Raw genomic sequence first — 209,444 nt, forward strand, 5'->3', positions numbered from 1 at the left:
CTATAACTACAATATTCCTGCGGGTGGAAAGCTGGTCAAACTCCTCTTTCTTTCGTCCTGTTTTGTTTCCGTCATCATCGAGAATATCATCAGGAAGGAATTTCTGAATGGTAGTAAAGACGATACCACCGGAAGCAACTTTGAGCAGTGATTTCAGATGCTCGCGATCTGAGGCTTGCACCGGTTCCTGCCTGAGTAATTGCTTTGAAGCGGCAAAAGTGTCAAAGAGCTGATCGTCCAAATCATTGCGGTCTGTTATCACTACAATGGTTGGATTGTCCAATTCCTGAACCAACTTACCTGAAAAGAAGACCATCGAAAGCGATTTCCCCGAACCTTGCGTGTGCCATACTACTCCACCTTTCTGATCACCTTCGGGCTGAGAAGCGGCTTTAGCGCTGGTAAGAGCCTTGTTTACCGCAAAGTATTGATGGTAGGCGGCAAGCTTCTTAATCGTTTCAATTTGAATGATCCCTGTTTTGGGATCTTCCTTTCGATCTTTTTCAAAAACAATAAAGTTCCTGACAAGGTCTAAGAGCGTGCTCCGGGTGAGCATCCCTTTTATGGTGGTTTCAAGCTGTGGCTTGAATTTGGAAGCATCTTTGGTTCCGTCCACAGACTTCCAGGACATAAACCGACTAAGGCCAGAGGATAAGGTGCCCGTGCGGCACTCGTGCCCATCTGAAATTATGCAGAAGGCATTGTAGTTAAATAGAGAAGGAATGGTGGCTTTGTAGGTTTCAATCTGGTTGAATGCCTTCTTTATGGTGGCATTTTCATCGGCTGCACTCTTTAATTCCATGACCACCAGGGGCAGGCCATTTACAAACAGGATGATGTCAGGCCGCTTGGTGTTGTTGTTTTCAATTATGGTGAATTGATTGACTGCAGAGAAAGTATTGTTTTCAGGGTTGTGGAAGTCTATCAACCAGCAATAGTCATTCTTTTCCTCCCCATTTTCGCGGTACGTAACCGGAACGCCATCGGTAAGGAGGCGGTGAAAATCTTCGTTGTTTTTGAGGAGGTCTGGAGACTGAATGCGCTCCACCTGCTTTACCGAATCAACAATAGCATCATGGGGGAGGTGGGGGTTAATCCTGATCAGTGCTTCTTCTAATTTGGAAGAAAGCACTACATCACTGTAATCCTTGCGCAGCGGTGTTTCACCGTCTGCAGCAATGGATGGCCCATGATAGTATTCGTAGCCCTGATCCTCGAGTTCTTCCAGGGCGTAAAGCTCTATGTCTGATTCGGTAATTTTTCCCATCTCTGTTTTAAATCTTCTGTCAGCGTGAAGATTTCAGGATGGAACCTTATCTTTGAGCTATCTTACCAACCAGGTGTTGGCAAAGAATAAAAACCGTTCAGCAAACCTGAGCGGTTTTGGCGTTTTTAGAAGTCCATGACTGAAACCTTCAGTTCATTTAATCAAATTCCACTTTCTCAAAGAATTGTCTTCCCTGAGAGTGGCGTACTAATCCTTTATGTTGCAACCTGCCAACAATAATGGCAGGGTGTGTATTAAATTTCTCCGCAAACTCATGGATCATCTCTTCATCCAGTGGAGCAGCGTCAATGATGGTTTGCTCTTCCTCTTCGGTCAAAAGCCACTTGGCCGCAAAGTCATCAGCTTCCTGTTCCTTCTCCATATCCTTATCTGAATATTCCACATCTTCAAGAAAAATGTCCTTTTTGCGGTGGAGGACAATGTGCCCGGCTTCGTGAAAGAAAGTAAACCAAAATATATCATTTCTCTTGTGACGGCCTGTAAGCTGAATTAAAGGGTTGTCATTAATCCAGCGGGTTGAGCCATTGAGAGGGGCTTTAGGCAAACATGGCGTTTGCACCACTTTTACTCCAGCCTCAGCGCACAAGGATTGAAGCTGATCAAAGAAGTCATCCGGGTGTTTGGCCATCAGTGTCTTGATCTTTTCCAACTGCGCTTTAAATACCTTTTCATTGTATTCCGCTACTTCTAATTGACCCGCTTGAAGTTGGCCCATACGTAGCCATGCTGAAATTGCATAAGGCTGGCTGGTGCTGGCCAGGGATATACGGAAAGCAATTTTCAATTGTTGCTTAAAATAGTATTGCTCCCATGCTCCATGATTGGCAAAACCAAAGAACTCTAAGAGTTCTGCAGCTTTGTCTTTCCAGGTGGTTCGCTTAGTAATCCAGCCACAACGAGCCATTGCAGCCACGGGGAATGATTTCGCCCATTCCACTGCCGCTTCAATGGCTTCTTCATGCTTCACCCGTGCTTTGTACTCATCATAGCTTTTTTGATGGTCCATCCAGAAGTGTGCGGGAATCTTGGTTACATTTTCAAACTGGATAGCCATATCAGGCGTAATGGAGCTTTCGCCTTTCAATACAGCGATAATGGTTTTCTCAGGCTTACCAACGCGAATGGCAAATTCCTTCGGGCCCATGCCCATTTCTTCCAGTTTCTCTTCAAGGGTTTCTCCGGGATGGGGTCTGGATTGCGGGAAGTATTGATTTTGCTGTGCCATGTTTACTTCTCTTTGTGATAGTTGATAATCTCTATTACTTCAACTCCAACAATTTCGAGCCACACATACTGACCGTCTTCATTGGTAGGGATGGGGTCTTCATGTGGTTCAAAGATCAACCGGTAAGGTTGGTCGAGATCACATGCCCATTGCCCTTTCCGATCATTTCTCAGTTCGTGATAATTGCCCGGCAAGTCACGAACGTCCTCCAATGTAGTTGCATCATCTAACTGGGCTAATCTTCTCCTGAGCACTTTAGCTCGTACTTGCCCCAGCTCTTTCTGCATCTTACGGTCATTGTTGGCGAGCATCTCTAATTTCTTGTTGGCAAAAGTAATGTTCACTGCAAAAGTAAGGATTTTTTAATTAACAGAAAGTGTAAGTTGTAGAAAACAAGTTAACCAGAGCGCTTTAACCATCAGGAAAATTCAGTTCATAATCTGACATGTCATCGGATATGCGGATCCATACAGCTCCATTGGGTGACCTGATAAATTTTTTGTCAGTACTTATCCAGCCAAACGTCTCATAGCGATCTTCAAGAAGTATGGCAACCTTCATTTCCATTTCCTGTAACTCATATAGCGAAAGGCATTCCCTTTGCCCTAAATATGTGTTGCAGACAGCATGGCCCCAGCCTACGTTTACGGGTATGTGAGTAAGTGAGTGATGGAGAAGCGGTTTCAAGTGAAAGAGATTTACAACTGTAGAACGAGTGGAGTCTATTAGCTGCATCGAAGCATTAGAAAGTGCATCTGCTTCCTCAAATGAAATTGTATCGTGAAGCTCTGAATATCTAAGAATTTTTTGACATAAAGGGCAGCAGGTTAAGCCTCTTCGCATTGTGCCGTTTTTCTCAAATATGGAAGTATCTATAAGATTTTCATCTGATAAAATTGCAATAAGATGTTCTGCTTGACTAGTAGTATAAGGACTGTTGTATGTATTTATGATGAAATAGGCTAGAAGACACTTACATAAGTAATTGGTCTCCTTGTCAGCATACTCTGCAGCAAAAATTCCCTGTGGAGGTCCTTCGTCCTTCTTTTTATCACTTCCCGATGTAGATAGTCTCAGAAGATAGTGACCTACATCTTGGACATGCTTACCTCGCTTTTGAACTTTACTTCCATCATGTTCTAAATGCCTAATAGACCATGATGAAAGTGGAGGAAATGATTTAAAACTTTCCCATGTCCTGTAAAGGACATAGGCATTATCGCCAACTACAACCTTACTTTCTGGGTCCGTAAATTGAGCCTTAGGTGTATGTTTGGACTCAAAGTACTGTTCGGGGTATAGGCGAATAACATACCCGTCTTTGTAAAGCGACAAGCTTTCATGTGAAAGTTGTTCGTACGGGATTACAACCTGGTTGTTACGATTGACATGATTCTGATAACCTCCTTTCTTTCCACCACGAGGAGTAGCAAAACCAGCCTTAGAAATTTTATTTTTGTCAACCTTTTTAAAAAATCCCCAAACATTGGGATGATTTTTATGGCTTCCTTTATGCCCTTTTAATAGTCGACAGCTTTCTTCTTCACAAATTTCTTTGGTTAGCAAAATGATTAGACTTTTAGGGGTTCGATAGGTTGGTTTACGTTGATAGCACCAGAAAGGAGTAACAATGTGATCTTATCAAGTAACTGCTCCAGTTTCCGGTTCTGATCTCTTAGTTCGTTTAATTCTTCAGGAGATGAGTGAAACATCTCCAATGGAACTGCTAGCTTAACCTGGAATTGAAGAGCTTTTAGAATGTTGATAATGTGATCTTGTGTAGATAGGCTTGGAACGGCAACCTGAAACTCAAATAGATCACCTTTATACAGCTCATCATAGGTAGACCCATTTGCAATTGCATGAAGATATTTTGTGTTTGCCTTGAGCCAATAAGCCAAATACAAGGGACGAATCTTGCTATTTACTTGAAAGTTAAGGAAGCCTTGATTAGTTGCCATTGGTGTCGTGTTAACGGCTACCAAGCCAACTGGAGCCCTCTTTGTTAACAAAACTGAGCCAGCAGGCATGAGTTTAGCTGCGGATTTTGATAAGCCTAACTCACTAATCTTTCTCTCGGTTGTTGATACGTATAACTGAGCATTGTCAGACAACTCCTTTGGCGTTAACCATGGAATATCACCTTCCCAGTAATCCTTATTCCGTGTGCTAGGGGTTCCACCACTATCCACTGAGGCGATAATTCCTTTCGTGGATGGCGATAAATCATATACTGGCCAGTTTTGCTTGTTTGGTAAATATGGTTCAGCCATTATAAAGTTCTTTAAAGAGATTTACTGAATTTTCTGTGATTTTCACGATCTGCTCGGAGCGACTGTTAATCTCACCGATTTCCTGACTTATCCAATCCCATGAAATGTCCTCAACTTCCATTTTATTGAATCCTACGTAACGACCTGGGACTAAGGCGTTATTGTGGCTTTTAATTTCATTAAGTGTGGCTATACGGCAGAATCCAGATTCATTTTTGGGAGACTTCGATTTTGTTCTGAATGAATGGTAGGCATCTGTTATTCGTGAAATGTCCTGTTCAGTGAGAATGCGTTGAGTTCTATCTACTAGAGTGCCTAATGATCGTGCATCTATGAATAGTACTTCGCCAGCTCTATTGCGATATTTTGAATCGCTTTTGTTTTTAGCGATAATCCAGATTGAAACAGATATTTGAGTATTGTAGAAAAGTTGAGTGGGTAATTTAACAATACAGTCGACTAAATCATTTTCGATCATATTTGCACGAATCTTGCCTTCTCCTGATGCATTCGAAGAAAGTGCTCCATTGCTTAACAAAAAGGCAGCATATCCAGAAGGTGCTAAATGATAAATAAAATGCTGAATCCAGGCGTAGTTAGCGTTAGATGATGAGGGAACACCGTATAACCATCTGCCATCTGTCCTTAACAAATCTCCACTCCAGTCACTATCATTGAACGGAGGATTAGCAAGAATGTAGTCTGCTTTGAGATCTTTGTGCGCGTCATTCAAAAATGATCCTTCGGTATTCCATTTGACATTTGAACTATCGATTCCTCGGATGGCAAGATTCATCTTACATAGACGCCATGTCGTCTGATTGCTCTCTTGCCCATATATCGAAATACGATCTTTGGGGTCAATTTTTAAGTTATTTTTTCCAGATGCGGAGTAGTGATCCGCATGAGAGGCTACGAACTTTTCACTCTGAACAAACATTCCACCAGAACCACAACAAGGATCAAATACCCTTCCTTCATAAGGTTCAATTAGTTCGACTAAGAGTTGCACAATGCTCTGTGGAGTGTAAAATTGCCCACCTTTTTTACCCTCAGCTATAGCAAATTGGCCTAAGAAATATTCATACACCTGACCCAATAAATCTTTTCCAGAGCTTTGAGTAGTATTTTTATCGGCCATAAATTCAATTGTGCCGATTATATCAATTAGTTGACCAAGGCTCTGTTTATCAAGGTTTTCGCGAGCATATACTTTGGGAAGAACACCTTTGAGTGAGTTATTGTCCTTCTCAATAGCCTCCATAGCTTCATCAACTTCTTTACCTATTGAAGGCTGTTTGGCTTTTGACATTAAGTATGGCCAACGGGCTTGGGGAGGCACATAAAAAACTTTTTCAGCTAAATACTCATTTTTATCTTCTGGGTCGGCTCCCTCGTACTCGCCAGCTCCTTCTTGAAGCTTCTCATGGAGTTCTTTAAAGGCATCTGAAATGTATTTTAAGAAGATAAGCCCCAGCACCACGTGCTTATACTCCGCAGCATCCATATTCTTACGGAGTTTATCAGCAGTTCTCCAAAGTTTATTCTCTATGGAGTCAAAATGATCCTTACTTTCTGTTTCAATCATTAGATGTTTCTTTTAATCGTTGTTCCACATAGCGCATGGCCTCCATAGCCAGCGGTTCATGGGAAATGTCATCTGCAATTTTATCTGCCAGCCAAAGGAGCAGTAATTCCTTTTCAGGTACTTTCAAAATAGAGGAAAGGCGGTTCACCTGATCGCGGTTGGCCTTGCGCTCACCTCTTTCCAGTTTGCTTACGAGGGCTGTGTCCACTTCCATAGCCGCTGCTACTTGCCTAAGCAATAAGCCTCTTGATTCACGGAGTTCTCGCAGCCTGGCACCCAAATAGTTCATTACCGTAAGATTGACTTGTCAGATTCTGTCAAATCTAAGTAAAACATTAGAAATAATCGACTAAAGAAGAACAAACGTTATCAACAGGAAATGAACCTGAGCGCAGCGAAGCACTCCGGTTCATTGACAGCAGGAAGTTCGGTTAAACATCATTGTACTTTTTGGTAATGGCCCGTCTTCGGGCACTCCACATAATCAGGCTGCAGTTTCTTTAGAAAGTAATCTACTGACCTTGCACTGAGGTTTAATTGCTTGCCTAACTCCACAGCCTCAGCCCGTTTGAAAGTGGGAGGGAGCATTTCAAAAAGCTTCCGTTTGTTATCACCTCCACGGAAAGGCTCTGCGTCTTCCTGCTTGGGCAAGTTGTGAAACATCAATAGACTGTGCTTCAGGTAGATGTTTGAAAGCTGCAACGCAGCTTGAAAATCATCGTCCAGGCATTCCTGCTTTACGGTCAGCTCCCCGTTTTCAAATTTTCGTAGAGCGGTAAAGATCATGGCGATGCGGTAGCAAATGAGGCCAAGCCTTTTTACTACGCTGGTTGCTTCATCACTGATGAAGCGGTCCACTTCTTTCAGCCAAAGACCGAAGGTCTTGTTGAGCTGATCCCATTGCTCGCGAGTTAGCTGCACTTCGGTGTCAGAGCCTTGCAGGAATTGGTGCATATCATGCACCCGTTTAGCAAGCCTTTCAAACAGTTCTGTCAGGTTTACCTGGCTACCAAATGGCGAAACATCACGCCAAATCTGCTGCGTTTTGAAGGCATAGAAGATAAAGCGGCTAAAAAGGCCATCTTCAGCAGAATTGATAAGGTTAGGCACTTGGCTGGGCGTACCGGATAGCGCAACTGAAAGTTGTGGGGCTTTTACTTCCACATATTCATTATTGGTTTTGCGGCTACATGAGATTTTCTCATGGTGGAAAGCTTTGCGCAGCATATCAGAATAAGAACCCCATTCCTGTTTAAAGATATTGCCCATGGTGTCAGCCTCCGTTTCGCAAATGATGCCAGACCCGCCATTTTCTTCCAGGTGCCAAAGAATTTTGGCGTTGCTGGTATTGGCGGGAATGTAGAGCACTTCATATTGAGGCTTCTCCGGTGGTTCGGTAGCGGGTTCGCCTTTTTTTCGGCTTTTCTGCTCCATTTTGTGATCTTCCAGTTCCAGCTCATAATCTTTCATGCGCTGTTCGCTGGCCGTTCTCATGTGCTCATGAATGCGGTCGCCCAGGTTCTTTGCGGACAGCAAAGAGCCTTTGCCGCTTGCGGCTGGGGCGATAATGAAAGAGAAAAGGTTCGGATGAACTGTTCTCTGAGCATAGATGCCTGTTACATTCGGTAAGCATCCACTGAGGATGCAGAGGGCACCGGTCAGAAAGACATCCCGCTCGCGGGAGTCGGAAAAGCCAGAGGCACCTTCCTGAAGGATTTCAGGCAAAGCCTGATAGACTTCATCGGGAATGGTAGGGGACTGCAGTAGGTAATCTTCTTCCTCTTGTTGCCGGGCATGGTTTACACCATTTGAAGCGTTTGCAAACTTTGCAAACTCGTGGGAATGGTGGTTGTAGGCACTTTTTACAGCCGCTTCAATTTCCTTAAAGCTTAGGTCATAGCGGTTTCCGATCAGTTCCCGTGCTTCCATTTCTTCAATACCGGCACGGTTGCAGTTGGAGGCCAACAGGTAAACGAAGTTGTTCCTGTTGCCTTCTGCATAGCTCATCTTTTGCTCGGTGAACTGGATGCAATTCTCAAAGGAAGTACTGACCTCTTCGGGTTGTTCATGATGGTTTACCGGAGTGGGCTGAGGGGGAATCGTAGGTTCTTCAACCTCAGCTCCCGGAAGTTCAACATGAAACTTTTTGTGCTTCAGATTGCGGTAGCATTCAGGATCAGAAGAAAAGAAGCAAAGGCGCGGGATGTCTTTCCCGGAACGATCCAGCTTTAGCTGGAGAGCATTTTCATAATAGGTGGCTACCTGCTCAAAGGCTTCTGCATGGTGTTCCTGTTCGCTGTCCACTTCAATGAGAATTTTCAAGCCCTGTCCACTTGGGCTGCGAAAGCAGCAGAAAGTGTAAGGCTCGGAAGAAGCTTTGTCAAAAGCTTCTGAGAGTTGCTGGTCTGAAAGCTTATCGAGGTCGAGAATGATGAACTGGCTATAGCGAAGCAGCTTGTCTGCTGCGCGGCCTCCTTCAAAGGTTCCCGATGGAGTGAATGCAGGCAGCTTCTTTTTGAGAAGATCTGCGTTTTCCCGGTCGCCACTGTAAAGGAGCTTGCGGATTTCGTGAATCTGCTCTTCATAGACACCTCCCTTGATGTCTTTAGTGATTAGTACAAGTGATTTATCCTCCACCTTTTGGGTGAAGTGCTTGAATATTGTTGATGTTGCCATGTCTCAAGATTTTGAAGTTGCGTTAATACCTGACCTGGAAGGTTGTCGGTGTTCTTCCAGCATTTTCACGATGTCGCTCATGCGGTAATAGATCTTGTTGCCGATCTGTGAGTAAGCAATTACACCTTCATTCCGCCAGGACTGAGCGGTGCGCTTACTGATGTACATGAGTTGCAGAAATTCCTGATTGTCGAGAAAGACATCATCAAGGTTGGTCTGCTTGGTGTGAAGGGCCGCCTCAATGTTTTTGAGGCGGTCCATGATTGCTTTGAAAGCTCTGTCGCTTAATTCGATCTTCTCCATGGCTAGCCCCTCCGTCCTTTGGTTACCAAATAGTCAGCGGCTCGCTTCTCGATGTCATCCGCTGAGGTCTGGCGGTTGCGCTGCAACCATTCATCCAGTTCCTTGCGATTGAAATAGAGGCGTTTACCTTGCGGACAGAAATGCGGGATAGCCTTGGTGCTCGTAAGCTTATAAAGGTGGCTCTGACTGAGCCCCAGGTATTGGCTTGCTTCGTTGAATGAGAGAACTTCTTTTTGAAGGATTCCCTGCTCTACAATCAATTGCTCGATCTTGTCGAGCCTTTCGATGATACTATCTTGAGTGTTCATTTTACTCTTGATTTTAAAAGTTTACAAAAGGGTTTCTTTTGTGCCTTTCACTCGCCCGAAACAAGGCACTGGTTTCAGGCGAATGATCAAGAGCAAATTGAGCGCATAGTGAGCCCGTAAACAGTGAGATATTTACATCTCACTGAGTTAGCTCCCTGAACTCACTGTTTTTTATTGCAGTTCTTTCAGAATGTCGTCTATGATGGGTTGATTTTTGGGGTTGGCAATCTTGTTGGAGTAGAGATTTTGCTTGTTGATCCGCGTGTTTTTCTTGGAGTAAAAGATTGCTGCCTTATCGATGGTGGAAGGTTTCAGATTGGTAAAGTAAGGCTCCAGGCGGTCAATGATGTATCTGAATTGGGTGGTTTCGCAGTCCAGGTGAATTTCCGGTGCTGTAGAGGTCAGTGATTTTGCAGTTAGTACATGCAAAAGATCTTCCGGAGTGGACTGGTCATCCTTCAGCAGTTCAACCTTCAGGTTGAGAAGCTTAATAACATTCTCAAGCTTCTTGGGGTCTCCGGTGAAACCAAAGCTAAAATCCTGGTTAGCTGTCAGGATAGGTTTTGGCTTTTTGGGTTTGTCCTCATGGTTTAGCACTTCCTGCAGTTGTTCACGAAGCTGGTCCAACTTTACAGTTGAATTTATGTAGTCAGACTCAGGGACTGGCTCACTGAGGTATTCGGCAAAGATTTCTGAATCTGTGGCCGGTATTGGATCAACGTATTGCGGGTAGAGTTTGTCGGTTTCAAGGAGTAAGCGAATGAGCGACCATTTCAAAACGTCCAGCACGTATGCGGAAAGTTGATCGTTCTGTAAGTCAGATTTTATTTCTGCTAAGTCCCGGAGCTTGTCAATCACTCCGGCACGGAGTGAGTTGATCAAATAATGGCGGTCGGTATCATCCAGGTCGCGAGTAATGGCATTAAACAGATTGGCGGTGGTCCGGGTGGCTTCGTTCTTTATTAAGTAGTGATAAAAGCGCGAGGTGATGTCGAATGGCTCCGGGAGTTCAATTTCAATGAGCGGTTCCGTGATGTTAAATTCCAGTCTGCCGGGAGGCTGCTGGAGATAGACCGTCAGCATTTCATCATTCAAAAGGTCGGGGTTCTCACTGAAAATCTTTTTGAGCACAGCGAAAAACTCATCCATTGAGTTTTGAGGCTGGAAGAAAGGTTTGGTCATGACCTGTCGGTAATATTTCTCTGTGCGCTGGTTCTTCCAGGGGCGCAGGTCGCCCCGCAGAATGCTGTTGAATATTTTGAGCTTCATCTATAGGTCTAATTTGATTCGGTTGGCGGCTTCCTGCTTTTTCTCGTCAATAATCTTAGCATAAATCTGAGTGGTTTTCAACTCACGGTGGCCAAGTAGTTTTGAAACGGTGTAAATATCAGTACCCAATGAAAGCTGCAAAGTAGCGTAGGTGTGGCGGGCGCAATGGAAAGTGATGGTTTTAGAGATTCCTGCTTTCATCATCCATTGTTGCAGTTTAAGGTTGTGCCAGGCACTGTATTGTAAGCCTCTGAACACGCGCTCTGTTGGGTCTCGCTTTTCACCAAGGATATTTCGGGCTTGCTCCGAAATAGGCAGGGTTTCGGCTCCCTTGGTTTTCTTCTGCCGGAAACGGATATACCAGCCGTTCTTTTCCGAGTGTTGCACCTCAGACCAAACCAGCTTATTAATATCAGACCAGCGGAGGCCGGTAAGCGCACTGAAAATAAAAGCGTCTTTAATGATGGGAATTTCACATTCGGTATTTGCGGCCGCTTGCAATTCCTCCAGGGTGAGAAACTCCCGCTGAGGCTCGGCTTGCTTAAAGCCTGAGACCTGATCCGCAGGATTCCGGGCAATGATTCCATCTTTGAAGGCTTGCTTCAAAGCGGCTCTTACCTTATTGAAATAGGAGTAACAGGAATTTTGAGAAAGCTTTCTCTTGGCCGGTGTTTCAGCTTCATGCTTCAGGTAGTCCTTAAAATCCTCCAGCCACTGCTTGTCGATCTCTGAGAAAGTAACATCATGCTTTGCAAACTTCTTAAGGTGCTTCAACGAGCTGTCCCAATTGTCATAATTGCCTTTGCTGTCCTTGCGTTTCTCCATTAGGTGCTCCATGTACTTAACAAAACTTCCCTTGAGTTTGGAGCTGTCCTGCATTCCATAAACACCATTCTGAACCTCTAAATGGCGCTTCGCGCGGATTGTCTCCGCCAGGGTAAGGGTATCTTTATTCTCCTTCTTCTGCTCCTTGGTGAGCTTTCCTTTCTCCGGCTCAGGGTACAGGTACAGTTGCAAGTATTCATAAGAGCGTTTGCCTTGGTGGTAGTAGTCAAGGTAAAGGCTGATTTTGTCTCCTTTCTTCCGTTGTCTTAATGTTACTTTCATAGCTGCTTATTTAAATAATTGGTTGATGGCTTCTCTTGAAATGATGGTGCGCCTGCCGATTTTAGCGGCCTTCAACTGGCCGTTGTCGATCATTCGGTAGATGGTCCATCGGCTGGCACCTAATAGCACACAAACATCTTTTACGCTCAGGAAATCCTTGTTGGAAACGATACCGGTAACGGGTGCTTTGTGTTGCTCCTGTTCAATGGCACCTTGCAGCTTCTCTTCGCGCTTGCGCTTCTTGTAGTTCATCTTAGCGCAGCGGTCAGAGCAGAACTTTGTAACTGTTGTTTTGGCAACAAAGGTCTCACCGCAGTGGTGGCAAGTTTTCTCTATTCGGATATTACTGCTCATGTTGCTTGATGTCGCTGGCTGTTGCCTGGAGTAGCTGCTTGTTGCTCTATGTAGCAAGATTTCGCTACCCCCTTAAAATCTGTTGCCCGGAAACAAAGGCAACAATGATGGGCAACAACTGTACATCAAATATAAGCAAAAAAGAGGGGTTGGGCAACAAAAATAAGAAGTGAATTATCGTTGAAACCCAGTAATAACAAGGGTATGACAAACAAAAGAAAAGTAATTACTTTCCGATACAAAAATTACTGAAGATATTCCCCAACAAGTCATCAGTTGTGATTTGACCGGTGATTTCTCCCAGGTAGTGGAGCGACTGGCGGATATCCGTCGCGATAAAGTCGCCTGTGATGCCGGTTTCCAATCCTTTCAATGCGTTCATCAATGAAGCATCGGCTTTGGTGAGTGCTTCGTAGTGTCGGCTGTTGGTGACCATGACATCGCTGCTGCTCACTTCTTGTGTCTCGATCAGATCCACGAGTTTATTGGACAGCTTTTCCACATTCTGATTGTCTTTGGCTGAGATCAGGATCATGTCGTCAAAGTCTTTGTATTGGGCTCTGACCGTTTCCTCGTCTTGCTGATCGATTTTGTTTCCAACCAACAACAGTTTTGCTCCGTTGCGCGATAACGGTTCTTCCAGTTCCTTGATGACATCGCGCAGAGTAGAAGGAGTGAAGGTGTTCACATCAAACATATAGACCACTATAGCTGCTGTCTCAATTTGTTCGAGTGTCTTTTTCACACCAATCGCTTCCACTTCATCTTGCGTTTCACGGATTCCGGCTGTGTCGATGAAGCGGAAAATAACTCCGTTCAAAACAGCTTCATCTTCAATGGTGTCGCGGGTTGTTCCTTCAACTGATGATACAATGGCCCGCTCTTCTTTCAGGATTTGATTGAGTAGAGTACTCTTACCAGCATTCGGTTTACCGGCAATGACAACTGGAACTCCGTTTTTGAGGACATTGCCAACTTTAAACGACTCGATCAATCCCTGAGCCAGCTTGTGGACTTTTAAAATGAGGTCTTTCAATTCTGACCGATCAGCAAATTCAACGTCTTCCTCGCTGAAGTCGAGTTCGAGTTCAATCAAGCTGGCGAAATTGATCAGTTCTTCGCGGAGTTTGCCAATTTCGCTTGAAAAACCGCCTCTCATCTGTTGCATGGCGAGTTTGTGGGATGCTTCACTCTCGCTGGAAATGAGATCGGCAACGGCTTCGGCCTGACTCAAATCCATTTTCTTGTTCATGAAGGCTCTCAGCGTGAATTCACCTGCATTGGCTGATCGTGCTCCGTGATCGAGCAACAAATTGATGATTTTTTGACGGATGTAGGGCGATCCGTGACACGATAATTCGATTACATCTTCACCGGTGTAGGAGTTGGGACCTTTGAAAACCGAAACCAGGACTTCATCCACGAGTACATCATCTTCGCGAATAGTGCCAAAATGAATGGTGTGCGAATCGACTTTATTCAGATCCTTGCCCTTGAAAATGGTATTGCAAATTTCAATAGCTTTAGGGCCTGAAATGCGAATAACAGAAATGGCAGCAGGGCCTGATCCGCTCGCGAGAGCACAAATTGTATCTTCAGTGTTGCTGTGCATGATGTAATCGATTCAAATGGAAAATTCAATGTGCAAAATTGCTAAAAACTTGCGGTTCAAGCGACTTTCAGCTATGAGTTTATGGGTTGCTGTGTTGGCTCTGACCGTGAGTTGTGCAAAGAAAATTGAAAAAATTGATAATTATGAAGTGCTGGAATTGCCTGTTGATGGTCAGATCCGGGACTTGTTACTCGAGGGCGATTCCCTCTGGATCGTGGGCGGAAATCACGGCTCACCGTTCTTTCTCAATTACCACATTTCACGGGGCGAATTTCGAATCATTGATGTTGGTGATTTTCCTGATATTTATTCGATTTCCCGAAACGGAGATGGATTTTACCTGGGGCTAGAAACATCTGATTTATTGATCGTTGACGGAAACCTAAATGTTATCCCACATTACACGGAGGAGAAATACTGGATCAACCAGCAACACAAACAACCGCTGAGAGATGCAGTTGTGGCTGATAGTCTGCATATTTTCGTTGGAGGCGGAGATTTGCGGTTTGGTGTGATTCGAAAAGGGCTGGAGGACGTGCAGTTCGTACAATCAGAATACATGAACGATTTACGCGGAATCGCCCAGAATGACAAATGGATGTATGTCGTGGGAAACGGAATCATTTTGAGATCGGGAGATAATGGTGAGACATGGGAGCGGAGGGAGACGACTCCGGCTTTTTACACATCCATGATCTTTGATGAAACTGGCCGTTTTGGCTACATGTGTACCTTTAACGGAGATATTTATTCGAGCGATGATTACGGTCAATCCTGGGATCGATCAGCAAAGGCTCGAAAATTTTTCAGGGACGGGTTTTTCCTTGAGAGAATGGCTTACACTGATTTAGCTGTTGGTCACAACGGCTCAGTTGCTCTTTGGAGTGGTGACGAGTGGCAGTTTGAAATGCTCGATGTAGAAGATGATTTTTACGATGCCGCTAAGTTTGGAAACAGGACTTATTTTGGTGGTTCAGGCAGATTGATAGTTACAACGAACTAGTCTTTCTTCCCAAAATTTACGCCCACACACAACTCAAGGAAATCGGCCTGTACAACCATGCTTTTCACTTCCAGTCCCGCATAGAGATTCCAGTTTGGCGCATCGTATGGATTTTTGAAGTAATAGTGGACTCCGTATCGCCCGGAGACACGTTTTTTCAACCGATCCATAAATTCGTTTTCTGTCAGGAAATCAAGCCAGTAAGCCAATCCCGGATTGTGAAAATTATAACCCGCCTGCAAGTAAACGGCCCAGTGTCCGTAAGCAACTTCGTATCCGGAAAAAGCCATTCCCAGCGTGCTGTTTTCAAAGTTTGCCTCGGGTGTGTCAGGATCGTCAACAATTTCATAGAGCGCTCTGTGACCACGGTTGTAGTGTCCTTCCAAACCAATTCGCAACCGCCCGATATCAGAAACTTTCCGCTGAGCGTAGAGCTGAGTTGTATAAACCGCGTAGAGCGGTCCGTTCGTTGGTGAAATGGTTTCGCCCAGTTCGTAAAAACCATGCCCCAGGCGAAAACCGTATTGCCATTTATCAAAAAGATTGTCGAGTTTACGGTCAGATCCCTCAACAGCCGTCTTTTTACTAAACCGATAACGTACGCCTAACTGCCAACTCGGTATGTTAGCACCAACATTTGGGAGAGCCGTGTGACCATTCGATGAATGATGGAAAGCAGCTCCGACAAACGCATTTAGCTCATCAGAAAAGGAGTAGTGGAGCCTCAGGTAAGCTGAAACCCAAAACGCAACACGCGATCCCATGACGATATTTTCTTCGTTTTCGAGATAGTTGTACGGATTGGTAAATACAGCTCCGCCCATACTCAATCCCGGCTCCCAGGTTAAAACATGATTGATCTTTTGCGGAAAAAGCATGGTGTACTGCCCGGTAAATGCATGACCGAGAACTTCTTTATTACCCAAATCAAAAAATCCGAATGTGAATCCGTGTAGTGAGTTACCAAATTTACTCCTGTACGATGTGGAGTCATTTGTTTTGCTCAGCCAGCTCAAATTAATGGCATTCACAACATTTGACTCAGGCGATCCCGGATAGATGTCGATCAACGATCCACCGTTGAATGATTGCTGGAAATAATGAGTTCGCTCAAGGTTCTGACCGAAAGAAAAAAAGCTTAAAATAAAACTTGCGGTAACAGTTAGTAATAGTTTGATATCTATTTTGTTACGTATTAGCATTTATGTTTTTGATAAGCACGTTTTCATTAGATCGCTCCATGCCTGACTGGAGTGTTTCATAATGATTTTCGATCTCTTCAAAAGCTTTTTCGTCTTTGACAGGAAAGCCGGATGCACCCAGTTCTTCAATCGCAGTGCTGAGATCGGTGAGTTTGAGGTTGTGAATATCGCGTTTGGGAAGATAAGCACGTGTTTTATCATCTTTTGTAGGCGTTTCAGCTATGAAGTTTGCCCGATTGAGTTTTGTGAGAATTTGCCTGATCATCCTCACCGGGATACCCAGCTCATTGGCGAGTTCTTCTTCAGTGACTGGTTTTTCGCCATTCATAAAACGATGTATGACTTTGTGCATTACTAAAATAGTGAGCTTTTTCGTAAACTCGATGCTCACTTCACCCATTTCACTTTCGTACTCGTATTGATCGACATTTTCATTGGCGAAGGCCAGTTCAGCTCCTACCATGACAATAAGCCAACTCGTTTGTAGCCAAATGAGAAAGAGGGGCAAGGCTGCAAAACTACCGTAGATGGCGTTGTAACGCGAAACTCCAACTTGTAATGTGATATATGCCCACTCGAACAGCTGGAAACATGTACCCGCAATTACGGCCGCAATTAGGGCTGACTTAATGCTGACTCTAGTATTCGGCATTACGGTGTAAAGGAGAACGAATGCTAACCAAATGAGTATGTAGGGTGATAGTTTAAATAGAAAATGAACGAGCGGACCAAAAAAACCGATGATTTCAAATTGTTCGGCAAGAGTTTCAAACTGTGACTTGATGTAAACTGTGGCACTGCTCGATAGCAAAATGAGGACAGGCGACAGAATCATTATCGTGAGGTAATCAGTAAACTTACGAGACCATGACCGTCCGCTGGAAACTTCCCACACATCGTTGAAAGCATCTTCAATACTGATGAGCAATCGCATGACACTCCAAATCAACACAACAACACCAATACCGGCTATGAGTCCGCCCTGTGTGTTTTCGAGCATGCTTTCAGCAAAATCGACTACTTTTAGCCATACTTCGCGGTTATTGGAAGCATTTTCAAGAACCATATCATGGAGTCTGTCCTGAAACCCAAACCCTTTTGCAATGCCAAATATCATGGCAATTACGGGTACTATTGATAGGAGAGTGTAGAAAGTAAGTGCTGATGCTTTCTCCTGGATTCGATTTTCAAAAAAACCGCGACCTGCAATGACAAGTATGCGACCCTGTTTGAAAAAGAATGCCTGCCAGGCACTCATTTTACTCAAATCTTTTTCCCACAACTTGTGGAGAAAAAAGTGTTTCAACTTATCGATCATACCTGCGAAGATACAATTGATTTAGATTTATCATGATCAGTATGGAGAACAGAAATTATTAACCCTAATTGAGGTAGAATTTTTGTTTGAGAGCTTCTTCCTGTTTAAATAAAGCATTGACAATATTGAGGTGGTTGAGTAAAATGTTTTGTTGAAGTTTTGCCTGAGGAGTTGATATAAGCTTGTATTTCTCCATCATTGTGAGTTCACACTTGTTTGCGAGCTCGTAAATACTCATATTTTTACTAAACGAATAGCTGGGATCGTGCTTGAGTTGCTTCACAGAATACTCAAAATAAGCGTTGAGAAGATCATCATTGATTTTGCTGCGCTCTCGCTTTACGGGCTCAATTTCAGCATTATCGTACAACGAGTCGTTATTATCAATGTTTTGAACGTGACGGAATACATCTTCACCGATGATTTCGACATCAAATCTTCCATCGTGATAAGACTTGGTTATTTTGTTCACCCTTACTAATGAGCCATATTCCCTGTTCATCTTGAGAGGCAAAAGAATTCCAAACGGCTTTTCTTCATCAATTGATTCTTTGATCAAAGCCTTGTAACGAGCCTCAAAAACATGAAGGGTTGTTGACTCACCGGGCAAAACAACCAGAGGCAAATAAAACAGACCGATATCATTGATCTTCTTCGTCATATATTCTCTAAACGTCTATATGTCCTATTTGTTGATGGCTTAGCTTGTCTTTTGTCAATCGCGAAGTAAAACCAAATGCTACCAATAGCATAGCAGAGTACATCGAAATAATCTGCTATATATTGGTCACTTTCATTTGGTAACCACCATTCAAAAACCAAACTGACAGCTAAAAATGTAATAATGATATTGAAAATACCCAAAGCGTGATTTTCATCTTTAAATACAATGTATTTCATAGGGATGAGCGCGAGATGTAAAATAATTGGCAACGCCAGTAAATCATTGAGGTAGCTGTTGATCAAAGAGCTGTTCAAGCCATCAAACCACCCTAACTGATTCATTGCGAAAACAGAGTAGGGAACAAGCATTAAGCCGTGTTGCCTCAAAATCATCCCACTGCCCATGTCGTAATCCAAATTAAGAAACTCACAATTGCATAAAAAACGAGCTGACCAGCCTGGACAATCTTTTTGAAAAACTTCACAACAGCATTGTCTGAATCGTGAATTTTGATGAGTTGTGGTTTGAGAGGATCAGGTACTTTAGATCTTTTGAGCGATTCGCTCTTATCTTTTTCGCGCAAAATCTTTCCACAAATCTCACAGGTTTCTTTACTGGCATCAACCCATGAGCCACAATGTTCACATTTAATTTGATGGTCGCTCATTCAATTAATTTGCAGCAAAATTAAAGGTCGTTTTAGTTACCTAATAATCATTTGCACATTTTGTTTGAATGGATTGGTCAGATCCGGCATTATTGTTGAAAACATCTTGATTTTTCAGTTATTGTGACAATTTATTGGTTACAATAAATAGGCTACCTTCGTAACATTCATTCAGCCCCCATTGAAAGATGAAAATGCTTCGCATAGCTTTAATCACAATAATTGGCCTGTTTCAATTTCTGAATGGTCTCAGTCAGGTCACTTCAAATGAGCTCAATGATAAATTAGAGAATTATCGTCTCAGCAAGCTCGAAGGCGATACTGCGAATCAAATTGAAGCCCTTCACGAAATAGCAGTACATCTCAAGCGAGTGGGAGAGTTGGATAGCTCAATTATTTACCTCAAAAAAGAGCTCGAACTGTCAAAGCTCAAAGGCGATACCTACAACTACATTCGTAGTCTCAATGCTTTGGGTATAGTTGAAAAACAACACGGAAACTTTTCAAACTCTGAAGAATACTACAACAGAGCACTGCTTTCACTTGGCAATGATGGCGATAGCCTTTTACTAGCAAAAATCCACAACAATCTTGGCTTGGTACAAAAGCTAGAAGGAAAAGTAGATGATGCTCTTTCGAATTTCATTCACTCTATCAGAATTAGAACCGAGCTCAAGGACTCGGCCTCGCTAGTAGTTGCTCATAACAATCTGGCTTTACTCTACATGGAAATTGAAGACTTCAATGATGCTATCGATCAGCTTCAATTGGCCAAAAGAGCCTGTCGTAATTATGGATCTGACTATAAAATGAGCATCATTGATCATAATCTCGGACTCAGCTATTTGGGGCTCAACTCAATAGATGATGCAATTTCTTATCTCACAAAAGCGAAAAAAGCCAGATCAACCTTCGATGATCCAGTAGGAAAGGCATCAATAGATATGAGTTTTGGGAAATTATGGCTTCAAGAAAAGGAATACAGCAAAGCATTAGATGTTTTAACAAAAGCTCAGCATGTTTTTATATCAAAGAATTCTGAGAAACTTTTGGATGAACTCTACTACCTGAAGGCGATGACGCTCAAAAAGGTAGGTCAATCAGATTCTGCTTCTCACTATTTTGAAATGAGTATCGAACAGGCCGAAAAGCATTTAGGTTCCAGGTTTTTAGTTAAAAGCTATAGGGAAATGGCTCTGTTGAAAAAGAAACAGGGCGATTTACAATCTTCCAATTATTATTTGAGCAAGCTCATTCAGGTTCAGGACTCGCTCAACGAATTGGAGATTCGCAAAAAAGCTTCAGAACTAGAGCATCAGTACAATAGTCAAATCAAAGAAAAGGAAATTCAATCGCTGGAAAAGGTGAACCGACTCAATGAGCGACTCAAAAAGCGCAACTTTTGGTTTTTCCTTATAACCGCAATTCTGCTCATCGTGGCTGTCGTTTTTGCTGTTTCGCTGTATTATGAAATGCGCTCGAAAAAAAGAGTTGCTGATGAACTCACTAAAACCAACAGGTCTTTAGCCAGATCTAACTCTGCTCTGAAAAGGGCAAATGCCAAAGCCGAGGAAGCACTTCAAATTAAAAGAGATTTTGTGGCAGCTGTAAGCCATGAAATTAGAACACCAATGACATCTGTTATCGGTATGACAGAGCTATTAGCTGATACACCGCTCAGCAACGATCAAAAAAAGTATCTCAAAGTAGTGAAAAACAGCAGCTCCAGCCTGCTAGTGTTACTCAATGATATTCTCGACTTCTCTAAAATTGAGGCTAAACAAATCAAACTGCACTACGAGGAAGTACAACTGAAACCTCTGTTAAGTGAGATAGAGTTGTTGCTCAAAAAAGAAAAGAAGGAGAATGTTGAGTTTGAGTTAATTGTCGATAACGATGTACCACAGTTCATTTATATCGATCAAAACAGAATGAGGCAGGTTTTGGTGAATCTATTGCACAACGCGTTTAAGTTCACACATGAAGGAAAAGTTCAACTGACAGTAAAGCCAGGAAAAAAAGAAAAGACGCTCAATGGCTATCTGTACGATATTGTATTTCAGGTAAAAGATACCGGAATTGGAATTTCAAAACATAAACTCAAATGGATTTTTGAGTCTTTTCATCAGGCAGATTCTTCTATCTCTAAAAATTACGGAGGCGTTGGTTTAGGGTTGTCAATCACGAAAGGACTTGTAAAGCTCATGGGAAGCGATCTCAAAGTTGAGAGTAGAGAAGGTGAAGGAACCACTTTTAGTTTTAAAATCACTTCAAAAGGAAAAAACAAACATCTTGAAAGTGAAAACTTCACTAGCATTGAAGATGATTCAAATCCGGGAATATCATATCCATTGAATATACTCATAGTTGACGATAATAAGATCAACCGTGAAATGCTCGATATTCAGCTCCGCAAAATGGGCTATAAACCACTTATAGCCAAAGATGGAGAAGAAGCAATCAATATTGCTGTCAATCGACAGCCCGATCTCATTTTCATGGACATCATGATGCCCGGAATCGATGGAATAGAAGCAACCCGAAAAATAAGGGAAAAGCTCAAAGATGAAAGCCCCATTATAATAGCTCTTTCTGCCGATACTTTTAGTGCGCAATCACAAAGCTCTATGATTCACACTTTTGACGATTACATGAGCAAACCGTTTTTTGCACAGGGTCTGCTTGAAGCAATCAAAAAATGGTACGGTAAAACGAAAACTTAAGCCTTATTTTTCTTGGAGCCGGCATACATCTCATAAAGATGGAGTTTGCACTCAATTGACCCGTTGAACATCGGTACTTTTTTGAATGGTCGTAATCCAAAGTGTTTGAGCCCTTTCATCGATCCAGAAAATACTGCGGCTTTAAATCCTTTGAATTCCTGTTTTAACAAGTCGCCAATTGCTTTGTGCAACTCAACAGCGTCATCTTCATCAATTCGCTTTCCGTAAGGTGGATTTGCCACAAAAAGACCTGGTTCACCTTTTGGCCTGCAATCTTCAAAGTGATTGCGTGTAACCCTCAGTAAATCCGGTTCAAGTCCCAACTTAATCCAGTGTTCACGAGTTGTGTCAACTGCTTCCTGGTCACGGTCAGAGCCGTAAAAGCGAGCTTCTATTTCCTTTTCTTTATCTCTAAGATCTTCCAACACAGAGTACCACAACTCACGGTCAAAGTTCTTCCAGTTTTTTAAACAGAAATCTTTGCGATTGACATTGGGAGCAGTGTTTGAAGCGATAAGTGCCGCTTCAGTCAGGAACGTTCCCGTTCCGCAAAACGGATCGTAAATATCGACAGATCCGTCATAACCGGCTAACTTCAGAATTCCGGCTGCTAATGCTTCGTTGAGCGGAGCACGCAAGCTTCTTGTTCGGTAGTTTCGTTGATTGAGTGGTTCACCGCTGCTGTCTAGCGCAATATCGACCTTATCCTGGCGAATCAATAAGTGAACGCGAACATCGGGTCTCACTTTATCGATGCTCGGTCTTTTACCAAACTCATTTCTGAACCGATCGGCAATAGCATCTTTCACCTTGAGAGCAGGGAACTGGCTGTTGCGCATCAAATCTGAAAAGATCACACCATCGATGATGAACGTTTTATCAACATCGAAATAGCGGTGCCACGGAATTTTGTAAGCTCCATCGTACAAATCGTTTTGGTTCTGAATAGTAAATGAACTAATCGTAACCAAAACTCTCAAAGCCGTATTACAAGCCAAATTACAGCGGTAAACCGTTTCGAGGTCTCCTTCACAGGCCACAGCACGGTTGAGAACTTCGATATTCTCACCGCCACAGGCTTTTACTTCCTCAGCCAGAACTGATTCCAGTCCCTGGTGAGTTTTTACAACAATTGATAGTTTCTTTTCCAAATCTCAGATTATATACGGTTCAATTGCTGCTTGAGCATCTTAATTTGATCGGCAATCATGTTCTTGTCGTCATCTTTCTTAGCCTGATTCAACCAGTTTAGCGCTTCACGTTTTCTTCTTCTGCTCGCTGCAATACCGGCCAGGTTTAGTTTTACCATCGCGCGATCGTGTTTCATGCGAAGGCCTAGTGACAACGCTCTTTTGAGAATTGAATCTGCTTTCCCCATTTTACCGGTTTGGCTCATGATCATGCCCTGCAAGTAGTAATAATAAGCCTGCTGACTTTTGATCATCACTTCAGGCTTTTTGATTTTGCCCAACCACTTTTCAGCTTTAGCGTAATTCTGTTTCCTGAGGGCGAGAAAAGCTAAAAGGATAAACTCGTTGAGCCAAACGGTTGCTAGTACAAGAGCACTCAAAAGAACGAAGAAGATTCCGTTTCCTATTTCACCCTCGATGAACTGATATACTGAAAATCCTAAGATGACCGCTGTAATCGCGATGCGTAATATGTAAGATGCAAACATGTTGTGTTATCTATAAATTGGGCTGCAAATTTAGAATTCTCAGCTGTATTTACGGGTAAAAAGCTCCATTCATCACAAAATGATTGAGCAATTCAATAAAATAAGCTTTATTTGAGTCAAAATTTTCAGAAATATGAACAAAAAACTTATGCTGTTGGCAGGAGCCGGTGTTTTGACATTTGCTTCCTGTAACAATGCATCAAATCAGCAAAAAGAAGAAAAAGCTGTAGAAAAGGAATACGAAGCTTTTGCTACATCGGCACTGGATACTTCAGTGCATGCCTGTGAAGACTTTTTTCAATATACAGCAGGCGGATTTATCGAAAACAATCCTATTCCTGATTCAGAAAGCAGGTGGGGACGTTTCAACATCTTGATTGAGGACAATAATAAACGCCTCAAGGAAATCCTCATGACGTTTACGGATAAAACTGATTTGAAAAAAGGATCTGACCAACAGCTCGTGGGTGATTTGTTTCATACCGGAATTGATACTGCTGCAATCGATAAGCGCGGAATCAAAGATATTGAGCCGCTTTTGAAGGCAGTTGATAACATTCAGAACCAAAAGGAATATTTCACAAAAGCAGGAGAGATGAAGCTCCTGGGTTTTGGTAATCCATTTTCGGCTTATGTGAGTCCGGATAAGAAGAATGTGAACATGAACGTGCTCTACGCTTCGCAGAGCGGACTTTCACTTCCTGATAGAGATTACTACATCAAAGATGACTCGGCTTCAAAATCGATCAGAACCAAATTCAAAAGCTACGTAGCCGATATGTTGGCTATGACTGGCTCTGACCGTGAAAAAGCAAAACAAATGGCGAACCGAATTTACGCGGTTGAGGAATCGATTGCCAAAAATCAAATGAGTCGTGTGGATCAGCGAAATCCGAAATTGACTTACAATAAAATGGCTGTTTCTGAATTTATGGAAATGACGCCAAACATAGGGTGGAAGCAGTATTTTAATACGCTTGGAATCGAGACTGATACGATTATCGTGAACAACCCTGGTTACATGAAATCGCTCGACAGCATGTACACAGCAACTGATCTTGCCGACTGGAAATTGCTGATGCACTGGAAGGTTGTGAACGGATCTGCTAATTATCTGACATCAGAACTCGAGCAGCGTAGTTTTGATTTTTATGGTACCACGATCAATGGTAAAAAAGAAATGAAGCCTCGCTGGAGAAGAGTTATGAACCGTATGGGCGGACTAGATGAGCAACTGGGGCATCTTTTTGTTGAAAAGCATTTCTCTGCAGATTCAAAAGCGCAGGTTGAAGGGATGGTTGAAGACTTGCGAGCTGCATTTAGAGAGCGCATTAATGGTTTAAGTTGGATGACTCCTGAAACAAAGGAAAAGGCGCTTGAAAAACTGGATGCGTTTACTTATAAAATCGGTTACCCTGATAATTGGAAAGATTATAGTGATCTCGATATCTCGAGAGAGTCATTCGCGCAAAATATGTTGACGCTGAATGAATACAAAACACGCGAGAACCTCGACAAACTCAATAAGCCGGTGGATAAGAGCGAATGGTACATGGGAGCTCATGTTGTCAACGCATATTACAATCCGTACAACAATGAAATCGTTTTCCCGGCCGGAATTTTACAGCCGCCTTTCTTCAATCCTGATGCAGATGCAGCCATCAACTACGGTGGAATAGGAGGAGTGATCGGGCATGAATTCACACACGGTTTTGATGATAAAGGAAGCCTCTACGGTGCTGATGGAAATCTCAATGACTGGTGGACTGAGACTGATCGTCAACGCTTTGATTCGCTCGTGAATAAAGTGGTTGAGCAGTACAGCTCTTACGAGCCACTCGAAGGCTTGAACATCAACGGAAAGCTTACAGTAGGAGAGAACATCGCAGATTTTGGCGGAATTACACTCGCTTATCACGCTTACAAAAAGTCGATTGAAGGTCAGCCCGAACCAAAACCAATTGACGGATTCTCTGATGATCAGCGCGTATTTCTCGGTTGGGCGCAGGTTTGGCAAATGAACTCAACCAAAGAGTACATCCGCAATCGTGTAATGACTGATCCACACTCACCGGCACGTTTCCGTGTGAACGGACCACTGAGTAACATGGTTGAGTTTGAAAAGGCATTTGCCTGCAACTCACACGAATCATTTGTTAGATCAGATAGCGCAAAGATTGTTATTTGGTAAAACCTCACTTACAGCGTGGAATTAATTGAAGGTCGGCTCATGATAGCCGGCCTTTTTTATTGGTCAGAGCCTGAAGCTCACTAACCAGTGAACTTGCTAGATCAACGAAGTTAATTCATACACCTCATTGTGAATTAAATCTATTAAATTTCATATTTTTATGAAATGCATTAGGTAAGACCGTATTGATTATAAAAGTCACGTGATACAATCGCGCGGCAGCGGAGAGCTACTCCTATATTTTATATTTTGAGAATTCATGATCAATATGATGAAAATGGACTAATTAATGATGAAGCAGCTTTTTTTATATATTACAATTCTAATTTTTTATTTATCTCCGCTAGATAGTTTTACTCAAAATGAAGATAAACAGATGGTATCCATATATGAATATAATTCAACATGGTTAGATTCTATTTATAATCATCTTGTAGATTCTTTGAATCAAAAATTTTCTTGCAATAAGCCATATTTACTTCGTATTAGTTTCTTTGAATCAGGAAATGACATAGAAATTATTTTATCTTCCTCAAACCATAAAGTTTTATCAGATTATCGTTACTTAGTCAAAGATTTCAATCTTTTTAAATTGAATGGAACATATGTTTCTTTTAATAAGGGTTTTATTGAAAAATTAGAATTATTTGGAGAATTAGAGTTTAATAAAAAAATGGCATTAGATAGTTTATTAAGATTAAATAATAGTAGTTCTAATTGTATCGAGGTCTTTAAGGAAGGAGAATCCTTTTACTTATATTATTCAATTCTCTATTTAAGTTCAAATAGTAACATCACTTACGTAAATTATGAAGACTTTATAGAATACGGTGATTACTTTCACGAAAAAGAAAAGAGGTAATGTGAATAATGTCTTAAAACATGTTGGAATTCCTGTATTACCTTGCTTTTACACAAACCGAGCTTTAACAATCAACAAAGATAATTCATCCATCTTTTTGAATTGAACATACTAAAATTCATACTTTTACAAACAGACATGACTTGAACTCAATAACTGTCTTTTATTAAATTGATTATAAGCTACGCGATACAATCATAGGGCAGCTGGGGATTTAAACATTTAAAGGATTTGATAAACACGTGAAAATGTAAATTCAGAAGGTGCTGAAGTAGACTGACAAGATGTTAATAATACTAGTAAACAATAATATATGAAAATATTGATTGTAGTAGCTGATGTTATACTATTGTTTATAGGAGTAAGCTGTTATAATGATTCATGTTTTTCAACATTTGACAAGATGCTTGTTGAAAATAGCTTTCTTAAAATTGATAAGTCTTGTGATACTTTAAGTTTAATAAATCACCTTTTAACAGAATATAGTACTGATTCCTCATCTACAGAGTGTTTAGAACAATATTTATATGATGCTGAAAGTCGAGATGAAATCTCTATTAGGGATGAAGCATTAAATTATTCGAGATTGCCTATTCGACAAAAAAGGTTTTTCATATTATTTAATATTCATCAAGTACTTTTTTTAAATAATCAAGAGAAGTTTGAGTTTATTTATATAGCTAAAAATGATTTTAAGATAACAGGCGGAATAGGAAGAATTAATATAGAAAAAAAATATTTAAACGAAATAGTTGCTTCATATAAGGAATGGGTATCAAAATTGAATCATAAAGGATTGAAACGTGCTCGCCAGATTAATTTGACTCCACTGAAAGGTGAAGAATATAATTGGAAGCTAGTTCCTAAAGAAGAATATAACTTTCCTTTTGACTAGTAATGCATCAAATATGTTGGAAACATACACGTATCGGTAATGTACCAAACATTTTGGTAGCCATGTTTACTCTTGAATTTTTGATTGCTACTTCCACGCTAATACTTAAATAAACTATCCGGTTGAATGGAGTCCTTTTGAATAATACTCATTTAATTTCATATTTTTATAGAAATCAATGAATTAATTAGGGAAGTTGAATGTGGTATCAGGAAAAAAATCTATTTTAAGGATGAAGAATAGTTTTTATATTTTGATAATACTGCTATTTACCTTTTCGTGCAAGAGTTCTAACAAAAGCTTAGATGAAGAAAATAGGTATGGAGTTAATATCATGGATACCTCACTTTATGGAGAATGGATTAATATTTCTAAAAAAGTTAAGGGGTATTGTGGAGGTTTAAATAGATATGAAGTATTAGAAATAAGTAGAAGTGGTAGAATACAAGTTACTGACTCATTAGGCAATATGTATACAGAAGATATTTGGTCAATAAAGGATACATTAGACCAGTATAATTCTTTTGTCAAAGGGCTTCACTTAAGTGGAGGACATGTTTATTTGTATAGGATTAATAATGATTCGCTGTTTCTTATTGATGAATTAATGCTAGCTTATAAAGACTTTATTAATGTGAAAGAATATGAAACTTGTATCTTTTATCACAAGAGTGAATAAATTAGTATTATCGAAAACGTGTTGGTGAAAATAAGTATTGTATCATGCATGTTGATAGCCTTGCTACTTCCACGTAAATACTGAAATAATTTTCCTTTGAAATTGAGTTCTTTAAATTTTAAAAATGGATGTTATCGCTAGGGTAATTTAATTCTCCTCAAATAAAAAACTCCCCTGAAAACTTTCAGAGGAGTTAGGTTCTGACCGTAAAAAAATCAATTAGTTATCGTTTAACCAATCGAATGGTCTGACTTTCATTGTTATCTGATGAAATCGTGCAGAAGTAAAATCCGGCACTGCCTTCTAATTGAAGTGTGATAAAACGGCTATTGTTCAGCGTCTGTTGTTGTATTACCTGTCCGCTAATATTCGTGATTGTTATAGAAATATTTTGCAGTTCTTTTTCAAATTCCAGTGTAACTTCTCCCTGAGTTGGGTTTGGATAAACCGAATACATTGAAGAGTTAGAGTTTGTATTGAAGATTCCTGTTCCAATAACGGCTTCGCAACTTGAAGTATCTATACACCCATCAGTACTTTCAACAATCACAGCGTATTCACTACTTGAGGTTGCAGTAAATGACTGAGAAGTCTCATCAGAGAGCAGGGAATTATCGCTGCAATCGATCCATTGATAGCTCGCTACAGTTTGATTTGCATTTGCTTCAAGAGTAGAGTTTGTTGTACTTAAAGTGACATCAACCGCATTGATGGTTAAATCTAATGTTATAATTGAATCACACCCAGCAGCATTGACCAGAGTGTCAGTAGCCGTATTGTTAGAAGTAGTATAAGTATTTCCATCTATCCAGGTGTAACTGTCACAAGCTGTTTGCACATCGGTGAAAGATGTTGAGTTTAAAATAGTTAAATCTAAAGTAACGATAGAATCGCATCCTGCAGCATTAACTATGGTATCAGTGGCCGAATTGTTGGAAGTAGTGTAAGTATTTCCATCTATCCAGGTGTAACTATTACAAGCTGTTTGAACATCGGTGAAAGATGTTGAATTTAAAATTGTCAAATCTAATGTTATTACAGAGTCACAACCACTTGCATTTGTATAGGTATACGTTGCCGTATTATTATTGCTCGAATAGGTGTTTCCATCAATCCAGGTATAACTTTCACATGCAGAAACCACATCAGTAGTCGCATCACTGTTGTTTACTGTTAGATTAATTGTAATAATACTGTCGCAACCAATCGAATTCGGAATAGTATCCAGGTGTGTACCCGAGTTATTAATTACAGCACCGGAAGGTGCCATATAACTGTCACAAGTTGTAGGCGTGATAGATGAAGAAGTGTTGTTGCATTGTAACTTACCGCTGAGTAGAACATTATCGATTAACCAGGAATCAGATGATGAGCTCGAACGAGGTGTTATTCTGGCAGCAATTTGTGAAACACTACCGGGGAAACCAATTTGAACAAAACTAATTCCCTGAGTCATTTGCAGTCCACTACTTGTTGGTTGAAAAACGACTTCAGTGGCAGGGAGATAATCTACAACGGCACTCCCAGAAGCTGAATAAGGCCAGTAAGAGTTGTTTGAAGTAGCACCTCTAACTCGTATTCTAGAAGTGAACGTTGTGCCACCGTCTGTGCTGTATTCAACAAGTACGTAATCCAAATTATCTGGTCCACCACCTGAACCATTGAGGTTCATTGCAGACAGCTGAAAACTGATAAAAACTGAATCGTAGCCACCTGGAATTGAAGTATTGTTAAAGGTTACCGTGTTTCCACTGGAAACAGAGGAAACATGCCAGGCTGTAGAGCCGGAAATACCTAATGGAGTGCCGGGAATGCTGGTTGCTGAGGAAGCAAACCCACTTTGTGTTCCTGCAAGAGAGCCTGTATAATTCCAGGTAGGTAATCCGCCATCAAAATCCTGAATAGCGATTGTGTCAATATTACTCTGTGAAAAAGCTGAGAAGTAGAGTAAAACGGTCATTGAAAATAGTAATAGTTTTTTCATTTGTTTGATTTTATTTGACAGTAAAGATACTCTATTTTACAAATAAGTTTCACTTTTAAAAAAGCTGAAGTACTGATAGCCAGAATAGTATTATTCACGAATTGCTATAGAATTGAACATGTATTTTTTTGGTCAGAGCCAGAAGCCTGATCAAATCGTTAAACTACCATAATCGAACAGCTTTTTGTATCTTTCGTGAAGAACAGAACAACCAAAACACGAGATAAATTATGCCCAATAGAAGTTTTGATACACTCCGCGATGCGGTAGATACATTGACGAAAGAAGGTTACAAAGACGATTTCAAAGCTGAGGATGAATCGATCAGAGCCATTTATTCCAAGAAAAGCTACAGTCCTGGTGATTTAAAAATAATAGAGGTGTGCAGGTTTGAAGGCGAATCAAATCCGTCAGACTCAACAGAGGTCTTTGCAATTGAAGCCAATGACGGAACTAAAGGAACACTGGTGATGTCTTACAGTGCAGCTCATTCTCAGGATGTTGAATTGATTACGCAGTTGAAGAAGGCGCAGTAGGAGATACTAGTAATTATGAGAATAATTAATTCAATATTGCTATTCTTTTTTGCGTCTACCTTTTGCCACTCTCAAATTAACTATGATGATATTGACCATGATACACTTCATGTAAGTTACGGAGATACTAATTACATGAAAAAAATAGCACCAGTAGGCGAAAAGTATAGATTAAAGTCAAAGGTGCCTTATAAAGTATGGTGTGATAATAATTGATTTTACAAATTCTGACAGAGTTATTATTTCACATATTCAAGATTCATTATTGAATGGTCCCCATTTCGATTATGATTCTACATATTATAAGTATGGCTCATATTTGAATGGAGAGCAATATGGAATTTTTGTAGAAAAGCTATTAATCGAGGATGAGTGGTATTACAATATAAACCATTTTGAAGGCTATGATCAAAAATACATTCAAGTTGAATGGTGATTATTTTCAAATAACCTGCACAATCTCAATCAAATCATTTTGATCTTCAATAGTCAGTTTCTTGCGGATACGGAGCATTGTCTTTCTTACTGAATTAGGAGAAATACCTAGCATACTGGCCATTTCAGAAACTGATAGATCTAGTTTTAAAAGAACAAACACTCTTGTTTCTGCAAACGTGAGCTCAGGATACTTGCTTTTTAAACGTTTTAAATATCCTTTATGTACTTTATCAAATAGGTGTTTGAACTCATCCCAGTCTTCATTTGTCAGAAGCGTGTATTCGATTAACTGCTCTTTTATTTCCTCTTTTTTAGAGTCTAGCTCTGTTCCCTGTTCGTGTTTTAAAGTTTCAAGATCGTTATTGAATTTTTCGATCAGTGCATTTTTCTCCTTGATATTCAGTATGTATTTACCCAATCTGTGTTGGGCGTTGCTTAGTTCTTCTTCAGTGTATTTTTGGCTCAGCAAAAGAACTTCCTTCTCTTTGTTCCTCTTGAGTTTGTATTGCCGGTAGAGTATGAGTAGAAGTAAAATCGTACTTACCGCAACCATAATCAAAGTGTTTCTGACAAAGATGTCTTTCTTGTATTCAGTGTCTAAAACTTTGAGTTCAGCGAGGTGTTTTTCTGTATTGATTTTTTGTTCAGCTCGTTTAGCTACAGTGATATCATTTGCACGTAGCGCACTGTCCCTGTATATGACAAAGGAGTCTTGATAAGATAAGGCTTTTTTAAAGTTTTTTTCCTTGCGAAATAAATTCGATTTTGCTCTAAAATAGTCGCTTATAACCATATAGCTGTCATCGAAAATTGGAAGACTATCAACTTTTCGAAGATAATAGTGAGCCCTGGTGTAGTTTTTCTTATTTATCTCTATTTGAGCTAGAATGTTGCCAGAGTTAGCAGCACTGTTGTACTGTTCTGTTTCCTGTGAATAAATAAAATCAACTTGTATTAGAGAATCAGCTTTAACCAGGTTTGAGTCTTTGTAGTACTCCATTCCTAAGTTACCTGATAAAATACCAATCCAGGCAGTATCAGCATTTTCCTTTGCGACATTTAAAGCGTGAGTCAGATACTCAATTGTGCAGTCTTTCTTTTGATCTCTACAAACAAGAGCGAGATTGTTGTAGATATTAATTTCATTGCGAAATGAAGTAAATGGGTAGTCAAGTGCTTTAGTCAAATAATGTTCAGATTTACCGTAATCCTGAAATCTATAATAGGCATAAGAAATCGATTCCAGGAACTCATTTATTTCACGGTAGTTTTCATAACCCAGCTTTTGAAGTTCTTTATCAGCTCTCAGAAGGTATTCAAATGCCTTAGGATAATTTCCTGTGTGCAGGTAGCGCTCTCCGAACCAAATCAGGATATCACATTTCTGTTCCAAATAATTTTTTGAATTGAAATAATCAAGTACGCGTTCAAGCTTGATTAAGGCTATATCACACTCTTTATTCTTACAATAAAACTCCGTTTCTTTCCTGGTGATTATTGACCATAAATCAGGATCCTCTCTATATTTTTTTAAGGAATTAAAAATACTTTTCCCCTCATTGTAAGGAAGGTCAATAATGATACTGTCGTAAAGCTGAGCAAATGCCTGAGGTTTAGCACTCGCTTCTTTTGAAGATAAATAATTTAATACATCGTCATGGTCAGATCCAGCATAAGTATTCCGGTTTGCAATTGTTAACAGTGATATTATTAGTAGAGTTTTCCAAAATAAAAATGATTTCAAATTCACAGTTCTGGGGCTTAATTTGCTGAATTATCAGCTTTAGATGTTCTTCGATAGTACCGTAAAAATAGAAAAACCATTTCACTGAATCAATTAATTGATTTTTTAATCTAAAAGTGTGACACTCCCTGACTCATTTATACTTGATGATGTAAAGCCGTTACTAAATGTCAGTTTCCAGAAATATGTACCGCTATCACATTTACCGGATTTATTTGTTCCGTCCCATTTCTCACCAGCTTCATTTGATTCCCAAACTAATCTTCCCCAACGGTTGAAAACCTGTAGCTTAAACCCTGTAAGTGAACAGCTACCTGATTGATCGACAAAATAAAACTCGTCATTCATTCCATCTCCGTTAGGGGTGAAGACGTTAGGAACTTTCCACTCACAATTACAAGTGTCATTTATGTTGACATATACATTCAATGTATCAGAGTAACAATCGCCAACATTCGCGTAATATCTGTACTCTGTAGTAGTATCAACTGATGAAATGTATTGTTCTCCATTGAGCATTGATGGGAGCCAGGTGATCGTTGCATCAGAAAGATTAGAACTCGTACTTATGACGAATTCTTCACCCGGACATGTTGTTACGCCTGAAGCTCTGTTTATATCAGGAATTTCCTGAATTGAAATACTGGTTGAATCCGGTTCTGACCAACAATTGTTTTTTTCTACAGTAACACTTACTGTAGTATCATAAGTTGGTTTTAATGTTATCTTATTTGTGTCAATCAACAAGCCTGTCCAGTGATAAGTTGGATTTGCTACATCTGAAGTAGCTGTAACGGAAACGGAGTCGCCATAGCAGATTTTGCTTACTGGCTCAAGCTCAACATTTGGAATTGGATTGACCGTAATTGCGACACTGTCTGTATCAGAACAACCTAGAGCATTTGAGGCTAAAATAGAGTATGTAGTCGTTGAAGATGGAGAAACATCCAGGTTCTGATCAGTTGAGCCTCCTGGTTCCCAATGAAAGTTTATATTATTTGAGTTTGATGTGAATCCAATTGATGCAGTGTCACCATTACAAATAGTATCATCTCCAAATGCTTCAATAACTAATTGAGGAAGTACTGTTATTTGCGATTGTTTAACTGAGGAGTTACAATTTGCAGGTGAAGTGGCTATTGCAGAAACAGTCGTGTTGGAGGTGGGACTGAGATCTAAAGTATCACCTGTAATAGCTCCGGGGTACCATGTTATTGTTGAGCCTGGTATATCTGCTGTCCCGGTAATTTGAATGTCTTGCCCTTCACAGATTGAGTCCGGGCCGTTTAGCGTGAGGTTGGGAGAGGGGGGATAACTTACATTTATTGTGTCTGTGTAGTAACAAACATCAGAAAAAGTAATGTCATCTAATGCAAAATCATTTCCTGTAGGAGCTGTGTTTTGGTTAACGATTGCTATAGTTGCTGATGTACTGGTACCTGAATTCCAGGTAACAGCAAACTCTTCCCAGTTGCAGGTATTTGAGCTTAAATTAAAATCGTTACCAATTTGATTTCCGTTAATAGAAAAAGATAGTTGAGCCGGATTACTCGCAATAACTGACATCCCCCATGTACTGAAAGAATAATTTGTATTTGGTTGAACTGTAACCGTTTGTTCCCATATTTTTAAACCAGCAGTATCAGACCCGTTGACAATTAACATAGAACCTGATGAGTTTCCCTGGGTGTGATCAAAGCAACTTGGAAAGTTATTGTGAACTAAAGAGGTGTTGCTCGATACAGCGTATTCTCCTTCATTACTCAACAGACCATAACTACCGCCAGTTCCGTAATTATAGTCACTGGTAAAACTGTTATTTCCGGCTGAAAAATCACCATTGACAACCAGGTTTGATAGAGTCTGCGTAGCTACGCAATAATATGTTCCTGCTTGCGATATGCTGATGCTGGAACTGGTAGCGTTAGTATTCCATTCATAAGTATCTAATCCTGAGGGAGCATTTAACGTCAGCGTTGCTCCACAATCCAATGTAGTATCATTTCCAAGATCAAAGTTTACATTACATTGAGCATCAACTTTTAAATTGATTATACAGCAAATAGTAGATAGAATAATGTATTGTAAAACACTTAACTGAATACTTGAGAATTTATTAATCATGACACAACATTTAAAGGGTTATTTGAGCAGGATTAAAATAACAGCAGGCTATAAAAGCCTACTGTTATTGGTGTTCACGCAATTTACTTAGGGTGTAATTATTATTTTGCGTTGGTCAGATCCGTTTTCAGTAAACAGACTGAGGAAATAAACTCCAGAGTTGAATTCACTAACATTAATAGTCATTTGTCCACTGCCAACAACCGGCTTATTGTAAACTTCCTGACCATTTACGCTGGTAATTGTAATTCTCTGAATATTGTTGTTAGAAGGAAAACGTAAATTGAGGTTTTCTTTAACAGGGTTAGGGTATACAGAAACCTGAGATTCTCCTTTACCAAAAATTCCTGCAGGTCTTTCAATAAATATTGACTTTGTGATCGTATCAGTTGATCCACAGCCATATTTATCACCAAGAATTACAGTAACATCATAAGACCCTGTATCCTGGTAAGTATGATTGATTGAAGAACCACCATTCAAAGTGCTGTCTCCATCACCATAGTACCAGTCGTATGTTCCAACTTCTGTTGGATTAACCACAAAGAAAGAGTAGTCATAACCTGCGCCTGAAGTGAATATATTATCACCTGATGGAGCCGTTGCGTGGCTGATTTCAATTGAGGTCATTGATGTACAACCAGCTGTATCTGTTACTGAAACAAAATAAGTTCCTTCATCACTAACTGTAATAGACTGTGAAGTACTGTTAGAAGGACTCCACAAATATGTAGCATCCGGATTTCCGGCATTGAGTGTAAGCGACTCTCCCGGGCAAATTGTTGTATCATTTCCGAGATCTACTATCGGGAATAAGTTTCTTATCCCAAAAGTTCCCAGGTTTGAAGCACAAGAGTGATTATCAGGATTTGCTATCCAGATATTGTATTCACCTACATTCAGATCACTGAAGTGAGTTGATTCCTGCCAGTTGGCCGGAGGGTTAGTCGATGAAGCATCAGTAATTCCGTAAACCAGTTTGCTCGAAATCATGGACAGATCACTGATAGCATGACGCTCAGCATCACCACCGGTAGCAGCATTGAAAGAGTGTGTCCAGTCAGATTTGTCAGCATCTATGTAAGAGGCTGGAAGCTGAATATTATCGAAAACTACAGTTCCATCAACTTCAAGAGTCACCTGTCCCTGAGCATTGACTTCAATTTTTGTCGGTATTTCAGCCTTTCCTTTCCAAAGAGATGTGTTGGAAGAGTAGGCTAAAACCTCATTAGTGTTCGGACCAAAAGCATTTGTTGAACTCCAACCGTAAGCTAAGTAAATACCTTTAACATTGCCATTTGTAGATGAATTATCAGCAGCATCAAAGCTTATTCTTAATTTACTACCGGTGCCATTAGGGCTACTAGATTGTGCTACGTCATCACCAAAAGAATAAGCCATACCATCGGCACCACCTGTACCGTAATTATCTATGGGTTGATCAACTGTCATATCAAAAGCAAGAACAAAACCTTTACTAACTTCAGTTCCCGCTGGATTTTCAATAAATGCACCACCACTAATACCGGTTACTGATGGAGTTAAAGCTAATTTGTTATTTTCAATTGTTGCATCTCCATACATAGTGGTTAGACCGCTATTATCATTGGCAAAATCTATCGTGAAAACTGTATCAACCCCGGCCTGACCATAAATATCAAATAAGTCAAATGCACCAAGTGGATTGTAACAATCAATATCAGTAGTGTCGATCATAGCACCTGCGCCAACAGTGACATTTGCTGATGAAAGGTTTACCATTGTATCATTAGGACATGCTGTACTTCTCAGTTGTACTTTGAAATTATAGCGGCCATTTACTGAAGGAGTAAAACTGTAATTCGATATAGGACTCCATGATTGAAGGACAGTACCTGCTGTGTCATACCACTGATATTCCCATGATCCTGAACCAGAAAGCCCTGAAGGAGCATCAGTAACATCAATAGTAATTGGGTTGTTTGCGCTACAAATTTGTGCCGGAGTAACTCCAGTGCTGACTCTCAAATCAGTAATAGGAGACACTTTAGAAGTTACAACACTTACACAACCAGTAGTTGAGTCAGTAGCTGTTATTGAATACGTGGTACTTGAAGTTGGTGTAGCTGTTACAGACGGTCCGCTTGTACCACTTAAACCGTTTGATGGAGACCAGTCAAAACTTGCAGCTCCAGAAGATACACTGGCATTGAGAGGAACGGAACTCCCTGAACATAAAGCATAAGATGAAGGAGATACTGAAGCATCTGGTAAAGGAACAGCGTTAATAAAGAAATCTGCTGTATCTGTTAATCCACTGTTATCACATGTCATGATACATCTAAACTCTGTATCTACAGTTATGTCATCTGTTTCAATTGTTTCTGTAGTATCGAATTGTGTCCAACCAGAACCATCATTCATTTCCCACATCAGGCTTAAATTGAAATTAGAGCTAAGACTACTATTTTGAAGTCCTAAAGTTGTTTTATTGCCTACACAAACAGAATCAGAACCAGTAATTGTTCCGGCTGTAGGAGTTCCTGTACAAGCAGTTAAAATGGTCATTTGAATGTTTGGAAAGTCATGAGTAGCATCAGCAGTTGGAGGTGAAGCAGGGTCTGTATTTGGATCACTCCAGCCAGCTCCAAAATAAATAGATCTATTATTTCCTCCACCTGTAAACTCCCACTTTGGAGGGTTTGTCCATGATGAAGTGTAAGCTCCATTATTTTGATCAATAGCAATTACAATATTGTCAGTTCCATTCCATTGAAAAGGAGTGTCAAATTCAATTTCCTGCCAGGTATTATTTCCAGGCTGACTTAATGTTCCACTGAACGTTTGAGTAAGGTTGTTGATGGTAACCCAGTCATTTGTAGATGTAAAGTTGGTTTTTGTTGTATGACCCACATATATAGTCCAATCATTACATGTTGAAATATCACCAGAGATAAACTTGAAGGCTATCTTTGTTAATTGACCAGCTTGTCCACCACCTGAAGTTATGTCTGAAGCATGGTAAATATGTTGAGAATATGAGGTGTAATTTCCATTTCCGGTAATAGGAACATTCGATGTTGTCATTGTTCCGGTTCCGATCGTTATCGGGTTCTGAGCATTTACAGCTAAAGAGCCTATCTGAAAAATGCCCATCAGGAATAAGAGCTTACTTAAGCCCAATATCCTTTTTGTGTTTGGGTGTCTTGGTTTTCTTTTCATAATTTGATTTTTAAATTGTTGCTACAGACAAATAAACGCAAGATGCCCTCTGAAAGACAGTCCAGAAGCGAGACAAAAACGAGACAATTGGGAAAATGAGGGATTTAGAGGTTAACAGAAGGGTAAACTCATGTTAATCTGTATTAGCGATTATCTTACCAATACACATTTACCTCTTTTATGGATGACTTTTTCACCTTTTAAGCGATAAGCAACATCATAAACGTAACTATCATTTAAAGCAGGCTTACCATCAGGACCAATTCCATTCCAGCCTATTTGAGGGTTATTGGTTTCCCACATCAGGTTGCCCCATCGATTGTATATGGCAAGTGAATAGTCTTTTGCATCAATAATACTTCCGCTGGGCTTGAAAACATCATTCAGGCCGTCACCGTTGGGAGTGAAGGCAGTCGGGAACCAAATCGTATTCTTGTATTTTATAAAGATTTCTTTTGAAATTGAATCGGTACAGCCCTCATCTGTTTTAGCAATAAGCTTTATATCAAAGGAACCCGAATCATTGAAAAGTCTTAAAAACTTATATTCTTCCGAATACAAAGTATCATCTAGATACCATTTGAACTGGTTGCCGTAACTGGTTTCATTGATAAAGCTGATTTGTTTATCCAGCGTGGTTGGAGTGAGGGGGCTAAATGAAAAATCAGCAAGAGGCTTTTTCAGAACTTCTACCATACACGGATAGCGTTTTGTAGTCACACAACCATTTTCGGTTCTGACCATTGCTTTTATATCATGACATCCTGTGGCATCAAAAGAATGCGAAAGTGAACCCTCGTGAAATTCTTTATATCCTTTGCCAAAATCAATAGCATAGTTGAGATTAGAAATAATCGAGTCGAACGAGAAATCAAAGATTCCGGGTTGACAGTCTCTTTTCTTGTCGACAACCAGATCAAAATCTCTTCGATTTTCAACCATAATTGTAATAGTAGCAGTATTTGACGGTGTTAAACATTGATCTTCAACTGTTACCGTGTAATCTGTTGTGATCAAAGGGGCTACTGCGTGTACTTTTCCCTGACCGAGGTTATTATCCCATCGGTAAGAAAACTTTTCATCTCCGCCTCTTGCCTGGGCACTTAAAACGGCAGATTCACCACTGCAAACCGTATCATTTTCAGATACTTCTACTTGAAGTTGTGGATAGCCGCCAACCTGAACAAAAACAGAATCGGTAACGGAAGGTGTTCCACAGCCATCGGTAACCGTTATCTGGACATAATCTGAAGCCAGGAGAGGGGCTTCACCTTGAGAACCATTTCCCCAGTTGTTTTCCCAGTTGTATTGATATTGACCGTCTCCACCTGAAGCATAAGCTTTAAAACGAGCTGTGTCTCCTGGACATATTGTATCTCCATAATGAATATTCAGATCAATTGGATCGCGGACAATAATGTTGACTGTATCGCTAGTCACTGAGCAGCCGCTACCGTCAGTCACAATGACTTCATATTCCTGAGAGGTGTTTGGGTTCTGAGTAATAACAGGACCAGCTCCGCCCGGATTCCATTGATAGTTATAGTTTCCATCACCTCCGGTTGCCTGAGCCGATAGCTGTACAGAATTGGAAAGACAAATAGTATCAGCAGATGTTGTGATACCTACGCTCAAGTTTGAAATAAACTCTATTTGATGCTGTTGAAGTTGTGAAGTACAATTAGCCGGAGATGTTGCTGTTGCCGATAATGTTGTATCACCAGTTGGGTAGAGAATTAATGTATCACCGGTCAAGTTTCCGGTTTGCCAGTTAATAGTTGATCCCGGCACACTTGAAGTAGCGGTTATCAAAACACTATCTCCTTCACAAACTGTATCCGGTCCAAAGATGTTAAGTGTTGGAGTGGGAGCTATTGATACATTGATAGTATCAGAGTAGAGGCAGTAGTTGGAAAATGAAATATCGTCAATGGCAAAATCATTTCCACTCGGATTCGTGTTTTGGTTGACTATCGCAATAGTCGCAGTTGTGCTGGCACCTGAAGTCCACTGAGTGGAAAATTGTTGCCAGTTACATGTAGTGGTGCTCAATGAAAAATTTGTTCCTATTTGGGTTCCGTTGATTGAAAACGATAGAATAGCCGGATTTGAAGCTGTAACAGACATTGCCCAGGTGCTGAAATCATATGTGGTGTTGGGCTGCACTGTAATCGTCTGTTCCCATATCTTTTGTCCGGCTGTGTCAGAACCATTTACTACCATCATCGATCCTGAAGCATTACCTGAGGTATGGTCGTAACAACTGGGAAAGTTATTGTGAACGAGGTTACTGTTCTGCGTTATGGCGTATTCACCTTCATTTGACAACAATCCAAACGGACCTCCTGTTCCATAAATATAATCACTGTTAAATCCGGTATTACCTGCAGAAAAATCACCATTGACTACCTGATTAGAGACTTGTTGTGAAGCTGTACAAGTGTATGAACCTGCATTAGAAACAGTAATAGAAGAAGTTGTTGCATTAGTATTCCATGTATAGCTATCTAAACCTACAGGAGCACTTATGGTAAAACTGGAACCACAATCTAACACAGTATCATTACCGAGATCAAACTGAACATTGCATTGCCCTAAAACTGGTTGAATCCCCGTCAGTACGATCATTGCCATTAGAGACAAAGCGCTGGCAGAAAAAACACTCACTATTTTACTTTTAACTGTCAAATTTTTCATTTTACATCAAAACAATATCCTGTTTTGACTTATTTACTAAAGTATCTAACTACAATGAGTTATAGTGGGTTATTGAAGAGACAAAAAAGAGACAATTGGCTGCTGTATGGTCAAAAACACAAAAACTTTTAACATTTTTGTTAATGAAAACAAAAGCAATAGTTGGATTATATAGTCACAGGCTTTTAAAATAATGTTTTAAATATATGAAGATAGTCAAAATTTTATCACTTCTACTGGTTTCGGTTAATATCTACGCAGCACCGGGCGATACACTTCGCGTAAATTCACACAATGAAACTCACTGGAGCTGGAATGGTCAGTATCAGGATACCGTTCAGTTTCCATCATCAGGGGATTTTCAAAAGATAAGGATGCATTATGTGATGGGATGTCCATCAGGAGGCTGCAGCGAGTGGGACTACAAAACGAACATTGAAATTTGGCAACCAGACGGAAATAACATGGACAAGTACGAAATTGCCCGTATTATCACTCCTTATGCCGGAAATAGAGACAGTAGCTGGAAGCATGAATACATCATTGATGTAACTGATTATGCTCCACTTTTAAACGGTCAGCAAATTGTAAATGCTTATTATGGTGGCTTTCAGGATGGCTTCACCGTAACAATTTGGTTTGAGTTTATTGAAGGAACTCCACCAAGAGAGGTCTTGAGTGTAGATAAAGTGTACAGGTCAGGAGCTGGAGGATTCAAGTACGGTATCTCTTCAGATCCAATCGAAAACCATCTCAACAAAAAGACGATGAACCTCGACAACAACACTGAGAGCGCTAAATTCAGACTCGTTGCTACTGGTCATGGTTTTGGGAATGATGGCGGAAACCCTGAAAACTGCGCAGAGTTTTGTGCTAAAGAATTCACTTTAGAAGTAAACAATCAGCCTCAGTTTACGAACCTCGTTTGGAAAGACGACTGCGGATCAGAACCTTATTACGGTCAAACAGGAACGTGGGTCTACAATAGGGCTGGTTGGTGTCCGGGTAGTCAGGCACAAATATTTGATCATGAACTCAAACCATTCCTCAGCGGCAACACAGTTGCTCTCGATGTGGATTGGGAAAATTACACTTACACGAGTGGATCGAGTTTTGACCCTCATTACTGGATTGAAGCGCAATTATTTCAATATGGACCATCAGCTTATGAAGTAGATGCTGATCTCGATATGATTCTAACGCCTTCAACTTATGACAGAGCGAGCCGCTACAACCCTTCATGCGGTAATGCGATGATTCGAGTGAAAAATCAGGGAAGTACAGATATTAACTCGATGAAAATCGAGTACAATTATTCTCCGGGTGGTATGATGGAGTTCGACTGGTCTGGAACTTTAAACCCTTATGAATCAGTTGATATCGAGCTGCCAATCAAGGATGAATACATTTACAGTAAAGGCAATCAAAATATTTTCACTGCTGAGATTACACAGGTTAATGGTCAAACTGATGAAAACAGTACGAATAACAGCAACCATTCATATTTTGAGGATGTAAATGTGATGCCATCAACATTTGTAACAAAGTTGAAAACAAATAATAACGGACAGGATACCAGGATGTCGCTCGTCAGAATCAGTACAGGCGATACAATCCTTGACTACAACAACTTATCGAGCAATACTGAGTATTTTGACACATTGAACTTAGATGGTGGATGCTATAAATTACACGTTTCTGATGCTGCTGGTGACGGACTCCAATGGTGGGCTAATCAGAACCAGGGATCAGGTTATCTACAACTGACAAATCTCGGTCTTCCCGATCAGGATTCGGTTTTCATTGAACCACTACCAACAGATTTCGGTAATTTCTACACGTACTTCTTTTCTGTAGATTATCCGGTAGGTGGAGTAGGAAGCATTCCAAATAACGTAGATGACGTTGTTGTTTATCCCAATCCAACAAATGACATTTTCAATGTTGAAGTGTCAACTGTTAAAAATGGCGAATATGTAATAGAAATATTCTCAACAACAGGTGCTAAAGTATTAGAGGACAGATTTTCAGTGACTTCAATAGCAAAGAAAAATTATTCGTTAGAAGGCTTTGATTCGGGAATATATCTCATGAAAATTAAAGGCCCGCAATCCAATCACACGAAGAGAATTATTAAGAATTAATAGTTTTTTCAGAGTTCTCATACTCGATTAGTTAAACAGAAAGGGCTTTTTGGCCCTTTTTGTTTTTTATAGAAATCCTTTCAATATTTCAACTCTCGAATTATTCTCTACATTTGCCCCGATTTGGTTTTTCGGTCTGCACAGATCGAAAATTAAAAGGGAATTGGGTGAGAGTCCCAAACTGTTCCCGCAGCTGTAAGCTTCATCGAGCTTTTATCTGTAGCCACTTTCTCCAGCAGGAGATGGGAAGGCGGTAAAAGTGAAGCGAGTCAGAAGACCTGCCATGTCAACATAGAAATCTGCTTTCGGGATAAAAGCGAGGTTTTCATGACGAGCAAGTTGATGGCGCGCAATCAGTTTGTGTGATGAATCCTTTCTGTATCCCTAAGAGCTAATTAATAACTATTAAAATGCTTTTAGGATGAAAAAAATTACATCTTTAATCAGTTCAATTCTTTTACTATCGAGCATATCTTTTGCTCAGGACTACTGTAACAGAGCCGTATTCACCACAGGTGGAACTTTTCAGGCTCCCGGAAATCACGTTAAACTCTATTCTGTTGGTCAGAACCTGCAAGACACAACAGCTATCGATTCGTTTTTAGGCGATTTCGCCAATGATCTCGTCATCGATGGAGTGTTGGCTTATTTGCATGTTGGCAAAGCATCTGGTAAGGATCTGATCGTGAAATACAACATCGCCCAAAAGGCAGTTGTCGATACTGTTTCATACGGAGGTGTTCAAAAATTCGCTCATACCGATGAATACTTGTTCATGACGCTCGGATTCGGAGCATCTTCGAGCAAACGATTAGTTGCCTTAGATAAGTCTGACTTCTCAGAGGTTTACGCTGATACCACTTTATCCAGCCCTTCGGGAATGGCTCTGATCGATGAAACGCTTTATGTAGCTTCAGAAGGCTTAAACACAGGGCTTTTTTCTGCGTACGATGTAAGCGGACAAATTCAAAAACTCCACACATTTGATCCGGCAGATACATTGACAATTGGAATGGGAAATGTGGCTCGTTACGGAGATAAGGTTTTTGCATTCAACTCACGATACGACAACAATTTTAATCTCTTGTACACCGGAACCGTAGTCCTCAATACTGCCGACAGCTCAATTACAGCTGATACAACAGTTACCGGAAACGGAATTGCCGGAGTAGTGAAAGACTCGTTGTTTTATTTCAACAGCTCTGGGATTCAGGCGTTTTACAACAATTCCCTGAGTCATACTTCAATCGCAGGAGGTTCTGGATTAACGGCAGCAGCTTACGACACGGTTTCAAACAGCAGTTACAGTTATTCCACAGATTATTTCTCGTATGGAGCTTTAACGGCTCGAAATCAAAACTGGGTTTCAGAGCAAACTGTTCAAACAGATATCTCCGGAGCAGCTCTTAAAGTCCTCTATAACAAAGCTCCGTGGAATGTCCAGGTTACTGAAATAAGCAATGGCTATGAAGTATCATTTGATTCAGAGCCTGGAGACTCTGCTCAAATTACATCTGCTAGTTTTGTCGATGGAATACACTCAGCTTCAATTAATGGAAACGAAGTTACAGTAACTAAAAACTCAACTGAAACAGATACTTTAATGATAGAAGTTTGCGATGCTTTTGGTTGCTGTACAACAATTTATGAGGAAGTCTCAGGATCTGTTGGATTTAATGAAAAAGGGTTAAATCATGAAATAGCTGTTTATCCCAATCCGGCTGAAAACAGTTTGAGAGTTGAAAATTTAACTCCGGGCTCAGCATACGAGATCTACGATGTTCGCGGATTGCTCGTACAAGAAGGTCGGTATGAAGGCCGTATCTTTGTAGAATCGCTCCAATCTGGCTTTTACGTTCTCAAAACGAATGAAACAACAATCAAATGGTTGAAAAAATAATCACTATAGGTTTTGTTTTGGCTCTGACTGTTATTCACGGTCAGAGCCAGAACGGACCATACGAACCGGCTGAAGGTGATGGGTCGATAGGCGTGCACCGCGATTCAATCATTGTTGAACAATGGCTCAGCGATGTTGATGTGGTTCGCGGCTACCTGAATATTTCCGATAAAAGTGCTGGATATGCCAGTGCCGGATCTGACCAAAACGCAACCGGAAAAGCGGATGCATTTACCGTGAGTTTGGGCGATAGCGGTTATGCAACTTACACGTTGCCACAACCTCTTTCAAACAGGGAAGGCTATGATTTTGCTGTTTTTGAAAACGGATTCTACTCGCCAATGGATGGCGGCTATTATCTCGAATTTGCCTTTGTTGAAGTGAGCAGTGATGGGAATTACTTCGCTCGTTTTCCCGCTCATTCCTTAACCCAGGCCGATTCACAAAAGTGGACTTACGGTGTGTTGGACCCAACGCAAATCAATAACCTGGCAGGTAAAAATACCACTCACAATGGAACTCCGTTTGATTTGAGTGATCTAGAAGGAGATTCTGCACTGGATATTGAAAATATAACTCACCTCAGGGTTTTGGATGTCGTTGGAAGCATCGATCAGGCTTACGGTTCAACTGATACAGCCGGAAACATTATCAATGATCCGTATCCAACCGAGTTTGCTGCCGGAGGTTTTGATCTTGATGCTGTAGCCATATTAAATGAATCACTTGTTGGGAGGGAAACTGTTAGGGCAAACCCCAAATCGGTAATTTATCCCAATCCCGCTGCTGACTTTGTTTCAGTGAAAGGATTAACTGGTAATTTCAAAGTTTTCAATACACACGGACAAACTGTTTTAATGGGCAATTACAGCGGAGGAAAAATCAATTTGAATGAACTAGCTTCTGGTGTTTACTTTATTGAGTTTAACCAACGAAAAGAGCAACCATTCAGGTTTGTGAAAGAATGAGGTTGTTCACTGGTAAATATCTGATTATCCTATTTCTGATTGCTGTAGTTAACGAAATTAGATCCCAGGATTCTTCAGTATATCAATTAAACGAATACCAATTTGTCGATTCGGTAACAGTTTTTGATGGCGGATATATTCACAACCTCCCGCAAACAAGCCTCGATAAAGAACAGAACGGCAGCTTGAGTGATCTGCTCAAAACTAGCGGACCAGCATTTATCAAAGACTACGGTCCGTCTGGGATTTCGAGTTTGAGCATTCGCGGATCAAGCGCTTCTCAAACGCGCGTTTACTTTGATGATGTGGAACTCAACAATCCGTCCCTCGGTCAGTTCGATTTAAAAAATATCCCCGTTTGGTTCCTTGATAACGCCATGATAGAGCAGGGTGTAGCATCTCAAAATTCACCATTTGGCGGAATTGGCGGTAATATCCAACTCAATAGCAAAAGCCTTCCCAGCGAAAAATTCGGTATATCTATCATGGGAAATGCCGGTTCATTTGATCGCTACACGGGCGCTGCAGATGTCAGTTTTCGAAGAGAAAAATACTACCAGTCAACTCGCTACATTTACAGAGAACAGCAAAACGATTTTGAGTTTTTGAATATCGGTCAGAGCCCAACCCAAAAGCGAGATCTCTACCACGCAGCTTTCTATCAGCAAGGATTCATGCACGAGAGCGGATTTATGTCAAAAAACTTTCACGGAGCAGTAAAGGTAATCCACACAAACACAAACCGCGAAATACCACCGATCATGCCTTCTTACGGCTCTGAAGTGAAACAGAGACAAAAAGACGATTTGACAATCGTGCAAATGCCTTTGGCTTATCAACTCAAAAAATGGAAGTTAGAGTTGAAACCTGCTTATACGCAACAATCGATTATTTATCAGGACCCTCTTGCTAATATAGATTCTAAAGCAGTCAGTAAAAGTGCTCAAAATGTAGCAAGGGCAGAGGGAGAAATCTCAAAGAATATTACGTTAAACATTCAGTATGCTCAGCAACTTAATTGGGTTGAGAACAACCAGTTAGAAACCGATAAACAACAAAGAAAGTTCTCGTTTTTGCACGAATTGAAGTACCATCCTAAAGACTGGAATTTCACTCTGCGCTACAAACCTGTTGTCATGGATGACCTTTTTGATTTGGGTGTTTTTACAGGCGGAATATCACGAAAACTAAACCGAATAAAAATCTTTGGTGTTGCAGCTCGCAACGTGCGTTTTCCCACGCTCAATGACCTTTACTGGGTGGGAGCAGGAAATCCAAATCTTCAAATGGAAGAGGCTTATAATTATGAACTCGGTTTTGATTGGAGTATTATTCAAAACAAAAGTCTATCGGTAAATATCATCAATACAGTTTTCTACAATGATGTGGATAATTGGATTCAGTGGATTCCGCAAGAGAATGGTAAATGGTCACCGGAAAATTACAGAAATGTTGAGCAGCACGGATTGGAGTCTAAACTCGAGGTGAAAACTAAATTAACGGAGAACCTTCAATATTCAATCATCACAGATTACGCTTATACAGTTGCTGAAAATAAGCGAGGTGAACTCTCAGGTAATCAGTTGATTTACGTACCAAAACATCAGTTTAAAATCGTGCAGGATTTAGCCTATAAAAAATGGCAACTGGCAGCTTTTACTCAATTTACAGGCGAACGTTTTACACAAGCTGATAACGAAGTTTATTTACCATCGTACTGGTTAACAGATATACAATTATCAAAACAGTTTGACTTTGACAAACATGCAATTTCTGCCTCATTTTCAGTCAATAATGTTTTTGATGAAAACTACATGAATGTAATTTGGCGCCCGATGCCGGGTCGCTGGTTTGAATTTACTTTGCGCTATGATTTTAAACAGAAATAACTGGTTCTTAATAGCTTTCATTCTGTTGCTTGTTTCTTGCGACAAGGATGAAGACTTTGGTCCGCAGGGTAATGACAATGATCAGAACCAAAACCGGGCTGAGAACCGCGCGGTTTTTGTGCTGAATGAAGGAAACTTCCAGGCAGCTAATGCTTCAATTGATGAATACGATCTGGAGAAAGAAGTCATCGATAATCAAATCTTTCAGGATGTAAATGAGGAGAATTTGGGAGATGTAGGTCAAAGCCTTTTCATCACTCACGATACGCTAGGTATCATCATGAACAACAGTTCTAAGATTGTTCTGATGAACATCAACTCGCGTGAGAAACTCAGCGAGATCAAAATCGACCAGAGTTATCCGCGTTATGCCGAGCATTTGTCCGGCTCTGAGTGGCTTGTAAGCGATATTTATCGCGATAAGCTCTATATCGTCAATATTAGAACCGGAGATTATAGTTCGGTAGCTTGCAGCGGTTGGACTGAAACACTCATTAAATCAGCAGATGAACAATTTATCTTCATTCACAACAAAACCAGCAACAACGTGGATCGCTTTGAAATTGAGACCAAAACGATTTCACAGTCAATAAATTCAACAAATAATGTATCATCAATCGTAAAAGCCGATGATCGTATTTGCGCAATCACAAAAATCGGAATTCAGGAGATCTATCCCCAACAACAAAATATCACCTCATTTCCCGATACACTTTCAACACTAAGATCCAGTTACAGCGAGTCTACCAACCAAATTATTCTTTTGTCAAACAATGTGTACAGCTACGGTTTAATAAATGATCGATTTGATACACTGATCTCATCGAGCAGGAATTTTTATGGTCTTCAAGCTGATTCTATAAATGGAGACATCTATCTCACTGATGCAAAAGATTACAGCCAAAGTGGTGAACTCCTCCGTTATTCCAAAACCGGAGAATTACTCGACATTGTGACAACCGGTGTCATTCCGCAACACATTGAAATTGCCGAGCTAAATGACTAAACCCCAAGCGGCCATATTTTGGAGTGGAGGTAAAGACGCAGCTTTTGCGCTGCAGCTCGCATTAGAGGAATTTGATGTCGTGGAACTGATCACGACCGTTGATTCCAATGATAGCGTTACAATGCATGAAGTGCCATTTGAGGTGATCGAGGAACAAAGCAAATCACTTCAAATTCCGCTCAGTAAACTCGAGGTTACTGATTATGCAAATGCAATGCGCAACCTGGCAAAAGAACTGATCGATAGAGGAGTGGAACACATCATTTTTGGTGATATCAACCTTGAAGACGTGCGCCAGTTTCGGGATGATATTTTTAGCGAATACTCGTTAACAACACATTATCCGCTTTGGAAAAAAGACACAAAAGAGCTGTTTATTTCAATGGTCAGATCCGGTTGGCGTTTCACACCAATCTGCTTGGAAACCAGCAAAGTTGACGAGGATCTGCTCGGTTCGGTTCTGACCGAAAAGACTTTAACCGAATTATCACAAGATGTAGATCCTTGCGGAGAAAATGGAGAATTTCACACATTCGTCATCGATGGCCCGCTTTTTGAAAGTACTGTGGAAATCACAACTGGAAAAAAGTATCGCAAAACGTTTGAATACAAGACTGATAACGGGAAACAGATGAAAACCGAATTCTCGTATCTCAATATTTCAAAGAGATAGTCGTTACGGGACTATATCGTGCCGAATTTCATTTAAATTTGCGCGCTCATGCACCAGTTTTATTTGAAACACACTATGCTGACTAAAGTCGTAAAAAATCTATCCTTTAACCTCTTGATCATCCTCTTATCAATTCCTGCTTTGAGCTTTGCTCAGGAGAAATATCCCAAACTGGAAATCAACGGAAAAGTAGTAGATGGAGGAAATCGCCTCGATCAGGCTTATGTTCGAGTAGAAAAAGATGGTGAAATTGACAGGGAAATAAGAACCGATAGTCGTGGCCGGTTCGATTTAGAACTTGAGTTGTTTCATGAATTCATGCTCTATTTTGGAAAAGAGGGCTACATAACGAAAAAGATTTACGTTGATACTCGCACAATCCCTGAAGATGCTATTAGCAGTACATACCTGCGTTACGGAGGTTGGGAAGTCGAGATTTTTGAAAACGACCTCGATGTTAACACGCTCATTCTCGATAAACCAATTGGTAAGGTAAAATACGATCCCAATTACGGTCAATTTGCCAATGATAAAGGTTACACGAAATCGATTCAGCGCGAGCTCGATCAACTGGTTAAAGATCTCGAAGCAGCTCGTGAAGCTGAGTTGATGCGCCAGGAACAACTCGAAGAAGATTACAAAATTGCGATTGAAGACGGAGACCGTTTCATGGAAGAAGGTGATTACGAAAACGCAATGTTCCAGTATGAAGGTGCTCTCCAAATTAAGCCTGACGAGCGATATCCGCAAAAACAAATTGAAAAGGCAAAAGAAAAGCTGAGCGAACTCAAAGATGAACAACAGCGATATAGTTCCTTCCTTACTCAGGGAGATGATGCTTTTTACGAAGAAAAATGGGAAGAGGCCATTGGTTTTTACGAGCAGGCGCTATCAATGAAGCCTGAAGAGGAATATCCTCAAAACCAGATCGAAAAGGCCCGTAAAAAAATTGAAGAGTCGAAGAAGCGTGAGGAGCTGAAAGAAGAGTACGATAAAGTTATTGCTCAGGCAGATAAAGCCTTCAACAATGAGCAACTTAAAGATGCTAAAAGCTTGTATAAAAAGGCTCTGGATATTTTGGATGATGAGCAATATCCTAATGATCAAATCGCGAAAATCGATGAGCAATTAGAAGCAGAAAGACAGAAAGATGAAAAGTATGCCAATGCAATGGAGGAAGGCGACAGACAAATGAGTCAGCGCAATTACCGCCAGGCTATATCTTTTTATCAATCAGCTCTCGATACAAAACCTGATGAGTCTGAACCGAAACAAAAAATCCAGGAAGCTCAGGACATATTAGCAAACATTGCTGAAAAGGAGCAAGCCGAACAGGAACGTTTAGCGAAACTCGAAGAAGAATACAACAACCTTATCGCGCAGGCTGATGAGGCGTTCAACAATGAGGAATGGAGCAGCGCCAAAGATCTTTATCAACAGGCTCTGACCAAAAAGAAAGGCGAACAGTACCCTACATCTCAATTGAAGATTATCAACGAAAAACTAGGTGCTATTGCTGAGAAAGACGAAGAGTATAACACTGCGATGAAACGCGCTGAAACAGCCTTCAAGAAGCAGGAATACACAGATGCTCAATCTCTTTACCAGGAAGCATTATCTATCAAGCCAGGTGCTGAAGAGCCAAAAGAGATGATCGCAAAGATTGACGAGCTTTTAGCTGAAATTGCTGCGCGTAAAGAACGCGAGAAAGAAGCTGCTGAACGAGCTGAGAGGATGAAGCAGGCTAAATACGATAGTCTTGTAAATCTTGCAGATGCTGCATTTGACAACGAAGAGTACAAAGATGCTCGTCCGCTATACCAACAAGCAACTCAAGTTAAACCTGATGAACAACATCCATCTATCAGACTCAGGGAAATCAGCGAGCTCATCGATGAAAGAGAGGCTTTGGAAGCAGAATACAAACGCTACGTTACGCAGGGCGATCAATTATTTGGATCGGGAAAATTAGAAGCTGCACGTGGCAAGTACGAAGCTGCCCTCGAGTTGATCGATCAGCAATATCCTAAAGATCAGATCGCGAAAATCGATGAGAGATTTGCTGAGAAGAAAGAGGAAAGACTCGCAGCAGAGAGAAGGGAAAAAGCGCGCAATCAAAAATACGACTCATTGATTGCTATTGCCGACAATCAGTTTACTGACAGCCTCTACAACGATGCCATTTCGAATTACGAAAAGGCTCTGAACGTAAAAGCGAATGAAGAATATCCTGTCAGCCAGATTGAAGCTGCAAAGGGAATTCAGGAAGAGCTGCTCGCTAAGAAGAGAGCTAAGGAAGAGCTGGAACGCAAGAAAGAGGAGTACATCGCGCTCATCGATCAGGGTGATGCTCAAATAGAAGAGGAAGCATACAAGACAGCTATCGAAAGATATGAAAGTGCCATCGCGCTATTCCCCGATCGTGAAAAGGCGAAGGAGAAGAAGCGCAAAGCAGAAGAATTGCTCGCTGAAAAACAGGCTGAGGAAGAAGCTGCCCGACAGGCTAAACTCGAAAAAGAGCGTAAAGAGAAAGAATACTCTGATGCTGTAGCCGCTGGTGACAAAGCTTTTGAGAGTGAAAACTACGAAGAAGCTATTGCTAGTTATGAAAATGCACAGGAAGTTTTCCCTGACCGCAGTTATCCTCAGAACCGAATAGAGGAAAGCAAGGATAAAATTGCTGAATTGGAACGTTTAGCTGAGCAAAAGAGACAGGAAGAGGAGCGCCAGCGTAGATTGAATGCTGAGTATGACTCGTTGATCGCTGTTGCTGATAACTTGTTCAAAGAAGAGCAATTCAGCGAAGCCAGATCGAGATATGAAAACGCACAAAACATCAAACCAAATGAGTCTTATCCAAAATCTCAAATCAATACGATTGTTCAGATCATGGAGGAAAGACGCAAAGAAGCGACTCGCTTTGCTGAAGGCGCAACTGAGTTCAACTACCAGTTAGCTGAAGATTATCCGGAAGGCAGAACAGAGGAGGAGTTTGAAGAAGGAAACAAGAAAGTGACCCGTATCGTGATTGTGAAAGGTGATGTTGGCCACGAATACCTCAAGGAAGAATACAGCTGGGGACAAACGTTCTACCTCAAGGACAAAAAACGCTACAGCAAAACCAACTGGTTGGAAGAGACGAAGGAGTAGGTTTTGTTAACTGAACTCAATATTTACAGGCTTAATTACTGATGTAAACCATCCCATTTGTGGCCCAGTAAATCCAATAACCTTAAAGTTGCCTTTCAACCTTTTTGAAGAAGGCCTATCGTCATAAAAGAAATCATCACCTTCACTTAATAATATGTTATAGCTATATCCACCTTCAAGTTTTTTATTTTTATCATAGTAGCATGAAAAGGTAAAATTACTTTCATCATCAAACACTTGACCTTCTGTCAGGTTATTGATGTAAATATCAATAAAAACTATTTTTCCATCATTCTTGAAGAGAAAATCATAAAACGAGATACAATCGCCATCATTTGTATCAACTTCAATCTGACCTTTAAACTCAGGAACTCTTTTTTTGTTATACTCTTTTAATTGGTATATCAATGCAATAAGTCCAATGATTATAGCTGTAATGGCAATTATAAGTTCCATATTATTGAGGTTAAAGAGAAACAATAATTATATATAAAATTTTAAAGCATTCCTCTATAAATAATAATATAGCTTATCACTTAATTAAAACTGTAGTAAGGCAAGTAGGGTTTTATAGCCTACGAAGCATCGCTATCTTGATCAGAAAAATCATAATTGACAATAAAAAAAGGCCGTTTCGCAATGAAACGGCCTTTCTCTTTTCGAATCGTTAACTCTGCTTAGTTTACTTCAAACATCGATTTATCCATTTCGATATTCGCTTCGATAACTTTCGTTTTAGCTTCTGCAGATGCTGGACCCAAAGGAATAGTAACTTTTACCGGGAATTTCACGCCTTTAACCTCTTTGTATTCGAGGTATTCTGTCGATTGCGCTACTGATTCACCGTCAGGACCTTCCTGGTAACCTGTCTCTTTTACTTTTAAACCAGTTTCACTGTCGAAAAAGTAGAAACGCTCTTTGCCGCTCGGCATAATAACTTTCACCTGATAAGCCATTTTACCATCGATATCTTGTGGCTTCAATAGCTCGAGTTCCACTTCTTTGTTTTTGATGTAAGCAATTTCAGGAACGAGGTTGTTGTTGATTTTAGCGTCTTGCAAATCGTCTTCACTAACCGGCTGTTTTTGTCCCTGCAGCTTGCGGCTCATGTTCTCACCGTCAAATGTTTCATCCATGAGGTTCATGCCCATCATTGAAACAGTTGTCTTGCTCTTGTTAGGAGCAGCGTAGTAATTGGCGATCTCAATTGTTCTGCCATTCATCGTAGCAGTTTGAACCCACTTGAGGTTATCGATTTGCTTGATGTTTTCTTTACCACCAATCGATTTGATGTAATCGTTCAGAACCTTCTTAGCAGTCAGACCCTCAGGGTTTTCGTAAAGTGTTGGTGCTTCAACTTCATTACCGTCAGTATCGTAGTATTTGATTTCGCCAAATTTTTCGAGTTTGCTCGCTACATCAGCAGCTTTTCCAACAACTAAAATAGTCGGTTGATCTTTGTTGATGTACGTTTTTGCTACACGCTGAATGTCATCAGGAGTAGCTGCGTTCAAACGCTTGAGGTAAGTCGAGTAGTAATCATCAGAGAGATTGTAGCGAGCGGTGTTGATTGCAAAGCGAGCTACAGTTTGCGGACGCTCCAATGAACGCGCAAATGAACCACTGATGTACTTCTTCGCATTTCCTAACTCTTCACTGTTTACCGGATTTTCAATGATGCGGTCAAATTCAGTCATGAATTCAGTGATAGCGCTATCAGTAACTTCATTTCGGACGTTAGCTGAAGCATTGAAATAACCGATCAACTCATCCTGGCTGAAGTTTGAATAAGCTCCGTAAGTGTATGCTTTGTCTTCTCGAAGGTTCTTGAAAAGTCGGCCGGTTGAACCACCACCCAAAATCTTGTTCATGAGTTTCAGCGGAAGCACATCTTCATTTCCGGGCTCCAATTCAATCACATTTCCGATGTTCAGTTGAGACTGAACAGCAGATTCTCTGTTCACGATAGCAACGAGAGGTTTTTCCGGTGGAGTAGGTGTTTCGTACTCGTGAGAAGGAACTTCGCCTTTTGACCAATCTTTCAGGTGCTTCTTAACGAGTCTTTTCGCTTTCCATTTCCCGATATCTCCAACGATAGCCAGGTAAGAAACATTTGGCTTGAAATAAGTATTGTAATAGTTTTTACAATCGTCAAGCGTGATGTTCTCAAGTGACTCTTCAGTTTCAACTTCACCGTAAGGATGATCTTTACCGTAGAGTAGCGCTTTTCTCACTCTGCGAGAAATAGCTCCCGGATCATTCTTGTTGGCTTTGAGTCCGGAGATGCTCTGTTTTTTCAGCTTATTGAAAGCATCTTCAGGAAACGATGGGTTTTTGATTACATCAGCCATCAACTCCATGAGTTTGTCGCTGTGATCTGACAGACCAGAAACAAAAACTGAATTAGAAGACGTATTCAATCTTCCACCGATGAATTCGATTTCAGAATAAAGACTGTCTTTGTCGCGATTTGTTGTTCCTTCACCTATCAATTCACCGGCAATAGAGACATAACCTGCTTTATCACCTTCCAGGATAGGGTCGTTTTCAACGATTAAGTTGAATGAAACGCGCGGAACTTTATCGTTTTGAATAATGAATACTTTGAGTCCGTTCTTGAGCTCAAAAGTTTTGTAATCGGCAATTTCTACGTCAGGTGCCGGACCCGGCTCAGGCATTTTTGATCTGTCTACCTGGGCAAACAAAGTACTACTCAACATGAGTAGAGATGCCAGTATATTTAATTTTTTCATCACTTAACTTCTTTTTGGATTATTGGTTTTGTTGATCGGCTGGTAGGTAATACAGCTTAATTTCATTTTCCTTCGTCAGGTATTCCTTTGCCACACGCTGGATATCCTCACGGGTAACGTCCATGTACTTGTCGATCTCGTTATTGATAAGGTTCACATCATCGTAAAGTACATCGTAACGAGCGAGAGAATTTGCAACGCCTGATGTTGTACTGTTGCTTGAAACAAAGTCTGCTTTCTCTTGATTTCTAATCTTTTGGTATTCTTTTTCAGAAACCAGGTTTTTCTTCACCTTTTCAATTTCTGCGTAAATACCATCTTCAAGATCGGTCAGATCCACACCCGTGTTCGGTAGCGAGATAAAGATGAATAAGCCGGCATCTTCCAGTCCGTAAGGGAAACTACCAACCTGAAGCGCAAGTTGTTTCTCATCAACCAGTGTGCGTTGCAAACGAGCACTTTCACCACCAGCAAGTACTGAGTTTAGCATGCTCAACGCGTAAAAGTCTGGATGAGTAGCTTTTGGAATTCTGTATCCGGTGAATACAGCAGGAAGTTGAATCTCATCGTAAACGGTATCCACGATTGGACCTTTAACTTTAACTGGTTCAACTTTAGGGAACGGAATTTCTTTTTCGCCTTTTGGAATGTCCTTGAAATAATCTGCTATAAGCTCTTTAGCTTCATCAGATTCAAAGTCGCCAGAGATTACCATTGTAGCATTGTTTGGAACATAGAATGTTTTGTAGAAATCTCTAAACTCGTCAATTGAAGCTGCGTTCAGGTGATCCATCGACCCGATTGGCGTCCATTTATAAGGGTGTTGCGTAAATGCTCGGCTGAACATCTGCTCGATGAAATCGCCATAAGGTTGATTGTCATAACGTTGTCTTCTCTCTTCTTTGACAACTTCTCTCTGTGTTTCAACACCTTCCTGATCAACTTTGGCGTGAAGCATTCTTTCAGATTCCAGCCACAACCCTAACTTGAGTTGGTTTGACGGAAGTGTTTGATAGTAGTAAGTGCGGTCCTGGGTAGTATTTGCATTGAGCGTACCACCTGAGTTTTGTACAATATTCATGTACTCACCGCGCTCAATATTTTCAGATCCTTCAAACATCAGGTGCTCAAAGAAGTGAGCGAATCCTGTTCTCGTTGGGTTCTCGTTTTTCGAGCCAACGTGGTACATGACTGATACGGTTACAATTGGGGTGGAGTGATCTTCGTGCAGAATCACTTCCAGGCCGTTGTCCAGTTCGTACTTTTCAAAGTCAATTTTCCTTGACTGTGCTCCGGCCATGAGCGATAATCCCACGGCAATGGATGTTAGTTTGTGATGTAACTTCATTTTACTCAAATTTTATGAACCTCGAAATTACAAATACTCGCTGAATTCAATAAGAGTATTTCGATCAATGAAGTTAAAAGGGGATGAGTGGTCGATTAATTTGATGGACTGGTTTCTTCAATACAAATAATCTCTACTGTACTGCCCACCATGCAAATTGAACCGGTGAGTACTTTCCTGAATTTCACCCTTACTTTGGTTTTGTCTTTTGGATCTGACATGAACTTTTTCAGGTTAACCGGCTCGTATTTGTTGCCTTCAGCGTCAACCAGTAAAAACTTGCAGCCGTCAAGACCTGTGAAATCTTTTAACGTATATTCTTCACCATTGCAGGAAGGTTCTTTTTGAGTTGTTTCCTCTGTAGTGTTACAACCGACTGTCCCTATAAGGAAGAAAAGACTGATATTTAGAATAATAAACTTCAATTTGCTCTTCTATTAACCGTTTCTTTAGTCTCAATACCGCTAGTCAAAAATAGGTTTTATGCGATAATATGGTGGATTAGTTTCGCAAAAACTTATTCTTATGAATGTAGAATTACTGTCGAATCTCTATACTGGTTTTTACCTAATTCTATCAGGCTTGCTCATCACAATGATTATCTACAGGGTTGTGAATTGCGCTACTGGATCTGACCGAAAAAAATGGTCCTCTCTACCTAAGTACTTAAAAGTACTCAAGGTTTTGCTGGGCATTTCAGCCATTTGTATTTTGATCGGATTGCCATTTGAAGCATGGATTGCTTCGGGTGTTAAGATGATCACACCATTTTATGCACGAGCATTGCTTTACGGGAGTTTAGGTGTTTTGATGATTTTGGAACTCGTGAAAATCACTTCGGTTTCTGAAAAAACAGTTTCAAAAAATCTCAGGCAAATATTCATGAGTGTTTACATCTTCATATTGATTTGGCAGGGATTCAATTTCATGAAATCGGCTATTTCGACTTATTCTTATCCTGATGTTGCTGATTGCGAACTAATACATTGGCCGGTAAAAGATACCTGGTTTGTGGGACACGGTGGTGGAACGGAACACCTCAATTATCATTTTGTCGCGGATCAACAGCGCTATGCAATTGACATTCTTAAAATTGGAGAGAACGAGAGTTATTACGAAAACCAGGGCGGTGAAATCACCGATTTCTATACATTCAATGAACCTGTTTATGCTCCGGTAAACGGAAAAGTTGTGAAAGTCGTAGATTCCCTTCCCAATGCGGATATCACTTTTGCTCCCAATAATCGTGAAAATCCGGCCGGAAATTACATCGTCATTCAGTACGACACGAACAGATGGCTTTTTCTCGCTCACCTCAATAAAGGAAAAGTGCGAGTAGAAAAGGGAGATAGAGTTATTTCTGGCGACCTGATCGGTTTTGCGGGTAATTCCGGCAATACATCATGGCCGCATTTACATCTCCACATTCAGAACCAGCCCAAACTCAATGCCAGCGGTGCTAAAGGGATTCCGTTTCGCTTTAAAATGGCCGAGGTGAAAAGATGGGGTAATTTTGAAAGACAATCTGATTTTTATCCGCTACGAAATGATTTGATTAAGCCGCTCCGGTAAATTCTTTTAACTATTTTTACAGGCATGACGAGTGGGAAAATAGGTCAGCGAATCATTAGAACGATTTTTATCATATTGATAGTCTTCGGAATCCTTGCACTGTGGGACAAAATAATGCATTGGGGAATGTTTGATATTTGGTATTAGTGAGCCAAAACTTTTCCAAACTTTCGGGTAAACTTAAAAGCACCAGTATAAGTATTTTGAATCTCAGTAATATCCATTGTTAGTTCTGGAGAAACGTACCAGTCATTAGCTATATGGAAATGGTATTCTATTCCAAATCTTGCAACAGCAAAATTTTCAGAACTCTCAAATTCAATTCCCGCTCCTGTAAAGATTTCAAGATGAGGAGTAGGCTCATAAGATCCTGCTAATACCACAAGCAATACGTTTTCTCTAAAGTACAATTCCTCATCACTTTTGAGCATATAACTTTCCATTTCCAAATCAGTGATGATCATTGCTGCAAACCTTGAATCAAATTGATATTGATAGCTGATACCAATGGTATTGATAAAATTCAACTGTTTTCCTTCATGGGATTCTGTAATGGCATCGGGAAGTAATGTAAGGCCATTTAAATAATGAATGGCATGCTTCCTTTGAGTTATGTCATTATGTGTTCCAAAATCCTGGTGAGCTTCGCTATCATGGTTCTGACCATTACCAGCTATGCTGATGGATATAAAAAGTACGATAAAAGAAAGCCTGACTATCATTTTACTCAATTTGAGTGCAATGTTAGCCAGGCTCAGTTTAGTTATCAGTTACTTTTGTTACAAACGGTTAATCAACACCATTAAAAATCCTGTCCCATCTAACTTTACCTTCTGAGAATGAAAGTTCAGGATCAGCTGAGAACCAGATGAATGCTGCTTTACCAACCACGTGGTCTTCAGGTACAAAACCCCAGTACCTCGAATCGGCAGAGTTGTGGCGATTATCACCCATCAGCCAGTAGTAATCCATTTTGAAAGTGTATGAATCTGCCTGCTCGCCATTGATGAAAATGTCACCTTCTTTAACCGAGAGGTCGTTTTCTTCATAAACTGTAATGATGCGTTCGTAAAGGGGTAAATTGTCTTCGGTCAGAACCACTGACGTTCCTTTAGCAGGAATCGTGACAGGCCCAAAGTTGTCAACCGTCCAGTTGAAGTCTGGATGGTTTGGAAATATTTTGTGCTCAGGAAAATAGCGACCTTCCTTGTTGAGTTTTTCAACGAATTTTGGTCCGTATTTTGATTTCAATATCATTTTGGTGAGGTAAGGCATTTCATCCTTTTTCTCCTCAACACGCTGAATCTTTTCAACATTTCCCCAGGACTTCATTCTTTCATAAGCGGCATTTGTAAGCGGAAACATGAAAAAGCGATTTGTAGCACTCAAAGAAATCATATCCTGATAGTTGATATTGTAATCTTTCTTTAGTTTCCTGCGATTATGCGGAGTGAGAGGGAAGGAGCCTTTCATTTGCACAAAGTAATTGTACTGCATGTCCTCAGGTACTTCAGCTTTTTTGTCGTCAATGTAAAGCGTTCCTGATTTTATTTCGAGTTTATCACCCGGCACAGCTACACAACGCTTGATGTAATTTTCACGCTTATCAACGGGTCTGATCACAAAATCGCGTTCGTTTTTCAAAATTTTGCGAGCTCTTCTCAGGTAATAATCTCTCGATTTCGTTTCTCTATTCGATGCAAAATCACTGTACTCAAGAGCTAAAGCACGCTCGCGAATCATCGCATTGTAAGATTTTTGAGATTGATTAATGATGTCAACAGTATCGCCTTCAGGATAATTGAAAACCATGACATCATTCCGCTCGACCTTATTGATAGCGGGTAATCTCATGTAATCGAGCTTCAACCATTCGAGGTAAGAAGGAACTCGACTTCCGGTAAGTGGCAAGCTGTGGTGAACGAGTGGAAAGGAGAGTGGAGTTTCCGGTAACCGCGGACCATAACTCACTTTATCCACAAAGAGGTAATCTCCAATGAGCATCGTTTTTTCCATCGAAGAAGTAGGAATTGTAAAAGCTTCTAGCGTGTAAGTTCTGATGATCATTGCCGCGATAACCGCGAACAGAATTGCATCTCGCCATTCTTTTGATGAAGATTTTGGATGGGCTTCTCTGTCTATTGGTCCTTCGTAGCGAACATCAGAACTGAAAGCTAAATAGGGAAGGTAGATGAACGGAACAATTGCTGAGAGAAAAACATCTTTAGCAGTTCTGTGACCCAAAACTGTTGATGTGTTCACACACATAATCAATAGTAAAAGAACATTTGGACCGGGAAATATCAAGATGATTAGCCACCACCAGGGCTTTTCTATTACTCTCAACCAAACGTAAAAGTTGTATCCCGGAATAAGTGCTTTCCAGCCTGCGTAGCCGGCTTTTTCAAAAACCTTGTACAGGCTCACGAATATAATGATCAGGAATAATATCCAGAGAATTGCGGTTATCATAGTTCTATTTTGTTGTCGAAATTATTAGAAAACAGCTTAACTGGCGTGTTTAATTTTGTTAATCAAATTTTAGCAGGTCTTTCATAGTCAAAATTCCGCTGTGTTCTGCAGCGTATTCTGCAGCGAGCACAGCGCCAAGTGCAAATCCTGATCTGCTTTTAGCTTCGTGTTTCAGTGATATTTTATCGATTTCGCTATCGTATTCAATAATGTGTGTTCCGGGAACTTCATCTATTCTAAAAGCCTCTACCGGAAGTTCACTATCAGCAAATCCTGTGTCTTTTTCTTTCAACTTCCAGTTCTCATAGCGATCATTGTTTTTCAGGATTCCTTCAGCCAGGCTGATTGCAGTTCCGCTTGGGGCATCCTTTTTATGGATGTGATGGGTCTCCTCAATACTGGCTGAATACTGGCTCTGACCATTCATCAACTTTGCCAAAATTTCATTCATCTTAAAAGTGAGATTTACGCCAACGCTGAAGTTTGTCGCATAAAAAAGCGTTCCGTTGTGCTTGTTGCAGGCAGATTCAATTTCACTGAAATCATCGTACCAGCCGGTAGTTCCCACAACAATCGGACACGAATGATCAAATGCTTTTAGGATATTTTCTTTAGCTGCTTCAGGAATACTGAATTCTATAGCCACATCGGCCTCAGACAAAGCCTTTTCAATTTCATCAACATTTTCAGATGTGATTTTAGCTGATATCGAATGACCGCGTTCAAGCGCTTTCTCCTCAATTATCTTACCCATTCTTCCGTATCCGAGAATTGCTATTTTCATACCATCATTTAATTGTCAGTGTCACTTTAAAGCCTGTTGCTGTTCGGTTGAAACCGGCCGGCTGCATATTGGGTTGCAAATTCAATGAAAGATCATCACTCACATCAAAATCATAGAGATGCGCATCAACATTAGCATCCACGATTTGAAAAATATAAATAATACCAATTGAAATATAAGAAAGCTCCATCCATTGCCTGTAAGTATCTCGGGTGTCCCTAATTGCAGCAGGCGTAACGTTTGGAAAAGGAGAGGTGCCGTTGGGATCTGAGGCTTCGCGATAAGCATCGCGGTATAAATTGTACTGATTAGTGTAACGATTTGCCAGGTATGCTGCCACGCCAAAACCACCATAAATAATGGGAACCTTCCAGTACTTTTCATTGTAAACCTGTCCGGCACCCGGCAATATTGCCGACATTATCGTAGCTTTTTTGGGTGATTTAGTGGGAACATAAGCATTGGTATCACGGTCAGATCCTTTTGAAACGCTTGCCGAGTCCTGCGCAGCAGAAAAAAGCGGGAGCAGCAAAATAGTGAGGACAGTGATTGCTTTCAATAATTTCATACAGTAGCTATGGGTTAAGAATATCCAGAATACGGGAAAGGTCTTCATCATCTTTGAAATCGATGGATAATTTCCCTTTACCATTCTGATCTTTTTTCACTAATACTTTATGATCTAAGATGCGTTCCAGATCAACAACATGCTTTTGCTGTTCAAATGACAGTTCAGCTTTTTTGAGCGAACCTTTTTGCTTTTTAGCCGTGTTTTTAGCTCCTTTAGCCAGTTGCTCAACCTGTCGAACGCTGATTCCGTCCTTGAGTATTTTCTCCAGGATTTGGTTCTGAAGATCTTTATCATTCACACTCAGAAGAGCACGAGCGTGGCCCATCGATATTTGTTTATTCTTGATCGCGAGCTGTACTTCAGCAGGAAGCTTGAGCAATCTCAGGTAATTTGTGACAGTTGCTCTTCCTTTACTCACGCGGTTCGCAACTTCTTCCTGAGTGATGTTACACTCATCAATGAGTCGCTTGTAGCTGACTGAAACCTCAATAGCATTCAAGTCTTCACGCTGAATATTTTCAACGAGCGCCATCTCGAGCATTGTTTGATCATCAGCTACACGAACGTAAGCCGGAACTGTTTCGAGTCCGGCAATTTGAGAGGCTCTGAACCTGCGTTCACCTGATATCAGTTGAAACTGGTCTTTCTTCACCATGCGAACTGTCACAGGCTGAATGATTCCGTGCGTTTCAATTGAGCCTGCCAGTTCTTTAAGAGCGTCTTCTTCAAACTCAGAACGCGGCTGAAACGGATTCGCCTCAATTTGATCGATCGGAATTTCAGCTACTGTCCCCACAACCGACTCTGGGTTAGAGGAGAGCTCTTTTGCTTCAACTCTGTCGCTGTCGTCATTTTCAAGCAGAGCACTGAGGCCTCTGCCAAGTGCTTTTTTCTTACTCGCCATCTTTCAAGTCAATAATTTTGTCTTCATCACTAATGCGTGTCATATCGTTCTTTTGCAAAATCTCACGCGCTAGATTCAAATAGTTGACAGCTCCTTTGCTGCTGGCATCGTGCATGATGATGCTCTCTCCGTGACTCGGAGCTTCTCCTAACTTGGTGTTGCGGTGAATGATTGTTTCAAAAACCATATCCTGGAAGTGCATTTTTACTTCTTCCACAACTTGATTGGCTAACCTCAAACGCTGATCGTACATGGTGAGCAGCATTCCTTCAATTTCCAGATCAGAGTTGAGTCTCGACTGAACTATTTTAATCGTATTGAGAAGCTTACCAAGTCCTTCCAGCGCAAAGTATTCACACTGAACAGGAATAATAACTGAATCAGCTGCTGTCAAAGCATTAACAGTGATCAAGCCCAAACTGGGTGAACAATCAATAACGATGAAGTCGTAGTCATCTTTGATTTTATTCAGAGCCAAGCGCATCATCTTTTCGCGGTTTGGCAAATTGATCATTTCAATTTCAGCACCTACGAGATCGATGTGTGCAGGAAGGATATCCAGATTAGGGTTTTCAGTATTGAGAAGGATATCACTCGGTTCAACTTCATTTATGATTGTTTCATAAATGCTTGTTTTGATGTTTTTAGGTTCAAAACCAACACCTGATGTAGCGTTTGCCTGGGGATCGGCATCAACTAAAAGCGTTTTGTATTCGAGTACACCTAAGCTCGAAGCCAGGTTTATTGCTGATGTCGTTTTACCAACACCTCCTTTTTGATTGGCTATAGCAATGATTTTTCCCATGCGTTTTCTTCCTTTATTTACAGTTTGAGCGCGCTCAATTGAGCAGTCTGCAAAGATACACCTCAAATTTGAGCGGATAAAATGAACGCGCGCCTCATTCGCAAAATTGTCTTAATCTGCTTTCTTTGCAAAGAAATATAAAAGTACCTTTTTCTAATGAGAGAAAAGGTCTCGTGTGAAATCCTATTTTTAAACAAAAATATGTTCATTGAAGATGATCACAATCATTTGCGGCACCAATCGCCCTCAAAATAATACAAGTATCATTGTTAAGGCTTATGCCGATATGTTGAAAAGTAAAGGAAATGCCATTCAAATATTATCGATGGAAGATCTACCAACCGATTTTATTTTCAAAAATGAAGTGTTGGGTGGTGCAAGTGATAAAATGAAGAATATTGCTGAGCAGTACATTGAAAAACCTGAAAAACTCGTTATTATCTCTCCGGAATACAACGGTGGCTTTCCCGGTGTGCTAAAATCCTTCATAGACTCTGTAGTTCCTCAGCTTTTCGAAAATAAAAAGATAGCACTCGTTGGTGTTGCATCGGGTAGGGCAGGTAACCTGCGCGGAATGGATCAACTCACAAATATCTTTCATTATTTAAAAGCGCATGTATTACCGCTCAAAGTACCGGTTAGCAGTATCAACAAATTGATCGAAGAACGCGAACTTACTGATGAGTCAACTAAAGAAGTTTTGACCAAGCAAATCGATCAGTTTTTAACCTTTTAAAGACGATGGCGTAAACTCCTCAAAAGTGTTATCACTGTAAAATACAACTACTTTCTCAATAGTCCGAACCGATTCCTGTTCGGGCTTTTTTGTTTGGTTATCAGTGTTTTGAGACTTTTCTGCATGCTCATGTGTAGTTTCGCTTTGACGTGTTACATCTGTATCTTTTTGCGACTCCCCGCTCGTTACATCAGTATCACCTGCAGGTGTTACAATTGTATTCTCTTCTTCTTTTACACGCTTTTCTGATTCTGAAAGATCACCTTTTCCTGATATAAGCCAGTCGTAACTCACATCGGGGAATGCCTGTACGATTTTCATGACGAAGTCGAGGCTCGGTTTGTTTCTACCGCTTAATACATGGGAGATTCCAGACCTTTGGACATCTAATATCTCTGCGAGTTGTGTAGCTGTGAGTTTCTTGAAGTGGAGGAGTATTCTTATCCTATCGTTGATTGTTGTCGTCATGTTACAAATATAACAATCGTAAGTAAACAAGCAGGAACATTTATGTTACAGATGTATCGTATTTAGTTTAGTGGAAAACGTCTTTTTGCCAAAAACAGCTTCCTCTACAGTTATAAATCACTTTAGGTAAAATAAATTAATGCTCTGGAATATAGTTTGTTAAAGATATAAATTGACACGTGTTACAACTGTATCACCCTAAAGATTTATTCGTAAATGGAGTTTTTTAATGGATTGAGAACAAAGAATGGTATGGGATTTGGATATTGTATATTTGTTCGCATAACCTAATACATAATGAATAGGAAATATCTCTTTTTGGCTCTGACCGTGATAAGTCTTTTGACCTGGCAGTGTACGGGGTCAAAATCATTGTCGCGCAAGGCTGATAAGTTACAGGAAGCCGGCTTAAATGAAGAAGCGGCAGACTTCTATTACAAATCCCTGCAACGAAATCCACGAAATGTAGATGCAAAAATAGGACTCAAACAAACAGGAAAAGAAATACTTGAGTCTCTACTCAATGAGTTCTACAAATCCTATTCTGCTGAGGATCACCGCATGGCTGTCTATAAATACCGCGAAGCAAAAGACTTTCAGGACATGTGCTCGCCATTTGTAGATCTTCAAATTCCTCCGTACTACAACGATTACTACGAAGAGTCTGAAACGACTTACAAAAATGATCTTTACGAAAAAGCGAACGAACTTATTTACGAGGAAAAGTACCAGGAGGCAGACAAAAAGTTGAAGGAAATCATCGACCTCGATCCAACTTACAAAGATGCTAAGGAACTCGCGTCAATGACTACAGCCGAGCCGATGTACCAAAAGGGAGTAAAACTCTTTGAAGCCGGTAAATACCGCGAATCATATGCGATGATGAAACGCGTGATCGATCAAAAAGGATCTTACAAGGATGCAATCGATTACCGTGACAATGCGCTTGAAGAAGCAACGATCACAATTGCTGTGAGTCCGTTTGATGTTTCGAATAGTAGTCAGAGCCAAATTGCAGAAAAGATCAACGGTAGCATCACGCAATCGCTTGTAAACTCTGAAAATCCGTTTATTAAAGTTGTTGATCGAAGCAATACAGAAAAGCTCCTCGAAGAACAGCGCCTGAATATGGAGCTGGGTACTGAATCCCGTGTTCAGGCCGGTGAAATGCTGGGTGCTAACATGATTATCACAGGTAAAATGATGGATTATCAAGTGAGCAGTGTTCCGGTTCAAACATCAAGGCAGCCGGCATTTGAGCAAATTAAAGTACAAAAAGTCAACCCGCGGACTAAAGAGAAATACGTTGCAACTGAATACCGTAAGACTTATTACAACGAATATTCCGGTAGTCGAAAAGTCACGGCTGCTCTCCAGTACCAGGTTATCAATGCCGAGACCGGTGTGGTTGTTTCCGGAGGTGTGATCAACGAAACCGAAATGGACAATGTCAATTACGCTACTCGAAAAGGTGGCTTTAAAAACCTTTATCCGGGCGAGTTTAGCAGCTCGCTTGGCGGATTGATGAAAGAGGGCAAGGTGATCACATCTTACCAGGCAAAAAGCCAGCTACAAAGTAAGTTTACGTCTTCAAAACGCGAGTTGAGATCAGAAAATCAAATACGTGCAGATCTTGCACAAAAAATCGCTCAAAATATTGTGAGCAAAGTTCACGAATACAATCCTGAATTATGAGATATAACTCAGTACTGCTTTTATTCTTACTATCATTATTGAGCTTTGGCGGATGCTCATCAACAGAAAAAGCCGCAAAAAAGGAGGAACCACAAAATCCACCACCAAACTGGGTGACGAACAGACCAACGAGTAGTGCTCACTACATCGGGATTGGGATCAGTGATAAAAAAGCGCATCCGCTCGATTATGCGAGAGATGCTAAACGAAATGCATTGAACGAATTAGCTTCTGAAATCGAGGTGAATATCACTTCAAAATCGATGTTGTACTCGACAGAAAATAGCAGAGGAGAATTCAAAGATGAGTACAAATCTTTCATAAAAGTTTCAACTGATCGCACGATTGAGGACTACGAACAGGTTGATTCATACGAAACTGAGGATAAATATTACGTTTATTACAGGCTCTCTAAAGCAAAATACCAGTCTAACCGAAAAGCGGCTATCGAAAAGGCGATTGATGCTTCAAAAGGTTTTTACAGTACCGCTTTACAGGAACGAAAAGAAAACAACTATTCGGCTTCGCTGGAAAATGCGCTAAGGGCTGTAAACTCGATTGAGCCGTTCATAGGTGAGGATTTGATCACGACTTACGATGGGGAACAGGTCTATTGGGGAAATCACCTCAAAACTTTCATGAGTAATACACTCAGAGAGATCAAAATAAAGGCGAACATCGAAACTACGAGCGCTAGGTGGAGCATTCCACTCAGCGAAGATGACGTATCGTTTACGGTTCTGACCGAAAACGGTGAAAAACTCCAAAACATTCCTATTGAAATCGAGTACTCTGAAGGTTTTATTCGCCCAAAGCTCACGCCAACAAACAGCAACGGAGTGGCAAAAGCAAATTTGGTACGAATCGTTGATCAGGAGCCAAATCAATGGCTCAGCGCAAAACTCGCAATTGGTCAGATCCATCAAAATGCAATCGGTCAAAAGCCTGATGTTGTGTTTGAGCAGCTTATCAAGTCATTGAATATCCCATCAGTAAGGAAAAAGATAGAAGTTAGTAGTCCGCAGGTTTACCTGGATGTCAATATCCAAAACGACCAACAACGAGAGTTTGATGAAATGATTAAAAAAGCAATTCGTAACAGGTTGTCATATCGCGAGATGCAGGAAGCTTCATCCAAACAAAATGCAGATTACATCATCCGCGTAACGGCTGATTACCGCATGCTCGAGAAAAAGATGGACATGTACAGAGCGCAAATATCTGGCAACTTTGAAGTTGAAAGAATCGGTGATAACTCAATCGTTTTTTCTGAAAACATATCGGGGCTTTTAGGCGTACAATTGTCAGAAAAGAACGCAGTTTTCAACGGTTTCGAAAAGCTGAGTTCTGAAATTGAAGAAAAAGTATTTCCAAAATTTTATCGTCAAATCTCTAAAGATTAGCAACAAATGAAAGCAATTAAATTATTTGCTATTGTTTTAATTTTAAGTCCTTTAAATGTATTTAGCGAAACTAACGCTTTAACACTTTCACAAGACTTATTTTTAGCTTATTTCAACGGTGATGAGTACGCAGATTTTAAATCTCAAATAGAATCATACGATTACGAGAAACTCAAAAAAGAACTGGACACTCCTCAAAAGAAAAAAGCTTTTTGGATCAATATTTACAATTCTTACACGCAAATAGGATTGAACAAATACGAATCGCTTTATCTGGAGAAAAAGAACAAGTTTTTCCGTAAAGACTTCATTACAGTTGCCGGTAAAGAGTTTGATCTCGATGATATTGAGCACGGTATTCTACGTGACTCAAGAGCCAAGTGGGCGATGGGTTACATCAAAAATCCGTTTGCCAGAAAGACGATTAAAGAATTGCGTGTCGATTCGGTTGATAAGCGCATTCATTTCGCTCTCAATTGTGGAGCGGCCTCTTGTCCGCCTGTGACTTACTTTGAAGCTGATAAACTCGATAGTGAACTCGATGAAGCGATGAACGATTTCCTCACAAAAACGAGTGAGTATGATAAGAAAGAAGATGTTCTCAAGGTAAACCGAATTTTCAAATGGTACCGCGGAGACTTTGGATCAAAAGATGGAATCATCAAACTACACAAAAAGCTCGATCTCATTCCGTCAAATGCCTCACCTAAAGTCGAGTTCAAAGAATACAACTGGAATTTGCAAAAACAAGCTAACCGATGAGTAAAAAAACCGCTGTAATTGGTGCATCTCCTAATGATGCGCGATATTCTTTTCGAGCAACTCAAATGCTTACAGACTACGATTTCGAAGTAGTTCCGCTCGGAATCAGAAAGGGCACAATTGGTGAGCACCATATCATTGTCGACTGGCCAAAAGAAATAGATGATCTCGATACTGTTACGCTTTACATCGGCCCGCAACGACAGCCACAATACTACGATTACATCATTGACCTCAAACCAAAAAGAGTGATTTTCAACCCCGGGACAGAGAATTCTGAGTTTGAATCGAAATTGAAAGATGCCGGAATCGAAACTGTAAAAGCCTGTACGCTCGTAATGCTTTCTACAAATCAGTATTGATCAGATCCTGTCCAAAGCTTCCTGAATAACAGAAGCAGCCCTGTCAAGTTGTTTGTAGCTAATTGTTAGAGGTGGAGAGAGCCTGAAAGCATAGCTGGTCGATAAAAACCAGAAAGTGAGCAATCCATTTTCAAGGCAATGGTCAAACACACTCTTAACTTCGTCAAAATCTGCTAGATCGACAGCAAACATCAAACCTTTACGTCTGATTTCCTTCACCTTATCGTTCTTCAGTTTGTTTTCCAGGTATGCTCCTTTTTTCTCGACTTCTTCGAGATCGATCTCATCTCTGAAAACTTCCAAATTCGCCAATCCGGCAGCACAGCAAACCGGATGACCTCCAAAAGTTGTAATGTGTCCAAGGATCGGATTATCAGATAGTTCCTTCATTAATTCGCGATTGGCGATCATTCCGCCCATCGGCATTCCACCGGCCATCGCTTTCCCGATTGTCAAAACATCGGGAACAACACCAAAATGCTCAAAACCAAACATTTTACCGGTTCTACCAAAACCCGTTTGAATTTCATCAAAGATCAACAACGCGCCAACTTCAGAGCAACGATTGCGAAGTTTCACAAGAAAATCGACATCCGGAATTCGAACTCCGGCATCGCCCTGAATCACTTCAATGATTACCCCAGCAGTCTTTTCCGTTATTTCGGTCAGATCCGAAATAGCATTGTGTCGCAAAAAACGCACATCGGGAAGTAGCGGGCGAAAAGGTAGCTTCTTTGTCTCATTTCCCGATACACTCAGCGAGCCGTGTGTACTGCCGTGATAACTACCACGAAAACTGATGAGCTCTGACCGACCAGTAGCGCGTTTAGCTAATTTGAGTGCTGCCTCATTGGCTTCAGTGCCTGAGTTGACAAAGTAGACATTATCTAAAGTAGGAGGAAGGAGATCGAGTAATGACTCGGCAAACTTGCTCTGCGGTGACTGGATGTATTCGCCATAAACCATCACATGCATGTAGTCGCTTGCCTGCCTGGAAATAGCTTCTGTAATCTTAGGATGAGAGTGTCCTATGTTGTTGACAGCAACACCGGCAATTAGGTCGAGATATTCCTTTCCATCAGTGGTGTAAACAACACAACCTTCAGCACGCTCAATTTCCAGTCCGATTGGATACGGAGTCGTTTGCGCTACATGCTTGTCAAAAGATTGCCGATCATTCATAAACCGACATTATATAATGTGAAATCAATCACTGATTATGCTTCAGCCAATTCAGGAGCACGCTTAGATGCGTAAGCTTTAGCACCAAACAATACAGCAGAGAAGAAAAGAGTTCCTGCAAATGTGTTTAGCAAGAATGGCAATCCAGCAGTATAACTCGTCAAGAGTCCTGCCATGTCATTTGTGTACATAGGGCTTCCCAACCACGCTCCAAAGTTGGTGAGTGCAAAAAATACAAGTGAACCGATAACCGTAGAGCCAAGAACACCTGATATTTTGTTGTTTTTAGCAAGTGTGCTTCCCAAAAGAACCATCACGGCAAAACCACCATAGATGAAAGCCGCGCCTTCAGTGAAAAACACAAAAGAGTCGTAAAAACTCGAATAAAGGATGTTATTGACCAATAAATCACTCACGAAAAGAGCAGCCATGGGAATTAGTAGAGCCAGCCATTTGTCTTTGTTCAACACTGCACCACCAAAAATAGCCATAGCACCAATTGCTGTGAAGTTGGGAGGGTGCGGTATAAAACGCGTTAATGAAATGAGGACAATTGAAATAATAGCAAACTTGAGTTTCGTGTTATTTGTTTTCATATTGGTCTTCTTATTTGCCGACAAATTTAGAAATATTTTATCCTTTTCTTGTAGGCTGTCAAAAAGGAATTCAGTACTTTTGATTTGAAGCCTTTGACAGAGATGTGTTCAAGGGCTTTTCTACTTTATTTAGCCTACGGTAATCAAATCATTACACCTTACACTTGAAAATATTTATTGTTTCAATAAAAATTGATAATTTTCATAATTATAAAAATTACTTAGGTAAAGACTGAAAGTGAAAATGACGCAGGATTTTAATTTGAAAAGCGCGCTTAAGCAGTACTTTGGTTTTGATTCATTCAAAGGAGATCAGGAGGAAATTATAAATAGTGTCCTCAACAACAACGATACATTTGTGATTATGCCAACTGGAGGAGGGAAGTCTCTTACTTACCAGTTACCCGCTCTCATTACAGAGGGTACGGCTATTGTCATTTCTCCGTTGATCGCCCTGATGAAAAACCAGGTTGATTCGATTAGAGGATTTGTTGACGATGACAGCGTAGCACATTTCATGAACTCTTCTCTCAATAAGGGAGAGCTCAACCGTGTCAAACAAGATTTACGTGACGAAAAAACGAAAATTCTCTACGTGGCTCCTGAATCACTCACGAAGCAGGAAAACATCGAATTCTTCAAATCGATTAAAATATCATTTGTAGCAGTTGATGAAGCGCACTGTATCTCTGAGTGGGGGCACGATTTTAGACCTGAATACAGGCGGATCAAGGAAATGATCTCTGGAATTGACGACCGCATTCCGGTTATGGCTCTGACCGCAACTGCCACTCCAAAAGTGCAGCTCGACATCCAGAAAAACCTGGGAATGTCTGATGCGAATGTTTTCAAAGCTTCGTTTAACCGACCAAACCTCTTTTATGAGGTACGTCCTAAAATTCAGGCTGAAAAGCAGATCATCAAGTTCATCAAGGAGAACGAAGGGAAATCGGGAATTATCTATTGCCTGAGTCGTAAAAAGGTTGAACAAATTGCAGAATTACTACAGGTGAATGGCGTTAAAGCACTCGCTTATCATGCCGGAATGGAAGCTGCAAAACGCGCCAAATACCAGGATATGTTCCTCATGGAGGAAGTGGATGTTATTGTGGCAACGATCGCTTTTGGAATGGGAATCGACAAGCCTGATGTGCGTTTTGTGATGCACTACGATATGCCTAAATCGCTCGAAGGTTATTATCAGGAAACCGGTCGTGCCGGTAGAGATGGTGGTGAAGGAGTTTGTTTGGCATTCTACGATTACAAAGACATTGAAAAGCTCGAAAAATTCACGACTAATAAACCCGTTGCCGAGCAGGAAATAGCTCGCGCTCTCCTCAATGAAGTGGTGGCTTATGCTGAAACAGCTATGTCGAGAAGGAAATTCCTGCTTCACTACTTTGGTGAAGAATGGGACGAGGAAAACGGAGAAGGGAAGAACATGGACGACAACATGGTCAACCCGAAAGAAAAAGTTGAAGCAAAAGACGAGATCAAGCTTTTCCTCGAAACAGTTATAAACGTCAAAGAGCAATTTAAGCCCAAGCACGTTGTGGATGTTTTGATTGGAAAACAATCTGCTGAAGTTAAAAGCAACAAACACCACACGGCCAGTTTCTTTGGGTCTGGAAAAGATCACGATCGAAAGTATTGGATGGCTGCTGTGAGGCAATCGCTCGTAGCTGGTTTAATTGGTAAAAACATCGAGCAATACGGAACGATTTTCGTGACGGATGAAGGAAAAGAATTCATCAAGAATCCCAAGTCGTTCATGCTTATCAAGGATCACGATTACGATCAAATGGCTGAAGATGCAAATGCCATTACGATGAACAAGGCCGGACAGGGTGGCGATCCCGAGTTGATGAAACTCCTCAAAGATCTTCGCAAGAAAATCGGGAAGCAAAAGAACTTACCGCCTTTCGTTATTTTCCAGGATCCTAGTCTCGAAGACATGGCAACTCAATATCCTATCACGATGGATGAACTGCAAAACATTGTGGGAGTAGGAAAAGGTAAAGCCATGAAGTTTGGTCGTCAGTTTCTGGATCTGATCAAAACTTACGTTGAAGAAAACGATATCGACCGTCCGCAGGATATGGTTGTGAAAGGCCTTGCCAATAAGGGAAGTAACAAAATTGCAATCATCCAGGGTATCGATAGAAAAGTTCCTCTGGCTGATTTGGCTAAAGCTCGCGGTATTACTGATTCTGAGTTTGTGTCAGAACTAGAAAATATCGTGTACTCAGGAACTAAAGTCAACATCGATTATTACATAAATGATGTGTTGGATGAAGAGCATCAGGAGGATATTTTTGAATACTTTAGAGAAGCTGAATCTGACAGTATTGATGAAGCGCTCGAAGAATTTGAAGATGAGTACTCTGAGGAAGAAATAAGATTAATGCGCATCAAATTTATGTCTGAATTAGGAAATTAATTCCATTGAAAAAGTTTTCCTTCTTTTATGCCTTTTTGCAAGTGCTTTGCGAAATTGACTTCTGGTTTTACTTCAAGAACAGGGTCATTTTGCACGGTGATAAACTGGTGAAGAAATATCCGGTTATCTACTGCGCCAATCACCAAAATGCATTTGTTGACGCACTTTTGATGGCATTGGCTTCAAACAGGCAACCGGCCAGTTTGGTCAGAGCCGATGTCTTCAAAAACAAGCTCTCGGGAGCGTTCTTGCGGAAAGTGAAGATGCGCCCGGTTTACCGCATGCGCGATGGCTTTGGTTCGCTCGGAAGGAATGAACACACTTTCAATGAATGCTACAACTATCTTTCAAAAGGCGGAACGCTTATCGTATTTCCTGAAGGAAACCACGGAGAGCTAAAACGTTTGCGTCCGCTCAAGAAAGGAACAGCTCGTATTGCGCTGGATACATTAGATAAGCTCGAGCGTTTTGATAAACTGTACATCCAACCGATAGGGCTAGATTACAGCAATCATCCCAAGTTCAGATCCAATATGTTAATGAATATCGGAGATCCTATTGAGATTTCTAAAGATCGTTATTCGCTAAAAGAGGAGGATCGCACAAAAGAAATCCAGCAGGTGACGAAAGAGATTAAAGAGTCGCTTCAACCGCTGATGTACCATCAAAAAGCCAAAGACCACAACAGCACGATCTACGATTTCATTCACCTCGTGTATCCAACTCGCGTAAATCGCAAAGGTCTATTTCTCCAAAACTTCTTTGATGGAAAGGAATTTGCCAATCAGTTTAACGATGACTTATTGAGTGATGATCAGCTTTCCAGGATGCAAAACCTCCTGAAAGTAGGGAAGGAGTTGCGTTACCCAGGATTCTTTTACAAGAAAGGATCTGAATTTTGGCGACCTCTCATTATTTCGATTTTCACATTGCCTTTTTACATGGTGGGATCGTTGATTTTTGCGTTGCCATTTCACATCATTAAAAAATTGCAATTCGCGATTAAAGATCCGCAGTTCAGAACGAGTGTGAAATTTTTGACCGGTTTAATTCTATATCCGCTTTGGTTACTTGTTTTAGCTAGCACAGCAACAGCTTTTTTCAGCGGTAAAGATGTTTTGATCGGAACCGGAATCACAATTATTTGCGGGATAGGAGCTTTGAATTTCCGGGATAATATCCGGTTGGTTATGCGATTTGGAAAGTGGGCTCTGACCGATAAAAGTCAACGCCACACTTTCGAAAACGAACTCGAAACATTTGTCCGCTCACTCAAAAATGAAGCATAAAAAAAGGGAGCCGTTGAGCTCCCTTGTCTGTTTATCGTAGAGAATGATTAATCTTCTTTTTCATTCTTAGTTTCGCCCTCTTTTTCAGAACTCGAATCATCAGCCTTTTTCTTCGGTTTGGCTTCACCTTTTTTCACATTGATCTTGATCTCTTTCTCTTTCTTATCAAAATCAACTTTTACTGTGTCGCCTTCGTGAATTTTATTGCCGATGATCTCCTCTGCAATAGGATCTTCGAGATATTTCTGGATCGCTCTGTTCAGTGGGCGAGCACCGTACTGGTGATCATATCCTTTTTCAGCGATGTACTTTTTCGCCTCTTTAGTGAGCTCGATCGAATATCCGAGATCTTCAATTCGCTTGTAGAGGTGTTCCAGTTCAATATCGATGATCTTGAACAAGTCTTCCTGTTTGAGGCTATTGAAGAGAATCACATCGTCAATCCTGTTGAGGAACTCTGGAGCAAAAGCCTTTTTGAGCGCTTTCTGCAAAATACTCTTTGCTTCCTGTTCTTCATTTTGAAGCTTGGCCGATGGCGCAAAACCAACACCTTGTCCAAAGTCTTTAAGGTGACGCGTACCGATGTTACTCGTCATAATGATGATCGTATTCTTAAAGTCAACCTTGCGACCTAGGCTGTCAGTTACAGTTCCGTCATCCAGGATTTGAAGGAGCAAGTTGTACACATCGGGGTGTGCTTTCTCGATCTCATCAAGCAGAATAACAGAGTAGGGGTGTCTGCGAACTTTTTCTGTAAGCTGACCACCTTCTTCGTAACCAACATAGCCCGGAGGCGCTCCGATCAATCTCGACACAGCGAATTTTTCCATGTATTCACTCATATCGATACGGATCATGTTGTCTTCTTTGTCGAAAAGGTAACGGGTCAGAACCTTGGCCAACTGCGTTTTACCAACACCCGTAGGACCTAAGAAAATAAACGAACCGATCGGTTTGTTGGGATCTTTCAATCCGGCACGGTTACGCTGAATTGCTTTAACCACTTTCTCAACCGCTTCGTCCTGTCCGATTACGCTACCTCTCAACTTCTCACGCATATTCGTGAGTCGCTCAGCTTCTTTTTGCGCAATACGCTGTACAGGAACGCCAGTCATCATCGCGACAACTTCAGCAACGTTTTCCTCGTCAACCGTTTCGCGATGCTCTTTGGTGCGCTCTTCCCATTTTTTCTTTTCCTCTTCGAGTTGTTCGCTCAGTTTGCGTTCTGAATCGCGCAATCTTGCCGCTTCTTCGTATTTCTGCTTGCGAACAACCTGATTTTTATCTTCTTTGACCTTCTCGATTTGCTTTTCGATTTCGAGAATTTCATCCGGAACTTCAATGTTTGTAATATGAACACGTGAACCAGCCTCATCAAGAGCATCGATCGCCTTATCGGGAAGGTGTTTATCCGTCATGTAGCGATCAGTCAACTTCACACATGCCTGAATCGCTTCAGGAGTGTAGTTCACATTGTGGTGCTCTTCGTAACGAGCTTTAATATTGTTGAGAATCGTCACCGTTTCATCAGGTGTCGTTGGCTCAACCATCACTTTTTGGAAACGTCTTTCGAGTGCTCCGTCTTTCTCGATATACTGTCGGTATTCATCGAGCGTGGTAGCACCAATGCATTGTATTTCACCACGTGCTAGAGCTGGCTTGAACATGTTCGATGCATCCAGCGATCCCGAAGCGCCACCGGCTCCGATTATCGTGTGGATTTCATCGATAAAGAGAATCACATCAGGTGATTTCTCCAATTCGTTCATCACCGCTTTCATACGCTCTTCGAACTGACCACGGTATTTTGTTCCGGCAACCAGCGAAGCGAGATCGAGTGTAACAACACGCTTATTATAAAGAACACGTGAAACTTTGCGTTGCACGATGCGGAGTGCCAAACCTTCAGCAATTGCCGATTTACCAACACCCGGCTCACCGATCAGAATCGGATTGTTCTTTTTGCGTCTGCTCAAAATTTGCGAAACGCGTTCAATTTCCTTTTCACGACCTACAATTGGGTCGAGTTTTTCGTCTTCAGCCATTTTGGTCAGATCACGGCCGAAGTTGTCGAGTACCGGTGTTTTTGATTTTGTGTCGCTCTTGCGTTGTGAACCACCGCGACCGCCACCGCCTGAGAATGAACCTGAAGAAGTGTCATCATCTTCAGTACTTCCCGGAATCTCAGCTCTTGGATCTTCATTCATGTCAGATCCCGAATGCATATTGTCCAATTCGTTCTTTACCATTTCGTAATCTACATTAAAGTTAAATAGCGCCCTGCTCGCAACATTGTTGTCGTCTTTGAGAATACTCAACAACAAATGCTCCGTGCCAATCACATTACTCTTGAAGAGCTTGGCTTCGAGATACGTGATTTTGAGCGTTTTTTCTGCTTGTTTAACCAGCGGAATATTGCCGAGGTTAGAGGTTACCTTCGATGTATTTTCAACCTTTATAGACTGCTCGATGAGTTTACGCAACTCCATGAGGTCTACATTGAGGTTTTTCAAAATTTCAATAGCAACTCCCTGACCTTCGCGAATAATCCCGAGGAGGAAGTGCTCAGTGCCTATGTAATCATGGCCTAACCTGAGAGCTTCTTCGCGACTAAAGGATATTACATCCTTAACTCTTGGGGAAAAATTTGCTTCCATATATTTTAGTCTCCTTCGTGTTCTTTTGTTGTTAAACGGTTTTTGAACCCATTTCGTTCATTCCGCACTGTGAAAATAACAACTCTTTCTACAATCTCAAAAGTACTGAGCTAACAACGCGGCTGACCTGAAAAGCAGGTTCTTTTTACCAACATAAATTTGTTGAAAATTACAAGAGTTTTCAACATGGTTAGCGGTACATTAATAAGTACTTTCGAAATTCAATTAAAACTGTGTAGCAAATACTATACGAAACGCAATTTCTCTTTGAATTTAAGACAATATGGCAGAAGGAGATAATGAAAGAATACTGCGCGTAAACATTGACGAGGAAATGAAGTCGGCATATATCGACTATTCCATGTCAGTAATTGTAGCGCGCGCATTACCCGATGTTCGAGACGGTTTAAAGCCCGTTCACCGAAGAGTTTTATACGGAATGCAGGATTTGGGATTGACATCCAACAAGTCCTTTAAAAAATCGGCACGTATCGTGGGAGAGGTGCTCGGTAAGTATCACCCGCACGGTGATTCATCCGTTTACGATACTATGGTGCGTATGGCACAGCACTGGTCACTTCGCTATCCGATGGTCAATGGCCAGGGGAACTTCGGTTCTGTGGATGGTGATAGTCCGGCCGCTATGCGTTACACCGAGGCTAAACTCCGCAAGATAGCGGAGGAAATGCTGTCCGATATCGACAAAGAAACAGTCGATTTCTCGCTCAACTTCGATGATACCATCGAAGAACCAACCGTACTACCGGCTAAAATTCCGAACCTCCTTGTAAACGGTGCAAGTGGTATCGCAGTTGGTATGGCGACAAATATGCCGCCTCACAATCTCACTGAAATTGTGAACGCGACAGTAGCTTATATCGATGATCGCGATATTTCAATCGAAGGTTTGATGGAACACGTGAAAGCACCTGATTTCCCAACAGGCGGAATCATTTACGGTGTTGACGGTGTTCGCCAGGCGTTTGAAACCGGTCGCGGTAAGGTCGTGATTAGAGCCAAAGCCGATATCGAAGAAACAGACTCGGGCAGACCGAGAATTATAGTGACAGAAATTCCATACCAGGTCAATAAGGCTGAAATGATCAGCAAGACGGCCGATATGGTCAACGATAAAAAGATCGAGGGTATCTCTGATATCCGCGATGAGAGTGACAGAAGCGGTATGCGCGTTGTCTACGAACTCAAGCGCGATGCCATCCCGAATGTGGTTCTGAACAATTTGTATAAGCACACCGCTTTACAAACTTCATTCTCAGTGAATAACGTTGCGCTCGTTAAAGGTCGTCCGCAAACGTTGAACCTCAAAGATCTCATTCATCATTATGTAGATCACCGCCACGAGGTGGTTGTTCGCAGGACAGAATACGAACTGCGCAAAGCAAAAGAGAGAGCTCACGTATTAGAAGGGTATCTCATCGCGCTGGACAACCTCGATGAAGTGATCGCACTCATCAGGGGATCGCGTACTGCTGATATCGCGAAAGAAGGCTTGATGAAAAACTTCGAGCTTACTGAAATTCAGGCGAAAGCTATTCTGGAGATGCGTCTACAGCGACTCACCGGAATGGAGCGCGAAAAGATCCAGAGCGAGTACGATGAGTTGATGAAAAAGATCGAGTACTACGAAAGCATTTTGGCTGACGAAGGCTTGAGAATGGACATTATTAAAGAAGAGCTCCTCGAAATGAAAGAGAAATACGGTGATGAACGCAAAACTGACATCATTTTTGCCAGTGCCGATTTCCGCATCGAGGATATGATCCCTAATGAAGAAGTTGTTGTGACGATTTCGCACATGGGTTACATGAAGCGTACATCGCTCTCAGAATATCGCACACAAAGGCGAGGAGGTCGCGGATCGCGGGGTAGCACAACCCGGGATGAGGACTTCCTGGAAGATCTGTTCTACGCCAATACACACAACTATCTCCTCATCTTTACGGAGAAAGGTAAGTGTTTCTGGATGCGAGTATTCGAAATTCCGGAAGGAACGAAAGCATCAAAAGGTAGGGCTGTTCAGAACCTGATCAACATCGAACCCGATGACAGAGTTCTAGCCTATATAAATGTTCCGGATCTGACCGACCAGGAATTTATCGAGAACAACTTCATTATGATGTGTACCAAAAAAGGTACTGTTAAGAAGACAAATCTCGAAGCTTATTCTCGTCCGCGTTCAAACGGAATCATCGCGATCAATATTAAGGATGGCGATGAGCTCATGGAAGCTAAACTCACAAACGGTGAAAGTGAAGTGTTGATGGCTCTGAAAAGTGGTCGCGCAATTCGCTTCAACGAAAACACAGTCAGATCCATGGGCCGCGGAGCCAGTGGTGTAAGAGGAGTGAGGCTAGCTAACGACAAAGACGAAGTCGTGGGCATGGTTTGCGTTCAGGATGCTGAAACAACTATCCTGGTTGTATCAGAAAAAGGTTACGGAAAACGTACAGCACTGGAAGATTACCGTGTGACAAACCGCGGTGGTAAAGGTGTTAAGACAATGAATATTTCCGATAAAACCGGAGAACTCACAACGATCAAGGCTGTTACTGATGATAACGACCTGATGATTATTAACAAAAACGGAATCGCAATCAGACTCGAAGTTGCCGGAATAAGGGTGATGGGTCGTGCCACTCAGGGTGTTAGACTGATCAACCTCAAGAAAGGTGACGAAATCGCGGCAGTTGCAAAAGTGCCTCACAGCGATGAAGAAGAGGAAGAAAATGGTTCTGAAGAAGAGAATGGCACAGAAAATGCTACTGATAGCGAAGAATAATTGATAATTTCGCATCAAAAGGAATAAAAATTTATGAAACGTATATTTTTCACATTGACGATGATAGCGACTGTAGCAACGGGTTTTGCGCAGTCGAACAAAGTAATTAGCGCCAATAACTATTTGAAAAATGGCGATTTGGCCAAGGCTAAAGAGAACATCGATGCTGCATCTGTTCACGAAAAAACGATGAACGAGCGCAAAACATGGTTCTACCGCGGTAAGGTTTATTTGGCCTTAGCTGCAACAGAAGACGAGAAATTTAAAAAGCTTGATTCAAATGCTATTTACAAGGCTGCTGAGGCTTTTGAAAAAGCACTTGAGTTAGAAGGTAGGAGAATTGGAGACAAAGAAATTCAACAGCAATACCAAATCACTGGTCGCCAAATGTTTGCTGTAGGAATTGAAAACTACAAATCGCAGAATTACCCCAAGGCGAGTAAAGCATTTGAAAATTCTGCTGAGATTTCGAAAAAATTCGGAATAACAGATACATCAGCAATATTCAATGCCGGAATGACTGCAGAATTAGCTAATGATACTGCTAAAGCAATAGAGCAATACCGCGAGAGTGCAAAACTCGGTTACAAAGACGGTGCGCTTTTCGTGAATGTAGCTAAACTGGAAAAAGGACAGGGTAACATTGACGCTGCGCTAAACACGTTGAAGGAAGGTAGAAAACTGTATCCTGAAAACGGTCCGATTTTAACTGAGCTCATCAACATTTACCTGACTACAGGAAAAACTGATGATGCATTAGCGATGTTGAATGAGGCTATTAAAAAGGATTCTTCAAATGCACAGTTGTTCTTTGCACGCGGTACGCTCTACGACAAAAAAGGCATGAGTGACAAAGCGACTGCAGATTACGAGAGCGCAATTGCTGTAGATCCTGATAACTACGAATCGTATTACAACCTTGGAGCTGTTTACGTAAACCGCAGTGCTGAGATCCAGGAAAAAATGAATAACCTGGACATCAGTAAAAAGGAAGAATACAATAAGTTGAAAGCTGAGCGCGACACATTGTATGAAAAGGCAATTAAGCCGCTAGAAAAAGCTCACGAGCTGAATCCGGAAGACCGCGTTACAATGCAAACGCTCATGGGACTTTACGGAAAAACAAATCAAATGGAGAAATACAAAGAGATGAAAGCCAAGTTCAAAGAAGAGAACTCTGCTGAATAATCATCTATTTGATTTCATAAACTATTCAATAGAGAGGAAGGAGATCGATTGGTCTCCTTTCTTATTTCTAGCTTTATTTTACATAATATAAATTATAAGTAAATAATTCTAGCATCTGTTTAGGTTCTTATAATTGAATTTAGCAGAATAAATAAAATTGTAAGTTTGTTTTATAACTACGATTATAAAAATTGCGTTTAATAAATAATGCTCACTCATACAGTAAATAACGGATTTGAATCTCCTTTAAAAAGTGTCAGTAAACTACTTGGAAGCTCCATTCAAAAGTTTCTAACACGAAGGCTCAAAGGATTGCAAAAAGATTTGAATGAAATTGAATTATCAATCACTGAGCAATTGGAAATAGTAAATCGTTATCAGGAGTACGATACAAATGATCTTTCTGAGTTTGAAAAATTGACCAATACTTACGATGAAGTTTTTCAATTATTCAAATTACTAATCTCATTAATTGATGAAGCTAAATCAGATTTAACCGATAAAGATGATATTTATAGAGATCTAGTTCTTTTAGGAAATCAATTACACGATCTCAATAAAATCACAGAAAAGCTTCTAGGTAAGCTTTCTTCTATTCACGATAAGATTTTAGTGAAACAGTCAGAACTGTCATCTTCTGATATTTTAAACGATATGTGGAAAGATGAAGGTGATCTTTGGGATAACTTTTATGAGGAAAGCAAAAAATCTTGATTTCAATGTTCAATCAAGGTGATATAATATGGATTGATTATCAGTATATTGGCGAGAAAGACTCAAAACCAAGGCCTTGTATAATCATTTCAAATCAAACAATAAACGATTTAGACAATGACTATTTAATTTGCCCTATCACAACTACAAATAGATTGAATAAGTTTTCTGTCCCAATTGAAAATAAATTTCTTTCCCGATCTCTTCCAAAGTCGTGTGAAATTAGATGCAACAAAATTTTCACTTATCGTGAAGATAAGATCAAAGAAAAACATTGTGAAATCATTGATGAGGATTTCTTGAGAAATATATTGGATAAAGTCAAAAGTTGCTTTTAGTGTTATAAACTAAATCTAACACTCAAATAAGCCCACTCTAGCCAATTTTACGAATCAATAAGATTTTAATTCCCATCTAAAGAATATAAGTAAAGTAAATCACGAATTCATATTTTCCGGAGCTCAACCGCTTGTTTTTGGGAAAGCCTTCGCCTTTGACAAAGGGAATAAACTCTACTCCTCCCATTCTTTCGCTACCACTCGCTTCTCGATCGTAAATGTATAGCTGATGTTTTTCACCGGGAGAACTGAAAACATGTTTAATGTTATCAAACCTGTAATAATTTGATTGATGATCAGCATCTTCATATTCCTCTTTTGATGCCCATTCAATTTTTTCACCTTTAAAAAGCGCAGGGAAAATATCGGGTCCGTTGCCGTTCATATCCCAGCTATCGCCATTTGGTTTGAATGGTGGAAATTTCACGATTTCAATTCTGGAAACACCCACATATTGTGGCGTTTTTTCAGTGCTGCATAAAGGCCCTTCATATTCTGGCGGACAGTTACAGGAACCGTTGTAGCATGCCCCACCATTTTCACAAGGCGTGTCGGGATCACAGGCCATTTCATTTTGGCAATTGACTCCGTAATAACCTGTAGGGCAATCACATTCACCTTCAATGCAAGATCCGCCATTTAAGCAATATCTGCTATCACAGGGATCGGGATCAGACTGGTGACACGAAATACTGATGAATAATAGTGAAGTTATAAGACTAAAGAAAAATAAAGTCTTTTTCATTATGCAGAGTTAGGTGTTGTACCAACAAAACTGCATTAATTATTTGATTAGTGCAAGTGCTGTTTTATCAACGCTTTGCGTCTACTTTAACTGATGGGAATTCAATAATTCACGCGCTTTCCAGCGATCGTATCGCCTGTTTTTTATCCCACAAACCAGAGACGAGAACAAAATTCAATCTTTTCACCTTGATCTTTATTCGCTTTCACTTTAATTCTCATCGGTGCTCATGAGCTCGCTTTAAAAAGCTCGGTTACGTTTTTGGATCAAACCAAAAAACAAGAATAAACGAATGAAAAGAGGATAGTTTTATTTTATCCTTTGTTCCCGTTGTTTTAAGCGAGATTTCGAATAAACTCTCAACTTGACACAAAAAGACAATCTATTTCATTCATTGATTGTAATTGATAATCTTTTTTCTTGATAAAAAAGATAGAAAAAATCAAGTCTCATCAGAGGCGATTTTTCTCCAATTCGTTGCAAAAACCGCAGTCGGATTGTGTGCTCCGCGCTTTGTCTTTTTCGTAGTTTGAAACCCCGCAGCAAGTGCGTGGATCTATGACTTTCTAAGCCTCTGCCCCTTCGGCCATAGGCAAGAAACTCAAAGACGCGACTACGCACATCCGCTGCATATCGCTGACTGATGAGACGCGAACTACGAATTGATATTCAGGTTAATTGTTCAGTTAAGGATCGCTTGTTTTGCATCCCTTAAACCAGAGACGAGAACAAAATTCAATCTTTTCAACTTGATCTTTCTGTTTTTGGATCAAGCCAAAAAACAAGAATAAACGAATGATAGTGGGAATCTTTTTTAACCCACTAATGACCTGCAAGTTTATTAGCCTGGCTTTAATAAAAGCATGGTTTTGTAAAGACGACACGACAGGAGCCAATCAATAATACTTCCCTACTCTGGTTACAAATTGACCACCCTCAATGAGCATGACATTCTCAGCCGTGTCGTAGAGTTGGATGTTAGAGAAATCACCGGCCGCTTTGTACCTTGAAAAGCCATCGTAGTTTTCAATTAGATCGGTAATAGTAAGAGAGCCGGATTGTGTATCAGGAATAGTGTCTTCGCGAAGTGTGCTCCACACCTTGTAGTTTTCATCGATGTACGTCACCATGAAGCCACTTGTACCATTGTTGATATTCCCCACATCGTATTGCTTGAGGTCAATGAGTCCGTCTCTTCTAGTATTTAAAGTATCCACAATACAACCGTAAAGCTGGAAATCGATAACGCGCGGTGAAGCAGAGTCGTTGTGCGGACCAAAATTAAAGCCCTGCATCCTGGAGTCGTACGTGAAACCATTAGTATCGGTAAAGCACAGACCACCGTAAAAACTGCTTACCCCGTTCCCTATTTCACTACCTATCAGATCGCGGTAGATCAGTGAATCGGGACCGATTTTAGCTGTGAGTTTTAAATCGTGGTTCAGAGCCGGCAACGTAGTATCCGGTTCCTGTTCAGGATATTCTGATAATTCCACGCGATCGTCACAGCTCGAAAACAAACCGATTGATACAATAGTACCTAATGTTAGTATGAAAGTAAGGGTTTTCATAGTCCTCCAATATACATTTTATAACGTCCTTTAGTGATGGTCATTGAATTTCCACCTCTGTACAAACGACAAGAAAATTCACCAAACATGATATAGTTCCCAAACCGTTCGTCACCTTCAGGACTATCGATAATTGCAGACAACATAAAATCAGAATAAGAACCGCTGTTAGGTCCGCTCGAAGTCGTCCACAAGTTTCCTTCATTATCGTAGTAGCGAATTCTAATTCCGCCAGTTTTGTTGTTGTCTGTCACGTAGTCGTAATTTCCGGGATCAAACATCATCTCCTTGATCTCCTCCTCTGTTGAACCTTGCGGAATACAATTGATGAAATCGATATAAAAAGCCCTGTTTCGAGTTGAGGGATCGTGGAAAACACCGGTTTCAACCTGGATAAAACTCGCGAGCGAATCCTGTAAATTAAATGTATCGCAATATCCGTTTCGGTATGCTCTGGACTCGCTAATTACCGTATAACCGTGCTCGTAGAATTTAGTCGTGTCATCTAAGTTGAAGCGCAGGAACAAATCTTTTGGTATAAAGATGTTGTTGGTATCACCCGAAAGCGAGTTGCGCTTTGGTGGCACATCATCATCAGAATTACAACCTACTAAACCGAAACAGAGCGAAACGGCAAAAAATAATGTGAAGTATAAATTTCGCATAGCGTATTAAAATCCGTTGAGTGGCAATCTGAACTCTCCTCTTTCAACCGGAATAGATTGCGTACCATTATAAAGACGTAAATCCATTACTCCGGTTACGTAAATATCACCCAGAGAAGTTGTATCGGGAGCCATATCGAGAATTTGGAACCTGAAATTTGAAGAAGCTCCTGTTCCGGGACGACTGCTCCAGGTAGTTCCCTGTTCATCGACCCACTCTACCTTCACTCCTTCTCTAAAGTTTGTGAGATCATGGCTTCCAAAAGGATAAGCGCCCAAATAAATGGAGCTGCGATTTGTGATAGAATCTGCAGAATCTGGAATGCAGGACAAAAACTTGAGTGTTAATGAATTATTCATCGCTGAACCAAGAGTTGTATTGAATCCCATGAAATTGTTTGAGGTGTCACACAATCCGTACTTTATTGAATCAAACAATACACCGTAATTATTGATGGCGTATTGAATGGTGTACATCTGCGAATCGATTTTACCTTGGAAATAAAAGTTGCTGACGATGGGTACAGAATCTCCTTTTTTCCAGTTTTCATCGAGGGGTTGATCTTTTGGAATACTTTGATTCAAAGTATCTTGTTCACAGGCTACCCACAAGAAGGGAATTGCTAGAGCAATGAATAACCAGGCTTTTCTCATGATTAAGTTTTTTGTCAAGTCCCAAATATAGCAATTTATCGCGTTCCCGAATGAATTGCGGTTCTGACCAAAATAATTGACTTCATTTTTTCCGTTAATATTCAACGGTTTTTCACTTAATTTGTCCTGCTATGAAAGAAAAAACACAAAACAACCAGCTCCTCTACCCTGTATTTTTAGTCGCCTTTTTGATCATCTATTTATACGTTTTTGATTCTAAACTCGATCTCAATGGCGATAATGCTTCTTATTTTATTTTGGGTAAAGCGTTAGCTGACGGACTCGGTTACGTATCTCCCGTTCATCCTGATATGCCGCCTCACAGCCACTTCCCAATTGGATACCCTTTGCTCATTGCAGGGTTGATGAAAATGGGAATCAAGAGTTTTGTGGGAATCAAAATATTCAACGGTATTTTATTGTTTGCTACCGGCATCATGTCGTTTCAGTTGTACAGGAAGCTGGTTTCAAGCAACAACCTGGCTTTCATAGGTTCGCTCGCTATATTTTTCAATCCTGTGCTCATGCGCCAGGCCACGATTATTATGAGTGAAATTCCGTTTTTGTTTTTCACAACCTTAGGGCTTTTCAGCTACGTGAAATTTATCCACAGCGAAACTGAACCGTGGTACAAGCGCTGGAGTTTTTACGTGATGCTCTTTAGTTTGATCTACGGCTTTTATCTGAAAACACTGGGTTTTGTCACGATCGGAGCCGTGGGTGTTTCGATGCTCGTGCGCAAGAACTGGCCACAGACTATAACTGCCGGGTTGGTTTTCCTTGGCGGTGTAGGGCCCAGTTTTTTCAAATCCACTGGCGGAAGCAATTATGTGGGACAATTACTCGCTGTGAATCCGTACGACAAATCGCTGGGTACAGTGGGCTTTTCAGATCTCGTTGACCGGGCCGTTGAAAACATCACGAAATACGGCACCAACATCATTCCCTCTACTGTTGTGCCGTTTGTACAGGAATCGATCAAGGAAAACACATTTTTGGGCGGAGTTGTCGGTTTGATAATCCTGGCTCTGATCGTGATAGCAATACGAGCAATCAAAGAAAAGTGGCTCATGACAGCCTTTTTCCTCTTTACTGCATTCGTGCTCGTTTTTTGGCCACAAGTTTGGTCTAGCAGTCGCTTTATGATTCACCTGGTTCCGCTGTTCATGTTCATGACCTTTTTTGGGTTGTTTATAGCAGTGAACAAACTATCTCAAAAGTATATCAAGAAAGAATGGGGAATTGCGGCAGTCGTGATTGTTGTGTTACTTGGATTGCCCGGAATGCAGTTTCAAAATTTACGAGCCGAGAGCGATTATCCGCCCCAGTTCAAGCAGTATTTCCGCGTTGCAGAATGGTGTAAACAAAACACTCCACAGGACGCGCTCATCATTGCTCGCAAACCCAATATGTTCTATCTCTTTGCCGATCGGCACGTGCTTAAATACAAGTTCACACGTGACGATATAGCGTTATTGGATGACTTTGTCGAAAACGGTGCCGATTATGTGGTTTTGGAATCGCTCGGTTACGGGTCAACGTACCAGTATCTACTTCCGGCTATCAAAAAGCACAGCTACGCATTCCCACGGGTTTTAAACTATCAGAACCCTCCTACTATGCTCTTTCAGTTCAATGCTCAGGCGTACATACAAAACAGGAATAGTGGCAGTACTCAAAATCAATAATCAGTCAACAAAAAACCCTGACGCACTTTCGTGGTCAGGGTTCTGACTGTAATTCAATATTACTTTTCTCTTACATGTGTTTGATGATGTGATCGCCAAACTCAGAACACTTCACAAGTGTTGCATCATCCATTTGACGTTCAAAATCGTAAGTCACGGTCTTGGCAGCAATCGCACCTTCAAGTCCGCGTACGATAGCATCAGCAGCTTCTTTCCAGCCGATGTGCTCAAACATCATCGCGCCTGAAAGAATCTCAGATCCCGGATTCACTTTATCCATTCCGGCATATTTAGGTGCTGTACCATGCGTAGCTTCAAAAAGCGCCAGGCCGCTGTCATAATTGATGTTTGCCCCCGGTGCAATTCCGATACCGCCTACCATTGCAGCCAGTGCATCAGATACATAATCACCGTTGAGATTCATCGTTGCCACAACATCGTATTCTGTAGGGCGCAACAAAATCTGCTGAAGGAATGCATCAGCAATCACATCTTTCACGATGATCTTGTGGCCGTCCTTCTCAATCGTTTGCCATGGTCCTCCATCGAGATCTTTAGCTCCGTATTGATCTTTGGCAACCTCGTATCCCCAGTCGCGGAAAGCACCTTCAGTAAATTTCATGATGTTTCCCTTGTGAACGAGTGTTACACTTTCGCGCTTGTGTTCAAAAGCATAGTCTATAGCACCGCGCACGAGTCGCTCCGTTCCTTCTTCACTGACCGGCTTTATTCCTAGTCCGCTCGTTTCAGGAAAACGAATTTGCTCGTAACGATCAGGGAAATTCTCTTTCAATAGAGACTGGAACTTCTTATTCTCTTCAGATTTTGCCTCGAATTCAATACCGGCATAAATATCTTCAGTATTCTCTCTAAAAATAACCATATCAACTTCGTTGGGCGCTTTAACAGGTGAAGGAACACCATTGTACCAACGAACGGGACGCAAACACGTGTAAAGATCTAATTCCTGGCGCAGCGAAACATTCAATGAACGAATTCCGCCACCTACCGGAGTAGTAAGCGGGCCTTTAATCGCAACTAAATACTCGCGAATTGCAGCAAAAGTCGCTTCAGGTAGCCACTCTCCTGTTTTGTTGTAAGATTTCTCACCTGCGAAAATCTCTTTCCACTCTACTTTTCTCTCGCCATTGTAAGCTTTTTCTACTGCAGCGTCAAACACTTTTTTAGCTGCTGCCCAAATATCAGGGCCTATTCCATCTCCTTCAATGAAAGGGATTACAGGGTTATTAGGTACGTTTAACTTTCCGTTGTTTTGCGTTATTTTTTCTGACATTTATACTTTGAATTTTTAGATAAATACAAAAGTAACCAAATAAAATATCTACACCTGACAAAAGCGATTTAATGATAAATTCATAACAAGATGGCATTCTCTTTGCTAACAGAACGTTTTCTTTGTAGTCGAATTAAATAGAATTGAGATGAATATTTACCTAAATAAACTACTGGTAATCTTACTTTTATCAGTTTCAACATTAAGCTTTAGTCAAAGTGCTTTAAAAAACGGACCCATGGTTGGTTATTCGGCAATGCGCGAAACAGCTGTTTGGGTTCAAACTGATGGCGAAGCTACTGTAAGCCTGATCTATTACACAATTCCAACGGGCAATAATGCTGTGAAAAAGTTTCGGTCAGAGCCGGTTCAAACTTCCGTTGAATCAGCGTACACAGCAACTCTCGTAGCAGACAGCCTGGAACCGGGCCGCACATATACTTACCAGGTTGAAGTGAACGGAGAAATTCTCGAATTTGACTACCCAACAACTTTCAGGTCTCAGGAACTCTGGCAACACCGCACCGAGCCGCCTAACTGGACAATGGCGATGGGGAGCTGTGCGTATATTAACGAGAAAAAATACGATCGCCCCGGAAAACCATACGGAGGTGATTACCAAATTTTCGAATCCATCTTTGAGCAATCACCAGATATGATGCTTTGGCTGGGCGATAACGCATACCTGCGAGAAGTCGATTGGGACAGCAAGAGCGGAATCCAACATCGTTTTACGCACAGCAGAGATGTGGACGAGATGCGTCCCCTACTCGGATCGGCAAACAACTACGCCATTTGGGACGATCACGATTACGGTCCCAACGATGCCGATAGAAGTTATGTCCACAAAGAAATGGCGCTCGATTTGTTCAGAGACTTTTGGGCAAATCCATCTTACGGTTTTTACGATGAAGAGTGTGCTGCCACAATGTTCACGTACAATGATGCAGCGTTCTTCATGCTCGACAACCGCTGGTTCAGATCACCAAATAACCGCAAAACCGGTGATCGCGTTTACCTCGGTGAAAAACAAATTCAGTGGCTTATCGATGCGCTGGTGACGAGTAAAGCAACTTTCAAATTTGTGGCTATTGGCGGACAGGTATTAAATACAGTAGCCAAATACGAAAACTACGCTACTTATCCTGAAGAACGCAAGATGCTGATCGATGCTATTTTTGATGAGGGTATCAGAAACGTGGTTTTCCTCACGGGTGACCGCCACAAAACGGAGCTGAGCAAGCTGGAACGTGGCGATAATCAAATCTACGACTTAACAGTATCTCCTCTCACATCAACAGCTTACAACTCAGTTGACGAGAAAAACGAAAACCGTGTGGAAGGTACACATTACGGCAAACGCAACTTCGGGATCATGAAGTTGAGCGGTCCGTACAAAGAACGCAAAGCAACGATCGAAATCCGCGATACTGAAGGCGAGCTCATTTGGACACGCGACATTGAAAGGTGGTAAAAACTGCGAGGTTACGGTCAGAGCCGGATTCCGGTTCTGACCTAAATGCGCTGTGATTCCTCATTTTTCAGTACTTTTGCCACCTATTTTCAAGCGCATTATGAGTAAGATTTCAGAAGAAATAAACAAGCGAAAAACATTTGCTATCATCTCACACCCCGATGCGGGGAAAACCACGCTCACAGAGAAACTCCTCCTTTTTGGTGGAGCTATCCAGATTGCGGGAGCAGTGAAAAACAACAAGATCAAGAAGACTGCCGCATCTGACTTCATGGAGATTGAAAAACAACGTGGTATTTCCGTGGCTACATCGGTGATGACATTTGAGTACCGCGACAAACTGATCAATATTCTCGATACTCCCGGTCACAAGGACTTTGCTGAAGATACTTACCGCACATTATCGGCCGTGGATTCGGTTATTTTGGTGATCGATGCAGCAAACGGTGTGGAGGCACAAACAGAAAAACTGATGGAAGTGTGCCGCATGCGCGATACTCCGGTACTCATTTTCGTCAACAAGCTCGACCGCGAAGGAAAAGATCCTTTTGAGTTGATGGATGAGCTGGAAGAAAAACTCGACATAAAAGTTAGACCACTCACCTGGCCAATCGGCATGGGACCGCGTTTCAAAGGAGTTTACAACCTCGAAGAAAAAGGGATCAATCTCTTTGACGCGAATAAACAACGCATTGAGAAAGACGTGATTAGCATCAAAGACTTAAACAGCTCTGTGCTCGATGAGCGTCTAGGTGAAAGTGCTGCTGATCAATTGCGTGAAGATGTGGACTTGGTTGAAGGTGTTTACGATCCTTTTCAAATCAAGGAATACGAAAATGCTCAAACCGCACCGGTTTTCTTCGGTTCGGCTCTGAATAACTTTGGTGTACAGGAATTGTTAGACAAATTCGTGAACATTGCACCGCGACCGCTCGGCCGAGAATCAGACAAAGGACTCGTTGAACCGGAACACGACAAATTCAGCGGTTTTATCTTCAAAATTCACGCGAATATTGATCCCAACCACCGTGACAGAATTGCCTTTTTGCGTGTTTGCTCGGGCAAGTTTGAACGCAACAAATTTTTCCATCACGTTCGCCAGGGAAAAAAGATCAAGTTTTCAAACCCCTACTCTTTTATGGCTCGCAGCAAGGAAGTTGTGGATGAAGCATATCCCGGTGATGTAATCGGATTGTACGATACGGGAAATTTCAAGATTGGTGACACGCTAACCACACAGGGCGAAGAATTCAATTACAAAGGTGTTCCGAGCTTCTCTCCTGAAATTTTCAAGGAGGTTGTAAACAAGGACCCGATGAAGTCGAAACAACTGGACAAAGGTGTTCAACAGCTCACCGAGGAAGGCGTGGCACAGCTCTTTACGCAACAACCCGGGAACAAGAAAATCATCGGGACAGTTGGCGAGTTGCAGTTTGAGGTGATCCAATACCGACTCAAGAACGAGTACGGAGCATCGGCTGAGTTCCATCACAAGAATTACCACAAAGCCGTATGGCTCACGACCGAAAACGAAGAACAACTCGATCACTTTACGCGTGTAAAGGCTCGCTACGTAGCTAAAGACAAAGACGATAACTGGGTGTTCTTAGCTGAGAGTCAGTTCCTCCTGAATCAGGCTATACAGGATTATCCTGACATCGACTTCCATACAACGAGCGAATTTAAAATAGACCAGCAAGTTACAGCGTAATGACAAAGTTTGGAATTGCGATCATCAAGCTCCTCAGTAAGTTGCCGCTATCGGTACTTTACGGTTTATCCGGATTAGTTTACCTTATTGTGTACCACATTGTTGGCTACAGGAAAGAGCTCGTGCGGGAACAATTGAAGCTATCTTTTCCCGAAAAATCTGAACAGGAACGCAAGCGGATAGAAAAATCGTTCTTCCACTACTTTGCGGATCTGATCGTTGAAATCGTGAAAGGTATTAGCATCAAGCCTGAGGAAATCAAAAAACGGTTTGTGTTTGAAAATCTCGAATTACTTGAGAAATACTATGAGAACGGTCAGAGCGCGATAGCCGTAATGGGACACTTCGGCAACTGGGAGTACGCCTGCCTCACGTTTAGTTTGCAAGGCAAGCATCAACTCAATGGTGTTTACAAACCGCTCCACAACAAACCATTTGATCAGCTTTTCATCGATTTGCGTAGTCGGTTTGGCAGTAAACTCACCGCCATGAAAGAGATCTACGATGTGCTCGAAGAAGAGCAGGAAAAGGACGAAATCACTCTCACAGGACTCATCGCTGATCAAACTCCCCGACCTCACAAAGGATACTGGATGGAGTTTTTAAATCGAGACACTCCGGTGTTTTTAGGATGCGAACGCATTTCCAAAAAATTCAATCTGCCAATTGTCTTTGTAGACATCAGAAGAAAAAAACGCGGTCAATACACCTGTAGATTCGTGGAGCTCGTCACCGATCCACACAAGTACAGCGATGGCGAAATCACAGAGATCCACACCAAGGCGCTGGAAAAAGCAATTCGCGAATCTCCCGAAACCTGGATTTGGACGCACAAACGCTGGAAACACAAGCGCCCTGAAGATTTACCTGAAGAGATGTATTCTAAGCGCTACACTGGTGGGGTTTAGTTTGGTCGAAATCAAGGTTAAGGTCGAGAGCGTTCTAATGTTGGTTTTGGGAATATTGAACTCTTAAGTTGTTAAGGGTCCCGTCCCTTGCGGGGCGAGGATCTAAGTTTATCTAGTCTTTGACTTGCGTCAAATATAATGTCTAAGACCCCGTTCCTTGCGTCACGAGGGTCTAAGTTCATCTAGTCTTTGACTGTGGTCAAAGAGCAAGATTCACTAAGATTTGGAAGTTTGATTTTTAGCTAAGTACAGGGAGTCAAGGCCGAGAAAGTTCCAGGTACTTTAATATTTATTAAATAGCATTCAGGACCTAACAGGTTTTGGTAAACCTGTTAGGTCCTGAATGCTTTATTAAGCGTGTTCTTTAAAGAAATCCTCAATTGATTTATTCCAGTTTTCTAATGCAGCTGAACGCCCTTTATTAGCAGAATCATTTAATGAGTTGAATTCATTAGCTGCTTTGTTGTATTTGTTTATTGCTTCATTGTATTTATCGATATCTTCCTGTGTTCTGTCACGTTTCTTTTTAGACTCAAGAGACTGCTTGATTCGCTCCATATTGTCTTTAGCAATGTAGAAATCAACCATTTTACGAAATTCATTTTCAGACTCTTTCTTGTAAAACTCCAAAGCTTTCACTGCTGCATTTTTAAGTCTGCCGTCACCATCGTAATCATCTAGTTCATTTACTTCAGCTATTCCCTGATCTGCCATGCCTGCAAGTGAAGAGTTGTTCTGCTCAATCGCATTGACATCTTGCTTATTTACAGCATCCAAAACATAAGCCTCCTGTTTGAATACTTTGAAGAAAATGAGGTAAACATCGTTGTAATATTCAACGGCTTTACTCGCTTTTTCAATTTTTTGAGATCTCCTATCCCCTTCAGATTCTACAAGATTAATATTGTGTTTTTCAGCAAATTTTTCCTGTGCTTTTTTAGTAATTTTAAAAGCATCATTGAGCTTTTGATCAGCCTTTTCTTTAGCTAAAAGATAAGCTTCCATCAAATCATAGGATTGCTCAGCAATATCTTCCATATCCAGAATCTTATCGTAGTCCTCTCTGAATACCGTGTAAGTGAGATCTAAATACTCAATAGTGGCTTTTTTGTACTCAGCATCTCCCATAAAGGAGTCCATATCACTTACTTCTTCCTTTACAGCTTTGATTTCCTCAATCAATTTTTCACGTTTTCTTTCAACTTTTCGTGCATTTTTACCTCTTGTCACAGCCTTTAGATACCTCCATGTTTCTCCCTGCATCTCCTCCAATGTTTCATTCATTGTAGAAAGATACTCCAACGCCTGCTCAGTATGCTGTGCAGTAGCTTTTTGAGAATTAAGAAAAAGAATACTCGTAACCAGTCCCAGTGTTAAAAAAAGATTTTTCATAGTGTCAGTTATTATTAATTAAATCATTGATTATAAAGTATGTTTCTTTGATATAAGGATCGCTTTTAATCCGGTCGATAGTGTTCTTGTTGATTACCCCATCATTATCTTTAGAAGATAGTCCACTGAGGTAATCAGGATTTTTTACCAGTAGTCTGTTATTATGAGCTGTTGAGGCCTTATCATATTCACTTGAGGGGTTCTGTTTTATGTAGTTTGAATAACTGCTCAAAGAGACAGGTACATAATCACGGTTATACCATTCTTGAAAAGCATTATTCAACTCTTTGAGCGACTTGAAGTTTTCGTCTTTTGTTACACGTTGACGGCTTTGTTCTTTCAACTCTTCAATTGGTAGTTTTTGTCTTGGTCGATAATAGGTCTTTTTATCAATTGATGTATTGGCAAGTGCAGTTGGACTGTACCGCTCCCCATAACTCAAACTGTCAAATGGTGACGGTAAATAGATATCGGGTAAAACACCTTCAAGCTGATGGCTTTCCCCATCAACGCGGTAAAATTTACCGTTCGTTAACTTTACATACCCCAGATCAGACTTACTCTCAGCATCAATATTTTCAAAATCAGACTTATAGGCATCAAGGGGAACGATAATTTGGCTAGTAGACTTTCCGTACGTAGGTGAACCTACCACAAGCCCCCTATTATAATCTTGCATAGCAGCAGCTAATAGCTCTGAGGCTGATGCGCTCGCTTTGTTTGTCATGATAACTAAGGGACCTCTGTAAATAGATCCTCTATTTGGATCTTTAAGAGTAGAAGGTTCAAATCCATTTGCATCTAAAATGCTCAACGCACCAAAGTTGACGAATATTCCAGCCAGATTTATCGCCTCCCTCATGTCGCCTCCTCCATTATTTCTCACATCAACGATAAGGCCTTCAATTCCCTGTCTCTTTAATTTTATCAACTCTCTTGCCAAATCATCAGCACAGCCTCCTCTTGTAGTTGAATAGCTATCAACATAAAAAGACGGAATATTAATGTACCCGACCGAATTCAAACTATCTATTATAAAGCTCTTAATCGAATTATCGATATTACTGATCTCAGCTTTATTTAACTCAACTAAAACAATCTCGCCTGTTTTCTTACGAAACTCAAACCCTGTAACCTGATCTGCTGTCAAAAAAGTCAATATCTGTACAACTTCATTATAAGTATTACAGTTTACAGTCGTTTTTTTACCATCAGGTTCTGTTATGGATAGCAAAACATCTCCTTCGTTCAATATATTGCTTTTCCATGCAGGACTGCCGGGAATCAAAGCATAAATCTCAATTTCACCCTTTTCATTTTCTGAAAGTTGAAACCCATATGATTCAGATTTTTGCGAGAGGCTCTTCCTCATTTCATTTTCCTGGTAAGGAGTAAAATAAGTTGAGTGAGGATCAAACCCTTCTGCTAATGCTTTTAGAAACTTCACGCCCACATATTCATCTACTCCTTTACTACTTTTGGTAACTGATTGGATCTGACAGATATCGCGCTGGATGATTTGTTTCTGAACAGCAGACAATACGCTATCCACATCCGCTCCATCTTCTATTAATTTATGAGCTGAGTTTAAAACTTCATACTTTATCCAATTTTTCAAGTGTTTTTCACGGTCAGAGCCATTAACTCTCTGATAAAAAACAAACTTGTCTTCCTCCCGGTAATTAAATTTACCAGTCAAATGATCTGAATAAAATATTTCAGCTGATACGAGTCTCTTAGATAATACATCAGAAAGCTCATCGATAAATTCACAATTATTATTATCAATGCTCGACTTTAAATCGTAGCGATACTTTTCTAAGGATTGAACATCTCCCTCAGTAAGAAAGATGTGGTTAGGGTCTAGTAAATCGAGGGTCTGATCAAATACAAAGGAAGAGAATGATCTGTCTATTTCACGAGCATTGTAATGATGACGCTGAATTGTCTTGATCATTTCCTGTGCTCTAAAACAGATTGATCCCGCATCAGAATAGCTGTTTTTTGGAGCCAGTTGTGACAGGCAAGAAAGAGCAGCGATCAACAGATAATTTGCCGCAGCTAACTTCGAGAGATAAAAGGTTTTGTATTTGGGCAGGTTTGAAATCAAAACTTGCAGGCTAATATATTAAAAACTTACAAGTTGTTTAGATCAATGAGTACGATTTATGAGATTTAATTGTGGTACAGTTTGTGTTATCTTTACGCAAAACTCAAGATCATGAAACGTACTACTCTATTCATTTTATCAGCACTTTTGGTATTTGCCTGGTCGTGTAAGTCACCATACGGTTCAAAATTAAAAGATCCTTTTTCAGGAAACCGCTACGAGAGCAACAGCCGATTTTTCAGAGCTGTTGGAAAGGCTCAAAGTAGGGACGAGCAAATAGCAATGAAAAAGGCAGATGTTCAGGCGAGAGCTTCACTGGCCGGACAGGTAGAAACGCAGATTAAAGAAATCGCTGATGACTACTTCGTTCAAACAGATTACGAAGACAAAAATGAAATCACCGGAAAATTTCAGAGTTTAACGCGCGCTGTTGTCAACACGAAGATTGGCGAAATCAGAAAAATCGGTGAGGAGAAATACTTCAACGAGCAGGAGTACACGGTGTTTATCGCTTACGAGATCAAGAAAAAGGACCTCTACGAGTATTTGAAAGAACACGCTCAAAACAATGGTCAAAAACAAAACTTATCTGCTCAGGAAAAGAAAATGATCAACGATATGCTCCAACAGCAAATCGATCAGCTAGAGGATTAAACTCTTCGTTAAAACAAAAACATAATCCCCACTCCGCCCGTGAAAAGGCGGAGTTTGTTTTCGATATCGTAACGGGTAGTTGCTTGTCTGCCGGTTGCGACTTCAGTCGTCCTTTGAGGAACTTCCTCGTGTTCTGCATTTCCACTCACATAAGCTGTGTTTAAAACCAACATAACTGATTTTGACATTTCGTAATGCAAGTCAAATCCGGCTGTCCAGTATTCACTACTCGCCTGCGACTCGCTGCTTTGCACGATATACTCTGCCTGCTGATTCTCAAGTCTTACTCGTTGACCGGGATACGTGTTTTGAAAAACTCCCACTCCAACACTGGACACAAAAAACAGATCGGGACTGAGCCTGTTGCGCACAGCAATTCCGGCTTCGCCCATGATGTCGCGAATCGGATCTGACTGTGAACTCAACAATTCAAAGCCCGGATTGACCGATAAAACCGCTTTTCCAAAATCGCTTTCGTTGAAAGGGTTCTGATTGTATCGTACTCCGGCAAATAATCCCAATCCGTTTTTCCAGTAGGTCTCGAACTGACCGGTAATATAATAGCCCGTTTGAGCAAATCCCGGATCAGAATCTGACACGCTCGACCTACCGTAATCCTCTACGGGAACTGAAACTCCGGCTCTGACCGAAAGATAAAAGGGCTGCTCAAAGGCAACATCGGTATTGATGTCATCCTCGGGAACGTATTGCCCAAAAGCAACTGCCGGAAACAAAAGGATTAGTAAGTATTTAAACATGCAGTAATTTTGCTCTAAATTGATAAAATAAGTCACACCAGGCAAGCATGAACAAGCTTAAAAGAGAATTTTACACGCGAAATGATGTGGTAGAAATAAGCCGGGATTTATTGGGAAAAGTGCTGGTGACAAAGGTCAACGGTATTATCACAAAGGCTAAAATCGTAGAAACAGAAGCTTATTGTGGCCGCAATGACAGGGCTGCTCACTCTTTTCAAAAACGCACACCGCGAACTGAGGTGATGTACGATACGGGCGGGAAAGTCTACACGTATTTGTGCTACGGAATTCACACACTCTTCAATATCGTGACCAATGAAAAAGATTTAGCTGATGCTGTGCTGGTCAGAGCCGTTGAGCCTATTGAAGGCATCGATGCTGTTTTGAAACGCAGAAACCAATCTACTCTCAAAAGAATGGTGAGTGACGGACCGGGAAAAGTTTCTAAGGCGATGGATATATCGCTCGATCATTACGGTTTGGATCTCGTTGACAATGATATTTTTATTGAAGACCACGGAGTTGACATCAACGAGAAAGAAATAATTGAATCTCACCGCGTAGGTGTTGACTATGCCGGTGAAGATGCGCTTAGAAACTGGCGTTTTCGTGTGAAGGGAAATCCTTTCATCGGGAAGGATTATGTCGCGAAGATTTAGGAATTTAAGGGGGTAAGTCCCGTTCCTTTCGTCACGAGCTTTGTGCTGACCTGAGCGTCAGTAGATCTAATTTCGTCTAAGTCTTGAGGTCAAGGCCGAGGAGCGTTCTAACAATGTTTCGGATGTCCGATTACGTTGTTCAAATTGTAGGATTGCGATGCATCGCAATCTTAGGTCAAGGTCAAGCTGAAAGTACTGACCGAAAGTGTCAGTAGTCAAGGTCAAGGCCGAAGTTGAGAGCATTCTAATGTTGATTTTGGTATTATTGAATTCTTAAGTGGTTAAAGGAGCTAAGTGTCGTGTAGACCTGTCAGCTCTTGGGAAAAAGGCCAAGTGCCGTAGGCACGAACTAAATCTTACTCTGGGCTTCAGCCCAGAGTAAAATGGATGAGGACTTCCAACGAGTGCTGTAAGCACGGACCACAGAACAGTAATAAAACATCAAACAAGTAAAACGTGAACCGTACCTACGGCACTCAAAGGCTTGTTTGTACACCATGTCTCCGGGTTATCACCCGGAGATAGATGTATGTCGTGCCTAACGGCACTATTTTTCAGTTACATCTTAGCTTCAAGAACTCCGTGAAACACTGAGAACAACTCTGTGATACACTGTGGAATTTGAGAATTGAGATTATTACAATCGCATGGTAGCGGTGTTAATCGACTTCGCCTCTGCTTTAACTAGTAACCAATGTTTCAAAATGATCAACAACTAAAACTGTTTTATCAATCCTTTTTCCCTTTCACTTTGTCAAACAGGCGTTTGAAAAAGCCTTTTTTCTCCTCTTCTTTTTCCTCCTTCTCCTCTACACTACTCTCAGTCTCAATTTCCATTTTCGATTTCTGGCGATCAAAAATATCGAGGATTTTTTCCAGTCCCTTTTCATCCCTGTAAAACGGACAATCCATCATCGTTCTCAAGCTATCGGTCAGAGCCGGAAAAGTATCGTCACTATAGCGGTCTTTATTACCTTTTTGCTGAACACGGTGAATCATTCCGCCCACTAACGGAAGCGCAGCAGCAGATCCCGATCCAACACTATTCGTAAAGTGGATAACCGGGTATCGAGTACCTACCCACGCTCCAACGACAATATTGGAATTGAATCCTACAAACCAGGCATCAGAATAGTTTTGAGCAGTTCCTGTTTTTCCGGCCCAGTCTCCCTGTGCGCCAAATCGCGTTTTGAGCGAAGTTGCAGTTCCGCTGTCCACAACTGTTTTGAGCATATGCTTCATGAGATCGGCATTCCGTGAGGTCAGAACCTTTTTCATCGGTGATTTTCCTGAATTGTAGAGTTCCTTACCATCGGCTGTTTCAATCGACTCGATGACAATAGGTTCTGGAATTTCACCACGCGTTGTAAAAGCACTGTAACCGCGAACCATTTCTTTCAAACTAACCGGAACAGTCCCTAAAGCAACTGATGGATTTTGAGGTAGGTCAGATGAAAACCCCATTTCTTCTACCAGCGATTCAACCGGCTCGTGCCCGATCGCGAAATACGTATTGACAGCCGGAATATTCACTGATTTTGCCAGTGCGCCTTTCATCGAGTAATAGCCACCAACAGATTTGTCGTAATTCTGAGGCGTCCAATTATCGTAATTCTCATACGTTTTTTCTTCATTCTCTATCCACTCGCAAGGATTGTGTCCTTCATTGAGGGCTGCAGCGTACAAAAACGGCTTAAATGTTGAAGCAGCCTGGTGCTTACTCGTCACCAAATCATAGGGCAAATATCGGTTGTGATTTCCACCAACGTAAACGAGTGTGCGCCCGGTTTTGGGCTCAATAGCATACATTCCTGCCTGCAACATTTTGAGATAGTGCTCAACAGAATCGATAGCCGAAAAGGATTTCACTTCAACCTTGGGCCAATCAAAGACCTTCATCTTCCGTTCAATTTGCAGTGAATCCATAATTGCACTGGGATCTAAGCCCTGTTCGAGAAACATCTTATAACGCTTCGTCTCTTGTATTTCTTTTTGAACTAGTCTTTTGACAGCACTTTCTTTGATCAACTGATTCCACTGTTTGTCAAAAATAGCCTGAAGCTCTGTCATGTGAGCATCTCTGGCTTCAATCGCACTCTGCTGCAAAGTATTATTCAGCGTGGTTTTCACGATGAGTCCGTCCTTTTCCAGGCTGTATTTACTACCATCAGGTTTTACCAACTCTTTCAGGATTTTTTGAGCTTTGGATCTGACCACATTTAGAAAATAACCGGTAGGGTTTTCAGTATTCAGATTTGTATAGCGCGTCTTCAATCTCGATTCCTGGAGGTTCTCTTTCTCACTCTTTTCAATGTATCCGTGCTTTTCCATCAAGGCGAGCACTACATTGCGCCTTTCTTTAGCGTTTTGAGGATTGAGATGCGGATTGTAGTACGTGTTGGCTTTCAACATTCCCACCAGTACAGCAGATTCACTAATGTTCAGATCCGAAACCGGCTTGCTGAAATACCGCAAAGCGGCAGACTCCACTCCGTAAGTGTTCTCACCAAATGGGACTGTATTGAAGTAGAGTTCAATGATTTCTTCTTTCGAGTAAATCTCTTCCAGCCTGTTAGCGAGAATAATCTCTTTACTCTTGTTGACCGGTAAAGTGAGCGGACCATAATTATTCCGACCAAAAAGATTCTTAGCCAGTTGTTGTGTTATCGTACTTCCACCACCTGAGCTCCTGTCTCCCATGATGATCGACTTGACGAGAACGCGGAGTAAAGCAATGCCATCTACTCCTTTATGCTCATAAAATCGGGCATCTTCAGTAGCGATCAATGCGTTTACCAAACCATCGGGTAATTGATCAAACTTGACGTTCGTTCGGTTCTGAGCGAAATATTTACCGATCAAAACGCCATCAGTGGAATAAACGCGAGTAGCCTGCTCGTTTTTGATATCTTTCAAATCATCATTCGTGGGAATTGGCCCAAAAGCGCCAATGTAAACCAGTCCGAGAAATAAAAAGAGCAAGAAAACTGCTGAGAATAATAGGGTGAAAAAAGCTTTAATGAGGTGCTTCATAAGTTTTAGTAACGCTCGTAATCATCGTACTTAGTGACTTCTTTGTAAAGTCGGTATTTCATCTTTACGTACTGGATGAATTCATATTGTGTGGATTTTTGCATGAACTCCTCGCTCACGTTACAAAAATTGATGAACTCGTAAAACTCATCCTCTTTGAGTTGAATGATATCGTGGTCAACGTATTGCTGAAAAAGCTCTTTGAGAAGCTTTCGTTTTTTGTCTTCGTTGATGAGTCTGTAAGCTTCTCGTTTCTTTCGTTCTCTCCTACTAAGCGATGCATATAGAGCCGTAATGGGACTTTCAAGAGCGTTGATTCCAGTTACTTTATACTCTTTTTCATCGTAACCCAGTTTTTCAATATCCTTGTAGATTTCCGCTAAGTCACGCTTAGCAAATACCTCTACCTCTTTGAGTTGCACGCTCAGCTTATTGAGGTGAACAGTGACATCGTAAACATCGCGATAAGTAGAATCTGCAAAACTCAATTTGAATGTTTTGTATCCTGATGCCCCTATTAAAAGCGTATCGTTTTTTCTGATCTTGATTTGAAAAGAACCATTTGGTTCAGCAAAGTTTCCAACTCTAGTTCTTTTGTTGACAACAAATAATGTAGCGAATGCGGTCTCTCCTCCTTCTCCAATTACCTGCCCTTTCACCTTGATCTCCGGTGACTTTTGAGCCAGTGTGGATCCGACCAAAAAGAGCATTGATATGAGTGAGAGAAACTTCATTTAAGGGCTTTGAGAGGATTTGGGTGAATAAACGTGTAATCGAGTTTTTCTTTGAGTTTATCAGAAGAAACGACTCTGAATTTATCGGGCTCATCTCTATTGGAGAATTGAGGAGGAACGAGTCCGGCTGATGTTGCAGCCATCTTATAAAACTCTTTGCGAGACGGATGATGATCACTGCAAGCGTTGAAAACATCACCCCAAATGTCTCGATCAATAATGCGCCATAGGATTTGAATGCAATCATCGAGGTGAATCATGTTTACAGGATTGTCACCGCCTTTTAGATCGCGGAAACCTGCCATGAAACGTCCGGGGATTCTGGCCGGACCAAACAACCCGCAAAAGCGGATTACAGTAGTTTCAAAGTTATCGTTCTTCGTAAACAGTTCTTCCAGCTCGAGCATCACTCTGCCTGAGTGGACACTTTTCATGTATGCTGCATCTTTTTCGTGAACGACATCATTATTTACCGGATAAACGGCTGTTGAACTCACAAATAAGATTTGTTTGACAGGAGATTGTTCTATTACTTCAATCAGTTTTCTGTACCGCTTTTTACTTTGCGGTGTCATAGCGATAATGAGAATATCAGCCTGCAGAAATTCAAGAAAAGCTCCTTCATCGAGGCTTTCAGTATTGATTAAAAAAGGCTTTACTCCTTTTTGACGCAAAAGTTTTTGCTTGACGGTAGTTGTCGTTGATCCGTTGATATCATATCCTTCGGCTATGAGTTTTTCAGCAAGCGGTAATCCTAACCAACCACATCCAAGTATCGCAATTCGCTTTTTCATTCCTGACAAAAATAGTTTTTTCAATTATCCTATTTTCTCAACTTTTGTTAATGTGAACAAAGATGAGACTGGAAACAGAGATTTAAATGCTACTCTTCTTCATTTTCCTCTTCCGCGGCTTTATTTTTTTCCTTCCGCAATCTCGCTTTCTGCCTTACATAATCATCACAATCCAGCTTTTTCTTTTCCTCTTCACTCATAAACCTACGTCTGATTTGGCAAACCAGATGTTCCCAGGTAGCAAAATCTTCCTGATAGGAGATACCAACACCCTGCGTATAAGGCGCCTGATTCTCATAAGCGGGATTGTAAGTGTTTGATCTGTTGAACACTTTACTCCTCACACTTCCGTCTTCACTGATTTTATATTCGAGCAAAAAGTCTCCAATAATTTGTGAACCATCCCGATTTGTGCTCGGATTATCACCCTGTACACCCACGTTCGTTTCCAGCACAACTCGATCATTCAGCAACTGAGTAGATAGTGCGACTTCCACTTCTTCACTTGATATTTGATCTCCCGGCCTGTAATTCACACCAATATCAAACTCATCACTGATTTGTGACAGCCAGTTACTCAACTGATTACTCAACAGTTCAAATGAGTTTTTCCCAAGAGCATTGTTTGTTCCGCCTCCGGGACCGCCTGAACCGTAAGCGACAAACTTGTTGAGAATGAGCAGTGAAAATACCTGTTTGTTTTTGTCACCTGTCTCCATATTAGACAATATGCTTTCTATATCAGCATATTTTTCGGGCAAGTCAAAATCAAATGTCAAATCAGGATTGGTGTAGTCTCCAGTCATGTTCAACAACAAATCGACCGGAACTCTACGCTTGAGCTCATTCGTATCAGCAGTGACAGGTAAATTCAGATCGTACAGATTGGTTCTGAGCGAATAAACAGCTGTAATGTTTGCCTGTCCTTTCATCGGGTCGCCATTCCAGGATATGAAGCTACCCGGTTTAATTGTAAAGCGTTTATTGATCAGATCCTTGAGCGTAAAGAGGTAACTACCTTTGTTGATCTCATAGGTTCCGAATATTTCGAAGTTTCCGTATTCATCGATATCAATCGAAATATTCCCCTCACCGCGCGCCTCGATCAAATCGCCTACAGATTTATCAAAAATTAGCTGAACCATGGCATTCTCACTTACATCGAGGTCTATATCCAGTATAAATCCCTGCTTGATATTGGCTTCCTTGACCGGATTCACTTCAACGCGCTGACTATCACGATCGATGAATGTCACGTAATCGCTCTCGTTCACACTTTCGCTCCCAGTAAGTGGAAGGAAAATAGCGGTATTATCACCTGTTCCGGCATTTACAGTGAGCTGAATATTTCCTCTTGAGCGCGTTTCCAGAGTAACACTGCTTCCCTTGTTCAGGTTGGCTGTTCCGTAGAATAACTCGTTATCTTCCTCTTTCGTGTTGAGAACCTTAAAGCCTTCAGGAGTGGTAATCCAAATGTCGTAATTGAAATTACTGAAATTGTTGTGAATGATGGAAATATTGGACTGAGCCACTCTCCCTTCTTCATCCTTGATTTTGAGTAAGTCGGCTCCAAAAATGCCGTCATCGATGAAAAACTCTCCTTTTTCAATCGAGTATGTGGTATTGAGGTAATCAACCTGAGATGAGAAATCCTTGAGCGTCAAACCACCACTCATTTTTGGGGCACTCGTTTTTCCCGAAATATTCACATTTCCAGACAATGACCCAGAAAGATCAGTGATGAAATCGTCCAGGAACGGTTCGGTGAAGCTTACCGGTAATGACTTCAAGCTCAAGTTGAGATCAATAGCACTGTCGCTTTTTTGCGGATAAATAAACCCGGTCAGATCCATAAGGTGCGTACCTTTCTTCTCGAATCCGGCATCTATCTCAATATCGTTATTTCCAGATCTGTAGCGCGAAACGAGAGAAGCATCTCCAAGGCCAACGTCATTGATAAACAACTCATCAATGGTCATATCACCGTAGATCATAGGTGTTTCGTAAAGATCATTTGCGCTTACTTCTCCATTCAGCTCCCCTCCCAACTCAATAGAATACGGAGCGAGTAAAAGATTAAATAATCTTAGGTCGATTCTATCGCCTTCCAACACAATTGAGTCCTTTGGATTTGGAGAAATTCTACCATTTAAGCTCAACCCCTGACTCTCGTGATAGAACTTGAAGTCCTTAATGACAACAGTATCGTGATCGATTCTGACAAAACTGTTCTCAGGTACTTTCCAAAGTGTATCAGCCAAAGTAAAATAAGAGTTTTCAAAAACGACCTTCAATTCTTTAGGTCCCACAACATTACCCTGTAAATTGAGATCACCTTTATAGTTCTTATCCTCTTGCTCATTATTCCAGTCAACCGATACAATTGCCGAATCTTTTTGAGCGTTTGCACTAATCTTGAAGTTTTTAGCCCAGGCACTATCAGAAAAAGCAATTTTACGTGATGAAAGGTCGAAGTTTACTTCATTAGAGGTTTGTCGGTAAGTTGCAGATACAGGCTGAATGCCGAGTCCGGATATTTCCAGAAATCCGGTTTTGAGATCGAAGTTCAACAGCTTGTTATTCAAATCGAAATTCGATCCAAAGTAAAACGAGTCCATAACGGTAATCTGTGGAACAAGGATTTTAGAGAATTTAGAAAACTCGCTCAACTCAACCGTAAGCTCGAATTGCTCGTCCTCTTCTGGTCGTTCCACCGGTTCTGAATAAGCCGATGGCATTACTTCGTAGAACATATAATTCAGTGCATCGGGGAGTTCAGCAAAGTTGAACTGTCCGTTGACTTTGGCGTCTAAGTTTTCTGATGATAAACGAAGTGTTTTTCCGCTCGCATTTGTACGTGCCGAGAACTCGATTTGCTTGAGTGTGGCCATTTTCTCTTTTTCGGCAACTGTAACAGAATCAACCACAACTTTACCGAGTACATCATCGATCGAGTTTCCTTTGAAGTTGGCATTAACGGCTCCACTCACGAAGAATGACGAGTCTTTTTCCATCCAGTTCAACCTAACGGGATAAGCCTTGATGATGCGGGCTTCAGCTCTGATTTCTGTAGTATCGCGCATTGAAATAAGCCCTCTGAACTCCATTGCCAGGTTTGTGTCGTTGACTGAGAAATTACCGCGAAACATTTTATTAGTGAATCTACCTCCCAGCAGAATATCATTGTAGTTATACCCCATGAACTCCACTTCCTGAATATTTCCATCTAGCTCAGCATCGAGTTTTTCGGGATCGAATTCTTTTCCTTTGACATCGGCAACGAGCGAGATTTTCCCTACAGTTTGCTTTGCATCCACCAACCTGCCCAGGTCAAACTTTTTTGAGATCAATTCACCGCTGTAAGTAAAAACCTCATTTTCATTCTGCGCGAGCTTGATATCAGTTTCCAGTATACCTAAGCGCGTTTTGAGCTTTCCGTTCGCTACAAAATCACTCACAAAACCAGTGAAATTCCCGGTAAACTGCATATTCCCCATTCTGCCAATTTCAGCCGGTACCTGAAGTTTTTGGTCAGATCCGTAGGGAGGAATTGAAATCGTTTGCAAATCTGATCGATTGGTGGAAAGCTGCTTGAGATCCACCATCATGAAAGTGTTTTCAAAATCCGGTAAGCCGTTCATGTTGATATCACCCAGCAAGTGACTCGATTTACCAAAGCGGATATCCATATCATCAGCCTTGAGGTTGCTCACTTTACCTCTCACTTTTCCCGATAAGCGAATTGTATCTCGCCAGCCTGTCAATGTTGGAGCAAAATAGGCGATATCAGCAAAGTTCAGTGTTGACGGTGCAAAATCTCCCGTCATTTTAACGGAATTGATAAAGTCGCTGTAAGCCGCAAGATCATTGTACGAAAAGAGTAAGTCGAAATTGAGATCAGAATTAGGCGTTTTGATTGCCAGGTCCTCTACTTCGGTTTTTTTAGGAGAAAAATGAGCATTCCCGGCAAATCGCTCAACCTCAAATCCCGACCAATCGGCTAGTTGGAGGTTTTGTATATCTCCTAAAATCGTATCTCCGTCAAGACTGAAATCGATTACTGATAAGTTGAGTTTTGAGAGATTTAAGTGACTCCAGTCTATTCCTGAATCTGATCGTAGTACATTGAAATCTCTGTATTTGAACTGGGAGTTTGTGACGTGGATTTCACCTGCAGTAAAGGTGAAAGGCTTGCCGGATGTTGTATCCGGTTCTGACTGTGGTAACTTATTCAACAAATGATTGAGGTTGGTAGTCGTATCTCCTTCTTGCTGTGTTAAATAGAATCGCAAACTATCTGCCTGAAAATACCGAATATTGAGTGCATTTTGAGTCTTTTTGAAACTCAAATCCCAAACGCCCACATCGAGAGATCCCGCATAAAGTAAAGTATCGTTTTGGTCGTCATTTACCTGTACACCTTCGAGTATAACGTGATCGAAAAAGCTGATATCCACGGCTCTGACCGATAGATCAATACCATAATTGGATTTGGCGTAAGAAGCGATCTTTTGCGTGACGAAAGTTTGACCGGGAGGCGTGATCAGCAAAACATAGAGCACCACAAGAAAAAGCACCAGCAAGCCGATTAAGCCTGTGAGCCATTTCAACGCTCTTTTCATATTTTTGCCGACTTTCAAGTTGTTTCTCACCATAATTGGGGGACGCGCAAAAGTACCATAAATGGGTGAACAAGTAGTAATTTTGGGAATTGAATCGTCATGTGACGATACCTCTGCAGCAGTGATTGTTGACGGTGTGGAAATGAGCAACGTTGTCGCGGGGCAAAAAGTGCACGAAGCTTACGGTGGCGTTGTCCCGGAATTGGCTTCCCGTGCTCACCAAAAACACATCATTCCGGTTGTGGACCAGGCATTGAACCAAGCCGGAGTTGAACTGAGTCAGCTATCGGCTATCGGTTACACGCGCGGACCAGGATTGATGGGCTCTTTGCTCGTTGGCGGGTCTTTCACAAACGGTTTATCACTCGCCCTCAAAAAGCCTGTAATCGAGGTGAATCACATGCGTGCGCACATTCTCGCTCATTTCATTCAGAACCTTGAGAAGTCGAGACAAACACCGGAATTCCCGTTTTTGTGCCTGACTGTTTCTGGCGGACACACGCAAATCGTTTTGGTGAAGGATTATTTTGAGATGGAAGTCTTGGGAGAAACAAAGGATGACGCTGCCGGAGAGGCTTTTGACAAAGTAGCCAAACTGATGGGACTTCCCTACCCCGGTGGTCCGGTTATAGACCAATTGGCCAAAGAAGGCGATCCTGATAAGTTTCGTTTTCCCGTTGCTGACATGCCCGATTTTGAATTCAGCTTTAGCGGGTTGAAAACGAATGTGCTCTACAAATTGCAAAAAGGTTCACAATCAGATCCTGACTTCGTAGCCAAAAACAAGGCACACATCGCGGCCGGAGTGCAAAAAGCAATCATCAAAGCACTTCTGCAAAAACTGGAAAGAGCCGCTAAAAAACACGGGATTAAAGATATTGCCCTGGCGGGTGGCGTATCAGCCAATTCTGAACTGCGCGAATCACTAACAGAACTGGGCAAAAAAAATAACTGGAACACGTTTATTCCGCCCTTTGCCTATTGTACCGACAACGCTGCAATGATAGGCATCACGGCCTATTACAGTTTTTTAGAAAAGAATTATGACGGTCAGTACCGACCTCCAAAGGCGAGGATGAAGATGTGAGGCTGAGTCCCGCAGCAAGTGCGTGGATCTAAGTTCATCTAGTCTTTGACTGTGGTCAAAGTACAAGATTTACTAAGAGTTGGGAGTTTGGTGGTTTGTGGGTTTGGAAGTTTGTGAGTAAGTGTAGGTTCTTTACGAAATACCCGGATACCGAGCGAAGTCTTGGTATGAGGGAGTTTTAACCTTAGGACACTTCATGAACCTTAATGACTTAATGTTTTGAAAACCATAAACCATTAAGAAATTAAGCGTCATTAAGGTTTTCAAGAGTTTTATTCTCCAAAAAACGCAGTCGCTAACTCCACTACTCGATTAGAATGTTCAGGCAAAGTTTCTTTGTCCCACGGGTGTTTTCCACCGTAAACGTGTGAAGCTCCTTCAATAATTTCGAGCTCAGCTTGCGGATTAGCATTTTGAATGTCCTTTGCTTCATCTACTCCAACTGTTTCATCGCTTCCTGCATGAATGATCAGTTGTGGAACATTCAGCTTAGATGCATTTTTCAGGATATTGAGCTTCTCGTTCTTTTTGCGGTATTCATCGATCAGATCGCGGTGAAGCGGCATGATTTGATTCGTGCGCGAATTGGGGATTTCCGTTAAACCTTTCTCTTCAAAGTCGCTGAACTGTTTTTCGGAGAAGCGTTTTTCAAGGTCACTGATGCTCGACATTGTCGCCACTTTCTTTACGCGGTTATCCTGAGCAGCTGTAATGATGGCAATGGCTCCGCCTCTGCTGTGAGCCAACAGGTAGATTTTGTTTCTGTCGATATTTTCAGGAAGCTGATCACTGTCCTCGATGTAACTCAACACCGTTTGTAAGTCTGAAAGCTCCTTTTCAAACGTGTTGTGACCAAAAGCATCCAAACCGACAAAGTCTGTCGGATTTTCAACACTGGTACCGTTATGTGAAAAGTTGAATTTCAAATAAGCAAAGCCTTTATCGGCAAAAGCATCAGCGAGCAGATTGAAATGTCCCCAGTCTTTAAAGCCTTTAAAGCCATGAAGGAAAATGATTACAGGTTGATTTTCTTTATTCGGATCGAACCGCAAATCCACAGCAAACGGCCGACCTTCAGCTCCTGGAAGTGAAAATTCTTTTTTTGTCATGATAGGTTAAAATTCAACTTGATATAGTGAGTTAATAAATGCATTTTTTACTCAAATTCAAAAATAACTCTCTTTCTCTTAAATCTCAATTCTACACAGCTTCAAATATTATTATCATCATATTGCTCAGTGAGTATAATGACATCATAGATTATTGTTCTTTGTTCTTTTGTCCTTTGTCTTGATACAAAGGACCTAAAATCAAGTCTCATCAGAGGCGATTTTTCTCCGTCTTCACTACGAAAACCGTAGTCGGATTGTGTGCTCCGCGCTTTGTTCCTCGCTGAACTAGCTAAGTTGAGGATAAAGATTAGTGTTTATTGTGATAGTCTTTCTTTTGTGGAAGATCATAAAGGGTTCCGCTTCGGAACGCGACTACGCACATCCGCTACATATCGCTGACTGATGAGACGCGATCCTACGAATTGAGTTTCTTGATTAATTGTTTGATGTAGAATCGCTTGTTTATTTATTCTCTATAAACCTGAGCCGAGAACGTAATCCAGACTACTCCCGATGTGATTTTGCGAGCGTTTTCGGCCTCGGGAACTGACGCGTAGAATTTCAGCAGAGTGAGCGTACATTTTTGCTTTGCCTGAGCTCAGCCTTCGGATTTTTCGTCAAGAAAAATTCGCTAAAGGCGTTTGCGAGTTCAGTAAAAATAGCGATCGACTGCTAGAAATTCGAGCGAAGTTGCCGTCAGCCTTGATCTTTTCTGTGCTTTTGCATCAAGGTAAAAGCACGAGAATATACGAGTGAAACGAGGATAAGAAATGCTGCTTTCATTTCACTTTGTCTTGACACAAAAGGACTACAAATAATAAATAGCCCCCCTACGCCATTTCAAGCTCAACGCTGCACTCTTCAGCTTTTTCGCCTTCAATCGTGTCGTAGTGCATGTCTTTCATCTCAAACTTTTCTTTTTCGTCATCATACACGAGGCACCTGTCGATTGGGTTCATGTACAGGTGAAGGGTCATGGAGCGACCGTTGTGTATGTTGTGCAGGCTATGATAACCCATGTCATCGTGCATGTAAGAAATATCGCCCACTTTCATGTCAACTGTGCGATCATCGTATAGATTTCCAGAGTCGTCTTCCTTGATGCGAATTTCCTTGAGGTGACCGTCAACCATCAATACCCAGCACTCTTCGCCTCCGTGTCCGTGGATTGGTGTGTCCTGTCCTTCATCCCAGCAAAGGAGAAGCAATTCGTAATCATCGGTGCGGTCGATGCAATTACGCGTGTATTTTTCAGCACACCAACTGGCGTATTTTTCGTAGTCTGATAGTGGTATATCAATACGTTCTGCTAATTCTACAAAATCATTTCCCTTACAACTCGGCAATATTTCAACTAACTCTTCTATCGATGTTATTTTGTTAGACATACAGTGTTTTCCTTATTTTCGGTTCTGACCAAAGGTACAAAAACCTAATTATTCGTTAAAACGGGCACTTTGCCCCTCGGGTTATCTCATTTCCTCACAATACTTATCTTCGAGCTTCAAAATTGAATTCAAACTACGTTATTTTAATATGCTGAAAGAAGATTTAGAGCTCTTTAATGAGATCACGAACAAACTGTTAGAGAAAGAGAAAGAAGAACCTGTAGCTGAACCCATCGATCCCTCAAAACTATTTGAAACGCTCGATTTAGAGCTCGAAGATCAACCTACTGATCAGGATAAATTCCAAAATGCGCTCAAGGAGATTGTCCTCAATACTCCGCGCACTGCAACCAATCAATTTTTCAATCAGCTTTTTGGCGGCCGCAAAGGCAAAGCAGTACTGGGCGATTTGTTGGCCGTAATGCTCAACAACTCCATGTACACGTACAAAGTAGCCGGACCTATGGTTGGCGTGGAAAAAGAGATCATGCACAAAGTGCGCGACCTCGTTGGTTACCCCAAAACTGCTGACGGCACCATTGCTCCGGGTGGCTCCATGACCAACTTCATGGGAATGCTCATGGCCCGCGATAAATTCAACGAATCCATCAAAAATGACGGGGTTTCGCAAAAAATGACACTTTACACCTCTCAGGAATCGCACTATTCCATTCCCAAGAATGCTGCTTTTATGGGTATCGGTCGGAACCAGGTGCGCTATGTCCCAACAGACGATCGCGGCCGGATGGACACAGCTAAACTAAAGGATCTGATCGAAGCGGATAAAGCCGATGGTTGTCACCCGTTTATGGTGATTGCCACAGCGGGAACGACTGTACTGGGAGCTTTTGATCCGATTGATGAGATCAACGAAATTTGCGAGGAACACAACATGTGGTCGCACGTTGACGGTGCGTATTGCGGATCTGTCATTTTCAGTGAGAATTACCGCCACCTGGTGAAAGGCGCACAAAATGCTGACTCGTTCACGCTCAACGCCCACAAGATGTTGGCTGTGCCTCTCTCCTGCTCGATTATCGTGGTGAAGGACAAAAAGTATCTCTACGACAGTTTCTCAAACGATGCCGATTACCTCTACCAAACAGATGGTGACGATTACAACCTGGGGAAGATCTCACTGCAATGCGGTCGCAGGAATGACGCGCTCAAATTTTGGACGCTGTGGAAAGCCGTTGGCACGAGCGGATTGGGAGAATTGGTAGATCACCAGTTTGAGCTTGCGCAAGTTGCGCGCGATTACGTTCGCGATAACAGTGATTACAAGCTCTATAGTTTTGATGAGTCCATCAGTGTTTGCTTCAATTACAAGGATATTCCGGCCGATGTACTCTGCAGCAAGCTGTACAAAAATGCCGAGCTGATGGTGGGTTACGGACAATACGAAGACGAACAGTTTGTCCGCCTGGTGACCATCAACTCCAGCATCTCGAAACAGGATGTTTTGGACTTCTTTGATAGTTTAGAAGCATTTGCAAACGAACATCTAAAATCGGAGGACGAAGTAAAAGCAGACTAATTTTTAAACCCTAAACTCTTTTTATGATTACGAAGCTCGTTGTACTGGGAATTTACGTTGGCATCCTATTCTTAATCGGTTTTGTGGCCTCAAAACGCATCAAAGGTCTGGACGACTTTTACGTGGGCGGCAAAAAAATCGGTTACTGGGCAGTCGCATTCTCGGCACGTGCAACGGGCGAATCGGGTTGGTTGCTCCTGGGTGTTACCGGGATGGGCGCCATAGCCGGATTCAGCGCTTACTGGGTCGTCATTGGTGAATTGCTGGGTGTGGCCATTTCGTGGTTTTTCATGGCCAAGCCTTTCAAGCGGCTGACGGATAAATACAACTCCATCACCATTCCCGATTATTTCGAGAGTCACTTCAAGACCAAAACCCACATGCTGCGGGTGATCAGCTCCTCGGCACTGGCGATTTTCGTGATCATTTACGTGAGTGCCCAAATCGATATTACCGGAAAAGCCTTTGAGGATTTTTTGGGCTTTGACTATTTCACCGGAGCCATCATCGGGTTCCTCATCGTTCTCACTTACATTTTTGTAGGCGGTTTTGTAGCCGTTGTTTGGTCAGATCTCTTCCAGGGCATCATGATGTTCCTCGGTCTCATGGCCCTGCCGATTGTCGCGTACTTCACGATCGATCACTCCGAAAACATCATCGGTGGACTCAACAACATAGATCCGGCTCTGACCAGTATGTGGGGCACATCAGATGATATGTGGATGAACATTTCCACGATGATCGGTTTTGCCATGATCGGACTGGGATTTTTGGGTTCTCCTCAGGTTTACGTGCGGTTTATCTCGGTCAGGAATATCAAGGAGATCAACCAGGGACGCTGGGTTGCCGTGGTTTTTACGCTCCTCACTGATGCTGCGGCTGTGACGATTGGTATTTTGGGACGCTACCTCTTTACGGAGGCCGGTCAGGATCCCGAGGCGATTCTGGGAAATTCCGGTGAAGATGTGCTCACGATGATGGTGAGCGATGCGTTTCCGCTCGTGATTACGGCCATTTACGTGGCGATTATCCTCTCTGCGATTATGTCAACGATTGACTCGCTGCTGGTTGTGGCATCGAGCGCGATTACCCGCGATTTTTACCAACAGATTTTCCGCCCCGATCTCGATCAAAAGGATTTGGGTACGATGTCGAGACTAGTAACGCTCGGAATGGCTTTACTGGCACTGGGAGTCGCAATTTCCGTAGCGCTGATATCCCCTACCCGAACCGTCTTTTGGTTCAGCATTTTTGGTTGGTCGGGCATTGCCGCGACTTTTTGTCCCGTTATGATTCTGTCGCTGTTTTGGAAAGCTTACACCGAGCGCGGAGCCATAGCCTCCATGATTACGGGTTTTGCATCAGTTCCGTTTTTCAAGTTTTACGTTCAGAACCTGGACGGCATCGGGAAGTATTTTGAAGCGATTGACGTGATGGCGCCATCCTTTGTAACGGCTTTCATAGCCGGCTTCATCGTCACCAAGCTCTTCCCCAGCAAACCGATTGAAACGGAGATCATCCCGGATCATCCTAAGGAGGGTGTTGGGTAGGTTTTTTGTGAATTACTTTAGAGTTTAAGACGTGGGGTTGAACTTGGTTTAATATGAAATAAAAATTTATAAAAAAAAACTACTACCAAAGTATCTAACGATTTTTCAAACGTGTTACACGTTTATGCTTTATTTCAATTAATTTAGAACTCTTTTGAAATACTTGCGAATTTTCAGAAGTAGGCTAAAAAAAATAATCACTTATAGCTGTCGCTTAGCTGGATTATTTTTTATAATTCATTTTCTATTTTTTCAAACATTATGAGAGTATTGTCAACATATTTTCTAGCCGTTCCTGATGATGATTGTTTGAATAAATTGATTTTCTCTTTTATATCTTTTACTTCTGGAATATCTTTACCCTCAGGTCTCACTATTTTAAACCAATTTATATTTGTGTGAGTTATACTTCCACATTTTAAAGTGGTTTTATCCTCGAATAACATCTTTTCAAGTATCTTTAACTCCTTTTCGTCTGCAATCTTTGATAAATAGCTATCTATACTATTATGTGCTACAATACCCATGTAGTTAACATCTTCTTCCATTAAATATGCATCAATAATAGGTTGTCCAAAATAAATTTGTTCAGATTTATTTAAACTAACCTCACCATGTGCAATTGCACCCTTAAGTGGTATCTGATTGTTAAATGCTGTTGTGAAAATCCATCGAGTTGACAAAAGAAAATATCTTAAATTATCGAAACTGTCATTTTTAGAAAAAATGACAATTGAGTCAGAAAAGCTAACAACGTATACTTCTGCATCCTTGTACTTATCAGAAATAGTATCATGCTCGGGCGCTTTTTCAACAAGTTTTTTTCCCTTTGAAATATGGTTCAAAGTTTCATAAATATTCTCATGTGATTTTCTCATAACCATATCTTTAAATCCCAAGATATCCAAAAACGCTACGAATCTTTTATCACTTGTTTTCCAATTAGTCTTTTCATTAGTCTTTTTTGCCATCTTCAATCTTTCTAATTATGCACAACGTTTCGCAGCTAAGAAACTTGGAACTTTCGAAGTGATTAACCTCCCTTTCTTTATAAATTTAGCCACGAAGAACGAACCTGGCTGTTTACCACTACCTGCCCCATGTTTTCTTAGGTGCTGTTGGCACACGTTTTTTATTTTCAGTTTACTTCAAAAAACTCTTTGGGTGTATTCATTTGACTTCCGAGATAAATCTTTTTCTTCTTTATTGCTCCTAAAAGGGTCAACTCGAAATCAACTTGTCGACTGTCAAAAGTCGCAGGTGTCCAAAAGTTGAAATTTTTTATCTCATCAATAAACTGCTGGTCCATTGTTTCGTTACCAGTTGACTTAAATACCCAAGCATCTGTAATCTCACCTTCACAAGTCAGGACGAACTTGAATACTATTTTTCTATTGTCCGTTTTGATTTTCCCAATTTTGTCTCTGAAGTAGTCTTGTATAGTCTTACTGTTTGTATACTTAGGTGCGACTCCTTTTTCTTTAAAAAACGGAGAGTTTTTGAAAATACTATCTGGTCTACAGGCGTCATAGTCGCCTTGTGTAAATATTTCTTGTCCTGTAACAGACAATGATAATAGCATTGCTAAAAGTGTAAGGATTCTCATATTCTTAATGTGTGCCAACTACCTAGTAAGTTTACAAAAAGTAATATTACTCCTCATAAATGGTTTTAAGTTGACTTTTTGTTGTTGTAATTTCTTCCTTCATAATTACTAAATTATCACGTAACTACCAACATCTCCCTTTAATATGTTTTATTAACTGATGAATATAAGCTCTTTTGGAGCAGGGATTAGGGAATTGCAATGTAAAGACTGGCCTCCCTCCTGGCAATTGTGAGCTGGATGTAGAGAGTTTAAAGTTTAAAAAGTTTAGTGTTTAAGGTTTAGAAATGAAAGGTGTTTACGGGGAATGTGTTGAGAGTGTGGGTTGGCTTTTGGTTGGGTTAAACAAAGTGCCAATCCTGCTCTACCGCGTGATTTTAACGTGTGTTTATTAATTGGAGTGTTATTTCATAGCCCTTTGTTCCCGCTGTTTTAAGCGGGATTTCGAGTAAACTCTCAACTTGACACAAAGGACGTAAAAGTCAAGTCTCATCAGAGGCGATTTTTCTCCACTGAAGTTCCGAAAACCGCAGTCGGATTGTGTGCTCCGCGCTTTGTTTCTTGCTCAACTAGCTATGTTGTTATGGTAATTAGTAACTATTTGGTATTAGCTGTCTGATTACAAAAATCCGGATTGGGTTCCGCTTCGAAACGCGACTATTTATATCTTTCGCCTTACTACAAAACTTTTCCCGTCCTGAGGATTAACAAGTTTTACAAGCAGATAAATATCTCCTTTACGTGGTTTTAATATGTCTCTACTTACTGCGTTGCAGTTGCTGTTTTTTTCTTTTTCAACTATTTGAGTGTCGTATGTAAATCTAAAAAAGGCTGTCCTTTCCTCCTTGATGGTGTAAATGATATCATCATCGCCTAATCTTTGGACATTATTATCAAATTTTATATTTCCCAGGTTTATCCTCTTTTCCTTTATTGTACCTTCATCAGACATGGCAAATTCATTTTTAGTGCAAGTCATCAATTGAAGATAAATATCCTCTACTGAAAGCTTAAGTTCTGACAAATTAGATATTCGAAACCTAACACTTCCGTAGTTATTTTCAGTAACTTCTATTTCTGGGTACTTCCAGTTCTTTTTTTTTGCTCAAACATGTAAGCGGTTCTTATTTTCCCCATTTCCAAAATGGCTTCATGGTACTTTGATTTAACTTCTTCGGAAATCTTTTTATTATTAACCATGCTTTCATAAAAGCAAAGGGTCTGTCTGTAAGTCAAATCTTGCTCCCAAAAATCCTGAGATACTTTAGACTTTTGCTTGACATTTTTATTTATCGTTTTAGCTAATTCAGAAGATAGATCAACATCAGCTTCTAGTTCATCCATTCCTTGAATTGCTTCTGCATCAGCTTTAGCCGCTGCTTGCAGTTCAGCAACTAGTTTTAAAGCTGTTTCACTATCATACCCCTTCTCTTCAACTTGCCAGTCTAATCGTGGTACATTTTTACAATTGTCAGAAACAGCAGAGTCATTACATTTTTCTGCTGTTAGCAGAATGAGCACAAATACTCCCAGCAATACCATTTTAGTTTTCATAGTTTAAATTTTAAGTGATATAAATATTTGAGTTTTAAATCTTAATAGTGTAAACACCTATAGGTCAAAGCTATAACCATGTTTAGTTTGATGAAAAAGTTTAAAAACATCGTTTCAATTAGAGAGCAGATTAAGGTCACTATTCCAGTAAAATTTTACACTCTGCAAAAATAATGATCCTCGCTCCTCTTCTACCTGACTACTCTCAGTACATAAAGGAACTGAAACCTGTTTTAAGTTTAATATAGCACTGCAGAACTATTCTCTCACAATCATTTAAATCATGAGTAAAGATAAAGTATTTAGGTGAATTAATTTAACAAAAGACTCATTTGATGTGTTTTACACGTATTTTGATCATCAAAAACTACGAATGACTTCCATGCCTTTTAAGCATTTTTGGCTATTCTAATATTCAACAGTCAAACTATAAAGGATTAAATTCACTGAACTCGAAAGCTCGGTTCGTGTGGTAGTAGAGGGATATTATGTTACTTTATAGCCCTTTGTTCACGCTGTTTTAAGTGGGATTTCGAGTAAACTCTCAACTTGACACAAAAAGACAATCCTTTTCATTGATTGTAATTGATAATCTTTTTTCTTGATAAAAAAGATAAAAAAGTCAAGTCTCATCAGAGGCGATTTTTCTCCACTCAAGTTCCGAAAACCACAGTCGGATTGTGTGCTCCGCGCTTTGTTTCTTTCGTAGTTAGAAACCCCGCAGCAAGTGAATAAAAATAGTGCACGATCCCGTTCCTTTCGTCACGAGGATATAAGAGTTTCTAAAATCTGACAAATGAATCAGATTAAGAACCTCTAATACTTCGCACATCCGCTGCATATCGCTAACTGATGAGACGTGAACTACGAATTTAGATTTAGATTTATTGTTCAGTTAAGGATCGCTTGATTTTTTCTACGCCTCCCCTCCTCCTTCTACTCAACCTTGACTCTTAGCAAATCTTAGTCCTTGACGCAAAACAAGACTTAGATGAACTTAGATCTACTGACGCTATCGGTCAGCACTAAAAGCTCGGCCCGCAAGGGTCGGGACTCATCCGTGATCTGACCGGAAAACCTAAAACCAGAAAATTACATGATTAATAAGACACATCGGTAATCATCTACTCGTCAGTAATTTAAATAAGGGCTCGTTTATGTAATAATTTCCCGTACCAATTTTACTCTTTTTTAAAAGTCCATCATCAGCTAATTTATTTAAATAGTTTGCTGCTGTAATCCTTGAAACATTCAAGTCATTGACTACAAACTCAATTTTTGTGTAAGGGTGTTTGAACAGGTTATTTAATAAATCCTGACTGTAAAATTTATAATTATCCCTTAGTCTGTGCTTAAACTCCTGCATTAACTTTTTAATCTCATTAATTAAGTCGATAGTTTCTCTCGAGGTTTTTTCAATCCCTAAAATCATAAAAAGCAACCATTCCTCCCAATTATCATCGTCTCTTATTTGTTGTAAAAGCCTGTAATAGTCTGCTTTATGTTTGATAATATAATTACTCAAATATAGAATAGGTAATGTCTGGAGTTCTTCCAGAATTAAATAAAGGATATTTATAATTCTACCCGTTCTTCCATTTCCATCATAAAAAGGGTGTATGCTTTCAAATTGATAATGGATTATTGCCAGTTTAATTAAGGGATCATAATCTGATACTGCCGGGTTGTTAATAAAACTCTCGAGGTTTGACATTAAGCGATTAATTTCGTTTATGTCTTGAGGTGGAGTATAAATTGTTTCTCCTGTGGCTGCATTTTTTAAAGCTGTACCCGGGAGTTTTCTGAATCCAGCATCATTTTTCTCTAACTCACTTTGAATATCAATAATGATAGAGTTCGTTATTGCCCCTTTGGTTTTTACCAACTCGAATCCTTTTTTAAGTGCTGCAATATAGTTCTGAACTTCTTTTGCCTGCAATGAATGAAAAGCATCTACATTTAATTCTGACTTGTATAAATCGTCATGTGTAGTAATAATATTCTCTATTGCAGAACTGTCTTTAGCTTCTTGAAGTCCTAACGTATTGATTAAAATTACCTGATTAGGGATAGTTGATGCTATGCCCTTTAGCTCGGCTAATGCAGCGTGAGCTTTTGGTAAGCTCTTCAGTACTGCTTTAGTTTCAAGGTCTGTGTTAAATGGGAGTTCTTTTAGAGAAAAATCGTTGTTCACAGACATAATGTAAAGCTTTTTACAGTTTGTTTACAAACGTACTCCTTTTTGTAAAGGAAATCGATTTTTCTTTACATAGAATGGCTAATGAGTTTATATTCTTCACTTAATCATACCCTTCTACCGTTCGATATTCCTTGTGTTTAATAAAAGTTTATAATCAAAAAGTGCTATTCACTGCTCCGTTAATTAATTAGCCATGTAGTGCCTTTCCTAATGATTTTCACTTGAGGATCTCAAGTTCTCATTCTCATCTTTGGTTAACTGTTTACTTAAGGATCGCCTGATTATCTGCGTCTTCTCCTTCTACTCAACCATTAACAACTTAAGAATCCAATAAACCAAAAGCTAGATTAGAACACCCTTGACTACTGACGCTGCGGTCAGCACTTTCAGCTCAAGCTCCTAAATCCCTTCTACTTCGACTCCGCCAAAGCTACGCTCAGCATGCGGGTATAGCGGATAATAACAAAACTCCCAACCACCAAACCATTAACACAAAAGCAAGATTATAAAACACTCGACTACTGACGCTTTCGGCCAGTACTTTCAACTTGGCCTTCAAACTCCCTATACTTCGACTTCGCAGTAACTACGCTCAGTAGCCGGGTATTTAGCTAAAATAACAAACTTCCAAACCACCAAACCAATAACAACTTAAATAACCAATAATCCCTAAGCATGATTTAAACGTTCTCGACCTCAACCTTGACCTCAGCCTTCACCTCACCCGCGATCTGACCGAAACTGAAATCAAAAATTACTTGCAAAACAGCATTTAGTCTTATATTCGCCAAGCTCGATCGTTTCACTTTAAAAAGCAGGCCCTATGATTGTTTGCCATTATTACAGCGAAAATGAGTTGTTGCTCACACGCGACTTCAGTAAATTGGAAGAGCTTCAGGTTGGTGAAATTCTATGGGTCGATCTGGTGAAGCCGACTTACGAGGAGCGCGAATACGTGCAGAGAAAGTTTGAAATTGAACTGCTCACTGCCCAGGAAGCTGAAGAGATCGAGAGTTCATCGAAATTTTCTGAAACAGAAGACGAGATCAACGCCAACTCGAACTTCATCATCAAAACGAATGACGGATACAAAAACGAGGCGGTTTCGTTTATCATCAAGGATCACTTCCTCATCACGCAGCGTAAGGTAGAGCTCAAAACGTTTGACGACATTCACAAAAAGCTGCCACGCTACCGCAGGACGAACGCCCCAAACTACAAGATATTTCTCATTTTATTTGAAACACGAATCGATTTCGATGCCGATTTCCTCGAGCACATTTCCCGCGAAATATCTGACATTGGGAAGGATTTGGCGCTCAACCGCAACCTCGATGACGACATGCTCATCAAGATCAGCAACTTCCAGGAAACAACGATGCTCATAAGGGAAAACATCGTGGACAAGCAGCGCATCATCAGCTCGATACTCAAAAGTCAAATGTTCCCTGATAACGAGTACGACCGCATCCGCATCATGATCAAAGACGTTGGCTCCCTACTCGATCACACGTCATTCAACTTCGAGCGACTCGAATACCTGCAAAACACCTTTCTCGGTCTGGTCGATTTAGAGCAAAACGAGATCATCAAAATCTTCACCGTTGTTACCGTAATCGCCATGCCGCCAACACTCATCGCGAGTTTGTACGGGATGAACTTTCAATTCATGCCCGAGCTGGATGAAATTTGGGGATATCCGTTTGCCATCGCCCTGATGATTCTCTCATCGGGACTCACACTCTTCTACTTCAAGCGCAAAGGCTGGTTATAGTTTTTTTGAATAACGGTCAGATCCGAACGAACCGCTAACCGAGTGCCACATCAAGCGTCATCATGACCGCAAAGCCGAGCATGGCTCCCACTGTGGCCGTGTCTTCATTTCGGTGGTATTGCGACTCCGGAATTAATTCCTCCACAACCACAAAGATCATAGCGCCTGCAGCAAACGCCAGCGCGTACGGAAGTATGGGTCTGATCATGACAACAGCCAAAGCACCAATTACTCCGGCAATAGGTTCTACTACTCCAGATAGTTGTCCGTACCAAAAGCTTTTTCTGCGCGAAAAACCTTCCCTGCGCAACGGAACCGATACGCTCAAACCTTCGGGGAAATTCTGAATACCAATACCCAACGCCAGGATTACAGCACCTGATAAGCTAGCTCCGGGAATATCATAAGCCAAAGCACCAAAAGCTACTCCAATAGCTAATCCCTCAGGAATATTGTGGAGTGTGATAGCCAAAACGAGCAGTACACTTCTGTTCCAACTCGTTTTTACGCCTTCAGCATCTTTGCGGGGATAACCTAAATGGAGGTGCGGTAAAATTTTATCGATTCCCCAAAGAAAAGCGCCACCTGCTAAAAAGCCAACCGTTGCCGGAACCCAGGATGTTTGTCCCATCCCCTCAGCCATTTCAATTGCCGGGTTGAGCAACGACCAAAAACTGGCCGCAATCATGACACCGGCAGCAAAACCGAGCATGGCATCAAGCACTTTTCTGTTGACAGATTTGAAGAAGAACACAAAAGCAGCTCCAAGTGCTGTTACACCCCATGTAAAGAGCGTTCCAACCAGAGCTTGAGTCGTGGGCTCAAGTCCCTTAAACCAATCGACAATTGCACCTTCTACTTCCATTTAATTTTATTTTTAGGTGAGTCAAAATTATAATTTTTACAGAAGTAAACAATAACCGATTATTGTAATTGAATTAACTTAATTTCGTGTAAAATTCGAAAAATGTCTTACTGCCAACATATTGACGATCTCCCAGAACCCAGAAGATCACTACACAAGAACTACCACGACTACCATTACGGTTTTCCTCTTCACGATGACAATGAACTATTTGGCAGACTCATCATGGAGATCAATCAGGCTGGTTTGAGCTGGGAAACAATCCTCAAAAAAGAAGATAATTTCAGGAAGGCTTACGATGAGTTTGATATTGAAAAAGTAGCAAATTACGGGGAAAAGGACAGACAGCGGTTACTGTCAGATCCCGGAATCATCAGGAACAAGCTAAAAGTCAATGCGGCAATTATCAATGCCCAAAGAATTCTTGAATTGAAAAAAGAATTTGGCTCATTTGAAAAATGGCTGGAGCATCATCACCCACTTTCAAAACAGGATTGGGTAAAACTATTCAAAAAGAATTTCAAATTTACCGGTGGTGAAATCGTGGGAGAGTTTTTGATGAGCATAGGATTTTTACCGGGAGCTCATGATGAAGATTGTGAGGTTCATACTGAAATACTCAATCACAACCCGATGTGGAATAAGCACTAATTTCTGCGAACAAGCTTTTAGCTCAGTCGTTAAGACGGATAAAACAATACAACAATGAAAAAAGTACTAATCATAGGAGCAAACGGAAAAGTTGGAAAACACATCACGAAAAAGATGAAAGAAGCTGATGACTTCACTCCCACTGCTCTAATAAGAAAAGAAGAACAAAAAAGCCATTTTGATGATCTTGGTGTCGATTCAAAAGTTGTGAGCCTGGAAGACAGCGTTGACAAGCTTAAAGAAGCTATTACTGGACATGACGCGATTGTTTTCACTGCCGGATCTGGCGGTAATACCGGATCTGACAAAACACTAACTGTCGATTTGGATGGGGCCGTTAAAACGATGGAAGCTGCAAAATACGCAGGTGTTGATCGCTACGTCATGGTAAGTGCCATGATGGCTGACAATCGTGAAGTATGGGAGAAACTCGATGGAATGAAGCCGTACTACGTAGCTAAGCACTATGCTGATCAATTCTTGAAATCTAGCGGACTCAATTACACAATCCTCCGCCCGGGTCTATTACTCGATGAAGAGGGAACCGGCAAAATCGATATCGAAAACCCCGCTTCTAAAAAAGGAGTTCCGCGAGAAGATGTTGCAGCTACTGTTTTGGCTTCGCTGAGAAGTGACAACAGCAACAACAAAATATTCGAGTTCAACACAGGTGATACTGAAATAGAACGCGTTGTTTCATAAAATAAAAAAGCCGCTTCAATGATGAAGCGGCTTTCTTTTTATCTGATTGAATTTTCTTACATTTTGATCAGTTTGTCAGTGAAGATTTTACCATCTACATCTTTAATTTCAACGAGATAAGAACCATTATCAAGGTTTGATAAATCGATTGACTGAGTTCTCAAGTCTTTTTGAATCACAACTTTTCCGGTCAGATCCATGATTGTGATTTGCTCAAGGCTTTCTCCTTTAACATTCAGCTGATCTTTTACCGGATTGGGGTAAATTTCAATATTCTCTTTCGCAATTTTGTTTTGCCCAGCCGGAATACCAAAGTCGTACATCCAAACATTGTCGGTATTCACACCAGTTTGACGGTTCTGACCAGCAACAAAGTATAGCTTGTGATGAATCACCATAGCTCCCGGAGCCCATTTACTAATTCCGGGATGTGGAGTGAGTTCCTCCCACGAATCATTGTCATCATCGTATTTCCAAAACTCACCTTCTTCCATGTAGCTATGATCGCTTCCGTCACCGCTAATTACATATCCATCTCCTCTGTAATCAAACTGTGCTCCTGCTACTCTCGGTTCACCCGGGAATGCACTCATCGTTTCCCAGGAATCGGTTTCCATATTGAACTTGTACCAGTCACCATAAATTAAATTTCCTCCGTGTCCCATTCCTGCGTAAGCATGGCTTCCGGCAGAAAACTGGAATGGGTGGTGACGGGGTTGACCCGGTAAATTATCGTGTTGTGTCCATTGCTCTGTCTCGATGTTGTATTCCCACCAGTCATTGAGGTTTCCGGGTGCGCCATCTCCAAGTCCAACAAACAGCCTACCGTCATTGATAACGAATGATGGGTGCCTGCGGCCAGTACACGGGCAAGATGGCAACTCTGTCCAGGTATCAGTTTCAGGATCATATTCCCAAAGATCATCGTAATACTGAGTCAAAGAAGCTCCAAATCCTAAATAGCCTTTTCCATTGTAAGTAACACCAATTGAAAAACTTCTGGGTCCACCGGGAAAATTGTCAAGTGTTTCCCAGGTATCAGTCGATGGGTCATAACGATAAAAATCACGCGTTGGATTATCAAATGTATTACTTCCTGTAATAACATATCCTTCATCATCAAAACCCCAGGTAACAGGATGGTGACGCCCCTCTGGTAAAGGAGCTACTTCTGTCCACTCTTCAATTTGAGCATGAGAATAATTCGCTACCAGCGAAATAGCTAGTGTCAATAAGAAACTGTAAGAATATTTCATATAAGTGTAATTATTTGTGAATCAACTCAAACCTACATAAAATTTATTCATCTAACCTAATTTAGTGATTCAATTATCAACATAGTTATACGACCGAGAAATAAAAATTCATAAAATAATCAGTAGATTTGATTCAGCCATTAATACTAAACCTAATGCAAATGAGACACTTTTTGTTCACTTTCATTCTTACAATTTGCTGTTTTGCTGGTTTTGGTCAGAACCAAAAAGTCACTGCTTCTCCCAACCCATTTATCAACTCAACTCAAATCACAATCCACGATCTGGAGAATGATACCGTGGATGTTGATATCTACAATTTGTTTGGTCAGATCGTTGATTCGTATTTCAATAATATAGTTTTGAGCGGAACAGTGACCATTACCTTTAATGCTCACTCACTTGATGATGGATTATTTATTGTTAGAACATCCATTAATAGCGATGAAGAAATAATAAAAATCGTAAAAGACTCCACAGCAACTTCAGTAACTCCGCTATCGAACAATAGATTGATTACCCTGTACCCCAACCCGGCTACTGATCATGTCAAGGTTCAATCAAATGAAAAAGTTGAAAACATCAATATTTATAATACTCAGGGAGCGCTTGTCAAAAGTGATAAAACAACTAAACAGAATAATTCAATTGATATTCGAAATTTGCCTAATGGCATGTACATAGCAAAAATAAAAACTGTTCAATCAGTAGTTACTAAAAAACTGATTATCAAATGAAGGCACAATTGACATTATACTTAAGCATCGTTTTATCTATTTTTTCAACCAACTCATTTGCTCAACTATTCAATGTTGACACTACATATACGGTTTTAGAAAAAACAGTAGATCAATCTCCGGCTCACTGGTATATCAACATTACATCCAATGTAAGCGTAGATACAACTCTGCGGTGGAAAACATCCTTTTCAAAAATTCCAAACGAATGGGTAATCGGTTTTGATGATCAAACAAACACTTACAGTAATTTGAACGATGGAGACAGCGCAGACTTCATTTTACAGGCTAATCCGCCAGTTATTCAAAAGCTCGTTATCAGCAACACGATGAATGGAAAAACGGGGAATTCATCAGTGTTTTTTGATCTTTACGACCCAAATGTTCCATCTGAAGTGACTACTATTGAATACGAGTTCAAAATAAGAGAAAGTGAATTGAACTCTGTTTCAAGAATTGACGAAACTTCACCACTATTCGGATTGAAAAACCAAGCACTCTGGTTTCACTCAAAGCTAATTGGATCTGACTACAGAATAGTAGACCTCAACGGGAGAACTGTTTACCGAAATACCATATCAGCAACATCTCACTTATTACCAGATCTCAACAGCGGGATCTACATCATGAATATTCCCGGTAAGGAATTACAATCAAAGAAAATATACATCCCATAAAAAAAGCCCGCTCTCAGTAAGAACGGGCTTTCAATCTATATTGACCGAGGATTACTTTTTCTTGTCTTCGTCAACTTCTTCAAAGTCAACATCAGTTACCTCATCATCGTCAGATCCTTGCTCACCACCTTCTTGTTGCTGACCTGCATCAGCTCCTCCGGCTTGTTGTTGAGCATTGTACATTTCCTGACTAGCTTCCTGGAATACGCTGTTGAGCTTTTCCATCGAGCTGTCAACCGCATCGAGATCTTTAGCTTCGTGAGCTTTCTTCAACTCTTCGAGAGCTTCTTCGATAGGTTTCTTTTTATCTTCAGGCAGTTTGTCACCGTATTCTTTCAACTGCTTTTCAGTTTGGAATATCAGTGTATCAGCCTGGTTCATTTTATCGATTTCCTCTTTGCGTTTTTGATCTTCATCAGCATTCGCTTCAGCTTCCTTCTTCATTTTTTCGATTTCGTCTTCACTCAATCCTGAAGAAGCCTCAATTCTGATAGATTGCTCTTTGTTTGTAGCCTTATCTTTTGCTGATACATTCAAAATACCATTAGCATCGATATCGAATGTCACCTCAATTTGAGGAGTTCCGCGTGGAGCCGGTGGAATACCATCTAAGTGGAACTTACCGATTGAGCGGTTGTCCTTCGCCATTGAGCGTTCACCCTGTAGAACATGAATCTCAACAGATGGCTGATTATCAGCAGCAGTCGAGAATGTCTCACTTTTCTTCGTTGGGATTGTCGTATTCGCTTCAATCAATTTAGTGAATACACCGCCCATCGTTTCTATACCGAGCGACAATGGTGTTACATCGAGAAGAAGTACATCTTTTACTTCACCGGTCAGAACTCCACCTTGAATAGCGGCACCAATTGCCACAACCTCATCAGGGTTTACACCTTTAGAAGCATCTTTGTTGAAGAAGCCTTTCACTGCATCCTGAACAGCAGGAATACGAGTAGAACCACCAACAAGAATTACTTCGTCAATATCTGATTTATCGAGATCAGCACCTTTTAGAGCTGATTCACAAGGTTTCATTGTTTTCTTCACGAGGTCGTCAACCAACTGCTCAAATTTAGATCGGCTCAACGATACAACAAGGTGTTTTGGTGTACCATCAACCGGCATGATGTAAGGCAAGTTGATTTCAGTATTTGAAGAAGAAGAAAGTTCAATCTTTGCTTTCTCAGCAGCTTCTTTAAGACGTTGCATCGCCATTGGATCTTTTGAAAGATCTGCTCCGCCATTGTCCTTCTTAAACTCTTCTACTAACCAGTCGATAATCTTTTGGTCAAAGTCATCACCACCCAGGTGAGTGTCACCATCAGTAGAAAGTACTTCAAATACACCGTCACCAAGTTCCAGAATAGAAACGTCATGCGTACCACCACCGAGGTCGAATACTACAACCTTCACATCCTGACTCTTTTTATCGAGTCCGTAAGCGAGTGATGCAGCAGTTGGTTCGTTAATAATACGCTTAACTTCCAGTCCTGCAATTTGACCAGCTTCTTTAGTCGCCTGGCGTTGGCTGTCGTTAAAGTAAGCCGGTACCGTAATTACAGCTTCTTTGATATCCTGACCAGTATAATCTTCAGCAGTTTTCTTCATCTTTTGAAGAATCATTGCTGAGATTTCCTGTGGAGTATACATTTTATCATCAATCTTAACGCGTGGTGTGTTTCCGTCACCTTTTACCACTTCGTAAGGTACTCTGGAAACTTCGTCTTTCACCTCGTCCCAGGTAGCACCCATAAAGCGCTTGATTGAATAAATAGTTTTGTGTGGGTTAGTGATTGCCTGACGTTTTGCAGGATCACCAACTTTTCTTTCTCCGCCATCTACAAATCCTACTACTGACGGAGTTGTTCTTTTTCCTTCACTGTTAGGTATAACAACTGGTTCGTTCCCTTCCATCACGGCAACGCAAGAGTTTGTTGTACCCAGGTCAATTCCTATTATTTTACTCATTATGATTAATTTTTTTCACGTTTTCACACACTAATGCCAATCTTTATGCCACTACAGAACAACGGCAAATATGTCAGCAAAAAAAAAATACCACCGGTTTAGGGTGACATTTTTTATGACAGATTAACAGATTACTCCCGACAAATTATGGGTAGCAATCGTTATTGGGTTCTTGAGTATTGCAAAATCCTTTTTGAGCTGTTAACCCTAGAACAGTAGCATTTACCAATTCTTCCTGTGTTCGTGTACTCAACGGTAGTCTAATTTCAATATCATTTCTGGAACCCACAACTCCAATTCCACCACCTTTGAGATTTGTGAATGGCGGCTTATCTTCCAATAAACTTTCTGAAGGTTGAGAAACCTGTGTGTACAATTCGAGGTCTTCAGATGCAAAATCGACATTGATAAATGCAGAATCTAAAATTCTTCTTTCTACACCCGGAGAATCATCCAGGTCAGGAACTCGATCAGCTATGATTTGATAAAAGCGATCACTCACAAAGCGAACAGTTCTTGAAGCTGGAGCTTGTCCGCCACGAGGATCATAAGTACTTTCAAACGTTTCCTTTCCCAGATCAACGACAATATCAATAGGATCTGAAAGTTGACCACCAATCACTTCTCTGTATCGGAAAGTGAGAGACGTTTCAAATGAACGACAAAATCCTGGTTGAGTAACGACAACGCTGTAAGCTGAAAACTCATTTTGAGTAGTACTGCTTCGCGAACCAAAATCAATGACACATCCTGTTAAGTTTTGTGGACGACATGTTCCCGGTTTTACAGTACTGAAAGTGGTTCTGACCAAAGGTGAAAAACCGGTTACCTCTTCCCCATCTGGTAGAGTGATTCGTACACCGTAAACATTGTCTTCATTCAATTGGAAAGAAGCCTGATATACTTTTTGGTTTGGATAGTAAAATGTGCCGGAATCTTTATCATTTACTTCAACTGGTGTACACTCGATGTAGCGGGCATTTTGCATGTCCACTTCTTCATTAAAATCTGAAGTGTAGGTTGTTTCAACAATTTCAACTTTGATATCATCATATTCGGCAATGCTGCGGTCTTTTGCCAGTTCATCAAATGAGCGATCGCCCTGTAAAAGGCGGTTCACCTTTACGTAATGCGTATTCTCATTTTGGTTAAAAATCGCATAAACAACAGGCACCTCCTTTTCGGGAGCTGTTATATCGATTTCATCATCGCAACCTGTAAAGGCTAATGTCAAAAATAAAAGTCCCGGGAGTAAGTTTTTCAAATTCATCATTATTCTCATAATTGAGGCTCGAAGGTAAAAACAGTTTTCGATGTGAAGTCAAAACTGCATTGTACTTATTCTTTTAAATTTGCCAAATATAATAGCAGGTGGGCTTATGTGTCAAGTAAAACAATGATTGATCACCCATCTGATAAAGAACCTTTTGTATGAGTAAAGCGCTTAAGCCTGTCAGTAAAAATAAAAAGAAGATTACTACGCACGTTCTTCAGGAGATGAAGAGCAAGGGCGAAAAAATATCAATGCTAACCTCCTATGATTACAGCATGGCAAAGATTGTGGACAAAACGGGGATGGATGTAATTCTCGTTGGTGACTCGGCCTCAAACGTAATGGCCGGACACGAAACCACGCTTCCCATTACGCTGGATCAAATGATTTACCATGCTACTTCAGTCGTAAGAGCTGTTGAAAACGCTCTCGTTGTTGTGGACCTGCCATTTGGAACATACCAGGGTAACTCGAAAACAGCATTGGATTCCAGTATTCGCATTATGAAAGAAAGCGGTGCTCATGCCGTAAAGCTAGAAGGCGGAAAGGAAATCAAGGAATCGATCGATCGAATTTTATCTGCCGGAATTCCGGTAATGGGTCACCTCGGACTCACTCCACAGTCGATTTACAAGTTTGGAACGTACACGGTCAGAGCCAAACAAGATGAAGAGGCAAACCGCTTGATCGAGGATGCTAAAATGCTCGAAGAAACTGGTTGCTTTGGAATTGTTTTGGAGAAAATACCAGCTAAATTAGCAAAACAGGTAGCAGAATCTGTAGAGATCCCGGTTATTGGTATTGGAGCCGGAAACGGTGTTGATGGGCAAGTATTAGTTGCTCACGATATGCTGGGATTAAATGTCGACTTCTCCCCTCGTTTCCTTCGCAGATACAACAACTTGTCTCAACAGATTGAAGATTCTGTAAAGCAGTACATCAACGATGTAAAAACCAGGGATTTCCCTAACGAGAACGAATCGTATTGATGAATAACCCTTTTGAAGATCGCATACTCTATCAGGATAATCACATTATCGTGATCAACAAGCGAGCTGGTGAAATCATTCAGGGTGATAAAACCGGTGATAAACCGCTTAGTGAAAGAGTTAAAGAGTACTTGAAATACAAGTTCAACAAGCCCGGGAATGTGTATTTAGGTATTGTGCACCGTATCGACAGGCCAACTTCCGGTGCAATCATGTTTGCCAAAACGAGTAAAGCTGCATCACGATTGAGCAAAATGTTTCAGGCTAAGGAGATCGATAAAACGTATTGGGCCATTACAGCTGAAAAACCGAAAAATAAAGAGGGAACACTTACGCACTATCTTCAAAAGAACAACAAAAAGAATAAGTCGTTTGCGGTTGACAACGAGCGAGATGGCTACAAAAAGGCTGTTCTTCACTACAAGGTTTTGGCTGGCTCTGACCGATACCACCTTTGGGAAGTAGATCTCGAAACAGGTCGTCACCATCAAATAAGAGTACAACTGGCGCAAGTTGGTTGCCCCATTAAAGGCGACCTCAAATACGGATTTGCTCGCTCAAATAAAGACGCATCGATTTCACTTCACGCACGCTCAATTGAGTTTACACATCCTGTGCAAAAAGAAACTGTTAAGGTTACCGCTCCAGTTCCTAATGACAAGCTTTGGGAATTTTTTGAACGCAATGTCGGTTAAATTACAAAACAGCTATTCAAGATTTGCGTTCTTTGTTCCGTGAAGCAAACATTAATTTTTATACAATTATTTACTGTTCTACTGGTATTTGGTCAGAGCCGAACTCAGCTCAGTAGGTTTAATGTCAACGAGCAAAGTGGAAAGGTGACGATTAACTGGACTATGGCAAAGGGTAGCACTTGTTTTGGTATTGAGGTTCAGCACACAACTGATACTACGAATTTGAATCCGAGAGTCATTCATGAAATTGGCGGTGTTTGTGGTGACCAAAACTTTGAGGTTTCATACAATCACACTCATTACGAACCTGCTCCCAATCAAACAAACTACTACAGACTTGTTTTAGGAACTACTCCAACTGAGTATGAAAGTGTTTATTATCAAGATTTTCAGAAGCGTAAAACGTATGTTTCTCCCAATCCTTCTAGGGGTCGAGTCTCAATTGAGTTTGACAACGAAAAATCAAAGCAGGTAACAGTTAGTTTGATCAATTTGAAAGGTCAAACAGTCTTTGAAGAAATGATAAATAAAAACAGCATTACTATAGATACAACACCTTTTTCTCCAGGGATTTATTTACTCAAGATCAATGGGGATGATTTTACTTACAACGAAAGGTTGGTTATTAGCAAAGGCTAATTGAGTAAATTATAATCATCGTTAGAACGCTCCTTTATCTCGTTTCGAACAAAAATGAAGAACATACCTCGTTTTGAGCTCTGCGAAAAACATATTTCACTATTGAATAAATGGAATGACCATATTTCTACATTAATTGCAAACTCATCAAACTTCATACTCACAAGCCTCCAAACCTTTAACAACTTGAGTACACAAAAATACTTAAGCATCATTAAATAGCTCCTCAACCTTGACCTTCGAAACACTCATCAATCCAGCGGATTCTTCCTCAACTTCTTAATTTGCCCCTTTTTCTTATTGTCATCCACACGTTTCTTCTGTGATGCCTTTGTCGGTTTGGTTTTGATTCTTCGCTTTGATTTTTTCAGAGCTTCCTGAATAGTATCCCACAGTTTTTTCTCTGCTATTTCCCTGTTTTTAATTTGGCTTCTTGTTTCCTCACAGGTTATGTGCAGTTCACCATCAGCGTTGATCTTATTTTTCAATTTTTCGAACAATCTTTTCTTTTGCTGTGAAGTAACTCCACTACTCTCTTCAATATTCCAAAACAGCTCTACTTTAGTCTCAGTTTTGTTGACATGTTGTCCGCCTTTTCCTGAACTGCGACTCGTTTGAGTCCTCAATTCGGTAAGAATAATATTTTTGAAACCATCAGTCATATATCATAATGTTTTTTAATACAGTATTGCACTCAATTACTTGAAAGATTGTAATTTTCAATTATAAAAATAAGAACGCACCTATCTTATTTTATTCTTACTGCTTATAAGTTACAAAATCCACGTAAGTTAATCCTGATGTGTTTTATATGGAAAAGCCTATTGATGAAATGCATTTGCTAGACCTTCAATTATCAACATTGAAGAACTGCATTGAGAAAAGTCCATCAAACGGAATCTCAAAGTTGCTCAATATAGCTACAGATTCGGTTGCAGTTGTTGTTTCCCTTTTCGCAAAAGATGCCGAGTTAATTTTTAGTCAAACAAATACCGAGATTGAGTTAGCTGAACAAATCGGTTTTTATTCTAATTATGGTGGTTCTGAAATATCGCAGAAACTGAATACTACTGACTCAAAGCAGCTTTTCGGATCTGACCAAAAAGAACGGTTTATTCTGTCACTTGATCTTAACTTCAACAGTGAATTAATCGGCTCAGTTTATTTGATCACTGATAGAGAAATTGACAAAAAACACATTGCAAATGAAGAATTTCAATACCTCATTCATGAAACAGCTAATGTGTTAAGGAGAGAGTACGAGTTGTGTGTATCCAGGACGAATACTAACAGGATGCTGGACATAATCAACTCTACAAACGTTGGAACCTGGGAATGGCATGTTCAAAGTGGTGAGGTATTTATCAACGATAGATGGGCTAATATAATAGGCTACACTAAAAAAGAATTAGACCCTATATCTATTGAAACCTGGTACAATTATGTTCATCCTGAGGATCGCCCTTACAGTGATGAGGCTATACACAACTGTCTTGATGGTAAAACAGATTTCTACAACATCGATTGTAGAATGATTCACAAAAAAGGACATGTAGTTTGGATCAATGACCGCGGAAAAGTAACTGAGCGGGACAGCAATGGAAAGCCACTTGTAATGACAGGTGTTCATGTTGAAATTACGGAACGGATAAAATCCAGAGAAAAACTACAAATCAGCGAAGAGAGATTTAAGTCGCTTGTTCAGGATGGATCTGAATTGATAGCAGTTGTGAACAGCGAAGGTTTTTATTCTTTTGTAAGCCCGAGCTATAAACACTATTTGGGCTATGATGAAAAGGAGTTGATCGATGAAAAGGCTTCACAATTCCTCCATCCTGAAGAAAAAGAAGAAATAAAAGAAAAATTCAGAGAGCTCAGTTCCAAGAAAAATGTAAAAACACCACCGTTTAGGTACAAACATAAATACGGTGAGTACAGGTGGCTACAGTGTTCAGCAACAAATCTACTCGACAAACCAGAGGTAGCCGGTGTAGTGCTCAACAGTACTGATGTAACGGAGCTCATGAAAACTCAAAACAAGCTCAAGAAAAGTGAAGAGCGCTACAGAGGGTTTTATGAATCACAAACGAATTATGTTGTTAGAACAGATTTAAAAGGTGATTATACCTATGTCAACAAAAAGTTCATTTCGGAGTTTGGGTGGATCTACCCCGATAATAAGATTATTGGTAAGCCCGGACTATCCTCTATTTGTGAATACCATCATGAACTTGCACTAGAAACTGTTCAAAAATGTATTAAAAACCCGGGCACACCCATAAAAGTAGAACTCGATAAACCGGGCCCAAATAGTGATATAATTACTACACTATGGGATTTTATCTGCCTAACTAATGAAAGTGGTTCTCCAACTGAAATTCAGTGTATGGGTATTGACATTACCGAAAGAACGCAGTTTGAGTTAGCTCTTAGAGAAAGCAATGAAAGATTTGAAAAACTTGCTAAAGCCAGTTCTGAAAGTATTTGGGATCTCAACTTAATCAGCGATGAACTCTATTTGAGTGATGGATTTGAAAGAAATTTGGGAGTTGATGTAAATGCTGTTGGTCAAAACCATCATCACATCAATGAATATTTACACATAGAGGATAGAAAAAGAGTTTTAAGTTCATTCTCAAATGCACTTAGCAATCCCAAAATAGAAAACTGGACTGAGGAATACCGCTTTAACAGATCAAATGGAAGTATTGCCATTGTGAGAGATAAAGCGATCATCATCAGAAATGATAAAGGTGTAGCTGAGAGAGCGATTGGTGTCATGAAAGACATTACCACAGAATACGTTTACGATAAATTCGATGAAATAGAAAAGAATACCATCGAGCTAAGCATGAAGCCTGATGTTCCTTTTGACGATGTTCTCCACTACTTCACAATTGAAATCGAGAAAATCATTCCAAGAATGATGGTATCGATAATGGCTATCAGGAACAACAAGTTAGAAAACTTATCATCTCCATCACTTCCAAAAGCTTATATCGATAGTATCTCTGGAGTTGAGATTGGACCAAACACTGGCTCATGCGGAACAGCAGCTTATGAAGAAAAAAAGGTAATTGTTCCCAATATTTTCAATGATAAGCGCTGGGAAAAATACTCAAATCTCGGGGAGATCTATGGATTTAAAGCTTGTTGGTCAAGCCCCATTTTTGACAGTAATGGCAAAGTAGTAGCAACCTTCGCTAATTACTACAAAGAAGTAACAATACCGTCTAAAATAGAACAACACATCATTGAAAGATCTGAAAGGTTGATTTCTCTGCTCTACAATAAATTCGAATATGTTGAGCAAATAAAGAAAAACAACGAGCGCTATGAATACGTGAGCAAAGCTACTAAGGATGCCATTTATGACTGGGATCTGACCAATGATCACTTCGTTTGGGGAGAAGGCTTTCAACAACTATTCCAGCATCAAAGCGCACCAAAATCGCTTGCAGAATGGCAAAAACTCGTTCATCAGGACGATGAAGAAAAAACGGTAGCTGACCTCAAAAAATTTCTCTATAAAAGACACGGTAAAAGATGGACAAGTGAGTATCGTTTTCAAAAAGCTGATCAAACATACAGTTGGGTTGAAGAAGTTGGCTATTTGATTAGGGACCAACACAGCAAGCCCACAAGGATGATAGGAACGCTGAGAGATATAACTGAAGAAAAACAGAGAAAAACAAAAAGAGAAGTACAGCACGAATTATCTCAGTTCTTCAAAAACAACGATCATTTATTTGATACACTGGACGATACACTCATCTATTTATCAAAAATTACAACTTTTGAATTTGCTGAAGTATGGTTGACAAGTTCAGATGATAAGCACATAAACCTCGTCACAAAATATGCATCCAACCAATCTGCTAAGAAATTCCATCAAAAAACGATTAAAACAAACAAGTTCCCTGTTGATACTGGAATGCCCGGAAATGCCTGGTCAAAGGGTGAAACTATAATTTGGAATCTCAATGAGAACGACCTTTTCATAAGAAAGAAGGAAGCTCTTGAATGTGGTATAAATTATATAGCAGGTATCCCTATTTATCACGATAATGAGGTAATTGGTGTATTGGTTTTTGGCAGCCATTCATTGATTAATGGTCAGAGCCAAAATTTCAAAGCAATAGAGGACTCTAAACATTTCCTCGGTGCTGAAATAAAACGCAAGCAACAAGAAAACGAAATGCAACTTCTCTTTGAAAGTGCACCAGAAATACTGGGTGTAGCGAGTCCTGATGGTCATTTCGTCAATGTTAATCCAGCTTTCTGCAATTTACTCGGATATTCCAAAAAAGAACTCACCAGTAATCCCTTTGCTGAGTTCATTCATCCAAATGATCTTAAAGCAACCGAAAATGAATTTGAAGAAACGAAAGACGGTTCTCGCGTTGCCAAAAACTTCATCAACCGATACAGAACTAAATCTGGCGAGTACAAATGGATTTCATGGAATTCTTCTATTCCATTTGGTGAAGATCAACTCTTCTTTTCATTTGGTAGGGACATTACAGAAGTCAAAGAGCTCCAAACACTACTCGATAATGCCTCTAAAATGGCCAAAGTTGGTGGTTGGGAAATAGACTTAACGAACGACCAAATGAAGTGGTCAAACATGACCAAAGAGATTCATGGTTTACCAGCTGATACAAATATATCGCTAGACGAAGCACTTAAATTCTATCGTGACGATGTTCAGCAAAAAGTAACTGAAATCGTTATTGATGCCCTCACAAAGGGAAAACCATTTGATTACGAATTACCAATTATTACAGCAAATGGAAATGAGAGATGGGTAAGAGCTGTAGGAAATGCTGAAATGCTAAATGGCGAGCCTGTTAGAATTTACGGTAGTTTTCAGGATATTCATGAACGCAAGCAGGCAGAAATCGAACTTCTCCGTTTTAAAGAAGTCATTAAAAACTCACACGATGGAATTGGTATAATTGACAATAATGGAGCTCCAATCTATGTCAATCCCTGGTTCAGCAAAATGTTAGGCCATACTGCTGAGAGCATGCAAAAAGTGGGCGGCCCACGAGCAGTTTACAAAAATAGCAACCTTGCGGATGAAATCTTCACTAAATTACTAAATGGTAAGTACTGGAAAGGTGATATCGAATTAATCAACTACAAAGGAGAAACGGTCAGTTTTCATCTCAGTGGCGGACCTATTTTCAACATTGAAGGTGAGCAAATTGCCGCTTATGGAATACATACTGATATAACTAAACGCAAAAAAGCTGAAAAGAAAATCAAAGAATCAAATGAGCGCTTTGAACTCGTTACAAAAACGACAAATGATGCCATTTGGGACTGGGATGCTAAAAATAACCACCATTATTGGGGAATAGGTTTTAAAACCATCTTTGGTTATCGACTGTCAGATCCTGCTCTTTCACACTGGCGAAATAACATCCACCCCGATGAAGCTGAACCAGTAATATCAGGGTTTAATAAAGCACTTCAAAATCCCGATGTCGATAGATGGAGTGCTGAATACAGGTTCAAAAGAAAAAACGGTAAGTACGCCAATGTAATCGACAGAGGTACAATCCTGCGATCAAAGGATGGAAAAGCAAAACGAGTTGTTGGTGCTATGACCGATATTACTCAGCGAAAACAATACGAGGAATCACTCAAAAGATTGAATGAGGAACTTACTGATGTAGCCTGGACTCAGTCTCATGTAGTTCGTGCCCCACTTGCAAAAATTATGGGGCTGGTTGATCTCATCAAAAAAATGTCTTACAAAGAACTCAAAGAAGACCAAATTCTCGAGCACATAATGGAATCTGCTTCAGAGTTTGACAAAATCATTAAAGAAATCATCGAGAAATCTCAAAAAACACTAAACCAGGATAATGACACAACAAATTCAAGTAACACTAAAGCCTAAGAATAGAGGCTTTCACCTCGTGACAGATGAAATATTAGATCGATTACCCGATCTACCAAAAATAGGATTGCTTCATGTATTCATCAAACACACATCAGCCGGTTTGACAATTAACGAAAATGCTGATCCAACAGTACGCGATGATTTTGAAATGATGATCAATAAGATAGTCCCTGAAAATGACCCCGATTACAAACATACTCTCGAAGGGCCGGATGATATGCCCGCTCATATCAAATCTTCTATGATGGGTTCTAGCGTTAGCGTACCCATCACCAATCATCAGCTGAATACCGGCACATGGCAGGGAATTTACCTGTGCGAATTCAGAAACTCAGGTGGAGCCAGAAAATTAGTTGTAACGATTACAGGAGATTAAACCTCGCTTTTGATCTGCTCGACAGCTTTTGGCATAATCTCGTTGAATTCTTTCATTAGGCCAGGTAATTTATCCAACTCCTCTCCTGTTTTACCAATGTGCTCCATATCCTTAATTTTCTCAATGAAAGATGGGATTTGGACAGTTTGGATTGTCGACTTGAGCTTGTGCGCCTCTTTACCTAACTTTTCGTATTCTTCGTCTTCGTAAAATTTGTTGATCTTTTCGATTGACTCGGGAACAGATTCTATAAAGAGTTCAATTAACTGTTTAGTAAACTCTTCATTTCCACCCGACATTTCCTGTACAAATTCTAAACTGTATAATTTTTCACTCATTGCTATGAATTATTATTCCGAAATTACAATTATTTGTGATACTAACAGCAACACCTTTACTCACTTTTCAATGTTAGTAATTTAGTATATGAGTACTTTCAGGTTCCATCAGTCACCTTTACTTTGTAACTAAATTTAGGAATTGCTGTATAAAAGCGAATAAGTTTGAAAAACCGATTTAAAAAAGATCTCGATTCTTCTAAATCCAATGCAGATGAAAAAAAAGCTGCAAAGGATTCAAAAGCTAAAAAAGAGAAGAAACAAAAGCCTGATAACAAAAAGAGTTTCCTGAAAGATCAGCGAACCAGAAACCTTGTTGGACTGGCATTTTTGTTCATCTCAGCTATTTTGATGCTCGCCCTCACCTCTCATCTTTTCACAGGGAATGCTGATCAAAGTATTTTGAATACTCCACTTTCTGAGTTTGAAGACGAACGTGAAATTCGCAACTGGCTGGGATCATTTGGAGCTCATATTTCGCAAAAACTGGTGTCAGATTGGTTTGGTATAGCCTCATTTTCGTTTGTGATTCTAGCATTCCTCATCGGGTTTCGCATACTATTTGGATTTTTCTTACTGCCATTTAAGCAAGTACTCAAATACACAATCTTTACACTGCTTTGGCTCCCTGCTTTCCTCGGCTATTTCTTTACATCGTCAGATCTCCTGCTGCTTGGCGGAGGTGTTGGACAAACGATCAACACCTGGCTCAGCATCGCGATGGGTGACGTGGGTGCGCTGTTATTCATCATTTTTACTGCAATCGGATTTGTCGCTGTCAACTTCAAAGTTTCCTTCGCTAAAATCACCCAGTTCTTCGGATCTGAAAAAGAACTGAACGAGAGCGAAAACAGTAGCTTCTACAAAAAGGAAGAGTTTGAAAAACGCGAACAGTATTTGAAAGAGACTGCTGACGAAGAAAGCGATGATGAAGTTGAAGAATCACAGTCAGAACCACAACCAGCAGCCATTGAAGAGGACGAAAATCAAGAAATAGCCCTCTCACAATCAGAAGACGAAGAGAAAGACGATGAGTCTGATGAAAATGCTGAAGAGGAAAACAATGAACCATCTGAGGAACTCGAAGTTGACTTGAAGCAAGACGAAGAGAAAGCTGAATCCGGTTCTGACCAAAAAGAGGAAAAAGACGGTGAATCTGATGAAGAAGATGTAGAAATTGAAATCGAACAATCAGATGAGGATGAAGAGCTTAGCGATCGTGATGTAAACAAAAAAGTGAAGGACTTTGGCGAGTACGACCCAACGCTGGATTTGTCAAAATTTAAGCTCCCAACCATTGAGTTATTAGACGATCACGGTGGCGGAGAAATCAAGATCAACCGCGAAGAACTCGAAGAGAATAAGAACAAAATTGTCGATACGCTCAAGAACTATAAAATTGGAATCGACAAAATCAAAGCTACGGTTGGGCCAACTGTTACGCTTTATGAAATCGTTCCTGAGGCCGGTGTGAGAATCTCGAAGATCAAAAACCTGGAAGATGATATTGCGCTCAGTCTTTCTGCTCTAGGGATTAGGATTATCGCCCCAATTCCCGGTCGCGGTACAATAGGTATTGAAGTACCAAACCAGGATCCCGACATCGTTTCAATGCGCTCGCTCATCAAATCTGACAAGTTCCAGAATTCAAAATACGCTCTCCCAATAGCGCTCGGTAAAACAGTGAGCAACGAAACGTTCATTGCCGATTTGGCGAAAATGCCTCACTTATTAATGGCCGGTGCAACCGGACAGGGTAAATCAGTCGGACTCAACGCCATTCTGGTTTCACTACTCTATCGCCTGCATCCATCACAAATCAAGTTTGTGCTCGTGGATCCGAAAAAAGTGGAACTCACACTTTTCAATAAAATTGAGCGCCACTATCTCGCCAAATTGCCTGATACTGAAGAAGCGATTATCACAGACAACTCACAGGTGATCAACACGCTCAACTCATTGTGTATCGAAATGGACAAGCGTTACGAATTGCTCAAAGACGCTATGGTCCGGAATGTGAAAGAATACAACAACAAATTCATCAACCGCAAGCTGAATCCGGAAAACGGTCACAAGTACATGCCTTACATTGTGCTTGTTGTGGATGAGTTTGCCGATTTGATCATGACAGCCGGTAAAGAAGTGGAAACACCTATCGCGCGTTTGGCTCAGCTAGCTCGTGCTGTTGGTATTCACCTGATCATCGCCACACAGCGACCATCTGTGAATGTGATTACCGGATTGATCAAAGCTAACTTCCCTGCCCGTATCGCTTTCCGCGTGACATCAAAAGTTGATTCGAGAACAATTCTAGACAGTGGCGGAGCTGATCAATTGATCGGCCGTGGTGATATGCTCCTCAGCCAGGGAAGCGATTTATTGCGCTTGCAGTGCGGCTTTGTGGACACACCTGAGGTTGAAGAAATTTGTGATTACATCGGCAATCAGCAAGGTTTCCCCGATGCTATGCACCTACCCGAATACAGCGATGACAGCGCTGGAGGTGGCGGAGCCGGTGGCGGTGGCGACATCAGCGACCGTGATGCGCTTTTTGAAGATAGCGCTCGAATTATTGTGCAAACTCAGCAAGGTTCAGCATCTTTGCTACAGCGTAAATTAAAAATCGGGTACAACAGAGCCGGCCGAATCATAGACCAGCTCGAAGAAGCAGGGATCATTGGTCCGTTCGAAGGAAGCAAAGCCCGCCAGGTTTTAATCCCAGATGAATACGCTTTGGAACAATTGTTGAATAGTGAAAGCGAAAACGATTAATATATCAAGCATGAAAAATTTACTTGCCTCATTACTAGCAACTTTTTTAGTGGTCGGAACCGCAACCAGCCAGGAAGATTACAATCCGCAAGACCCAAAAGCAAAAGAGATTTTAGAAAATCTATCTGCTAAAAATAAAAAGTACACTTCAATAAAAGCCAATTTCGAGTACCGCATGCAAAACGAAGCGGCTGATATCGATGAAACACAAAAAGGTATCGTTTGGCTCAAAGGAGACAAATACCGTGTAGAGCTCGATGGCGTTGAACGTGTATCAGATGGTAAGACAAACTACACCTACCTCACTGAGGAAGACGAACTGCAAATTACTTCAGCAGAAAACGAAGATGAAGGCGGTATGATGAAGCCTTCAGAGATTATGAACATCCACGAACAGGGCTTTAAGTACAAATACATCGGTACTAAAACGATCGATGGAAAAACGCTCGAGTACATTGAACTCTATCCTGAAAAAGCAGATAAGCCTTTTCACACGATAGAGTTGTACATCGACAAAGCCAAAACACAGATTTACATGATCAAAGTGAAATCTAAGAACGGTAATACTTTCACATACAAGCTCGACAACTACCAAACGAACATGACCATCCCCGATTCAAAGTTTGACTTTGACAAAAGCAAAGCCGGTGATGTTATTGACTTGAGGTAAAGTTAGAAAGAACAACTTTCAGAACCCCGTTTCAATTGTTGGAACGGGGTTTTTATTTAATAAGTCTTTATGTGAATCGTACCTACGGCACTCAAGGTTCTTTTCTCACGCTGACTCCGGGCTCACACCCGGAGGTAGAAGTTTGTCGTGCCTACGGCACTTTTTTCATCTGGAAAACCTGACAGGTTTTTGAGACCTGTCAGGTTTAAGGCACAAACAATATAAAGGGCCATTAGGCACGGAACACAATAAACTCGGAGTTTTAGCCAACGGCACTATTTTTCAATACAAAAGCTATATTCTGGCTAACCTAACAGGTTTTGGTGGTAAAAACAACCATAAGTGCCGTTAGGCACTAAACCCATTTAACTCTGGGTTTTAGCCCAGAGTAATTGAGTCTGAAAGAAAGCATCGAGTGCTGTAGGCACGATCCACATTTTTTAACCAAAATTTTATTTATCGGTCAGAGCCCTACATCGTTTGATAGAGCGGGGTTTTTCTTTAATTTAGGCGGCCTAAACACAAAACTCTATGAACTGGATTAAATACACTGTCCTGGCGACTACGGCTACAATTGCCTTTTCGTGTGGCGCTCCGACAGAGAAAAAAGAAACAAAAGACAAAAAAGCTGAAACAGTGAAACAAGACACATCAGACTTTGAGTATTTAGCTGAACAGTTTGCTGATTTGCGCATTATCCGCTATCAAATTCCGGGTTGGGACAAGCTTTCAGCTCAGCAAAAAGAATACGCTTACTATTTAACTCAGGCAGGTTACGCTGGTCGAGACATCATTTGGGATCAAAACTATCGTCACAACCTCGAAATTCGCGATGTGCTGGAAGGTATCGTCAAGAATTACAACGGTGACAAAGAAAGTGAAGACTGGAAAAACTTCATGACGTACACCAAACGCGTGTGGTTCTCGAATGGAATTCACCACCACTACTCCATGAAGAAATTCGTCCCAAAATTCTCGAGAGAGTATTTTGAGCAATTGATGAAGATCACGGGAGCAGAATTACCTGAAGAGGCGTTGAAAGCAATGTTTGATCCGTCAAAAGACGCGAAGAAAGTTAACCTCGATCCTGAAAAGGACCTCGTGGCTGCTTCAGCGGTAAACTTCTACGATCCGGATCTGACCGAAAAAGAAGTTGAAAACTACTACAAGCAAAAAATCGATAAATCTGCCAAGAAACCAGTTTCGTACGGACTCAACTCGAAGCTCGTAAAAACGGAAGACGGCAAGATTGAAGAGCGCGTTTGGAAGATTGACGGAATGTACGGCTCTGCGATTAAAGAAATCGTTCACTGGCTCGAAAAAGCTGTGAAAGTAGCAGAAAACCAAAAGCAAGCTGATGCGCTCAAACTCCTCATCGAGTATTACAAAACCGGTGATCTCAAGAAATGGGATGAGTACAACATCGCGTGGGTAAATGCTACTGAGGGCGATATCGATTACATCAATTCGTTTATCGAGGTTTACAACGACCCGATGGGCTATCGCGGCTCTTACGAAACAATTGTGCAGGTGAAAGACTTCGAAGCATCTGAACGCATGAAAACGCTTTCTGACAATGTTCAATGGTTTGAGGACAACTCGCCAATCATGGACGAGCACAAAAAGGAAAACGTGACAGGTGTTACGTATAAAGTGGTGAATGTTGCCGGTGAATCCGGAGATGCATCGCCTTCTACTCCAATTGGCGTGAATCTGCCAAACTCAAACTGGATCAGAGCCACTCACGGTTCTAAATCTGTGAGCCTGGGTAATATCGTTGAAGCTTACGACAAATCGAGCAAAGGTGGCTACCTGAAAGAATTCGCTTATTCGCAGGAAGAAATCGACCGCGGATTGAAATACGGGAACCTTTCTGATAAGCTGCACACTGCTCTTCACGAAGTTGTAGGTCACGCGAGTGGTAAACTGAACGAAGGCGTGGGTACACCAAAAGAAACGTTGAAAAACTACGCTTCTACTCTCGAGGAAGCACGTGCAGATCTCGTTGCTTTGTACTACCTCTACGACAAAAAGATGGTTGACCTGGGATTGATGGACAACCTCGAAGTTGGAAAAGCACAGTACGATGCCTATATCAGAAACGGTTTAATGGTTCAATTGCGCAGATTAGAGCCGGGTGACAACATCGAGGAAGCGCACATGCGTAACCGCCAGCTCGTTGCTCTTTGGGCTTACGAAAAGGGTAAAAAAGACAACGTGATCGAAAAGAAAACGAAAGACGGAAACACGTACTTCGTTGTGAACGATTACAAGAAACTTCAGGAACTCTTTGGCCAGTTAATGAGAGAAATTCAACGCATCAAATCTGAAGGTGATTACGAAGCCGGAAGAGCACTCGTAGAGAACTACGGTGTTAAAGTTGATAAGGAAATTCACGAAGAAGTTCTATCACGTAGTGAGGAACTAGGAATAGCTCCTTACGGTGGTTTCATCAATCCGCGCTTGATGCCGGTTGAAGAAAACGGAAAAATCGTTGATGTTGAAGCGAAATACGGTGAGTCATTCACTGAGCAAATGCTCCGCTATAGCAGCGATTACGACAATCTATAAGAACTGTAATACAGTCAAAGAAAAACCCTGACAAGCAGAAAAGCTTCGTCAGGGTTTTTTGTTGAGCAGATTTTAGATTGAGTTGAGTTTTGCCTTTTAAACGTTGAGGAAAAACCTGCTCCAAACCTGAGCTGGTAAATATCCGAACTCAGATTTTAACGTTGAGTGACACAAATGTGCACAGTCAGATCCGGATCCCCAACCAAAATGTGATGAGCGTAAAATACGTGTGATGAGAGACGTTAACAAAAGTTAACCCGCTGAAAATAAAAGGCTACCACTCGGTTTTGAGGATAGCGTAAACTACATCATCAACCCATTCGCCTTTAAACCAAAGGCTTTTCTTGAAATGTGCTTCTCTCCTCATTCCCAATCGTTCAAGTAATTGAATAGAAGCCTCATTCCGCGGATCTACCGATCCCGTTATTCTGTGCTTGGTCAGATCGCGAAACAGGTAATCAAAAACACCGCTCAGCGATTCTGTTGCAAATCCCTTTCCTAAAAACTGTTTATCCAGTGTCACTCCCACCTCGCACTGGTCTTCATCGATGAAATGGATTCCTACATCCCCGATCACTTCATTAGAATCATTTAGCACAATCACCAACTGAAACCAGGTTTCCGGCAAATTGAATTCTTTAGGATTCTTGGCGATAAAAGACTCTACTTCATCAAGGCTTTCCGGTACCCAACCTTGATATTGGTTGTGATTAGAATCGCTTCGGTAGCTAAAGACACTTTTCGAGTCAGCACGCTCAATGGGTCTGAGTGTAAGTCTTTTGGTTTTAATCATTGAGATAATTGTTGGTCCACTTCCCGACTCACAATTTCATTTATCATAGGCTGAATAAACCACACACCAATTGGGAAAAACCAAATCAAAAAGAACTCCCCTATGTAATCTGAAGAAGTGACTTTACGCTGCAGTTCTGCTGACTTTATCGACTTTGCAATAAAGTAGATGACGTAAAAGGTGCAGAATACAGCAAAAAGATGAATGAGGAAAAACACACCTATTCCGAGAAATAACAAAGGCAAAAATGTATCGGGAGATTGAGGGCCCGGAAAAGTTGGTGTTGTTCCGAATAATGACGTTGATATTGATATAGTCAATGTTAATAAGATAATGTAGATCAAAGGAAAAAAGAAGAAAAACCTGAACCTGGTGAACTTCATTCTTGCTTCTTCAGGTAACTTACTATTGATTCCTTTCGCTACCGACCAATACCAACAATAAATTGGAACAGTATACAAGAGAATGATTATAGGAAGTACACCTGTAAAGATGTTCATCCCTTCTAATGGGCTTTCAGTTGTTTGAAACTTGAAAAACATTGAGCCCATAAATATTAATTGGAAAACGAAAGGGACAACAAAAATCAACAGAAAGATTTGCCAGTGTTTTGCCTTCAAAAATTTATCAATCATAGCGTTTGGGTTTGATGTACGCTAAATTACTCTTTTCAAAAGAGCCACCAAAAAAGCTACTCCTTCTCAAAGCACCAGTTGATAAGTGGTAACGAGCGTTTTTGATTCGTATTCCACAAGCCTAATTGAATACCGCGGAGTTTAGTTGCATTGTTCACAAGCCCAACCTGAACGCCATTCATTTTACCCGTATGATTCACCATCCCGATCGAAACACCGTTCAGATATTCATACCTGTTGTAAACAAGATTAAAGGAAAAGCCATTGAGTTTTAATCCGGCACTCATCCATCCCGATAGCGAAACACCATTGATCTGACTCGTAAGTGTCCCCATTGGAGAAACAATCAATCCATTGTGCAATGCTCCTACTTGAATCGTATCCATTTTATTCCCGGTCAGAGCCTTAGCTTGAATCGGCTTAATCATAAAAACCGAGTTGAAACCCTGTCCGGGGATTTGGATGTTTAATCCGTGCGATTTCTTGGTGTACGACATAAAACAAACAACCTCAGAACCGACCGGACCAATAGCAATTCCGTAAATGTTCATCGCCCGTGATGGAATCACCCGAATGCCGTAATAATTTTTGATCGTATCCTGCTGTTCACCTGAAGTTGATTGGCCTACGCCAGCTACAGTGATGAGTAGGAATAGTAGAAGTGTGAGGGGGTTGGGCATAAATCAACTTTTATCAATTGTTTCAATTAAATTTCCTTCTTTATAAACTTTGATTTTGGTTAGTTTTCCATTTTCGTCAAAATACTCCCAGCGACCATTTTCTATTCCTTCATCATATTTTTTTATGTTTAGTAAATTACCATTTTGATCAAAATACTTCCAGTACCCATTCTTTTCCCCATTTTCACAATCACCAATAATTGCTAACCTTCCAGTTTTATGGTAAACAATCTGACCTCCCTGAAGCTTATCATTTTTAAAATTATTAATCTCTTCAACCTGCCCGTTCTTATAATAAAAGATCCATCCCATTTGCTTCAAGTTATTCTTATCTAAATAGCCTATAATTTTAGGTATTCCAGTCTTGTAGTACTCAATATGCAAACCATTAACACTCATACCCTCAGCTAAATTCAATTCCTTGGGAACATTGTTTTCGTGAAAAATCAACGTGTATCCATTGTGAACTCCATCTTCAAAAAAACCTGAAGAATGAACAGATCCATCATCTCTAAAATCAACTGAGAAACCATCTCTGTTACCTTTATTGTTTATAGCTTGCTGACTTTTAATAAAACCAGATTCATAATATTTTAAAGTTACATTCTCGTTTTGTTTTGTACATATATTGTTATTGCATGATAGGCAAACAAACATTGATAAAAGAGAAAATACGCTTATAGAATATTTCATTTTGACTGTAATTTACTTTTTCATTTATGTTTCAGTGACTTTAGAAGCCCCTCTCAAAAACAAATACTTCTTCCTTCCCACTGTCAAAAAGTAACCCATAACACCTAAAATGATAATTGAAACTCCCAGCAGCACATACATGACCGCTTGAGGAATTAGATCATTGAGCAACAGAGAAGTGACTGTTGCAATAAATGAAATTGCCAGGAATGACAGGAACACGTAGCGCAAAGCTTTATTCCGGCTCATGAAGCTGGAAAGTTCGACATCAGTATCTCCTGAAATTTTGAGAGTATTGCTCCTTGCCCAGTCTATCTTAGAATAAAACACTACTTCACCTTCAGGGATCTCGATCTCGATTGTTTCTCCATCATCGATTGAAGCAACCTTTTCGTCATTTACATAAAGGTCTATAGCTCTCAGCTTATTGATCCATTCTCTTTTGCGGTAAATACGGAGTTTAGGCATTGAGTAGTTTTTTCACTTGAATAAAAGCAGTTTGATCATGTAAATATATACAAATTGGAGTTCAATTTTGCTAATCAGAATATCAGACTAAATCATTCCCAGCATCCACCCGATTGTATCGCGTGGATTATAAGCTCTTTTACAGTACTCCAAATTACTATTAGAACGCTCTCGACCTCGGCCTTGATCTTAATGCCCTCCTACTTCGACTCCGCTAAAGCTACGCTCAGCATTCGGGCCTGGAGGCTAAATCAAACCTCCCAAACACCAAACCCTTTACCATCAAGCAATCCCAATACATTATTAGAACTTCCCTCAACCTTAACCTTAACCTCGGCCTCAAACCTTAACGACACTTCACTTCTTCATGGTTCCTTCAACTTTTCTAAAGTGTTGAACTTTAGAAAAGTTCTTTATCATGATTTAAGATTACAGATAACCAATAAAGTGCCGTTAGGCACGATTCACATCTATCTCCGGGTGATAACCCGGAACATAAGTTTTCAACCAGGACTTTGAGTGCCGTAGGTACGGTTCACTTTAAAAAGCATGACTTTTCTATTATTCTGTGGTCCGTGCTTACAGCACTCGTTGTTATCACTACTTCCTTTTGCTCTGGGCTAAAACCCAGAGTTAGGATTAAGTCGTGCCTACAGCACTTAACATCATGACCAAGACCTGACAGGTTTTGGAAGCCTGTATAAATAGCGATCGATTGCTAGAAATTCGAGCGAAGTTGCCGTCAGCATTGATCTTTCCGTCCTTTTGCATCAAGGCAAAAGGATAAAAGTAATCGAATGAAACAAGGAGTGAAACAAAAAAACTCACCTGCTAATGCGTGATTGAGTCGCCTGGTTTATATACTTTTTACAACTCCAAATTACTATTAGAACGCTCTCGACCTCGGCCTCAAAACTCAACGGCACTTCACTTTTAATAGTTAAGATTTTTTGGACATAAAAAAAGCCTGACAAAATTTTGCCAGGCTAACTGTAAGCGGTCCGGACGAGACTCGAACTCGCGACCTCCTGCGTGACAGGCAGGCATTCTAACCAACTGAACTACCGGACCTTTTTCGGTGGCACAAATGTAAGATAATTTATCTTTATGCAAACAACTTTTCAAAAAGTTTTTTCTGCTGTATTCCGCGCTGTGTGCGGCTTAAATCATCATTTCAAAGTGCCTTTCCCTCGTTGGGAGCGACAAAAGTAATTCAATTTTCATTTTCTCCAAGAGGATTGAAAAAATTTTAGATCATTTTTTTGCGCCTCGCCAGGTAGGCCATCAATATCTTGCTGAATCCCTGATTGATATCAGCCTCAACAAAATCGACTTTATTTTGGTGACAGCGCAACTTAAGCTCTTCCTTGTAACTCTTGAGCTGTTTGCGGTATTCGTCCTTGATCTCTGAAGGGTTCAACTTCACTACTTCCCCACTCTCCATATCCACGAATTTATACGGGCGGTTGTCGTATTCGAAATCGATTTCGTGATTTTGGTCTACGGTGTGGAAAAGAATGACTTCGTGTTTATTGAAGCGCAGGTGCTGTAGCGCTGAAAACAGCTTATCGAGGCCGGCTTCGCTGCTCTCAAACATATCGGAAAAAATCACGACAACTGAGCGTTTATGGATTCGTTCAGCTAATTCGTGTAGTGCGCTGGCGGCTGCGGTGGATCGGCTCTGACCGTCATAATCGAGTTTTTCTTCGAGCAGATGGTACAGGTAATTGAGGTGTCGCTGCGATAATTTTGCCGGAGTGATCTCGCGGACTTCCTCATCAAATAAGCCCAGTCCAACAGCATCGCGCTGTGTGCGCAAAAGATGGATAAGAGCTGCAGCCGCTTTCACGGAGAAACTGAATTTCGTTTCCTCCCCGTCTTTTGGAAAATACATGCTCGATGACTGGTCGATGAGGATGTGGCAACGCAAATTTGTTTCTTCCTCGTAGCGCTTTGTGTAGAGCTTTTCGGTTTTACCAAAGAGCTTCCAGTCGATGTGTCGAGTGCTTTCACCGTTGTTGTAAGCCCTGTGCTCAGCAAACTCTACTGAAAAACCGTGGTACGGACTGCGGTGAAGGCCTGTAATAAACCCCTCAACAACCTGTCGTGCCAGGAACTCGAGCTTTCCAAATTGCCTAACGGCTCTGTCGTTGAACTGACTCATGTTTCAAATGTAGTAACAAAAAAACCGCTAAAGCCAAGCCTCAGCGGTTTTTCTAATCTCAAATATCAAAATTTACAGTTGCGCATCGAGCTTAGAAGCCAACGCTTCTTTAGATGCTGCGCCTACCTGCTTATCTACTACTTCACCGTTTTTGATAACGAGCAATGTTGGAATTGAACGAATTCCGAATTTACCGGCAACACCGGGATTTTCGTCAACGTTTACTTTTCCAATTACTGCTTTACCTTCGTATTCTCCGGCCATTTCTTCAACGATTGGCCCCACCATACGGCAAGGTCCGCACCATTCTGCCCAAAAGTCAACTAATACCGGTTTATCTGATTTTAATACAGTTTCTTCAAAATTTCCGTCTGTGATTTCTAATGCCATAATTGTATGTGTTTCAAAAATTCAAATTCAAAATTAATGTTACAAATCTATTACCAATGTCTATTTTATGACAAATTGGCTTCTTTATTGTTTTTATCAATCTATCAGTTCAACTTATAATGCACGTGATCCCAGCGTTCCAGCTCTTCGATGAGCTCGTTTGAGATGTTCACCCTCAACGTGCGCGACATCAAATTTAACTTGATTTTTTCGTCCCTGTCATACACGTTAACAATCACTTTACAATTTCCTTTATTTTCGGTCAGAACCCGATCCAAATCATCGACAGTTTGCTCGGTTATCGACCCCAACTCCATGTTGATGTTGAGCGTTTGAGCAAGCTTTTCCCTGAGTTCTGACAGTAATTCCATTTGCGCAATGCGAAAGCTGAAATTGTCAGTGTCTTCATTCTTCCTTCTCCACTTCTCTACTTTTCCTTTGATGAATAGGAAGTAATCCTTTTCCAGCATCGGTTTGAATTTGAGGTAATCGTCTCCAAAGAGCACAAACTCAAAACTCTCGCTGTAATCCTCAACCATGAACTTGCCAAAAGGTTTACCGCGACCGGTTGTGAGGTGTTTCACATCTGTCACAATTCCGGCAACGCGCATTTCCTTGTTGACGTATTCTTCAATTTTGTTCAGAGCCGAGAGCTCATAAGTACAAAAGTGCTTGATCTCGAGGTTGTAGTCATCGAGCGGATGGCCGGAGATATAAACCCCAACTATTTCTTTTTCGCGCCTCAACTTGGCGAGCGTGTTCCACTCCTCAGCTTCTGGTACCTGTGGTTCAGGAATATCAACTTCGCTGGCTTCTCCAAATAACGAAACCTGAGAGGAATTTTTGCTCTCCTGGAAGTTGTTTCCGAACCGGATAACGTTTTCCAAAAAGTAGCGTCCGTTGTCCTCGGCAAAGTACTGCGCGCGATGCACTCCGGGGAACGAGTCAAACGCTCCACCGAGAGCCAGACTCTCAAACGCTTTCTTATTGCACGCTTTGAGGTTCACACGCTTGGCAAAATCAAATATAGACTGATACGCACCTTCCTCTTCGCGTTCCTCCACGATGGCTCTGACCGCACCGTCACCAACTCCTTTGAGAGCTCCGAGACCAAAGCGGACTTCTCCTCTTTCATTAACCGTAAACTTGAGCTTAGATTCGTTGACATCAGGCCCCAGGACTTTCACGCCCATTCGCCTGCACTCTTCCATGAAGAATGTCACCTGTGAAATGTCATTCATGTTGTTGCTCAACACAGATGCCATGTACTCGGCAGGATAATGCGCTTTGAGGTAAGCCGTTTGGTAAGCTACCCAGGCGTAACATGTCGAGTGCGATTTGTTGAAAGCATAAGAAGCAAATGCCTCCCAGTCTTTCCAAATCTTTTCGAGTGTTTCTTTGTCGTGGCCGCGTTCTTCGCCCTGGTTGAGGAATTGAGGCTTCAGTTTGGCGAGAAGGTCAAACTTCTTCTTACCCATCGCTTTACGCAGCGTATCGGCCTCACCTTTCGTGAATCCCGCAAGCTTTTGCGAAAGCAACATCACCTGCTCCTGGTAAACAGTAATACCGTAGGTTTCTTCAAGGTACTCCTGCATATCAGGCAGATCGTACTTGATCTCTTCCTGTCCGTGCTTACGTTTGATGAAAGACGGAATGTATTCCAGCGGTCCCGGACGATACAGGGCGTTCATCGCAATGAGATCGGCAAAGGTTGTGGGTTTGAGATCGCGCATGTATTTCTGCATTCCGCGCGATTCGTACTGGAAAATCCCCACTGTTTCTCCGCGTTGGAAAAGCTCATATGTCTTTTCATCATCGAGCGGAAATTGCTCGGGATTCAAATCAATATCGTGACGCTCTTTTACGATCGATACCGCATCCTTGATCAGGGTGAGTGTTTTCAGACCCAAAAAGTCCATTTTCAACAAGCCGGCATCTTCCACCACCGAGTTGTCGAATTGTGTACACCACATGTCAGAATCCTTAGCTTTTGCTACCGGAACGTAATCGGTAATATCTCCCGGAGTGATGATAACTCCACAAGCGTGAATACCTGTGTTTCGCAAAGAACCTTCTAAAATTCTGGCCTGATTGATCGTCTTTCCTTCGAGCGTTTCTTCCTCTCCTGATATTTCTTTAATACGCTCGGCCTTAGCTATTTCATCACCATTGTTCTTAAGCTTTTCTTTAAGGTCTTTTTCCTCCATTCCAAAGAGCTTGTGAAGCTTGAGGTCTGGCATCGTTTTCGCGAGCTGATCCGTATCGGGAAGTGGTAATTCGAGCACTCTACCGGTATCGCGAATGGCGCTTTTTGCGGCCATCGTTCCGTACGTGATAATCTGCGCAACCTGGTTAGCTCCGTACTTATCGATCACGTAATCGATTACCTTTTGGCGACCTTCATCATCAAAGTCGATATCGATATCGGGCATGGATACACGATCGGGATTGAGGAAACGCTCAAACAGCAAATCGTAGGCGATTGGATCGACATTCGTAATACCGATACAGTAAGCTACGGCAGAACCGGCAGCTGAACCACGCCCGGGTCCGACCGAAACGCCCATTTCTCTTGCTGCAGTTGTAAAATCCTGAACGATGAGGAAGTATCCGGGATAGCCGGTACGTTCAATCGTTTCGAGCTCAAAATCAAGTCGCTCACGAATTTCATCCGTTATTTCATCATAACGTTTTTTCGCTCCTTCATAAGTAATGTGACGCAGGTAATTATTCTCACCTCGATTTCCGCCATCTTCCTCATCTTTAGGATCTTTAAATTCCTCAGGAATCTCGTATTTGGGAAGCAGTACATCGCGAGCCAGCGAGAAAGCTGTGCATTTATCCACAATCTTTTGCGTGTTGGATATTGCATCGGGAAGGTCCTTGAAAAGTTCCTTCATCTCATCCTGTGGCTTGATGTAATATTCCTGATTTGGCAGGCCATAGCGATAGCCACGTCCACGACCGATTGGTGTTGACTGGCGCTCTCCGTCTTTCACACAGAGTAAAATATCGTGAGCATTCGCATCAGATTTATCGAGGTAATAAGTCGAATTTGTCGCCACGACTTCCACATCGTGTTTTTTGGCAAAATCGAGCAATACTTTATTGACTCTGTCCTCATCTTCCTGTCCGTGACGCATCAGTTCGATGTAAAGATCTTCACCAAACTGCTCTTTCCACCAAAGCAAAGACTCTTCGGCCTGTTTCTCTCCCACATTCAGAACCAGATTAGGCACTTCACCACTCAGGTTACCAGTGAGGCAAATGACATCTTCTTTGTATTTCTCAACGACTTCTCTGTCGATTCGTGGAACGTAGTAAAAACCTTCAGTATGCGCGATTGACGACATTTTAGCCAGGTTGTGATAACCTTTCTTGTTCTTGGCGATCAACACAGCCTGATTTCCGTTGTCCTTTTTTGATTTATCGTTGTGATCTTTACAAACATTGAACACACAACCTACAATCGGTTTCACTTCAACCGCATCGATCTCCTGCCCTTCCTCTTTTTTTGCCTTTAATGAGTTATTGTAATTAATGGCCGTTTGAGTAAATAGATATGCGCCCATCAGGTTTCCCATATCTGTCATCGCGATAGCCGGCATTCCGTCTTTCGATGCTTTTTCAATCATTGCATCGAGTTTAGTGGTAGCCTGTAAAACAGAGAACTGGGTGTGATTGTGAAGATGCGAGAACGCAACCTCTTCCAGTTCTTTGAGGTTGTCTTCGATCTCCTCTTTGGTCAGATCCGGTTCTGACTGTGTTTCTACGTCCTCAAACTCTTCGTGATCTGGCGTGTACGGTTCAATATTCAGCCCGATTAACTCAAACGGTTTCGGGTTCTTTTCTTTGAATTCCGTCAAATAGCCCGGATCAGCATGTAGCTCGTGCTCTGTGAAATTCTCGATTCTCACGAGCTCGAGGAAACAGCGGGCTGTTGCTTCCACATCGGCACTGGCATTGTGCGCTTCGTTGAAAGCTTCGCCAAAGAGGTGTTCGTGGAGCTCTGTAAGTGTGGGGAGTTTGAATTTACCACCTCGTCCGCCCGGGATCTGACAGAGATTAGCTGTTTTCTCAGTACAGGTATCGAGACTCTCCATGTTCATCATAGGAGTTTCAACATCAATGCGGTGGAACTCGGCCCCCATGACATTGATGTCAAAGCCGATGTTTTGCCCTACAACGAAGTCAGCTTTTTCAAGCGCTTCATTGAATTCTTTGAGCACCCATTCCAATTCCACACCCTGGCGCATTGCACGCTCAGTGGAAATACCGTGAATCTTTTCAGAATTATATGGAATCGTGAAGCCGTCTGGCTTAATGATATAGTTTTTGACCTCTATGAGTTCACCCCATTTATCGTGAATTTGCCACGCTAACTGTACACACCTGGGCCAGTTTTCACTGTCAGTTACAGGAGCGTTATAATCACGGGGTAAACCAGTGGTTTCGGTATCAAATACAATGTACATACTGTCGGTAAAATTTCACCACTAATGTAAATCAGCCAAAGATGAAATGCCATATCGACCAAAAAAACTTGTCAACAGCAAATAGATTAAGTGCAGTAGTAAAGAATCTTTAGATTTGTGGTGCTTTAAAATAAAAACACATGAGATACACAAACATTGCATTACTTTTCATTGTAGGATTGCTAATAGCAAGTTGCGGTTCAAAAGAAACCAAAACAGAGATGAAACAAGCTGATATACCTAAAGACTGGTCAGATCCTCACTCCTATGCGAAACCTTTGGAAGCTGCTGTAAAACACCTTAACTGGATTGCTCAGGTAAGCTTCAAAACGAAAAAGATCAAAGCATCTGCAACATGGGATATTGAAAATAACAATGCCGACTCAATTGTTTTTGATACGAGAAACCTCGATATCCATAAGGTTTTGGTTGACGGAGCTGAAGAAGCAGATTACTACCTGGGAGAAAACAATCCTGTTTTGGGTCAGCCGCTCGTGATCAAACTTCCTGAAGGTGCAGAATGGGTTGCCATCAACTACAGCACGACAAAAGATGCTGAAGCACTTCAGTGGTTGAACGCACAACAAACCCACGATAAAAACAATCCATTCCTCTTTACGCAATCTCAGGCTATTTTGGCTCGTACATGGATTCCTTGCCAGGACAGTCCCGGAATTCGCTTCACTTACGAAGCCGAGGTGAAATCTCGTCCTGAGCTTCTCACGCTCATGAGTGCTGAGAATCCGGTTAAAAAGAATGCTGATGGCATTTACAAATTCAAAATGACTGAACCGATTCCATCATACCTCATGGCGATGGCAATTGGTGATATTGAATTCCAAAAAATCGGAGAACAAACTGGTGTTTATGCTGAGCCTGGAATGATTGAAGCATCAGCAAATGAGTTTGCCAATATGGATAGTATGCTCGTTGCTGCTGAAAAGCTCTACGGCAAATACCGCTGGGGACGTTACGATGTAATCGTTCTTCCTCCGTCATTCCCTTTTGGCGGCATGGAAAACCCTCGATTGACATTCTCTACTCCAACAATTATTGCCGGAGACCGCTCACTCACATCGCTTATCGCCCATGAACTTGCTCACAGCTGGAGTGGAAATCTCGTAACCAATGCAAACTGGAACGACTTCTGGTTGAACGAAGGCTTCACTGTTTACTTTGAGCGCAGAATCATGGAAGAGCTTTACGGCAAAGATTACGTAAACATGTTGCGTGAACTTGGCATGCAGGATCTCAAGAAAGAAGTTTCTGAACTACCGGCTCGCGATACATGGTTAAAATTAGATCTCGATGGTCGGAACCCTGATGATGGTATGACCAGCGTAGCATATGAGAAAGGAGCTTTCTTCCTGGAGAAAATAGAAGAGTTATACGGTCGCAAGGAGTTTGACAAATTCCTAAATACCTATTTTGACAAGTTTGCATTTGAAACAATGACGACTGAGAAGTTTGTCAGTTACCTCGACTCAAGTTTATTGAGTTCTGACACAGCCTTAAAAGCAAAACTCAGACTCAACGACTGGATCTACGGTCCCGGTATTCCTGATAATGCTCCGGAAGTTACCAGTGAACGTTTTCAACGTGTAGAATCGGCTCTTAAAGCCTGGAGTGATGGTGCTTTTGAAGCAAAAGAACTCAAGACTGCAGGTTGGACATCTCACGAGTGGTTGCACTTTTTGAGAAATTTACCTGATACGCTTTCTAACGAACAGATGACTGAATTAGATAAGTCATTTGGCTTTACGAAATCAGGAAACAGCGAAATTCTCGCTGCATGGTTTGAACACACGATCAAGCACAATTACAAGCCTGCTGATGATGCGCTTGAAAGCTTCCTCGTATCAGTGGGACGCAGAAAGTTCCTCGTTCCGCTATACTCGGCTCTGACCGAAGCAGATCCTTCTAAAAACAGGGCTACTGCAATTTATAAAAAGGCTCGTCCTAACTACCACAGCGTTTCTACAAACACGATTGATGAAATGTTAAACTATGAAAATGACGAAGAATAATTGAACAATCTTTGGGGTTGATGTTTTACAGCTAAAGAATATGCCTTTACTTTGGGATGTTTTTTTAGCTAGCTTATGACAAGAGAAACTGATACAAGAAAAAGAAACGAAATAGACTTTAGTAATAGCAAGGTTGCCTTCGCTCATAAAAGTGATGGTGATCTTGCTTTTTCTGTTTTTATATTCCGCCTGATGCAGTACAGCTGGGTTGTGAAACTCGCAACTAAACTGACAAATATTGCATTGAAGCTCAAACTCCCAATTTCAGGGATAGTCAAGCAAACTGTTTTCAGGCAATTTTGTGGTGGAGAATCGATCGAAGATTGTGAGAATAAAGCAATCGTTGATCTCGCCAAGGGAAACATCGGTGCCATCCTTGACTACTCTGTTGAAGGACTCAAAGATGAAGAGACTTTTGATCACACTGCTGAGGAGTTAATTCGCGTTATTGACAAAGCCAAGTCTTCACCTCACATTCCGGTTAGTTGCATGAAGATTACGGGAATCGCTCGTTTTGATTTACTCGAAAGAGTATCAGAAGGCGGTGAGCTTTCAAAAGAAGATAAAGAGGCTTTTGCACGTGTGGTTAGAAGAGTTGATAAGATATGCAAACGTGCAAACGAAAATAAAATCCCTATTTACATCGATGCAGAGGAAAGCTGGATTCAGCCAGCTATCGATCAACTCATAGCATCGATGATGCGCAAATACAACAAGGAGCAGGCGATTGTTTACACAACCTTCCAGATGTACAAACACTCTATGTTGCCTGTTATTGAAAGAATGATTGAAGAAGCTAAGCAAGAAGGCTTTGTTCTCGGGATTAAGTTTGTGCGGGGTGCATACATGGAAAAAGAACACAAACGCGCCAAAAAAATGGGATACCCCACTCCTATTCAGCCAGACAAAGAAAGTACTGATAGAGACTTTGACCGCGGTATCAAAATTGCTATTCGGAACCTCGATTACTTAGAGTTCAGTTGCGGTACACACAATGAATTGAGCTGCTACAAGCTTGTTGACTTGATGGATGACATGGATATTCCGCACGATCACCCATCAATCTATTTTGCTCAGCTCTACGGCATGAGTGATAACATCAGTTTTAACCTATCTAACGAAGGTTACAATGTTACCAAGTATTTGCCTTATGGTCCGGTTAAATCTACTATTCCTTATCTAACTCGCAGAGCTGAAGAGAATTCTGCCATTTCAGGACAAATGGGTAAAGAATTGCGCTTCTTATTAGCTGAGCGCAAGAGACGTAAAGAAGAGCAAAAGGCTAAAAACTAACTTTTTATTGACCGGAGAAGGTTTTATTTCATAAATTCGAAGCTACAAACGAACCTTTGAAATAAATCAGCTCTGTGAAAAAGTTATCCCTCTTATTGGCGATATTAGCTTTTATGCTACCCGGCCTCTCAAAAGCCACTCACCTCATTGGTGGAAACATGAGCTACGAAGACCTTGGCCCCTCCAGTACATTTCCCGGAAACAGAAATTATAGAATTCGTTTTCAGGCCTATATGGATTGTAATTCTGTAAACTGGCCAAATACTTTTCCTGAACCCAACATTGATATAGGTATTTACGAAGGCTCTATTAATGATTTCGATGTAGATTTTGTATCTACCGCTACAATGGATACTGTTAGTGTTGGTGTAGTAGACCCTAACTTACCTCCAGGTTGTAGTTTTTCAACCAGCAATTGTGTTGCACTTGTAGAGTATTCAACCATTGTATCATTAGCTCCTTCAAATGAAGGATACCATATTCTTTACGATCGCTGTTGCAGACCGGGAGGGATAGTCAATCTGGACAACTCTGGTGCACAAGCTCTGACTTACAAAGTATTCATTCCTTCAGATGGAAGTGGTAATCTTCTCCCAAATAGTTCGGCTGCATTTAATGACACTCTTGTCTCTTTTATCTGCGAGGGCGACACTACATTTATTCCCAATTCCGCAATTGATCCGGATGGTGATTCATTAGTTTATTCACTGGAACAACCATATGACGGAAATACAACAAATACGGCCCCCGGCCCTGCTTACAGCAGCCCAAATTTTGATCCGTATCCTAACCCTCCAAATCTAGTCACCTGGGGCCCCGGTTTTTCAACGAATCAAATATTTGGCAATACTGGTTTTCAATCTATTAATTCATCAACGGGAACAACTCAGTTTGGAGCGAATAACCCGGGGAATTATGCTGCAGCGGTTGAGATTAAAGAGTTTAGAAATGGTCAGTTGATTAGTGTAACACGTAGAGATATTCAGTTATTAGTTGTTCAATGTCCGCCAAACCCAAATCCTGCGCAGGACACTTCAAATCTAGACACAACAGCACTATCACCTGTTGAATACCAGGTTACTGCCGGAGATTCCTTCTGTATTGATTTGGATTATTTTGACCAGGAAGGTGATTCACTCTTCATGACAGCAACCGGCAATATTTTTGATCCAAACCTCGTGAGTCCGTCAGCTAATATTCTTGCACCATTGAATGGTGACAGCGCAATTACAACTCAATTGTGCTGGCAAACAACGTGTGCTCAGGGTAGAAATGCTCCTTATACTTTTAATGTTGCTGTTCGTGATAATGGCTGCCCGCCTAAAACTTTCACTCAGAATTACGCTATCGATGTTCAGCCATTTGAAATAAATCAGGAAATTCAAGGGCCTGATTTACTCTGTAGTGGTCAGAGCCAGGAAACGTATTCATTGCCCAGTATTCAGGGTGCTTCATACTCCTGGACAGTTAATGGTGGAAATATCGTATCTGGATCAGGTACTAATCAACTAGAAATTAACTGGACAGGCAACAATGGCTCAGTTCAAGCTACTGTCACAAGTAATAATGGCTGCGTTGTGAACAAATCTCTATCAGTTATTATTACTCAGGTATTTGCTAATGCCGGACAGGATACCAGTATTTGCTTTGGTGATACAACCTCTATTGGTGGTGGTTCTTTAGGCGTAGGCGAAACAGTAAGCTGGACACCTACTACAGGACTTTCAGATCCTAGTATACTATTTCCAAATGCATCACCGATTGGTACAACAGATTATGTTCTGCAAATAACTGATTCAAATTCCTGCTCTACAACTGATACGGTAACTGTCATCGTCAATCGACCAGATACACTCGACCTCAGTACGAATTACTTCTTATGCCCGGGAGATACACTGGAGTTAGATCCTGATGTACCGAGCTTTCAATGGACATCAAACTACTTTATATCAAATCAAACTTCAGTACCAACAAGGTTTTTCCCTCCCAACGACACTACTTATTATGTGGATTATATCGATACAAATGGGTGTGCTGCAACTGATTCAATCAATGTTGTTACACAACCTGAAGTTCCGACTAATGCCGGACCAGATAGAGCAATTTGTGTTGGTGATTCAATTCTTCTTGGAGCAAATCCCACTTCACCTCCTTTTACTGATTATGCGTGGAATCCTAATACAAGTATGAATGACAGCACATTGTCAAATCCATTGGTTTTCCCTACTAACTCTCAGGTTTACATTGTAAATACAACAAACGACACCTGTACCGGATCAGACACGGTAAATATTGTCGTTAACCCAAACCCTACTCTATCTACATCACCTGATACTTTTGCATGTGAAGGCGATACCACTCAAATTTTCGCTTTTGGTACGGGTGATTTTGTTTGGGATAATGGTGATCTTCTCAGCGACTCAACTTCAGCTTCACCATTTGTTTTGAATCCGACTGACACTTCTTTCGTGGTCACGCTCACTGATGCTAATGGATGTCAAGCTACAGACAGCGTGGGTGTTAGAGTTCAGGAATTACCTACGATCAATCCCGGATCTGACCGATATATTTGCAGAACAAGGGGCGCTATGCTTGGCGGTAATCCAACCGGACCTTTGGGATCTACCTATCAATGGTCTTCGGGTTCTGAAATTGAAAATGACACTTCAGCAAATCCGGTTGTGTTTCCTGACCAAACAACAGATTACTCGGTAATTGTCACTGATAGCCTTGGTTGTGCTGATTCAGCATCTGTGACTTTATCAGTAATGTCACTCTTTGGCGGTTTTGATACAATTGTTTGTAGAGGAGCTGAAGTTCCTATGACATTCAGTGTATCTGACGGAATTGAACCCTTGAACTACTCGATAAGCCCCTCACAAGACATAGAGTTCAATGAGGGAGACAGTATTGTTGCGCGAATTACTAATCCTCGCAATTACGAAATTAGAGTTACTGATAGCCTGGGATGTACTGATACAGCATCGGTTGAGGTACAAACATATCAGGAACCGGAGGCTGAATTTAACTACACCATAATTCCGGGTTGTGAACAACCTAAAATAGAGGTTGAAAACTTCAGTGCCAATACTGAAAATTCAACGTGGTTATTGAATGGGGAACCCTACACTACTGAGGAATTAAAGAGTCTCGATTTTGCTTACGGTTTGGAATTGGATTTAGTACTGATTGCTGAATCTCCAAACGGCTGTATTGACACAACCGCTGTAAATATCAGTCCAAAATATTTAGAAACATTATTGAACCTCAAAACACCAAATGTCATTACTCCCAACAGTGACGGAGTTAACGATTACTTTGAAGTAAAAAGTAATGGAAATGTTGTGAATTGTTTGAGTTTAAGAATTTACAACCGCTGGGGAGCTTTGATATTTGAGAATGAAGGCGGCTTTGCGAGCTGGAACGGTAAAAACTTCTCAGGTGAAGATGTAGCTGTTGGAACGTATTATTACATCCTCGAAATTCAGAATATCACCAAGAAAGGTTCTGTTACACTCTACCGATAAAAGACTTATTCAAAAGGATTGCTGAATTTTTCGTCCTCTACAAATGATGAATCATTTAATGTGTTGAGGAATGCGATTAAAGCCTCTTTCTCTTCATCTGTCAAGTTTAAAGAGCCATTTTCCCTATTACTTTTAAGCATAACAGGATCGATATTTGGGCTTTGTTGATTTACACTATCGCTGTAAAAATTAATTACCTGCTCAAGTGTTTGGAAACGACCATCATGCATATATGGTGCTGTAAAACCGATATTTCGTAAAGTCACAACTTTGAATTTTGCAACATCTCTTGGATTCCCGTTAACTCCTCCAAGTCCTGAATCCCTAACCGTACTTTGCAAACCGTTATTTCGAAACGAATTATCAGTAAAAGTAACGCCATTGTGACAATGGAAGCAATCTGCTCTTTCACTATTAAACAAATCCAATCCCAAACGTTCCTGATCTGTTAAAGTGGCTTCACCACGAAGGTATTTATCATACTTTGAATCAGCTGAGATCAATGTTTTTTCAAACTGGGCAATTGCTTTTACAACATGGGTTGAATCAAAATCCTGTACTCCAAATGCTCGCTCAAATAGCAATGGATACTCTTCATGGGCCTTGAGTTTTTGTATAGCTTGTGGCCACGGTAAGTTCATCTCAATAGGGTTTGACACCGGATCTAATGCCTGATGCTCGAGAGAAAAAGATCTACCATCCCAAAAAAACTCTCTTCGCCATGCAAGGTTGATTAGAGCCATAGCATTTCTTTTGCCAATTGCTCCAGGTGCCGCTCCGGGACTCACTCTCCTGGGATCAGAAAAACCTTTGGATTGATTGTGACAACTTGCACAACTCTGTCTATTTCCATCGCTTAATATAGGATCGTGAAAGAGCTTTTTACCTAAAGAAATTCCCTCAAGCGTGAGTGGGTTATCAGGGTTGCGGTAATAATCACCAAAACCCTGCGGAATCCTCAATTCGTGAGGTGTGGGATCTGGAATTTCATCCTTTACAGTTTTACCTTCAGGAAATTCAACGTCACGTTGACACCCAACGGATGCAAAAAATATTATCAGAATCCAACTCCACTTCATCATCTCACAATCACTTTTTCTGTTTTTACAGGATTTCCGTCACTATGAATTTTGAAAATATAAAGTCCGGATGGTAAACCCGTTAAGTCGATCATTTGTTTATCGAGTCTTTCGGTCAGAACCACTTTACCCACTACATCCAATACATCGAGGGTTAAACCGCGAGCACCTCCGGTTCTGACTGTCACCAAACCTTTGGTTGGATTTGGATAAATGCTGATATCGTTTTCTGTAAGTTCATCTGATCCGCTCAAAAACATATCAAATGACTTCGTCACTGAACATCCGGTAGAGTCGGTCACAGTAACCTGATAATTTCCCTGACTTAAGTTTTGAATCGCATCAGTTGTGTCACCGGTTGACCATTCATATTCAATATTTCCATTGCCTCCGCTTACCTGTAGTTGGATTGAGCCATCGCCAGCATTTGGAGCAGAAATCAGATTAACCTGTGAAGTGAGAACGATAGAATCAAACTGTGAAATCTCAATATTCACAACTTTCCCGTTACCATAGCGATCTACTCCGGTAACTGAATAATTTCCGGCACACATGCCTGATCGTACATTATTATCAGTTACAAGTCCATCATTCCAATAATATTCTATGGGAGCTACTGCGTAATGCAGATCGACAATTACTTCAGCACCGCAAGGTTCACAATTTGCCTGAGAAGATTCAAATGAAATATCAGTACAATCAAAGCGAAGCATTTCTTCTATAGCTCTTGTCAGGTTTAATTTTCCTTCTGTAGCTGAAGTCCCCTGAAGCAAAGAGAGTGTATCGGCTCCTTTCAAAATTGATTCGCGAACATACAATGCAATACTGTCTGGATTTTGCTTGTACAGATTGATCAGATCAGGACACATAGCACTGTACAACAATCCAATAGCTCCGGCAACTTGCGGTGCTGCCATAGACGTTCCTGTTGAATTAGAATATGAGTTTGAAGGAACAGTACTGTAAATGTCTGTACCCGGAGCTGCTATGTCAATGTGTGTTGTTCCGTATCCAGCACCCGCATTTTTTACTGCATCTTCAGTCAAATTAGTAACGGAAAGCAAATATGGACTTGAACAGGTTGTGGGCATATCTCCAAACTGATCGATATCAATATTACCATTAATCGTAGCCCCGGTACTCAAAACGCCCTCAGCACCAAGAGAATCGTAAAAATTACACCACAGCGGATATTGAGAAGCATCAGCAAAGTTGATTCCAAAACTAGAGTTTGCAGCAACTACAAAAGCTCCTTTTTGACCATCTGTTTCGTTGTAAAGTGCTCTCATCTCCAGGATATAACCATAAGCAGCAAGAACAACAGCTTCTGAACCGCTGGAACCTGCAATAGGCAACACTTCCATTCCCCATCCTACTCCGGTTACACCTTGATTGTTATCGCCTTTTGCTGCGGCAATTCCGGTAACATGAGTCCCGTGTTGTTGTGTCGGAATTACATTTGTATCGTTATATGCATTCCAACCATTCACATCATCGACATAACCGTTTTGGTCATCGTCAATATTGTTATTCGGAATTTCATTCGTGTTTTCAAAAAAAGATAAGTCCTGGTGATTCAAATCAAACCCATTATCAACAACAGCTATCACAATCTTTTCACCAGTGGAGGTAGTATCGCCTGTTGAATAATCCCAGGCAGTTGGAGCTGCCATATTTCCCAATCTGGTTTCATTCAATGCCCATTGAGCTGGATAATCCAGGTCGTTCGGAGTCTTATCGCGCAATTCCACATTTGTGTGGTTTGGCTGTACAGCAATTGTTCTTTGGTCAGAGCCAAATACACCGAGTAGTTTGTCGATATTAGCTAAATTGGTGTCGAAGTGAATGAGGTGCATATTCATTCGGCCAGATAGCTCTTTGCTTTTGTAAACCAACTGATTTCCAAACGCATTATTCATGTCGTGCGTAAACTCATCGATATTCACATCATTGTGAAATTGCACGATGAGTTGGTCAGTTGCGAATTGTGCTCTGACCATTACAGTCGTAAAAAGCACAAAAATTAATATCCCTACAATTCTTTTCATTGTATCTTATAAAACGTTGAAAAGCTAAATTTGTTAGTTTCGAAGATATTAAAGATTCATTTAACGCCCAGTACTAAATGTCACTAATTGTCTTAAAAGCATCAGCAGGATCGGGGAAAACGTTCCAATTAGCCAAGCGATTTTTGTATCTGGTTTTAACCGCTGAAAACGAAGATACTTTTAAATCAATTCTCGCTATAACCTTTACTAACAAAGCGGCTCAGGAGATGAAAGACCGCATTGTTTTCACGCTTCAGGAATTTGCAACCTCAAATGAATTAAAAGGCCGAGAAGCTGTTTTACTGGAACAACTAATTGAGGAAACAAACTTGAGTGAAAGCGAATTAAGATCGCGTTCAAAAAACGTCCTCTTTTCACTCCTCCACCATTACGGAGATTTTTCTGTGAGCACAATCGATAGTTTCACTCACAGACTCGTAAAGTCGTTCAGCTTTGATCTCAAAATTCCATCAAACTTCAAAGTTGAGTTGGATGTCAATTCATTACTTACAATGGCTGTCAATGAGCTACTTTTTGAGATTGGAAATAATGATAGGTTGCCCACTAAAATCCTTGAAGATTTTGTGGAAAAACAGGTTGATAACGAGAAATCATGGAACATTAACAACTTACTCGTTGAATTTGCCGAACCGCTTTTAAGAGACGACAATAACAGAGAAATTGCTGCATTAGAAGAAGTTGAGCTCGATGTATTCAAAAAACTAGCTGATAAACATCAAAAAGATTGCGAATCATTAGAAAAACAAATCAGTGAAATTGCTGATGAAGGTCTCTCTTATATTCACGATAACAATTTAGCGGAATATGTGAGCCGTGGTTCACTGATAATACGACTGACATCTTTCAAGGACTCAGACTTCGAAAAAATATCGAATGATGAACCGGATTTTTACAACAATCCTGATAAATGGTTTAAAAAAGATCTTGAAAAAAACTTCCCCGACTCCGATTCTATCAAAATAAAAGCTCACAGCTACATCGAATCCATAATTGAGCTTTACGAGAAGTACGTTTACAACAAAATCATCGCCAACGAAGTTTTCAGAACCGGAACTCTGAGCCTTGTAGGTGAGCATCTCGAGTTACTCAAAAAACAATTGAACACACTTCATATTTCAGACTTCAACAAAAGCATTGGAGATGTTGTACAGTCAGAGCCGGCACCATTTATCTACGAGCGTTTAGGAGAGCACTACCGTCATTACATGCTCGATGAATTCCAGGATACTTCAATCATTCAATGGCATAATTTAATTCCTCTGCTAGGTAATGCACTCAGCCAGGGTGGATCTTCACTAATTGTGGGAGATGCCAAACAAGCAATATACAGATTTAGAGGTGGTGAAGCCAGGCAATTTGTCGCTCTTCCAGAATTGTACAACCCTTATGCTGATCAGGTTATTGCAGGTTGGCAGGCACCTTTCTTAAATGTTGAAGATTCAAGTCCGCTCGATCACAACTTTAGATCGTGGCAAAACATAGTAAACTTCAACAATAAGTTCTTCAGCCGCGCAAAAGAAAAACTGTCTGATGATCAAAAAAAGATGTACGATGATGTTGAGCAAACTCCCTTTCACGATGAAGAAAAGGGGTTTGTTTCATTTACTCTTCACAAATATCACAAAGGGAATAAGATGGAGCTCAATAAAAATGAGTTCATAAGATGGGCAAAAGAAGAAAACGAAACTGCTGTAGTCGAATTAATTCAGGATCTGACCAAAAACGGGTTTTACAAGCCTTTTGAAATAATGATTCTAGTGAGGAATGGCAAGGAATCGAGCAAAATAGCTTCAATACTCAAAAAGCACAATATTGATGTGCATTCTGAAAAAAGTACGATTCTAGGTAATACTCCAGAGTTCAGATTAGCAATAAGCTTTTTTAACCTGCTCCTCTCTCCTACTGAAAAATATTACAAAGTTGAATTCCTTACCGCTGTAGATAATCTCAACTTACTAGATGATCCATTACCAAACTTCTTATCCAGGGATTTCCTATCTGTAGAATTGAATGATTTTTTTGCAAAATCGTTGGGAACACGAATCGTTGTAAATAGTCAAAAATCAATTGCCGAAAACTTTGAAGAACTGATTTCCAGTTTGACCGAAAATGAGAAAAATGCAGCCTTCTTATCCATTTCAGAGTTCATCCAGTCCTTTACCGATAAAAACGGCAACAACCTCACGAATTTCATCAATAAATTGGAAGTCAAAAAAGAACAAATTAACGTAGAAACTCAGCCTCATGAGAATGCAGTTCAAATAATGACCATGCACAAATCAAAAGGATTACAATCTGCAGTGGTTATTTGTCCTTATTTGGATGGAGATCTTAAAAAGATTGGAACAGAATGGGTACAAACAAAAGAATCTGAGCTGCCATTCATGCAAATCGATTTAAAAGGAAAACCCATAAAATTCACATCTTTCAGGGATTATCAAACACTAAAGGAAGAAGAGGAAATTGCCGATACTCTGAATCTACTCTACGTGGCATTTACCAGAGCTGAGGAACAACTTTACGGCTTTTCTGCAGAAACTACTGATGCTAAAACTGGCGGATTGATCCTCGACTACATTTCTGATTTTGCTAACACAGATAACAATGTCACGTTCACATATGGAAGTCCAGTCACAAACAGAATAGCTAAGACTAAGGAACAAATCAACACAATGGCTGATTCAGACTTTCATTTCTATGATCACAAAAAGGATTTGAAAGTGTCGAGGCCTAAAGTTCAGTATTCAAAGTCTGCTGAGAAAACAGCTTCACAACTTGGAGCTATCACCCACGAAATACTGGAAAAAACCAATGGTCAGATCCAGCTGAATGAATTACTCAATCAGGCTTGTGAAGTTCACAGATTGAGTGATTCAGAAAAAAGACAAATTGAAAGTTGGATCGAAAACGTTCTTCAATCTGATTATTCAGAAGCCATACTTTCAGCCAACTCACTTTCTGAACGCTCATTGTACGTTCCGTCAAGCAAATCAACATACAGGCCAGATAAAGTGGCTCTGACCGGTGAAAATACAGCCCAGGTATTCGATTTTAAAACCGGTGGAAGAACATTTGAGCATCAGGAACAACTCAATAATTACGCATCAGTGATGACTGAGATGGGACTGAAAATCGAAAAAACGGTATTGTGCTACTTAGATGAAAATGAATTCGTAGAACTGTAGTCAAAAAAAAGGCTCGCCTTAAGCGAGCCTTTGTATCAATTTTCAATTTGGAAAGATTATCCTCCAAAGTCGTCAAATGAAACGTTTTCTTCAGGGATTCCCCAGTCGTCACACATTTTGAGAACGGCCTGGTTCATCAATGGAGGTCCGCAGAAATAAACTTCTACTTCTTCCGGTTCATCATGGTTCTCGAAGTAATGTTCAATAACAGCTTCGTGAACAAAACCCAGGAATCCATCTCCTTCGTCATCTAGACTTTTCTTTTCTTTCCAGTTATCTTCTTCAAGTGGTTCTGAAAGAACTACATGGAAGCTAAAGTTTGGAAATTCCTTTTCTATTTGTCTGAAATCTTCAAGGTAGAAAAGCTCACGTTTTGAGCGTCCACCGTAGAAGAACGTCACTTTACGGTCTGTCTTTAAAGTGTGGAACAAGTGGAATAAGTGAGAACGCATAGGCGCCATTCCTGCACCACCACCAATGTAAAGCATTTCAGCATCAGTATCTTTGATAAAGAACTCACCGTAAGGTCCACTAATTGTTACTTTATCTCCCGGCTTACGCGTAAATACATAAGAAGAGCAAATTCCAGGATTAACATCCATCCAAGAATTCTTAGAACGATCCCATGGTGGAGTTGCAATACGGATATTCAGCTTAATAATATTTCCTTCTGCAGGGTGGTTTGCCATTGAGTATGCTCTGAAAATTTCTTCGTCATTTTTCATTTTCAGATCCCAAAGACCAAATCCGTCCCATTCCTTTTGGAATTTTTGAGGATCATCGTGCATCTCAGGGTGAGCGGTGATGTCCATATCCTTGAAATCAACTTCAATTTTAGGAACATCAATTTGAATATAACCACCGGCTTCAAAGTCGAGATTTTCACCTTCAGGTAGTTTTACAACAAACTCCTTAATAAATGAAGCCACATTGTAATTGGAAACCACTTCGCATTCCCATTTCTTGATACCGAAGATCTCTTCAGGAATTTCGATCTTCATGTTATCTTTAACCTTTACCTGACAGCCAAGTCTCCAGTCGTCCTGAACTTCTTTTCTGGTGAAATATGGTTTCTCAGTTGGTAGAATTTCACCTCCACCATCGTGAACCTGACACTTGCACATTGCACAAGTACCACCACCACCGCAGGCTGATGGTAAAAAGATTTGATTGTTACCAAGTGTTGACAACAAAGTGCCGCCAGCTTCAGTTTCTATAGTTTTTTCTCCGTTAATCTCAATTTTCACTGCACCAGATGGGCTCAGTTTTGCTTTAGCGAAAAGCAATACCGCGACCAATAACAAAATAAGCGCGAGGAAAATTACAATTGTAAGTAATACTGTTGTCGTCATGCCTTACTATCTATCTGTTAACAATTAAAGTTCAATTCCCATGAAACTCATGAAAGCAATTCCCATAAGTCCAGTGATGATAAATGTAATTCCGAGTCCGCGCAAAGGTGCAGGTACATCAGAATAACGAATTTTTTCGCGAATAGCAGCAATTGCAACAATTGCGAGGAACCAACCAACACCAGAACCCAATCCGAATGAAGTTGCCTCTGCTATTGAAGCGTATTGTCTTTCCTGCATAAAGAGAGAACCACCCAATATTGAACAGTTTACTGCGATGAGCGGAAGGAATATACCGAGTGCTCCATAAAGTGCCGGAGCAAACTTTTCAACGATCATCTCTACAAGCTGAACCATTGAAGCAATTACTGCAATGAACATGATGAAGCTCAAGAAACTCAAATCTACACTTGCAAAGTCATCACTTATCCAGGTTAGAGCTCCTTCTTTCAACACGTAATTTTCAAGAAGGTAATTGATAGGAACAGTAATACCGAGAACGAATATTACAGCAGCTCCCAGTCCGACTCCCGTGTTGACAGTTTTCGATACTGCCAGGTAAGAACACATACCCAAAAAGTATGCGAAAATCATATTATCAACGAAAATCGACTTGACAAATATGTTTACTAAATCTTGCATAACTCTCTATTAAAATAGTTTCTTAATCTTCGATCAATTTCGTGTTTTTAGAACGCTGTATCCAAATGATGATACCAACAGTTACAAGAGCCATTGGCGGTAAAATCATCATGTTGTTGTTCATGTAACCAAATTCATAAAAACCTTGCGGAATGATTTGCAACTGTCCTACTCCGGGGAAGCTAATAGCTCCTGAACCAAAGAATTCACGAACAACAGCCACAGCGATCAAAATCCAACCGTAACCGGCAGCGTTACCAACCGCATCGAGGATTGAAGGCCATGGTTTATTACCGAGAGCAAAAGCCTCTAAACGACCCATGATGATACAGTTTGTAATAATCAGACCCACAAATACCGAAAGTGCTTTACTGATATCGTAAACAAATGCTTTCAGGATTTGATCAACTAAAATTACAAGTGATGCAATTACTACGAGCTGAACAATAATTCTAATTCGGTTCGGAATAATGTTGCGCATCAATGAAATGATGAGGTTACCTCCTATCATTACAAAAACAACTGATAACGCCATGATGATAGCCTGTTGAACCTGTACGGTAATCGCAAGTGCTGAACAAATTCCCAAAACCTGAACAGTAATGGGGTTATCATCATCCAGTGGATCAGTTAATAACTTGCGGTTTTTCTTAGAGAATAATGGTTCTTTCTCTTCAACATTATCTTTTTCTGCTACTTCTTCTGCCATAGCTCCTAAGCTTTTTTCGTTTTGAAATAAGGAACGTAAGTTCCAATAGTCCTGTCGATCATCTCATCAACACCTTTAGAAGTGATAGTTCCACCGGTGATTCCGTCAACAGCATGCTTGTTTCCTTCAGCACCTGACTTGAGAACACCAACAGAAACAAATTTACCTTCCTGATTGAAAATCGTTTTACCCTCAAATTGTTCCTGGAAAGAAGACTGAGAAATTTCAGCTCCAAGTCCTGGAGTTTCACCTTTGTGGTCAAACGATGTTCCGTAAATTGTCTCCATATCACCTTCCAGTGCTATATAACCCCAAATCGGACCCCAAAGTCCGGTTCCGACCATTGGAATTACGTAATATGTCTCTCCGTCTTTTTCGCAAACGTACAATGGATAATGACGTTTCGATTGTGGCAGAGATTTATATTCTTTTCTCACATCAATTTTAAATGCTTCAGGTGCATCTTCCATGATTTCGCCTTCTGCATTGAAAACCTTTTGTTCCACAACGTGCTTGTCGAACAGACCTTTGGCCTTTGACCGGTCACCATCTGCTTTCATAGCACCAATTGTGGAAAGAATATTTTTCATTTTTTCCTGTTGAACATTGGCCTTTTGACGATCTTTAAGTCCCATTGCAGCAACTGCCAAAACAGTTCCAACAACTACAACCATTGCGATTGCAAAGCCAAATGTAAATACGTTACTGTCTTTATTTATTGCCATAACTCTAATTTATGCAGCTACAACCTGAGCTCTTTTTTGACGCTTTTTGATATTTGATTGAACTACGTAGTGATCGATCATTGGAGCCATCACATTCATGAATAAAATCGCGAGCATTACACCCTCAGGATAAGCAGGGTTGAAAACGCGAATCATGATAGCGAATAATCCACCCAAAAATCCGTAAATCCATTTACCCATACTTGTTTGTGCGGCTGATACGGGATCAGTCGCCATAAATACCATCCCGAACATAAATCCACCGATTAAAACATGGTGTAGAGGGTTCAATTCCATGAAGTCATTAACAGCAAAAGCGTTGAAAATACCGCCCATCACCAATCCTCCAACGAGGAAAGAGAACATGATTTTCCAACTACCAATTCCTGTAATCAACAAGATGGCTGCACCTATCAAAATAGCAAGTGCAGATGTTTCTCCAACTGAACCTGGAATCCAACCCATGAATGCGTTGAACAAACTGTAAGTTCCGTCAGCTCCAAATTTTGAAACAACTTCGGCATTTTGACCCATCGGCTGGCCAACTGTTGTGGCCAAATCACCTAGAGCTGTAGCTCCTGTAAATCCGTCTGCAACAGACTGTCCTGCTTCTGTACTTGTACTCACCCATACCTTGTCTCCAGACATTTTAGTTGGATATGCAAAGAAGAGGAATGCTCTCGCGGTCAGAGCCGGATTCAAAATATTCATTCCTGTACCGCCAAATACTTCCTTACCGATTACCACAGCAAAAATCGTAGCAACAGCTACCATCCACAATGGTACTTCAACCGGCATACATAGTGGTATCAGCATACCTGAAACGAGGAAGCCTTCCTGTATCGGGTGTCCTTTTGATGCTGCGAAGAGGAATTCAACTCCAAGTCCAACAGCATAAGAGACAATAACAAGCGGTAATACTTTGATCGCCCCAAAAAGAATTTTATCCCAAAAAGGAGCGCTGTCCATTCCAAGAGCAATGTAATGTTGGTGACCTGTGTTCCATATTCCAAAAAGCAAGGCCGGAATAAGCGCGATAACAACAGTAAACATTGTACGCTTAAGGTCTACTCCATCACGAATGTGAACACCTTTTTTGGTAGTTTGAGCAGGCGTAAATAGAAAGGTATAAGTACCATCCCAAATAGTATGAGCCAATGGCAACTTGCCATCTTTCTTAGGCTCCATTTTACGCATGAAATTTTCTAAAGCCTTCATATCCTATACGTTTATCCTAATTCTTCTTTTGCGACATCAAGCCCTTTTCTCACGATGTCCTGCAAATCTTGTTTTGATGTGCAAACATATTCGCAAAGAGCAAAATCTTCCGGTATAACTTCATAAATACCCAACAACTCCATCTGTTCTACATCTTCAACAATGATTGACTTAATAAGTTGTTGCGGCAAAATATCCATTGGCATCACCTTGTCGTACTGACCGGTAACCACAAATGCACGTTCTTCACCGTTGGTATTTGTATTTAAATCGTATCGCTTTCCTCCCTGCAACCAGCTGAAGAAAGTGCGCGACATACTGAACTTGTCAAAGTTTGGAGCGATCCAACCTAAAAATTGTGGAGAGTCTCCTTCAGGTAGAACACAAATAGAGTTGTGATAATGACCAATGTAGCCATCTTCCTCAATTGCATCACCAACGAGTGGGTTACCTGAAATGAAACGAAGATTTTCAGGAGATTCTGTAAGGTTGTCTTTAACCATATCTTTAATAGAAGCTCCCATCAACGTTTTGTAATAGCGTGGTTTTTCAACTCTGGAACCACCTAACGATACAACAATGCTCGCATCGTAAATTCCTTCGTTGAAATAACGACCGATTACCGCTACGCGTTGAGCATCTATAGTCCAAACGACATCACCTTTATTGATCGGATCAACTTTATTGATTTGAACGCCTACTAAACCTGAAGGATGGTCTCCTTCAAATTCATTGATTTGAACACCTTTAGCATTTCTAAATACTTCAGATGTTGTTTTGATTCGGTGGACGTTCAAATGAACTTTACCTTCTGTCAGTTTAGAAAGTACATCCAAACCTCTTTGAAAGTCTTTCTCTCTTCCGTGTAAGCAAAAATCCAAATCAGCACCCAGCGGAGCTGTGTCAAATGCAGATATATGAATCGACTTTGGTGTCTCTTCAGCATCAGCAATAACATCATAAGGACGTTGCTTGAGGAAAGGCCACAAACCGGCATTACTCATTGTTTCGATGACTTCTTCTCTAGAGCCATCTTTAGGATCTCCCTTTTCGTACTTCAATTCTTTGTCTGCAAGAATTTTAACTTCGAGCATTTTGCGTTTTGCACCGCGTTTAACTTCAACAATTTCTCCAGAAACTGGTGAAGCAAACTTGGCATGCTCGTTGTACTTGTCGTAAAGAATTGGAGTTCCGGCTTTAACTTCATCGCCTTCGCGATGAATTAACTTGGGAAATATGCCGTGGAAGTCGGTTGGCTTAATCGCATAAGTTTCAGGAGTTGCAGATTCGTAAACTTTGTCTGCTACACCTTCTAACTTAATGTCAAGCCCTTTGGTAACTTTATAAACCTTGGACATACTGTTTAAATTGATAAATTCGCCAAAATTGAAGGGCAAAAATAGCAATTTACTTTTCCCTTCAAACAGACCTAAATTTTACTTTACAGTACGATATCTATTTAGATTGTTTCTAAATAACAAAATTAATAATCAACTCAAGACAAAAAAATGAAAAAGCATCTTTTATTGATTTTACTAACCATCTCAACTGCTTTTAGTTCTGTTCTCAATGCACAAAATGAATTCTACGATGAATCGTATATCAGGTTTGATAATTACGTGTACAAAGACAGCATCAAAACTGTTCAACTGTTTAGAGAAGGCTGGAAAGATGGCTTTCCGCTAATCAACCTAAACTCTGCTGAACAACTGGTTCTGAATTTTGAAGATTTATCTGGTCTTGTAGAAAACTACGCCTACTCCTTTGTACACTGTAATGCAGACTGGGAGCCATCTGAATTAATGCCCATGGAATACATGGAAGGAATACAGGAAAACCTCATAAACAATTACCAGTATTCAGGAAACACGCGTGAACAGTTTATCCGCTACACTCTGCGGTTCCCAAACCAAAATATCAAACTCACAAAATCTGGAAATTATTTGCTCAGGGTTTTCGATATGGAAAATGATGAAACAATCATTACGTGGCGATTCTTTGTTGTTGAAAGCAGAGTAAATGTGAGTTTTGATATTAAACGATCAACCCAGGCACGATACAGGCTCACTCACCACGAAGTAGATTTTTCATTACAACCCGGTAAATACAACCTCACAAATCCCTACACTGATATGAAAACAGTAGTTCTCCAAAACCACGATTGGCAAGGGGCTATGCGAAATTTGGAACCAACTTTTGTGAAAAGTACAGAACTCGTATTCAACTACGATGATCGGAACCTTTTTCCGGGTCTGAATAACTGGCGCTTTTTCGATACCAGAAACCTCAATTACATAGCTGAAAACACACGCGAAATTGAAATTTACAACAATCGCTATCACGTACTACTGCAACAAGACGAACCGCGTAAAATCAAGCAATATCTCGACAGGGGCGATATCAATGGCGGCTACCTGATTCGCAATGATGACCGCAGGCTCAACGACATACTAGAGGCCGACTACGCCTGGGTACACTTCTCTCTTCCCTATCCACAAGAGTTGAAAAACGGCAACCTTTACATTTACGGGGAATTGTCAAACTGGAGAATTCGTGATGACTTTAAACTCAAATACAACTCCAGTACCAACCAATACGAAACAGCTCTCTACCTCAAGCAAGGCTATTACAATTACCTTTATATGTACACCAAAGACGGTTCTGACAGTGGCGACCTCACTTTCATTGACGGAAGTCATGCTCAGGCTGAAAATGATTACTCAATATTTGTATATCATCGACAAAATGGTGATATTTATGATCGATTAGTGGGATTTAACTCAACGTCTTTCCCACGCTAAACATATTTTAATGGTCAGAGCCGAAACAGATGGAATCATTGTGAGCGTGCGCTCAGGGTACAAAAAAGAATACTCTGACCCCGATCGCAAATTTTTCATCTTCGCCTACCGGATTAGAATAACCAATACAACTTCCAGCTCAATCCAGCTCAAAAGTCGCTACTGGAATATCATGGACTCAAATGGAATTTCACGAGTTGTGGAAGGTGAAGGCGTTGTGGGCAAACAACCCGTTTTAGAGCCGAGCGAATCCTATGAGTACGAATCTGCTTGTGATTTGAGTACTGAAATCGGGAGAATGAGCGGCTTTTACACCATGAAAAGATTGAAGAACGGAACCGAATTTTACGTCACTATTCCTGTCATAAATATGGAAGTCCCTTTTAAACTGAATTAAAGCCCGAATAAAAAATTTCTAATACCGCTTTCATTTTTCTTGTAGGATTTGTGGTCTCAGCACTCCAATTTAGTTCCCATAATAATTTCACGCTATATTCTTGCTCCAAGGAGATTGTTACCCAATGACAATCTCCTTTTTTTATTTCTTTAAGTTTTCATAACATAATTCCAGTAAGACAGGTTTTTATCATAATCTCTTTTCTTAGATTTGTCCGTATTGAAACTCAATCAATAACAAAAACAAAAAAGAAATATGATTAAAGGTTTTTTTAACGTACCTCCGGCTAAAAACGAGCCGGTTGTGGATTATTCTCCGGGAACTCCTGAGAGAGAAGCTCTTCAAAAGAAATATAAAGAACTTTACAACGGACACATTGAAGTGCCCATGTACATTGGTAGCGAAGAGGTAAAGACAGGAGACACTCACGAGCTCACTCCTCCACATGACCACAAACATGTAATTGGTAAATACCACAGAGGAAATAAAGAACACGTTCAAAAAGCAGTTGACTCAGCATTAGCAGCAAAATCTAAATGGGAAAGAATGAGTTGGGAACACCGCGTTTCTATTTTCCTCAAAGCTGCCGATCTCATCAGCGGTCCATACCGTGCTGAGATGAATGCTGCAACAATGCTCGCTCAATCTAAAAACGCTTATCAATCTGAGATTGACGCTGTAGCTGAAATCATCGACTTCCTGCGCTTCAATGCAGATTACATGACTCAGCTCTACAGAGAGCAACCTTACAGTCCAAAAGATACGTGGAACCGAATGGAGTTTAGACCATTAGAAGGTTTTGTATTTGCTATTACTCCTTTCAATTTTACTGCAATTGCAGGTAACCTTCCATCAGCTCCTGCAATGGCTGGAAACACAGTTGTTTGGAAACCTGCAGATAGCCAGATTTATTCTGCTCAGCTCGTAATGAGAATCTTCAAAGAAGCAGGATTACCTGATGGCGTAATCAACCTCATTTATGTTGATGGTCCAGACGCAGGTGATGTTGTATTTGATCACGAAGACTTTGCCGGATTGCACTTTACAGGTTCTACAAAAGTGTTCAAGCACCTTTGGAAGACAATTGGTTCAAACATCGATAAATACAAGTCTTACCCACGCATTGTTGGTGAAACTGGTGGTAAAGACTTTATCGTGGCGCACCCATCTGCTGAAACGCAAACACAAGCTATTGCAACAGCGATTATCAGAGGTGCATTTGAGTTCCAGGGACAAAAGTGTAGTGCAGCATCTCGTTGCTACTTCCCTTCTAACTTTTGGCCACAACTCAAAGATGAGTTACTCAACGATATGAAAACACTCAAAATAGGTGCTCCTGATGATTTCAGTAACTTCATCAACGCTGTGATCGATCGCCCGGCATTTGATAAGATTTCAGGTTACATCGACAAAGCAAAAGAATCTAAAGATGCTGAAATTATTGCCGGTGGAAATTACGATGACAGTAAAGGATACTTCATCGAGCCGACAGTAATTTTAACAACTGATCCTCATTTCGTAACAATGGAAGAAGAAATCTTTGGTCCGGTTGTTACGATTTATGTGTACGATGAAAAAGAAAAATGGAGTGATGTTCTCAAAATGGTTGATGAAACTTCTCCATATGCGTTAACTGGTGCTGTATTCAGTCAGGATCGTTACGCTATACAAGAAGCTACTGAAGCATTGACACACTCTGCCGGTAACTTCTACATCAACGATAAGCCAACCGGATCAGTAGTTGGGCAGCAACCATTTGGTGGTGCTCGCGGATCTGGTACAAATGATAAAGCCGGAGCTAAATTGAACATGTTGCGTTGGATGAGCGCTCGTTCAATCAAAGAAAACTTTGTTCCGGTTAATGATTACCGCTATCCTTTCTTGGGTCAGTAATCAGGTTACTGGCTGTAACAAATCAAAAGGCTGTTTCGCAAATCGAAGCAGCCTTTTTTATTTCAATTCACCGGGAAATTCAATATCCAATTCGCTGTAAAACTGTTTGAGGAAATCAATCATGAATTCGTGTCGTTCAGCAGCCAACTTTTTTCCTGTAGCTGTATTCATTCTGTCTTTTAATAACAACAACTTTTCGTAGAAATGATTGATCGTTGTACTCCGCTGTTCTTTGTATTCCTCAAAACTTTCATGTTCGGTCGGATTTAACTTTGGGTCAAAAATGGGCTGATTTACAGATCCACCGTATGTAAAAGTGCGGGCGATGCCAATTGCACCAATCGCATCTAACCGATCAGCATCCTGAACGATTTCTCCTTCAAGTGAATCTGGTTTTTCCTTTTGCTGCTTTCCTTTAAATGAAACTTGCTCGGCAATTGAAATGATAGCTTCTTGTTGGTCAGATCCCAAATCAATTTCATTCAAAAACTCACCGATTAACTCTCGCGGACTTTTATTAAAAAGTTTATGATCACCTACATCGTGCAACAAAGCAGCCATTTCCACGATAAATCGATCTCCACCTTCAGTTTTTTGAATCTGCAAAGCATTGGTCACGACACGCTCAATGTGCAGATAATCATGACCAGTCCCCTCGCCTTCGAAAAATCGCTGAATGTAATTTCGGGTCTGACCGATAATTGAAGCCTTATCCATGGCCGAAAGATGCAAAAAAAAACCGCCACCCTAAAAGGATGGCGGTATTTGCACTAACCTAACCCTACTAACTCTGTGAGTCTAGAATCGACTCACACCACTATTAACGAGTGCAAATTAAATTTAGTTTACGAAATTTCGATTAATCGCTGTTTTGGCTGATCAGGAATCATTTTAGGTAACGTCAACCTTAGGATTCCGTCATTGTACTTCGCTTCGATTTTCTCAACATTTACGCGTTGCTCAGGCAATTTGAATGAACGCTGGAATGACGAGTACGAAAACTCTTTACGAGTGTAATTCTTTTCTTTTTCACTCTTTTCATCCTTGTGCTCAGCCGAAATAGTAAGTACATCATCATCCACATTAACCTTGAAGTCATCTTTCTTCATACCTGGCACAGCCAATTCAACTTCATAGTTTTTTTCGTCTTCATGAATATTCACTGCGGGTGAAAACTCATTTCCGTTGTAAAAATCGTTGTACACATCAGAGTCAAAAAATGATGGTACAAAAGGCCAGTTGTTTCTTCTTGCTAGTTTCATAATTCTATTGTTTTAATGTTGTTTTTAAATTCGTTTGGCTACATAAAATCAATTCATGTACCAAAACAAAATGCTGGAAACGAGTCAGTAATTTTGACGGTCAGAACCGAAATAACATGTCTTTTTGACTGGTTTTGTGAGTTTTAGCTGACATTTTTACTGAAAGAAGTTTTAGACATCCAATACTTAATGTGCCCCGTACCTACGGCACTTTAGTTTTATCAAACGACAAAATGCTCCGGGTTTCACCCGAAGAAAAAAGTGACTCGTGCCTAACGGCACTTCAAACATGATAAATAAGCTTAAGCATGATTTTATATACTCATAAAATGAATCTATACCTGAATGATTGAAAACTGAAATGTTTATACACTCTACAATGAGTGCCTTTAGGCACGGTTAAACCTTTAACTCTGGGTTAAAACCCAGAGTTAAAGCATGGAAAACTTATCGTGAGTGCTGTAAGCACGGATAACAAAATAAAAACTGGTTTTCACTCTAATTCACAATGATGAAGAGCATTTGTATTAAGTTGGTAAGTGAATTACATTTGAAAACGAATAAGACAACCTAAATCACGATTGATGCAACAAGAAGCAACGATAGAAGAATCACTCGAACATAAAGCGAAAGCATGGACATCAGCCTTTTTTGATGAAGAAATAAGAAATGAAGTAGAAGAACTTCTCCAACAAGGTGGAGACGCACTGGCTGATGCGTTTTACAAAGATCTGGAATTTGGAACAGGCGGAATGCGCGGTATTATGGGAGCCGGCACAAACCGGATCAATAAATATACAATCGGTCAGGCTACTCAGGGATTGAGTACTTACCTCACTAGACAATTTGAAGGCGAACAGATAAAAGTGGCAATCGCCCATGATTGCCGACACAACTCAAGGAAGTTCGCAAAACTCGTTGCTGATGTATTCAGCGCAAATGGCATTGACGTGTACCTGTTTGAGGACTTACGCCCTACTCCTGAACTTTCATTTGCTATTCGTCATTTGGGCTGCCACAGCGGTGTGGTTCTGACCGCTTCACACAATCCGCCAGAATACAATGGCTACAAAGTTTACTGGAATGATGGCGCTCAACTCGTTCCACCTCACGATAAAAATGTGATCAATCTCGTTCGCGAGACAGATTTTTCTAATATTCAGTTTGAAGCTGACGAAAAACGCATCCACACGATTGGTGAAGAAATCGATAAAGCCTATTTCAAAGCAATTGCTGAGCAATCGATGGGAAATGCCGGAAAGAATGATCTCAGCATCGTTTTCACCTCAATCCACGGAGCATCAATAAAATCAGTTCCTCCGGCTCTGAAAGAAGCTGGTTTTTCAAATATCCATATCGTTGAAGAACAGTCAGAACCGAACGGAGATTTCCCCACAGTAAAATCACCTAATCCAGAAGAGCCGGAAGCCCTCAAAATGGCGATCGAAAAAGCTGAGGAACTCAATGCAGATGTCATTGTAGGCACTGATCCGGATGGAGACAGAATTGGTGTTGGCGTTCGCGACAGCAATGGAAAAATGCAACTCCTAAACGGCAACCAGGCAGCTTCTCTCCTTACCTGGTACCTGATTGATCAGTGGAAAAAGGCAGACAAATTGAGTGGCAAAGAGTTTATTGCTGAAACAATTGTCACCTCTGAACTACCTGCTGTAATTGCCAGAGATTATGGTGTCAACACTTATTACTGCCTGACCGGTTTCAAATGGATTGCAGATATCATCCGCAAAAAAGAAGGAAAAGAAACATTCATTGGCGGTGGTGAAGAGAGCTACGGCTACATGATTGGCGATTTCGTTCGCGACAAGGATTCTGCAAGCTCCAGTGTGATTTTTTGTGAACTGGCTGCGCTTGCTAAATCTCAGGGGAAAACAGCATTTGATTTTCTCATCGAGTTGTACATGAAGTACGGATTCTACCAGGAACACCTGATCAGCATTGTGAAGAAAGGCCGCAACGGTGAAGCTGAAATTACTCAAATGATGAAAAATTTCCGCAATAATACTCCTGTTGAAATTGACGGATCAAAAGTTATACAAACCCGCGACTTCGAAACACAAATCGAAACACTGGAAAATGGCGAAACGCAGCCTTTAGACTTCCCTAAATCAAATGTTTTTCAGTTAATTACTGAAGACGGAACACGCGTAACCGCTCGCCCATCAGGAACTGAACCAAAGATTAAATTCTACTTCAGCGTGAACCAAAAACTCGAAAATAAAGAGGATTTTACTAGTGTTCAAAGCCAATTGAAAAGCAAAATTGAGAGGATTGTGGAGGAGCTTGGTATTTCATAATTGAAAGAAATGGGTTCTGACCATTAAACCAGAACCCATTATTCTATTTTCATCCTCCCCTATATCACAAACCAATAACATTTTTTTACATCTTGTTTCCTATATAAATCGCTACTTTTGTGCAATTTTTAACACGTGATATACAAAAGGAGTGCTTATGTCAGTTTCAACCAACAAGATTAAATACGAAGGGTTAACTTACGATGATGTTTTATTAGTACCTCGCTACTCTGAGGTATTACCACGTGAAGTGGACATCTCGTCAAAATTTTCACGCAACATAACACTCAAAACACCAATCGTTTCAGCAGCAATGGATACGGTTACTGAATCGGCACTGGCAATTGCCATTGCCCAGGAAGGTGGAATTGGTGTTCTCCACAAGAACATGAGCATTGAAGCTCAGGCTGCTGAAGTACGCAAAGTGAAGCGTAGCGAGAGCGGTATGATACAGGATCCTCTCACAATCAGTGAAGACGGACTTGTGACTGACGCACTCCAAATGATGAAAGAGCATTCTATTGGTGGTATTCCGGTTGTCAAAAAAAATGAAGACCTCGTTGGTATTGTAACCAATCGCGATCTCCGTTTCGAGAAAAACATGCAACGCCCCATCACAGAGGTAATGACAAAGGACAACCTCATTACTATCTCGCAAAACGATGACCTAGAAAAGGCAGAAGACATTCTCCAGGAAAATAAAATCGAAAAGCTTCCGGTAGTTAATGAAGAAGGAAAACTAACCGGACTCATCACTTTCAAGGATATCATTAAAGCCCGTATAAAACCAAATGCCTGTAAAGATCAATACGGCCGCTTGCGCGTAGCTGCTGCTGTGGGTATCACAGCCGATATGATGGAGCGCGTCAATGCACTCGTTGATGCAGGTGTTGATGCTGTCATTATCGATACAGCTCACGGTCACTCAAGAGGAGTTATTGAAGCACTTAAAACTGTAAAAAGTTCCATTACCGATAAAGTTGATGTAATTGTTGGAAACATCGCAACTGCTGAGGCGGCTCGTGATCTGGTTGATGCCGGAGCTGATGGAGTTAAAGTCGGAATTGGACCGGGTTCTATTTGCACAACTCGTGTTATTGCCGGAGTCGGTTTTCCTCAACTCAGCGCCATACTCGAAGTTTCAGGTGAATTAGCCAATACTGACGTTCCATTAATCGCAGATGGCGGCATCCGCTTTACAGGAGATATCGTAAAGGCACTAGCAGCCGGAGCGAGCAGTATCATGGCCGGGTCGTTATTTGCCGGAACTGAAGAGTCACCGGGTGAAACGATCATCTACGAAGGAAGAAAATTCAAGTCGTACCGTGGAATGGGATCAATTGAAGCCATGCAAAAAGGTTCAAAAGATCGTTACTTCCAGGACGCAGAGGACGACATCAAAAAACTCGTTCCCGAAGGGATTTCAGGCCGTGTACCATTTAAGGGAAGTATCGCAGAGGTTCTCTACCAGCAAATTGGCGGCATAAGAGCCGGAATGGGATACTGCGGAGCTAAAGACATTCCTTCACTCCAGGAAGCACAATTCGTTAAAATTACACCTGCGAGTGCTATCGAGGGTCACCCACACGATGTAACCATCACGAGAGAAGCACCTAATTATTCAAGAAAATAATAAAGCAATGAATAAGATCAAATCAATCCTTTTGGTCGGAGCCGTTATTGCCTCCACTCTAGCAACTGCTCAGGTTAAAAAGAGCGCTACCATTTTAAAAGTTGAAGATGAAGAAATCACCGTTCAGGAATTTGAACGCATCTACAACAAGAACAATAACAAAACTACAGTTGACAAAAAGACTGTCAGCGAATACATGGAATTGTTCATCAATTTCAAACTCAAGGTTAGAGAAGCTGAAACGATGGGACTCGACACTTCAGCAGCTTTCCAAAAAGAGTTGGGTAGCTACATTGGTCAACTGCAAAAACCTTACCTCACAGATCAGGAATACATCGATCATTTAGTGAAAGAAGGTTACGAACGCATGCAAAAAGACGTGAACGCAAGTCACATCTTATTCCGCATACCAAAAAACCCAACACCGGAGGACACTTTAAAGGCTTACAAAACTGCCATGAAAGTGTACAATAAAGCAAAAAGCGGGGTTGATTTTGAAGTGCTCGCAGCCGAACACTCACAAGATCCATCTGCTGAAAAAAATAAAGGAAACCTGGGTTGGTTCTCAGCTTTTAGAATGGTTTATCCATTTGAAACGGCAGCATATGAAACGCCTGTTGGTGAGGTATCTAAGCCGGTCAGAACCAGATTTGGCTACCACCTCGTGAAGGTGAACGATAAACGCGATGCAATCGGTGAAATCAAAGCTGCTCACATCCTTATCAAACATGATGAAGAAGGACAAAACAAAGAAGACGAGGCTAAAAAGAAGATAGACGAAGTTTACGAACAGCTCGAAAACGGTGAGAGCTTTGAAAGATTAGCCCGTACTTATTCTGAAGATCGCGGATCTGCTAGAAAAGGTGGCGAACTACCAAAGTTTGGAGCCGGCAGAATGGTCCCTGAATTTGAAGATGCAGCATTTGGACTCGAAAACGATGGCGATTACAGCAAACCATTTGAAACTGAATACGGCTGGCACATCGTAAAACGAATCAGCAAAGATGATCTGGGTTCGTTTGAAGAGGAAAGAGACTTTATCCAGCGTCAGGTTGAGCGTGATGGTCGTGGATCTGACAGTAAAGCATCTCTTGCCAAAAAACTGGCTGATGAATACAATGTAAAGGTTTACCAAAAGAATATTGACGCGATGGTTGATGTCCTCGACTCATCAGTTTTTGTTGGCGATTGGAGTGCCGATAATGCTGAGGGAATGGACAAAAAAATCATGCAGCTCAACGATAAAGAATACGGAAAAGAAAAAATCACCTGGACTCAGCAGGATTTTGCGAAATTCCTCGCTAAAAGACGCCACATTAAGCCAATGGATATGAAAATGGCTGTCAATTCTTTCTTTGAAGATTTCAAGACAGATGAAATTTTGGCTTATGAAAAGTCTATTCTGACCGAGAAATATCCGGAGTACGAAGCACTTTACAACGAATATCATGATGGCATCCTCCTTTTTGACCTCATGGAAAAGAAGGTTTGGAAAAAAGCGATCAACGATACTACCGGACTCAAAGCCTTCTACTCTACTCGCAAAAGTGAGTACATGTGGCCAAAGCGTGTAAAAGGAACAATTTACACTTGCTCTGACAAAGACGAAGCTGGTCAGGTTGTTGATCTATTAAAAGAAAATGCCTCAGACTCGGCTATCGAAGCTAAACTCAACAAAGACAACGCACTTGCAGTGAAAATTCAGCAAGGAACTTACTCTGCTGATCAACGTCCGGTTCTGACCGATATCAAATGGAAAAAGGGTATTTCAAAAATCGTTGAGCACGATGGCAGCTTTGTTATTGTTGAAGTTGAAGAGGTTCTTGAGCCTGCAGAAAAGAAACTCAAAGAAGCTCGTGGAGTTGTCATTACAGATTACCAGGAAAAACTGGAAAAAGACTGGATTGAAGAACTTCGCAATAAATATGACTTTGAAGTGAATCAGGAAGTTCTTGACAAGCTTGAAAAAGAATACGAGAAGTAATTGAGTTATCGACAAACTGATCTACATATTATCGCTCGCTCTGTTGATGCAATCGTGTAGTTTTTTCAACTCTGATGAAGAGGAAAGAGAGCCGGTTGCAAGAGCCTATGACAGGTATTTGTACGCTGATGAGCTGGCTCAGAATATTCCCAACAGCTTATCTGATGAAGACAGCACGATCATGGCTCACAGCCTGATCAAGAACTGGATCGAAAAGCAAATACTCGTTTACCAGGCTGAGAGCAACTTACCGGGCGAAAAGAAAAATGTAGAAAAGAAGCTTGAGGAGTACCGAAGTGACTTGCTCATTTACACTTACCAAAACGAACTCCTCAGTCAAAAGCTCGATACTACGGTTACTGAAGCTGAAATCAAGGCTTATTACCAAAACAACAAGAAGAACTTTCAGCTCAAAGACTATATCGTCAAGGTTTACTACGTAAAAGTAGACACCAATGCGCCACGTGTAGATGAACTCAAGTCCAATATTTTAGCTGATGATACTGAGTCATTGCGCAAAGTTGAGGACTACTGCTACCAGTTTGCCCACAACTTTTACCTCGATGAAAACAAGTGGCTCTACCTCGATGATATTTTGAAAGAAATTCCGGTTGAAGATTACAACCGCGAAAAATTCCTTCGCAAGAACAAAATATTTGAACTCGAGCACGGACAATACAAACACATTTTGCGAGTTTTAGACTACAGGATGAAAGACAGCACCAGTCCCCTGTCGCTTGAACACGATAAAATAAAAAGCATCATTTTGAATCAGCGAAAAGTCGAATTTGTCAAAAATTTAAAAAACGATTTATTTGCTGAGGCAGAACGAAAAAATAACTTCGAAATTTACTGATGAAGAAATTAATAGCACTACTCTTATTTATCGTAACACTTTCGGTCAGAACCGAAGCACAGCCCGAGCAAAACAAAGTCATCGATGGCGTTATAGCTGTGGTAGCTGACGAAATTATCCTGCGATCAGATTTGGAAAACCGTATGACGCAGTACAGGCAAGGCGGTAATCCTGTCAATGAAAACACCAAATGCACGGTAATGGAGGACTTGATGTACAACAAACTCCTTTTGGACCAAGCTAAAATCGATTCCATTCAAGTGCAGGAAAGCCAGGTAAACTCTGAGCTATCGAGGCGTATCGATTATTTCGTGCAACAGATTGGATCAGTAGAAAAGCTAGAAGAATTTTACGGGAAGTCAATCGCTAAGATCAAGGATGAGTTTTACGATCTCATCAAAGATCAAATGACGATTCAGCAAATGCAACAACAACTCTCCTCTGATGTGCAGGTAACCCCAAAAGACGTTAGAGAGTTTTACAACAGTATTGATCCTGACAGTCTCCCTTACATCAATGCTCAGGTTGAAGTATCGCATATCGTAATCGACCCGGTAATCAACGAGGAAGAAAAAGAATCAACCAAGCAAAAGCTACGCGAGTTGAGACAACGTGTTATGGATGGCGAGGATTTCGGAACCCTTGCCTACCTCTACTCTGAAGATCAGGGAAGTGCTGAAAAAAACGGTGAACTCGGATTTATGAAACGCGGCATGCTCGTTCCGGAGTTTGCCGCTGCAGCATTCAGCCTTGATCCGGGTGAAGTATCAGGCATTGTAGAAACAAAATTCGGTTTCCACCTGATTAAAGTAATCGAAAAGAAAGGTCAGCAAGTTAATGCGCGCCACATCCTGTTAAAACCAAAGGTTTCCGGATCTGACCTTACCCGCGCTAAAGCTAAGCTCGACTCAATCAGAAAAGTCATTATCGAAACCGACTCTATTTCTTTTGCAGATATGGCTGAAGAAGTGAGCACTGATGAAAAATCGAGCAAAAACGGTGGTAAGATCATCAATGAATCATCCGGCTCTGCTCGCTTTGAAATGAACCAAATGAGTGAAGTTGATCCCAACCTCTTTTTCGTACTCGACAAAATGGAACCGGGTGAGATATCAAAGCCTGTTGTTTACAACAAACAAGACGGCTCAAAAGCTTACAGACTCGTTAGACTCGATACCGTTTACGAACCACACCGCGCAAATCTCAAAGATGATTATCAACGAATTCAAAGTGTCACGAAAGCTCAAAAGCAAAAAGAGTTGATTGACGAATGGATTCAGGGGAAAATTAAATCTACCTACATCAAAATCAATGAGCAATACAGAGAATGCTCATTTGAACACTCATGGCTCTGATACATTATGGAAAATAAATACAAAGACGAAGTTGAAGCTGCAGAAGCATTTGCAGCAAAATATAAAGCACTAAACGAAGAAATTGGCAAAGTCATCATCGGTCAGCGAGAGGTTGTGAAAGACATCGTGATCTCGATCTTTAGTGGCGGTCATGCTTTGCTCGTTGGTGTTCCCGGGCTCGCAAAAACACTTTTGGTCAACACGATTTCAAAATCACTTGGCCTCAAGTTTAGTCGGATCCAGTTTACGCCCGATCTCATGCCAAGTGACATCATCGGATCTGAAATACTGGACAAAGAGCGAAATTTTAAATTCGTGAAAGGACCGGTTTTCGCCAATGTGGTACTCGCTGATGAGATCAACCGTACTCCGCCTAAAACGCAGGCGGCACTCCTGGAGGCGATGCAGGAAAAATCAGTTACTGCGGGTGGTGAAACCCACCGATTAGAAGAACCTTTTTTCGTATTGGCCACTCAAAACCCGATTGAACAGGAAGGGACTTATCCCCTGCCTGAGGCTCAGCTCGACCGTTTCATGTTCAACATTTGGGTCGATTATCCTTCTTTCCAGGAAGAAGTTGATGTGGTTAAAGCCACAACTACCGACAAAAAAGTAGATGTCAATTCTGTGATGGATGCTGAAGAAATCAAGTATTTCCAGCAGCTCGTCCGCAAAGTACCGGTAACCGATAATGTCATGGAATATGCTGTAAACCTCACAGCTATGACAAGACCTGAAGGCGATCGCGCTCCGCAACTCGTAAAAGACTATATCAGCTGGGGTGCTGGTCCGCGTGCTTCACAATACCTGATTTTGGGAGCTAAATGTCACGCTTTGATCAACGGCAAATACGCTCCTGACAATGAAGATGTTCGCGCAGTTGCTACACCAATATTACGACACAGAATGGTGAAAAACTACAAGGCTGAGGCAGAAGGTTATTCAATCGAGAAGATTATTGAAGAACTCAAGAATCAACGTTAAAGCTATTCTTTAGCGAGTTCCTGTAAAAAATCTTTGAAGGAAGAAGTGTTGTACTTGGCCATTCCGCTTTTAGCTGAAACCACTTCTCCTTTTTTGTTCAGTACATAAGTTCGTGGAATTGCACTTCCTGTAAACTGCTGTGGTATGTTACTCGCTACTGCAAAAACGGGGAATGAATACGCTTCATCGTGTTTGAAATCGATTGCTTTTTGAAACTCCTGATCGCGCGAGAGCATCACAAAAACAATATCATCACTTTTCACTTCTTCATACAACTCCTGAATTCCGGGCATTTCAGCTTTGCATGGCGGACACCACGTAGCCCAAAAATTCACAAATACCACTTTTCCTCTAAGATCAGCGAGATTTAAAACTTCTCCCCTTTCATTCATCAACTTCATTGAAACCGGTCCGCTCGAATCTAATGGTTCCTTGTCAGTATCTGGCTGAATGATTCCCGTTGATAAAATTACGCGCTGTACACCACTTATTAGCGGTTTGTAAAGGCCGCTGAAATACAGGGAAAGTGCAACTGAAATGAAAACAGCCCAGTTGATTACTTCTTTTTTTGTCTCTTTATTTGAAAAGATTTTCATTCTGATTTAATCGTATTGCAAAGCTCTAAAAAACGAACTCAACAAGCTGTGACAAGCATCACCGTTTGTCGTTTTTTGTGACTCTGGACTTGTAAAACCAGGCGATAATGAATGTAGAGAAAAATGAAAAGGAACTGTAAACAACAGCTATCAGCGCCATTTGATTGTTTTCAATAACATTTGTTGCAATGAAAATCGCCAGAGCACTGTTCTGTAATCCCATTTCGATGGCTATCGTGTAAATAGATTCCTTCGACTTTAATATTCGTTTTAATCCAATAAAAGCGATCAGCATAACGCCAATATTTAAGATAAGACCGGGAACAGCGAGCTGAACAAATTCACTCACACCAAATGACTCCTTATCCGTAAAGAACAACACGTAACCAAAAACCAACAACAAAATAGCGGGTAAAATATAGCGCAATGGCTCTTTCAGTTTTGAAGTGAGATCAGGTTTGTAGTGATTGACTGTCATACCAGCTAAAACCGGTAACAAAACAGTGCTTGTCACCTCTCCGGCCGTACTCGAAAACGAAACATCAACAGGCTGATCCTTTCCCAAAAACACATTCAGAGCCAGCTGAACAATGAGCGGAATGCTGAACACAATAATGAAGCTATTGATGGTCGTGAGCGAAACTGACAGCTCCGTATTGCCTTTAAGAATATATGTCACCAGGTTTGAAGCCGTTCCTCCCGGGCAGGCAGCAATCAAAACAAGACCTACTTTGTAAATTGGATCTAAGGGATAAATCCACGCGACCAAAAAAGCTACCAGAGGCATTACAATCATTTGCCCTACCAATCCGGTAAACATGGACTTCGGTTTTTTGAAAACCGTTTTAAAATTGTCAAACTCCAAATTGAGACCAATCCCCAACATGATGATCCCAATTGCGATAGGCATTAAAAGTGAATCGGAGTTTGCCATTTACTTTTCTTTGGCTCGAAGAAAGGCAATTTACGATAATTTAAAGTCAAAGATCGGGCTAATTTTGCGCATCGTAGTATAATTGCCAAAATTTGAAATATGCGTCACTTCATACTTGCACTAACGGTTGCGTCAACAATTGCTAGTTGTCAACCTGCAAAATCTCCACAGTCAGAACCGAACAATCAGCTCAGCTTATTGAGCGCCACCGCTTACACGCAGCAATCAGCGGAGTACCGTGCGGTTTGTTTGCAAACGTATCAGCTTGCGGGCAGGGCTCTGACCGAAAAAATGGCTGAATATAACTCAGATTCTCTCAAGCCGGCAATTGTATTAGACCTCGATGAAACGGTGCTGGATAATTCGCCTTACACCGCCTGGCAAATTGCGAATAACAAACCGTACACCACCGAAACGTGGCAAAAGTGGACAGCGATGGGAAAAGCCAAAGCTGTACCCGGATCAAAAAAGTTTCTCAAACTTGCAGATAGTCTGGATGTCACGATTTTTTACCTCAGCAACAGGCGTGTAAACAGATTAGAACCGACTGTGAAAAACATGAAAGATTTGGGAATGCCACAGTCAGAACCGGATCATTTTTACCTGAAATCGAGCACTTCAGATAAACAACCACGAAGAGATTCCATCATGAGCCAGGGTTACGATATCTTGCTTTTTTGTGGCGATAACCTCGGTGATTTTGGATCTGAATGGGATCACGGTACAACTGCCCAGCGAAATGAAACAGTCTTGAATTCTTCTTCGAGTTTTGGCACTGAATTTTTCATTTTCCCCAACCCGATGTACGGCAAATGGGACGCTGCCCTACTCGACTACAACCGCGACACATCAGAGGCAGCAAAAAATCAAATGAGGATTGATAAGTTGGAGAAGGTTGAAATTTAGGCTGTCCTTTTGGCTTGATCCAAAAGGACGAAAAGATCAAGGCACACGGAAACTTCGCTCGAATTTCTAGCAGTCAATCGCTATTTTTACTGAACTCGCAAACGCCTTTAGCGTGTTTTTCTTTAGGAAAAACCCGAAGGCTGAGCTCAGGCACAGCAAAAATTTACGCTTACTCTGCTGAAATTCTACGCGTCAGTTCCCGAGGCCGTAAAAGCTCGTTAAAATATATCGTGAGTAGATTGAGTTCCGTTCTCGTCTCGTGTTTTCGGATAAAAAACAAGCGTTCCTTAACTCAACAATTAACCAAAATGTCAATCGTAGTTTCGTCTCATCAGTCAGCGATATGCAGCGGATGCGCGTAGAAGCGAATTGACAAACATTAGAATTAAGGACCTTGAACTTGACCGAAACCAACTGTTTGTGAGAGGAGGTAAAGGAAAAAAGGATAGGGTAACAATTTTGAGTGAAAGCTTGATCAATCAGCTTTTGATATATTTGGAGGAGTACAAGCCGAAGTATTGGCTTTTTGAAAATATGAAACGTGGCAAATACTCTGCTCAAAGTGTTTTAAACGTTGTTAAAAAGTCTGGGAAAATGGCAAAAATTTCACGTACTGTAACTCCACATATGCTGAGACATTCTTTTGCTACTCATTTAATGGATCATGGAGTGGACACTCGAAAAATCCAGGTAATGCTTGGACATAATTCGATTAAAACAACTGCAAGATACACCCACGTGAGCAATAATGATTTCCACAAAATAAAAAGTCCCCTGGACCAAATACAGACAAATAACAATTTAATTAACAATAACTTAAAACAGTAACGGATATAAGCGTATAAAGAACACTGTTTCTTTATATATACGTTGTGCTGCATTAGAATAAAACCCACGAATGGACATTCTTAAAAAGCTAAAGAAAGAGACCGTATTTGGAAAATTGCTCGACTATGGACTATTTTCTGAAAAGCTTAATCCAATTTTTTCAAGTGAATCTTATGGCAAGTGGATTAGAAAAGAAGGTCTTAAAGTCTACAAAAAGCGAGAGTTTTCGACTGTATCCTTTCACTTAACCAGAAATAACAATGCTCCCAGAGTAATTGAAATACCACACCCAATTAGTTATTACCGACTTTGCAATGAAATAAAGAAGAATTGGACTGAAATCATCAAGAAGATTGGAGAAATAGATGACTACGCTGATAGAAGTATGGTAATTCCCAAACCCAATAATTTGAATAAGCGTTTGGTGTCTATGCTCTCGTACAACAAAAACAAAGACGAAAAATTCCTCATTCTCGACAAGTCTTTTAAAGCAAAATATTACGTACACGCGGACATAGCTAACTGCTATCCCAGTATCTATTCCCACTCAGTTCCTTGGGCGCTTGTTGGTCACCAAGAAGCCAAGGATAATATGGATGATAAATCAAAATGGTATAATAAACTTGATTTCGCTATTAGGTCAATGCAAAGAAATGAGACTGTGGGAATTGCTATTGGTCCCGACACATCAAGTATAATAACTGAACTTATCCTAACTCGTGTCGACAAAGCACTTTCAGATTATAAATATCTCCGATACATTGATGATTACAAGTGCTATTGTGATTCAAAGGAAGAAGCTGATACTTTTCTTAGAAAACTCAGTAAAGAATTAGAAAAGTATCGATTAAGACTAAATCCCAAAAAGACGGAAATAATTGAACTACCTAAGCCACTTGACCAAGATTGGGTTCGAGAATTAAAAGCTTACACAAATAAGTTTCTGACTAGTAAGGAAGTCACTAAAAAAGACATCAATGTATTGAGCGAGTTCATTGACTTAGCTCTCAATCTCGCAAAATCTAATCCAGGTGACTCTCCAATAAGATACGCTGTAAAAATACTATCTAAAAAGCTGTATAAGGACAATGATGTATTCGCTTTTGTGATAATGTACCTATCTAGACTGTGTTTCATCTTTCCATATTTTATTGATGTCTTTGACCTTCTTTTGGAAAAGAACACACCAAGTGACGAAATCTTAGAATTAGTTGAAAAGGAGATTAACTCTATTGCCAAAGAACATATAAAGTACTCTCGTTCTGATGTGTCATTATGGAGCATCTATCTTGCTATTAAATATGATTTCCTTATTGATGACTTTGAAAAGTTTTCGGACTTTTTAATTACGGATAGAGACTGTTTACCAGTCCTAATGAGCTATGAGTACGCAAAAGCCAAAAAACATAAAACCAAGAAATTTTTCGATTTCATTGACACCTTAGTGACCGAAAAAATTGAAGAAGAATGGTGGATTTACATTTACACACTTTACTTCGATTCACATCGAAAAGCCATATTCAAGAAAATAGCCTTTAAGGAATTCTATGAAGAAATGAGAAAAGGAAAAGTGAAATTTCTGAAATAAAAACGCAGCACAACAATGGGTATAAAACATAGGGCGGATAGTGGTTTCCGCAGGGTTTCGTCTTCGTAGCTACCTTTGTCACAGGCGGACAGGAAATAACTCCGTAGCACCCCACGTTTCTTAGCTGCAAAACGTTACCACACATTAAAATGAAAACGACACTTTCAACAATATGGATTCTGATTTTGATTCTTATTTCCTGTGAGAGTTATCTTAAAAAGGATTCTAAAGATCCAGACTTTCCTTATACATTAAGTCAGATATTAGAATACAAATTGATTGGTGAGTCAGTTGAGTTCAGTGCTATCTACCCAGACTCAAGCAGCAAAGTTTTAAACATGTTCTGTGACACCTTTGATGCAAACCCAGAACTGTATTTAGATAAATACTATACAAAAATCGATTCTACTACTTATCATTTTTTTCATGCGAGCCCAGTAGAGTTTCCATGGATAGACGAAGCTGGCACTTTCTATTTCAATATTGACAACTTAGATAGTCTATTTCAATACAATGAAGAATTTAAGTATCCATCTGATTCTCTAACAGAGTTGATAATTCAATCTGCAGCAGATGAGAATATGACAATCTCAGAATTATTAAAATTTCGTCAATTTGAGAGTTCTACTTTTTGGACTCCGAAACTATTTTTCGTCATTGGTTTTAATGAATGTGAAGATATGACGCTGCTCAAGATAAACGAAGCGATAATGAGAATTGACAATTCATTAGAAGAACTGAAAACAAAATATTTAGAATCAGGAATAAACCTTACACCAAGAATAATAATTAAAAAACGTGTGCCAACAGCACCTAAGAAAACATGGGGCGGACAGTGGTTTACGCAGGGTTCGTTCTTCGTGGCTACCTTTGTCACAGGCGGACAGGAAAGTACTCCGAAAAGCCCCACGTTTCTTAGCTGCAAAACGTTGTGCAGCCTTTAAATAAAAATCATATGACAAAAATTAGACTCCTCTTCTTGGTGACCATTTTCATTTCAAGTTTTGCGTTCGGACAGTCAGACAACAAAAAGAAATTAAAAGCTGAACTAATCGGAACTTGGGAATTTGTGGAGCTAAGAGACGCGCAAGGCAATAAAGTGGACACGATTTTTCATAATGTTCCAGGACTCGACAAACAAGGTTGGGAAATTCCAAAAGGACCTTTGTTGACTTACAACTCTAACGGTACTTATTCAAAGCAGTTTACTCCGCAGAACACCGACACGGGAAATTGGTACTATGACAAGAAGAAAAAATCAATAATTCACAAGCTGTACTATTCAAAACCTTATGGAGCAGCAGCTCAGTACTTAATTGACAAAGGACACGCAAAACAGGATGAAAGTGGCAACTACTACGAAGTGATTACAGACCAAGTTGTAAAACTCACGGACGACAAATTGATAATTCTTGAGCGTGAAGGTCGACAAAGAACATTTAAGAAAAAGAAATAAAAAACGCATCACAACAGCACCTAAGAAAACATGGGGCGGATAGTAGTAAACGCAAGGCACCTCTCTCCTATCAAGCTCTTTAACGAGCAGACAGGAAAAAACTCCGTAGCACCCCACGTTTCTTAGCTGCAAACCAGTGGGGCTAATGTAAAATGATCAGAATATTATTGACCATATCGATTCTTTTAGGACTAACAGATTTTACCTTCTGTCAAGTCGATCAAGATAGTCTTAAATCAATGAAAACGATTTCTAATTTGATTAAGAATCAAAAAGAAACTGTTGAAAATGACTCTTTGAGATTTCTTTCGGGACATGTGTTTTCAAAATCAATAAACCACAAGTACATAAGACTATCAAATCGCTCAGGTACCTACATTCATGTTTATTCGGAACAAGACCAATATACAGAGCCAATTTTCACTGCACGTCTTCATTGGATGAACTTTATGAAAGATTCAATTTTTGACATCAATGGAGATAAAATAAGAGACTTAGCAATTCATTGGTACCCTTCTTCGGGGTGCTGTTTAGCAGACATATATTACTGCTGCATTTATGATGAAAACACTGACCATTTTTCAGAAAAATTGGAAATACTGAATCCAACATTCTATCCAGATCAATTTCAAACTTTCAGCATGACCTACGGACACCCAGGAGAAACCAAGTTTTATGAATTCAAATGGACAAATAATACATTGGATACATTGAAATCTTACGAATGGAATGACAGATCTCATAACCATATAATTCTGACAAACTTTAAAACAGGAACCCATACGGACTTGAAAAATATCCCAAAAAACCTTCCAGAACTATATGGATTTGATTGGTTCATGATGAGATTAAATAATGAAGATGAGAAATAATAAACACTAGCTCCAACTAAACCTAAGAAAACATGGGGCGGACAGTGGTTTCCGCAGCGTTCGTTCTTCGTGGCTACCTTTGTCACGAGCGGACAGGAAATAACTCTGTAGCACCCCACGTTTCTTAGCTGCAAAACGTTCTATCGTTGACTTAAACTAACCTTATTCCAAAACAATAACAGGAAATTGGCGATCATTGATTTTGAGGTAATACACTCCCGCTGACCAGTCTGACAGATTGATGCGCTTCTGTTTCTCGACACGACCAATTTCTATCAATGAACCTCTGGCATCGTAAATTTTGTAAGGGTTTGAGTTAATCACTTCAATGTCGATGAAATTCCTGGCTGGATTCGGATAGACTTTAATACTTCTGCTTTGGTTGATCGCTTCTGCGCTCAACAATCCGGCATCAGCGAGTTGATACGCTTTGTAGAAGTCTGGAATACCATAACCCAATTGATTATTGGGATTATCATAAATGGAACCAGATTGTTCAATAGCCTGCTTTATTTCACTCCACTTGAAATTTGGTAGTCCCTGCCATAAACAAGCTGCGGCTCCAGCAATGAGCGGACTACTAAACGATGTTCCGGTCACTCTCTCTATTTGACCAATGTTAGTTGGCGATGGAATTGCCGCTTGAGAGCCTCTCGCCACAACATTTGGCTTGATAGCTCCATCAGCTGCCGGTCCGAGGGAAGAAAACCCACTCCAATCGCCATCTTCATTGACTGAACCTATTGCCAAAGCATCATCAGCATCGGCCGGAGTTGATATCTTTTGCCACGGATCATTCCCAAAGTTCCCGGCACTCACTACGATCAGCATACCGCGGGATGCCGCAAAATTAGCTCCACGAGCAGCAACTGTCGATTGACCATCAAACTCGCTGTAAGTGTGGCTCTGACCGGGATCATCAAATTCAGTGTAAGAAAGAGAAGAGTTAATAATATCAGCTCCGGCACTGTCAGCAAATTCGGCTCCGGCAATCCAATTGTACTCCTCGATAATGTTTTCTCCACCGTTATCCTCGGTGACAATCAACATATAATCAGCTTCAGGAGCAGCTCCAATTGCCTGGAAACCAATATCGACTCCCATCATCGCGAGCACATCAGTTCCGTGTCCACCATCATCGTAAACATCGTGATTTTGCGGATCTACGAAATTTCGCGTAGCAACAATCCTGTTTTCCTGAAAAAGGGGCTCAAAAACTGATGAAGTATCGACATGCCTAAATCCATTATCCAAAACGGCAATGGTCATCCCATTTCCGCGATACCCCATGTTGTGAAGCCTTTGCAAGTTTATCTGAGTGATTTGTGCTTCAGTTTCACCGTAGATCGGATTCGACTGGATTTCATTGTCCTTTGTAATCTCAGTTGATTCAAAGTAATGGTCAGAGCCTTTTTTGCCGGCTATCAACCGCGAATCAGCTGTATCGACAACCGGCAAACTCTCGATGCAATTCAGTGCAGCGGTATCAGTTGTTTGAATCACAACACCATTGAGCCATCTTGAGCGGTAAAGAATTGTTATTTGTCCGCAGTTTCGAATTTGTTGCACATAAGCTTCTACAACGGGTAAATCATTGCTGTCGATAGCGATAGACTGGCTCGAACGTCTATCGAGCGCTTTTTGAGATAGAAAAGCCTGGGGGTTTGAAAGTGAGAATGTTGTGGCAGATTTATCAGTAAATTTCACGAAATACTTCTCAGGAGCTATTTGCGCTATAGAAGCCTGCATTGTAAATAACACAAGCACGAGCAAAATAGCTCTATTTCTGAAGTTCTTCTGTTTCGAGTAATTTACCGAGATCATACACTTTTTTCAATTCTGGCAATCCGCGTTCATCGTATTCAACCCACATGCTATCCTTCACTGCATCGCGGTAGTAGCCCTTTTGTTTGAGCTTTCCATCAGGATAGTAAAACTTTTGGAGTCCCTCAGGATTTCCATCGACATACTTCCCTTCCATCTTGAGTTTTCCATCGGGAAAGTACTCTTTTCTATACCCTGTTTCAAGTCCGTCTTCAAAACTCGTTTCGCGAGCGATCTGACCATGAGCATAGTAAACAGTCATGTCGCCATTTCGTTTATCATTTTCGTAGTGGACTTCCATTTTCACGTTTCCGTTGCGGTCGTAATACGTCCACTCACCCGATTTTACATCCGGTTCTGAATAAGGTCCTTCAGCCGCTACCTGCTCATTTTCGTAATAGAGTTTTCCTTCAGCGCTTCCGTCTTCGTGAAAAACCATTTGAGCAGATTTCACGCCTTTACCGCTGTAGTATGAGAACTTCCCAATCGGTTTTCCGTGTTCAAAATACCCTTCGTATTCTTTGTCTCCGCTGGGATATTTCTTAATCCAGTAGCCGTGTTTGTTGCTGTCGCTATCAAACTGATTTAATGCGTCTTGCTGTTGAGCACTTAAAGTTATACTCACAGTCAGAACCACACATAGCGAGAGGAAATTACGTATCGAGATTTTGTTTTTTTCTAACATAATAAACGTTGCGATCAGGTGCATTACGAGAAATCATCTCTCCCAAAAATCCGGCCAAAAAGAGCAGTGTTCCCAAAATCATAGTTGTGAGAGCGATGTAAAAAAGCGGGTTATCTGCAATCAGGCGTTTGGGAATATGATTGTAAAGGAAGTAAGCTTTTTCAGCTCCCAGGTAAATGACAATCCCAAACCCGATGACAAACATCAGCGTTCCGATGAGACCAAAAATATGCATTGGTCGTTTGCTGTACTTCGATACAAATGAAATGGTAACGAGATCTAAAAAACCATTTACAAACCTACTCATCCCAAATTTTGAACTTCCGTACTTGCGGGCTCTGTGCTCCACTACTTTCTCCCTGATTCTATCGAAACCGGCCTGTTTAGCGAGCATCGGGATGTAGCGGTGCATTTCACCGTACACTTCAATACTCTTTACAACCTCGATATCGTAAGCTTTGAGTCCGCAGTTGAAGTCGTGTAAATAAATACCACTCATTTTACGAGTAGCCCAGTTAAAGAGCTTTGTGGGAATAGTTTTGGAAGGCGGATCGTAGCGTTTTTTCTTCCATCCGCTAATGAGATGATTTCCTTCTTTGGCGATAAGGTTGTACAATTCTGGAATTTCATCGGGGCTATCCTGCAAATCGGCATCCATCGTAATCACGACATCACCCTGAGCATGCTCAAAACCCACATTCAACGCAGCCGACTTACCGTAATTTCTTCTAAACTGAATTCCTTTAGCTTCATTGTGTTGTGAGCTAAGCTCTTCGACTATAGACCAGGAAGAATCTGAACTGCCGTCATCGATAAAAATAACTTCATAGCTGAAGTTATGGTCTTTCATTACGCGGTCAATCCATTTGTACAGTTCGGGAAGTGACTCCTCCTCATTGAAGAGTGGTATAACAACGGAAATATCCAAATTATTCGTTTTTTTCAAAGGGTGAATCGTTTGTTTTTTTCGCGACTAAGCTAACAATAAGCACAGGAATAATCCAGAACACTGAAGCAAATGCAAATGAAGACAGCACACCCATAAAAGAATACTGGCTTCCATCATTTTGCTCGAAACTCTGCCTCATTTGCTGATAAGTTTTATCCAGCTCTTCCTCCGGTACGCCAAAGTTTTGCATTGTGCTCATCGTTTTCTCAATAGTAGCCTCAGCAACTCTTTGTTGTAACGTGGGATCGATTACTTTATTTAAAACGAGATCAAACATGACCGAGAGAAAAACACCAAGTATTGCAATGATCATGAGATTTTTGAAAGCCTGAGAAAACGGAAAATCATTGTTGTTGAGTTTTCTCAACTTAAATCCGGCAATAAAAAGCACGACTACTCCAATCATCACTGAAAACGTGATATTCTTGAAGCTCACCATGTAATCAACTCCCAAAACGTAAGCCAGTACTGAGTATGAGATGCTTACTAATCCAAAAAGCAACCCGAATTTCAGTACAAAATCCCGATCAATAGTATTCTTCATTTTACTGAGTTTGAGTGACGCTACAAATATAGCCAAATTGAATCCACAAAAATACTGCTAAAAACAAGCAATAACGCTTGATGATTTAAACGGAATATATACTTTTGCCGCCAATCGGGTTAGTCTTGTACGACCAGCTCCTGTCGAACTCCCCCAGATCCGGAAGGAAGCAAGGGTAGACGGTTGTAGCGGTGCGATGCAAGTAGCTAGCCCGATTACTTTTTTATACCTCCCTCCAATTCATTTTGTGACAAAAATCATAATTCGTTCAAATCATACTTTTTAATTTTACACGGTAAATAAATAAAAACCAAGAACCGTGGCTAAAATCAACAATCTTAAAGACTTAGTTAAAGAACTTGAACGCGGACCTGTTTACGATACTTACGGGTCTATCCTCAAAAACATAGACATCGATATCAAAGAGTGCGAACCTTATTGCACATGGAACGATGATCGGCACACACGCAACAGAATCTTTAGAAATGGTGGTTTTGAGTTGATGCTTACCTGCATAAAACCAGGACAGGCTACAGCTATCCATAATTACGGTCACCAGCAGGGTTGGGCCTACATTATACAGGGCGAGCTCACTGAAGTAAAATACTCAGGCGGTGAATCAACCGGAGATGTTGCAGAAGTTTACCGCAACAAACTCAAGAAAGGTGAAATGACATATATCAACGATTACGAAGGAATGCATCAATTCGTCAATGAAAGTGACAAACCTGTAATCGCTTTGCATTTATTTGTCGAGCCGTTTGAATACTGGAAAGCCTTTAACACGGAGTCAGGAGCATTTGAGGATGTGAAGTCTGTTTACGACAGCGATCACACAGCAGAGTTTGAATCATAAACAAAAAAGGGGAGCTCATCTGAGTTCCCCTTTTATATTTCAATAAACTATAATCTTATTTCTTGAGCGGAATCTTGATTTGAACCAAAGTTCCAACTCCTTTATTGCTGTTAATCGTGAACGATCCGTCAAACACTTCAACAAGCCTCTTTGCATTGGTCAGACCCAATCCAAGTCCTTTCTTGCTCTCTCCGTCATCAAATTTCCTGTAAGCACCAATCTTCGAAATATCTTCATCAGTCATTCCAATTCCTTCATCGCTTATTTTGATAACAGCATGGAGATTGTCAACACCTCCTACTACGCGCACCATTGAGCCTTTAACTGAGAACTTGAAGGCGTTATTAATAAGGTTTGATATAATCTGTTTCAGATAGTATTCAGGCATCGCTACTTTTCCATCGGCTACAGACATCACGAGATCATTCTCTCTAAATACCTCCTGAGCTTCTTTATTAGCAACACCTTCAATCAATGATTTTACTTCAGTTGAAACAGAAGACTTCAACTCTTTCACCTTATCAGGATTGTGCTTGAGTTCTTCTATTTCGTAGAAATTCATCGTTCTGCCTACAAGTTCTTTGAGCTCCAGCCCTGCCTTATGAATCAAAGAAGCAAACTCAACCAACTCGCTTTTCTCCATGTTGTAGTGCTCGGTGGTGATTAGCTCACCAATTCCTACTATCGTTTTCAATGGAGCATTGAGCTCGTGAGTAATCGGCATACCGATTGAATTGGTAATATCACTCAGCTTCTCTTCTGATCGCTTGACAATATCTTTTCTCTTGTTGAGACGAGTTTTAACACGCTTGAGTAATTCAGCTATAGTAAAAGGCTTCATGATGTAGTCATCAGCACCTAGCTCCATCCCCTGACTCAAATCTTCCTTAGCTGTTTTGGCAGTCAAAAACACAAATGGTGTTGACGCTACAGTTGGGTGATTTCTCATGAGTTTGAGAACATCATAACCATCCATTTCAGGCATCATGATATCACACAAAACCAAATCTGGTTGAGTGCGCTTGATCACTTCTATTCCTATTTTCCCGTTTTCAGCAACTTCAACGTTATAATCTGCAGATTGAAGGATTTCCTGTAGGTTGCCTCTTACATCCGGATTATCCTCTACAACAACAATTGTTTCAGCCATAGTACTATATATGTTAACAGTTCAAAAATAGAAATTCAAACCTTTCAAATACACTACTTTCGTTAAAAGTTAAGTATTTTTCCACTTTACAGTTGAATATGAAGCATAAAATACTCATAACAGAAGATGATGCCGTAACAGCTCTGTACATGAAACAAACGGCTCAGAGCCTTGGTTACGAAGTTATTAAAATCGCCACAGAAGCTGAGGAAGCTATCGAGTTGAGTAAAAACGAACAACCCGACCTGGTTCTGATGGATATTTCACTCCCTGGCGATATTGACGGTATTAAAGCTGCTGATATCATTATCGAGCAAAACGGTATTCCGGTTATTTATGTCACCGGAAACTCTGATAACGAAACAATGCAGCGTGCTATTTCCAGCAATACTTATGGGTATATACTCAAGCCTGTTCGCAAAGAACAGATGTACACTATGGTGGAAATGACACTTCACCGTCACAAACTTGAAAAAGAACTCATCAAGCGTGAAAACCAGCTCAAAGAACTGAATGAACAACTCGAAGAAAAAGTAGCTGACAGAACCAGAAAACTGAGCGTGAATAACCAGCGATTAGAGCAAGAAGTTGAGCGCAGAAAAGCAATTGAGGAGGATTTAAAAGAATCGCTAGCTAAAGAGAAAGAGTTGGGTGAACTCAAGTCGCGTATTGTAACGATCATTTCACACGAACTCAAAACTCCGCTCACAACAATTCTCAGCTCAGCTCAATTGATCGACTTTCACGCAGATAACAAGGCTCCGAGTGAAAAAATTCAGAAACATACTCACAGCATTCAGCGGAATGTCCAGGCTCTGACCGAACTGGTAAACGACACCTTATTCATTTCAAGAGCTGATGCCGGTAAAATTGAACTGGAAAAAGCTGAAACCAATGTCATTGAATATATTGAGGAGTTGATCGATCACCTCAAGGACGGACTTGGGAATGGTTATAATTTCAATATTAAGAAGCTCAATGATATCCCTGAGGAGCTGATGATTGACACAAGGTTACTAAAACAAATTCTCAATAACCTACTCACCAATGCTATTAAGTACTCTCCGGAATCTCAGGATATTGACATTAAAGTGGGTTACATAAATAGCGAGTTGAGTATTGAGGTGAAGGACCACGGCATAGGAATTCCTCAAAAAGATGTGAAACTCCTTTTCCAGATGTTTCACAGGGCTTCAAATGTTGAAAATATTGAAGGGACGGGAATCGGACTGGCAATTGTGAAGAAATGCCTCGATTTCATGGACGGACAAATCAACATCGATTCCAAAGTTGGTGAAGGTTCTTCGTTTACGATTTATTTCAAAGCACAAAAGCCTGATGATGAATAGCAACATCACACAAGAACAGTTACTTCAAGCTAAAGAAACGCTTACCAATCTGGTTCATAAAACTCCTGTCCTATCCAGTGAAGTGATCGATAAAAAGGTTGGAGCTGATCTCTACTTCAAGTGTGAGAATTTCCAAAAAACTGGTTCATTCAAATTCCGCGGTGCCAGTTATGCTGTTAGTAGGCTTGGATCTGACCAAAAGAAAAACGGTGTCACTACACATTCGAGTGGTAACCACGGACAAGCACTTGCAAAAGCAGCGCAGTTGGCCGGAATCAGAGCTTATATTGTGATGCCTGAAAACGCTCCAACGGTCAAGAAACAAGCTGTTAAAGGTTACGGAGCTGAAGTCATTATTTGCGAATCTACACAAGCTGCCAGGGAAAAAACATGCCGTGATATTCAGGAGAAAACCGGGGCAACGTTCACCCCTCCGTATGATCACGAAAACATTGTTATCGGTCAGAGCACAGCGTCACAGGAGCTTTTCGAACAAACCGATAATCTCGACTATCTGCTGGCTCCCGTTGGAGGAGGTGGATTGTTGAGCGGAGCACTTCTCGCAGCTAAATTCTTTTCACCAACTACGAAAGTCATCGGTTCAGAACCCTTAGGTGCCGATGACGCTTACCGATCCATAAAAGCCGGAAAAAGGCTGCCTCAGGAAAATCCGCAAACAATTGCTGACGGGCTGCGAACATCACTGGGTGAAATCAACTTTGAGATCATTAGTGAGAATATTGATCAAATTCTCACTGCTAAAGAAGATACCATCATTGAAGCACTCAAAATGATGCATCATCACCTCAAAATCATGGCTGAACCGTCTTGCGCACTTCCACTCGCTACCATCTTGGAAAACAAAAGTATGTTTGAAGGCAAAAAAGTGGGAATTATTATCTCGGGCGGAAATGTTGACTTAGATGTTTATTACGAGAGTTTGAAATAGCTCTACTCCTCCAGTACCAAACCTACGAGCTCATTTGTTTTGAGGAATGAACCTCTCATGCTGTTTGTAAGTGCTATGATTACGATATCCCTTGCCGGAACGCGAATGAAATACGTTCTGTAACCTCTCCACCAGCCGTTGTGGTAAACAACTTTTTCTCCGTTTTTCACATATTTTATTCGCCAACCCAGTCCGTAAGACTTGTGTTTTCTGTTCAACTTAGAGTTGGGAACTTCCATGAGGTCACGATAAGCAGGTAAAAGCACTTTTCCATTGGTCAGAGCCCTTTCAAACCTGAACATATCTTCTACCGTAGTGAACAGTCCTTTGTCGCCTACAACCCCGTTTAAATAGAAATCTGCCTTGGGCGATCCGTAAGCGTTGTGACCAACCGCTACGCTGTCGAGATCTCTGTAATCCATATTACTGTAAACAAGACTGTTTTTCATTTCGAGCGGATCAAAAATGTATTTCGCCATGTACGACTCAAAAGACAGTCCGCTCACCTTTTCCACGATTGCAGAAAGGAGGAAATAGTTCGTGTTGCAGTAATCGAACCGTGAGTTTGGTGGGTAGTAGATTGCCGGTTCTTCTTTGATAAAACTATCGAGCGCATTTTCATTGCACATCGGGATTTCCCTGTTTTGCCACAGTGAATCTGTAATGTACATGTAATTACCCAGTCCGCTGCGGTGGTTGAGCAACCTGCGAACAGTTATTCCATCGTAAGGGAAATTGGGAAAGTATTTTTGAATGGAATCTGACAGATTGATTTTTCCACGCTGAACAAGTTGCATCACTGCGGTTGCTGTAAATGGTTTGGATGCAGATGCTAGCTGAAATTTGTGATTGAGTTTTAACGAATCGCGATTTCTGAAGTTGCTGTAACCATAGGACTCTTTGAATAATTGTCCGTCACGGTAGATGAGTACATTTCCATTGAATCGGCCGGCTTTGTGTAACGACTCAAAATAATGGTGAAACGAGGCCGCTAATGGAACACTGAATGCGCGGTAGTTGGGCTCTGACCGTGATGTGTCTTCTCCTTTTAATTTCTTCTCTTTCTCTATATTCTCCTTGCAGCCAGTCAAAAAGACCGTCAATAAAAGAATGACAGCTACTTGTTTTCTCATGAGGCCTGCAAATGTAACATTTGAGGAATATTAGCGAAACAGAAATAATTGTTTACAATACTTACTTTTGCCGCTCAATAAAGATTTCAGTATTGTTTAAGTTTTTCATCAGACGCGATGCCCTGGGCAATTGGATATTCTTCAAACGAATCTTGTTTTTCGTTTTGGGGCTTGTTGTGCGCTATCGTTTTAAGCGGTTGTACGACACACAAATAAAGGGTGCTGAGCATATTGTTAACTTACCCAAGCGGAATGTGCTTTTTGTGAGTAATCACCAAACGTACTTTGCTGATGTGGCGTTGATCATTTTGGCACTTTTCAATATCAAGAATAATGTGCTGAACAGAATTGGGAGTATTCTTACTCTTTTCAACCCAATTTTGAGAATTTATTTCATAGCGGCACGTGAAACGATGAAATCTGGAATTTTACCCAGAGTATTCACAAAAGGTGGTGGTATTCTCATCAAACGTTCATGGCGTGAAAAAGGGAAATCTGTTAGACGGAGAGTTGATAAAGAAGACGTTGAGAAGATCAGCAAGGCGCTGAAAGACGGCTGGGTGATTACTTTTCCGCAAGGCACTACTACTCCATTTGTCAAGGGTCGTAAAGGAACTGCTCACATGATCAAAAAGAACCACCCTATTGTGGTCCCGATTGTCATAGATGGTTTTAGAAGAGCTTTTGATAAAAAAGGATTGCGCATCAAGAAAAAGGGAACGGAGATCAAACTGACTTTCAAAGAGCCGCTTATCATCAACTACGATGATGATGACGATATCATCATGCATCAAATCATGTACGCGATTGAACAGAGCGAGGAATTTCACCCGAAGGTTTAGGGAGAAATTAGTGTGGCGGTTTTTTAAGCGTCTTTTTTCTTTTCTCTACTATTTTTCCACCTTTATAAACTTCAATATAATATCCATTTATCTCGTCATTCCATACTAAAGCTTCACCATTAAGGCTCCCATTAGTGTAACTTCCTTTTAGTTTGATTGAACCATCCTTAAACCATGATTTATACAAGCCGTGTTCTATGCCATTTTTCATATTGTAAACATATTTTGGCTCTCCTGTTTCATACCAACCCCGAACTTCTCCATCCCACTCTCCATTAACTAATTTACCTTCTTTTGAAGGCTGTCCATTTCTGTAATAGCTTTTATATTCACCATGGAGGATTCCATTTTCATAATGTTCAATATAGTGTAGTTGACCATTCCTGTAATAACGCTTTTCGCCCCCATTCTTTAATCCATTTTTAAAGTTACCTTCTCTAAATACAGTACTATCAGGATAGTATGCAACCCATTCACCATGCTTCTTATCTTCTTCATCATAAGAGTATTTAACTCTTACTTCTTTAAAAAGAAGCGACATTTTCTCTAAATACTCTTTATCAAAATTTGATGTAATAAATTCATCAGCAGCTAATTGAAAGTTGAAGCTTGTATCTTTTTGTAATGCTGTTTTAATATCAAAGTAAGCACTATCCTTTTTGCCAACCTCAAGGTAACATTCTGCTCGATAATAGTATATACTCCCAAAAGTTGGATATAAAGTCACTGCTTTTGAGAAACTTGATATAGCTTTTTTGCAGTCACCCAGCTTCTTGTTGCTGAGTCCGAGCAAATAATATCCTTCATAATCATCAGGGTTAGCCTCGATCAACCTTGTAGCCATAGGCTCAACCCTACCTGGTTCATTTTCTTCTATTAGCTTGTAAGCTCTACTCTTCAACTCATCATAATTATTATCTGTATCCTCCTGAGTTGACAAGCAAGAATGTAACAGAAAGGAGCCGGTCAGCAGTAAAATCATTATTTTATTCATAGTATGTTGAACTAGGTTTTGAATTTAAAACTAATTGATTATTTCGCAATTTGGCATCTTATTTTTGAGAATTTCAACTATTTATAAAACAAACTTTTACTATCATTTCAAGACCTGGCGAATTTGATAAGATTGTGCCCTCCATTCCCCTATTAGCATAACATCTTCAACTCTATTTACGATTAATTCATCATTCTCAATATGCTCTATTTTTAGATATTCAATTGTCGGTTGATCATCAAGCCAAATATAGATCCCATCATTACTCAAAGACCATGTTTTATTTTCTTTCAATTGTCCATTGACATATTTCAAAAATTGTCCATCAGGTTTAAAGACGTAAGATAATTCAAGCTTCTGTAAATCATATATACTGATGATCGAATCTGAAATATCATTGACATACTCAGGTAATATAAAAGCATTTGCGAAAGTTGTATCAAAGTCCTTTAAGAACCATTTTTTAGATGTCAGTATATCTTTCATCTCCTGTTTTTTGGTCCCTGAAATACTTGCTATTCTTTTATATGTAAGATCTTTTTTATGACCATACCAATATGAATCAGTATGAATTTCATTTTCATTAGCTGATTTTATAAGATTGATAGTCATTTCAGTTTGATGAATTGTATGTATTAGAATAAAGTGATTCTCGTATTTTTCAATACTCCACATTTCAAGGTCGCTGGTTGGCCATTTAATAAAACCATGAGATACGGCTTGATATGGCTCTGACCGTAATCCATATTGATGATTTTTACCAAAATCCATTCTGTAATCCTCTCCATTAGTGCTTATTTTCCAGCCTGTACTAATTAGTGTCTCCAATAAATAATCTTTTGAAAGTGAGGTTGCAGGCTCTACAAGCGGAACCATTTTTACTAACTCAGAGTCGGAGCGCATAATGGTTATACTATCAACTGAATAACTGATTATTTTTCCAATTAGTTGTCTTTTCTCATTTTGGAATTCTATATAAAACTCATTCTTTTCATTTATATCATAGCCAAACTCATTAGTGGGTCCTCCCCCTATTTTCTTTGCTTTTAAATATCCGTTTTTAAAATCCCATATCAAGCCAGCCATATTAGTTCCTGATACTATTATCCACGGTCCTTTTGGAACATTATTTTTATTCTTAAACGAAGAATAAATTATAACAAGAATTATTAAGAGTATTACTTTTTTCATCTTTGCGGAGTTTGATCAACAAATTCAACCCCATAGATTCTACCGTCCTCAAGAATATCGAGAACAATTGTTCCTTCTCTTTCATGTTCTAAAACGATATTCTCGCCAAATTGACATTCAGAGCCGGGTTTGCTTGGCTTTTCTACTGATAAAAGGAAAATGTACGGTTGTCTTATCCATCGTCTTCTTTCATTCATTTCAAGTTGTTCAATTAAGTCAGTCCTGTCAGGTTCTTGTTCCTTAATCAAGTCAATTATCCATTCTATGTCGAAGTACGGGATTATCATTTACATCATATAATTACAACGTTGTAGCTAAAAATGAAACTTCAACATATTAAAACTTTTCACGAAGCATTTCTATTTCGATTTCCAGTTCTTTTCTTGCATTTACCTTATCAATTTCTTTCGTGTCTGGAATACTTTCCCAATAATCGTCTATTATGGAGTCTTGATAAGCAATATTTTCAATACTATCAGGTAATGAGTTTTCAAATAATTCTGGTGGAGGTGGTGGTGGAATAGTTTTAAAGGCTGTGTGCTTTTCAGGTGTAAAGATACTTCTAGAGAGCCCACATGAATTAACAGAAATAACAGAGTCATGAAGACTCAAGTACAATAAATAGGTCCCAGATTCAATAACAGGGCCGCAATACATAGAGCTCAATATTTTATAGTTTTCTCCTTTTTGTAAATCTCCCTTGAAGTTCTCTTTTACCTGAATTCTAAACTTCATTGCATTTTTTGACTTATTTAACCCCATTTCAGTTACTTCAGCAATAACTATAAAAGTCGAATTTGTAAACTCTTTCTTCCTTGCTTGTTCAAGTGTAACGGGGGGACAAGAACATCCAAATGCTTTTACGATGCTACTAACTAAAAAAAGTATAATTAAGACCTTATCTCGATTCATTTTATTTTAGATAAAACAATGTAGTGATTATAATATCACCACAGCTACCTGATGATTCTATGCTGTCCGTTCCATAAAAGTATGAAATTAAATGATGAGACCCCGACTTATTTATTTCAGAAAGGGATCAAATCGAACATGTTATCGCTTTTCATAGATCAACGCACTTTCTGCGGAACGGAGAAAATCGCCTCTGATGAGACTTGAATTTTGAGTCCTTTGTGTCAAGTTGAGAGTTAATTTGAAATCCCGCTCATAGCAGCGGAGACAAAGAACAATAAACACAACATCTTTCAGGTTTCAGCATATGACGCTTGCGATCAGTGACTCCAGCTAGACCTCCAAACTCCCTCCTAGTTCGACTCCGCAATAGCTACGCATTTCGGCTGCGCTCAATGCACCGCTCAGAAAGTGGTGTTCGGATTTAATCAAACCTTAATGCATCTAAACTTCTTAATGGTTGAAAAAGATGAGCGCCAGCGAACTCGCTGCGTGCGCTGCGTTAATGCAGAGCTAACAAAAAAACTCCGCGCTCGCTGCGTTACCCAAAACAAACAATATCACATTCTCGACTACTGACGCTATCGGTCAGCACTTTCAGCTTGACCTCGACCTTAACACTTGATTACTCGCTCCGCTCGTGATCCCTTAAATGGGGGTGGTCCAAAAGAATAAAAAGCTCACTTCACTTCGTTCAGTATTGGCCTTTTTTCGTTTTCACTCCGCTTGAACAC

166 protein-coding genes, 1 tRNA gene, 1 other RNA gene and 1 riboswitch (1 of these 169 cut by a window edge) are annotated in these 209,444 nt (G+C 40.8%); of the genes, 72 read left to right on the top strand and 96 right to left on the bottom strand.

Annotated features, from left to right (window positions below; genetic code table 11):
- From F3059_RS04045 to mnmE, 14 genes are all read right to left on the bottom strand, one after another.
- Positions 1-1,267: the 5' portion of a type I restriction endonuclease subunit R gene (locus tag F3059_RS04045; protein ID WP_151166751.1), read on the bottom strand. It extends 1,988 nt beyond the left edge of the window; the window shows 1,267 of its 3,255 coding nt (coding positions 1-1,267); the start codon lies at positions 1,265-1,267; the stop codon falls past the left edge of the window.
- A gap of 157 nt (positions 1,268-1,424) precedes the next feature.
- Positions 1,425-2,513, bottom strand: a complete 1,089-nt coding sequence (locus F3059_RS04050) for a HigA family addiction module antitoxin (protein WP_151166753.1) — start codon at positions 2,511-2,513, stop codon at positions 1,425-1,427.
- A gap of 2 nt (positions 2,514-2,515) precedes the next feature.
- Positions 2,516-2,857 carry a type II toxin-antitoxin system RelE/ParE family toxin gene (locus F3059_RS04055; RefSeq protein ID WP_151166754.1) on the bottom strand — a complete coding sequence of 114 codons (342 nt, stop codon included), beginning with the start codon at positions 2,855-2,857 and terminating at the stop codon, positions 2,516-2,518.
- A gap of 67 nt (positions 2,858-2,924) precedes the next feature.
- Positions 2,925-4,079 carry a hypothetical protein gene (locus tag F3059_RS04060; protein ID WP_223274536.1) on the bottom strand — a complete coding sequence of 385 codons (1,155 nt, stop codon included), beginning with the start codon at positions 4,077-4,079 and terminating at the stop codon, positions 2,925-2,927.
- A gap of 5 nt (positions 4,080-4,084) precedes the next feature.
- A complete protein-coding gene (locus F3059_RS04065; protein WP_151166756.1) occupies positions 4,085-4,786 on the bottom strand; it encodes a restriction endonuclease subunit S in 702 nt (233 codons plus the stop codon).
- Positions 4,779-6,374, bottom strand: coding sequence for a type I restriction-modification system subunit M (locus tag F3059_RS04070; RefSeq protein WP_151166758.1), 1,596 nt, complete (start codon positions 6,372-6,374; stop codon positions 4,779-4,781). Before F3059_RS04070 ends, F3059_RS04065 begins: the two co-directional genes overlap by 8 nt.
- A complete protein-coding gene (locus F3059_RS04075) occupies positions 6,367-6,663 on the bottom strand; it encodes a helix-turn-helix domain-containing protein (RefSeq protein ID WP_151166760.1) in 297 nt (98 codons plus the stop codon). Before F3059_RS04075 ends, F3059_RS04070 begins: the two co-directional genes overlap by 8 nt.
- Positions 6,664-6,812: 149 nt before the next feature.
- Positions 6,813-9,050 carry a DUF3987 domain-containing protein gene (locus F3059_RS04080; RefSeq protein WP_151166761.1) on the bottom strand — a complete coding sequence of 746 codons (2,238 nt, stop codon included), beginning with the start codon at positions 9,048-9,050 and terminating at the stop codon, positions 6,813-6,815.
- A gap of 3 nt (positions 9,051-9,053) precedes the next feature.
- Positions 9,054-9,353: a helix-turn-helix domain-containing protein gene (locus tag F3059_RS04085; RefSeq protein ID WP_151166763.1), complete on the bottom strand. Its 300-nt coding sequence runs from the start codon at positions 9,351-9,353 to the stop codon at positions 9,054-9,056.
- A gap of 2 nt (positions 9,354-9,355) precedes the next feature.
- On the bottom strand, positions 9,356-9,661 hold the full coding sequence (locus F3059_RS04090; protein ID WP_151166765.1) for a helix-turn-helix domain-containing protein: 306 nt from the start codon (positions 9,659-9,661) through the stop codon (positions 9,356-9,358).
- A gap of 171 nt (positions 9,662-9,832) precedes the next feature.
- Positions 9,833-10,930 carry a DUF6617 family protein gene (locus tag F3059_RS04095; RefSeq protein WP_151166767.1) on the bottom strand — a complete coding sequence of 366 codons (1,098 nt, stop codon included), beginning with the start codon at positions 10,928-10,930 and terminating at the stop codon, positions 9,833-9,835.
- The gene (locus F3059_RS04100; protein ID WP_151166769.1) at positions 10,931-12,037 is read right to left on the bottom strand and encodes a site-specific integrase; all 1,107 of its coding nucleotides are present in this window, start codon (positions 12,035-12,037) and stop codon (positions 10,931-10,933) included.
- Between the two features lie 6 nt (positions 12,038-12,043).
- Complete coding sequence (locus tag F3059_RS04105) at positions 12,044-12,391, bottom strand: helix-turn-helix domain-containing protein (protein ID WP_151166771.1); 348 nt, start codon at positions 12,389-12,391, stop codon at positions 12,044-12,046.
- A 226-nt stretch (positions 12,392-12,617) separates the two neighbouring features.
- Complete coding sequence (mnmE, locus tag F3059_RS04110; RefSeq protein WP_151166772.1) at positions 12,618-14,003, bottom strand: tRNA uridine-5-carboxymethylaminomethyl(34) synthesis GTPase MnmE; 1,386 nt, start codon at positions 14,001-14,003, stop codon at positions 12,618-12,620.
- A 28-nt stretch (positions 14,004-14,031) separates the two neighbouring features.
- Here mnmE and F3059_RS04115 point away from each other — a divergent pair, with 28 nt between their 5' ends.
- Positions 14,032-15,006 (top strand): WD40/YVTN/BNR-like repeat-containing protein, encoded by a 975-nt coding sequence (locus tag F3059_RS04115; RefSeq protein ID WP_151166774.1) that lies wholly within the window; start codon positions 14,032-14,034, stop codon positions 15,004-15,006.
- Here the strand turns inward: F3059_RS04115 and F3059_RS04120 are convergent.
- The 5 genes from F3059_RS04120 to F3059_RS04140 all read right to left on the bottom strand — a co-directional run bounded on the left by F3059_RS04120 (position 15,003) and on the right by F3059_RS04140 (position 18,857).
- Complete coding sequence (locus tag F3059_RS04120; protein WP_151166776.1) at positions 15,003-16,208, bottom strand: acyloxyacyl hydrolase; 1,206 nt, start codon at positions 16,206-16,208, stop codon at positions 15,003-15,005. The two genes, F3059_RS04115 and F3059_RS04120, sit on opposite strands and share 4 nt — an antisense overlap.
- Positions 16,195-17,526, bottom strand: coding sequence for a YhjD/YihY/BrkB family envelope integrity protein (locus tag F3059_RS04125; RefSeq protein WP_151166778.1), 1,332 nt, complete (start codon positions 17,524-17,526; stop codon positions 16,195-16,197). Before F3059_RS04125 ends, F3059_RS04120 begins: the two co-directional genes overlap by 14 nt.
- A 64-nt stretch (positions 17,527-17,590) precedes the next feature.
- The gene (locus F3059_RS04130) at positions 17,591-18,187 is read right to left on the bottom strand and encodes an LON peptidase substrate-binding domain-containing protein (protein ID WP_151166780.1); all 597 of its coding nucleotides are present in this window, start codon (positions 18,185-18,187) and stop codon (positions 17,591-17,593) included.
- Positions 18,184-18,531 (bottom strand): hypothetical protein, encoded by a 348-nt coding sequence (locus F3059_RS04135; RefSeq protein ID WP_151166782.1) that lies wholly within the window; start codon positions 18,529-18,531, stop codon positions 18,184-18,186. Before F3059_RS04135 ends, F3059_RS04130 begins: the two co-directional genes overlap by 4 nt.
- 47 nt (positions 18,532-18,578) lie before the next feature.
- On the bottom strand, positions 18,579-18,857 hold the full coding sequence (locus tag F3059_RS04140) for a hypothetical protein (protein ID WP_151166784.1): 279 nt from the start codon (positions 18,855-18,857) through the stop codon (positions 18,579-18,581).
- A gap of 194 nt (positions 18,858-19,051) precedes the next feature.
- On the opposite strand from F3059_RS04140, the gene F3059_RS04145 reads away from it, so the two are divergent.
- Positions 19,052-21,580, top strand: a complete 2,529-nt coding sequence (locus F3059_RS04145; protein WP_170265029.1) for an ATP-binding protein — start codon at positions 19,052-19,054, stop codon at positions 21,578-21,580.
- On the opposite strand, the gene F3059_RS04150 is transcribed toward F3059_RS04145, so the two are convergent.
- Both F3059_RS04150 and F3059_RS04155 read right to left on the bottom strand, forming a co-directional pair.
- Positions 21,577-22,731, bottom strand: coding sequence for a THUMP domain-containing class I SAM-dependent RNA methyltransferase (locus tag F3059_RS04150; protein ID WP_151166788.1), 1,155 nt, complete (start codon positions 22,729-22,731; stop codon positions 21,577-21,579). The genes F3059_RS04145 and F3059_RS04150 overlap by 4 nt on opposite strands.
- Before the next feature lie 8 nt (positions 22,732-22,739).
- On the bottom strand, positions 22,740-23,258 hold the full coding sequence (locus F3059_RS04155) for a tetratricopeptide repeat protein (protein WP_151166790.1): 519 nt from the start codon (positions 23,256-23,258) through the stop codon (positions 22,740-22,742).
- Positions 23,259-23,391: 133 nt separating this feature from the next.
- Between F3059_RS04155 and F3059_RS04160 the strand changes: the two genes are divergently transcribed.
- The 4 genes from F3059_RS04160 to F3059_RS04175 all read left to right on the top strand — a co-directional run bounded on the left by F3059_RS04160 (position 23,392) and on the right by F3059_RS04175 (position 27,885).
- Positions 23,392-25,449 (top strand): M13 family metallopeptidase, encoded by a 2,058-nt coding sequence (locus tag F3059_RS04160; protein ID WP_151166792.1) that lies wholly within the window; start codon positions 23,392-23,394, stop codon positions 25,447-25,449.
- Between the two features lie 289 nt (positions 25,450-25,738).
- On the top strand, positions 25,739-26,311 hold the full coding sequence (locus F3059_RS04165) for a hypothetical protein (protein ID WP_151166793.1): 573 nt from the start codon (positions 25,739-25,741) through the stop codon (positions 26,309-26,311).
- A gap of 313 nt (positions 26,312-26,624) precedes the next feature.
- A complete protein-coding gene (locus tag F3059_RS04170) occupies positions 26,625-27,206 on the top strand; it encodes a hypothetical protein (protein ID WP_151166794.1) in 582 nt (193 codons plus the stop codon).
- Positions 27,207-27,438: 232 nt separating this feature from the next.
- Complete coding sequence (locus F3059_RS04175; RefSeq protein ID WP_151166796.1) at positions 27,439-27,885, top strand: hypothetical protein; 447 nt, start codon at positions 27,439-27,441, stop codon at positions 27,883-27,885.
- Positions 27,886-28,108: 223 nt separating this feature from the next.
- Here F3059_RS04175 and F3059_RS04180 read toward each other — a convergent pair whose 3' ends face one another.
- On the bottom strand, positions 28,109-29,869 hold the full coding sequence (locus F3059_RS04180) for a T9SS type A sorting domain-containing protein (protein ID WP_151166798.1): 1,761 nt from the start codon (positions 29,867-29,869) through the stop codon (positions 28,109-28,111).
- 230 nt (positions 29,870-30,099) lie between these two features.
- On the opposite strand from F3059_RS04180, the gene F3059_RS04185 reads away from it, so the two are divergent.
- Positions 30,100-30,405 carry a phosphoribosylpyrophosphate synthetase gene (locus F3059_RS04185; protein WP_151166800.1) on the top strand — a complete coding sequence of 102 codons (306 nt, stop codon included), beginning with the start codon at positions 30,100-30,102 and terminating at the stop codon, positions 30,403-30,405.
- A gap of 442 nt (positions 30,406-30,847) precedes the next feature.
- Here the strand turns inward: F3059_RS04185 and F3059_RS04190 are convergent, their stop codons facing one another.
- From F3059_RS04190 to F3059_RS04205, 4 genes are all read right to left on the bottom strand, one after another.
- Positions 30,848-32,587: a helix-turn-helix transcriptional regulator gene (locus tag F3059_RS04190; RefSeq protein ID WP_170265031.1), complete on the bottom strand. Its 1,740-nt coding sequence runs from the start codon at positions 32,585-32,587 to the stop codon at positions 30,848-30,850.
- Positions 32,588-32,692: 105 nt separating this feature from the next.
- Positions 32,693-34,711, bottom strand: coding sequence for a gliding motility-associated C-terminal domain-containing protein (locus tag F3059_RS04195; protein ID WP_151166803.1), 2,019 nt, complete (start codon positions 34,709-34,711; stop codon positions 32,693-32,695).
- Positions 34,712-34,798: 87 nt separating this feature from the next.
- Complete coding sequence (locus tag F3059_RS04200; protein WP_151166805.1) at positions 34,799-37,912, bottom strand: T9SS type A sorting domain-containing protein; 3,114 nt, start codon at positions 37,910-37,912, stop codon at positions 34,799-34,801.
- Positions 37,913-38,062: 150 nt separating this feature from the next.
- Entirely contained in the window at positions 38,063-40,540 is a 2,478-nt protein-coding gene (locus tag F3059_RS04205) for a T9SS type B sorting domain-containing protein (RefSeq protein WP_170265033.1), read from the bottom strand.
- A 275-nt stretch (positions 40,541-40,815) separates the two neighbouring features.
- Here F3059_RS04205 and F3059_RS04210 point away from each other — a divergent pair, with 275 nt between their 5' ends.
- The 7 genes from F3059_RS04210 to F3059_RS04240 all read left to right on the top strand — a co-directional run bounded on the left by F3059_RS04210 (position 40,816) and on the right by F3059_RS04240 (position 52,339).
- Complete coding sequence (locus F3059_RS04210) at positions 40,816-42,753, top strand: T9SS type A sorting domain-containing protein (protein WP_151166809.1); 1,938 nt, start codon at positions 40,816-40,818, stop codon at positions 42,751-42,753.
- A 107-nt stretch (positions 42,754-42,860) separates the two neighbouring features.
- Positions 42,861-43,053: riboswitch (cobalamin riboswitch) on the top strand.
- A 121-nt stretch (positions 43,054-43,174) separates the two neighbouring features.
- Positions 43,175-44,653 carry a T9SS type A sorting domain-containing protein gene (locus tag F3059_RS04215; protein WP_151166811.1) on the top strand — a complete coding sequence of 493 codons (1,479 nt, stop codon included), beginning with the start codon at positions 43,175-43,177 and terminating at the stop codon, positions 44,651-44,653.
- Entirely contained in the window at positions 44,638-45,621 is a 984-nt protein-coding gene (locus F3059_RS04220; RefSeq protein ID WP_151166813.1) for a T9SS type A sorting domain-containing protein, read from the top strand. Before F3059_RS04215 ends, F3059_RS04220 begins: the two co-directional genes overlap by 16 nt.
- On the top strand, positions 45,618-47,510 hold the full coding sequence (locus F3059_RS04225) for a TonB-dependent receptor (RefSeq protein ID WP_151166814.1): 1,893 nt from the start codon (positions 45,618-45,620) through the stop codon (positions 47,508-47,510). The genes F3059_RS04220 and F3059_RS04225 overlap by 4 nt, the downstream gene beginning before the upstream one ends.
- Positions 47,491-48,516: a hypothetical protein gene (locus F3059_RS04230; protein WP_151166816.1), complete on the top strand. Its 1,026-nt coding sequence runs from the start codon at positions 47,491-47,493 to the stop codon at positions 48,514-48,516. The genes F3059_RS04225 and F3059_RS04230 overlap by 20 nt, the downstream gene beginning before the upstream one ends.
- Complete coding sequence (locus F3059_RS04235; protein WP_151166817.1) at positions 48,509-49,189, top strand: Dph6-related ATP pyrophosphatase; 681 nt, start codon at positions 48,509-48,511, stop codon at positions 49,187-49,189. Before F3059_RS04230 ends, F3059_RS04235 begins: the two co-directional genes overlap by 8 nt.
- Positions 49,190-49,264: 75 nt before the next feature.
- Complete coding sequence (locus F3059_RS04240) at positions 49,265-52,339, top strand: hypothetical protein (protein ID WP_151166819.1); 3,075 nt, start codon at positions 49,265-49,267, stop codon at positions 52,337-52,339.
- A 6-nt stretch (positions 52,340-52,345) separates the two neighbouring features.
- On the opposite strand, the gene F3059_RS04245 is transcribed toward F3059_RS04240, so the two are convergent.
- The 4 genes from F3059_RS04245 to F3059_RS04260 all read right to left on the bottom strand — a co-directional run bounded on the left by F3059_RS04245 (position 52,346) and on the right by F3059_RS04260 (position 56,865).
- Complete coding sequence (locus F3059_RS04245) at positions 52,346-52,795, bottom strand: hypothetical protein (protein WP_151166821.1); 450 nt, start codon at positions 52,793-52,795, stop codon at positions 52,346-52,348.
- A 221-nt stretch (positions 52,796-53,016) separates the two neighbouring features.
- A complete protein-coding gene (locus F3059_RS04250; RefSeq protein WP_151166822.1) occupies positions 53,017-55,092 on the bottom strand; it encodes a M16 family metallopeptidase in 2,076 nt (691 codons plus the stop codon).
- Between the two features lie 19 nt (positions 55,093-55,111).
- The gene (locus F3059_RS04255; protein WP_151166824.1) at positions 55,112-56,440 is read right to left on the bottom strand and encodes a M16 family metallopeptidase; all 1,329 of its coding nucleotides are present in this window, start codon (positions 56,438-56,440) and stop codon (positions 55,112-55,114) included.
- Between the two features lie 95 nt (positions 56,441-56,535).
- A complete protein-coding gene (locus tag F3059_RS04260; protein ID WP_151166826.1) occupies positions 56,536-56,865 on the bottom strand; it encodes a hypothetical protein in 330 nt (109 codons plus the stop codon).
- A gap of 100 nt (positions 56,866-56,965) precedes the next feature.
- Between F3059_RS04260 and F3059_RS04265 the strand changes: the two genes are divergently transcribed.
- Positions 56,966-58,012, top strand: a complete 1,047-nt coding sequence (locus tag F3059_RS04265) for a M23 family metallopeptidase (RefSeq protein WP_151166828.1) — start codon at positions 56,966-56,968, stop codon at positions 58,010-58,012.
- Positions 58,013-58,155: 143 nt separating this feature from the next.
- Here the strand turns inward: F3059_RS04265 and F3059_RS04270 are convergent, their stop codons facing one another.
- The 6 genes from F3059_RS04270 to F3059_RS04295 form a co-directional block, all read right to left on the bottom strand.
- Positions 58,156-58,734 (bottom strand): hypothetical protein, encoded by a 579-nt coding sequence (locus F3059_RS04270; RefSeq protein WP_151166830.1) that lies wholly within the window; start codon positions 58,732-58,734, stop codon positions 58,156-58,158.
- A 67-nt stretch (positions 58,735-58,801) separates the two neighbouring features.
- Complete coding sequence (locus F3059_RS04275; protein ID WP_151166831.1) at positions 58,802-60,484, bottom strand: S26 family signal peptidase; 1,683 nt, start codon at positions 60,482-60,484, stop codon at positions 58,802-58,804.
- Positions 60,485-60,542: 58 nt separating this feature from the next.
- A complete protein-coding gene (gene dapB, locus F3059_RS04280) occupies positions 60,543-61,268 on the bottom strand; it encodes a 4-hydroxy-tetrahydrodipicolinate reductase (protein WP_151166833.1) in 726 nt (241 codons plus the stop codon).
- 4 nt (positions 61,269-61,272) lie between these two features.
- The gene (locus F3059_RS04285; RefSeq protein ID WP_151166835.1) at positions 61,273-61,836 is read right to left on the bottom strand and encodes a DUF5683 domain-containing protein; all 564 of its coding nucleotides are present in this window, start codon (positions 61,834-61,836) and stop codon (positions 61,273-61,275) included.
- A gap of 7 nt (positions 61,837-61,843) precedes the next feature.
- Positions 61,844-62,743: a ParB/RepB/Spo0J family partition protein gene (locus tag F3059_RS04290; protein ID WP_151166837.1), complete on the bottom strand. Its 900-nt coding sequence runs from the start codon at positions 62,741-62,743 to the stop codon at positions 61,844-61,846.
- Entirely contained in the window at positions 62,733-63,548 is an 816-nt protein-coding gene (locus F3059_RS04295) for a ParA family protein (RefSeq protein ID WP_151166838.1), read from the bottom strand. Before F3059_RS04295 ends, F3059_RS04290 begins: the two co-directional genes overlap by 11 nt.
- Positions 63,549-63,762: 214 nt before the next feature.
- On the opposite strand from F3059_RS04295, the gene F3059_RS04300 reads away from it, so the two are divergent.
- A complete protein-coding gene (locus tag F3059_RS04300; RefSeq protein WP_151166840.1) occupies positions 63,763-64,284 on the top strand; it encodes an NADPH-dependent FMN reductase in 522 nt (173 codons plus the stop codon).
- Here F3059_RS04300 and F3059_RS04305 read toward each other — a convergent pair.
- Positions 64,273-64,752 carry a helix-turn-helix domain-containing protein gene (locus F3059_RS04305; RefSeq protein ID WP_151166842.1) on the bottom strand — a complete coding sequence of 160 codons (480 nt, stop codon included), beginning with the start codon at positions 64,750-64,752 and terminating at the stop codon, positions 64,273-64,275. The two genes, F3059_RS04300 and F3059_RS04305, sit on opposite strands and share 12 nt — an antisense overlap.
- A gap of 297 nt (positions 64,753-65,049) precedes the next feature.
- Here F3059_RS04305 and F3059_RS04310 point away from each other — a divergent pair, with 297 nt between their 5' ends.
- The 4 genes from F3059_RS04310 to F3059_RS04325 are packed head-to-tail and all read left to right on the top strand — an operon-like array spanning position 65,050 to position 68,974.
- Entirely contained in the window at positions 65,050-66,447 is a 1,398-nt protein-coding gene (locus F3059_RS04310) for a hypothetical protein (protein WP_151166844.1), read from the top strand.
- On the top strand, positions 66,444-67,850 hold the full coding sequence (locus F3059_RS04315; protein WP_151166846.1) for an LPP20 family lipoprotein: 1,407 nt from the start codon (positions 66,444-66,446) through the stop codon (positions 67,848-67,850). The genes F3059_RS04310 and F3059_RS04315 overlap by 4 nt, the downstream gene beginning before the upstream one ends.
- A gap of 6 nt (positions 67,851-67,856) precedes the next feature.
- On the top strand, positions 67,857-68,612 hold the full coding sequence (locus F3059_RS04320) for a DUF547 domain-containing protein (RefSeq protein WP_151166848.1): 756 nt from the start codon (positions 67,857-67,859) through the stop codon (positions 68,610-68,612).
- Complete coding sequence (locus F3059_RS04325) at positions 68,609-68,974, top strand: CoA-binding protein (protein WP_151166850.1); 366 nt, start codon at positions 68,609-68,611, stop codon at positions 68,972-68,974. The genes F3059_RS04320 and F3059_RS04325 overlap by 4 nt, the downstream gene beginning before the upstream one ends.
- On the opposite strand, the gene F3059_RS04330 is transcribed toward F3059_RS04325, so the two are convergent.
- On the bottom strand, positions 68,975-70,156 hold the full coding sequence (locus F3059_RS04330; RefSeq protein WP_151166851.1) for an aspartate aminotransferase family protein: 1,182 nt from the start codon (positions 70,154-70,156) through the stop codon (positions 68,975-68,977).
- Between the two features lie 35 nt (positions 70,157-70,191).
- Complete coding sequence (locus tag F3059_RS04335; RefSeq protein ID WP_151166853.1) at positions 70,192-70,752, bottom strand: DUF6580 family putative transport protein; 561 nt, start codon at positions 70,750-70,752, stop codon at positions 70,192-70,194.
- A 244-nt stretch (positions 70,753-70,996) separates the two neighbouring features.
- Between F3059_RS04335 and F3059_RS04340 the strand changes: the two genes are divergently transcribed.
- Both F3059_RS04340 and F3059_RS04345 read left to right on the top strand, forming a co-directional pair.
- Complete coding sequence (locus F3059_RS04340) at positions 70,997-73,192, top strand: RecQ family ATP-dependent DNA helicase (RefSeq protein ID WP_151166854.1); 2,196 nt, start codon at positions 70,997-70,999, stop codon at positions 73,190-73,192.
- A 5-nt stretch (positions 73,193-73,197) separates the two neighbouring features.
- A complete protein-coding gene (locus F3059_RS04345) occupies positions 73,198-74,481 on the top strand; it encodes a 1-acyl-sn-glycerol-3-phosphate acyltransferase (RefSeq protein ID WP_170265035.1) in 1,284 nt (427 codons plus the stop codon).
- Positions 74,482-74,528: 47 nt separating this feature from the next.
- Here the strand turns inward: F3059_RS04345 and F3059_RS04350 are convergent, their stop codons facing one another.
- The gene (locus tag F3059_RS04350; RefSeq protein ID WP_151166857.1) at positions 74,529-77,138 is read right to left on the bottom strand and encodes an ATP-dependent Clp protease ATP-binding subunit; all 2,610 of its coding nucleotides are present in this window, start codon (positions 77,136-77,138) and stop codon (positions 74,529-74,531) included.
- Between the two features lie 283 nt (positions 77,139-77,421).
- Here F3059_RS04350 and gyrA point away from each other — a divergent pair, with 283 nt between their 5' ends.
- From gyrA to F3059_RS13870, 4 genes are all read left to right on the top strand, one after another.
- Positions 77,422-79,938, top strand: coding sequence for a DNA gyrase subunit A (gene gyrA / locus F3059_RS04355; RefSeq protein ID WP_151166859.1), 2,517 nt, complete (start codon positions 77,422-77,424; stop codon positions 79,936-79,938).
- Between the two features lie 33 nt (positions 79,939-79,971).
- Positions 79,972-81,126 (top strand): tetratricopeptide repeat protein, encoded by a 1,155-nt coding sequence (locus tag F3059_RS04360; RefSeq protein ID WP_151166861.1) that lies wholly within the window; start codon positions 79,972-79,974, stop codon positions 81,124-81,126.
- A 207-nt stretch (positions 81,127-81,333) separates the two neighbouring features.
- Positions 81,334-81,840: a hypothetical protein gene (locus F3059_RS04365; RefSeq protein WP_151166863.1), complete on the top strand. Its 507-nt coding sequence runs from the start codon at positions 81,334-81,336 to the stop codon at positions 81,838-81,840.
- Between the two features lie 5 nt (positions 81,841-81,845).
- A complete protein-coding gene (locus F3059_RS13870; RefSeq protein ID WP_151166864.1) occupies positions 81,846-82,178 on the top strand; it encodes a type II toxin-antitoxin system PemK/MazF family toxin in 333 nt (110 codons plus the stop codon).
- 76 nt (positions 82,179-82,254) lie between these two features.
- Here F3059_RS13870 and F3059_RS04375 read toward each other — a convergent pair whose 3' ends face one another.
- The 4 genes from F3059_RS04375 to F3059_RS04390 form a co-directional block, all read right to left on the bottom strand.
- Positions 82,255-82,923 (bottom strand): calcium-binding EGF-like domain-containing protein, encoded by a 669-nt coding sequence (locus F3059_RS04375; RefSeq protein ID WP_151166866.1) that lies wholly within the window; start codon positions 82,921-82,923, stop codon positions 82,255-82,257.
- Positions 82,924-83,819: 896 nt separating this feature from the next.
- Complete coding sequence (locus tag F3059_RS04380; protein ID WP_151166868.1) at positions 83,820-84,494, bottom strand: hypothetical protein; 675 nt, start codon at positions 84,492-84,494, stop codon at positions 83,820-83,822.
- Positions 84,491-85,159 (bottom strand): hypothetical protein, encoded by a 669-nt coding sequence (locus F3059_RS04385; RefSeq protein WP_151166869.1) that lies wholly within the window; start codon positions 85,157-85,159, stop codon positions 84,491-84,493. Before F3059_RS04385 ends, F3059_RS04380 begins: the two co-directional genes overlap by 4 nt.
- A 6-nt stretch (positions 85,160-85,165) precedes the next feature.
- Positions 85,166-85,918: a hypothetical protein gene (locus tag F3059_RS04390; RefSeq protein WP_151166871.1), complete on the bottom strand. Its 753-nt coding sequence runs from the start codon at positions 85,916-85,918 to the stop codon at positions 85,166-85,168.
- 26 nt (positions 85,919-85,944) lie between these two features.
- Here F3059_RS04390 and F3059_RS04395 point away from each other — a divergent pair, with 26 nt between their 5' ends.
- Complete coding sequence (locus tag F3059_RS04395) at positions 85,945-87,501, top strand: phospholipid carrier-dependent glycosyltransferase (RefSeq protein ID WP_151166873.1); 1,557 nt, start codon at positions 85,945-85,947, stop codon at positions 87,499-87,501.
- Positions 87,502-87,571: 70 nt separating this feature from the next.
- On the opposite strand, the gene icd is transcribed toward F3059_RS04395, so the two are convergent.
- Complete coding sequence (gene icd / locus F3059_RS04400; RefSeq protein ID WP_151166875.1) at positions 87,572-88,795, bottom strand: NADP-dependent isocitrate dehydrogenase; 1,224 nt, start codon at positions 88,793-88,795, stop codon at positions 87,572-87,574.
- Positions 88,796-88,943: 148 nt separating this feature from the next.
- On the opposite strand from icd, the gene F3059_RS04405 reads away from it, so the two are divergent.
- The 3 genes from F3059_RS04405 (at position 88,944) to F3059_RS04415 (ending at position 92,888) form a co-directional block, all read left to right on the top strand.
- On the top strand, positions 88,944-90,269 hold the full coding sequence (locus F3059_RS04405; protein ID WP_151166877.1) for an alkaline phosphatase D family protein: 1,326 nt from the start codon (positions 88,944-88,946) through the stop codon (positions 90,267-90,269).
- Positions 90,270-90,369: 100 nt separating this feature from the next.
- On the top strand, positions 90,370-91,980 hold the full coding sequence (locus F3059_RS04410) for a peptide chain release factor 3 (protein WP_151166879.1): 1,611 nt from the start codon (positions 90,370-90,372) through the stop codon (positions 91,978-91,980).
- On the top strand, positions 91,980-92,888 hold the full coding sequence (locus tag F3059_RS04415) for a lysophospholipid acyltransferase family protein (RefSeq protein WP_151166880.1): 909 nt from the start codon (positions 91,980-91,982) through the stop codon (positions 92,886-92,888). The genes F3059_RS04410 and F3059_RS04415 overlap by 1 nt, the downstream gene beginning before the upstream one ends.
- 351 nt (positions 92,889-93,239) lie before the next feature.
- Here F3059_RS04415 and F3059_RS04420 read toward each other — a convergent pair whose 3' ends face one another.
- On the bottom strand, positions 93,240-94,280 hold the full coding sequence (locus F3059_RS04420) for an LIC11966 family surface protein (RefSeq protein WP_151166882.1): 1,041 nt from the start codon (positions 94,278-94,280) through the stop codon (positions 93,240-93,242).
- Between the two features lie 4 nt (positions 94,281-94,284).
- Positions 94,285-96,237, bottom strand: a complete 1,953-nt coding sequence (locus F3059_RS04425; RefSeq protein WP_170265037.1) for a carboxy terminal-processing peptidase — start codon at positions 96,235-96,237, stop codon at positions 94,285-94,287.
- A 264-nt stretch (positions 96,238-96,501) separates the two neighbouring features.
- Between F3059_RS04425 and F3059_RS04430 the strand changes: the two genes are divergently transcribed.
- On the top strand, positions 96,502-97,044 hold the full coding sequence (locus F3059_RS04430; protein WP_151166886.1) for a hypothetical protein: 543 nt from the start codon (positions 96,502-96,504) through the stop codon (positions 97,042-97,044).
- Positions 97,045-97,052: 8 nt separating this feature from the next.
- Here the strand turns inward: F3059_RS04430 and F3059_RS04435 are convergent, their stop codons facing one another.
- Positions 97,053-97,802: a hypothetical protein gene (locus tag F3059_RS04435; RefSeq protein ID WP_151166887.1), complete on the bottom strand. Its 750-nt coding sequence runs from the start codon at positions 97,800-97,802 to the stop codon at positions 97,053-97,055.
- Between the two features lie 47 nt (positions 97,803-97,849).
- Here F3059_RS04435 and F3059_RS04440 point away from each other — a divergent pair, with 47 nt between their 5' ends.
- Positions 97,850-98,461, top strand: coding sequence for a DNA-3-methyladenine glycosylase (locus tag F3059_RS04440; protein WP_151166889.1), 612 nt, complete (start codon positions 97,850-97,852; stop codon positions 98,459-98,461).
- 729 nt (positions 98,462-99,190) lie between these two features.
- On the opposite strand, the gene F3059_RS04445 is transcribed toward F3059_RS04440, so the two are convergent.
- The 4 genes from F3059_RS04445 to F3059_RS04460 form a co-directional block, all read right to left on the bottom strand.
- Positions 99,191-101,494: a transglycosylase domain-containing protein gene (locus F3059_RS04445; RefSeq protein ID WP_151166891.1), complete on the bottom strand. Its 2,304-nt coding sequence runs from the start codon at positions 101,492-101,494 to the stop codon at positions 99,191-99,193.
- Between the two features lie 5 nt (positions 101,495-101,499).
- A complete protein-coding gene (locus F3059_RS04450; protein WP_151166893.1) occupies positions 101,500-102,228 on the bottom strand; it encodes a hypothetical protein in 729 nt (242 codons plus the stop codon).
- Positions 102,225-103,022 carry an SDR family oxidoreductase gene (locus tag F3059_RS04455; protein WP_151166894.1) on the bottom strand — a complete coding sequence of 266 codons (798 nt, stop codon included), beginning with the start codon at positions 103,020-103,022 and terminating at the stop codon, positions 102,225-102,227. The genes F3059_RS04450 and F3059_RS04455 overlap by 4 nt, the downstream gene beginning before the upstream one ends.
- An 89-nt stretch (positions 103,023-103,111) precedes the next feature.
- Positions 103,112-107,644, bottom strand: a complete 4,533-nt coding sequence (locus F3059_RS04460) for a translocation/assembly module TamB domain-containing protein (RefSeq protein WP_170265039.1) — start codon at positions 107,642-107,644, stop codon at positions 103,112-103,114.
- Between the two features lie 61 nt (positions 107,645-107,705).
- On the opposite strand from F3059_RS04460, the gene tsaD reads away from it, so the two are divergent.
- The gene (gene tsaD, locus F3059_RS04465; protein WP_151166898.1) at positions 107,706-108,731 is read left to right on the top strand and encodes a tRNA (adenosine(37)-N6)-threonylcarbamoyltransferase complex transferase subunit TsaD; all 1,026 of its coding nucleotides are present in this window, start codon (positions 107,706-107,708) and stop codon (positions 108,729-108,731) included.
- A gap of 272 nt (positions 108,732-109,003) precedes the next feature.
- Here the strand turns inward: tsaD and F3059_RS04470 are convergent, their stop codons facing one another.
- Both F3059_RS04470 and F3059_RS04475 read right to left on the bottom strand, forming a co-directional pair.
- Positions 109,004-109,840: an alpha/beta hydrolase family protein gene (locus tag F3059_RS04470; protein WP_151166900.1), complete on the bottom strand. Its 837-nt coding sequence runs from the start codon at positions 109,838-109,840 to the stop codon at positions 109,004-109,006.
- Positions 109,841-110,673: 833 nt separating this feature from the next.
- The gene (locus F3059_RS04475; protein ID WP_151166902.1) at positions 110,674-111,231 is read right to left on the bottom strand and encodes a cysteine dioxygenase; all 558 of its coding nucleotides are present in this window, start codon (positions 111,229-111,231) and stop codon (positions 110,674-110,676) included.
- 148 nt (positions 111,232-111,379) lie between these two features.
- On the opposite strand from F3059_RS04475, the gene F3059_RS04480 reads away from it, so the two are divergent.
- Both F3059_RS04480 and F3059_RS04485 read left to right on the top strand, forming a co-directional pair.
- Positions 111,380-112,768 (top strand): pyridoxal phosphate-dependent decarboxylase family protein, encoded by a 1,389-nt coding sequence (locus F3059_RS04480; RefSeq protein ID WP_317132360.1) that lies wholly within the window; start codon positions 111,380-111,382, stop codon positions 112,766-112,768.
- 23 nt (positions 112,769-112,791) lie between these two features.
- Positions 112,792-114,318 carry a sodium/proline symporter gene (locus F3059_RS04485; RefSeq protein WP_151166904.1) on the top strand — a complete coding sequence of 509 codons (1,527 nt, stop codon included), beginning with the start codon at positions 112,792-112,794 and terminating at the stop codon, positions 114,316-114,318.
- A gap of 230 nt (positions 114,319-114,548) precedes the next feature.
- On the opposite strand, the gene F3059_RS04490 is transcribed toward F3059_RS04485, so the two are convergent.
- From F3059_RS04490 to F3059_RS04510, 5 genes are all read right to left on the bottom strand, one after another.
- Positions 114,549-115,289 carry a hypothetical protein gene (locus tag F3059_RS04490; protein ID WP_151166905.1) on the bottom strand — a complete coding sequence of 247 codons (741 nt, stop codon included), beginning with the start codon at positions 115,287-115,289 and terminating at the stop codon, positions 114,549-114,551.
- A 167-nt stretch (positions 115,290-115,456) separates the two neighbouring features.
- Positions 115,457-115,924, bottom strand: coding sequence for an energy transducer TonB (locus F3059_RS04495; protein ID WP_151166907.1), 468 nt, complete (start codon positions 115,922-115,924; stop codon positions 115,457-115,459).
- A gap of 661 nt (positions 115,925-116,585) precedes the next feature.
- Positions 116,586-116,876, bottom strand: a complete 291-nt coding sequence (locus F3059_RS04500) for a hypothetical protein (protein ID WP_151166909.1) — start codon at positions 116,874-116,876, stop codon at positions 116,586-116,588.
- A 119-nt stretch (positions 116,877-116,995) separates the two neighbouring features.
- Positions 116,996-117,478, bottom strand: a complete 483-nt coding sequence (locus F3059_RS04505) for a hypothetical protein (RefSeq protein ID WP_151166910.1) — start codon at positions 117,476-117,478, stop codon at positions 116,996-116,998.
- A 1,120-nt stretch (positions 117,479-118,598) separates the two neighbouring features.
- Entirely contained in the window at positions 118,599-119,678 is a 1,080-nt protein-coding gene (locus tag F3059_RS04510) for a Fic family protein (RefSeq protein ID WP_151166912.1), read from the bottom strand.
- A gap of 823 nt (positions 119,679-120,501) precedes the next feature.
- On the opposite strand from F3059_RS04510, the gene corA reads away from it, so the two are divergent.
- Entirely contained in the window at positions 120,502-121,452 is a 951-nt protein-coding gene (corA, locus tag F3059_RS04515; protein WP_151166914.1) for a magnesium/cobalt transporter CorA, read from the top strand.
- A 34-nt stretch (positions 121,453-121,486) separates the two neighbouring features.
- Here the strand turns inward: corA and F3059_RS04520 are convergent, their stop codons facing one another.
- Positions 121,487-122,317 carry a ZIP family metal transporter gene (locus tag F3059_RS04520; protein WP_151166916.1) on the bottom strand — a complete coding sequence of 277 codons (831 nt, stop codon included), beginning with the start codon at positions 122,315-122,317 and terminating at the stop codon, positions 121,487-121,489.
- A 102-nt stretch (positions 122,318-122,419) separates the two neighbouring features.
- Between F3059_RS04520 and F3059_RS04525 the strand changes: the two genes are divergently transcribed.
- On the top strand, positions 122,420-122,968 hold the full coding sequence (locus F3059_RS04525) for a DNA-3-methyladenine glycosylase I (RefSeq protein ID WP_151166917.1): 549 nt from the start codon (positions 122,420-122,422) through the stop codon (positions 122,966-122,968).
- A gap of 54 nt (positions 122,969-123,022) precedes the next feature.
- Positions 123,023-123,670: an SDR family oxidoreductase gene (locus tag F3059_RS04530; protein ID WP_151166919.1), complete on the top strand. Its 648-nt coding sequence runs from the start codon at positions 123,023-123,025 to the stop codon at positions 123,668-123,670.
- Positions 123,671-123,726: 56 nt separating this feature from the next.
- Here F3059_RS04530 and F3059_RS04535 read toward each other — a convergent pair whose 3' ends face one another.
- On the bottom strand, positions 123,727-124,926 hold the full coding sequence (locus F3059_RS04535; RefSeq protein WP_151166921.1) for a kelch repeat-containing protein: 1,200 nt from the start codon (positions 124,924-124,926) through the stop codon (positions 123,727-123,729).
- A 161-nt stretch (positions 124,927-125,087) separates the two neighbouring features.
- Between F3059_RS04535 and F3059_RS04540 the strand changes: the two genes are divergently transcribed.
- Positions 125,088-125,663: a T9SS type A sorting domain-containing protein gene (locus F3059_RS04540; RefSeq protein ID WP_170265041.1), complete on the top strand. Its 576-nt coding sequence runs from the start codon at positions 125,088-125,090 to the stop codon at positions 125,661-125,663.
- Positions 125,660-126,340, top strand: coding sequence for a hypothetical protein (locus F3059_RS04545; RefSeq protein ID WP_151166924.1), 681 nt, complete (start codon positions 125,660-125,662; stop codon positions 126,338-126,340). The genes F3059_RS04540 and F3059_RS04545 overlap by 4 nt, the downstream gene beginning before the upstream one ends.
- A gap of 51 nt (positions 126,341-126,391) precedes the next feature.
- Here the strand turns inward: F3059_RS04545 and dnaK are convergent, their stop codons facing one another.
- Both dnaK and F3059_RS04555 read right to left on the bottom strand, forming a co-directional pair.
- Complete coding sequence (dnaK, locus tag F3059_RS04550) at positions 126,392-128,311, bottom strand: molecular chaperone DnaK (protein WP_151166926.1); 1,920 nt, start codon at positions 128,309-128,311, stop codon at positions 126,392-126,394.
- 145 nt (positions 128,312-128,456) lie between these two features.
- Positions 128,457-129,584: a DUF4249 family protein gene (locus F3059_RS04555; RefSeq protein WP_170265043.1), complete on the bottom strand. Its 1,128-nt coding sequence runs from the start codon at positions 129,582-129,584 to the stop codon at positions 128,457-128,459.
- 158 nt (positions 129,585-129,742) lie between these two features.
- On the opposite strand from F3059_RS04555, the gene panB reads away from it, so the two are divergent.
- Genes panB through F3059_RS04570 form a run of 3 tightly spaced genes read left to right on the top strand, consistent with a single transcriptional unit; the run spans position 129,743 to position 131,907 of the window.
- Positions 129,743-130,573: a 3-methyl-2-oxobutanoate hydroxymethyltransferase gene (gene panB, locus F3059_RS04560; protein ID WP_151166930.1), complete on the top strand. Its 831-nt coding sequence runs from the start codon at positions 129,743-129,745 to the stop codon at positions 130,571-130,573.
- On the top strand, positions 130,573-131,268 hold the full coding sequence (locus F3059_RS04565) for an RluA family pseudouridine synthase (protein ID WP_151166931.1): 696 nt from the start codon (positions 130,573-130,575) through the stop codon (positions 131,266-131,268). The genes panB and F3059_RS04565 overlap by 1 nt, the downstream gene beginning before the upstream one ends.
- 39 nt (positions 131,269-131,307) lie before the next feature.
- Positions 131,308-131,907, top strand: a complete 600-nt coding sequence (locus F3059_RS04570) for a T9SS type A sorting domain-containing protein (protein WP_151166933.1) — start codon at positions 131,308-131,310, stop codon at positions 131,905-131,907.
- 251 nt (positions 131,908-132,158) lie between these two features.
- On the opposite strand, the gene arfB is transcribed toward F3059_RS04570, so the two are convergent.
- Complete coding sequence (gene arfB, locus F3059_RS04575; RefSeq protein ID WP_151166935.1) at positions 132,159-132,569, bottom strand: alternative ribosome rescue aminoacyl-tRNA hydrolase ArfB; 411 nt, start codon at positions 132,567-132,569, stop codon at positions 132,159-132,161.
- A 149-nt stretch (positions 132,570-132,718) separates the two neighbouring features.
- Here arfB and F3059_RS04580 point away from each other — a divergent pair, with 149 nt between their 5' ends.
- Positions 132,719-137,818: a PAS domain S-box protein gene (locus tag F3059_RS04580; protein ID WP_151166937.1), complete on the top strand. Its 5,100-nt coding sequence runs from the start codon at positions 132,719-132,721 to the stop codon at positions 137,816-137,818.
- On the top strand, positions 137,784-138,197 hold the full coding sequence (locus tag F3059_RS04585) for a secondary thiamine-phosphate synthase enzyme YjbQ (RefSeq protein WP_151166939.1): 414 nt from the start codon (positions 137,784-137,786) through the stop codon (positions 138,195-138,197). The genes F3059_RS04580 and F3059_RS04585 overlap by 35 nt, the downstream gene beginning before the upstream one ends.
- Here the strand turns inward: F3059_RS04585 and F3059_RS04590 are convergent.
- Complete coding sequence (locus F3059_RS04590; RefSeq protein ID WP_151166940.1) at positions 138,194-138,535, bottom strand: Hpt domain-containing protein; 342 nt, start codon at positions 138,533-138,535, stop codon at positions 138,194-138,196. The genes F3059_RS04585 and F3059_RS04590 overlap by 4 nt on opposite strands.
- Before the next feature lie 159 nt (positions 138,536-138,694).
- Here F3059_RS04590 and F3059_RS04595 point away from each other — a divergent pair, with 159 nt between their 5' ends.
- The 3 genes from F3059_RS04595 to F3059_RS04605 all read left to right on the top strand — a co-directional run bounded on the left by F3059_RS04595 (position 138,695) and on the right by F3059_RS04605 (position 144,548).
- Positions 138,695-141,307: a DNA translocase FtsK 4TM domain-containing protein gene (locus tag F3059_RS04595; protein ID WP_449421068.1), complete on the top strand. Its 2,613-nt coding sequence runs from the start codon at positions 138,695-138,697 to the stop codon at positions 141,305-141,307.
- A 10-nt stretch (positions 141,308-141,317) separates the two neighbouring features.
- Positions 141,318-141,977, top strand: a complete 660-nt coding sequence (locus tag F3059_RS04600) for a LolA family protein (protein WP_151166944.1) — start codon at positions 141,318-141,320, stop codon at positions 141,975-141,977.
- Between the two features lie 531 nt (positions 141,978-142,508).
- Positions 142,509-144,548, top strand: a complete 2,040-nt coding sequence (locus F3059_RS04605; protein WP_151166946.1) for a dipeptidyl-peptidase 3 family protein — start codon at positions 142,509-142,511, stop codon at positions 144,546-144,548.
- 274 nt (positions 144,549-144,822) lie between these two features.
- On the opposite strand, the gene F3059_RS04610 is transcribed toward F3059_RS04605, so the two are convergent.
- From F3059_RS04610 to dnaE, 9 genes are all read right to left on the bottom strand, one after another.
- A complete protein-coding gene (locus tag F3059_RS04610; RefSeq protein ID WP_151166948.1) occupies positions 144,823-145,341 on the bottom strand; it encodes a GNAT family N-acetyltransferase in 519 nt (172 codons plus the stop codon).
- Complete coding sequence (locus F3059_RS04615; protein ID WP_170265045.1) at positions 145,338-145,883, bottom strand: hypothetical protein; 546 nt, start codon at positions 145,881-145,883, stop codon at positions 145,338-145,340. The genes F3059_RS04610 and F3059_RS04615 overlap by 4 nt, the downstream gene beginning before the upstream one ends.
- A 149-nt stretch (positions 145,884-146,032) precedes the next feature.
- A complete protein-coding gene (locus F3059_RS04620) occupies positions 146,033-146,656 on the bottom strand; it encodes an LA_2272 family surface repeat-containing protein (protein WP_151166951.1) in 624 nt (207 codons plus the stop codon).
- Between the two features lie 3 nt (positions 146,657-146,659).
- Positions 146,660-147,349: a toxin-antitoxin system YwqK family antitoxin gene (locus F3059_RS04625; RefSeq protein WP_151166953.1), complete on the bottom strand. Its 690-nt coding sequence runs from the start codon at positions 147,347-147,349 to the stop codon at positions 146,660-146,662.
- Positions 147,350-147,373: 24 nt separating this feature from the next.
- On the bottom strand, positions 147,374-147,817 hold the full coding sequence (locus tag F3059_RS04630) for a hypothetical protein (protein WP_151166955.1): 444 nt from the start codon (positions 147,815-147,817) through the stop codon (positions 147,374-147,376).
- Positions 147,818-148,814: 997 nt separating this feature from the next.
- Positions 148,815-148,888, bottom strand: a tRNA-Asp gene (locus tag F3059_RS04635).
- A 178-nt stretch (positions 148,889-149,066) separates the two neighbouring features.
- Positions 149,067-149,981, bottom strand: coding sequence for a DUF58 domain-containing protein (locus tag F3059_RS04640; protein ID WP_151166956.1), 915 nt, complete (start codon positions 149,979-149,981; stop codon positions 149,067-149,069).
- A gap of 72 nt (positions 149,982-150,053) precedes the next feature.
- Positions 150,054-150,371 carry a thioredoxin gene (gene trxA, locus F3059_RS04645; RefSeq protein WP_151166957.1) on the bottom strand — a complete coding sequence of 106 codons (318 nt, stop codon included), beginning with the start codon at positions 150,369-150,371 and terminating at the stop codon, positions 150,054-150,056.
- 104 nt (positions 150,372-150,475) lie between these two features.
- Positions 150,476-154,846 carry a DNA polymerase III subunit alpha gene (gene dnaE, locus F3059_RS04650; RefSeq protein ID WP_151166958.1) on the bottom strand — a complete coding sequence of 1,457 codons (4,371 nt, stop codon included), beginning with the start codon at positions 154,844-154,846 and terminating at the stop codon, positions 150,476-150,478.
- 140 nt (positions 154,847-154,986) lie between these two features.
- Here dnaE and F3059_RS04655 point away from each other — a divergent pair, with 140 nt between their 5' ends.
- The 3 genes from F3059_RS04655 to F3059_RS04665 all read left to right on the top strand — a co-directional run bounded on the left by F3059_RS04655 (position 154,987) and on the right by F3059_RS04665 (position 161,693).
- Complete coding sequence (locus tag F3059_RS04655; protein ID WP_151166959.1) at positions 154,987-156,873, top strand: M1 family metallopeptidase; 1,887 nt, start codon at positions 154,987-154,989, stop codon at positions 156,871-156,873.
- Positions 156,874-156,948: 75 nt separating this feature from the next.
- Positions 156,949-158,166: a proline dehydrogenase family protein gene (locus tag F3059_RS04660; protein WP_151166960.1), complete on the top strand. Its 1,218-nt coding sequence runs from the start codon at positions 156,949-156,951 to the stop codon at positions 158,164-158,166.
- A 74-nt stretch (positions 158,167-158,240) separates the two neighbouring features.
- A complete protein-coding gene (locus F3059_RS04665; protein ID WP_151166961.1) occupies positions 158,241-161,693 on the top strand; it encodes a T9SS type B sorting domain-containing protein in 3,453 nt (1,150 codons plus the stop codon).
- Positions 161,694-161,698: 5 nt separating this feature from the next.
- Here the strand turns inward: F3059_RS04665 and F3059_RS04670 are convergent, their stop codons facing one another.
- Complete coding sequence (locus F3059_RS04670; protein ID WP_223274537.1) at positions 161,699-162,775, bottom strand: cytochrome-c peroxidase; 1,077 nt, start codon at positions 162,773-162,775, stop codon at positions 161,699-161,701.
- Positions 162,772-164,820, bottom strand: coding sequence for a S8 family serine peptidase (locus F3059_RS04675; protein WP_151166962.1), 2,049 nt, complete (start codon positions 164,818-164,820; stop codon positions 162,772-162,774). Before F3059_RS04675 ends, F3059_RS04670 begins: the two co-directional genes overlap by 4 nt.
- 77 nt (positions 164,821-164,897) lie before the next feature.
- Between F3059_RS04675 and F3059_RS04680 the strand changes: the two genes are divergently transcribed.
- Positions 164,898-168,026, top strand: a complete 3,129-nt coding sequence (locus F3059_RS04680) for a UvrD-helicase domain-containing protein (protein WP_151166963.1) — start codon at positions 164,898-164,900, stop codon at positions 168,024-168,026.
- Positions 168,027-168,082: 56 nt separating this feature from the next.
- On the opposite strand, the gene nqrF is transcribed toward F3059_RS04680, so the two are convergent.
- The 6 genes from nqrF to F3059_RS04710 are packed head-to-tail and all read right to left on the bottom strand — an operon-like array spanning position 168,083 to position 174,030.
- A complete protein-coding gene (gene nqrF, locus F3059_RS04685) occupies positions 168,083-169,378 on the bottom strand; it encodes an NADH:ubiquinone reductase (Na(+)-transporting) subunit F (RefSeq protein ID WP_151166964.1) in 1,296 nt (431 codons plus the stop codon).
- 24 nt (positions 169,379-169,402) lie between these two features.
- A complete protein-coding gene (gene nqrE / locus F3059_RS04690) occupies positions 169,403-170,020 on the bottom strand; it encodes an NADH:ubiquinone reductase (Na(+)-transporting) subunit E (RefSeq protein ID WP_151166965.1) in 618 nt (205 codons plus the stop codon).
- Positions 170,021-170,042: 22 nt separating this feature from the next.
- The gene (locus F3059_RS04695; RefSeq protein ID WP_151166966.1) at positions 170,043-170,729 is read right to left on the bottom strand and encodes an NADH:ubiquinone reductase (Na(+)-transporting) subunit D; all 687 of its coding nucleotides are present in this window, start codon (positions 170,727-170,729) and stop codon (positions 170,043-170,045) included.
- Between the two features lie 5 nt (positions 170,730-170,734).
- Entirely contained in the window at positions 170,735-171,454 is a 720-nt protein-coding gene (nqrC, locus tag F3059_RS04700) for an NADH:ubiquinone reductase (Na(+)-transporting) subunit C (RefSeq protein WP_223274538.1), read from the bottom strand.
- A 9-nt stretch (positions 171,455-171,463) separates the two neighbouring features.
- Positions 171,464-172,672: an NADH:ubiquinone reductase (Na(+)-transporting) subunit B gene (locus F3059_RS04705; RefSeq protein ID WP_151166967.1), complete on the bottom strand. Its 1,209-nt coding sequence runs from the start codon at positions 172,670-172,672 to the stop codon at positions 171,464-171,466.
- A gap of 11 nt (positions 172,673-172,683) precedes the next feature.
- Complete coding sequence (locus F3059_RS04710; protein WP_151166969.1) at positions 172,684-174,030, bottom strand: Na(+)-translocating NADH-quinone reductase subunit A; 1,347 nt, start codon at positions 174,028-174,030, stop codon at positions 172,684-172,686.
- Positions 174,031-174,180: 150 nt separating this feature from the next.
- On the opposite strand from F3059_RS04710, the gene F3059_RS04715 reads away from it, so the two are divergent.
- The 3 genes from F3059_RS04715 (at position 174,181) to pruA (ending at position 177,763) form a co-directional block, all read left to right on the top strand.
- Entirely contained in the window at positions 174,181-175,473 is a 1,293-nt protein-coding gene (locus F3059_RS04715) for a type IX secretion system plug protein (protein ID WP_151166970.1), read from the top strand.
- A 10-nt stretch (positions 175,474-175,483) separates the two neighbouring features.
- Complete coding sequence (gene apaG / locus F3059_RS04720) at positions 175,484-175,870, top strand: Co2+/Mg2+ efflux protein ApaG (RefSeq protein ID WP_151166971.1); 387 nt, start codon at positions 175,484-175,486, stop codon at positions 175,868-175,870.
- 255 nt (positions 175,871-176,125) lie between these two features.
- Positions 176,126-177,763, top strand: coding sequence for an L-glutamate gamma-semialdehyde dehydrogenase (pruA, locus tag F3059_RS04725; protein ID WP_151166973.1), 1,638 nt, complete (start codon positions 176,126-176,128; stop codon positions 177,761-177,763).
- 57 nt (positions 177,764-177,820) lie between these two features.
- On the opposite strand, the gene F3059_RS04730 is transcribed toward pruA, so the two are convergent.
- Together F3059_RS04730 and F3059_RS04735 are read right to left on the bottom strand one after the other, a co-directional pair.
- Entirely contained in the window at positions 177,821-178,480 is a 660-nt protein-coding gene (locus F3059_RS04730) for an HD domain-containing protein (RefSeq protein WP_151166974.1), read from the bottom strand.
- 128 nt (positions 178,481-178,608) lie between these two features.
- Positions 178,609-179,025 (bottom strand): Hsp20/alpha crystallin family protein, encoded by a 417-nt coding sequence (locus F3059_RS04735; RefSeq protein WP_151166975.1) that lies wholly within the window; start codon positions 179,023-179,025, stop codon positions 178,609-178,611.
- Between the two features lie 584 nt (positions 179,026-179,609).
- Between F3059_RS04735 and F3059_RS04740 the strand changes: the two genes are divergently transcribed.
- From F3059_RS04740 to F3059_RS04765, 6 genes are all read left to right on the top strand, one after another.
- Positions 179,610-181,340 (top strand): phospho-sugar mutase, encoded by a 1,731-nt coding sequence (locus F3059_RS04740; RefSeq protein WP_151166976.1) that lies wholly within the window; start codon positions 179,610-179,612, stop codon positions 181,338-181,340.
- A gap of 157 nt (positions 181,341-181,497) precedes the next feature.
- Positions 181,498-182,973: an IMP dehydrogenase gene (gene guaB / locus F3059_RS04745; RefSeq protein WP_151166977.1), complete on the top strand. Its 1,476-nt coding sequence runs from the start codon at positions 181,498-181,500 to the stop codon at positions 182,971-182,973.
- 7 nt (positions 182,974-182,980) lie between these two features.
- Positions 182,981-184,957, top strand: a complete 1,977-nt coding sequence (locus tag F3059_RS04750; protein WP_151166978.1) for a peptidylprolyl isomerase — start codon at positions 182,981-182,983, stop codon at positions 184,955-184,957.
- A gap of 46 nt (positions 184,958-185,003) precedes the next feature.
- Positions 185,004-185,813, top strand: coding sequence for a hypothetical protein (locus F3059_RS04755; protein ID WP_151166979.1), 810 nt, complete (start codon positions 185,004-185,006; stop codon positions 185,811-185,813).
- Positions 185,813-187,168 carry a peptidylprolyl isomerase gene (locus F3059_RS04760; protein WP_151166980.1) on the top strand — a complete coding sequence of 452 codons (1,356 nt, stop codon included), beginning with the start codon at positions 185,813-185,815 and terminating at the stop codon, positions 187,166-187,168. Before F3059_RS04755 ends, F3059_RS04760 begins: the two co-directional genes overlap by 1 nt.
- Positions 187,169-187,174: 6 nt before the next feature.
- Positions 187,175-188,152 (top strand): AAA family ATPase, encoded by a 978-nt coding sequence (locus tag F3059_RS04765; protein WP_151166981.1) that lies wholly within the window; start codon positions 187,175-187,177, stop codon positions 188,150-188,152.
- Positions 188,153-188,154: 2 nt separating this feature from the next.
- Here the strand turns inward: F3059_RS04765 and F3059_RS04770 are convergent, their stop codons facing one another.
- Positions 188,155-188,748, bottom strand: coding sequence for a TlpA family protein disulfide reductase (locus F3059_RS04770; protein ID WP_151166982.1), 594 nt, complete (start codon positions 188,746-188,748; stop codon positions 188,155-188,157).
- Positions 188,749-188,806: 58 nt separating this feature from the next.
- A complete protein-coding gene (locus F3059_RS04775) occupies positions 188,807-189,682 on the bottom strand; it encodes a bile acid:sodium symporter family protein (RefSeq protein ID WP_151166983.1) in 876 nt (291 codons plus the stop codon).
- A 99-nt stretch (positions 189,683-189,781) separates the two neighbouring features.
- Here F3059_RS04775 and F3059_RS04780 point away from each other — a divergent pair, with 99 nt between their 5' ends.
- From F3059_RS04780 to F3059_RS04805, 6 genes are all read left to right on the top strand, one after another.
- Positions 189,782-190,588: a 5'-nucleotidase, lipoprotein e(P4) family gene (locus F3059_RS04780; RefSeq protein WP_151166984.1), complete on the top strand. Its 807-nt coding sequence runs from the start codon at positions 189,782-189,784 to the stop codon at positions 190,586-190,588.
- A gap of 330 nt (positions 190,589-190,918) precedes the next feature.
- On the top strand, positions 190,919-191,416 hold the full coding sequence (locus F3059_RS04785) for a tyrosine-type recombinase/integrase (RefSeq protein WP_151166985.1): 498 nt from the start codon (positions 190,919-190,921) through the stop codon (positions 191,414-191,416).
- A gap of 70 nt (positions 191,417-191,486) precedes the next feature.
- Positions 191,487-193,004: an RNA-directed DNA polymerase gene (locus F3059_RS04790; RefSeq protein ID WP_151166986.1), complete on the top strand. Its 1,518-nt coding sequence runs from the start codon at positions 191,487-191,489 to the stop codon at positions 193,002-193,004.
- Positions 193,005-193,153: 149 nt separating this feature from the next.
- Positions 193,154-193,948 carry a hypothetical protein gene (locus tag F3059_RS04795; RefSeq protein WP_151166987.1) on the top strand — a complete coding sequence of 265 codons (795 nt, stop codon included), beginning with the start codon at positions 193,154-193,156 and terminating at the stop codon, positions 193,946-193,948.
- Positions 193,949-193,959: 11 nt separating this feature from the next.
- Positions 193,960-194,460 (top strand): hypothetical protein, encoded by a 501-nt coding sequence (locus F3059_RS04800; RefSeq protein WP_151166988.1) that lies wholly within the window; start codon positions 193,960-193,962, stop codon positions 194,458-194,460.
- 239 nt (positions 194,461-194,699) lie between these two features.
- Positions 194,700-195,332, top strand: coding sequence for a hypothetical protein (locus F3059_RS04805; protein WP_151166989.1), 633 nt, complete (start codon positions 194,700-194,702; stop codon positions 195,330-195,332).
- A gap of 162 nt (positions 195,333-195,494) precedes the next feature.
- On the opposite strand, the gene F3059_RS04810 is transcribed toward F3059_RS04805, so the two are convergent.
- The 4 genes from F3059_RS04810 to F3059_RS04825 are packed head-to-tail and all read right to left on the bottom strand — an operon-like array spanning position 195,495 to position 199,334.
- Positions 195,495-197,156, bottom strand: a complete 1,662-nt coding sequence (locus F3059_RS04810) for a S8 family serine peptidase (RefSeq protein ID WP_151166990.1) — start codon at positions 197,154-197,156, stop codon at positions 195,495-195,497.
- Positions 197,113-197,841, bottom strand: a complete 729-nt coding sequence (locus F3059_RS04815) for a toxin-antitoxin system YwqK family antitoxin (protein WP_170265048.1) — start codon at positions 197,839-197,841, stop codon at positions 197,113-197,115. The genes F3059_RS04810 and F3059_RS04815 overlap by 44 nt, the downstream gene beginning before the upstream one ends.
- Entirely contained in the window at positions 197,810-198,769 is a 960-nt protein-coding gene (locus tag F3059_RS04820; RefSeq protein ID WP_151167009.1) for a glycosyltransferase family 2 protein, read from the bottom strand. Before F3059_RS04820 ends, F3059_RS04815 begins: the two co-directional genes overlap by 32 nt.
- Position 198,770: 1 nt before the next feature.
- A complete protein-coding gene (locus tag F3059_RS04825) occupies positions 198,771-199,334 on the bottom strand; it encodes a DUF4199 domain-containing protein (RefSeq protein ID WP_151166992.1) in 564 nt (187 codons plus the stop codon).
- A 116-nt stretch (positions 199,335-199,450) separates the two neighbouring features.
- On the opposite strand from F3059_RS04825, the gene ffs reads away from it, so the two are divergent.
- Together ffs and F3059_RS04835 are read left to right on the top strand one after the other, a co-directional pair.
- Positions 199,451-199,549, top strand: an RNA gene (gene ffs, locus F3059_RS04830) — signal recognition particle sRNA small type.
- A 104-nt stretch (positions 199,550-199,653) separates the two neighbouring features.
- Positions 199,654-200,190 carry a cysteine dioxygenase gene (locus F3059_RS04835; protein WP_151166993.1) on the top strand — a complete coding sequence of 179 codons (537 nt, stop codon included), beginning with the start codon at positions 199,654-199,656 and terminating at the stop codon, positions 200,188-200,190.
- 55 nt (positions 200,191-200,245) lie between these two features.
- Here the strand turns inward: F3059_RS04835 and F3059_RS04840 are convergent, their stop codons facing one another.
- Positions 200,246-201,340 (bottom strand): hybrid sensor histidine kinase/response regulator, encoded by a 1,095-nt coding sequence (locus F3059_RS04840; protein ID WP_151166994.1) that lies wholly within the window; start codon positions 201,338-201,340, stop codon positions 200,246-200,248.
- A 98-nt stretch (positions 201,341-201,438) separates the two neighbouring features.
- Between F3059_RS04840 and F3059_RS04845 the strand changes: the two genes are divergently transcribed.
- Positions 201,439-202,689, top strand: coding sequence for a hybrid sensor histidine kinase/response regulator (locus F3059_RS04845; RefSeq protein WP_151166995.1), 1,251 nt, complete (start codon positions 201,439-201,441; stop codon positions 202,687-202,689).
- Entirely contained in the window at positions 202,679-203,638 is a 960-nt protein-coding gene (locus F3059_RS04850) for a threonine ammonia-lyase (protein WP_223274539.1), read from the top strand. The genes F3059_RS04845 and F3059_RS04850 overlap by 11 nt, the downstream gene beginning before the upstream one ends.
- A gap of 2 nt (positions 203,639-203,640) precedes the next feature.
- Here F3059_RS04850 and F3059_RS04855 read toward each other — a convergent pair whose 3' ends face one another.
- Positions 203,641-204,771, bottom strand: coding sequence for a serine hydrolase domain-containing protein (locus F3059_RS04855; RefSeq protein WP_151166996.1), 1,131 nt, complete (start codon positions 204,769-204,771; stop codon positions 203,641-203,643).
- Between the two features lie 20 nt (positions 204,772-204,791).
- On the opposite strand from F3059_RS04855, the gene F3059_RS04860 reads away from it, so the two are divergent.
- Positions 204,792-205,613: a lysophospholipid acyltransferase family protein gene (locus F3059_RS04860; RefSeq protein WP_223274540.1), complete on the top strand. Its 822-nt coding sequence runs from the start codon at positions 204,792-204,794 to the stop codon at positions 205,611-205,613.
- 7 nt (positions 205,614-205,620) lie between these two features.
- On the opposite strand, the gene F3059_RS04865 is transcribed toward F3059_RS04860, so the two are convergent.
- The 4 genes from F3059_RS04865 to F3059_RS04880 form a co-directional block, all read right to left on the bottom strand.
- Positions 205,621-206,607: a hypothetical protein gene (locus F3059_RS04865; RefSeq protein ID WP_151166998.1), complete on the bottom strand. Its 987-nt coding sequence runs from the start codon at positions 206,605-206,607 to the stop codon at positions 205,621-205,623.
- A gap of 102 nt (positions 206,608-206,709) precedes the next feature.
- The gene (locus F3059_RS04870) at positions 206,710-207,798 is read right to left on the bottom strand and encodes a hypothetical protein (RefSeq protein ID WP_151166999.1); all 1,089 of its coding nucleotides are present in this window, start codon (positions 207,796-207,798) and stop codon (positions 206,710-206,712) included.
- Positions 207,795-208,085 (bottom strand): hypothetical protein, encoded by a 291-nt coding sequence (locus F3059_RS04875; protein WP_151167000.1) that lies wholly within the window; start codon positions 208,083-208,085, stop codon positions 207,795-207,797. Before F3059_RS04875 ends, F3059_RS04870 begins: the two co-directional genes overlap by 4 nt.
- Positions 208,086-208,134: 49 nt before the next feature.
- Complete coding sequence (locus F3059_RS04880; protein ID WP_151167001.1) at positions 208,135-208,710, bottom strand: hypothetical protein; 576 nt, start codon at positions 208,708-208,710, stop codon at positions 208,135-208,137.
- Between the last annotated feature and the right edge of the window lie 734 nt (positions 208,711-209,444).

The organism is Salibacter halophilus (assembly GCF_008806325.1).
GTDB classification, from domain to species: Bacteria; Bacteroidota; Bacteroidia; order Flavobacteriales_G; family Salibacteraceae; genus Salibacter; species Salibacter halophilus.

Excerpts from the sequence above, each read along its gene's own strand:
- F3059_RS04050 (WP_151166753.1), bottom strand. The coding sequence starts at position 2,513 with ATGGCACAGCAAAATCAATACTTCCCGCAATCCAGACCCCATCCCGGA.
- F3059_RS04065 (WP_151166756.1), bottom strand. The coding sequence starts at position 4,786 with ATGGCTGAACCATATTTACCAAACAAGCAAAACTGGCCAGTATATGAT.
- F3059_RS04070 (WP_151166758.1), bottom strand. The coding sequence starts at position 6,374 with ATGATTGAAACAGAAAGTAAGGATCATTTTGACTCCATAGAGAATAAA.
- F3059_RS04075 (WP_151166760.1), bottom strand. The coding sequence starts at position 6,663 with ATGAACTATTTGGGTGCCAGGCTGCGAGAACTCCGTGAATCAAGAGGC.
- F3059_RS04080 (WP_151166761.1), bottom strand. The coding sequence starts at position 9,050 with ATGGCAACATCAACAATATTCAAGCACTTCACCCAAAAGGTGGAGGAT.
- F3059_RS04085 (WP_151166763.1), bottom strand. The coding sequence starts at position 9,353 with ATGGAGAAGATCGAATTAAGCGACAGAGCTTTCAAAGCAATCATGGAC.
- F3059_RS04090 (WP_151166765.1), bottom strand. The coding sequence starts at position 9,661 with ATGAACACTCAAGATAGTATCATCGAAAGGCTCGACAAGATCGAGCAA.
- F3059_RS04095 (WP_151166767.1), bottom strand. The coding sequence starts at position 10,930 with ATGAAGCTCAAAATATTCAACAGCATTCTGCGGGGCGACCTGCGCCCC.
- F3059_RS04100 (WP_151166769.1), bottom strand. The coding sequence starts at position 12,037 with ATGAAAGTAACATTAAGACAACGGAAGAAAGGAGACAAAATCAGCCTT.
- F3059_RS04105 (WP_151166771.1), bottom strand. The coding sequence starts at position 12,391 with ATGAGCAGTAATATCCGAATAGAGAAAACTTGCCACCACTGCGGTGAG.
- mnmE (WP_151166772.1), bottom strand. The coding sequence starts at position 14,003 with ATGCACAGCAACACTGAAGATACAATTTGTGCTCTCGCGAGCGGATCA.
- F3059_RS04115 (WP_151166774.1), top strand. The coding sequence starts at position 14,032 with ATGTGCAAAATTGCTAAAAACTTGCGGTTCAAGCGACTTTCAGCTATG.
- F3059_RS04120 (WP_151166776.1), bottom strand. The coding sequence starts at position 16,208 with ATGCTAATACGTAACAAAATAGATATCAAACTATTACTAACTGTTACC.
- F3059_RS04125 (WP_151166778.1), bottom strand. The coding sequence starts at position 17,526 with ATGATCGATAAGTTGAAACACTTTTTTCTCCACAAGTTGTGGGAAAAA.
- F3059_RS04130 (WP_151166780.1), bottom strand. The coding sequence starts at position 18,187 with ATGACGAAGAAGATCAATGATATCGGTCTGTTTTATTTGCCTCTGGTT.
- F3059_RS04135 (WP_151166782.1), bottom strand. The coding sequence starts at position 18,531 with ATGAATCAGTTAGGGTGGTTTGATGGCTTGAACAGCTCTTTGATCAAC.
- F3059_RS04140 (WP_151166784.1), bottom strand. The coding sequence starts at position 18,857 with ATGAGCGACCATCAAATTAAATGTGAACATTGTGGCTCATGGGTTGAT.
- F3059_RS04145 (WP_170265029.1), top strand. The coding sequence starts at position 19,052 with ATGCTTCGCATAGCTTTAATCACAATAATTGGCCTGTTTCAATTTCTG.
- F3059_RS04155 (WP_151166790.1), bottom strand. The coding sequence starts at position 23,258 with ATGTTTGCATCTTACATATTACGCATCGCGATTACAGCGGTCATCTTA.
- F3059_RS04160 (WP_151166792.1), top strand. The coding sequence starts at position 23,392 with ATGAACAAAAAACTTATGCTGTTGGCAGGAGCCGGTGTTTTGACATTT.
- F3059_RS04165 (WP_151166793.1), top strand. The coding sequence starts at position 25,739 with ATGATGAAGCAGCTTTTTTTATATATTACAATTCTAATTTTTTATTTA.
- F3059_RS04170 (WP_151166794.1), top strand. The coding sequence starts at position 26,625 with ATGAAAATATTGATTGTAGTAGCTGATGTTATACTATTGTTTATAGGA.
- F3059_RS04175 (WP_151166796.1), top strand. The coding sequence starts at position 27,439 with ATGAAGAATAGTTTTTATATTTTGATAATACTGCTATTTACCTTTTCG.
- F3059_RS04180 (WP_151166798.1), bottom strand. The coding sequence starts at position 29,869 with ATGAAAAAACTATTACTATTTTCAATGACCGTTTTACTCTACTTCTCA.
- F3059_RS04185 (WP_151166800.1), top strand. The coding sequence starts at position 30,100 with ATGCCCAATAGAAGTTTTGATACACTCCGCGATGCGGTAGATACATTG.
- F3059_RS04195 (WP_151166803.1), bottom strand. The coding sequence starts at position 34,711 with ATGATTAATAAATTCTCAAGTATTCAGTTAAGTGTTTTACAATACATT.
- F3059_RS04200 (WP_151166805.1), bottom strand. The coding sequence starts at position 37,912 with ATGAAAAGAAAACCAAGACACCCAAACACAAAAAGGATATTGGGCTTA.
- F3059_RS04205 (WP_170265033.1), bottom strand. The coding sequence starts at position 40,540 with ATGATCGTACTGACGGGGATTCAACCAGTTTTAGGGCAATGCAATGTT.
- F3059_RS04210 (WP_151166809.1), top strand. The coding sequence starts at position 40,816 with ATGAAGATAGTCAAAATTTTATCACTTCTACTGGTTTCGGTTAATATC.
- F3059_RS04215 (WP_151166811.1), top strand. The coding sequence starts at position 43,175 with ATGAAAAAAATTACATCTTTAATCAGTTCAATTCTTTTACTATCGAGC.
- F3059_RS04220 (WP_151166813.1), top strand. The coding sequence starts at position 44,638 with ATGGTTGAAAAAATAATCACTATAGGTTTTGTTTTGGCTCTGACTGTT.
- F3059_RS04225 (WP_151166814.1), top strand. The coding sequence starts at position 45,618 with ATGAGGTTGTTCACTGGTAAATATCTGATTATCCTATTTCTGATTGCT.
- F3059_RS04230 (WP_151166816.1), top strand. The coding sequence starts at position 47,491 with ATGATTTTAAACAGAAATAACTGGTTCTTAATAGCTTTCATTCTGTTG.
- F3059_RS04235 (WP_151166817.1), top strand. The coding sequence starts at position 48,509 with ATGACTAAACCCCAAGCGGCCATATTTTGGAGTGGAGGTAAAGACGCA.
- F3059_RS04240 (WP_151166819.1), top strand. The coding sequence starts at position 49,265 with ATGCTGACTAAAGTCGTAAAAAATCTATCCTTTAACCTCTTGATCATC.
- F3059_RS04245 (WP_151166821.1), bottom strand. The coding sequence starts at position 52,795 with ATGGAACTTATAATTGCCATTACAGCTATAATCATTGGACTTATTGCA.
- F3059_RS04250 (WP_151166822.1), bottom strand. The coding sequence starts at position 55,092 with ATGAAAAAATTAAATATACTGGCATCTCTACTCATGTTGAGTAGTACT.
- F3059_RS04255 (WP_151166824.1), bottom strand. The coding sequence starts at position 56,440 with ATGAAGTTACATCACAAACTAACATCCATTGCCGTGGGATTATCGCTC.
- F3059_RS04265 (WP_151166828.1), top strand. The coding sequence starts at position 56,966 with ATGAATGTAGAATTACTGTCGAATCTCTATACTGGTTTTTACCTAATT.
- F3059_RS04270 (WP_151166830.1), bottom strand. The coding sequence starts at position 58,734 with ATGATAGTCAGGCTTTCTTTTATCGTACTTTTTATATCCATCAGCATA.
- F3059_RS04275 (WP_151166831.1), bottom strand. The coding sequence starts at position 60,484 with ATGATAACCGCAATTCTCTGGATATTATTCCTGATCATTATATTCGTG.
- dapB (WP_151166833.1), bottom strand. The coding sequence starts at position 61,268 with ATGAAAATAGCAATTCTCGGATACGGAAGAATGGGTAAGATAATTGAG.
- F3059_RS04285 (WP_151166835.1), bottom strand. The coding sequence starts at position 61,836 with ATGAAATTATTGAAAGCAATCACTGTCCTCACTATTTTGCTGCTCCCG.
- F3059_RS04290 (WP_151166837.1), bottom strand. The coding sequence starts at position 62,743 with ATGGCGAGTAAGAAAAAAGCACTTGGCAGAGGCCTCAGTGCTCTGCTT.
- F3059_RS04295 (WP_151166838.1), bottom strand. The coding sequence starts at position 63,548 with ATGGGAAAAATCATTGCTATAGCCAATCAAAAAGGAGGTGTTGGTAAA.
- F3059_RS04300 (WP_151166840.1), top strand. The coding sequence starts at position 63,763 with ATGATCACAATCATTTGCGGCACCAATCGCCCTCAAAATAATACAAGT.
- F3059_RS04305 (WP_151166842.1), bottom strand. The coding sequence starts at position 64,752 with ATGACGACAACAATCAACGATAGGATAAGAATACTCCTCCACTTCAAG.
- F3059_RS04310 (WP_151166844.1), top strand. The coding sequence starts at position 65,050 with ATGAATAGGAAATATCTCTTTTTGGCTCTGACCGTGATAAGTCTTTTG.
- F3059_RS04315 (WP_151166846.1), top strand. The coding sequence starts at position 66,444 with ATGAGATATAACTCAGTACTGCTTTTATTCTTACTATCATTATTGAGC.
- F3059_RS04320 (WP_151166848.1), top strand. The coding sequence starts at position 67,857 with ATGAAAGCAATTAAATTATTTGCTATTGTTTTAATTTTAAGTCCTTTA.
- F3059_RS04325 (WP_151166850.1), top strand. The coding sequence starts at position 68,609 with ATGAGTAAAAAAACCGCTGTAATTGGTGCATCTCCTAATGATGCGCGA.
- F3059_RS04330 (WP_151166851.1), bottom strand. The coding sequence starts at position 70,156 with ATGAATGATCGGCAATCTTTTGACAAGCATGTAGCGCAAACGACTCCG.
- F3059_RS04335 (WP_151166853.1), bottom strand. The coding sequence starts at position 70,752 with ATGAAAACAAATAACACGAAACTCAAGTTTGCTATTATTTCAATTGTC.
- F3059_RS04340 (WP_151166854.1), top strand. The coding sequence starts at position 70,997 with ATGACGCAGGATTTTAATTTGAAAAGCGCGCTTAAGCAGTACTTTGGT.
- F3059_RS04350 (WP_151166857.1), bottom strand. The coding sequence starts at position 77,138 with ATGGAAGCAAATTTTTCCCCAAGAGTTAAGGATGTAATATCCTTTAGT.
- gyrA (WP_151166859.1), top strand. The coding sequence starts at position 77,422 with ATGGCAGAAGGAGATAATGAAAGAATACTGCGCGTAAACATTGACGAG.
- F3059_RS04360 (WP_151166861.1), top strand. The coding sequence starts at position 79,972 with ATGAAACGTATATTTTTCACATTGACGATGATAGCGACTGTAGCAACG.
- F3059_RS04365 (WP_151166863.1), top strand. The coding sequence starts at position 81,334 with ATGCTCACTCATACAGTAAATAACGGATTTGAATCTCCTTTAAAAAGT.
- F3059_RS13870 (WP_151166864.1), top strand. The coding sequence starts at position 81,846 with ATGTTCAATCAAGGTGATATAATATGGATTGATTATCAGTATATTGGC.
- F3059_RS04375 (WP_151166866.1), bottom strand. The coding sequence starts at position 82,923 with ATGAAAAAGACTTTATTTTTCTTTAGTCTTATAACTTCACTATTATTC.
- F3059_RS04380 (WP_151166868.1), bottom strand. The coding sequence starts at position 84,494 with ATGAAAACCCTTACTTTCATACTAACATTAGGTACTATTGTATCAATC.
- F3059_RS04385 (WP_151166869.1), bottom strand. The coding sequence starts at position 85,159 with ATGCGAAATTTATACTTCACATTATTTTTTGCCGTTTCGCTCTGTTTC.
- F3059_RS04395 (WP_151166873.1), top strand. The coding sequence starts at position 85,945 with ATGAAAGAAAAAACACAAAACAACCAGCTCCTCTACCCTGTATTTTTA.
- icd (WP_151166875.1), bottom strand. The coding sequence starts at position 88,795 with ATGTCAGAAAAAATAACGCAAAACAACGGAAAGTTAAACGTACCTAAT.
- F3059_RS04405 (WP_151166877.1), top strand. The coding sequence starts at position 88,944 with ATGAATATTTACCTAAATAAACTACTGGTAATCTTACTTTTATCAGTT.
- F3059_RS04410 (WP_151166879.1), top strand. The coding sequence starts at position 90,370 with ATGAGTAAGATTTCAGAAGAAATAAACAAGCGAAAAACATTTGCTATC.
- F3059_RS04415 (WP_151166880.1), top strand. The coding sequence starts at position 91,980 with ATGACAAAGTTTGGAATTGCGATCATCAAGCTCCTCAGTAAGTTGCCG.
- F3059_RS04420 (WP_151166882.1), bottom strand. The coding sequence starts at position 94,280 with ATGAAAAATCTTTTTTTAACACTGGGACTGGTTACGAGTATTCTTTTT.
- F3059_RS04425 (WP_170265037.1), bottom strand. The coding sequence starts at position 96,237 with ATGATCAAGACAATTCAGCGTCATCATTACAATGCTCGTGAAATAGAC.
- F3059_RS04430 (WP_151166886.1), top strand. The coding sequence starts at position 96,502 with ATGAAACGTACTACTCTATTCATTTTATCAGCACTTTTGGTATTTGCC.
- F3059_RS04435 (WP_151166887.1), bottom strand. The coding sequence starts at position 97,802 with ATGTTTAAATACTTACTAATCCTTTTGTTTCCGGCAGTTGCTTTTGGG.
- F3059_RS04440 (WP_151166889.1), top strand. The coding sequence starts at position 97,850 with ATGAACAAGCTTAAAAGAGAATTTTACACGCGAAATGATGTGGTAGAA.
- F3059_RS04445 (WP_151166891.1), bottom strand. The coding sequence starts at position 101,494 with ATGAAGCACCTCATTAAAGCTTTTTTCACCCTATTATTCTCAGCAGTT.
- F3059_RS04450 (WP_151166893.1), bottom strand. The coding sequence starts at position 102,228 with ATGAAGTTTCTCTCACTCATATCAATGCTCTTTTTGGTCGGATCCACA.
- F3059_RS04455 (WP_151166894.1), bottom strand. The coding sequence starts at position 103,022 with ATGAAAAAGCGAATTGCGATACTTGGATGTGGTTGGTTAGGATTACCG.
- F3059_RS04460 (WP_170265039.1), bottom strand. The coding sequence starts at position 107,644 with ATGAAAAGAGCGTTGAAATGGCTCACAGGCTTAATCGGCTTGCTGGTG.
- tsaD (WP_151166898.1), top strand. The coding sequence starts at position 107,706 with ATGGGTGAACAAGTAGTAATTTTGGGAATTGAATCGTCATGTGACGAT.
- F3059_RS04470 (WP_151166900.1), bottom strand. The coding sequence starts at position 109,840 with ATGACAAAAAAAGAATTTTCACTTCCAGGAGCTGAAGGTCGGCCGTTT.
- F3059_RS04475 (WP_151166902.1), bottom strand. The coding sequence starts at position 111,231 with ATGTCTAACAAAATAACATCGATAGAAGAGTTAGTTGAAATATTGCCG.
- F3059_RS04480 (WP_317132360.1), top strand. The coding sequence starts at position 111,380 with ATGCTGAAAGAAGATTTAGAGCTCTTTAATGAGATCACGAACAAACTG.
- F3059_RS04485 (WP_151166904.1), top strand. The coding sequence starts at position 112,792 with ATGATTACGAAGCTCGTTGTACTGGGAATTTACGTTGGCATCCTATTC.
- F3059_RS04490 (WP_151166905.1), bottom strand. The coding sequence starts at position 115,289 with ATGGCAAAAAAGACTAATGAAAAGACTAATTGGAAAACAAGTGATAAA.
- F3059_RS04495 (WP_151166907.1), bottom strand. The coding sequence starts at position 115,924 with ATGAGAATCCTTACACTTTTAGCAATGCTATTATCATTGTCTGTTACA.
- F3059_RS04500 (WP_151166909.1), bottom strand. The coding sequence starts at position 116,876 with ATGTCTGATGAAGGTACAATAAAGGAAAAGAGGATAAACCTGGGAAAT.
- F3059_RS04505 (WP_151166910.1), bottom strand. The coding sequence starts at position 117,478 with ATGAAAACTAAAATGGTATTGCTGGGAGTATTTGTGCTCATTCTGCTA.
- F3059_RS04510 (WP_151166912.1), bottom strand. The coding sequence starts at position 119,678 with ATGTCTGTGAACAACGATTTTTCTCTAAAAGAACTCCCATTTAACACA.
- corA (WP_151166914.1), top strand. The coding sequence starts at position 120,502 with ATGATTGTTTGCCATTATTACAGCGAAAATGAGTTGTTGCTCACACGC.
- F3059_RS04520 (WP_151166916.1), bottom strand. The coding sequence starts at position 122,317 with ATGGAAGTAGAAGGTGCAATTGTCGATTGGTTTAAGGGACTTGAGCCC.
- F3059_RS04525 (WP_151166917.1), top strand. The coding sequence starts at position 122,420 with ATGTCTTACTGCCAACATATTGACGATCTCCCAGAACCCAGAAGATCA.
- F3059_RS04530 (WP_151166919.1), top strand. The coding sequence starts at position 123,023 with ATGAAAAAAGTACTAATCATAGGAGCAAACGGAAAAGTTGGAAAACAC.
- F3059_RS04535 (WP_151166921.1), bottom strand. The coding sequence starts at position 124,926 with ATGAAATATTCTTACAGTTTCTTATTGACACTAGCTATTTCGCTGGTA.
- F3059_RS04540 (WP_170265041.1), top strand. The coding sequence starts at position 125,088 with ATGAGACACTTTTTGTTCACTTTCATTCTTACAATTTGCTGTTTTGCT.
- F3059_RS04545 (WP_151166924.1), top strand. The coding sequence starts at position 125,660 with ATGAAGGCACAATTGACATTATACTTAAGCATCGTTTTATCTATTTTT.
- dnaK (WP_151166926.1), bottom strand. The coding sequence starts at position 128,311 with ATGAGTAAAATAATAGGAATTGACCTGGGTACAACAAACTCTTGCGTT.
- F3059_RS04555 (WP_170265043.1), bottom strand. The coding sequence starts at position 129,584 with ATGATGAATTTGAAAAACTTACTCCCGGGACTTTTATTTTTGACATTA.
- panB (WP_151166930.1), top strand. The coding sequence starts at position 129,743 with ATGAGTAAAGCGCTTAAGCCTGTCAGTAAAAATAAAAAGAAGATTACT.
- F3059_RS04565 (WP_151166931.1), top strand. The coding sequence starts at position 130,573 with ATGAATAACCCTTTTGAAGATCGCATACTCTATCAGGATAATCACATT.
- arfB (WP_151166935.1), bottom strand. The coding sequence starts at position 132,569 with ATGACTGATGGTTTCAAAAATATTATTCTTACCGAATTGAGGACTCAA.
- F3059_RS04580 (WP_151166937.1), top strand. The coding sequence starts at position 132,719 with ATGGAAAAGCCTATTGATGAAATGCATTTGCTAGACCTTCAATTATCA.
- F3059_RS04585 (WP_151166939.1), top strand. The coding sequence starts at position 137,784 with ATGACACAACAAATTCAAGTAACACTAAAGCCTAAGAATAGAGGCTTT.
- F3059_RS04590 (WP_151166940.1), bottom strand. The coding sequence starts at position 138,535 with ATGAGTGAAAAATTATACAGTTTAGAATTTGTACAGGAAATGTCGGGT.
- F3059_RS04600 (WP_151166944.1), top strand. The coding sequence starts at position 141,318 with ATGAAAAATTTACTTGCCTCATTACTAGCAACTTTTTTAGTGGTCGGA.
- F3059_RS04605 (WP_151166946.1), top strand. The coding sequence starts at position 142,509 with ATGAACTGGATTAAATACACTGTCCTGGCGACTACGGCTACAATTGCC.
- F3059_RS04610 (WP_151166948.1), bottom strand. The coding sequence starts at position 145,341 with ATGATTAAAACCAAAAGACTTACACTCAGACCCATTGAGCGTGCTGAC.
- F3059_RS04615 (WP_170265045.1), bottom strand. The coding sequence starts at position 145,883 with ATGTTTTTCAAGTTTCAAACAACTGAAAGCCCATTAGAAGGGATGAAC.
- F3059_RS04620 (WP_151166951.1), bottom strand. The coding sequence starts at position 146,656 with ATGCCCAACCCCCTCACACTTCTACTATTCCTACTCATCACTGTAGCT.
- F3059_RS04625 (WP_151166953.1), bottom strand. The coding sequence starts at position 147,349 with ATGAAATATTCTATAAGCGTATTTTCTCTTTTATCAATGTTTGTTTGC.
- F3059_RS04630 (WP_151166955.1), bottom strand. The coding sequence starts at position 147,817 with ATGCCTAAACTCCGTATTTACCGCAAAAGAGAATGGATCAATAAGCTG.
- F3059_RS04640 (WP_151166956.1), bottom strand. The coding sequence starts at position 149,981 with ATGAGTCAGTTCAACGACAGAGCCGTTAGGCAATTTGGAAAGCTCGAG.
- trxA (WP_151166957.1), bottom strand. The coding sequence starts at position 150,371 with ATGGCATTAGAAATCACAGACGGAAATTTTGAAGAAACTGTATTAAAA.
- dnaE (WP_151166958.1), bottom strand. The coding sequence starts at position 154,846 with ATGTACATTGTATTTGATACCGAAACCACTGGTTTACCCCGTGATTAT.
- F3059_RS04655 (WP_151166959.1), top strand. The coding sequence starts at position 154,987 with ATGAGATACACAAACATTGCATTACTTTTCATTGTAGGATTGCTAATA.
- F3059_RS04660 (WP_151166960.1), top strand. The coding sequence starts at position 156,949 with ATGACAAGAGAAACTGATACAAGAAAAAGAAACGAAATAGACTTTAGT.
- F3059_RS04670 (WP_223274537.1), bottom strand. The coding sequence starts at position 162,775 with ATGATGAAGTGGAGTTGGATTCTGATAATATTTTTTGCATCCGTTGGG.
- F3059_RS04675 (WP_151166962.1), bottom strand. The coding sequence starts at position 164,820 with ATGAAAAGAATTGTAGGGATATTAATTTTTGTGCTTTTTACGACTGTA.
- F3059_RS04680 (WP_151166963.1), top strand. The coding sequence starts at position 164,898 with ATGTCACTAATTGTCTTAAAAGCATCAGCAGGATCGGGGAAAACGTTC.
- nqrF (WP_151166964.1), bottom strand. The coding sequence starts at position 169,378 with ATGACGACAACAGTATTACTTACAATTGTAATTTTCCTCGCGCTTATT.
- nqrE (WP_151166965.1), bottom strand. The coding sequence starts at position 170,020 with ATGCAAGATTTAGTAAACATATTTGTCAAGTCGATTTTCGTTGATAAT.
- F3059_RS04695 (WP_151166966.1), bottom strand. The coding sequence starts at position 170,729 with ATGGCAGAAGAAGTAGCAGAAAAAGATAATGTTGAAGAGAAAGAACCA.
- nqrC (WP_223274538.1), bottom strand. The coding sequence starts at position 171,454 with ATGGCAATAAATAAAGACAGTAACGTATTTACATTTGGCTTTGCAATC.
- F3059_RS04705 (WP_151166967.1), bottom strand. The coding sequence starts at position 172,672 with ATGAAGGCTTTAGAAAATTTCATGCGTAAAATGGAGCCTAAGAAAGAT.
- F3059_RS04710 (WP_151166969.1), bottom strand. The coding sequence starts at position 174,030 with ATGTCCAAGGTTTATAAAGTTACCAAAGGGCTTGACATTAAGTTAGAA.
- F3059_RS04715 (WP_151166970.1), top strand. The coding sequence starts at position 174,181 with ATGAAAAAGCATCTTTTATTGATTTTACTAACCATCTCAACTGCTTTT.
- apaG (WP_151166971.1), top strand. The coding sequence starts at position 175,484 with ATGGTCAGAGCCGAAACAGATGGAATCATTGTGAGCGTGCGCTCAGGG.
- pruA (WP_151166973.1), top strand. The coding sequence starts at position 176,126 with ATGATTAAAGGTTTTTTTAACGTACCTCCGGCTAAAAACGAGCCGGTT.
- F3059_RS04730 (WP_151166974.1), bottom strand. The coding sequence starts at position 178,480 with ATGGATAAGGCTTCAATTATCGGTCAGACCCGAAATTACATTCAGCGA.
- F3059_RS04735 (WP_151166975.1), bottom strand. The coding sequence starts at position 179,025 with ATGAAACTAGCAAGAAGAAACAACTGGCCTTTTGTACCATCATTTTTT.
- F3059_RS04740 (WP_151166976.1), top strand. The coding sequence starts at position 179,610 with ATGCAACAAGAAGCAACGATAGAAGAATCACTCGAACATAAAGCGAAA.
- guaB (WP_151166977.1), top strand. The coding sequence starts at position 181,498 with ATGTCAGTTTCAACCAACAAGATTAAATACGAAGGGTTAACTTACGAT.
- F3059_RS04750 (WP_151166978.1), top strand. The coding sequence starts at position 182,981 with ATGAATAAGATCAAATCAATCCTTTTGGTCGGAGCCGTTATTGCCTCC.
- F3059_RS04755 (WP_151166979.1), top strand. The coding sequence starts at position 185,004 with ATGCAATCGTGTAGTTTTTTCAACTCTGATGAAGAGGAAAGAGAGCCG.
- F3059_RS04760 (WP_151166980.1), top strand. The coding sequence starts at position 185,813 with ATGAAGAAATTAATAGCACTACTCTTATTTATCGTAACACTTTCGGTC.
- F3059_RS04765 (WP_151166981.1), top strand. The coding sequence starts at position 187,175 with ATGGAAAATAAATACAAAGACGAAGTTGAAGCTGCAGAAGCATTTGCA.
- F3059_RS04770 (WP_151166982.1), bottom strand. The coding sequence starts at position 188,748 with ATGAAAATCTTTTCAAATAAAGAGACAAAAAAAGAAGTAATCAACTGG.
- F3059_RS04775 (WP_151166983.1), bottom strand. The coding sequence starts at position 189,682 with ATGGCAAACTCCGATTCACTTTTAATGCCTATCGCAATTGGGATCATC.
- F3059_RS04780 (WP_151166984.1), top strand. The coding sequence starts at position 189,782 with ATGCGTCACTTCATACTTGCACTAACGGTTGCGTCAACAATTGCTAGT.
- F3059_RS04790 (WP_151166986.1), top strand. The coding sequence starts at position 191,487 with ATGGACATTCTTAAAAAGCTAAAGAAAGAGACCGTATTTGGAAAATTG.
- F3059_RS04795 (WP_151166987.1), top strand. The coding sequence starts at position 193,154 with ATGAAAACGACACTTTCAACAATATGGATTCTGATTTTGATTCTTATT.
- F3059_RS04800 (WP_151166988.1), top strand. The coding sequence starts at position 193,960 with ATGACAAAAATTAGACTCCTCTTCTTGGTGACCATTTTCATTTCAAGT.
- F3059_RS04805 (WP_151166989.1), top strand. The coding sequence starts at position 194,700 with ATGAAAACGATTTCTAATTTGATTAAGAATCAAAAAGAAACTGTTGAA.
- F3059_RS04810 (WP_151166990.1), bottom strand. The coding sequence starts at position 197,156 with ATGATCTCGGTAAATTACTCGAAACAGAAGAACTTCAGAAATAGAGCT.
- F3059_RS04815 (WP_170265048.1), bottom strand. The coding sequence starts at position 197,841 with ATGTTAGAAAAAAACAAAATCTCGATACGTAATTTCCTCTCGCTATGT.
- F3059_RS04825 (WP_151166992.1), bottom strand. The coding sequence starts at position 199,334 with ATGAAGAATACTATTGATCGGGATTTTGTACTGAAATTCGGGTTGCTT.
- F3059_RS04840 (WP_151166994.1), bottom strand. The coding sequence starts at position 201,340 with ATGGCTGAAACAATTGTTGTTGTAGAGGATAATCCGGATGTAAGAGGC.
- F3059_RS04845 (WP_151166995.1), top strand. The coding sequence starts at position 201,439 with ATGAAGCATAAAATACTCATAACAGAAGATGATGCCGTAACAGCTCTG.
- F3059_RS04850 (WP_223274539.1), top strand. The coding sequence starts at position 202,679 with ATGATGAATAGCAACATCACACAAGAACAGTTACTTCAAGCTAAAGAA.
- F3059_RS04855 (WP_151166996.1), bottom strand. The coding sequence starts at position 204,771 with ATGAGAAAACAAGTAGCTGTCATTCTTTTATTGACGGTCTTTTTGACT.
- F3059_RS04865 (WP_151166998.1), bottom strand. The coding sequence starts at position 206,607 with ATGAATAAAATAATGATTTTACTGCTGACCGGCTCCTTTCTGTTACAT.
- F3059_RS04870 (WP_151166999.1), bottom strand. The coding sequence starts at position 207,798 with ATGAAAAAAGTAATACTCTTAATAATTCTTGTTATAATTTATTCTTCG.
- F3059_RS04875 (WP_151167000.1), bottom strand. The coding sequence starts at position 208,085 with ATGATAATCCCGTACTTCGACATAGAATGGATAATTGACTTGATTAAG.
- F3059_RS04880 (WP_151167001.1), bottom strand. The coding sequence starts at position 208,710 with ATGAATCGAGATAAGGTCTTAATTATACTTTTTTTAGTTAGTAGCATC.